Annotated in this window: 197 protein-coding genes, 4 tRNA genes and 2 pseudogenes; 99 read left to right on the forward strand and 104 right to left on the reverse strand. The window is 39.2% G+C overall.

The genetic code is table 11. From position 1 onward, the window contains the following. Window positions 1-665 precede the first annotated feature (665 nt). Window positions 666-1,931, reverse strand: a complete 1,266-nt coding sequence (locus PALI_RS15270) for a LysM peptidoglycan-binding domain-containing protein (RefSeq protein ID WP_193156374.1) — start codon at window positions 1,929-1,931, stop codon at window positions 666-668. A 698-nt stretch (window positions 1,932-2,629) separates the two neighbouring features. On the opposite strand from PALI_RS15270, the gene PALI_RS20140 reads away from it, so the two are divergent. Beyond that, on the forward strand, window positions 2,630-2,893 hold the full coding sequence (locus tag PALI_RS20140; RefSeq protein WP_226894560.1) for a hypothetical protein: 264 nt from the start codon (window positions 2,630-2,632) through the stop codon (window positions 2,891-2,893). 94 nt (window positions 2,894-2,987) lie between these two features. Next, on the forward strand, window positions 2,988-3,581 hold the full coding sequence (locus PALI_RS20145) for a tetratricopeptide repeat protein (protein ID WP_226894561.1): 594 nt from the start codon (window positions 2,988-2,990) through the stop codon (window positions 3,579-3,581). Between the two features lie 17 nt (window positions 3,582-3,598). On the opposite strand, the gene PALI_RS15280 is transcribed toward PALI_RS20145, so the two are convergent. Continuing rightward, window positions 3,599-3,775 carry a hypothetical protein gene (locus tag PALI_RS15280; RefSeq protein ID WP_193156375.1) on the reverse strand — a complete coding sequence of 59 codons (177 nt, stop codon included), beginning with the start codon at window positions 3,773-3,775 and terminating at the stop codon, window positions 3,599-3,601. A gap of 161 nt (window positions 3,776-3,936) precedes the next feature. Between PALI_RS15280 and PALI_RS15285 the strand changes: the two genes are divergently transcribed. Further along, window positions 3,937-4,383, forward strand: coding sequence for an REP-associated tyrosine transposase (locus PALI_RS15285; protein ID WP_077536502.1), 447 nt, complete (start codon window positions 3,937-3,939; stop codon window positions 4,381-4,383). A gap of 70 nt (window positions 4,384-4,453) precedes the next feature. Here PALI_RS15285 and PALI_RS15290 read toward each other — a convergent pair whose 3' ends face one another. The 4 genes from PALI_RS15290 to PALI_RS15300 all read right to left on the reverse strand — a co-directional run bounded on the left by PALI_RS15290 (window position 4,454) and on the right by PALI_RS15300 (window position 7,625). Further along, a complete protein-coding gene (locus PALI_RS15290; RefSeq protein WP_193156376.1) occupies window positions 4,454-4,636 on the reverse strand; it encodes a hypothetical protein in 183 nt (60 codons plus the stop codon). A 28-nt stretch (window positions 4,637-4,664) separates the two neighbouring features. Continuing rightward, window positions 4,665-4,796 carry a hypothetical protein gene (locus tag PALI_RS20250; protein WP_264299772.1) on the reverse strand — a complete coding sequence of 44 codons (132 nt, stop codon included), beginning with the start codon at window positions 4,794-4,796 and terminating at the stop codon, window positions 4,665-4,667. Window positions 4,797-4,896: 100 nt separating this feature from the next. Then, the gene (locus PALI_RS15295; RefSeq protein ID WP_193156377.1) at window positions 4,897-6,216 is read right to left on the reverse strand and encodes a sensor histidine kinase; all 1,320 of its coding nucleotides are present in this window, start codon (window positions 6,214-6,216) and stop codon (window positions 4,897-4,899) included. Between the two features lie 2 nt (window positions 6,217-6,218). Continuing rightward, the gene (locus tag PALI_RS15300; protein ID WP_193156378.1) at window positions 6,219-7,625 is read right to left on the reverse strand and encodes a sigma-54-dependent transcriptional regulator; all 1,407 of its coding nucleotides are present in this window, start codon (window positions 7,623-7,625) and stop codon (window positions 6,219-6,221) included. A gap of 225 nt (window positions 7,626-7,850) precedes the next feature. On the opposite strand from PALI_RS15300, the gene PALI_RS15305 reads away from it, so the two are divergent. The 3 genes from PALI_RS15305 to PALI_RS15315 are packed head-to-tail and all read left to right on the forward strand — an operon-like array spanning window position 7,851 to window position 12,215. Then, the gene (locus tag PALI_RS15305; protein ID WP_193156379.1) at window positions 7,851-9,104 is read left to right on the forward strand and encodes an efflux RND transporter periplasmic adaptor subunit; all 1,254 of its coding nucleotides are present in this window, start codon (window positions 7,851-7,853) and stop codon (window positions 9,102-9,104) included. Between the two features lie 11 nt (window positions 9,105-9,115). Further along, a complete protein-coding gene (locus PALI_RS15310) occupies window positions 9,116-9,817 on the forward strand; it encodes an ABC transporter ATP-binding protein (protein WP_193156380.1) in 702 nt (233 codons plus the stop codon). A gap of 1 nt (window position 9,818) precedes the next feature. Then, window positions 9,819-12,215 (forward strand): ABC transporter permease, encoded by a 2,397-nt coding sequence (locus PALI_RS15315; RefSeq protein WP_193156381.1) that lies wholly within the window; start codon window positions 9,819-9,821, stop codon window positions 12,213-12,215. Window positions 12,216-12,278: 63 nt separating this feature from the next. Here the strand turns inward: PALI_RS15315 and PALI_RS15320 are convergent, their stop codons facing one another. After that, window positions 12,279-14,264, reverse strand: a complete 1,986-nt coding sequence (locus tag PALI_RS15320) for a hypothetical protein (protein WP_193156382.1) — start codon at window positions 14,262-14,264, stop codon at window positions 12,279-12,281. 72 nt (window positions 14,265-14,336) lie between these two features. Beyond that, a complete protein-coding gene (locus tag PALI_RS15325) occupies window positions 14,337-15,977 on the reverse strand; it encodes a hypothetical protein (protein WP_033030524.1) in 1,641 nt (546 codons plus the stop codon). A gap of 352 nt (window positions 15,978-16,329) precedes the next feature. Here PALI_RS15325 and PALI_RS15330 point away from each other — a divergent pair, with 352 nt between their 5' ends. Continuing rightward, complete coding sequence (locus tag PALI_RS15330) at window positions 16,330-16,794, forward strand: hypothetical protein (RefSeq protein WP_149605314.1); 465 nt, start codon at window positions 16,330-16,332, stop codon at window positions 16,792-16,794. Between the two features lie 259 nt (window positions 16,795-17,053). Here PALI_RS15330 and PALI_RS15335 read toward each other — a convergent pair whose 3' ends face one another. From PALI_RS15335 to PALI_RS15390, 12 genes are all read right to left on the reverse strand, one after another. Beyond that, window positions 17,054-18,679, reverse strand: coding sequence for a tetratricopeptide repeat protein (locus PALI_RS15335; protein ID WP_193156383.1), 1,626 nt, complete (start codon window positions 18,677-18,679; stop codon window positions 17,054-17,056). A gap of 77 nt (window positions 18,680-18,756) precedes the next feature. Then, on the reverse strand, window positions 18,757-19,287 hold the full coding sequence (locus PALI_RS15340; RefSeq protein ID WP_193156384.1) for a sugar O-acetyltransferase: 531 nt from the start codon (window positions 19,285-19,287) through the stop codon (window positions 18,757-18,759). A 1-nt stretch (window position 19,288) separates the two neighbouring features. Then, window positions 19,289-21,652: an alpha/beta hydrolase family protein gene (locus PALI_RS15345; protein WP_193156385.1), complete on the reverse strand. Its 2,364-nt coding sequence runs from the start codon at window positions 21,650-21,652 to the stop codon at window positions 19,289-19,291. Further along, the gene (locus PALI_RS15350) at window positions 21,645-24,038 is read right to left on the reverse strand and encodes an ABC transporter permease (RefSeq protein WP_193156386.1); all 2,394 of its coding nucleotides are present in this window, start codon (window positions 24,036-24,038) and stop codon (window positions 21,645-21,647) included. The genes PALI_RS15345 and PALI_RS15350 overlap by 8 nt, the downstream gene beginning before the upstream one ends. After that, entirely contained in the window at window positions 24,032-24,766 is a 735-nt protein-coding gene (locus PALI_RS15355) for an ABC transporter ATP-binding protein (protein WP_193156387.1), read from the reverse strand. The genes PALI_RS15350 and PALI_RS15355 overlap by 7 nt, the downstream gene beginning before the upstream one ends. A gap of 8 nt (window positions 24,767-24,774) precedes the next feature. Beyond that, window positions 24,775-26,001, reverse strand: a complete 1,227-nt coding sequence (locus tag PALI_RS15360; RefSeq protein WP_077536489.1) for an efflux RND transporter periplasmic adaptor subunit — start codon at window positions 25,999-26,001, stop codon at window positions 24,775-24,777. Between the two features lie 36 nt (window positions 26,002-26,037). Next, window positions 26,038-28,152 (reverse strand): peptidase domain-containing ABC transporter, encoded by a 2,115-nt coding sequence (locus PALI_RS15365; protein WP_077536488.1) that lies wholly within the window; start codon window positions 28,150-28,152, stop codon window positions 26,038-26,040. Window positions 28,153-28,162: 10 nt separating this feature from the next. Beyond that, window positions 28,163-28,858, reverse strand: coding sequence for a hypothetical protein (locus PALI_RS15370; protein WP_077536487.1), 696 nt, complete (start codon window positions 28,856-28,858; stop codon window positions 28,163-28,165). Between the two features lie 4 nt (window positions 28,859-28,862). After that, window positions 28,863-29,897: a radical SAM protein gene (locus tag PALI_RS15375; protein ID WP_077536486.1), complete on the reverse strand. Its 1,035-nt coding sequence runs from the start codon at window positions 29,895-29,897 to the stop codon at window positions 28,863-28,865. A 61-nt stretch (window positions 29,898-29,958) separates the two neighbouring features. After that, entirely contained in the window at window positions 29,959-30,150 is a 192-nt protein-coding gene (locus tag PALI_RS15380) for a hypothetical protein (RefSeq protein ID WP_077536485.1), read from the reverse strand. Between the two features lie 92 nt (window positions 30,151-30,242). Then, on the reverse strand, window positions 30,243-31,355 hold the full coding sequence (locus PALI_RS15385) for a hypothetical protein (RefSeq protein ID WP_193156388.1): 1,113 nt from the start codon (window positions 31,353-31,355) through the stop codon (window positions 30,243-30,245). Next, the gene (locus PALI_RS15390) at window positions 31,355-31,549 is read right to left on the reverse strand and encodes a hypothetical protein (protein WP_077536483.1); all 195 of its coding nucleotides are present in this window, start codon (window positions 31,547-31,549) and stop codon (window positions 31,355-31,357) included. Before PALI_RS15390 ends, PALI_RS15385 begins: the two co-directional genes overlap by 1 nt. A gap of 201 nt (window positions 31,550-31,750) precedes the next feature. Between PALI_RS15390 and PALI_RS15395 the strand changes: the two genes are divergently transcribed. The 5 genes from PALI_RS15395 to PALI_RS15415 all read left to right on the forward strand — a co-directional run bounded on the left by PALI_RS15395 (window position 31,751) and on the right by PALI_RS15415 (window position 38,944). Next, on the forward strand, window positions 31,751-33,796 hold the full coding sequence (locus tag PALI_RS15395) for a winged helix-turn-helix domain-containing protein (RefSeq protein ID WP_193156389.1): 2,046 nt from the start codon (window positions 31,751-31,753) through the stop codon (window positions 33,794-33,796). A 302-nt stretch (window positions 33,797-34,098) separates the two neighbouring features. After that, window positions 34,099-34,749 carry a helix-turn-helix transcriptional regulator gene (locus PALI_RS15400; RefSeq protein WP_077536481.1) on the forward strand — a complete coding sequence of 217 codons (651 nt, stop codon included), beginning with the start codon at window positions 34,099-34,101 and terminating at the stop codon, window positions 34,747-34,749. A 114-nt stretch (window positions 34,750-34,863) separates the two neighbouring features. After that, window positions 34,864-35,628, forward strand: a complete 765-nt coding sequence (locus PALI_RS15405; RefSeq protein ID WP_138585210.1) for a DeoR/GlpR family DNA-binding transcription regulator — start codon at window positions 34,864-34,866, stop codon at window positions 35,626-35,628. Between the two features lie 40 nt (window positions 35,629-35,668). Beyond that, window positions 35,669-37,489: a glutamine--fructose-6-phosphate transaminase (isomerizing) gene (glmS, locus tag PALI_RS15410; protein WP_193156390.1), complete on the forward strand. Its 1,821-nt coding sequence runs from the start codon at window positions 35,669-35,671 to the stop codon at window positions 37,487-37,489. 153 nt (window positions 37,490-37,642) lie between these two features. Continuing rightward, window positions 37,643-38,944 (forward strand): DEAD/DEAH box helicase, encoded by a 1,302-nt coding sequence (locus PALI_RS15415; RefSeq protein WP_193156391.1) that lies wholly within the window; start codon window positions 37,643-37,645, stop codon window positions 38,942-38,944. 81 nt (window positions 38,945-39,025) lie between these two features. On the opposite strand, the gene PALI_RS15420 is transcribed toward PALI_RS15415, so the two are convergent. The 4 genes from PALI_RS15420 to PALI_RS15435 all read right to left on the reverse strand — a co-directional run bounded on the left by PALI_RS15420 (window position 39,026) and on the right by PALI_RS15435 (window position 46,834). After that, complete coding sequence (locus PALI_RS15420; protein ID WP_193156392.1) at window positions 39,026-41,623, reverse strand: tetratricopeptide repeat protein; 2,598 nt, start codon at window positions 41,621-41,623, stop codon at window positions 39,026-39,028. Continuing rightward, entirely contained in the window at window positions 41,610-42,770 is a 1,161-nt protein-coding gene (locus PALI_RS15425; protein WP_008136043.1) for an ATP-binding protein, read from the reverse strand. The genes PALI_RS15420 and PALI_RS15425 overlap by 14 nt, the downstream gene beginning before the upstream one ends. A gap of 219 nt (window positions 42,771-42,989) precedes the next feature. Further along, window positions 42,990-44,387, reverse strand: a complete 1,398-nt coding sequence (locus PALI_RS15430) for a 5-methyltetrahydrofolate--homocysteine methyltransferase (RefSeq protein ID WP_193156393.1) — start codon at window positions 44,385-44,387, stop codon at window positions 42,990-42,992. Window positions 44,388-44,419: 32 nt separating this feature from the next. After that, a complete protein-coding gene (locus PALI_RS15435; protein WP_193156394.1) occupies window positions 44,420-46,834 on the reverse strand; it encodes a TonB-dependent receptor in 2,415 nt (804 codons plus the stop codon). Window positions 46,835-46,971: 137 nt separating this feature from the next. Here PALI_RS15435 and PALI_RS15440 point away from each other — a divergent pair, with 137 nt between their 5' ends. The 4 genes from PALI_RS15440 to PALI_RS15455 all read left to right on the forward strand — a co-directional run bounded on the left by PALI_RS15440 (window position 46,972) and on the right by PALI_RS15455 (window position 50,572). Continuing rightward, window positions 46,972-47,388, forward strand: coding sequence for a MerC domain-containing protein (locus tag PALI_RS15440; protein ID WP_193156395.1), 417 nt, complete (start codon window positions 46,972-46,974; stop codon window positions 47,386-47,388). 195 nt (window positions 47,389-47,583) lie between these two features. After that, window positions 47,584-48,543 (forward strand): hypothetical protein, encoded by a 960-nt coding sequence (locus PALI_RS15445; protein ID WP_226894562.1) that lies wholly within the window; start codon window positions 47,584-47,586, stop codon window positions 48,541-48,543. A gap of 477 nt (window positions 48,544-49,020) precedes the next feature. Then, window positions 49,021-49,713 (forward strand): fatty acid desaturase, encoded by a 693-nt coding sequence (locus PALI_RS15450; protein WP_193156396.1) that lies wholly within the window; start codon window positions 49,021-49,023, stop codon window positions 49,711-49,713. 7 nt (window positions 49,714-49,720) lie between these two features. After that, entirely contained in the window at window positions 49,721-50,572 is an 852-nt protein-coding gene (locus tag PALI_RS15455) for an alpha/beta hydrolase (RefSeq protein ID WP_193156510.1), read from the forward strand. A gap of 66 nt (window positions 50,573-50,638) precedes the next feature. On the opposite strand, the gene PALI_RS15460 is transcribed toward PALI_RS15455, so the two are convergent. The 4 genes from PALI_RS15460 to PALI_RS15475 all read right to left on the reverse strand — a co-directional run bounded on the left by PALI_RS15460 (window position 50,639) and on the right by PALI_RS15475 (window position 52,121). Continuing rightward, window positions 50,639-50,887 carry a DUF3297 family protein gene (locus PALI_RS15460; protein WP_007377376.1) on the reverse strand — a complete coding sequence of 83 codons (249 nt, stop codon included), beginning with the start codon at window positions 50,885-50,887 and terminating at the stop codon, window positions 50,639-50,641. A 231-nt stretch (window positions 50,888-51,118) separates the two neighbouring features. Next, complete coding sequence (locus PALI_RS15465) at window positions 51,119-51,328, reverse strand: cold-shock protein (protein ID WP_007580429.1); 210 nt, start codon at window positions 51,326-51,328, stop codon at window positions 51,119-51,121. A gap of 187 nt (window positions 51,329-51,515) precedes the next feature. Beyond that, window positions 51,516-51,725: a cold-shock protein gene (locus PALI_RS15470; RefSeq protein ID WP_007580429.1), complete on the reverse strand. Its 210-nt coding sequence runs from the start codon at window positions 51,723-51,725 to the stop codon at window positions 51,516-51,518. A 186-nt stretch (window positions 51,726-51,911) separates the two neighbouring features. Further along, window positions 51,912-52,121, reverse strand: a complete 210-nt coding sequence (locus PALI_RS15475) for a cold-shock protein (protein WP_006792548.1) — start codon at window positions 52,119-52,121, stop codon at window positions 51,912-51,914. 635 nt (window positions 52,122-52,756) lie between these two features. Here PALI_RS15475 and PALI_RS15480 point away from each other — a divergent pair. The 6 genes from PALI_RS15480 (at window position 52,757) to PALI_RS15505 (ending at window position 59,017) form a co-directional block, all read left to right on the forward strand. Next, window positions 52,757-53,119 (forward strand): hypothetical protein, encoded by a 363-nt coding sequence (locus PALI_RS15480; protein ID WP_138586166.1) that lies wholly within the window; start codon window positions 52,757-52,759, stop codon window positions 53,117-53,119. Between the two features lie 206 nt (window positions 53,120-53,325). Next, window positions 53,326-54,915 (forward strand): alkaline phosphatase, encoded by a 1,590-nt coding sequence (locus PALI_RS15485; protein ID WP_077536470.1) that lies wholly within the window; start codon window positions 53,326-53,328, stop codon window positions 54,913-54,915. 11 nt (window positions 54,916-54,926) lie between these two features. Further along, complete coding sequence (locus PALI_RS15490; RefSeq protein ID WP_193156397.1) at window positions 54,927-56,717, forward strand: alkaline phosphatase; 1,791 nt, start codon at window positions 54,927-54,929, stop codon at window positions 56,715-56,717. Between the two features lie 139 nt (window positions 56,718-56,856). Then, window positions 56,857-57,600: a hypothetical protein gene (locus PALI_RS15495; protein WP_193156398.1), complete on the forward strand. Its 744-nt coding sequence runs from the start codon at window positions 56,857-56,859 to the stop codon at window positions 57,598-57,600. A 272-nt stretch (window positions 57,601-57,872) separates the two neighbouring features. Next, complete coding sequence (locus PALI_RS15500; protein WP_193156399.1) at window positions 57,873-58,541, forward strand: hypothetical protein; 669 nt, start codon at window positions 57,873-57,875, stop codon at window positions 58,539-58,541. A gap of 167 nt (window positions 58,542-58,708) precedes the next feature. Beyond that, window positions 58,709-59,017 carry a hypothetical protein gene (locus PALI_RS15505; RefSeq protein WP_193156400.1) on the forward strand — a complete coding sequence of 103 codons (309 nt, stop codon included), beginning with the start codon at window positions 58,709-58,711 and terminating at the stop codon, window positions 59,015-59,017. A gap of 86 nt (window positions 59,018-59,103) precedes the next feature. On the opposite strand, the gene PALI_RS15510 is transcribed toward PALI_RS15505, so the two are convergent. The 9 genes from PALI_RS15510 to PALI_RS15550 all read right to left on the reverse strand — a co-directional run bounded on the left by PALI_RS15510 (window position 59,104) and on the right by PALI_RS15550 (window position 69,780). Continuing rightward, window positions 59,104-60,993, reverse strand: a complete 1,890-nt coding sequence (locus PALI_RS15510; protein ID WP_193156401.1) for a monovalent cation:proton antiporter-2 (CPA2) family protein — start codon at window positions 60,991-60,993, stop codon at window positions 59,104-59,106. A 139-nt stretch (window positions 60,994-61,132) separates the two neighbouring features. Beyond that, window positions 61,133-62,026, reverse strand: a complete 894-nt coding sequence (locus PALI_RS15515; protein WP_193156402.1) for a DUF4097 family beta strand repeat-containing protein — start codon at window positions 62,024-62,026, stop codon at window positions 61,133-61,135. Between the two features lie 200 nt (window positions 62,027-62,226). Beyond that, entirely contained in the window at window positions 62,227-64,755 is a 2,529-nt protein-coding gene (locus PALI_RS15520; RefSeq protein WP_193156403.1) for a TonB-dependent receptor plug domain-containing protein, read from the reverse strand. Window positions 64,756-65,022: 267 nt separating this feature from the next. After that, complete coding sequence (locus PALI_RS15525; RefSeq protein WP_193156404.1) at window positions 65,023-65,868, reverse strand: DUF4198 domain-containing protein; 846 nt, start codon at window positions 65,866-65,868, stop codon at window positions 65,023-65,025. A 69-nt stretch (window positions 65,869-65,937) separates the two neighbouring features. Continuing rightward, window positions 65,938-66,447, reverse strand: coding sequence for a DUF2271 domain-containing protein (locus PALI_RS15530; RefSeq protein ID WP_077536462.1), 510 nt, complete (start codon window positions 66,445-66,447; stop codon window positions 65,938-65,940). After that, a complete protein-coding gene (locus PALI_RS15535) occupies window positions 66,447-67,079 on the reverse strand; it encodes a PepSY-associated TM helix domain-containing protein (protein WP_193156405.1) in 633 nt (210 codons plus the stop codon). Before PALI_RS15535 ends, PALI_RS15530 begins: the two co-directional genes overlap by 1 nt. Before the next feature lie 116 nt (window positions 67,080-67,195). Then, window positions 67,196-67,591 (reverse strand): YbaN family protein, encoded by a 396-nt coding sequence (locus PALI_RS15540; protein ID WP_077536460.1) that lies wholly within the window; start codon window positions 67,589-67,591, stop codon window positions 67,196-67,198. Window positions 67,592-67,796: 205 nt separating this feature from the next. Next, a complete protein-coding gene (locus PALI_RS15545) occupies window positions 67,797-69,113 on the reverse strand; it encodes a porin (RefSeq protein ID WP_138586541.1) in 1,317 nt (438 codons plus the stop codon). A 184-nt stretch (window positions 69,114-69,297) separates the two neighbouring features. Next, entirely contained in the window at window positions 69,298-69,780 is a 483-nt protein-coding gene (locus PALI_RS15550; RefSeq protein WP_193156406.1) for a MarR family winged helix-turn-helix transcriptional regulator, read from the reverse strand. 681 nt (window positions 69,781-70,461) lie between these two features. Here PALI_RS15550 and PALI_RS15555 point away from each other — a divergent pair. The 4 genes from PALI_RS15555 (at window position 70,462) to PALI_RS15570 (ending at window position 76,527) form a co-directional block, all read left to right on the forward strand. Beyond that, on the forward strand, window positions 70,462-71,316 hold the full coding sequence (locus PALI_RS15555; RefSeq protein ID WP_193156407.1) for a D-hexose-6-phosphate mutarotase: 855 nt from the start codon (window positions 70,462-70,464) through the stop codon (window positions 71,314-71,316). Between the two features lie 20 nt (window positions 71,317-71,336). Then, window positions 71,337-71,870 (forward strand): PH domain-containing protein, encoded by a 534-nt coding sequence (locus PALI_RS15560; RefSeq protein ID WP_193156408.1) that lies wholly within the window; start codon window positions 71,337-71,339, stop codon window positions 71,868-71,870. Then, a complete protein-coding gene (locus PALI_RS15565) occupies window positions 71,863-73,416 on the forward strand; it encodes a PH domain-containing protein (protein WP_193156409.1) in 1,554 nt (517 codons plus the stop codon). Before PALI_RS15560 ends, PALI_RS15565 begins: the two co-directional genes overlap by 8 nt. Before the next feature lie 294 nt (window positions 73,417-73,710). Beyond that, window positions 73,711-76,527 (forward strand): TolB family protein, encoded by a 2,817-nt coding sequence (locus PALI_RS15570; protein WP_193156410.1) that lies wholly within the window; start codon window positions 73,711-73,713, stop codon window positions 76,525-76,527. A gap of 16 nt (window positions 76,528-76,543) precedes the next feature. On the opposite strand, the gene PALI_RS15575 is transcribed toward PALI_RS15570, so the two are convergent. After that, entirely contained in the window at window positions 76,544-77,689 is a 1,146-nt protein-coding gene (locus tag PALI_RS15575; protein ID WP_077536453.1) for a tetratricopeptide repeat protein, read from the reverse strand. A gap of 48 nt (window positions 77,690-77,737) precedes the next feature. Continuing rightward, a complete protein-coding gene (locus PALI_RS15580; RefSeq protein ID WP_193156411.1) occupies window positions 77,738-78,871 on the reverse strand; it encodes a PepSY-associated TM helix domain-containing protein in 1,134 nt (377 codons plus the stop codon). A gap of 289 nt (window positions 78,872-79,160) precedes the next feature. Between PALI_RS15580 and PALI_RS15585 the strand changes: the two genes are divergently transcribed. Then, a complete protein-coding gene (locus PALI_RS15585; RefSeq protein WP_193156511.1) occupies window positions 79,161-79,775 on the forward strand; it encodes a PQ-loop repeat-containing protein in 615 nt (204 codons plus the stop codon). Window positions 79,776-80,048: 273 nt separating this feature from the next. Next, window positions 80,049-80,837: a PhzF family phenazine biosynthesis protein gene (locus tag PALI_RS15590; RefSeq protein ID WP_193156412.1), complete on the forward strand. Its 789-nt coding sequence runs from the start codon at window positions 80,049-80,051 to the stop codon at window positions 80,835-80,837. 69 nt (window positions 80,838-80,906) lie between these two features. Here PALI_RS15590 and PALI_RS15595 read toward each other — a convergent pair whose 3' ends face one another. Continuing rightward, a complete protein-coding gene (locus PALI_RS15595) occupies window positions 80,907-83,414 on the reverse strand; it encodes a zinc-dependent metalloprotease (protein WP_193156413.1) in 2,508 nt (835 codons plus the stop codon). Between the two features lie 290 nt (window positions 83,415-83,704). Between PALI_RS15595 and PALI_RS15600 the strand changes: the two genes are divergently transcribed. The 4 genes from PALI_RS15600 to PALI_RS15615 all read left to right on the forward strand — a co-directional run bounded on the left by PALI_RS15600 (window position 83,705) and on the right by PALI_RS15615 (window position 91,196). Then, window positions 83,705-84,883: an efflux RND transporter periplasmic adaptor subunit gene (locus PALI_RS15600; protein WP_193156414.1), complete on the forward strand. Its 1,179-nt coding sequence runs from the start codon at window positions 83,705-83,707 to the stop codon at window positions 84,881-84,883. Window positions 84,884-84,897: 14 nt separating this feature from the next. Next, on the forward strand, window positions 84,898-88,053 hold the full coding sequence (locus tag PALI_RS15605; RefSeq protein WP_193156415.1) for an efflux RND transporter permease subunit: 3,156 nt from the start codon (window positions 84,898-84,900) through the stop codon (window positions 88,051-88,053). Between the two features lie 220 nt (window positions 88,054-88,273). Beyond that, window positions 88,274-88,843, forward strand: a complete 570-nt coding sequence (locus PALI_RS15610) for a chitin-binding protein (RefSeq protein ID WP_193156416.1) — start codon at window positions 88,274-88,276, stop codon at window positions 88,841-88,843. Window positions 88,844-89,114: 271 nt separating this feature from the next. Beyond that, entirely contained in the window at window positions 89,115-91,196 is a 2,082-nt protein-coding gene (locus PALI_RS15615; protein ID WP_193156417.1) for a S9 family peptidase, read from the forward strand. Window positions 91,197-91,225: 29 nt separating this feature from the next. Here the strand turns inward: PALI_RS15615 and PALI_RS15620 are convergent, their stop codons facing one another. Then, on the reverse strand, window positions 91,226-91,981 hold the full coding sequence (locus PALI_RS15620) for a LytR/AlgR family response regulator transcription factor (protein ID WP_193156418.1): 756 nt from the start codon (window positions 91,979-91,981) through the stop codon (window positions 91,226-91,228). A 237-nt stretch (window positions 91,982-92,218) separates the two neighbouring features. Here PALI_RS15620 and PALI_RS15625 point away from each other — a divergent pair, with 237 nt between their 5' ends. Then, window positions 92,219-95,161 carry a TonB-dependent receptor domain-containing protein gene (locus PALI_RS15625; protein WP_193156419.1) on the forward strand — a complete coding sequence of 981 codons (2,943 nt, stop codon included), beginning with the start codon at window positions 92,219-92,221 and terminating at the stop codon, window positions 95,159-95,161. 233 nt (window positions 95,162-95,394) lie between these two features. On the opposite strand, the gene PALI_RS15630 is transcribed toward PALI_RS15625, so the two are convergent. Beyond that, window positions 95,395-95,868, reverse strand: coding sequence for a Dps family protein (locus PALI_RS15630; protein WP_077536443.1), 474 nt, complete (start codon window positions 95,866-95,868; stop codon window positions 95,395-95,397). Window positions 95,869-96,201: 333 nt separating this feature from the next. On the opposite strand from PALI_RS15630, the gene PALI_RS15635 reads away from it, so the two are divergent. Further along, window positions 96,202-96,411 (forward strand): hypothetical protein, encoded by a 210-nt coding sequence (locus PALI_RS15635; protein WP_138585813.1) that lies wholly within the window; start codon window positions 96,202-96,204, stop codon window positions 96,409-96,411. Here PALI_RS15635 and PALI_RS15640 read toward each other — a convergent pair. Together PALI_RS15640 and PALI_RS15645 are read right to left on the reverse strand one after the other, a co-directional pair. Continuing rightward, window positions 96,408-97,010, reverse strand: coding sequence for a PGAP1-like alpha/beta domain-containing protein (locus tag PALI_RS15640; protein ID WP_077536442.1), 603 nt, complete (start codon window positions 97,008-97,010; stop codon window positions 96,408-96,410). The two genes, PALI_RS15635 and PALI_RS15640, sit on opposite strands and share 4 nt — an antisense overlap. Before the next feature lie 21 nt (window positions 97,011-97,031). Continuing rightward, the gene (locus PALI_RS15645; protein WP_077538891.1) at window positions 97,032-97,568 is read right to left on the reverse strand and encodes a YaeQ family protein; all 537 of its coding nucleotides are present in this window, start codon (window positions 97,566-97,568) and stop codon (window positions 97,032-97,034) included. Window positions 97,569-98,081: 513 nt separating this feature from the next. Here PALI_RS15645 and PALI_RS15650 point away from each other — a divergent pair. Then, a pseudogene (locus PALI_RS15650) lies at window positions 98,082-101,236 on the forward strand (DUF3427 domain-containing protein). A gap of 377 nt (window positions 101,237-101,613) precedes the next feature. Here PALI_RS15650 and PALI_RS15655 read toward each other — a convergent pair. The 3 genes from PALI_RS15655 to PALI_RS15665 all read right to left on the reverse strand — a co-directional run bounded on the left by PALI_RS15655 (window position 101,614) and on the right by PALI_RS15665 (window position 103,362). After that, window positions 101,614-101,760, reverse strand: a complete 147-nt coding sequence (locus PALI_RS15655) for a hypothetical protein (RefSeq protein ID WP_193156518.1) — start codon at window positions 101,758-101,760, stop codon at window positions 101,614-101,616. Between the two features lie 65 nt (window positions 101,761-101,825). Then, window positions 101,826-102,308: a PIN domain-containing protein gene (locus PALI_RS15660; protein WP_193156420.1), complete on the reverse strand. Its 483-nt coding sequence runs from the start codon at window positions 102,306-102,308 to the stop codon at window positions 101,826-101,828. Then, window positions 102,289-103,362 carry a helix-turn-helix domain-containing protein gene (locus PALI_RS15665; RefSeq protein ID WP_193156421.1) on the reverse strand — a complete coding sequence of 358 codons (1,074 nt, stop codon included), beginning with the start codon at window positions 103,360-103,362 and terminating at the stop codon, window positions 102,289-102,291. Before PALI_RS15665 ends, PALI_RS15660 begins: the two co-directional genes overlap by 20 nt. Window positions 103,363-103,628: 266 nt before the next feature. On the opposite strand from PALI_RS15665, the gene ylqF reads away from it, so the two are divergent. Further along, window positions 103,629-104,582, forward strand: coding sequence for a ribosome biogenesis GTPase YlqF (gene ylqF, locus PALI_RS15670; RefSeq protein ID WP_077536439.1), 954 nt, complete (start codon window positions 103,629-103,631; stop codon window positions 104,580-104,582). Between the two features lie 997 nt (window positions 104,583-105,579). After that, on the forward strand, window positions 105,580-107,664 hold the full coding sequence (gene fusA, locus PALI_RS15675; RefSeq protein ID WP_077538889.1) for an elongation factor G: 2,085 nt from the start codon (window positions 105,580-105,582) through the stop codon (window positions 107,662-107,664). 666 nt (window positions 107,665-108,330) lie between these two features. On the opposite strand, the gene mdoH is transcribed toward fusA, so the two are convergent. The 14 genes from mdoH to PALI_RS15745 form a co-directional block, all read right to left on the reverse strand. Continuing rightward, window positions 108,331-110,292 carry a glucans biosynthesis glucosyltransferase MdoH gene (gene mdoH / locus PALI_RS15680; RefSeq protein ID WP_193156422.1) on the reverse strand — a complete coding sequence of 654 codons (1,962 nt, stop codon included), beginning with the start codon at window positions 110,290-110,292 and terminating at the stop codon, window positions 108,331-108,333. After that, complete coding sequence (locus PALI_RS15685; protein ID WP_193156423.1) at window positions 110,264-111,883, reverse strand: glucan biosynthesis protein G; 1,620 nt, start codon at window positions 111,881-111,883, stop codon at window positions 110,264-110,266. The genes mdoH and PALI_RS15685 overlap by 29 nt, the downstream gene beginning before the upstream one ends. Window positions 111,884-112,424: 541 nt before the next feature. After that, complete coding sequence (locus tag PALI_RS15690; protein ID WP_193156424.1) at window positions 112,425-115,076, reverse strand: ExeM/NucH family extracellular endonuclease; 2,652 nt, start codon at window positions 115,074-115,076, stop codon at window positions 112,425-112,427. Window positions 115,077-115,196: 120 nt separating this feature from the next. Further along, window positions 115,197-116,207 carry a porphobilinogen synthase gene (hemB, locus tag PALI_RS15695; protein WP_193156425.1) on the reverse strand — a complete coding sequence of 337 codons (1,011 nt, stop codon included), beginning with the start codon at window positions 116,205-116,207 and terminating at the stop codon, window positions 115,197-115,199. 12 nt (window positions 116,208-116,219) lie between these two features. After that, window positions 116,220-118,073 carry a sensor domain-containing diguanylate cyclase gene (locus tag PALI_RS15700; RefSeq protein WP_193156426.1) on the reverse strand — a complete coding sequence of 618 codons (1,854 nt, stop codon included), beginning with the start codon at window positions 118,071-118,073 and terminating at the stop codon, window positions 116,220-116,222. Next, a complete protein-coding gene (locus tag PALI_RS15705) occupies window positions 118,073-118,858 on the reverse strand; it encodes a TatD family hydrolase (protein ID WP_193156427.1) in 786 nt (261 codons plus the stop codon). Before PALI_RS15705 ends, PALI_RS15700 begins: the two co-directional genes overlap by 1 nt. After that, window positions 118,858-119,361 carry a hypothetical protein gene (locus PALI_RS15710; protein WP_193156428.1) on the reverse strand — a complete coding sequence of 168 codons (504 nt, stop codon included), beginning with the start codon at window positions 119,359-119,361 and terminating at the stop codon, window positions 118,858-118,860. Before PALI_RS15710 ends, PALI_RS15705 begins: the two co-directional genes overlap by 1 nt. A gap of 1 nt (window position 119,362) precedes the next feature. Continuing rightward, window positions 119,363-120,103, reverse strand: coding sequence for a twin-arginine translocase subunit TatC (gene tatC, locus PALI_RS15715; protein WP_193156429.1), 741 nt, complete (start codon window positions 120,101-120,103; stop codon window positions 119,363-119,365). Window positions 120,104-120,170: 67 nt separating this feature from the next. After that, complete coding sequence (gene tatB / locus PALI_RS15720; RefSeq protein WP_193156430.1) at window positions 120,171-120,485, reverse strand: Sec-independent protein translocase protein TatB; 315 nt, start codon at window positions 120,483-120,485, stop codon at window positions 120,171-120,173. 5 nt (window positions 120,486-120,490) lie between these two features. After that, window positions 120,491-120,733 carry a twin-arginine translocase TatA/TatE family subunit gene (gene tatA / locus PALI_RS15725; protein WP_077536429.1) on the reverse strand — a complete coding sequence of 81 codons (243 nt, stop codon included), beginning with the start codon at window positions 120,731-120,733 and terminating at the stop codon, window positions 120,491-120,493. 80 nt (window positions 120,734-120,813) lie between these two features. After that, window positions 120,814-122,415: a ubiquinone biosynthesis regulatory protein kinase UbiB gene (ubiB, locus tag PALI_RS15730; protein ID WP_077536428.1), complete on the reverse strand. Its 1,602-nt coding sequence runs from the start codon at window positions 122,413-122,415 to the stop codon at window positions 120,814-120,816. Between the two features lie 9 nt (window positions 122,416-122,424). Beyond that, a complete protein-coding gene (locus tag PALI_RS15735) occupies window positions 122,425-123,099 on the reverse strand; it encodes a ubiquinone biosynthesis accessory factor UbiJ (protein ID WP_193156431.1) in 675 nt (224 codons plus the stop codon). Between the two features lie 13 nt (window positions 123,100-123,112). Beyond that, window positions 123,113-123,868 carry a bifunctional demethylmenaquinone methyltransferase/2-methoxy-6-polyprenyl-1,4-benzoquinol methylase UbiE gene (gene ubiE, locus PALI_RS15740; RefSeq protein ID WP_193156432.1) on the reverse strand — a complete coding sequence of 252 codons (756 nt, stop codon included), beginning with the start codon at window positions 123,866-123,868 and terminating at the stop codon, window positions 123,113-123,115. An 82-nt stretch (window positions 123,869-123,950) separates the two neighbouring features. Further along, on the reverse strand, window positions 123,951-124,937 hold the full coding sequence (locus PALI_RS15745; RefSeq protein ID WP_193156512.1) for a GGDEF domain-containing protein: 987 nt from the start codon (window positions 124,935-124,937) through the stop codon (window positions 123,951-123,953). Window positions 124,938-125,294: 357 nt separating this feature from the next. Here PALI_RS15745 and PALI_RS15750 point away from each other — a divergent pair, with 357 nt between their 5' ends. From PALI_RS15750 to PALI_RS15770, 5 genes are all read left to right on the forward strand, one after another. Next, complete coding sequence (locus tag PALI_RS15750; protein WP_193156433.1) at window positions 125,295-127,073, forward strand: DUF885 domain-containing protein; 1,779 nt, start codon at window positions 125,295-125,297, stop codon at window positions 127,071-127,073. Window positions 127,074-127,171: 98 nt separating this feature from the next. Further along, window positions 127,172-128,653, forward strand: a complete 1,482-nt coding sequence (locus tag PALI_RS15755; RefSeq protein WP_193156434.1) for an FMN-binding glutamate synthase family protein — start codon at window positions 127,172-127,174, stop codon at window positions 128,651-128,653. Window positions 128,654-128,846: 193 nt separating this feature from the next. Continuing rightward, entirely contained in the window at window positions 128,847-129,620 is a 774-nt protein-coding gene (locus PALI_RS15760; protein ID WP_193156435.1) for an amidohydrolase, read from the forward strand. Window positions 129,621-129,696: 76 nt separating this feature from the next. Beyond that, window positions 129,697-131,112, forward strand: a complete 1,416-nt coding sequence (locus PALI_RS15765) for a mannose-1-phosphate guanylyltransferase/mannose-6-phosphate isomerase (protein WP_193156436.1) — start codon at window positions 129,697-129,699, stop codon at window positions 131,110-131,112. Between the two features lie 38 nt (window positions 131,113-131,150). Then, the gene (locus PALI_RS15770; RefSeq protein ID WP_193156437.1) at window positions 131,151-131,726 is read left to right on the forward strand and encodes a hypothetical protein; all 576 of its coding nucleotides are present in this window, start codon (window positions 131,151-131,153) and stop codon (window positions 131,724-131,726) included. A 41-nt stretch (window positions 131,727-131,767) separates the two neighbouring features. On the opposite strand, the gene PALI_RS15775 is transcribed toward PALI_RS15770, so the two are convergent. The 3 genes from PALI_RS15775 to PALI_RS15785 form a co-directional block, all read right to left on the reverse strand. Continuing rightward, entirely contained in the window at window positions 131,768-133,924 is a 2,157-nt protein-coding gene (locus PALI_RS15775; protein ID WP_193156438.1) for a response regulator, read from the reverse strand. A 93-nt stretch (window positions 133,925-134,017) separates the two neighbouring features. Beyond that, on the reverse strand, window positions 134,018-134,674 hold the full coding sequence (locus tag PALI_RS15780; RefSeq protein ID WP_077536419.1) for a helix-turn-helix transcriptional regulator: 657 nt from the start codon (window positions 134,672-134,674) through the stop codon (window positions 134,018-134,020). 215 nt (window positions 134,675-134,889) lie between these two features. Then, a complete protein-coding gene (locus PALI_RS15785; protein ID WP_182701231.1) occupies window positions 134,890-135,261 on the reverse strand; it encodes a histidine triad nucleotide-binding protein in 372 nt (123 codons plus the stop codon). A gap of 91 nt (window positions 135,262-135,352) precedes the next feature. Here PALI_RS15785 and PALI_RS15790 point away from each other — a divergent pair, with 91 nt between their 5' ends. Beyond that, complete coding sequence (locus tag PALI_RS15790; protein WP_193156439.1) at window positions 135,353-135,952, forward strand: DUF2057 domain-containing protein; 600 nt, start codon at window positions 135,353-135,355, stop codon at window positions 135,950-135,952. A 218-nt stretch (window positions 135,953-136,170) separates the two neighbouring features. Here the strand turns inward: PALI_RS15790 and PALI_RS15795 are convergent, their stop codons facing one another. Then, a complete protein-coding gene (locus PALI_RS15795; protein WP_193156440.1) occupies window positions 136,171-138,012 on the reverse strand; it encodes a M1 family metallopeptidase in 1,842 nt (613 codons plus the stop codon). 142 nt (window positions 138,013-138,154) lie between these two features. Here PALI_RS15795 and murB point away from each other — a divergent pair, with 142 nt between their 5' ends. The 8 genes from murB to tuf all read left to right on the forward strand — a co-directional run bounded on the left by murB (window position 138,155) and on the right by tuf (window position 142,709). Further along, window positions 138,155-139,162 (forward strand): UDP-N-acetylmuramate dehydrogenase, encoded by a 1,008-nt coding sequence (gene murB, locus PALI_RS15800; protein ID WP_193156441.1) that lies wholly within the window; start codon window positions 138,155-138,157, stop codon window positions 139,160-139,162. Next, window positions 139,162-140,154 (forward strand): bifunctional biotin--[acetyl-CoA-carboxylase] ligase/biotin operon repressor BirA, encoded by a 993-nt coding sequence (birA, locus tag PALI_RS15805; RefSeq protein ID WP_193156513.1) that lies wholly within the window; start codon window positions 139,162-139,164, stop codon window positions 140,152-140,154. Before murB ends, birA begins: the two co-directional genes overlap by 1 nt. Further along, the gene (locus PALI_RS15810; RefSeq protein WP_193156442.1) at window positions 140,151-140,861 is read left to right on the forward strand and encodes a type III pantothenate kinase; all 711 of its coding nucleotides are present in this window, start codon (window positions 140,151-140,153) and stop codon (window positions 140,859-140,861) included. Before birA ends, PALI_RS15810 begins: the two co-directional genes overlap by 4 nt. Window positions 140,862-140,987: 126 nt before the next feature. Continuing rightward, window positions 140,988-141,063: transfer RNA gene (locus PALI_RS15815), tRNA-Thr, on the forward strand. Window positions 141,064-141,103: 40 nt separating this feature from the next. Further along, window positions 141,104-141,188 (forward strand) — tRNA-Tyr (locus PALI_RS15820). A 46-nt stretch (window positions 141,189-141,234) separates the two neighbouring features. Beyond that, a tRNA-Gly gene (locus PALI_RS15825) sits at window positions 141,235-141,309 on the forward strand. Between the two features lie 11 nt (window positions 141,310-141,320). Further along, window positions 141,321-141,396 (forward strand) — tRNA-Thr (locus PALI_RS15830). 128 nt (window positions 141,397-141,524) lie between these two features. Beyond that, window positions 141,525-142,709: an elongation factor Tu gene (gene tuf, locus PALI_RS15835; protein WP_024589451.1), complete on the forward strand. Its 1,185-nt coding sequence runs from the start codon at window positions 141,525-141,527 to the stop codon at window positions 142,707-142,709. Window positions 142,710-143,111: 402 nt separating this feature from the next. Here tuf and PALI_RS15840 read toward each other — a convergent pair whose 3' ends face one another. From PALI_RS15840 to PALI_RS15885, 12 genes and pseudogenes are all read right to left on the reverse strand, one after another. Continuing rightward, window positions 143,112-144,026: a hypothetical protein gene (locus tag PALI_RS15840; protein WP_193156443.1), complete on the reverse strand. Its 915-nt coding sequence runs from the start codon at window positions 144,024-144,026 to the stop codon at window positions 143,112-143,114. 772 nt (window positions 144,027-144,798) lie between these two features. After that, window positions 144,799-145,995: a dipeptidase gene (locus PALI_RS15845; protein WP_193156444.1), complete on the reverse strand. Its 1,197-nt coding sequence runs from the start codon at window positions 145,993-145,995 to the stop codon at window positions 144,799-144,801. 57 nt (window positions 145,996-146,052) lie between these two features. Continuing rightward, the gene (locus PALI_RS15850) at window positions 146,053-146,307 is read right to left on the reverse strand and encodes a YheU family protein (RefSeq protein ID WP_007378894.1); all 255 of its coding nucleotides are present in this window, start codon (window positions 146,305-146,307) and stop codon (window positions 146,053-146,055) included. Beyond that, a complete protein-coding gene (locus PALI_RS15855; RefSeq protein ID WP_138585319.1) occupies window positions 146,304-147,296 on the reverse strand; it encodes a hydrolase in 993 nt (330 codons plus the stop codon). Before PALI_RS15855 ends, PALI_RS15850 begins: the two co-directional genes overlap by 4 nt. 496 nt (window positions 147,297-147,792) lie before the next feature. After that, window positions 147,793-149,283: a hypothetical protein gene (locus tag PALI_RS15860; RefSeq protein ID WP_193156445.1), complete on the reverse strand. Its 1,491-nt coding sequence runs from the start codon at window positions 149,281-149,283 to the stop codon at window positions 147,793-147,795. A 93-nt stretch (window positions 149,284-149,376) separates the two neighbouring features. Continuing rightward, window positions 149,377-149,517 (reverse strand): hypothetical protein, encoded by a 141-nt coding sequence (locus PALI_RS20255; RefSeq protein WP_264299773.1) that lies wholly within the window; start codon window positions 149,515-149,517, stop codon window positions 149,377-149,379. A gap of 42 nt (window positions 149,518-149,559) precedes the next feature. After that, window positions 149,560-149,613, reverse strand: a pseudogene (locus tag PALI_RS20360) (hypothetical protein); the annotation flags it as partial. Between the two features lie 132 nt (window positions 149,614-149,745). After that, window positions 149,746-149,877 (reverse strand): hypothetical protein, encoded by a 132-nt coding sequence (locus PALI_RS20260; RefSeq protein ID WP_264299774.1) that lies wholly within the window; start codon window positions 149,875-149,877, stop codon window positions 149,746-149,748. A gap of 387 nt (window positions 149,878-150,264) precedes the next feature. Continuing rightward, on the reverse strand, window positions 150,265-150,492 hold the full coding sequence (locus PALI_RS20265) for an ISAs1 family transposase (protein ID WP_193156514.1): 228 nt from the start codon (window positions 150,490-150,492) through the stop codon (window positions 150,265-150,267). Between the two features lie 13 nt (window positions 150,493-150,505). Further along, on the reverse strand, window positions 150,506-150,799 hold the full coding sequence (locus tag PALI_RS20270) for an ISAs1 family transposase (RefSeq protein WP_193156447.1): 294 nt from the start codon (window positions 150,797-150,799) through the stop codon (window positions 150,506-150,508). A 291-nt stretch (window positions 150,800-151,090) separates the two neighbouring features. Continuing rightward, window positions 151,091-151,501, reverse strand: a complete 411-nt coding sequence (locus tag PALI_RS15880) for a TIGR02444 family protein (protein ID WP_193156448.1) — start codon at window positions 151,499-151,501, stop codon at window positions 151,091-151,093. After that, window positions 151,485-153,407 (reverse strand): ATP-binding cassette domain-containing protein, encoded by a 1,923-nt coding sequence (locus PALI_RS15885; RefSeq protein ID WP_193156449.1) that lies wholly within the window; start codon window positions 153,405-153,407, stop codon window positions 151,485-151,487. Before PALI_RS15885 ends, PALI_RS15880 begins: the two co-directional genes overlap by 17 nt. 132 nt (window positions 153,408-153,539) lie before the next feature. Between PALI_RS15885 and PALI_RS15890 the strand changes: the two genes are divergently transcribed. Continuing rightward, entirely contained in the window at window positions 153,540-153,743 is a 204-nt protein-coding gene (locus tag PALI_RS15890) for a YheV family putative zinc ribbon protein (RefSeq protein ID WP_004589620.1), read from the forward strand. A 30-nt stretch (window positions 153,744-153,773) separates the two neighbouring features. Here the strand turns inward: PALI_RS15890 and PALI_RS15895 are convergent, their stop codons facing one another. Together PALI_RS15895 and PALI_RS15900 are read right to left on the reverse strand one after the other, a co-directional pair. Then, window positions 153,774-153,989, reverse strand: a complete 216-nt coding sequence (locus PALI_RS15895; protein ID WP_004335946.1) for a SlyX family protein — start codon at window positions 153,987-153,989, stop codon at window positions 153,774-153,776. After that, window positions 153,976-154,974: a WD40 repeat domain-containing protein gene (locus tag PALI_RS15900; RefSeq protein ID WP_193156450.1), complete on the reverse strand. Its 999-nt coding sequence runs from the start codon at window positions 154,972-154,974 to the stop codon at window positions 153,976-153,978. Before PALI_RS15900 ends, PALI_RS15895 begins: the two co-directional genes overlap by 14 nt. 210 nt (window positions 154,975-155,184) lie before the next feature. Between PALI_RS15900 and fkpA the strand changes: the two genes are divergently transcribed. After that, window positions 155,185-155,937, forward strand: a complete 753-nt coding sequence (fkpA, locus tag PALI_RS15905) for an FKBP-type peptidyl-prolyl cis-trans isomerase (RefSeq protein ID WP_193156451.1) — start codon at window positions 155,185-155,187, stop codon at window positions 155,935-155,937. Window positions 155,938-156,009: 72 nt separating this feature from the next. Here the strand turns inward: fkpA and PALI_RS15910 are convergent, their stop codons facing one another. Further along, window positions 156,010-156,480, reverse strand: a complete 471-nt coding sequence (locus tag PALI_RS15910) for an Rsd/AlgQ family anti-sigma factor (protein WP_077536402.1) — start codon at window positions 156,478-156,480, stop codon at window positions 156,010-156,012. Between the two features lie 530 nt (window positions 156,481-157,010). On the opposite strand from PALI_RS15910, the gene hemE reads away from it, so the two are divergent. Then, window positions 157,011-158,075 (forward strand): uroporphyrinogen decarboxylase, encoded by a 1,065-nt coding sequence (gene hemE, locus PALI_RS15915; RefSeq protein ID WP_002961084.1) that lies wholly within the window; start codon window positions 157,011-157,013, stop codon window positions 158,073-158,075. Between the two features lie 105 nt (window positions 158,076-158,180). Here the strand turns inward: hemE and sthA are convergent, their stop codons facing one another. Continuing rightward, window positions 158,181-159,611, reverse strand: a complete 1,431-nt coding sequence (gene sthA, locus PALI_RS15920; RefSeq protein ID WP_193156452.1) for a Si-specific NAD(P)(+) transhydrogenase — start codon at window positions 159,609-159,611, stop codon at window positions 158,181-158,183. A 13-nt stretch (window positions 159,612-159,624) separates the two neighbouring features. Next, window positions 159,625-160,758, reverse strand: coding sequence for an acyl-CoA desaturase (locus tag PALI_RS15925; RefSeq protein ID WP_193156453.1), 1,134 nt, complete (start codon window positions 160,756-160,758; stop codon window positions 159,625-159,627). Between the two features lie 126 nt (window positions 160,759-160,884). Here PALI_RS15925 and fabR point away from each other — a divergent pair, with 126 nt between their 5' ends. The 7 genes from fabR to PALI_RS15960 all read left to right on the forward strand — a co-directional run bounded on the left by fabR (window position 160,885) and on the right by PALI_RS15960 (window position 168,629). Then, entirely contained in the window at window positions 160,885-161,496 is a 612-nt protein-coding gene (fabR, locus tag PALI_RS15930) for an HTH-type transcriptional repressor FabR (RefSeq protein WP_193156454.1), read from the forward strand. A 680-nt stretch (window positions 161,497-162,176) separates the two neighbouring features. Further along, window positions 162,177-163,730 (forward strand): 2-isopropylmalate synthase, encoded by a 1,554-nt coding sequence (gene leuA / locus PALI_RS15935; protein WP_193156455.1) that lies wholly within the window; start codon window positions 162,177-162,179, stop codon window positions 163,728-163,730. Then, a complete protein-coding gene (leuB, locus tag PALI_RS15940) occupies window positions 163,727-164,803 on the forward strand; it encodes a 3-isopropylmalate dehydrogenase (RefSeq protein WP_193156456.1) in 1,077 nt (358 codons plus the stop codon). The genes leuA and leuB overlap by 4 nt, the downstream gene beginning before the upstream one ends. Before the next feature lie 60 nt (window positions 164,804-164,863). Next, window positions 164,864-166,264 (forward strand): 3-isopropylmalate dehydratase large subunit, encoded by a 1,401-nt coding sequence (gene leuC, locus PALI_RS15945; RefSeq protein WP_193156457.1) that lies wholly within the window; start codon window positions 164,864-164,866, stop codon window positions 166,262-166,264. After that, window positions 166,264-166,863: a 3-isopropylmalate dehydratase small subunit gene (gene leuD / locus PALI_RS15950; RefSeq protein ID WP_008171914.1), complete on the forward strand. Its 600-nt coding sequence runs from the start codon at window positions 166,264-166,266 to the stop codon at window positions 166,861-166,863. Before leuC ends, leuD begins: the two co-directional genes overlap by 1 nt. Window positions 166,864-167,005: 142 nt before the next feature. Continuing rightward, on the forward strand, window positions 167,006-167,992 hold the full coding sequence (locus PALI_RS15955) for an SRPBCC family protein (protein WP_193156458.1): 987 nt from the start codon (window positions 167,006-167,008) through the stop codon (window positions 167,990-167,992). Window positions 167,993-168,035: 43 nt separating this feature from the next. Next, the gene (locus PALI_RS15960) at window positions 168,036-168,629 is read left to right on the forward strand and encodes a hypothetical protein (protein WP_193156459.1); all 594 of its coding nucleotides are present in this window, start codon (window positions 168,036-168,038) and stop codon (window positions 168,627-168,629) included. 1 nt (window position 168,630) lies between these two features. Here PALI_RS15960 and PALI_RS15965 read toward each other — a convergent pair whose 3' ends face one another. Then, window positions 168,631-169,005, reverse strand: coding sequence for a hypothetical protein (locus tag PALI_RS15965; protein ID WP_193156460.1), 375 nt, complete (start codon window positions 169,003-169,005; stop codon window positions 168,631-168,633). A 151-nt stretch (window positions 169,006-169,156) separates the two neighbouring features. Between PALI_RS15965 and PALI_RS15970 the strand changes: the two genes are divergently transcribed. Continuing rightward, window positions 169,157-169,600, forward strand: coding sequence for a tellurite resistance TerB family protein (locus PALI_RS15970; RefSeq protein ID WP_193156461.1), 444 nt, complete (start codon window positions 169,157-169,159; stop codon window positions 169,598-169,600). 269 nt (window positions 169,601-169,869) lie between these two features. Here PALI_RS15970 and PALI_RS15975 read toward each other — a convergent pair whose 3' ends face one another. Then, window positions 169,870-171,042 (reverse strand): MFS transporter, encoded by a 1,173-nt coding sequence (locus PALI_RS15975; RefSeq protein ID WP_193156462.1) that lies wholly within the window; start codon window positions 171,040-171,042, stop codon window positions 169,870-169,872. Window positions 171,043-171,117: 75 nt separating this feature from the next. Between PALI_RS15975 and PALI_RS15980 the strand changes: the two genes are divergently transcribed. After that, window positions 171,118-171,924 (forward strand): AraC family transcriptional regulator, encoded by an 807-nt coding sequence (locus PALI_RS15980; protein ID WP_193156463.1) that lies wholly within the window; start codon window positions 171,118-171,120, stop codon window positions 171,922-171,924. A 30-nt stretch (window positions 171,925-171,954) separates the two neighbouring features. On the opposite strand, the gene PALI_RS15985 is transcribed toward PALI_RS15980, so the two are convergent. Then, a complete protein-coding gene (locus PALI_RS15985) occupies window positions 171,955-172,524 on the reverse strand; it encodes an NADPH-dependent FMN reductase (RefSeq protein WP_193156464.1) in 570 nt (189 codons plus the stop codon). 126 nt (window positions 172,525-172,650) lie between these two features. On the opposite strand from PALI_RS15985, the gene PALI_RS15990 reads away from it, so the two are divergent. Continuing rightward, a complete protein-coding gene (locus PALI_RS15990; protein ID WP_182701683.1) occupies window positions 172,651-173,550 on the forward strand; it encodes a LysR family transcriptional regulator in 900 nt (299 codons plus the stop codon). Between the two features lie 32 nt (window positions 173,551-173,582). On the opposite strand, the gene norR is transcribed toward PALI_RS15990, so the two are convergent. Further along, entirely contained in the window at window positions 173,583-175,133 is a 1,551-nt protein-coding gene (norR, locus tag PALI_RS15995) for a nitric oxide reductase transcriptional regulator NorR (RefSeq protein WP_193156465.1), read from the reverse strand. Window positions 175,134-175,292: 159 nt separating this feature from the next. Here norR and PALI_RS16000 point away from each other — a divergent pair, with 159 nt between their 5' ends. Genes PALI_RS16000 through hmpA form a run of 3 tightly spaced genes read left to right on the forward strand, consistent with a single transcriptional unit; the run spans window position 175,293 to window position 177,996 of the window. Further along, the gene (locus PALI_RS16000; RefSeq protein ID WP_193156466.1) at window positions 175,293-175,562 is read left to right on the forward strand and encodes a hypothetical protein; all 270 of its coding nucleotides are present in this window, start codon (window positions 175,293-175,295) and stop codon (window positions 175,560-175,562) included. After that, complete coding sequence (locus PALI_RS16005) at window positions 175,562-176,794, forward strand: NnrS family protein (protein WP_193156467.1); 1,233 nt, start codon at window positions 175,562-175,564, stop codon at window positions 176,792-176,794. Before PALI_RS16000 ends, PALI_RS16005 begins: the two co-directional genes overlap by 1 nt. A 20-nt stretch (window positions 176,795-176,814) precedes the next feature. After that, the gene (hmpA, locus tag PALI_RS16010; RefSeq protein WP_193156468.1) at window positions 176,815-177,996 is read left to right on the forward strand and encodes an NO-inducible flavohemoprotein; all 1,182 of its coding nucleotides are present in this window, start codon (window positions 176,815-176,817) and stop codon (window positions 177,994-177,996) included. 277 nt (window positions 177,997-178,273) lie between these two features. Here hmpA and PALI_RS16015 read toward each other — a convergent pair whose 3' ends face one another. Both PALI_RS16015 and PALI_RS16020 read right to left on the reverse strand, forming a co-directional pair. Beyond that, entirely contained in the window at window positions 178,274-178,927 is a 654-nt protein-coding gene (locus PALI_RS16015; RefSeq protein WP_193156469.1) for an endonuclease, read from the reverse strand. Window positions 178,928-179,012: 85 nt separating this feature from the next. After that, a complete protein-coding gene (locus tag PALI_RS16020; protein WP_193156470.1) occupies window positions 179,013-179,720 on the reverse strand; it encodes a hypothetical protein in 708 nt (235 codons plus the stop codon). A 634-nt stretch (window positions 179,721-180,354) separates the two neighbouring features. Between PALI_RS16020 and PALI_RS16025 the strand changes: the two genes are divergently transcribed. Next, window positions 180,355-180,735, forward strand: coding sequence for a hypothetical protein (locus PALI_RS16025; protein WP_193156471.1), 381 nt, complete (start codon window positions 180,355-180,357; stop codon window positions 180,733-180,735). Window positions 180,736-180,745: 10 nt separating this feature from the next. Here PALI_RS16025 and PALI_RS16030 read toward each other — a convergent pair whose 3' ends face one another. Both PALI_RS16030 and PALI_RS16035 read right to left on the reverse strand, forming a co-directional pair. Beyond that, window positions 180,746-181,186, reverse strand: coding sequence for a PaaI family thioesterase (locus PALI_RS16030; protein WP_193156472.1), 441 nt, complete (start codon window positions 181,184-181,186; stop codon window positions 180,746-180,748). A 537-nt stretch (window positions 181,187-181,723) separates the two neighbouring features. Then, window positions 181,724-183,220 carry a M12 family metallo-peptidase gene (locus tag PALI_RS16035; RefSeq protein ID WP_138584730.1) on the reverse strand — a complete coding sequence of 499 codons (1,497 nt, stop codon included), beginning with the start codon at window positions 183,218-183,220 and terminating at the stop codon, window positions 181,724-181,726. A 297-nt stretch (window positions 183,221-183,517) separates the two neighbouring features. On the opposite strand from PALI_RS16035, the gene lexA reads away from it, so the two are divergent. The 5 genes from lexA (at window position 183,518) to PALI_RS16060 (ending at window position 188,817) form a co-directional block, all read left to right on the forward strand. Beyond that, window positions 183,518-184,135, forward strand: a complete 618-nt coding sequence (lexA, locus tag PALI_RS16040) for a transcriptional repressor LexA (RefSeq protein ID WP_077536378.1) — start codon at window positions 183,518-183,520, stop codon at window positions 184,133-184,135. 506 nt (window positions 184,136-184,641) lie between these two features. Then, the gene (gene coxB / locus PALI_RS16045) at window positions 184,642-185,784 is read left to right on the forward strand and encodes a cytochrome c oxidase subunit II (protein WP_138584729.1); all 1,143 of its coding nucleotides are present in this window, start codon (window positions 184,642-184,644) and stop codon (window positions 185,782-185,784) included. Beyond that, window positions 185,784-187,376: a cytochrome c oxidase subunit I gene (ctaD, locus tag PALI_RS16050; RefSeq protein WP_138584728.1), complete on the forward strand. Its 1,593-nt coding sequence runs from the start codon at window positions 185,784-185,786 to the stop codon at window positions 187,374-187,376. The genes coxB and ctaD overlap by 1 nt, the downstream gene beginning before the upstream one ends. Then, on the forward strand, window positions 187,376-187,906 hold the full coding sequence (locus tag PALI_RS16055; RefSeq protein ID WP_077536375.1) for a cytochrome c oxidase assembly protein: 531 nt from the start codon (window positions 187,376-187,378) through the stop codon (window positions 187,904-187,906). The genes ctaD and PALI_RS16055 overlap by 1 nt, the downstream gene beginning before the upstream one ends. A 35-nt stretch (window positions 187,907-187,941) precedes the next feature. Then, entirely contained in the window at window positions 187,942-188,817 is an 876-nt protein-coding gene (locus PALI_RS16060) for a cytochrome c oxidase subunit 3 (RefSeq protein WP_182701674.1), read from the forward strand. On the opposite strand, the gene PALI_RS20305 is transcribed toward PALI_RS16060, so the two are convergent. Beyond that, window positions 188,720-189,028 (reverse strand): DUF2909 family protein, encoded by a 309-nt coding sequence (locus PALI_RS20305; RefSeq protein ID WP_138584726.1) that lies wholly within the window; start codon window positions 189,026-189,028, stop codon window positions 188,720-188,722. The two genes, PALI_RS16060 and PALI_RS20305, sit on opposite strands and share 98 nt — an antisense overlap. Window positions 189,029-189,042: 14 nt before the next feature. Between PALI_RS20305 and PALI_RS16070 the strand changes: the two genes are divergently transcribed. The 13 genes from PALI_RS16070 (at window position 189,043) to PALI_RS16130 (ending at window position 201,492) form a co-directional block, all read left to right on the forward strand. Beyond that, a complete protein-coding gene (locus tag PALI_RS16070) occupies window positions 189,043-189,783 on the forward strand; it encodes an SURF1 family protein (RefSeq protein WP_138584725.1) in 741 nt (246 codons plus the stop codon). Then, window positions 189,773-190,267 (forward strand): transmembrane cytochrome oxidase associated protein, encoded by a 495-nt coding sequence (locus tag PALI_RS16075; RefSeq protein ID WP_193156473.1) that lies wholly within the window; start codon window positions 189,773-189,775, stop codon window positions 190,265-190,267. Before PALI_RS16070 ends, PALI_RS16075 begins: the two co-directional genes overlap by 11 nt. Window positions 190,268-190,299: 32 nt before the next feature. Then, window positions 190,300-191,289 carry a COX15/CtaA family protein gene (locus PALI_RS16080; RefSeq protein ID WP_193156474.1) on the forward strand — a complete coding sequence of 330 codons (990 nt, stop codon included), beginning with the start codon at window positions 190,300-190,302 and terminating at the stop codon, window positions 191,287-191,289. A 12-nt stretch (window positions 191,290-191,301) separates the two neighbouring features. Next, complete coding sequence (gene cyoE, locus PALI_RS16085) at window positions 191,302-192,231, forward strand: heme o synthase (protein WP_182701669.1); 930 nt, start codon at window positions 191,302-191,304, stop codon at window positions 192,229-192,231. Next, window positions 192,228-192,845 carry an SCO family protein gene (locus tag PALI_RS16090; RefSeq protein WP_193156475.1) on the forward strand — a complete coding sequence of 206 codons (618 nt, stop codon included), beginning with the start codon at window positions 192,228-192,230 and terminating at the stop codon, window positions 192,843-192,845. The genes cyoE and PALI_RS16090 overlap by 4 nt, the downstream gene beginning before the upstream one ends. 152 nt (window positions 192,846-192,997) lie before the next feature. Then, window positions 192,998-193,270 (forward strand): STAS domain-containing protein, encoded by a 273-nt coding sequence (locus tag PALI_RS16095; RefSeq protein WP_138584720.1) that lies wholly within the window; start codon window positions 192,998-193,000, stop codon window positions 193,268-193,270. 8 nt (window positions 193,271-193,278) lie between these two features. Continuing rightward, entirely contained in the window at window positions 193,279-193,641 is a 363-nt protein-coding gene (locus tag PALI_RS16100; protein ID WP_077536366.1) for a response regulator, read from the forward strand. 14 nt (window positions 193,642-193,655) lie between these two features. Beyond that, complete coding sequence (locus PALI_RS16105; RefSeq protein ID WP_193156476.1) at window positions 193,656-195,767, forward strand: chemotaxis protein CheA; 2,112 nt, start codon at window positions 193,656-193,658, stop codon at window positions 195,765-195,767. After that, complete coding sequence (locus tag PALI_RS16110) at window positions 195,764-196,249, forward strand: chemotaxis protein CheW (RefSeq protein WP_138584717.1); 486 nt, start codon at window positions 195,764-195,766, stop codon at window positions 196,247-196,249. Before PALI_RS16105 ends, PALI_RS16110 begins: the two co-directional genes overlap by 4 nt. A gap of 53 nt (window positions 196,250-196,302) precedes the next feature. Continuing rightward, on the forward strand, window positions 196,303-198,999 hold the full coding sequence (locus PALI_RS16115) for a methyl-accepting chemotaxis protein (protein WP_193156477.1): 2,697 nt from the start codon (window positions 196,303-196,305) through the stop codon (window positions 198,997-198,999). A gap of 21 nt (window positions 199,000-199,020) precedes the next feature. Then, window positions 199,021-199,845, forward strand: a complete 825-nt coding sequence (locus tag PALI_RS16120; RefSeq protein ID WP_193156478.1) for a CheR family methyltransferase — start codon at window positions 199,021-199,023, stop codon at window positions 199,843-199,845. Beyond that, a complete protein-coding gene (cheD, locus tag PALI_RS16125) occupies window positions 199,835-200,452 on the forward strand; it encodes a chemoreceptor glutamine deamidase CheD (protein WP_138584714.1) in 618 nt (205 codons plus the stop codon). Before PALI_RS16120 ends, cheD begins: the two co-directional genes overlap by 11 nt. A gap of 8 nt (window positions 200,453-200,460) precedes the next feature. After that, complete coding sequence (locus PALI_RS16130; RefSeq protein ID WP_138584713.1) at window positions 200,461-201,492, forward strand: protein-glutamate methylesterase/protein-glutamine glutaminase; 1,032 nt, start codon at window positions 200,461-200,463, stop codon at window positions 201,490-201,492. A gap of 225 nt (window positions 201,493-201,717) precedes the next feature. Here the strand turns inward: PALI_RS16130 and PALI_RS16135 are convergent, their stop codons facing one another. After that, on the reverse strand, window positions 201,718-202,743 hold the full coding sequence (locus tag PALI_RS16135; protein ID WP_193156479.1) for a polysaccharide deacetylase family protein: 1,026 nt from the start codon (window positions 202,741-202,743) through the stop codon (window positions 201,718-201,720). Between PALI_RS16135 and dinF the strand changes: the two genes are divergently transcribed. Next, on the forward strand, window positions 202,723-204,057 hold the full coding sequence (dinF, locus tag PALI_RS16140; RefSeq protein WP_193156480.1) for an MATE family efflux transporter DinF: 1,335 nt from the start codon (window positions 202,723-202,725) through the stop codon (window positions 204,055-204,057). The genes PALI_RS16135 and dinF overlap by 21 nt on opposite strands. 13 nt (window positions 204,058-204,070) lie before the next feature. Here dinF and PALI_RS20165 read toward each other — a convergent pair whose 3' ends face one another. Further along, window positions 204,071-204,340 (reverse strand): hypothetical protein, encoded by a 270-nt coding sequence (locus PALI_RS20165; RefSeq protein ID WP_138584711.1) that lies wholly within the window; start codon window positions 204,338-204,340, stop codon window positions 204,071-204,073. A 9-nt stretch (window positions 204,341-204,349) separates the two neighbouring features. Beyond that, the gene (gene nfuA / locus PALI_RS16145; protein ID WP_077536357.1) at window positions 204,350-204,925 is read right to left on the reverse strand and encodes a Fe-S biogenesis protein NfuA; all 576 of its coding nucleotides are present in this window, start codon (window positions 204,923-204,925) and stop codon (window positions 204,350-204,352) included. A 170-nt stretch (window positions 204,926-205,095) separates the two neighbouring features. On the opposite strand from nfuA, the gene PALI_RS16150 reads away from it, so the two are divergent. Continuing rightward, window positions 205,096-207,624: a M14 metallopeptidase family protein gene (locus PALI_RS16150; protein ID WP_404935938.1), complete on the forward strand. Its 2,529-nt coding sequence runs from the start codon at window positions 205,096-205,098 to the stop codon at window positions 207,622-207,624. Window positions 207,625-207,637: 13 nt separating this feature from the next. Here PALI_RS16150 and PALI_RS16155 read toward each other — a convergent pair whose 3' ends face one another. Beyond that, on the reverse strand, window positions 207,638-208,315 hold the full coding sequence (locus PALI_RS16155; RefSeq protein ID WP_193156515.1) for a ComF family protein: 678 nt from the start codon (window positions 208,313-208,315) through the stop codon (window positions 207,638-207,640). Between the two features lie 74 nt (window positions 208,316-208,389). Here PALI_RS16155 and bioH point away from each other — a divergent pair, with 74 nt between their 5' ends. From bioH to PALI_RS16170, 3 genes are all read left to right on the forward strand, one after another. After that, the gene (bioH, locus tag PALI_RS16160) at window positions 208,390-209,127 is read left to right on the forward strand and encodes a pimeloyl-ACP methyl ester esterase BioH (protein ID WP_193156482.1); all 738 of its coding nucleotides are present in this window, start codon (window positions 208,390-208,392) and stop codon (window positions 209,125-209,127) included. 90 nt (window positions 209,128-209,217) lie between these two features. Next, window positions 209,218-209,526: a hypothetical protein gene (locus PALI_RS16165; protein ID WP_077536355.1), complete on the forward strand. Its 309-nt coding sequence runs from the start codon at window positions 209,218-209,220 to the stop codon at window positions 209,524-209,526. A gap of 3 nt (window positions 209,527-209,529) precedes the next feature. Next, window positions 209,530-210,384, forward strand: coding sequence for a putative metalloprotease CJM1_0395 family protein (locus PALI_RS16170; protein WP_182701659.1), 855 nt, complete (start codon window positions 209,530-209,532; stop codon window positions 210,382-210,384). An 80-nt stretch (window positions 210,385-210,464) separates the two neighbouring features. Here the strand turns inward: PALI_RS16170 and PALI_RS16175 are convergent, their stop codons facing one another. From PALI_RS16175 to greB, 4 genes are all read right to left on the reverse strand, one after another. After that, the gene (locus PALI_RS16175; protein WP_193156483.1) at window positions 210,465-212,789 is read right to left on the reverse strand and encodes a Tex family protein; all 2,325 of its coding nucleotides are present in this window, start codon (window positions 212,787-212,789) and stop codon (window positions 210,465-210,467) included. 168 nt (window positions 212,790-212,957) lie between these two features. Beyond that, window positions 212,958-213,539: a CBS domain-containing protein gene (locus tag PALI_RS16180; protein WP_193156484.1), complete on the reverse strand. Its 582-nt coding sequence runs from the start codon at window positions 213,537-213,539 to the stop codon at window positions 212,958-212,960. A gap of 50 nt (window positions 213,540-213,589) precedes the next feature. Then, on the reverse strand, window positions 213,590-213,901 hold the full coding sequence (locus tag PALI_RS16185; RefSeq protein WP_077536351.1) for a hypothetical protein: 312 nt from the start codon (window positions 213,899-213,901) through the stop codon (window positions 213,590-213,592). 111 nt (window positions 213,902-214,012) lie between these two features. Next, window positions 214,013-214,495: a transcription elongation factor GreB gene (greB, locus tag PALI_RS16190; protein ID WP_077536350.1), complete on the reverse strand. Its 483-nt coding sequence runs from the start codon at window positions 214,493-214,495 to the stop codon at window positions 214,013-214,015. A gap of 171 nt (window positions 214,496-214,666) precedes the next feature. Between greB and ompR the strand changes: the two genes are divergently transcribed. After that, window positions 214,667-215,386, forward strand: coding sequence for an osmolarity response regulator transcription factor OmpR (ompR, locus tag PALI_RS16195; protein WP_193156485.1), 720 nt, complete (start codon window positions 214,667-214,669; stop codon window positions 215,384-215,386). A gap of 5 nt (window positions 215,387-215,391) precedes the next feature. After that, window positions 215,392-216,708 carry a two-component system sensor histidine kinase EnvZ gene (gene envZ, locus PALI_RS16200; RefSeq protein ID WP_182701656.1) on the forward strand — a complete coding sequence of 439 codons (1,317 nt, stop codon included), beginning with the start codon at window positions 215,392-215,394 and terminating at the stop codon, window positions 216,706-216,708. A gap of 163 nt (window positions 216,709-216,871) precedes the next feature. Here the strand turns inward: envZ and PALI_RS16205 are convergent, their stop codons facing one another. From PALI_RS16205 to PALI_RS16215, 3 genes are all read right to left on the reverse strand, one after another. Further along, on the reverse strand, window positions 216,872-218,032 hold the full coding sequence (locus PALI_RS16205) for a tryptophan 7-halogenase (RefSeq protein WP_193156486.1): 1,161 nt from the start codon (window positions 218,030-218,032) through the stop codon (window positions 216,872-216,874). Then, window positions 218,029-218,178, reverse strand: a complete 150-nt coding sequence (locus PALI_RS16210; protein ID WP_171037549.1) for a hypothetical protein — start codon at window positions 218,176-218,178, stop codon at window positions 218,029-218,031. The genes PALI_RS16205 and PALI_RS16210 overlap by 4 nt, the downstream gene beginning before the upstream one ends. Window positions 218,179-218,581: 403 nt before the next feature. After that, window positions 218,582-220,624, reverse strand: a complete 2,043-nt coding sequence (locus PALI_RS16215; RefSeq protein ID WP_193156487.1) for a glycoside hydrolase family 97 protein — start codon at window positions 220,622-220,624, stop codon at window positions 218,582-218,584. A 162-nt stretch (window positions 220,625-220,786) separates the two neighbouring features. On the opposite strand from PALI_RS16215, the gene PALI_RS16220 reads away from it, so the two are divergent. Together PALI_RS16220 and PALI_RS16225 are read left to right on the forward strand one after the other, a co-directional pair. Continuing rightward, the gene (locus tag PALI_RS16220) at window positions 220,787-221,416 is read left to right on the forward strand and encodes a methylamine utilization protein (RefSeq protein ID WP_193156488.1); all 630 of its coding nucleotides are present in this window, start codon (window positions 220,787-220,789) and stop codon (window positions 221,414-221,416) included. Then, the gene (locus tag PALI_RS16225; protein ID WP_193156489.1) at window positions 221,403-222,635 is read left to right on the forward strand and encodes a hypothetical protein; all 1,233 of its coding nucleotides are present in this window, start codon (window positions 221,403-221,405) and stop codon (window positions 222,633-222,635) included. The genes PALI_RS16220 and PALI_RS16225 overlap by 14 nt, the downstream gene beginning before the upstream one ends. 59 nt (window positions 222,636-222,694) lie before the next feature. Here the strand turns inward: PALI_RS16225 and speE are convergent, their stop codons facing one another. Next, window positions 222,695-223,558: a polyamine aminopropyltransferase gene (speE, locus tag PALI_RS16230; RefSeq protein WP_182701651.1), complete on the reverse strand. Its 864-nt coding sequence runs from the start codon at window positions 223,556-223,558 to the stop codon at window positions 222,695-222,697. 198 nt (window positions 223,559-223,756) lie between these two features. Here speE and speA point away from each other — a divergent pair, with 198 nt between their 5' ends. The 4 genes from speA (at window position 223,757) to PALI_RS16250 (ending at window position 228,781) form a co-directional block, all read left to right on the forward strand. After that, entirely contained in the window at window positions 223,757-225,637 is a 1,881-nt protein-coding gene (gene speA / locus PALI_RS16235; protein ID WP_077536343.1) for a biosynthetic arginine decarboxylase, read from the forward strand. A 63-nt stretch (window positions 225,638-225,700) separates the two neighbouring features. Continuing rightward, complete coding sequence (locus PALI_RS16240) at window positions 225,701-226,579, forward strand: acyltransferase (RefSeq protein ID WP_138586706.1); 879 nt, start codon at window positions 225,701-225,703, stop codon at window positions 226,577-226,579. 25 nt (window positions 226,580-226,604) lie between these two features. Next, complete coding sequence (locus PALI_RS16245; RefSeq protein WP_193156490.1) at window positions 226,605-227,525, forward strand: acetyltransferase; 921 nt, start codon at window positions 226,605-226,607, stop codon at window positions 227,523-227,525. Then, window positions 227,522-228,781, forward strand: coding sequence for a mechanosensitive ion channel family protein (locus tag PALI_RS16250; RefSeq protein WP_077536340.1), 1,260 nt, complete (start codon window positions 227,522-227,524; stop codon window positions 228,779-228,781). The genes PALI_RS16245 and PALI_RS16250 overlap by 4 nt, the downstream gene beginning before the upstream one ends. On the opposite strand, the gene chrA is transcribed toward PALI_RS16250, so the two are convergent. After that, the gene (chrA, locus tag PALI_RS16255; RefSeq protein ID WP_193156516.1) at window positions 228,741-229,892 is read right to left on the reverse strand and encodes a chromate efflux transporter; all 1,152 of its coding nucleotides are present in this window, start codon (window positions 229,890-229,892) and stop codon (window positions 228,741-228,743) included. The two genes, PALI_RS16250 and chrA, sit on opposite strands and share 41 nt — an antisense overlap. Between the last annotated feature and the right edge of the window lie 794 nt (window positions 229,893-230,686).

Consider the following 230,686-nt stretch of genomic DNA (forward strand, 5'->3'; position numbering starts at 1 on the left):
ATAGTGTAGCATTTGCTATGTGAAAGTAGGACATTACCAGGCTTCAAATTGTAGAAAGCCCGAATCTAACGATTCGGGCTTTTTTACGTCTGCAGAAAAGTGACGGGTTTTTTGCTATCTGGGATTTAATAAATAGCCAAGAGCCCATGCTGAACTCAGTAGTGAAACAAAACAGCTCGAAGGCGAGCCCTGCGGAAGCCCGCCCCGACGCAAAGATAGTATCCCATTTGCACCGTGGCTCTCCACCGCTGTGGGCACTACGACATTATACAGGCTTCAAATTGTAGAGAGCCCGATTCGAAATAGTCGGAATTTTTTACGTTTGCAGAAAAGTGAAATGTGTGCAATTAACACACACTCACATCAACAGCCATCACGTAGGTCGGGCGTAGCGACTCTCGACGCTAAAAGCATTAATGAACTGGCTTACCAGCACGTCTGTTTGCAAAGTACTAGGTATACAGCACCAAATAAATAGCATATATAAGCAAGTTGGTATTAAATCTAACTTTCAAACTATGTATTGTGTGGTGCAAGTATGTAGAGCATTAAATGTATGTATTTTAAAAATGGATAAATCTAATCACTTAATAAATGATATTGGTTTGAAGGATATATGGGCTGATAAAGTTATCAGTCCATATATTTAATAATCAGCCAAGTGGTTAGCTATTAGACAAAAATACAGTAAGTTTTTTACCTATTTTTAAATGGTCGCTTGAAAGGTTATTCCATTGTTTTAGTTTGTTAATACTGACTTTGTAATACTTAGCGATTTTCCATAAGCTTTCGCCTGATTTAACTTTATGCTCGATTTCTTGATCTGCAAGTATAGGGAGTATCAGCTTTTTCCCTGCGCGAATACGATTGCTTTTTAGATTGTTAAAGGCCTTTAACTGATTAACTGTTATTGCATGGCGTTTAGCTATGACACTGAGACTGTCGCCAGATTGAATGGTGTAGTGTTGCCATTGACTGTAATCATTACTTTTTTGATTTGCGAGCATTGCTTTAAACTCTATTTGCTCATCGGCAAGAACGACTATATGAGGCGCATCAATAACTGCGGGAAAGCGGATCACACCGTAATTTAATGATTCTAGTTGTTGCCACTTCTCTTTGTTATCTATGATAACGGCTCCCGAAACCGGTATCACCGCAATGGTATTTTTGTTTGCTATCGCAGGAAATGCCATTTTTTGGCTTTTGAGTAGTTGGGCAGCAGCAAGTAACTTAGGGACATATTGACTTGTTTGTTTAGGTAGTTTTAAGCTGAAGAAATCGGTTGGCTTACCCTGCCTTTTATTGTTTTTAATTGCTCTTAAAACGCGGCCTTCACCTAAATTATAAGCCGCAATAGCATGATACCAATCGCTATCGAAACGTTTGTATAAATACTCCATGAAATCCAATGCTGCACGGGTACTGTCTATCACGTCTTGTCTACCGTCATACCAAGGTGAAATTTTTACTTTAAAATATTTAGCAATAGAGGGCGTTAGCTGCCAAAGACCAGACGCATGTTTATGAGAATAGGCGCTTGCATCAAAATCGCTTTCAATAAGTGGCATTAATGCCAGCTCTATTGGTAAATCTCGTTTTTCTATTTCAGTCACTATATGATAAAGATAAGGTGTAGCGCGGCGGCTAATTTCATCCATATAGTTAGGGTGAGATAAGTACCATGCAATGCGTTGTTGAACGGCAGGGTGGCTTGAATTAGTAAAACTTAGCTGCGCGCGAATACGTTGCCAAACATCGTCCAGCTCTTTAGGATTTAAAGGCGCGATTTGTTCAATTGCTTTACTTTGTTGATTAACAACAGGATTAGCTTTAATAATTGTTTTAGGGGCTGGTTGCTCTGGTGTTGTCTCACAGCCAGATAAAATAAAAATCAGTGGCAAAATGCCGATATATCGATTTAAAAACACGTAAAAACTACTCCGTAATATAAATGCAGCTAGCTAAAAGCCGGTTAGCTTAACATAGGGAATGTTATAAACAGCGCTATAATCACCCGTTTAAACTATTTTACAGGTGAGTATTTTAGATGGTATGTATTGTTAAACTCAGTTAAATTAATAGGGTTACAATAATTTATCGATTTAGTATTGGCCAAGCGGGCTTGTTTTTTAGGGATGATGGATGCGTTTAATCTTACTTTTTTTATTTTTATCGACTTTGCTGAACGTAAATATTGTCGCAGCCACACAAGTCGCACCTCCTGTAAATATAGTTCCTTCGTTACTTAATACGCAAAATAGTCATGATTTGTATACCAGCAATTATTTAGTATGCACAGCCAACTTGCTAGTTTGGATGAAAAACTACAACAACAAAAACACTCGGAAATGATGTTAAAGCCCTAGAAGCAGCGCAGCAAGCGCTAACAATTCAACTATCTAGATTCCAATCTCAACTCGAAGCGCAAGATAAACTACAAGCTAGTCAATTTACTGGTTTTGATGGGCGGATAAGTGATATTGCAAGTAACACTAATATTTGGGGTGGGATATTCACTTTTTTTGGTTTGATTATCACGGTTGCTGCAATCGCGCTCGGCTTTAGTGCAAAAAATAGAGCTGTTTACGAAGCCAAACTTGCTGCTAATACAGCTTCAGATAGTCATATGCTGCAATGGTTAGAAGATAATAAGGGTAAATTAATTTCGGAGACCAAAGTTGAGCTCGAAAAAGTCAGCTTAGAGTTAAAAGATCGAGCCGAAAAGTTAGCAACAGAAGCGAGAGCTGCACTGAGTAAGGTTGAGCATGATCTCATAGAAGAAAGTAAAAGGATTGTCACTTCAAATAAAGGAGAGGCAGATAAAGGCTTAAATAAACACAACAAACCTCCTACAGGGGCTTCAGCTAAAAGTTGGTTTAAGTGCATTTGAAAATAATGAATACGATGATGCGTCAAAAGCTTGGACAAAGGTACTGCAGTTATTAGACCAAAAAGAAGAGCCCGAACTTTATGCTATCGCACTGATGAACCAAAGTGTTACTTATGTAAGACTAGGCAGGTCTGATGACGAGCTCAACAGCTATGCGGCTTTGATTGAGCAGTTCAAAGACTCTTCGAATGAAGAGATTCAAATTGAGGTGGCTAGAGCGATGTATAATCAAGGCATTACTTATGGTCAGCAAGGCAAGTTTGATGATGCACTAAACAGCTTTATAACCTTGATTGAGCATTTCAAAGGTTCATCGAATGAAGAGTTTCAAAAAACTATAGCTAATTCAAGAGTAAATATAGCTGAACAGGCTTTACTTGATGAAACGCCAGAACAAGTCCTTACTCTTGTTGCAGAGGTAGAAAAATACTCAGAGAACCCACAGCACTTAGCCGTAATGCAGTTTATCCGCTTTTTACTTGACGATAAATCGATTGAAGAGGTGTTTATTGCCTTAAATGCAATCCCAACGGAAATGAAATTAACGTGGGGCTTTAGAGAGATTAAAGATTACTTAACCGATAATTTTGAAGGCGAAAAGTTGCAACAGATTCAGGCTGTTGTGAGCTTTTTTGAGCAACATAAAGATATTGAAAAGTTAAGAATTGAGTTAGGGTTAAAAAGTTAGTTTTTGATTTTAATATCTTAATTTGTCGCCATAAATGACGACCTACATGTAGGACGTGCTTTAGTGCGTAAAGAAGTTTGTTGTAGGGTTAAGCTACTTTGTGTTTTCGCCATAAATGACGACCTACATGTAGGGCGTGCTTTAGCGCGTAAAGTGGTTTGTTGTAGGGTTAAGCTACTTTGTGTTGACGCCATAAATGACGACCTACATGTAGGACGTGTTTTAGCGCGTAAAGAAGTTTGCTGTAGGGTTGCTACTTTGTATTGTCATCATAAATGACGACCTACAGCAGGCATCCTTGGGATAACTGAGCTACCTTTTTAAATGAAACTTTGTTTAGAAGAGGGAGTTTTGGATGAGTTGGAGTGATTTAAAAAAAGGGCGAGTATCAATTCAGTCCGGCGAATATTTTATTACTATCACGTGCCAGAATAGGCAGAACATATTTAGTGACTATGAGCTTGCCAATACTTTTTGCAAATGTATTGCTGATAATGAATTTAGTCACCAGTGCCGCTGGTTAACATGGGTTCTTATGCCTGATCACTTTCATGGTTTATTACAGCTTAAAGGGGCTAAGTTAGGCAATGTGGTTGGTCATTTAAAAGGGCTATCATCTTGGCGAGTAAATAAGGTTCGTGGTTTTCGTCAAAGTGTGTGGCAGCCTGCGTATTATGATCATGCTTTACGAGAAGAAGAAAATAGAATTGAAATAGCAAGGTACATTGCAGCGAACCCTTTAAGGCGTAGCATAGTTAACAAGCTTGGTGATTACCCTTTTTGGAATTCAGTATATTTGTAGGTATTTGTCGCCATAAATGACGACCTACACGTAGGACGTGCTTTCGCACGTAAAGTAGTTTGCTGTAGGGTTAAGCTACTTTGTATTGTCGCCATAAATGACGACCTACAGTGGACGTGCTTTCGCACGTAAAGCAGTTTGTTGTAGGATTGCTGCTTTGTATTGTCATCATAAATGACGACCTACGCGTAGGGCGTGCTTCAGCGCGTAAAGTGGTTTGCTGTAGGGTCAAGCTGCTTTGTGTTGTCGCCATAAATGACTACCTACACGTAGGGCGTGCTTTAGCGCGTAAAGAAGTTTGTTGTAAGGTTGCTACTTTGTGTTGTCGCCATAAATGACGACCTACACGTAGGACGTGCTTTAGCGCGTAAAGTAGTTTGCTGTAGGGTTAAGCTGCTTTGTATTGTCGCCATAAATGACGACCTACACGTAGGACGTGCTTTAGCGCGTAAAGTAGCTTGCTAGAGTGTTGCTACTTTATGTTGTTGCTGTGAACGACGATCTACTGATTACTCACCCAAACACACACCTAAAACATGCACCTTGTGGTTTTTGTACATAAACCAAATCACCGCCGTGGTTGAGCATAATTTGCCGCGACAAGCTCAAACCAATACCCGAACCTTGTTGTTTGGTAGTAAAAAAGGGCACGAACACCATATCAATAACATGTTCAGCAATACCCGGTCCGTTATCGCTGACTTCAATGTAAAGCTGTTGTGCGTGATTTTGTGCGAGGGTGAGTTGAATCGTTGGTGTTTTATTAGGATTTTGCGCGTTATGTTGTTGGCTTGTAGCGAGTACTTCAAGTGCGTTTTTTACTAAGTTAACCAGTACTTGTTCTATTTGGCTATTGTCGAGCATCACTAATTGTTGGGTATTAATATTAAGCTCAAAAGTAGTGCCTTGGCTAAGTGCTTGCTGCTGATGTAATGCAACTATTTGTGTGAGCACACTAGCTAAATTATAAGGCGCTAATTTAGGTGTAGGTAAGCTACTTACTTGACGAAAGCGTGCTATAAAATCACCTAAATGCTCAGTGCGAGACGCAAGTGTAGTGAGTGCGAGTTGTAAGTCTTGCTTATCTTCAAGCTCATCAAAGCACAGCGTTTGCGGTAATAAAGTGGTGCACGTGTTAGCGAGTGATGAAAGTGGCGTTATAGAATTCGCTATTTCGTGAGTTAGCACTTTAGTTAAGCGCTTATAGGCCTGCTGCTCTTTTAACTGCAATTGGTCGTGAATAGACTGTATGCTGACAACGCGGCGAACTTTACCTTGAATTTCGGCGATACTGAGTGCAATTGATAATGTATCTTGTTGTTCACCTGTTTGCCAATGCAGGGTATTACGTACGTTTCGATCGGCTTTTAAAAGAAGATCACCCACAGCGCCTAATTCACTCAAGTGCTTAACGTTTTTACCTAAAAGCTTACTTACAGCGGGGTTTGATTCAATCACTTGGCCACTGTTATCAGACACCAACACAGCCAAATCGACATGAATGAGTAATGCTTGTAAAAATTGAGCTTGTTGCTCGGCATTAAAGCGTGCGGTTTGCATTTGTGCTTTTACTTGATCGAACTGCTGGCGCATTGGGTGATACTGGCTAAGACCCAGCGTACTATCGCCATTAGCGAGTGCGCGAATAACTATTTCAGCTTGTTTTTGTTGGCGAGTAAATAGTGTGAAAATATGGGCGCTCAAGGCAATACTAACCAAGACGACTAACAATAATGTTGCCGAGAAACCCTTATTAATAAGTAAGTAGCACAGTAATGCACTACAGCTGCTTAATGCGACTAGGCTAAATCCGAGGGAAAAATAAGGTCGCATCTTTATAATCCATACTTTTCAAGGCGGCGATACATAGCACCGCGCGTTAAACCAAGCGCTTTGGCAGCGTGGCTCACATTGCCTTGGTGGTGAGTAAGGGCTGCACGAACAGTGCGTTGTTCAAGTGCCTCTAAATCAAAAGTATCGTATGCATTATTATTTTCGATTGGGTTATTAGTGCTATTGACGTTACTTGTAGTATTACCAACCACTGAACTCACATCAAGATTTTCGCCTTCACTTAATATTACCGCGCGCTCTATGGCGTGGGCTAGCTCACGCACATTGCCCGGCCATGAGTATTGGCAAAGTGATGTCATATCACCTGCCGCAATGGTTAAGTCGCGTTTGTATTTTTGTGAAAAATGATTTAGGTAATAATCTACTAGTAATGGAATGTCATCACTGCGCTCACGTAAGGCAGGTAATCTAATTTCAACAGTATTAATACGATACAGTAAGTCTTGACGAAAGCGACCGTCGACGACGGCTTGCTCAAGATTATCGTTAGTGGCACAAATGAGGCGAATATCAATATCAATTGTTTTACTGCCGCCGATCGGAGTTACTTGGCGGTTTTGCAATGCGGAGAGTAACTTAGCTTGATGTTCTAGCGGAAGGTTACCTAGCTCATCTAAAAATAAACTGCCGCCTTGGGCAAGTTCAAATTTACCAATTCGATCAGCTTTAGCGTCAGTAAACGCGCCTTTTTTATGGCCGAATAGCTCACTTTCAAACAGGTTTTGCGCCACTGCGCCCATATCTACACTCATAAAGGTGTGTTCGCTACGCATACTTGCTTGATGAATTGCGTGAGCGGTGAGCTCTTTTCCTGTGCCACTTTCGCCAGTGATTAATATATTTGCGTCGGTTTTTGCGGCTTTTTCAATGGTATTAAATACTTGCTGCATTGCTGCGCTTTGCCCTAAAAATTTAAACGAAGGCGTATTTAGTGCTTGGTTTAGGCCGTGCTTTTGGCGAGTAAGTTTACCAACTTGTTGCTTGTCTTTTGCGTGCGAGAACGCAGCAGCAACCGCGCCAAGTAATTGCTCATTTTGCCAAGGTTTAGCAATAAAATCAGAGGCACCCGCTTTAATGGCATCCACCGCAAGCTGAATATCACTGTAAGCGGTCATCAGTAGCACCACTATATTGGCGTCTTGCTCAATGATTTTTTTGAGCCAATAAAACCCTTCTTTGCCGCTAATCGAATCTTGGCTAAAGTTCATATCCAATAAAATCACGTCAATGGGCTGATCGCTTTCTCGTTGCTTGCTAATAATGCCTGCAATATCAAAGGGGTTATCAGTAGTTTTGACGCTTTGATAGTGTTGCTTTAATAGCAAGCGTGCTGCAATGAGAATATCGGGATTGTCGTCAACAATTAAAATTGAGCCTGTGTGTTTCATGGTTTTTATTTTTATAGAGTTTTATTTAGCCTAAAACAAAAAAGGAACAGTGTCCATAAATGGACGCTTATTAAAATAAAAAGTGTTCTATAAACGGACACCTAAAATATCTATCTGTATAAGGAGTTATTCAAGTTGTTGTAATTAAAGAATAATTAAAGTTGGCATACGCTTTGTAATAGCAATAGGTAATTAGTTAAATTAAACCTGTATCAAGGCGGCAACATGGATAAGAAAATAGAACGCTCATTTACTCAAAAGTATTTTAAAAAATTCATCTTTGCAACGATGGCCTTAGGTGTTGCGGCGGCTGCGTATGGCTTTACGCAAACTAGCGATACAGGTCGTAGCCAAAATGTTGAGCTTGGCAGCCTTACGGTTAGCACAGTTAAACAAGGTGCATTTAAAGATGCGTTGAGCTTACGCGGTCAAGTGGTGCCAAAAACCAGTATTTATCTTGATACTATCGCCGGTGGCCAAGTTGAGGAGCGTTTGGTAGAGCAAGGCGAATTTGTAGAAGCAGGCCAACCCTTGGTGCGCTTGAGTAATACTAACTTGCAACTTGATGTTATGGGCCGTGAGGCTCAAGTAACAGAGCAGCTTAATTTTTTACGTAATACGCAAATGAATATGGAAACCAGTCGCTTAAACTTACGCCGAGACTTATTAGAAATAGAGTTAAAGATTACGCATTTAACACGCCGTTTAAAACAAACTAAACCATTAGTTAAAAGTGGGGTGTTGGCGCAAGATAAATTAGCCGAACTTGAGGAAGATTTAAGTTATTACCATGCTCGCAAGGAGCTAACGCTTGAGCGTCAAAAGCAAGAAAAATCAATACGTGAAGTGCAAGTTGCACAGCTGTCAGACAGCGCTAAAATGCTCGAGAAAAACCTTCAATTTGCTCGTCGAAACCTCGATAACTTATTAGTAAAAGCACCGGTATCAGGTTATTTAAGTGAGCTTGATGTAGAAATTGGCGAATCAAAAAGCAGCGGCGCACGACTCGGACAAATCGATATTCCCAACGAGTATAAATTAGTGGTACGTCTTGATGAGTTTTACTTAAATCAGGTGCAGCGCGATATGGCTGTGATGATTGAACTTGATGATGACGCTATTACTGCCAAAGTGAGCAAAATCGATAGCCGCGTACAGCAGTCTCAATTTCAAATCGAAGTGGACTTACCCAGTAACACTAAAAGTATTAAGCGTGGCCAAAGCATCGACCTTGAGTTAATGCTTGGCAACAATAAAAACGATGCCTTATTACTTAATCGAGGCGCATTTTTCACAAACTCGGGTGGTAATTGGGTTTACGTAATTGAGCAAGGTAGTGATAAAGCACTGCGCCGTGATATTCGTTTAGGTAAAAAAAATCAACATTATTTTGAAGTGCTTGAAGGGCTAAAAGCAGGAGATCAAGTGATCACCTCAAGCTACAGCAACTTCGAAAAAGCACAACAACTACAATTTTAAGGATAACAATAATGATTAAACTAACTAATTTAAGCCGTGTATTTCGTACTCAAGATGTTGAAACAACTGCACTAAGTAATATTACTCTAACCGTAAAAGAAGGTGATTTTTTAGCAATTATGGGCCCATCTGGCTGTGGTAAATCAACCTTATTATCTATTTTAGGCATGTTAGATTCGCCAACGAGTGGAAGCTTTGAGTTTGCAGGTACTGACATTGCAGGTTATAGCGAAAAACAATTAGCAGAGTTACGTAAAGCCTCGATTGGTTTTGTATTTCAGAGCTTTAACTTAATTGATGAATTGACAGTTTATCAAAATGTAGAGCTGCCTTTGCAATATCAAAAAATTTCAAAAAGTGAGCGTAAAGAGCGTGTTGAAACCATTTTAAAGCGAGTGGGTATTGATCATCGAGGCGATCATTTACCGCAACAGTTATCGGGTGGTCAGCAGCAGCGTGTGGCAGTAGCGCGAGCTTTGGTGATTAACCCTAAGCTAATTTTAGCCGATGAGCCAACGGGTAATTTAGACTCAAAAAATGGTGATGAAGTAATGGCAATGCTCCGCGAATTAAATAAAGAAGGCACCACGGTAATTATGGTTACGCACTCTGATAAAGAGGGTAATTACGCAGATCGTTTAGTACGCCTACTTGATGGCCAAGTGATGCTTGATAAAGCAAATAACGTACAGCAAACGGTGGAGGTTGCATAACATGTTTGTAAGTTACTTTATTACAGCGCTGCGTTCGTTCAAACAGCAAAAACAACATTTTATTTTAAATGTATTAGGTTTAAGTATTGGCTTAGCTTCAGCTATTTTAGTAGCGTTGTTCGCACAAAATGAGCTGTCTTACGATAGTCAGCAGCCACATGCTGAACGTGTTTACCGCGTAGGCCAAGACTTCTCGAAGTTGGGCTTATTTGTGATCCCAATCTTCAATTATTCACAAGGAGCGAAGGCAGTCGAGTATAGCCAAGTGGAAGAAGTCTTTGGTTTGACTATGGTGTCGATGACTAGAGAGGCGATGGTTGACGTACAATATCGCGATCAGGGTTTTAAGCTCAGCGATTTATATGGAGCAACTCCAAATATTGAGAATTTTATCAATATGAACACATTGGCTGGCGATTTAAAAAATGCTATGAGTACACCTGGTAGCCTAGCATTGAGTGAGTCTGAAGCACTGCGTATTTTTGGTTCTGTGAATGTTATTGGTAATACGCTACAGCACGAACAAGGGCAATATACTGTACGGGCGGTGTTTGCGGATTTACCAAGCAATACTCACTTTGCATTTAAAAACCTAGTGTATGTAAAACATGACCCGAGCAACCTTATGATGAATAGTAGCTACGTTTATATGCGTTTAGCGCCACAGGCCGATCCAATCGCACTTGCGGATACACTTTCTAAACAATACTTTAATGGGCAAATGGCGGGGCAAATTGCCATTGAATTTCACCCACTATTAGACTTACATTTAATAGCCAAATCACCATTTGAAATGAAAGCGGGTGGCGCAAAGCAAGTCGTAATGATTTGTGCGGGTTTGAGTGTGTTGCTTATTTTAATTGCGGGCTTTAACTTTATCAATATGACGGTGGCGCAGTCCACAAGGCGTGCTAAAGAAGTTGGGGTGCGTAAAGCGCTTGGCGCAAGTAAAGGGCAGTTAGTAACGCAATTTTTAGCTGAGTCTATGTTGGTTGCGTTATTGTCGATGATTACTGCATGTGTATTAGTAGAGCTGTTATTACCGAGCTTTAATCAGTTAGTCGATCGTGAGCTAGTCGTAATTTATTTTTCAGCCTTTGGTTTGGGTATTATGAGCGTGGTGATTGCTGTAGGCATACTTGCCGGTTTGTACCCTGCATTGTTTATCTCATCATTTAGCGCTAAACGAGTATTAAGTGGCGATTTACAACGAGGCAGTACAGCTACTTGGGTGCGTAAAAGTTTATTAACCCTACAAGCTTCATTGGCAATAGGCCTGATCATTGCCTCGATTACGTTATTAAACCAATTATCTCACTTACAAAGTCTTCCTTTGGGTTATCAAACACAGCAACGCTTAGTGGTTTCAGAGTTGCCTGTGCAATCGGTATTTACGCAGCAGCCTAGCGCACTCATTAATCGCTTGACGGCTATTGATGGCGTAGAGCAAGCAACGATTATTGATACCCGTTTAACCGTTTCAATTAATAATACATTACAGCCAACTTGGCCCAATGGAGAATCATCAGGTGGAATAACCCCTGTGATAGGTTCTGGTTTTGATGTCGTAAAAGGGCTAGGCCTTACGCTCATTGCTGGTAGAGACTTTAGCCGTGAGTTTTCCTCAGACTGGGCGACGCGAGCAAACGGAGTTACAACGGTGGGTACAATTATTACAGAAACCGTTGCCAAGCAGGCTGGTTATAGCAATGTGGCTGATATTGTTGGACAAACAATTAAAGACACAGGGCGTAATGTGGATATGCGGGTTGTCGGTGTTGTAAAAGATGTAAAAATTGGTAATGCACAAAATGCAAATTCTAACATTATGTTTTTATGTGGCTTTAACTATTTAGCACCGGTATCTGAAGTGATTTTAACAGTTAATTTGCATAAGCTCCCAGCTATAAAGCAAGAAGTGATCGCAGCCTTGGCTGAGGTGTCTAATATTTATGAGCCAAAAATAAACCTACTAGCTGAAAACTATAAAGCGGTTTTAAAAGCTGATGAGCGTGTTTCTTTTATAGTACTTATTTTTACGGGCCTTGCGGTATTCTTAACCTGCTTAGGTACATTTGGTTTAGCTTCGTTTGCCACAATTCGTCGCCAAAAAGAAGTGGCGGTACGCAAAGTACTTGGCGCATCACGTATTAGTATTATGAACCTACTGGCAAAAGAGTTTTTAATTTTAGTGTTGGTGAGTGTAGCCATTGCATACCCATTAACCTATTGGCTGGTGGGCGATTGGCTCGCTAATTTTAATGAGCGTGTTGATCAAGCGCTGTGGGTTTATTTAATTGCAGCCCTTAGTGTTGCAGTAATTACTTGGCTCACGGTTGCAAGCCTTGCATTTAAAGCTGCAAGCACACGGCCATCGCTTACTTTACGTTATGAGTAAATAAAGCTCCGTGAATTAAAAAAGGGTTAGTGAACACACTAACCCTTTTTTGTATCGTAAAGTTTATTGATACGGAATGTAATACCCTGGTACATGTGCTTGGGTATACAAGTGCCCGTCAATGTATGAATCTTGTATTAAAGTTCCAATATTTGCAGCGTTAATACGCATACGAGCCACCATTTCATGGACCGCTTCAGCTGTAAAAGCTTCTTCGACAGGAGGATCACCCACAAAATTAGTAAACCACGGAAACCAGCTATTATCATTGCCGCTTACGCTTTGATCGGGATGGTAACTTCCTCCTTGCCAGCGATCAAATTTCAGACTTTCTAAACTAAATAGGCCAAAGTTTGCTTGCGTCATACATGCATCAGCGGCTTGGTATTCAGGGTAGCCAGAACTAGCAGCAAACTGATTGCAAACATTGTGTGGGAGGTTGCTGGTATTTACTGCAGAATATTCTACAGCTCTAAACATAACAGGACGAGAAGAGCTACCTGCTGGGAAAATAATATTTGCCGCGACAGGTGAATGCCAACGTTGATGATACATCGCAATTGATAAGCCTAAGTCTTCTTTATTTATTGCAACGTTATCTGCATGTGTCCATGAGCCGCCAGGGTCAACAGGAGTGCCGCTATTATCGAATATTATTCCATGTTGGTTTGCCTCCAGTTGGTTAAGTAGGTTTGGCGTTGTATTGTCGACAACCGTTACTGGGATCATGCTACTAGCTGCACTAGGTGTATAATTTATAGCTGGGTTGTTTAATGCTTTCCAGCATAATAAGCCATAACCATAACCGTTATTTATCATTGGGCAGTTTGTCATATTTGCAGATGACTGGTTGCTTTGATAAGTGTGATTAACCGATGCAGCAGCGGCTTCACCTGTGCCTACCAATACTCCCCACGACTGAAGTGTTATTTGTGCATACGGTAGTTCACTTTCAGGCAAATAGAGTGTGGTGCTAGATATTAAGTTAAGCGCTAAATCGAACTCATAGAGTACTACCGGGCGCATTTTACTTTGTTTTTGCTTGGGGTATTGGGCTATCACGGTTTGCTTTGCAGGTGGGGTTTGATATTGCTCATTTACTTGGGCTAACAAATAAACACGATGCTTTGATATATAGCTATTTAGCAATTTTTTTATATGCCAAGTTGATAGTTTGCGAGATTTTAAAATGCTAGCGTGGTTATCGGTTAATTGCAGTGTATTGCCTTGCTGCAAAACCCATGTGTGCCCACTTAAACCAATTACTTTTGTTTGCTCAAAAATATATTGGTTTTGTTGATCATGACTCTGTGTATTTATAAGTGCTTTGTCATTTATTTGATAGCTTGAAAACGACACTTCCTCGTTGTGATACTGATGTAAGGGCGCCGAATATTGACCAAATAAAGCGGTTAATTCAATTCTAATAGTGTTATCTAATTCTTTAACAACCCACTGATCTTGCGCCTGCTGGTGGAAAGTTATTGGAGTGTATTGACCCTCCTTATCTACGCTGAATGCCTGCCATGTTGTTTCACACTTTGATATACATAACTTAGATGAGCGAATAAGCGCTTGTTGATTTTCTGAGGTGAAAGAGTCCTGTTCGTCTTCAAATTTAAATTGAAGTGGAGTGCCTCTTTCAGTGATCTCAAAAGAAAAAAGAATACGCCGCTGGTTACCGCTAACATGCAACGTATTGTGATTACTTTGGCCTAACTTAAGCTTTGAGTAAGTGTTTGAAGTGTGTGTTTTATCGGCGTTACCTAAAAAAGCGGAGCCATTATTATGTTGATGGCTTTGATCGCCTTCTTGGAGTTCTAAAAATTGTAAACGTTGAACACACGCTTCTTCTTTACAAGTTTGTAGTTGTATTTTGCGTTGCTGATACGCAAAATTAAACCAAGGTGTTTGAGCTAAATAGCTCTCTTGGTTTGCATAAAATAGTACGGGTAGTGTGCTTGTATCAAATTGTTTTGCTATAGCAACACAATGCATACTTGCTGTTATTGTAAGTGCAGTGATAAAAAGTGTAAGTAGTTTTTTCATGATGATTCCTTTGCTTTAAACATACAAAAGAGGGTAGGAAACACCTACCCTTTATAAGTTCGATTGCAGTGCTTAATATACAACCCCTTGCTGCTGCGAAGCATTAACACCCTGATTGAGCTGAATAGATAGCCAATTTTCTACATCACTACGAAGAGATGCGGTGTTATCAGGACCTGACTGGCTGGCATAAAACCATAAACCGGTAGGCATGGGGGCGGTAACATTTGTGCCACAAGTAAAGTGGTTAGCGGCATACATTACAGCGCCAGAGCTACCAAACTCAAAATGACTATCAGAATAACCGCCATAACCTCGTGCTTTAACGTGGGCTTCTGAGTCGAGCGTGAAGTGGTAAACTTCGTTGGGTTGCAACAAAAATGGACTTACGTCAGATGAATCAAATCGAGCTCGCATTGTCGAATTTACGCTCGCTTCGTTACCCGAACGGGTAATTATGCCTGCAATATTAGTAATTAAATCACTGGCAAGTTGTGCATCGAGTAAGCTACCCGCATTGTCATTCACTATTGCAGCAGTAATACCTAAAGCTGCTTTTATAGTGCCCAGCACCGAGTTAATATCCCATCCAGTGTTAAAGCTCATTGCTGCACCACCGGCTTTATTAAACAATACAATCTCAGGAGCAGAACCAGGTAAATCAACGGCAAACTTTGCGCCATCGGCAGAGTGTGCATTAGTGGCTTTTGACCAAATTTGCTTTGCGGTCCCTTTTACATGGAAGCGCGAGGCATAAGTGCCTCTAACTTCTAAGTTTCCTGAACATGAATTACTTTGATTACAATCAAAACCCGCTTTATCGGCACACAGCATTTTTACCGAAAACTCAGTAGAGTTATGACTTATTGTGTTGTCGTAGCCATACGCTTTATGTTTTGACCAACGCTCACCATCGCCTGAATGAAATGCGCCGTAAGCAGTACTGGTAAAGTTAAGTCCGTGTTTAGACATTCCTTTATTGTCACTAGACGTTTCAGGTGCAGGTGATGATGGGGTTGAAGGGTAATTTGTTACCACAGTACCAGAGCCTGTATTTGGCACTACCATTTGGCAGGCACAGGCTGACTTTGGACCACCCTTTGCATCTTTATTTAATAACTCTTTAATTTCATTATAAGTAGTTGGATCCATTTCCTTGTTATAGCTTAAAACAGAGAGCCCTTTTTTCTTAGGCGCTGCGTAATTTTCAAACCACGCTTCAAATAATCGTGGATTGTTTATTTCGACAAACTCAGCTAACGAAACCATTTTTTGCATTGTTAACCATTGCTTAAAAAGAGCCGGCTTATATTGTATAAGGTAGCGTGCAAGGTAATAGCTGTCCTCTGGTGAGTGATCAGCAAGCACCGTAGACCATAAATCAAGCGCATTTACGTCTATCTCTTTTATTTGGCTTAAGATTTCTTCGGCCTGATAAGTTGCTGTTAGTTTTTCAATATAATGATTGAGTACCGCTTCTTCATCGTTTTCAGCCATAAAATCAAGCAAAGAAAGCGAGTCAGTAGACCACGCTGAAATAGTCTGCCAAGTTTGTTTACTAACTTGAGCAGGTGCCATTGCACCATAATCATTTTCTAAAGCGGTAGTACGGTGGTTGGTATTTTCAACAGTACCTGCAAATGCAGTGGTACTTATGATTGCCATATACACAAGAGAACCTAAAGCAAGTGGTGTCATTAATGTACGTTTCATTTTTATTCCTCCATAAATAATAAATAAGCACAAATAATGTGCCCTTTTATATTGCTTGTTTATTTTCATCACGAAAGGAATTAGCAGGGTCAGCAGGGGGCGAGTTAGGTAAAAGTGAGAAAAGTAAGGGGGTGTAAACATGCTGGGCATTATTTTTTGAATTGAATAAATGTATATATTCTTAAATACAGTAACTTAAAAATAAATTTACCCGTTTTTACCCAATTGCCCCATGATTTTAAGTGTGATTTACCTCTCTTTGATGCACACTTTTTGAGTTGGTTTTGTATTTAATAGGTATGTAAATACAGCATCAACAATAGGATTAAGTAAATAAATGGAGGTAAATATAATGAAATATACAATTTTAATATCAAGTCTGTTACTAACAACCTTTGCGCATGCTCATAGTGCAAAAATGCTGCAAGAAGAACTTCAAGTTAACGCGCAAAACTGCCCTAAAAAGCAAACAATATTGCTCGCTTCGATGAAAATATCGACAGGAACGTTTTCATTTTTAAAAAGTGATACAAGTAGTGGGTGTACGGAAAAAAGACTTTCTGCATCAGGTCGAGAAAGCCCAATGTTAGATTGTGGTCAGTTTGATGATTGGCGCTTAGCTTACGATATGGGAAACAATATGTGTGAGTCGTTACACTCAAATATGATGCGTTTTGATAATACATTAAACCCAGATATGCAAATATTTACTCGCTTTGAAGGCCCTTACGAATTTAAAGGGGACGAGCACCATCAAAAATTTAAAGCTAGCATGGGCGTTACATTAGCGTGTTATATCTGTGATACAGCAAAATAGTTAAACCGTAGCACGAGGTGATATAAGTGATACCTTGTGCTTTTTAATTCTAATTCTGATTCAGGTTAAGTAACCTGAACTCTGGATAATAAATCTATCTCTAGCAGCTATTTTCAGCGCTAACTGCGTTGAATTTACTTGCAATAGGCCAGCTATTGACGCGTAAATTCGCCTTGTTTTCACTGAAAATCTTTGGCTAGAGAAAATAAATTTAAATATCACCATGATTCAATATGTTAGTAAATCTCTTAACCAGAGTTCAGGTTAAATAGTGAGGTGAGGCTTTAGCAAGTATTTCAAGCTTTTGTATTTGTTGCTTTAGTTTATGTATATCTTCATGTTCTTCGTTGCAGTGGTTAATAACATAATGTGCGGTTTTTATTATATTATGCCAGCGAGGTTTTTTAGGCAGTGTTTTAATCGCTAAATAACGCTCTAAGGTTCGCACCCGCAGCCGACCATCATCAATGTTTACTTTCCACATTTTACTTTCTTCTGCTAGCTCAATTCTTGTTTTTGAGCTTGTTTGTTCCCAAATACTCAGCGATAGCGTCATGACTTCTACAATTAATTGGCGAGTGTCTTGCTCTGTGTCGATAGCTTCGTTGGGGGCGGCGTTGTTCACTGTATTTAGAGGTTTGCTTGTTTGTGCTAAATATTTATAGCTGAGCAACACGCCTACTATAAAGGCACTAAATACCGCTAATATATTATAAAGAGTTAAATAGTTATGTTGTGGCTTATTTGGGAGAATATCGGCTTGCTTCAAGCGTAGCTGGTATAGATTGGCCGTATCAGCTCGATTTTGGCGTAACATTGTATTGTAATCTTCAAGCGTACTTAGCGCATCACGGTATTGTTTTGATTGTTGTTGTGATTGAGCGAGTGCGATGTAAAATAGCTCTGTTAGTTGGCTGTTTTGATTGTGGTTTTTAGCTAACCCTTGTTTTAATAACACTTGCGCTTCAGTGTCATTACCTTCTAGTTGTTTTAGTTTTGCTTCTATTAATAGCGCCCGTTGGTCGACTTTGTCATTTTGAATAAGGCTACGGGTACGTTTTTGTGTTGCGAGCCATTTTTGTGCCTCATTAAGTTTATTTTGAGCTAAAGCGATTTCAGCGAGTAGTAAGTAGGCACGTGAAGCTTGAGTATGCGCACCACTATTATTTAACTGCGTGAGCGTTGTGTTTATAAGGTTTATCGCTTTATCAAACTGTAACTTTTTAAAAAACACTTCAGCTAAGCTTATCAGCGTATGGTTTGCCTTTGTTTGATTGCCAAGTTGTGTATGCAGTAAATGTGCTTGTCGAAATGACACGATAGCATCATCTAATTGATTAATATCTCGCGATATATTACCTAAATTATTTAAAGTAACGGCTTGGCGTTTTAAGTCGTTTAATTGCTTAGCAATGTCGTAACTGTTTAAAAATAAAGTTAAAGCGGTGTCTAAATCTCCAAGCGCTTGATATATATTAGCAAGATCATTCGATGTTTGACCTTCATAACTTAAGTTTTTTAACTGCGTAGCAAGCTTTTGTGTTTTATGAAAATAAGTAAGAGATTGAATATAACCTCTTTGCCTGTATGCATTAATACCGAGTTGTCGCGTTACATGATATTGCTGTGAAATACTTAAACTTTGGCTAAGTAGTTGCTCAAGCTCTGAGTTTGCTAAGGCTAAATCACCAGCTTGTCTATACAGTACAGCTAATTCTAATTTAGCCTCAAATGATGCAGTTGAGTGTGGCTTGAGTTTACTGATTTTTTGCTTGCAGGTTAAAATATCACTCGTTATATCAACCGATTTATTTTGCTCACAAACACTCGCCGATATCGGATAAGAAAAAAGTAAAAATATAATAAAAACAATATTTAGAAACATCACTAAGTACGAGTTGCATTTTTGTTAAACTAAAAATAACACAGTATTAACTTTTCGTCATAAAGATTGTGTGACTATTAAATATCACGTATTTTTTGTGCTGGATTTCCTGCAACCACGGTATTAGCGGTTACGTCTTTGGTGACTACCGAGCCGGCACCAATCACGCTATTATCGCCAATGGTAATACCTGATAAAACAATAGCTCCTGCGCCAATCCATACGTTATTACCTATAGTTATTGGGGCCGCAAAGTTTTCTTTCTGTAGTCTTTGTTTGGGCTCAACTGCATGAGATACCGCTAATAGCTGTACATTAGGGCCAATTAAGCAATCACTGCCAATGGTAATGACTCCTTCAATTATTGGTGCATCTAATACAGTGCAATTAATGTTTATAAAAGTACGATCACCAATTTGCATTTGCGAGCCATAATCACAATGAAACCCAGCTTCAATAATTACACCCTCCCCGCATTGCGCAAATAGCCCTTTAATACGCTTTAAATTACCTTTACTTGGGCTTTTATTAAATAAGCGACAGATTTCATGAGCGGCTTTGCGCTTTTCAAGTAACTCTTTAGTAATTGAATTAAATTGTTTTAGCATGTTATTTTGAAGTGTTGAGCCACTTCTTCATCCATTCAGATTGGTGTGTAAGCAAATAAGATAAGTTTTCTTTAGCTTGATAGGTATGCCCTTCATACGGGAGCATAATTAGCTGAGCTGTTTTTTTATTAGCAATTAATGCTTGATACATTCTCATTGACTGCATTGGGTAGGTGCCAGAGTTTTGATCGCTTTCACCATGAACTAATAATAATGGTTCATTTATTTTATCTGCGTAAATTAGAGGCGATATATTAATGTATGTTTCCTTTGCTTGCCATAGATTACGTTTTTCTCCCTGAAACCCAAAGGGTGTTAGGGTTCTATTATAAGCGCCACTTCGTGCAATACCAACTTTGAATAGATCGGTATGCGCAAGTAAGTTTACTACTGTAAAAGCCCCGTAAGAGTGACCCATAACGGCTAATTTCTGCACATCAATACGACCCGTTTTCTCTAAAGCATCTACTGCAGCCTTGGCATTCAAATGAATTTGATTAATAAAGTCATCGTTAGGTTCGCTTCCATCAAATGATGTGATTGGCATTGAAGGAGATTCGAAAACGGCAAAACCGTCATGTAGAAATACCAGTGGACTTAGTGGATCAAATTCTCTAAATAAATTCGTTCGTACTGTATTTTGTTGGCTAAGTTTTTTATTTTTAAATTCATCAGGATAAATCCATAAAATAGCAGGAATTTTATCTGATACATTATAGCTGTTAGGTAAGTGTAGCGTCCCAGTGAGATCTAATCCGTCATTTCTTTTGTAGCTAATAGTAAGTGGTTGGTTAATAAATTCATTTTTATTTTCACTCGAATAAAGTATGACCTTTTTTTTAAAATCTTTATTCGTTAATGCGTAATATTGAGGTGCGCTTATATTATCTTGTTTTTGTATTATTAAGGTATTATTAGCGACCCTTAAAGGCATTTCTATATGTTCAGCATTGCTTAAAAATATTGTTTTATCAAGATTACTCAATGTATTGTAATATTTGGCTATTGGTCTTATGCCTTTTTTACTTTGACCAGAAGAAAAGAAAAATAAGTTATTATTTTGCTCAACTAAAACTTCATATCCGGCAGGTGTGCGTAAAGTTTGTGGGTCACCAAAGTCATTATATTTATCACGATAATCTCTTTGATGGATTAAAGTACTCGTAGGAGTTTGGGCATTAATTAAAGTTGTTCTTGCCTGTTTACTTTCATAACGCCAATCTTGAAGTATTCCTGCACCAGATAAACTCCATAAAACATCGTGAACTCTCCATGTTACTTGATGTATCAATTTTTTATTGCCTAAAAATGGGCTTTCCAACTTATAAATATGATCATGATATGTTTGTGGTAAAGACATATCTCCTTTATCGCTCGCTTCTACCCAGCTGATAGTAGAGCCATATGACGGTAGCCATTTCACCAATCTAGCGCCAATAGGGACACTATCTTTGGATTTAGGTAGGTTAATTTTATCGTTTAAATTTGGTAAGCTATATAAGGCAATAGGGTTTTCTATGTTGATGACATTATAAGACCGCCCCCATTTTTTATAAGGTAAATAAGATGATAGTTTATTGGGTAGCATAGAATATAGTAAATAATTTCCATCAGGAGATACTGAAAAATAATTAAATAAACTACTACCCGTTAAAATAGAAACTTCACCATTTAAATCAACCTTTACTAACTTGGTTTGATTGATAGATATAAACTGATTCTTCATCTTGTCATTTATTAATAAACTTTGGTAGGTCCGTCCTTGATCTGTTTGCAGCTCTGATGATAATAAATTGGGTTTTTTACGTATATATTCAGATGCCTTTATTGGCAAGTTTCGCTGCTTGACGATAATGGCTTGACCACCAGGTAGCCATCTTAAATGCCTGTCGCCAAGGCTTGTAGATAAATTGATGTTAGTTAACTTTTTAAAATCATTTTTAATTACATCATGTAACCATAGATGTGTGTTGGTGTTATTTTGAATTAAAAAAGCTACTTTTTTAGCATCAGGAGACCAATTAAAATCGATAATCACTCCTTCTATTGCCTTAATTTCTTCTCTAGAGTTTTTTGAGATGTTAAATAAAGTAGCGTGGCTATATTGTTTAGTATCAACTCTGCTCGATAAATTAGTATAAAAATCCAGACCAGCTAACTGTACGCGCTGCTGAGATAAGTACTCTATAGATGGATACTTAATTTGGTGTAAAAATAAAACCCGTTCCCCATCAGGTGACAATGAAATAGTTTCTTGCCCCGTAGACTCTATGAGATTTGCCCACTTACTATTCTCTTTTTCAATAGCTTCAACGGGCAAGGGGGCAAGGAACCATAGCGCTACAATAAGGTAAAATTTACTCATTTCGTAACGCCTTAATTGGATCTTGCTGTAACGTTTGGCGGATCGGGAAAAAGCTGGCAAGTACTGATATACCTAATAATCCCAACCAAATGACCATTGTTAACCACCAGTTTATAGGTAGGGCAACCCCGGGTAATGACATACAATAGCCTATAATTAAAAATGCCAACGAAAAAGCTAACACTAAGCTCATTGTAATGGGTTGCATTAGCTCTAGTAAGCTTTCTCTTAGCAATCTATAACTGTCAGCCCCCATAGAAAGCTTAACGCCTAAGCTATATCTGCGTACTTTAACTAAATAGCTAACAATACCGTTTATGCCAATACACACCATCAGTAGCGATGTTGATGCCAATACAATAGCCAGCCATGCTGCATTTAAATGACGTTGTCTTTTACCATCAAACAGACTTGTTAAAGAGGCGATGTTATTGATGTCTAATCGTTGGTCTACTTCTAATACCGCTTGTTGAATGCGGGCAATTGCATTATTGTCATCTGAAGCAGTAATCAAATACGTAAACTGACGCCAGCCAGGGTAATCTTTAGGTGTAAACACTTCAAAGTCTTCACTTTCAGGGCTGCCCGGTACATAGGTGTTGCTGACAATACCTATTATTGAGTAGTATTTTTTATTGTCAAAACTCACCTTACTATTGAGTACATCATTACTGTTTTTATTAAGTAAGTCCGCAAGGCGTTGATTAATAATGATCGGTGGGTTTTCGAGTTGTTCGTCTCCTTTGGCAAAGCCTTTACCTGTTATCGTTAAGCTAAGTTCAGTAAAATAATTGGCGGTTACTAAGCTATTACGTGCTTGGGCAATATACTGTCCGGCTTCGTTGTATATTTGATTGACGTTAACCGTTTTCGGCAGCCTCATTTCGGACGAGACAGATAAGCTGCTTACATAATTAAGTGCCAGCAACCTCTGGCTAATTGCTTTGTGTAAATTAATACGTTCGCTAGATTTATCAATATTGCTGTAATTAACAGTCAGTGAGTACTTGCTTTTTGTGTTAATGCCGTTATCTCTAAGTGCTTCAGATAGCGTAACAAGTACAACATGGCTAGCGGTGGTTAATACTAAAAACGAAAACAAAATTTGCAAACCAACCAGTAGGTGGCTGGTGGCAGAACTCATTTGTTTACCGGTTCCTTTTCCGCTGCTTTGTAGGCTGCTCATTAGGTTTTTTTCTTTAACAACACTGAGCTCTATGAATGAGTAAAGTGAGGCAATGCTGATGATTAGAAACGCTGAAAACAGCAAAGTATTAAAGCTAAGAGACAGCGTATCTAAACGTTGAATAGCATTGGCAGCTAAGCTTTGAATAACCATAAAGCCTATTTGAGTAAATGTTAGAGCCAATAACACCGCAATACTGATGAGTAAAACATTATGTTTTAGTGTTTCAATAATGAGTTGTTTTTTACTGGCGCCAAAAGCAAAGCTGATTGCAAGCGGCTTTATGCGCGTAATGGCTTTTGCAAGCTGCATGCTAGACAGGTTGATGAGTGCAATGAGCATTAACAAGCACACACCTAGTAATAGCATTAATACAATCTTCCCACTGTCACCTCTAAGGGCCTCACTAAATGCAGTAACACGCGCATCCACAGTAAAGTCTTTTAAAATATTAGGCGCGTGCAACTGTGCACCTTTGAGCGATAAATCACTTAATTGTTTGCTAATTTCTTGCTCTGAGGTTGCGGGCTTAAATCTAACAACGCTCTTATATGCGCCCATAAAACCGTTAGATGTTTTAGGGTTAAAGGCTTCATCAGCATCAATAGGTAACCAAATTGCGTCATTTATATTACTGTAATTGGGTAGTACAAGGTCATTGGGAGCGACACCAATAACAGTGAAACGACGTTGATTAAGTTGTATTTTTTTACCAACAATATTAGGGTCACTTTTATAGTGAGCTTGCCAAGCACGATAACCTAATACGACCGACATTTGCTTGGTACCAAGCGCTTCTGATTTGTTAAATAACCGACCAATTTTTGGCTTTACGCCGAGTAAATCAAATAAATTATGTGAAGCGAGTATGACATCTATTGCGGGTCTGCTGGGCTTATCTAGCAGCTTATAATCAGTCCATTTATGATAAGTAGCGATATCCGTAAAAACGGTGTTTTCGTTTTCAATGTAGTGCATTACTTTTGAGTTACTTGCAGGCCCTGAGTAGCCTTTAGAGTTAATGGTGCCTTCAAGTAAATATAAGTTATCGCCTTGCTGATAAGGTAGCGGGGCGAAAAACACTAAATCAACTAAGCTAAATGAACTAAGCACCATCGACAGTGTAAGTGCCAGTGTAAAAACCGTGGTGAAATAGTACTGCTTAGCCCGTTTGAATGTACTGTAGGCGGTTTTTAACATGGTTGAGTTACCTGAGCTAAGTTAGCTGCCGTATCAGTACTAGACTCGCTTTTATCGGTAACCACGGTGCCATCTTTTAGCTGAATATTCCGCGTAGCCATGTTGGCATAACGCGGGTCATGGGTAACCAGTACAATAGTTGTACCTTGTAGATTAAGGTCTTTTATTAATGCCATAATCGCATCGCCATTTTTTGAGTCCAAGTTACCAGTGGGCTCGTCGACCAGCATGATGCCAGAATCACCAGCTAATGCGCGCGCAATCGATACACGTTGCTGCTGACCACCAGAAATTTGATTTGGGTGTAAATCAGCTTTATCAGCGAGGCCTACTTTTTCTAGGCAATCTAACGCTCTTGCATGACGTGATGATAAAGAGTCACCACGGTATTTTAGTGGCAGCGCAACATTTTCAAGTACGGTCATTTCATCAATTAAGTTAAACGATTGAAACACAAAGCCAATACGATTACCGCGTACTTTTGCACGTTGGTTTGAGTCCATATCAGAGACTAATAAACCATCAATGTAATACTCACCACTTTGAGGGGTGTCGAGCAGCCCCATAATGTTAAGAAGTGTTGACTTGCCACAGCCCGAAGGCCCAGAAATAGAAATAAACTCGCCGTCGTATACGGTAAAGCTAATCCCTTTTAAAATTTGACTTACTTGCTCACCATTAGAAAAAGACTTACTCAGGTTATTAACTCTTAAAATTTCAGTATTCATGTTTTTCCTTAACCAGCAATTTTTATTGTTGTTGTTTCTGCGGGGATATCTAATGTGGAAATAATAACCTGTTCGCCAGGTTCTAGCCCTGACAACACTTGAATAAGTTGGCCTGATGCTTTACCGTATTGCACTTCAATTTTAACTGCTCTGTTATCCATTGTGAGTTTAAATAATGAGCCATAGCTACCTTCGCTTGCACCTGTTGGTTGTTTTATATAATTCACATCTTTTTGTACATCGGCAAAAATAGTCGCATCGACTTGCTGCATAGGCTTCATGGTGTCTAATTCTGAAGCTTCGAGTTCAATATCAATTTGTACAGCACCGTCGCTGATCACAGGATCTACACGCACCACTTGACCGCGCACTTGGTCATTCAAAGTACTAATTTGGGCTGTCATACCTATTTGAATTAAATGAGCTTGAATTTGCGGTACTTTTATTTCACCAACCAAAGGAGAGAGGCTACCGATTAGCGCCAGTTCAGAACCCGCAGTGACACTTTGCCCTAAACTTAAAGGCAGACGTTGAATAACACCACTCATCCCCGCTTTAACTGAAAGCTGCTCTACCATCAATTTGGCGACATCAAACTCGTCTTGCGCTTGGTCTATTAAGTCATCTTGAATCGAAAGCGACTCTTTTTGCATCTGTGCTAATTTATCAAGCTTGGATTCTTCAAGGTCAATACGCTTTAATAACTGCTTGGCTTCGAGTTCATTCTTCTTAGCACTGATCCCTGAAACAATACCTGATTTAGCCAATGTACGTTCTGCTTCAACTTGTAGCATCGCTATTTCAGATTGTGCTTTTAGCTCAGATACGCTTGACTCGTTATTTAGCATCTCGCGTTGTTGTAGCAATACGGTTTGTCGCTTTTGGGTCTTGGCATTTTTAAGTTTTGCTAATGCTAAGCGCAGCTTACTTTCTAATTCAGGGTTATTTAAAGTAAGGATCACAGTGTCATGTTTAACCACAGCACCCGCTTTTAGTTTTATTTCGTCTACCACAGCATTGCTGGTTGCAGTAAGAAGCCGCTTATTGATTGATTGTAGTGAACCATAACCATCCACCCTAATTGAAAAATCACCGCGCTCGACTTTAGAGATAGTGACTGAATCTTTTGAAATAACTTCGGCATTATCTGCAAACCCTAATTGCCACCCTGAGATAAGCATAACGACAGATAAACCTATCAACCCTTGATAGATTAGTTTGGATGTAAATTTCATAGCTATTCCTTTTGTTATTCTTATCGTGGTATTTAATCACACAGCTTGGGCTAACGTTTGGTTCTTAATTAATTCTTCGAGATCAATTATTCTATCTGCGGCTTGTATTGTCTCTTGCCTATGAGCGACGCTGATCCGTGTGATTTTTTTTGATTTTAAATATTGATTGACCTTTAACTCTGTCATCGCATCTAAGTGGCTAGTTGCTTCATCCAAAAACAGAATGACTGGTTGGCTGTAAAGCGCTCTCGCCAAAAGCAATCTTTGTTTTTGACCACCTGACAATGAGCTACCTAAATCACCAACTTGAGTATGCAGACCCATAGGCATGCTTTGAATCTCATGCCATATTGCAGCACCTTTAACAGCTTCTGTGATTTTATCTAGATCAGGCTTTGGCTCAAAGAAGCAAATATTTTCAATTAAAGAACCATTTAGTAATTGATCATTTTGCATGACAGTTGCACACATTGAACGAAAGTTTCTCATTCCAAGCATATTTATCGAATGCCCATCTAATAAGTAATCACCTTGTTCTGCTTTGATTAATCCAGTCATCAATTTAAGTAGTGATGATTTCCCTAAACCGGAACGGCCAATAATAGCGACTGATTCCCCTGCATTTATTTTAAAATTGATTCCTTTAAATAACCACGCAGAAGATGTTGAATACCTAAAGTGCAAGTCACGTACTTCGATATGCCCTTTAGCGTGCTCTTTTGATATTGTTAATTGAGGGTTTTCTTGCTCTTGGCTTTGCATCACTATATCAGACATTCTACGCAAGTAAGTTGAAGCAAGCTTGAACTTAAATATATGATCTACCAGAGTTTGTGTACTGCTTGAAAATTGTTGCCTATAAGCTAGAAATGCAATAAACATCCCTATTGTGAACTCTTTATTTATTATTAATGTGGCACCAATAAAAATAACGATTAAATATTCAACTTTACTGACTAGATCTTGGCTAATTTCTGCTGCAATAGTTACTTTTTCTCGTTTAATGTTCTCGTTAGTCGTATCAGCAAATAGATTAAGCCACGAAGAAAGTCGGGTACTTTCTTTTACGTAGCATTTTATGGGCATAATTGCTCTGATGGTCTCTAAAAAATGACTGTTTTCTTTTGCTTGCTTAGATAAAACTTGTTCTAAATGTTTATTCTCTTTATTGGTTAAATAAAGCCTAAGAAGTAATGTGAAAGAGAGAAATGATACAGAGACTAATGCAAGGGTTGGGGAGTAAGTGTACATAATGATTAAAGTTGTAATGCCGAGAAGCCCTTCAACAATAGCAGAAATAAATCCACGACTGATCATGCGCTGGACCTCATTAAACGCTTCAAACCTTGATTTTATATCTCCAACATGGCGAGATTCAAAAAAGGAAAGTGGTAAATGAAGTAAATGGCGCTGAATATTAGCTTTTACTTGAAAACCTAAGTTTTTGTCTAAATATAAAATGGCGGCAGAGCGAATAATATTACTGAAGGTTGTCAGTAAAGTAACAGTTATAAAAGCAGCTAACAGCCATATTAATATTCCGCCATCTGAAAGAGGTATACCATGATCTATTACAATTCTAATGTAGTAGGGAGATATTAAGAGGAAGCATTGCAAAATCAAGGCTACAACGAATATCTTAAATAATGATGATGCGAGCCCTTCAATATTGCCAATAAATGCTTTTAGCGGCATTTTTATTCGCTCATCAGCCACAGTAAATGCTGATGTTGGGGTTAACTCAATTGCAATACCGGTAAATGCTTCAGATACTTGTCTCCAATCAAGTTTAACCTTTCCTTTAGCTGGATCATGGATGACTATTCCTGATCTATTAACTGAAGCTAGGGTGACGAAGTGATTAAAGTTCCAATGCAATATTGCAGGTCCCTTTAGCTTTGAGAGCTGGCCTAATTCTAATTTTAGTACTCGGCCAGACAGGCCTATATCATCTGCTATTTTTAAAATATGCTTAACAGTTATCCCTTGAGTTCCAACAGGGTAGCGTTGTCGCATAGCAAGCATATTTACCTTATAGCCATGATAAAAAGCAATCATAGCTATACATGTGATACCACATTCAGCTACCTCACTTTGTAAGAAAAGAGGCAGTTTTGATGGTTTAAAGTCAATGTAGTCTGTGAGACGCATTTAAATTTCACTATTTAATTAAGTTGAGGACTTTTTCTGATTGCTGAGTGAGTAGTATTTTTATATCTGCGGTAGGTGACAGTTTTGAATAGTTGTTAGCTTCTAATTTTAAATGTACTTTTTGTTCTTTATTGTTTTTATTACTACCAACAACCATTGTAACTATGCCTTTTAATTCATCATTGTTGACAATTAAAGTAACGTGGTCATTTACATTAATACTCATATTTTCATTGCTAGAAATCCAAAAAGATAACTCATTTTCTGAAGAGGTACTTAAAAGGTAACCAAGTGGTTCAAATGGTTGTATTATATTTTTTTCGATTAAAGAATGAAAAAATAAACCATCGGAAGGAGAGCGAATGACCTCTTTTTCTAACTTACTATTACTATCAAACTTAGAAATAGTAAGTAGCTGTTGATTTTTTCTAACTCTTTCACCATCTATCGCAAAGTGCTTATTTATAACGACAACTTCATTATAAATAAGCGGGGTATAGTGTTCAGGTGAGACTTTGGCGTCAAGACTGCTTTTTGTTGAGAAAGTTAGAACATTAATAACTAAAAAGCTAAATACGAAAATTGCTATTAAAGCTGCAATAGAATTATTTATAATTTTAGGCTGCTTTATGAGTGATTTGCCAATATCACTCGATTTATATTGATTTCTAAGCGCTTCTTTGCGGAACATATTAACAATAGACATATTATTAACTTACTTTCTTGATGGGAATATCACCAACAACACTATTGTGATTCATATAACTTAGCGGGCAACCCATTTGCCAACTATCTAGCGTAGTAAAACCTTTTACCCATGTGCTAAATTTTTCATTATTTAAAGTTAGTGTGCCGTCAGGGTTAATTTTACCAATATTATTTCTGTCATCATCCAATGCGACTGTGCATTTGTTAATATTGCCATTTGCCCTAATACCTAAAGAGTTTGGTTTTCCGGCATAACAAATGTAATGCCCTTTACTATTTAATATTTTACTTTTTTCGGAGTAGCGATTTGTTAAATCTTTTGCTAATTCTTTAGCTGATTTTTTTGCTATTAAATCTTGGATTACTATTTGATTTTCACCGCCTAAATTAGATATTTCTTTAAAAAAAAGTCTAAACCTAGCGTCATCTTTGAGTGTTTCATCAAAACGTTTACAAAAACTTAATACACTTTCATGATTTAAGTCAGTGATATGTACTCTGAGGGTTATATTGAAATCTAGATCAGTGGATGAAGCATCTAACAATCTTCTCCAAATTCGGTCAAAGCTGCCCTTGCCATTGCGTGTTAAGCGAGTTGTGTCATGTGACTCTTTATCACCATCAATAGATATTTGAAAACTGTTTTGTTTTAATTCAACGAGTTTTGTTAATGTTTTAATATCAAGTAAAAAACCATTGGTGGTTAAATCTCCGGATACTTTACATTTATACTTTTCCGCTAATGATTGGCTAAATTCTGCTATTTCAAAAAGTACGTCTTTCGCCAATAAAGGCTCGCCGCCAAACCAGCTCAGGGATAAATACTCCAAATTAGGCATTTTGTTACTGATTAATATTTTAGTTGCGTCAATTAGCCATCGAGGCATTTTTCCGATTTCAAAGTCTTCATAGCAATATACACAGCGAAAGTTACATTGCTCTGTTGGAAAAATAATGAGCTGAAGCTTTTTATTGCTAAGGCTATTTACTAGTTGTTGCTTAGCAAAGCCTTTAACCTGATCTATTGAAGTTGTCATTTTTTCCCCTATTGTTTTGCTTGCGCAGACTACCTTTATAAAGAAGTAGTCTGCGTGATAGTTAAAGCTCTTTTAGAGATGATCCACAACTACCATTTACAGTGTTACCACAGCCCGTATTTCCTTCTTCGTCTTCTTCTTCTGGAGAGAAACCGCCTGCAACAGCATCTGTAAGTTCTTCACTTAGTTCAATTTCACCTAACTCATTTAGCTTGATTTCTTCACTTTCTATATTTTCAAATTTATTGCTCATTTTATGTTCCTTTAGATTATTGTTTCCCCTTAATGGGGTGAAGTTAGTATGAGTTTTAAAAAAGAAATAGATAACTGTAATAACTACGAGGTTTATACAATAATCTCATTTAAATGGTTTGATATTTTAGGTAGCCAAACGTTCGAGGTCGGTTTTTTTTTGTTTTTGATGTTAAATAAAACTTCAATCCTACTTTTTAATATTTTGTAATCTGTTTTCTCATACAGTTTAAGTAGTTTTTCTTTATTGTGATTAGTTGGGTGATTAGATTGCAAATTACAAAGAGTCATCCCGTAATTAAATTCATCTTTTATATTTTCATATTGATTCAATGTTTTTTTTACTAATAGAGATTCAATAGATAGTTTTTTTTCCTCGATAATACATGAAGAGAAATTTAGTTTAGACAACGAATCTAAGGGGGTCTTTTCCATATTTGAAATTAAGTGTTTCATTACTGTTTCAGCTTTCACTGTTAGCCCCATAGCTTTGAAAGTTTCATATAAACGATAGCTATATACGCCACTTTTTATACACGTACTTTTATTTATTTGACTCCAGCAAAGCTGAATAGCGTCTTCAAATTTTTCTAAGCTAATACAAGCTACAATTTCTGCTTCGATGTATAAATTTTTTTCTCTGTACTGTTGTGGTATTGTCTCTCTGATTTTAAGCACCTCATTATGCTTTGACTCTAAAAGGTTATATTTTAAAATCTCATCGAGTGTAGCCGTATACAATGTGTTCCATTGTTCACCTAGTATTTCTTTGTTTACACTTATAGAGCCTAGTTTTGCTTTATTAGTATTATCGAGAATAGCTGTTTCACACATAAGCTGCTGAAATGCTGAGTGTTGGTTTGTCAGCTTATAAAGGCGCAGTAAGTTAATAGTGGGGTCTATTAAGTTGATAAGACTTTGATTGTTTTTATCTTGTAAGAATTTATCTGACCAATAAGCAATTACTCTGTGTAAAAAAAATTCGCTTTCTTGTATTTTTCCTTGGTAGGCTAGAATAAGAGGGTAGGCATTAATTAACCAATGTAGGGTTTTGTTGGTGCTTGAATTTTTATTAAGAACATCCCTATCAAAAACAAGACACATTTCTTCACACCAATCCTCAAGATTTGATAAAGAGATTAGATCTCTTTTTTCAGTTAATCGCTTCAGTTTTGGTTTATATGGCTTGCAAGTTTCAATGTCCATTAACCGATGCCTTCTTGGCTTGTTACAGTTGTAGGTTTTTCATCATTATCAATAACATTACAATAAACGTTTTCTGGACTTATAAAGCCTCCGACGAGTTGATCAAGCAACTCTAGGCTTGTAATTTCTATTAATCCGTCATTTGTTCTATGGGCAGTGATTGCATTTTTTTCATTTTCTATGGGATTATGCATAGTCTGTACCTTATGACTGTAAGTTAAAAATGCAGCCTATTGTAGTGTTTTAGTTTTACAATAATTAAAGCGTAATATATGTATAACTAAAATATAACCTTAATAAAAATCAGTTACTTAAAACTTTGTGGCAATTGCTATTACTGTGAGTTACTATATTGTTTGTTAAGGGACTGTTAAGGTTTAAGTGCGGCTTTATTTATGTTAATTAGGTTTGGTGAATATTGTTTAAACACAGAAGAGATGTCTCTTCAAGCAAATGAGCAGTCAGTTGTACTAGAGCCAAAAGTTTTTGCTGTATTGATGTATTTTATTGAACATCATGAGCGTTATATATCAATGGATGAATTACATGAAAACTTATGGAAAGACCGCTGTGTTTCTGATGCTGCTGTTAGGCGAATTATAAGCAAAATTCGCATAGTGTTGAACGATGACCATAAAAATCCTAGATACCTGCAATCTCTTTCCAAACGTGGATATAAATTAATCTGCCCTGTTTTTAAAGTTTCTGAGTTTGTCGATAAGGAAAACGAAGAGAGATTAGCAAGCAATAATGTTAGTAAAAATAAAGCTTTTTTATACTTTACTATAATAACTACCTTCGTATTTTCATTAGCTTATTTATGGGTTGAAAATGAAGCCCATGAAATTTCAGGCGTCACCGAAATAATCAGCACAGTTGACTCAAATAAGAAATCGGTTGCGATTTCGAATGATGGTAGATACATCGCATTTACAAGTAAATTGAGCCGTGGAAATAACTTTCAAATTTACATAAAGGATCAACAAACCCAAGCTATAAAGGTACTTGTAGATAATACAATTCTGCCTACAGGCTTAGCTTTCTCACACGATGGAAGCCATTTATTCTTCTCTGATAATTTGGATGGGGTAGCATCACTAAAGCGGATAGATCTTACAAGTAAAGAACATAACATAGATGTTTTAGTCACACACTTTTCTTTTATAGCCGATGTTTTTATCGGTATAAAAGATAGCGCTATTTATTTCTCGGGGCAAAAGAGCCTCCAAAGTGCAATGCTTATTTATAGATTCAATGCAGATTCTGGTTTAATTGAAGAGGTTACTTCAGTCGCTCAAAAAGGGGCTCATGATAGCCGGGCTGATATATCACCAAACTTTGGTCGGTTAGTTGTGCTCAGGGTTTATATGGATAGTAAGCGTAATAATATAAGGGTGTTGGATCTAAATACGGGAAGTATTCTTTTTAATTATGAGCAGAGTAATATTATTTATAGTGTTCAGTGGCTTGACGATGAACATATCGTTTTATTAGATGATGAGAAGCTAGCTAAAATCAATGTTAAAACAGGGCACTTAGATAAGATAATTGATAAAAGCAAAGGTGTTGTTTCATTTAATGTGGTGAGCCCAAACATGCTACTTGCTATTAGAGATAACGATATAATCAATACAATTATTGAAAAAAAATTGCCTTTAAGTAACTTTAAAAATATTGAATTGATTCAGGAAAGGCAATCAGGACAAGGTAGTATTATCGATTATCAACCAATAGGAGATAAGGTTTGGATGATCGAGAAGCTTAAAGGTATAAGCGATTTAGCTTTTTATCAAAAAGAAAAACCTAAAGAAAAGGTTGTGTTTTTAAGCACGGAAAAGTCACTTGAATTGATAGCCCCATCTCTGTCGGGACAATACGTACTACTTAAACTCCAAGGTCGTATTACTATACTAAATACCTTTAATAATAACTTAACCTATATATCTAAAGTAGATGAAATAATAGGTGACGTTACTTTCTCAGACGATGAAGGCTCTATTTTATACAGTAGAAAGAGTAATGGCGACTGGTTAGTTTTTGAATATTTTATTAAAGAAAAGACTAAATCTATCATTTTTGAGGGGTTTCGTTTCGTCAGACAATTTAAAGGCGACTATATATTAGGTGATAATACAGGCCAATTGTATCGTTTTGATGTGAATCTAAAAGCTATAGTTCCACTGCAGATAAGTGTGTCGAAAGAAAAAAACACTAATTGGGCTCTCTTGAACGGTAAAGTTTTCTGGAGCGGCCATAACTTAATAAGTACGACATTCTATGAAATTGATATGGATGATGTTGATGGCTCTAGCCTAAGCTCTAAAACTTTTGACTTTAGTGTGATTAGACCAAAATTTCATGTCGACAAAGTAAATAACTCAGTTGTAGTTGGTAGTTTGGGAGATAAATACAGTGAAATAATTTCCATTAAAATTCAGTGAGTTACGCTTGTGATTTGTTAGGTTATGAAAAGGTTTTTAGTTTGTTATTGATATGTTGCCTTTTTTAGCTCAAATTCGATGTGAGGCATACAACAACTAAGCAACTACCTAATAAGGGTCTACTATGAAAAATTTTTATGTGAAATCTTTAATCTTTACAGCCATTTCTACTCTTTTAATACTAGCAAGTATAGATGGTGTAAGTGCAGGTGATGACACCCTACAACTTAGTGATAATGATTCACCTAGCTCTAATTGTGTAATATATCCTATATTGTGCAGAAAAGAATCTTAGATGAGTTATGGCCATGGTTAACATAAATGAGCTTCACACTCGAATTCGTCTAATAAATTCGGTAAGTAGTTTTAATAAATTTTTTTTAGATATAAAGAATACTTATAACTATGTTCAAATGGGTTTTGTTATTTTTGAACTCTCTGATTTATTTCAATTTGATGTGAGCCATTTTGGTAATTTTAATGATGTTTTTTTGGGTAATATTAAGTCTAATAGTGAATTGGTTCGTTATTGCGTCAATGAAGTAAAAACGATTCAGCTTAGCCAACTCAGCAGGGGTTGCGAGTCTACACTTATTATTCCAATAAGCTTACACAATAACAAGTTTGCCTGTTTAGTGATCGAACTACCAAATTTGAGTGCTGAATCGCATAACATTCAAGTTATGGGTGACTATTGGCGAATATTTTTAGTAGAAATATTTGAGGCGTATAGACGAGTATCTAGTCGCAATACCGTTAAGATAACGCGAAGAGAAAAAGAGTGCATTCAGTGGGCTTCTATGGGGAAAACATCATGGGAAATAAGTCAGATTTTAAGTATTAGTCAAAGAACCGTTGATTTTCACCTAACAAATTGCATTAGAAAAACAAACAGCACAAATCGACAACATGCAATTGTTAAATGTATTTTAAGTGGACAGTTACTTACATAATATATAAATTCCCCTAAGTAACCAAAAGCGCATTTTGCGCTTTTTTTGATCTACATCTTGCCATTTGAATAGTTTCGTTTAAAATCTAATAACTTTCGAAACGAAACTTAATTTATGACTAAACGAAACACACAACAACGTCGTCACAATATCTTGGTTCAGGTTAATGAGCTAGGAGAAGTCGTGGTTGAAAAGTTAGCACAGCAGTTTCAAACCTCCGAAGTAACCATTCGAAAAGATTTAACCGCGCTTGAAAAAAGTGGCTTATTACTTCGCCGCTACGGTGGTGCTATTGCATTACCTAAAGAGATTGTTAGCGATGAAATAGACTCAAAGCGCAAAGTGGCTATAGCAAAAGCTGCAGCAACACTTATAAAAGATCATAACCGCATTATTATAGATAGCGGACGCACTACTGCTGCGATGATCCCCGAGCTTGCAAATAAGCGTGGGCTCGTTGTTATGACAAATGCTATTAAAGTGGCTAGTCGTTTGTTAGCACTCGAAAACGAACCAACACTTTTGATGACCGGTGGAACATGGGACCCGCATTCTGAGTCATTTCAGGGGCAAGTTGCCGAAAATGTATTATGCTCTTACGACTTCGATCAGCTATTTATTGGTGCTGATGGCATAGATGTAAAACGTGGCACAACCACTTTTAATGAGCTGGTGGGTTTAAGCCAAGTAATGGCAAAAGCGGCACGTGAAGTAATCGTAATGGTTGAATCCGACAAGATTGGCCGAAAAATACCAAATTTAGAATTACCGTGGAAAATAGTAACCACATTAATAACCGACAATGGCTTAGCTGACGATAAACGCAAAGCAATTGAGGCGTGTGGTGTAAAACTAATTTGCGCAGAGATTATACAATAGCTACTTAGTAGCAAGTATTTAAAAAATTAAAGGAGACACTATGTGTGGAATAGTTGGGGCAGTTGCAGAACGTCCAGTAAATAAAATCTTAGTTGAAGGCCTTAAACGCCTTGAATACCGTGGTTACGACTCAGCAGGCGTAGCCTTGCTTGATGGCAACACACTTAATACCGTAAAAGCAGTCGGTAAAGTAGTTAACGTAGAAGCAGCTCTTGAACAAGCCGGTGTTAGCGGTCATACAGGTATTGCACACACTCGCTGGGCAACACACGGTAGCGTAACAGAAGCCAATGCACATCCACATGTTTCAAATAGCCAGCTTGCACTTGTCCACAATGGTATTATTGAAAACCATGCAAGCTTACGTGCTGCGCTTAAAGGTGACGGCTATGAATTTTTATCAGACACCGATACCGAAGTTATGGTGCATTTAATTCATCAATTACGCCAACAACACACTACATTGTTAGCCTCTGTTCAAGCTGCTGTAAAACAGTTTGAAGGCGCTTTTGGTACCGTTGTATTTGATAAAGACAACGACAACGAAATTATTGTAGCGCGCTCAGGCAGCCCACTTGTTATTGGTTTAGGCCTTGGTGAAAACTTTATTGCCTCTGACCAACTTGCATTATTACCTGTTACTCGCAGCTTCATCTTTTTAGAAGAAGGCGATGTAGCGCGTATTACACGTGACACAGTAGAAATTTTTGATGCAGACGGTAACGCCGTTGAGCGTGAAGTGATTGAATCAAACATTACGCAAGATGCATCAGGCAAAGGCGATTACCGCCACTACATGCTAAAAGAAATTTACGAGCAGCCACTTGCTGTACGTAATACCCTTGAAGGACGTTTAAACGACGACCGCGTAGCAATTGATGCCTTTGGCGACAGCGCTCAGCAAATATTTAAAGATGTAAAACATGTGCAAATTATTGCCTGTGGTACGTCTTACCATTCAGGTATGGTTGCACGTTACTGGCTTGAGCAATTTGCAGGTGTTAGCTGTAATGTAGAAATAGCTTCTGAATTTAGATACCGCCAGTCGTTTGTACATGAAAACAGCCTACTAGTTACTATTTCTCAATCGGGTGAAACAGCCGATACGCTAGCTGCATTACGCCTAGCTAAAGAGCAAGGTTACATGGCCTCAATGACCATTTGTAACGTACCTGGCTCATCGCTTGTACGCGAATCAGACCTCGCCTTTATGACCAAAGCCGGCGCTGAAATTGGCGTTGCATCGACTAAAGCGTTTACTACGCAATTAGTTGGTTTGTTAATGCTTACAGCGTCTATCGCGCAAGAAAAAGGTCTTGATCAAAGCGCAATTGTAAATGCAATTAAAGTACTCCCCGCTAAGCTTGAAGAAACATTATTGCTTGCTGATGGCATTGCAGATCTTGCAGAAGAGTTTGCCGACAAGCACCACTCACTGTTTTTAGGTCGTGGCTCGCAATACCCAATCGCGATGGAAGGCGCGCTTAAACTTAAAGAGATTTCTTACATTCACGCAGAAGCTTACGCAGCGGGCGAGCTAAAACATGGGCCACTCGCGCTTATTGATGCCGACATGCCAATTATTGTTGTAGCACCAAACAATGAGCTATTAGAAAAACTTAAATCAAACGTAGAAGAAGTACGCGCACGTGGCGGCATTATTTACGTATTCGCAGATAAAGATTCAGCTTTTGCATCAGACGACACAATGCGTGTAATCAACGTAAACCACACTGACGACATTATTGCGCCAATTGTTTACACACTGCCATTACAGTTACTGTCGTACTACGTAGCGGTAATTAAAGGCACAGACGTTGATCAACCACGTAACCTAGCTAAATCAGTTACTGTTGAATAACAAAGAGTTAGTGCTATAAAGTCATAAAAGACGCGAAAGCGTCTTTTTTATTACGTGTAACTAAATACTATTAAAGCCACTAACCCCTACTTAATAAGCGCTAAATACGCTAAAATTGCAGGCTACTTTTTTAGCAATAAGCCCGTAATAAATATGACCTCAGCCACAAGCCCTAGCACTTTTTCCGAACTTGGCCTTATTCCAGAGCTATTAGCTCGTTTAACCGATTTGGAATATACCCAGCCTACACCTATTCAAGCTAAGGCTATACCTAGTGTGCTTGCGGGCAGTGACCTAATTGCAGGGGCAAATACGGGCTCGGGTAAAACAGCAACGTTTGCATTACCTATGTTGCAAAAGGCTTTCCTAGAGCAAGGCGGTAAAAATGCTGAGAGCAAAGGTAACTTTGTAACAGGGCTTATTTTAGTGCCTACGCGTGAGCTTGCTACGCAAGTGGCCGATAGTGTTAAGTCGTATTCTGCAAATTTTAATGGCGCAATTAAAACGGTGGCTGTGTTTGGTGGTGTGTCGGTTAATACACAAATGCAGGCACTGCGTGGTGGCGCTGATATTATTGTGGCAACACCTGGTCGTTTACTCGATTTAATCTCAAGCAATGCGATTAAGCTCGATAATGTAACTACGCTTGTGCTTGATGAAGCCGACCGTATGCTAAGCCTTGGCTTTACCGAAGAGCTGGCTAATTTGTTGGCTCTTATGCCCGCTAAAAAACAAACTATGTTGTTTTCAGCTACTTTCCCTGAGCAAGTTACGTTACTAACGCAGGAGCTGCTTAATAATCCAGTTGAAATACAAGTACAAAACAAAGAAGAAAGTACACTTGTACAGCGCGTGTTTAGTGTTAACAAAGGTGAAAAAACCACGGTTTTAGCGCATTTAATTAAAACCCATAAATGGCGCCAAGCGCTGATTTTTGTGAACGCTAAAAAAGATTGTGAGCACTTAGCCAGCAAACTTGAAAAACGCGGTGTTAATGCACAAGTTTTCCACGGCGATAAAGGCCAAAGTGAGCGCACTCGTGTAATAGAAAAATTTAAAGCAGGTGAAATAGAAGTACTTATTGCAACCGATATTGCAGCTCGTGGTTTAGATATTGAAAAGCTGCCAGTGGTAATAAACTTTAATCTACCACGTAGTCCTGCTGATTATATGCACCGTATTGGCCGAAGCGGCCGTGCTGGTGAAGTAGGTTTAGCGTTATCACTAATTGATTACGAAGACTTTCATCACTTTAGAATCATCGAGAAGAAAAACAAACTACGTTTAGAGCGCGAAGAGGTTACAGGCTTTGCCGTAAACCAAGCCAACCTTGATGCAGCACAGGCGCTTAAAAATGATAAGCCAATGGCAAAACCTGAAGGCACAGGTAAGAAAAAGAACAAAAATAAAACCGATGATATAGATGATGTATGGAGCGGCTGGCGCCGTAAGTAGAACTACTTTTTAATGGCGATATAAAACGAAAAAGACGCGTCGGCGTCTTTTTCATTGAGATTGTATAACTAAGAACAATACTTAATCCAGAGCGTATTTTTCCTCAAACTTAGCCACTTGCTGTAAAATCTCATCAACACTTTCTTGTAACTCACCACCCATTTTAGTGAGTTCATAGGGGAATTCATCCTGCATCAATGTCATTAAGGCATACCAAACAGGTTTGCATTTATCTTTTAAGGCGTGTTCAGGCAGCTCTACAAGCTCTTTCGTTTTATAAAGTTGTTTTTTGGCCATAAGCAAGGTTAAGTAGAGCGTAATGTCATAATCATTGTGTTCGCCATCCATATTTAACCATTGTAAAAATAACTTACCGCTTTGTGATAAATGTTCAGTCCAAAGCAAAATAACGGCGTAGGCGTAAGTATTAGAAAAGTTAGGGTCCTGTTCATAATCAGTTCTAACTAATTGTAATGCCTTACTTAAATCATGATTTTGTTCGAAGTATAGCCAAACTAAACATTCCTGAGCACTAGATATACCTGCATTAATGGCTTTTAAGTAATAGCTTTCAGATTTATCAAATAATCCTTGAATATAATATATCTGACCAAGGTTAAGTAATGCTCTGTTGTCATTATTTTTGAGTGCCTTTAAATAGTAACTCTCAGCTATATTAAATTGGTCTTGTTCGAAATATACATTGCCTAAGTTAATTAAGGCGGAATAATTTCCTTTTTCATACGCTTTTTGGTAATGGTCTTTTGCTTTTTCAAATAGTCCTTGCTGGCAATATAGGGCCCCTAAATCTAGAAATGCATTGTTATCTCCAAATTTTATTGCTAGTTGATAGTAATTTTCAGCCTTTTCAAACTGAGCTTGCTTAGCGTATAAGTGGCCTAAATAGAATAGTGCGTTATTGTCACTACTATCACTGGCTTTTAAATAATAAGTTTCAGCTTTAGCGATCTGGTTTTGGTCGTAATATAAGTGGCCTAAATGGATAAATGATTTAGTTACCTCACTTTCAGCAGCTTTAAGGTAGTACTTTTCAGCCTCTTTAAAACACTTTCCCTCATGGTACAGCATCCCTAAACTAAGAAGTGCATCACTACCTCCGCGTTTGAGTGACTGTAAAAAATAGTATTCGGCCTCTTCAAAGCTTTCGTTTGTGCGGTACAGAAGACCTATGCAAAATAAAATTTTAGCGCTATTTTTTTGTGAATTAATGAGTAGTCTTATTGCTACATCAATCTCATTTTCATCAGCTAATTGAAGGGCTTCTGTTATAATTTCTCTATCTGACGCTGAAAGGTCATTTACAAAACGAGAGTTTTTTGAGGTTAAATAGGCTTTGGTGCTTTCCTTCATTTCATGCTCAGTGTTTATATCTAAGCCAGCGTAGCTGAGCGCTTCACACATGTGGTAAGCGCAAGACTCTTGTATTGTACCGCCACGAATTGCGGACATAAAATCTTTAGCTCTACGTTCAAGATCCGCAGGGTTGCACCAGGATGTTAAAAAGTTAACTAACCACTCGACTTTTTGACGATCTTTTTTACGGCCAAAGCGCATTAAATACCAAATATTAAAAAAGCGTTCTTCAATTTTATAAATTTTATTTTTACCAATGGAAATCGATTCTACGATGCCGTATTTAGTTTCTAATTGCTTAAGCTGGGCCGATACAGTTTTACTTTCTAATCGAGTTTTCTTTGCAATTTCTTTAGTGCTGATGCCATCCCAATTCATCGCTATAGTGTGCGTTATATCTTGCAAAGTATCAGGTAGGTCGTCCATACGGTGCTTATATAAAGGGGTCGCATCATCGAGTATTTTTAATAAGTCATCAAATGCATTGCCGCCATCATCTACAAAAATATCAAATAGCATCACCATTGTTCTTGGTACACCACCGGTTAAGCGGCGTAAAGTTTCGATGCGCTCGGGGGTACTTTTAATGATGTGAGCTATTTTTTTCTTTTGTTGTTCATCGCCCATACTGGCAAGAAAATCAAAACACTCCTGCTTGTTTAAACCGGTAAGTTTAATAATTTTGAAAAATTCGTAAAACGGTTTTCCGTAGTCAAAATGCTGCTCGAGCATTTTTGTTGAACCGCCAATGATTTTGAGAGTTGGCGATGTGAGGAGAATTTCTCTGAGTCTGCGTTGCTCTTTTTCTTTTAGTTTGCCTAGTAGCTCGTCAATGTTGTCTATCAACAGTAATAGTTTTTTATTTTTCGCTTTTACTGCTTTTTCTAAGTATGAAAAGCTTTTTAGTTCGTAATCGGCATCGTCAAAATGGCTTTCCATATCATCATGTATGGTAGCAAAGTCATCTTCAGCTGTGCATTGTAAGTAATCAGCAATTTCTTCCCATAAGCGACTGAGCGAACGAATTTGATATTGTTCTTCTGAGAATTTTATAGGGATTAAAAGATCAGCTAGCGTTGGCTCAGCTTGAGCTGCGAGTTTTATTTTTCTTAATAGGGTTGTTTTACCCTGACCTCGCTGGCCGACAATTATAAAGTGTTGGCTAGGAACTGTGTAATCACTGTTTTTAATGTCATCAAAAATGTCGTCAAAATCATGATTTCGCACAACAAACTTAGCTAAAAATTCTGTTTCATCAATTTCATCAGGCGTGTATTTATAGCGTGAGTAATTAGTTTGCGACATTTTTGTTCCACCACATTCTTAAGATCGGAGAGTTAAATTGATAGGTTTTATTGTTGTCGTTGTTGTTAATGTAGCCATCGTATATTAATGAGTGCAGGCAATCTTTTGCTTCATTGCCGTCTAAGTTATGTTTACTGGCAATATTCATGATATCGAGCAAGTTAGTCTCTTTTTGGTTCGAGATAGCGTTCAGTACTTCTTTACTAAATAAATACTCATTTTTACCTAATGCGGTTTTTAGTTTACTTTGCCAGCTCTCAAAGTGATTGCGATTATCTAGTGCATTATGAATTGCTTGATCAATAACAGTTTGGTCAAGTTTTTGCTCTCTGCGGTATATTTTTTTAATTTCTTGCGTAATGAGTTGGATATAAAACGGGATCAGCCAGTGTATGGTTGTAAGTAAATAATCAATATCTGTTTGATTGATTTTAATCTCTGCACTTTGAAACAGTGCTATTGTAAACTTCTCTGCTTCGGGGGGAGTTAAAGGCGGGACTTTTATATTGTTTAAATCGTTGATGTGTTTAATAGCGTCAATTTTGGATACTACGCTTTCTAGACCTATTGAACCTGCGTAGATAAAAGTCACTTTTTGTGAAAACTTTTGATCTTGCCTTAACTCTCTATGGGCTTTGAGTAGGCTTATTGCGTTTTTAGGTTCTTCGTACTTTATTATGTTTTCAATGGTTTGAGCAAACTCATCAATCATAATAATGAGCTTTTTATCATGATCTAAATCTTTAATTAATCTGTGAAAAGCCTGCTTGTGATCTAGCATTTTGCCATCACCAAACTCAACGCCGTCCATCGTTATTGAAGCTATTTTTATGCTTTTAATTTTATCCCAGAAGTTTTTAGTTTTTGTTTTCAGGCTGGCAATGAAGTCTTCTTCCATTAGTGCATTAAAAACTTTTGACCAAAATTCTGCCTCGGAATCAGCAGACTCTGTATCAATATAAATGGGGATATAATTTGCTTTAGGTTCATCAACTATTTTATACATTATTGATGTTTTACCTACACGGCGAGGGGCGCAAAGGAGAATATGGCTACCGTTGTCTATTGCTTCCCATATGTCCTCTAGTTCATAGGGTCTATCCCAAAAGTTCGCACTTCTCGCAGCCTGACCAACAATGTTTTTCATACGCACCTCCTGACAAATTATATTTTGTTAGATTAGTTGGCAAATTATTTTTTGTCAAACGTTATGGCAAATTATAATTTGTTATTTTTTAAATTAGAGGAATCGTTTTTAAACGTATATTTGAGTAGATATAAAAAACCCGTGATTAGAAATCTAATTACGGGTTTTGTCATTTTGTGGCTTTAGCCCAAAACTCTAACTGGTCAATACACTATAAATCTAGTGTTCGTGAGCGTGCTCTTCTTCTTGTGCTATACCTAACCAAGTGATAGCCGCTGGTGGGAATGTAAGTTCTAGTTCACCTTCCACTTCTAGGTCTTCTAAGTGCACCTGTACAACGTGTTGAGCAATTGGGTCTGCAACATAAGCAAAGTGACCATTTTGCGCTACTGTCATACTAAAACTCATGCCTTCAGGCATGGTTTTTACGTCTTGTTCAGTGATATCAACTTGACCTGCTAGTTCCCAGTGCGTGTGACCGTCGTGCGCATGTGCTTTAAGTACGTTTAAAAAGCCTAGGCTGTCTAGTACTAAAAAGTGCTCGCCGTTGGCTGAAAACGAATAAGATACTGCACTTGCGCCATCGGCTAGTTGCCATTCTAACGCTTCCATTTCAGCGTCGCTTGGGTTGATACTTAACAGTACAGCAGCGCCGCCGCCATGACCCGAAGCTATACCAATAAAGGTATCGCTTTTTTCGTGGCCGTATAATCGACCAATTCGTAGATCGCCTACAGCATCAATGTTGGCCACTTTTACAGCTTCGTACTCGTCATTATGTTGATGCGCTAATAGCACGCCGTCACTACAACCAAATGCGATGGTGTCGTGGTTTTGTGCTGCACCGTGTAAATCAGGGCAAGTAAGCTCAAGTGTTTGCTCTAGTTCGTATTCGCCATCGTGAAAATGATAAACACCGACTTGATCAGGCAGGATCTTAGCGTTTGATGTACTCTGTGCATCATCGCGACGAATTGTTGATAATACGTGCTCGCCGCGTGGCTCTGCCACACCGTGCATATTTATATTGTAGCTAATGCTTGGTAATGCCGCTGTTGCGTTTGTAATATCGTTGTCGGTTAGCACCGCTACTGAGGCGGTTGTGCCTGAGTCTGCATCACCATCATAAAATATGGCTAACTTACCATCGTGATTAACGAGGTGGGTAGGGCGGCTGCCGCTGGTTAGTTCATAACTGCTAAGTACAGGGCTTTGTTCGTAGTCATGTAGGTGTGCACCGTGATCTTCACGCCATAAGCCACCATCAATAAAGCCAAGGTAATCTTGGCTGCGACTTGCAATAAGTGCATAACGAAAATCAGGAGACACTGACAGCGTATTTGAATCATGTGTTAGGGTGAATGTTTCAAGCAGTTTATTGTCGTCTAAGTCAAAAAAGCTGGCTGCGTTGCTATCAGCGGCAAGTACAGCGAGTCTTCCTAATGAGTCGATTGTATAGCCGTCGCCGTGGTCGCCACCATCACCGTGATCATGGCCGTCATCAGGCACTGCAATGGGATCTTTTTCAACAATGTTGGTTTCTGCATCGCCGCAGGCTGTAATTAATGTACTGCTAATTGCAAGTGCAATAAGTTTTAGTTTGAATAGTTTGGTCATGTTGTTTTCCTTTAATTTATAATTTTTATGGCTTAGAAATAGCCACGAATGCCTAATGCAAAGCTGCGGCCTGGGCGTGGCGCAATATTCTTTAAGAATGAGCTATGCACACGGGCTTCTGTGTTCGTTAAATTTGTGCCTCGTAGGTACAAAGAAAGGTCTTGATTGAGTACCGATAAATCATAAGAAATACTGGCATTGACCAAGGTGTAACCATCGGTAGCTGTTTCTTCAGGAGCGGTACGGTCTTGCTCTTGGTAGCGAGTGGCATGAATGTGAGCACTGAGTTTTTCGGTTTGGTAGCTAAACTCTGTACCGAAGCGCAGTGGTGGCGTACGCGGTAGATTGCCACCTGAGTCAAGGCGAGCGCGCACGTAATCTGAAAATAGCTCAAGCTTGAACTCGTCGGTTAACTGCCATGCAACTTGCGCTTCAAAACCGTGTAAAGTTACATCGTCCGTCTTAAATAAATAAACAGGTAATTCAGATGAATGATCATGCTCGTCACCGTGATCATGGTCATCCTCGTGGTCGTGGACACTTTCAGCGTATAAGCCTGTTTCAACTTGATAATAATAGTTGTCTACTTGGTTATAGAAGGCATTAAAAATGAAGCCTATATCGCCTTGGGTTTTACGAAAGGTTAAGTCAATATTATTGGCGGTTTCTAAATCAATGGTGTGATCAGATAAGCCTAAATGGCCGTCTTCATGAATATCAAACAATGCGCCGACTTCATAGGTTGCAGTACCAATATGAGGGCCGAACGACAATAACTCAGAGGCTGATGGCGCACGCTCTGAACGCGACAATGACAAGCCTAAATTATAGCTAGGAGCAAAGTCCCAGACTACGCCAGCAGATAAACTAACAGGGGTAAATTCATGCTTTGCGTCAAATACGCGAGTTGCGTTGCTGTGTTCATCATGGCCGTGATCATGGTCGTCATGTCCACCTACGTCATCGTGCGCGTGGGCATCAATACTAGGTAGTAATACGTTATCTGCATCGATAGTTACGCGTTCGGCGCGGCCACCTAATTGCACTAAAAAATCACCAAAGTGTCTTTCTTCCATTAGTGCAATGGCATAGCTTTGTGTTTGTGAAGGAGGGGTAAACGCTTCTGAGCCTTGTGCTTCAACATCACTTTGTTTGTAATGAAAGCTAATGCCGCCATTCCACTCATTAAATTGACTATGCAGAATGTCTACGCGTAATTCGTTGGTTTCATTTTTAAATGTGGTGCCAACTGAGCCGTGTTCAATTTCTGCGTGCTCGTAATCTGTAAAACCTGCACGTAGGTTGATTTTATTAAGCCATTTACTATCTAGGTTGTATTCACCTAATAGTTGCACTTTAGTTTGTTCTAAATCGGCAAATACGCTTTCTTCTTCATCACTGTGCTCGTCTTCACCACCGTGAGAGTGACCCGGAATGCCGTATTGACGATTAAATTGCTCGATGGCTAAACCAATAAAGCCTTGATCGAATAAATAGCTGGCGCCAACAGTAAAGCCGTCAGACTCTTCGTTGCTGTTTTTTACAACATAATCACTATGGTGTTCTGCATGGTCATGATCGTCATGTGCTAATTCAGCCGCGACGGGTATTTCATAGTCATTCGCTTCTCGCCAAAATGCATCAGCATAAAAAGCAAACGAATCAGTGCCTGTGGTCGCATTAAAAGAAGCAACGGTTTGGTCATCAACCGAGTTGTGCTCTACATTCCATTCACCACGAGTTGTACTGTCGGTTGGTACGCGATTATCTACCACATTGACTACCCCGCCAATTGCACCACTGCCGTAAAATAACGTTGCAGGGCCGCGTAATACCTCTATTTGTTGTGCGGTAGAAGCCTCCGATGCTACCGAGTGATCGGGACCAACGCGCGAAACATCACTTACATCAAGGCCATTTTGAGCGATCAGTACACGAGGTCCACTTAAGCCACGAATAATTGGAGTACTGGCGACTTTGGCGTGAAAATTAGTATTAACACCTGGCAGTCTTTCCAAGCTATCACCGAGTGTTGCGGCTTGTTCGCGTCTTAATTTCTCACCTGATAAAACACTCACCGGAGAGGCTGATTCCATTGCTGACATATGAATTGGGGTTGCTTCAATGTCAATAACTTCAATTGGTGAGCGCTCTAAATTAAAAGCAACCGATTGGCTATCACTGGTATTGAGCGTGATATCGCGATGAAGATGGGCATAACCTGGGGCAACAACGTGAAGTTCTTTTAAACCGCCTTTTAAACCCGTTATTACAAACTTGCCGTTTACATCCGCTATAACTTTTATGTCTGATCCTTCAACTTCTATGGTTGCGTTACTAACAGCTTTACCTTGCTTGTTTAGCACAACGCCTTCAATGGATTTTGCAAGCACACTTGCGGGTAATAAAGCTGCTATCAACACAGCTAATTGAGATTTTCGTTTCATTCTTGCCTCTTGTGATATGTTATAATGTATCAATTGTGCTTTAAATGTTATAATGTAGCAAGTGTAATTAACGGTTGTGGTTTAAAGGCTTATTTAAAAGTGAAATTTTTTGCAGGTATTTATTAATGGAGGAAAAAATGAAATCTAGTCAAAATTTAATGGATCGCCTAGCGATAGGGCTTTCGTTAATATGCACCGTGCATTGTTTTGCAACACCTGTTATTTTGGTGCTTTTACCAAGTTTGGCAGCACTGCAGTTAGATAATGAGCAATTTCATATATGGATATTAATGGCGGTGTTGCCCACAAGTTTACTTGCGTTAAGTCTAGGCTGTAAAAAACATAAACAGTTTAGTTATATAGCTTTTGGGATTGTGGGTTTATGCTTAATGTTACTTGCTATTTTTATAGGGCATGAAGGTGCAGAAAAGGCGCTAACTTTAACTGGCTCAACGTTTATAGCCATAGCGCATTGGTTTAACTACCGCCAGTGTCTTAAAAAAGAAGATGGGGATTGCCCGTGCTCTGGTGATACATCGGAGCAGGTTACATAAAAAAGACGCCTTTGCGTCTTTTTTTGCATTTTATACCTTGCCTTAGGTGTGTTATTAGGTTTTTATATACGGCTCAAAACCGAGCGTCTAATAACTTTTTTGTTGGGCGTAAAATGCCGCATATGGATCATGTGTATTTAGTTAACTGGCTAAATGTTGCGTATTCATACCCAAACAAGCTACGCAGGATACGTAATGTCAGAAAAGCCACCTTTCCCGTTAGCACCTCAATCTATAAGTAAGCGCCGCCGTAATATATCAATACTGCTATTAATAGGCGCTAGCTCATTACTTATACGTACGCTAATGTCTTATAACTTTGATAAAACAGCATTATTATATGTTGGCATACCATTTTTTGTCTCAATCGCTTTACTGTACATAATTAAAAAGCCTGAACAACCCACCTTAAACCGATATTACGGAAATTTAGTTTTGTGGTCGCTTATTGTAATGCTTGGCACGTCTGTTGTTTTATTTGAGGGCTTCGTTTGTGTAATTATGTTTATGCCAATCTACTTTGGCATATTATTGCTTATGTATTTATTTCAGCTACTAACCTGTTATTTACGAAGTAAAAAGAAGGGCACACATTATGCCCATATATTACCGGCTGTTATTTTTTTAAGTGCATTTGAAGGAGTAGTGCCAAGTGCCAGTTTTGAACGAGAGTATTCGATAACTAAAGAGTTGGTTATAAATGCGACCCCTGAAGAAATCCAACAAAAACTTATCAAACCTATGCAGTTAGATATTGAGCGTAATTGGCTGTTAAGTTTATTCCCTATGCCAAGCAATATAGAAGCGGGTACTTTATCCGCTGGTGATGTGCATCATATTGATTTTACTTATCATCGTTGGTTTGTAACAAACACACACAAAGGGCATATGAAACTAGAGTTAACCCAAGTCGAAAACGATTATATTCGCACTACATTTTTAGAAGACACGAGCTACATAGGTAACTATTTAAAACTAAAAGGAACCGAAATCCGCTTTATTAAAACTAAAAATGGAAATACTAAAGTAGCGCTGACTATTTATTATCATCGATTTTTAGATCCCGCTTGGTATTTTGGTCCAATTCAAGAATACGCTATTGGGCAAACGGCAGATATGCTTTTGAATGAGCTATTTGTTCCAGAAACAGCTTAGGATGGCTATGTACACAAATGAGAGGGTCTTAACAAATAAACAAAGCTGCGCCAAAGCTGGGCATGTTGTTTTATCCCCAGTAAAAGTGTTGTGGGTAGGTGGGATGATATTAATTGCCATTATAGGTGGCTGGTATACGTTTTCACTTACAGTTTTATTTGTTTTTATTATAACGACTAGGGCGTGTTGACCTTTCGTGATTGATTTTGCAGCAGTACGTTTGGTATTTAGGCAAGGCAGAGCCTGTGATGTGTGGTTGTTCCCCATAAATAGGCGATAACGCAGCATAGATACCAAACATGCGCTGCCCTTTGGGTTCTTTCTAGGGACGATTAACTCTTTGTTGCTCGGTTTTTACTTAGCCCACTAGGTTACAAACCTCGCGCCGCGATTAAATCGCCCCTAGATTGAACAAATTTCAATCCACAAAGGTCAACACGCCCTAGTGTTATTTTATGCTTTGGGCACTCTCTTGGGATGCATCGTAGACTGATACATAAAAGCTACCAATGCCCCGCGTGGCTTGAATACCTTTTTGTTCATTTAGGTGTAATAGTTGGTTTAGCTGGGCCTGTAGGCATGATTAAAACCCATGATATGCGCGATTGGGCACAGCGACAGCAGTATTGCCACGACTACTTTGGGCATCAGCAGCCTATGTGGAAAGATTTTTTCTGGCAAATTTTTTGCGATATTAAGCTTACTTACCCACCGACTTTTAATATTGAAACATGTGTTACACAAAACAATGCTTATAGATGTATGGAGAAGACATGGATGCTGCAACAGCTACCTTTGGCACTATTGCTATTTTGGTTGGGAGGCATGCCTTGGGTTGTATGGGGAATATGCGTGAGAGTCAGTATTTCTATTATAGGTCACTGGCTGATTGGGTGTTTTGCACATAACCATGGACAAAGAAATTGGCATGTAAATCATGCGCATATACAAGGTTATAACGTCCCCTTTGCAGCGCTGCTAACAATGGGAGAAAGTTATCATAATAACCACCATGCATTTCCTGGTTCGGCTAACTTTGCTTTAGAAAAAGGCCAGTTAGATGTTGGCTGGCTAGTACTTAAAAAAATGGAGACATTAGGCTTGGTTTGGGATTTAGTATTACCAAAGCACCTCCCCAAGCGCGATGAATTACAAAGGATAAATCTTTAGTATGAAAATGAATTTACTACCAAAGTGGTTGTTATTTTTTTGCGCAGTTATGTGTTTTAAATTAAGTGCCAATACGCCATACGAAATCCCCAGAAGTAATGTTTTAGAGCTTACCGAGCCTTCAACTAAGCGCGTTTATCCTATTTATATTCAGCTTCCAACATCATATACAAAACAGCCTGATAAAACGTATCCGGTTATTTATGTAACCGATGCACCGTATACCTTTCCCATCGTTGCTGGGGCTACACGATTCCCTATGAATAGCGGCAAAATGCAGCAGGCTATTATTGTGGCTATTGGTTATGAAAAAGGCTCTGTTGGCTCCAATAGCCGAATTAGAGATTACACGCCTACCTTTGCAAAAGATTGGAAAAAGCAAACGGGTAATGCCAAAGGGCATGCTGAGTTTTTACAAAGTACAGTGTTTCCCTTTATCGAAAAAAACTATCGGGCCAGTAACTTACAAAGAACCTACATAGGTAACTCGCTAGGCGGCTTATTTGGTGCAACTATTTTACTTTTAACGCCTGATTTATTTAGTAATTATATTATTGGCAGCCCATCGGTTTGGTTTGATAATAATGCACTATTAGCGTTAAAAGCGCATAAGCCAAAATTGCCTATAAAGGTGTATATATCTGTTGGTGCAAAGGAAACACCAGCCTTTGGTGAGGGGCAAAATATGGTTGAAGGCGCAGCGCAGCTGGTGCAAAAAATTAATGCGCTTAAAAGTGACAATATAGAATTAAAAAGTGTTGATATTGAAGGGGCTAGTCATGCAACCGCATTTCCAACAACAGCAATCCAAGGCTTAGATTGGATGCTGGGTAAAGCGAAAAATAATACAATTAAATGATTCTTAACAAGCACAAAAAAAGCGACTACCCAATATGGTGTCGCTTTTTTAGTGAATAGTATTAGCTTACTTATAAAAGGCTTCAACAGTGCCTTTTCTGGTAAGTAAAAGCGGCTGTCCGCGACGATCAAGGCCTTTTGGAGATGCAAATTTTATCCAACCTTCGCTGATGCAGTATTCTTCAACATCAAAACGTTCTTTGCCGTTGAACGTGATACCAATATCGTGTTCAAAAACGTCTTCCACATGATGTGGGCTGCGTGGATTAATAGAAAGGCGATCTGGTAAAGCAGGTTTTGCGGTAGTGTCGTTCATGGTCATATTCTATATTGAATGAAGTATGCGCTATTGTAGGCAATACAAAGCTTTCGCTCAAGAGAGATAGTAGTAAATGTGTTTAAAAATGTACTAATTAATGAGTTGTGTATACAAATGAGATTGCGCTTGGAAAATATTTACAGAGGAGGTTTTGAAGATATTTGACTAAATAATTATAAAGGTAAAAATATTAATGGGTTATCTCTAACCCACTAAATTGTTTAGCAATTAGATGCTAACAATGTTTTCAGCTTGTGGACCTTTTTGACCTTGAGTAACAGTAAACTGCACACGTTGGCCTTCAGCAAGAGTTTTAAAACCGTCGCCAGAGATTGCGCTGAAATGTGCGAACACGTCTGCGCCAGATTCTTGCTCGATAAAACCAAAACCTTTAGCTTCGTTAAACCATTTTACTGAACCAGTAGTTGTATTAGACATAATGTGTATCCTAAAAAATTAATATAAGTGTGCCTGAAAAGAGGCGATTGAGCCGGAAAAAATAGTTAACTTGAGGATATCGTGTAGGATTATTACTAAAACAACTCGGTACTAACAAATAAAACAGAACTTCTTTCAAACTAGTATTCAAAATGGGTTATTGCTAACCCATTAAATTGTTTAGCAATTAAATGCTAACAATGTTCTCGGCTTGTGGGCCTTTTTGACCTTGAGTAACAGTAAACTGTACACGTTGGCCTTCAGCAAGAGTTTTGAAACCGTCGCCAGAGATTGCGCTGAAATGTGCGAACACGTCTGCGCCAGATTCTTGCTCGATAAAACCAAAACCTTTAGCTTCGTTAAACCATTTTACTGAACCAGTAGTTGTATTAGACATAATGTGTATCCTAAAAAATTAATATAAGTGTGCCTGAAAAGAGGCGATTGAGCCGGAAAAAATAGTTAACTTGAGGATATCGTGTAGGATTATTACTAAAACAACTCGGTACTAACAAATAAAACAAAACTTCTTTCAAACTAGTATTTTTTAATGGGTTATTGCTAACCCATTAAACGAAAGCAATTAGATGCTAACGATGTTTTCAGCTTGTGGACCTTTTTGACCTTGAGTAACAGTAAACTGTACACGTTGGCCTTCAGCAAGAGTTTTGAAACCGTCGCCAGAGATTGCGCTGAAATGTGCGAAAACATCAGGACCAGACTCTTGCTCGATGAAACCAAAACCTTTTGCTTCGTTGAAAAATTTAACTGTACCAGTTGTAGTATTAGACATAATAGTATCCTAAGAATTAATAAAAGTGCGCCTTAAATTAGGCAATTTAACAGGAAGAAAACATACATTTAACTGAGGATAACGCGAAGGATTATTACTAATATCAACGTGGTACTTACAAATAAATAGGGTTTTCTGTCAACCCGATGCGAGGCAGGATAACAGTAAGGTTAGACATAAAACAAGCTTTATCTGACATTTCATTTTATTTAACCCGTGGCTAAGGGGATTGATTTTTGATTTTAAAGTATTTTTATATACGAGTAAGCTAATATAAAATCCTTAATTATTAAATAGTTGACTGTTTAAAGCTTAAGGCTTTATATTGATTTTTGATAGTTAGTTACTGATTATTAAATTTATTCAAGGCGGCTTACTTTTAGAATAATACAGGGCTTTTGCGATGTATTAACTCTTATTAGGAGGTGGCAGAGAGGCCTCACGCTACTTAATCAGAGTTCAGATTACTTAAATGCAACTTCAATCATGGCTAATGCTGCATTTAAGGATAGGTCGATCACATTAGGTTATTCAGTAAAGAGGTTATTTTGTATTTTTTTTGTAAATAAATTGTACTAATTTAGATTTGTGTTCTACTTTGATTCGTACCTACTTTGGTTTAATTAAGGATAAGAATGAAAACTACATTAATTTCTATGGGTATTGTTTTAGCTTCTATATTTTCTGCGCAAGCGAGTGCAGATCAAATGGAGTGTTATGTAGATACTCAAGCATATGATCAATTTACTCCAAATCATTGTTCTGCGTTAATTTATGGTAAAAATAAAGCAACAGCAGTATTTAGAGTTATAGGTAATGGTTCTGCCATTGATAGTGTTGTTTGGTCAAATGCAGCATCGTCTTGTGGTGTATCGGGTACATCATGCTCATTTTCGATAAGATCGTTCAGAGGCTATAAAGCAGAGGCGACGGTACTATATACAGATGGTACTTGGAGTAAAGTTTCTGCAACCGCTTCGTTTGAAGATGGTCGTTAATTAAAAAAATAAAATTTAATTGAATTGATAAGCGCAGCGTGTAAACGTTGCGCTTTTTTGTGCCTGACTTATTTTTGTAAAATTTTAGTCATTGTTTCTTCATCAAAATTACCTTTATTAGTCATATCTGTTTCCTATAGTGCGGCGGTTGATCTTTTTTGTGGTCACACATATTAAAAATAACCACTAAACAATGGGAATTACGGATGAAAATTAAAAAAGTCGCTACGGCAATCGCGCTAACATTTGCGTTTAGCGCAGTTAGTCATGCCGATGTACTACCGCAAAGCCAAAAAGACAGCAGCTGGTATAGCGCTGCGCAAACAAAACTAACAACAAAAACAACACAAGCGCAGGCTACAAAAGCGACTAAAGCTAAAAACGTTATTTTATTTGTTGGCGACGGTATGGGTATATCAACGCTTACTGCGGCGCGCATTTTACAAGGCCAGCGTAATAACCAATTTGGTGAAGAAGGCTATTTAAGCTTTGAGAGCTTCCCGTACTCAGCACAAGTTAAAACATATAATGTTGATGCACAAACGCCTGATTCTGCCGGCACAATGACAGCAATGATCTCAGGTGTTAAAACTGATGTTGGCGTAATTGGTGTAGATGAAGATATTGAACGCGGTGTGTGTTCAACAGTGGCAGGTAATGAGCTTCTTACAGCGACTGAACTGGCTGAAATTAAAGGTCTTGCAACAGGGGTCATTTCTACAGCACGAATTACTCATGCAACGCCCGCTGCAACGTATGCTAAATCGGCAGACCGCAATTGGGAAGATGTTTCAGATATGCCAGAAGATGCAGTAACGACTGGTTGTGAAGACATCGCATCGCAACTGGTTAATTTTGAAAAGAATTTAGAAGCACGTTTTGTTGGAACGGATGTAGATGGTCTTGATTTTGTAATGGGTGGCGGTCGTCGTCATTTTTTACCAAAAGATGCAGCGGCTAACTCAACGGATGCCGCAAGTACAATTGAGGGCGATCGTACTGACGAACGCAACTTAGTGACTGAGTGGCAAACACAATACCCTGACGCAACTTATGTAATGGATCAAACAGGCTTTGATGCCATTGCCGATGATGCTACCAAAGTATTTGGTTTATTTAACGAATCCCACATGCAGTATGAAGCAGACCGCGCAAACGATGTAGCGGGTGAACCTTCACTTACCGACATGACTACAAAAGCGATTGAAGTACTTGGTAAAAACGAAAAAGGTTTTTTCTTAACGGTTGAGTCGGGTCGTATTGACCACGCACACCACGCAGGAAATGCTTATAACGCATTAAACGATACCATTGAGTTTGCTAAAGCCGTGCAAGCTGCGGTAGATAACACCAATCCAGAAGAAACCCTTATTTTAGTGACCGCCGATCACAGCCATGTATTTACGATTGCTGGTTACCCTAAGCGTGGTAATCCAATTTTAGGTCAAGTTGTTGCGGTTGGAAAAACAACACCGAGCTTAGCAAAAGATGACATGCCATATACAACGGTTGGTTATGCAAATGGCTTAGGTTTTAGAAATTTAGGCGATGAAACAAATGCTGATGCAAGCTACGCAAGTGCCGCTGTTGCAGGGCGTGTTGAGTTAAATGGTGTTGATACAACCACACCTGGTTTTCATCAAGAAACAACCGTGCCACTTAGTTCTGAAACACACGCAGGTGAAGATATTTCTTTACATGCTAAAGGCCCAGGTGCCCAACTTGCTCAAGGTGTAATTGAGCAAAACGTAGTGTTTCATTTAATTAATCAAGCTCTTGAACTAACTCAGCAATAATGGCGGGTAACATGAACAAATTAACAGTACTTTCTTTAGCAGTAATGGTTGCCCTTGCGGGTTGCTCAAGTGATAACGATAAAAACGAAAATAACATTATCGCAGTCGACAATAAAATTGCCGTGGGCTCTGAACAATGTGTTAACGGTGGTGTAGAAACACAATCAGGTGTAGATACAGACAAAAACGGTAAGCTAGATAGCGGCGAAGTAACAGCAACTAATTTAGTGTGTAATGCACCAGCCACTTCGCTAACTAGCGAGCAGTTAAAATCATTGACGAGTAATGTGTGGTTTAGCGATGCACAAACAAAACTTGAAACAACGCAGGCAGCAAACGCTAAAATTGTGACTGAATCAGGCAAAGCTAAAAATGTTATTTTATTTGTTGGCGATGGTATGGGTATTTCTACTGTAACCGCAGCACGTATTTTAGCAGGGCAGCTACAGGGCGAAATGGGTGAAGAGCATCAACTTAGCTTCGAAACGATGCCTTTTTCTGGTTTTGTAAAAACATATAACGTAGATGCGCAAACGCCCGACTCGGCAGGTACTATGACCGCAATGGCATCGGGTGTTAAAACCGACGCAGGCGTTATTGGTATTGATGAAGCGGTTGAACGTGGTAATTGTGCATCAGGCAAAGGGCACGAACTTGTTACCTCATTAGAGCTTGCTGAAATTGCAGGCAAAGCAACAGGGATTATTTCTACAGCGCGTATTACTCACGCAACACCAGCTGCAACGTATGCTAAATCAGCAGAGCGTAACTGGGAAGATATTTCAGATATGCCAGCAAGTGCTGCAACGTGTGAAGATATTGCATCGCAATTAGTTAATTTTGAAGCCAACCTAGAAGCGCGCTTTAGTGGTGTTGATGTGGACGGTATTGATGTTGTTATGGGTGGTGGCCGTCGTCACTTTTTACCAAAAGATGCCGCGTTTAATTCAGCAGATGCAGTAAGTACTGTTGAAGGGGATCGTACAGATAATCGCGATTTAACCGCAGAGTGGAAAACGCAATACCCAAATGGCACCTACGTAATGGATCAAACGGGCTTTGATGCAATTAGCGATGATGCAACTAAAGTGTTTGGCTTATTTAACGAATCCCACATGCAATACGAAGCTGACCGTGCAAATGACGTTGCTGGCGAGCCGTCTTTATCACAAATGACCAAAAAAGCGATTAATGTGCTTGATAACAACGAGCAAGGCTTTTTCTTAACGGTTGAATCGGGCCGTATTGACCACGCACACCATGCGGGTAATGCTTATAACGCACTTAACGACACAATTGAGCTTGCCAAAGCCGTTAAAGTGGCGATGGAAAACACCAACCCAGAAGAAACATTAATAGTTGTAACCGCCGATCACAGCCATGTATTTACCATTGCCGGTTACCCTAAACGCGGTAATCCAATTTTAGGTAAAGTGGTTGGTGTAGGAAAAACAGAGCCAAGCCTTGCAGCGGATGATATGCCTTACACAACCGTAGGCTACACAAATGGTTTGGGTTACAGAGATTTAGGTAATGAAACCGATGCCGATGCTTCTTACTTAGCAGCAGCGGTAACAGGCCGCGTTGACCTAACTAATGTTGATACAACAACACCAGGTTTTCACCAAGAGTCGCTAGTACCACTTAGCTCAGAAACCCATGCGGGTGAAGATGTGGGTGTTTACGCTATGGGGCCAGGTGCTCATCTAGTAACAGGGACAAACGAGCAAAGCTTTTTATTCCATGTAATGGACTTTGCAGCTGATTTTGTAAAAGCTGCCGATGCAAAAGTAGCGCAATAAATACCGGCTAGTTATAAATTTAGTTAAATATATCTAAATAAAGAAACCCGTACATTGTGCGGGTTTTTTGTCATTAAACTGACATTTTTAGTGGTTATGTTATTGCCATAAACTTGAAATATAAATAAGAGATAGCTCAATGAAAAAAGCGTTATTACTAATTGCCACGCTTGTAAGTACAAGTAGCTTAGCCTCGCAGTGCGATATCAACCCAAATATATTAAAAGCAAATTACAATGTAACCAATACAGTCACCCATTCGGGAAAAAGTACCGCAACAGCTAATAACAAGCCCGTCAGCCAGTCGCTCAACCTTTGGCGAAACCAGCAACAAGTTGCCCATGAAAATGATGTAATGACCGAGCTTTGGCAGCACTTAGCCAATAATCAAATACGACCAATTCGTTACTTTAATGCTCAGCAACGCGGCATTGAATATCAACCATCTGAGGTACGCGGCGTACAAAACTGGAGTGCTAAAACTCAGCTGGTGGATAACCACCTAATCGAAAAAATGACCCTAGTAAGCACACAAGGCACAGGCTGTGATGAAGTAAAAAACTATACCTTGAGCGAAAATGGCAACGATTTTACCCTCGCCTTTTTTACGCATTCAAAATTAGTAAAAACATTTAGTACGAGTAATAAAAAAAGCCAAACAACGACCTTACTTAGTCTTATTAATGTAAGCACTGATGAGCTATTAATTAGTGCTCAATTTGCACAGTGGGATCGCTTTCAAACCACCGACTACGCCGACATTGGCGATAACGAAGGCGACCCATTTTTAGCTAAAATGATAAACCTAGGTTTTATTGAGCACAGCGCAACTGGCTTTTATAACCAGCAGGGTGAGGCTATTCAAGGCGGGCATCACCACTAGGTCTTTAAATGTTGTAGTTCATAGCTAAAAAATGACAAGCGGCTATGAGCTACAAGCTAGTATTCAAAAGTAGATTAATTTAAGCCATTCCCACCCAAGTAATACAACAAACACTTTCCCATTTTTAGAAAATACACACCATCAGCCGTATAATATTTATAGTTGGTAATAATTTAAACTATTTGATATTAATAGAAGTTCACACAATAGGGACATTTTGTAAGAGTAAGAAAATGCTCTCTGATGAAGCAGATATATTCTAAGGATTATCAATGGAAGATTTTAGTAAATTAAAAAGCATAGTAGACCTGTACTTTAGTAAAAAATACAAACTTTATAAGCCTAAAGATGCGGATGGAGAAGAGATTAATAAATGGTTTGAATTTGAAAGCAGAGCTAAATTTTTAGATTCATATTTAGAGTATTACCAACAATTGCCTGACTTAGAGTCGGTAATTATAGATGCTTGCACCGCAAAGTTTAAGGTATTATATGAAGGCCAAGAGTACACATTAAAACATACACATCAAGAAGAGTTTATAGATCGTGATGGCAAAAGTAGAGGTGTTGGAAATACAGTTTTGTTTCTTATGAGATCTGAACTTATCCATAAAGGTGGTGAATTAAGAAAAGCTCAATCATTTGAAGACGTTTATGAAATAGTTAAGAATATTAAAGTAAATGGTTTTGGTGAGCTTTCTAATTATGATACAGCCATACGTATCTCTAGTTATCTTGGCTTTAAACCGAAAGATATATATTTACATGCAGGCACTAAGGTTGGGGCAGAGTATTTAGAAAATAAAGGGTTGCTACCCAAAGACTCTCGACTTGAGGCAAAGATACCAATAGATGTTTTTCCACAGCCATTTCAAGCGCTAGACGCTTTTCAAATTGAAAATTTTCTTTGCTCCTTTAAAGATAATTTAAAGGAGCTATAAGTTACTTGAACGGATGAAACAACTGGTTTTTAAATCGGCTGCTTCATATTGCTTAGTAAGTAACTCAGAGTATGAGGTTCTATTTGTCTATGCTTATAGTTCAATTTTTGTGACTATTACCTACTGATTTATATTGAGAAAGCTGAAGATTTTAGGGGCGTAAAATAATGAAGAAACTAAATGTTCCGGTAGATTGGATTGAAAATTTAGATCCTGTTCAGCCTGGTCTGTATTTTGTTGCGTCTAGATATAAGACTGGATTCGGCTCTTACGATTATCTAAATTGGGATGGTGAAAATTGGCTCAAAGCTGATTCAATAAAGGTTGTAGGTTGGGTGTCCCTTGGCGATTTTTTGGGGTTGATAGATGCTGGTTGGCCTGCGAGTGATGATTCAGATAAAGAATTTGAAAAGTCCAGCAATAAAAATAAAGAAAAATTTAAAGGCGACGAAGGTGGATTCTTTGAGGTTGAGTAATATAGGAAGTAAATTTTTTAGAAAGCATTGCCTCTCAATGAGGCAATATCATCGCCTGCTAATAGTGTAAACACTACCGCGCGACACTACTCAAGATGAGCATCATCAGGCTTTTTCGGCTTACCAGCCAGCTCTGTTAAGCCGTCTTCGCAATCGCCGCTATCGCAGGTATTTAAATCGCTTTGTGCTTGCTTATCTTGTTGCAGCACTTGCTTTAAATCTTCCATGCGTTGGCGCACGGCTACGCCGTAGCTGGCGTCGTCGCCCCACAGCTCGGCAAGTTGCACAACCGCAGCGCGGTCGTGGTCTCTAAACAGCTTACCGGCGCGCTCTGCATCTTGCTTAGTGTTACCTAGTAACTCGAGTGCTTCTACGGCAAGGTTAATAGCTGAGTCGACGGTTTCGCGATTAAACGCATCTACTTTTAAATTAAGTAACTGATACGCATGGCGGCGATCGATTGCGCGAGCAACTATTTTAAGTTGCGGGTAGTTTTTATGCGCGAGCTTAATTATCTCAATGGTTTTATCGGGGTTATCAATTGCGATTACCAGCATTTGCGCGGTGTGCGCGCCTGCGGCTTCAAGGAGTTCTTGGCGTGCGGCATCGCCATAAAATACGGTATTGCCAAAACGGCGTAGTAATTCTATTTGGCTAGGGCTGTGATCAAGTACGGTAATTTCGTAGCCTTGCGCGTGCAGTAAACGCCCCATAATTTGGCCAAAACGTCCGTAGCCCGCAATAATTACGTGCTTAGCGGTGCTAATTTGCTCTGGCTTATCAAACTCAGGCAGAGCACTGCTGCTGCGTTTTTGTATTTGCTCATAAACCATAAGTAGTAACGGCGCTATTAGCATTGATACCGCCACAACTAAGGTAACAAGGCTGGTTTGCTCGGGCGTTAAAATACTTAAGGTGGTGGTTACGCTTAACAGTACAAAGGCAAACTCCCCCCCTTGGGCAAGCGCTAAGGCAAATAATAATTGCTGTTTACTGTTAATTTTAAAGGTAACGGCAAGGGCAAATAAAATGCAGGCTTTAACTACAATGAGTAAAACCACTAAGCCTATAACAGTACTAAACTCGTTAAATAGCAGTTCAAAGTTAATTGATGCGCCAACAGTTATAAAAAACAACCCTAACAGTAAGCCTTTAAAGGGCTCTATATCGGCTTCTAATTCGTGTCTAAACTCACTCTCAGCAAGTACCACACCCGCTAAAAAAGTACCCAAAGCAGGCGATAAACCAATACTTTGCATAACCAGCGCAATAGCGACCACTAAAAACAGTGCGAAAATAGTAAATATTTCGCGCATATGTGTTTGGGCAATGTATCTAAATAACGGCGCCGATACATATTTACCGCCGGCAATAATAGCGGCAATAACTGCAACCGATACACAAACTTGTTGCCATACCGGCCAGCTTGCAATAATCGAGTCACTAATATCTTTTGAGCTACTTTGTGGGGCAAATGCAAGCAGTGGCAGCAAGGCTAAAATAGGAATAATGGCGATGTCTTGAAACAGCAATACCGAAAACGCGTTTTGTCCGGCTTCTTGCTTTAGCCAGCCTTTTTCTTCAAGGCTTTGCAGTACAATAGCGGTAGAGGAGAGCGCGAGCATTAAACCAATGGCGAGTGCGGTTTGCCAATACATAGCAAAAAACCAATAACAAAATGCAAATATAGCCGCTGCTGATAATACAACCTGTAAGCCGCCAAGCCCTAAAATAGAGTGGCGTAGTGTCCATAAACGCGAAGGTTGTAGCTCAAGGCCCACTAAAAATAGCATCATTACTACGCCAAATTCAGCGAAGTGCATTACATCGGTTTGATCGCCCACAACACCGAGCGCATAAGGGCCAATGAGTATGCCGGCAATTAAATAACCTAACACTGAGCCAAGTCCGACTCGTTTAGCAATAGGCACAGCTACAATGGCTGCTGCTAAGTAAATTAAAGCAATTTCTAACACGCGTTTATCCTAAGTTAATTTATGCTCAAAGTGCTTGAGCATAAATAGAATGACTTAGGTTCTTGTAAAATACAATAATTTATAGAGTTGAAAGTAGCTATTTGAGATTGATTTAATGCTTAAGCTTAAATGTTTAGTATTAATCGTCGAGCTTTACTGAACCAGAGATATTATCAATACTTACATCGCCAGAACCTGCTTCGATAATAGCCAGCCCTTTGGCATGATTAACGCGAATATCACCAGAACCGTCTTCAATAGTGACACTGGCATCAACATGTTCAATGATTATATCGCCAGAGTTGTCATCTACACTGACTGCGCCACTTACATTATTAATAGCCAAGTCACCTGAGCCATCTTCAACGGTTAAAGTGCCGCCTATATTGCTCACATGCATTTCGCCCGATCCATCGTCAATAACTGCATTGCCACTTACATTGCTAATATGAATGCTGCCAGAGCCGTCGGTTAATTCTAAATTACCTGCGATATTTTGAAAGTTGACTTCACCTGAGCCATCGTCAACAGTTAGGTTTTTAGCGCTGTTAATGGTTAAATCTCCAGAGCCGTCTTTTACATCAATATTGCTTTGCATCGCGGTGATAGTTATATCGCCAGATCCATCATCAATGTCTAAATTTAGTGTGCTTGGCACAGTAACCACTAAATTAATACTTGGCGATTGGCCACTGTAAAAGCTAATCCCATTACGGCTTTTATTTTGGGCAACAAGCTTTGCTTGTTTACCATCTTGTTCTAGCGTTAGCTCATATTCATCGTTAATGTCGGCTGTGTAAATAGTGGCATCAACACTTATGCTGCTGGCCGTTTTTGAGCCTTTTATTTCAAGGCTACCTGCGCCGCTCAAAACATTTAAATACTCAAGGTTGTTGCCTGGCAGTGTAAGTTGTTGCGTCTGTTTTACCGATGCAACGCTTGGCGATATGTGAAATACACAGCCGCTTAATAATAAAATACCGCTAATAAGTGAAAGTGGTTTCGTAATATTTAATACGCTTGATGAGCTCATGGTTATTCCTTTGATATTTATTGTTTGTATTTGTATAAACAATATAGAGCAAAAATGAGACCGAAATGTAAGTTATTGTTTTATATGGGATGGTGATTTTTTATAAAAGCTGGAATACTAATAAGTGGTTAAAATAACTAACTATTAATAAAAAGGATGCATAAAGCATCCTTTTTATTATTCAACTTTGCTTTGTGTTTTTAAAAGCTGTAAGTGATATTACCGTATAAAAAGCGGCCATCTAAGCTGTATGGTGCATACGGTGTGTACGGGAATATTTGACTAAAGGTTGAGTAACCAATGTTGTCGATAGTCGCTTGTGGGTACTGATCGAACAAGTTATTGGCACCAACTGCAAACTTCCACTCATCATTAGGGCGATAAGCAACTTCAAGATCGGTTATCCATTTAGCGTCTAGGTATTCATCGCGATCGCTGGTTGTTGAAATATCTGCAACTTCACCATAGCGTGTAGCCCGTAATGTGGTTTGCCATTCGTTAAAGCTCCAAACCGCCGATAAGTTTAACTTGTTATCGGGTGTTCCTTCTTCAAAGCGGCCCACTTCACGGCGTGCAAATACAACGTAGTCATCACCTAGCGAATTAAGTTGCTCTGGATTGTCATCAACGTGGGTTACTTCGGTGTCGTTAAAGTTAGCGGCTGCGTTTAAGCGTACGTCGCCTAAGTTATCTAGCTCTAGCAAGTAAGTTGCAACGATATCTACACCTTGCGTACGAGAGTCAATGGCGTTAGTGAAATAGCGCACGCTTTCGGTGTTTAGCTCACCCGCGTTAGCTAAAATTTCTTGCACAGCAGAGCCTGTTAAGTTTTCAGACAAAACAATACGGTCATCAATATCAATGCGATATGCATCAACGGTTAAGCTAAAATTACCTCGGGTGTATACAAAGCCAGCGGTGACGTTTACTGAATCTTCTGCGTCTAGCTTTTTAGCACCTAGTGCTTGTGCAGCTGGCGCGTCACTTGGAAACAAACCGACTTCAAATGCTTGGTTGTTTTCAAGTACAGTCGAAATTTGACGGTATGAGCTTTGTGCTAATGAGGGCGCACGAAAGCCAGTGCTTATAGCACCACGTAAAGATAAACGGTCGGTAATGCTGTAACGCGTTGCTAGTTTTGATGTAAACGTATTGCCAAAGTCGCTGTAATCTTCATAACGGCTTGCTAAAACGACATTCCACTTTTCAGTTAAGTAAGTGTCAAGCTCAACAAAGAGCGCGACATTGTGGCGGCTTTCGTCAGTGACGCTTTCTGGGCCAAAGCCAGAAAGTACTTGTGCGCCACCGGCAGCAATTGGATTGCCATTACCATCAAGAGCAGTAATGTAAGAGGCTTCTTCACCTTGTTCTATTTTGTAGCTTTCGTGGCGATATTCAGCACCTAGGGTAAAAAACACGTCGTCAGGCAGGCCTAAATTAAGCGTAGTGCTGGCATCACCATTAACAATAAATTGGTCATAAACGAGCGCGCCGTTATCAAACTCGGTAGGGCTGTTTGCGCCTAAAGAGGTGTTTAAGCTATTTACTACACCCAAAGAAAAATCGTTCCGGCCATAGTTAGTACTGACATCCCATGTCCAGTCGCCTGACTCGCCTTGCAAGCCAAGCGCGAGTGAATAATCTTCTACGTCTGTTTCAATTTGTGGTAAAAAGCCATCAGGGTAAAGAGTTAACACGTTACGGCTGTCTTTTGCGCGACGGTAAAAGCCACCCGAATTACCTTCACGTTTTGAGTAACTACCAAATGAATAAAGGTTTAAGCCGTTATCTAAGTCGTAACCCATATTGTAAAATAAGGCGTAGTCTTCAAGGTCGGCTTTACCAAAACGGTGGTTGTAACGATCAATAGTCAATTCACGTGGGTCTAAACTGCCATCACCAAGGCGACTATATTGCTCGCGCGGGTCAAAACCAGAGCGCTGAGTTGGGCTGTTATCACGATACTCAATTGATACGTTTACAAAGCCGTTATCTAATAACGAAAAGCCAGAATTGGCACTAATAGTACGAGTACTGCCATCGTTTACTTTGCGGTCATCACCAGTATTAAAAGCCAAGTCGCCGTTTGCATCTGCATACGCACTTTGAAGGTTTGCAGCCCCTGCCATTTGGGTATCGTATTGTCCGTAAGTAACACTTACACTTCCGCCTTCAGTGGCATCTTTAAGGATTATATTAATAACACCCGCAATGGCATCTGAACCATACTGTGCAGCAGCGCCGTCGCGTAAAACTTCTACACGTTTAATTGCTGATGTTGGGATCATATTTAAGTCTACAGCTGTTGAGCCACGACCTACTACGCCCCCTAAGTTTAAAAGCGCACCAGAGTGGCGACGTTTGCCATTAATAAGCACTAAGGTGTGATCAGGCGCTAAACCACGTAACACGGCTGGGCGAGCATGATCTGTACCATCAGCAATCGTTGCACTTGGGTAGTTAAAGCTAGGTACTTGATTTGCAAGTACTTGACTGATTTCAAGTTGACCTGTGCTTGCCATATCGCCGCTTGTAATAATATCAACAGGTACTGAACTTTCGGCAATACTGCGTAAGCTACGGCGCGTTCCTGTTACTGAAATTACTTCGATATTTTCTTCTGCCTGATTATTTTGCTCTGCGGCAGCTATAGAATAAGGCGTGCTAAGTGCAGTAGTAATAGCCAAGCTAAGTGCTAATTTATTGGCAGATAAACGCTTAAAAGTCATTAATGTTCCTTAAGAACGTCGTTGTTTTGGTGAGTTTGAAAAGGAGCGAATCATATAGAAGCGCTCAACTACGTGCAAAGATAAAAACCATCTATGTTATTCACGTTTTTAATAAGTAAGGCCACTGTTTACGTACGTTACAGACGATTAGATCGTTACTGTTGTAATCTTGTGGCGAATGGAGGCGAAATCAATAAAACTAATAGAAATTGAGAATAAAAAACGCAGGGCAATAAAAAGCCAAGTTAAAAAACTTGGCTTAAAAAATTACTCTGGAGCTACTTCAAGCGTTGTAAATAAGGCATAACGACCTGAGTCTACACCTTCTTCATTTACGGTAACCTTGTTAGAGGTTTCGATTAGGTATAGGCCTGGCTCTTTCCACGTAATTGTAAACATACCGTCTTTATCGGTCGTTACTTTTACTTCGCCACGGTCGTTACGGTAGCGTGTGTCGCCTTTTAAAATACTTACTTCAATGCCTTCACCGGCAGATTTACCATCTTGTAGTAACTGAAAACGTGCTTGCTCACCGACAAATAAATCGTTTGGATGGGTAGGGCCGCTTAGCTCTAAACCTAAACCTAGTTGAGCTGGCTTAGAAGTACCGTTGTGGCTTACAAATGTATCTACCGTCGAGATTGATTTAACCGTTGTTATGTCGGTAGCATCTTTTGGTAAGTTGGCATCTGCTTTTTTAGCAAATACACGGTGGCGCTTACCTGCGGCATCTTTATAAAAGGTCATTAGCGTTGGTTTTTGCGTCATCGCAATGTGGTAAGTACCCTGTTCAGTTAAGCTAATTGCGGCTGAGCTTTTACGTTTTAAGTAATAAGCACGGATTGTGTCGGTGACAGGCTCACCGTTTGGCATAAGTGCCATTAGTAATGTATCGTCCCATTGAGCGCCTTTTTCTTTTGGCTTAAATGCTTTATCGGGTGCAAAAATTTCGTTTGAAACACTTGCATCAATCATCACATAATGCGCTTTATCGCCAGAAAGTGAAGTGTGTGAAGGTAGCAACCAGCGCGCGTGTGCATTTGCTGACGTTGACACTAAAGCAGATAGGCTCAATGCGCCGATTAATGCAGTTTTTAATAAATTAATTTTCATTATTTTTCCTTTGCTTAAATTCGAGTAATAAATAGCTGCTCGAGATAGATTTATTATCCTGAGTTCAGGTTACTTAGTGCTTACAGTGACGAAGCTTTTTGAAAACTCGTTTTTACCGTCAATAGTGAGCGTTCCTGATTGAGTTAAATCGAGCTCAACACGGGTGTAATCTCTGCCGCCTTCTTCGCGTACAACTTCAATATTTAGTAAGTATTTACCTGGTTTTACGGTGTTACCGTCCAAATCATTACCTTGCCAATTAATGGTATAAGTACCAGCTCGTTTGGTTGCGCCGCTAATGCCGTCAAAGTTGATGTTACTTTTACCAGCTTTGCGCCACCACTGGCGTAAGTCTTTAAACCATTCTGCTTTTTGCACCCAAAGAGCGAGCGTAGTAACGTGCTTGCGCTCTGGTGTTTCTAGCCAAACAGCAACGTATGGACGGTGATACGGTTGTACTTCTAAGTCGGGAAGTGTTAATTCAATCTCGAGTTGTGGTGTTTGCGCATGCACAGTCGTTTGAAAAAGCGCAGCTACTAGCAGTAATGCGGCGCTTATAAATAATTTAAATTTAACCATTAAGACATTCCTTTAATTTGTGGTACCCAGCATAAATAAATAACCAAAGGCGTTGCGATGCCTAAAACGGTTATCCATATTCCAGCTAAGCGTTTTTTTCTGTTTTGAAATAAAATAATCATGCCGGTGATAGCAAACAGAATCATTAGTACAGCTGATATATCAATAACCCAGCTCCATACTTCACCGCTATGGCGGCCTTTATGTAAGTCGCCAATAAGGCTTAAAAAGCCACCTGTTTGGTAATCAAGGTTTAGTTCACCAGTTGTAAAGTCTAATTCTGCGTAGGCAAACCCAGCAGGTAATGGGTAGTCGAGCATGACAAGTGCATCTTCTTTTTCCCATTCAATACTTTTTACTTTTGTAAGTGCATATTGCTCGGCTAAGTAGGCTTCTATTTCTGGGTAAATCGTTGGCAGCGTATCTAGTTGTGCATTTGCTTTATTAACTAGAGCTGCAGGGATCATTGCCGTTACTTGGCCGTTATTTTTATCGCCTTTAAGCCAATCAACATGGTTGAGCACAATGCCGCTAACGCAAAATAAAATAAGCAAAAAAAATAAAGCTGTAGAAATATAAATATGCAGTGCGCGGCTTGTGCTATATAAAGCCCGCTTATTAATAAACGCCATAAATCTTTAATATTATAAAATTTCCAACATGATAATGATTTGCATTACCTATTACAAATTTACTTACCAAACTTTACATTAGATTTTACAAGTGGAGGGTATTGGTAGGTATGCGTTTAGTACTTAGGTGGGGTAGAAGGTCTTAAAATAAGATAAATCATTACCGATATTTCTATTACTGCAACGAGGTAAATAATCCAAATAGGGGCGGCTGAGTACAGTAAAAATATAAAGCCAATTAACATTCCGATCGCGGCATAACATTTGGCTTTAACGGGAACCACTTTGTGAGCTTGCCACTGTTGTAGGGTTTCACCGTAGCGAGGATGGTTTAATAGCCAGTGTTCAAGCGCAGGCGATGAGCGAGTAAAGCAAGTAAGCGCTAAAATGAAGAATATAGTTGTGGGCATCACAGGTAAAAAAACACCTATAATCCCAAGTGCGACAAGCATTAATCCAAGCGCTTTTAGCCATAGATTTTTATAACAAATAAAGACGGCTCTTATATTCACTTATACTCATTTTACTTAACTGCGGATACATTAAATTGTAGGCTAATTAAAACGTAATTCGAAGGGTAATGCCAATTTTATTAAAAACACGCCCTAGCGTATTAAATAACTCACTAACTTAATGCAATTGGTATAAATAATAATGGGCAATAAAAAGGGTAAACTAGGTTTACCCTTTTTATTATTTATCTGAGGCTCAGGTTACTTAGAAATAATAACCTAAGTTAATATTGAAGCGACGTTCTGTGTCGCCATCCCCGATCATTGTTCCGCCAATAAATGGCTGATTACGTGCTTGAACATAATCAAAGTATGTAAAAAAGGCACCAGCGGATACACTTACACCAGTTATATTCATCCATGTATCTGCGCTATCGTCTGACTTGTCGTAGATGGTGCTGTAGTCGTTATAAAATTGTAGAGCACTTATAGGCCCCCATTCTACCGAGTAGTTGTAGGCAACGTTAACACTAGACATAGTCGCTTTACTTGCAACTGTATCGAAGTAAGCATAGGCCGCAACTGAAATACGATCGCTTTGGTCATCCAAATCATAGTCATATTCACCATGCTGTAGTTGAATATTCCAATTATTAATTTGGCTATCAAGATGCATTGCCCATGCACCATAACTACCAGCACGGTCTACACCGTCATGTAAGCCACCACTGAGTAATGAAATGCCAAGATCTGTTGTTATGTTTTTACTGTGCTCAATTTGATATGTTGCACGGCCAGCAAAGGTATTGTACTCACCAAGCTCATTAGCGGGTTCTGCGTAAGTTCCTTCGCTTGCGCTGCGACTACCTACAATGTCATAAGAATAACGATGGCTTTTATCTGATGCTGAGCCGTCAACACCGCCTAGCTCGTCGTTTTTGAAAAAGCCTAAATCTAGCTTCCAATTATTTTTAAGCTTACGTTTTACTACAACACCTAAATCAAAGTCGTCTTCTAGGCCGATGTAATAGTTACTGCTGAAAAAATAGTTATGAGAATTATAAGGGCCGTTACCAAATGGAACTTGCGTAATACCTGCTTGTGCTTCCCAGTCATCTGCAAACTCATAGCCTAAGTAAGCATATTTAACGACAGTCATATAATCAAAAAAGCGGATTTCACCATTAACTGAAATATCGTTAATTTTCCCGGATACATTTAAGCGGAAAATATCAAAATCAAAATCGCCATTACGATCTTCATTGTCTTCATCGTATGAAGTTACACTATAGTTGGCACGAATAGCTCCACCAATTTTAATGCCTTCGTCTTTTTTCTCGGTTTTTGCTACTGCAAGCGTTGTGGTGTCGGCTTTTTTACTGATCTCAGCAACCTGTTGCTCATGTTTTTTATTAATTATCTGCTGCTTTGATTTTTCTTCAATTAACTGATTTTCAAGCAACTGCATTTGTTGTTTTAATTGCTTTAGTTGATTTTGAAGTGTGTCGAGATCTGCTGCATAAGAAGTGCTTGTTAAGCCACTTAACACAAGTGCTAGTGTTAATTTTGAGAGTTTAGTCATAATAGCTGCCCAGGTGTTGGTTAATACTAATCTGCATAAGTGTTTGAATAAATTAAAAAATTAAAAAATTAAATCATCCCTGTAATTAAGCTGGTTGGTATAAAAAATAAAAAGTTCAAGGCGTACAAAAACGCCTCACGGTTAAAATAGGTACTCACTTTATTCAGTTTTTATTTTTTATTGTTTATTCTTTTGGGGCTTGAGTAAGTGCACCTACTTCTAGTAGGGGAGATGCATCTAGTTTATCTGCATCCATCATTGCCGCTACACGCTGCATTGATGAGAGTAAAAGACTCTGTTCCCATTCAGCAAGTGCAGAAAACTTTTCAATAAAGTGTTCTTGTAATGGCTGAGGTGCTTTTTCAAGTAACTCTTTTCCCTTTTCGGTGAGGTATAAGCTCACTCGTCGTTTATCCATTTGACTGCGTACGCGTGTTACTAAATCTCTACTTTCGATTCTATCGAGAATATTGGTGACGGTTGCTGGGCTTAAATTTACATTTTTAGCAATTCGGCTAGCTGTTATGCCATCTGTTTGAGAAACTTCTTGCATTATAAGAAGTTGTGGCCCAGTTAAGCCTGCTGTTTTGTTAAGTTGCTTAGAATGCAGATCAATTGCACGGATCACTTTACGTAAAGAAACTAATAACTCGTTATATTTTTTCATTTGCTTGTCTCGTCGAAAGAGCAGTGGTTTACCGTAATCGCGAAATGTTACACATCAAATAAATTGAATTCAAATTATATATTGTATTAAAGCTCTATTTTATTGGTTTTTATTTGTTTGAGCTGTAATTAAAATTAACGTAACTTATTTGCATATAATTAAAATTTTTAACAATCTGTTAGGGCGTGTTGACCTTTCGTGATTAATTTTTCAGCAGACTGTTTGGTATTTAGGCAAGGCAGAGCCTATGTAGTGTGGTTGTTCCCCATAAATAGGCGATAACGCAGCATAAATGCCAAACATGCGCTGCCCTTTGGGTTCTTTCTAGGGGCAATTAACTCTTTGTTGCTCGGTTTTTACTTAGCCCACTAGGTTACAAACCTCGCGCCGCGATTAAATCGCCCCTAGATTGAACAAATTTCAATCCACAAAGGTCAACACGCCCTAGCTAATATTTGCGCACACTACGTACGTTAGTATTTATTCGCAAGTTTTAATGGTTAGACTTTAGTATCATATAATAGCCCGCACGAAGCTGAAGTATTCGACAGTAATGAATAAAGTAATCGTTATGGCATTTAGTATAATCAATAATTGACTTACGTAGCTTATACTTTAAGTATACTTTATTGTGTATACCAGCATTAAAAATCTTTAGTTTCAGTATTATAGGGCAAAGGCATGAAATTATCACCATCAGTTAGCATAGAGCACACCGAAAGCGGCCTTGAATTTATTAATGTGGTTAGCAGTTTATGCAGTGCAAAAATATTTTTGCAGGGTGGTCAAATTACTGAATTTACACCTAGAGGAAAGCAACCTTTGCTTTGGGTGTCAAGCCACGAAGCCTATAAAGAGGGGGTTAGTATGCGTGGTGGCATACCCATTTGCTGGCCGTGGTTTGGTACACATAAAAATGAGGATTGGCCAGCACATGGTTTTACGCGTACAAGTTTATGGCAAGCTGATGAAGTGAACGAAAGCGATCACGAAATTATCATAAGCCTAAAATTGCCAATGAAGTTAGTAAATACAACGTATTGGCCTCATCACTCAGCATTAAAAGTTGAATTTGTATTGAGTGATAAATTACAGGTGCGTTTAACCACTACCAATCTTGGCAATACATCATTTAGCTTTAGCCAAGCATTACATGCTTATTTTCCAACCTCTGATATTAGTAATACTCATATTGATGGTTTACAAGGTTCGCAATATATTGAGTTTGGCAAAGGACCATTTACGCAAAACGATGTGGTTAATATTGCACGAGAAACCGATATGATTTACACCCAAGCGCCTTCTTTGCAGGCCATTAACACGCCCGAGGGTGTGATACATGTGAGTCGCGAAAATTCACATTCATGTGTGCTTTGGAATCCGTGGATAGAAAAGTCAAAGCGTTTATCTCATTTTGCTGATGATGAATACCAAACGATGGTGTGCCTAGAAGCAGCCAATGTACTCGAAGATGCAGTGGTACTTGAATCAAAAAAAAGCCATACACTAGTAACCACTATTAGCTGGGCTAATTAATTATAGCGATAGGAAAAATTGTGTTTAACAATCAACAAATAATGGATTTACCAGAGCATAGTGTCATTAATTTTAAACCTTTGGCCGATAAAGCTGTGCTGCATACCCAGCTCAACTGGCTCGTGTTTTACATTCCACTAATAGCGGTGCTTGTTGCGCTTTGCTATTTTAATGAAACATTTGCTAATAATACACAAACGTACTTGTTGATTGGAATGCCAATTTTAATCGTTATATCTATGGTGTATGGCGTTGTGAGTATAAAGCAACAAGGCGTTGCGATACGTACTCATGATATAACGTTTAGAAAGGGAATTATTTGGCAGCAAATAACTATCTTGCCGCTTGCTAGAGTGCAACATATTGAAATTCATCGCGGCCCCATTGAGCGCAAGCTCGATCTAGCAAGCTTAAAACTATACAGTGCTGGTGGGATGAGCGCCGATTTACAAATTAGTGGATTAACACATACTGATTGCAAAAATATCCGTCAGTTTGTGCAAGATTATCGTCAAGATGAAAGTACCATGCAGGCAACGACTACCGATGAGTGATTTAAACCCTTCCCCTGTAGATGCTACGAAAACAGTAATGTGGCAAAAGGTATCACCTTGGGCGCTTGTTTACTTTGTTGTGCACTTTGGTATGCGGTTTATTCGAGATGGCATATTTAATTTATTACCAATCATGATTGTATTTGTTACTCAGGTTGAAAATAAATTATTTTGGGGGCAAATAGCCGGTGCTCTTGCCATTGTTGCCTTGTTGGTTTATTCCTTTTTATATTATAGAAGTTTTCGGTACAGTCTTACAGACGATAACGAAATATTACTTAATAAAGGCGTTTTTAAAAAAGAGCGCTTAACACTTAAATTTGCACGAGTACAAAATGTAAATATTGCAGAGCCGTTTTACTTCACACCGGTAAAGCTCGTTAATTGTATTTTTGATGCTGCAGGTAGTGTGTCACAGGAGGTGATATTACCTGGCATAACTAAAGAATATGCACTGCAAATGCGTAAACAAATATTTGCTTTTAAAGCGCAGCAGCAACCAGAGATTAATACACCACAGCAAAGCGATGAAGTAGTCACTGAAAACAGTCTTTTTATCACTAACAAAGAAATAGCTAAATTTGGTTTAATGTCGAATATGGCTATTTTAGCCCTCGCAGCGATTGCTCCATTTATAAATATAGCTATCGACTTTCTAGAAAAGAAACTTATTGTTAAAATGGAAGGCTTTTATCAGCAAGAGCTTGGCATTATAGCAAATGCGACATTGCTTGCGATAATAACACTGATTGTATTGTTAGTGTTTTTAGCCATTTTCTTGTCTGTGGGTATGTCGCTCATTCGTTTTTATAACTTTGAACTTTACTTTAAAGGGCAAAAATTTAAACGTATTGCAGGTTTGCTAGAGCGCCATCAGTTATCTATGAGCTTAGATAAAGTACAATCTATAGTTATAAAACAAAATTTAGTGGCGAGATTATTAAAGCGTTTTACAGTTGATTTTTTACAAGCAAGTGGCGGTGGTGTGATTGCAGGAGCTGCCGCTAAAAAAAATAAACAAACACTTGTTCTACCAGTATTGAGCACTGAGCAAGTAGATAGTGTATGCCAATGGATTTACCCATGGTTCAATAGTAAGAAGCTTATATTCAAGCGTCCTGAACGAGCATTGCTTTATAAAAATTTAATAGTGTATGCGTTATTACCAAGCGTACTAGCGGCTATTTTTTGTTTTAGCATGAGCTTTAACGTGTGGATTAGTTTGGGTGTTTTTGCTGCTTTTTCCACCTTAGTTGTTTTATCGTATCAGCGTTATGGTTACTATTTGCATGAAGATAACGGACGTTTCTATATGGTGGTACGCAAAGGCCTCATTGGCGTTCATTACCGTGTGTTTGAGCTTTATAAAGCGCAGAGTGCACATACAGTAAGTACACACTTAATGCGCAAATCTAGTTTAAAAAGCCTGTATATACAACTAGCTTCGGGGAGTGTATTCGTTCCTTATATTAAACAACAAGATGCTAATTTTATAGTTGATTTTACAATTAAACAGGTTGAATCAAATACTCGTAGCTGGATGTAATACTTCTTAATTTAAATGATAAAGCCTGTGTAATACCAATTTTATTAAAAACATGATCATTCTAGCGTATTAAATAACTCACTAACTACGTTAAAAATTATTTATATAGAACAACTATGTATCATAATTTTAGCCTTGTTATTGAGCTGTTTTCTTATCGCAATAATAGATCACTAATTTAATGCAATTGATATAAATACACATTTGCACATGCTTTATTACACTTTCTTACTGCCCATGAAAGACATTTAATAATACCCTAGATGGTATTAAGGAATTATTTTAGGGACGCTCATGAAAAAAACACTTATCGCATCTGCCTTATTGCTAGCTGCACCAAGCTTTGCAGCTGATTGGCAAACCATTCATACCGAAAATTTTAATATTCATTACAGTATTGAGCATGTAGATTTTGCTAAATCGACCGCATCAGAGCTTGAAATAGTACGCACTAAAGTGCTTGAACAACAAAATAGAGCACTTGATAAAATAGTTGATGTGGTGGTGTTTGATCCCCTAAATGCAGCAAACGGCTTTGCTTTGCCAACGTCAAATAACCCTGTAATGGCACTTTTTACTACGCCACCGCAATCCGATACGGTTATATCAAATAGCTCAGGCTGGCAGCAGTTACTTGTACTGCATGAGTATATTCACTTAGTGCATTTAGCACAGCCTACCCGTAATGACTGGCAGCAAAAAGTACGTGGCATATGGGATTTATACGACTTAACCTACAGCGATACGCCACGCTGGGTAGCCGAAGGTTACGCCACACTGATTGAATCTAAAATGACGGGTCGTGGACGTTTATTTGATAACTATTCAGAGTCGATATTACGGGAGTTTGCTCAACAAGGCGCATTGCCAACCTATGAGCAATTAAATGGCGATGAAGGGTTTATGGGCGGCTCAATGGCGTATTTAATGGGTAGCCGCTTTTTGAATTGGTTAGAAAAAAACTATTCAGAGCAAACGCTTGATAGTGTTTGGACGCGAATGCAAGGCGTAAAAACACGTGACTTTGATGAGGCATTTAGCGGCGTGTTTGGGCAAAAGGCAGCCAAGTTATACCGTCGATTTATAGCTGAATATACTTATAAAGTAATGCAAATCGAGCAGGTGGAGCAACCACTTAATAGTGAACTTTGGCTTGAGCTTGATTTATATGCAAGTAATCCCGCACTTTCAAATGATGGCAGTAAACTTGCCATAGTTGAGCGTGACAAAAAGAGGAATACCAAGCTTATAATTTATAGCACGCAAGACAATATTAAAGCGCAAGAAGAATTTACTAAAGCGCAAAAAGAGCTACTCGACAATGACGCCCAAGATATTCCCGATACAGCGCCAAATGTTTTTAAACGCGAACAAAAACAAGTGCTTAATCAAATAAATCGAGCTGGTATTGCCAATCCCCAATGGGCAAATAACACAACGTTATATTTTAATGCGTATAGCAACGAAGAGTCGGGTATTTATAACAAAGTGTCTGATATATTTAGCTATAACATTGAAACCGGTAATATTGAACAGCTTACCGAACTTGCTGGTATACGTCGATTTAGCGTAACCCGCGATGGTGAAACCTTGTATGGCGAACAAATAAGAGATGGCTACTCTGAATTAGTAAAGGTTGATCTAAATACACAAGCCATCACGCCATTATTTACAAAAAGCCTTGAGACAACTTACGATTATCCAATCCTCAATCCTGATGAGACTAAATTAGCTTATTTATCAACGTCATTAAATGAAAATTGGCAGTTGTATATACAAGATTTAAACAGTAAACAACAGCTGTCAGTGCCTATGCCAAACGGGTATCAATATTTAAGCCAACCAAACTTTAGCCAAAATGGAGAATCACTTTATTTTATTGCCGGCTTAAATAGCGCTACTGATATTTATAACTATCACATAGCGAGTAAAACACTCACCAAGTTAACCCAAGGGCAGGAGGCAGTTGCCCACCCAATAGAAATGATTGATGGCTCGTTGCTTTATTTCTCAATTACCGCCGATGGGCCAAACATAAAAACATTGCCAAAAACTATGAGTAGCAATGTCGTTACTGAGTTTGCAGCTAACAAACAAGCACCGCTTTTGCTAGTAAATAAGCACACACTTCCAAAAGCCGAAATATATACGCACGAAACAACAGGGCAAACTAATTACAATATTCTCGACCAACACGCGACCCTTGCGCTTGGCTCTCAGTATTATTCTGCTTCAACAAGTGTGTTGGATTTAAGTATTAAAAGTAGTGACTTACTTAAGCAGCTCGACTTACAAGCGGGGTATGGCAGTGATTTAAACAATGGTGCGCTGCATGGTGGTTATGTGCAGGCAAAATATAACGCGCTCGATGTGAAATTTAAGCTGGCATTGTTTGACTACAATTTAAATACATCGCGTCAGTATCAGGAAAGTTCAAACGCTGATATTGATGCGCGAGGCGGTTTTGCAGCAATAAGTTACCCATTTAAATTTGGGCAATTAAACGTAACGCCCGAGCTTGCCTACAATTATACTGATTATAAACAAAGCTATAAAAAATGGACTCGTTTTGGGATTACTCAACACTGGCAATATGATCGTCAAGACTTTGCAATTGGCCAGAGTATTAATGCGAGTTGGTACGATGGCGGTAGTAAAAGTAGTAATTGGCAAGGGTACGATTTATCTGCAAAAGTATTTGGAAAGGCGTTTAGTATTCCCCTTTATGCAAATTTTGAACAAAAGCAACGAGGTGATAACAGTCTTGCGTTAGGTGGCTTTGGTTCAAACCTCATTAATCAGCAACAAAGTAGTGAATATATACTTTCATCTGATCTGCCTTTTTACAGCGCAACCGCTGAGCGTTATCAAGGTTATGGTGGTGGGTTTAGCTTTAAAGAAGGCATGCCGTGGCTTTATTACAAGCAACATCAGCTTGATGGCGGTGTATACGCGCAAAGCTATGGATTAAAATACCAAGGCGATTTTAGTTTTGGAATGGGGCCTGCAGGTGTAAATGACTTAACCTTTAATATGGGACTGTCGCGAGTAGAAGGCGACAGTTTTGAAGATGAAATGCGCGCTTGGCTGAGTTTCTATTATTCGTTATAACACTTAATAAGCTAAGTTACTTATCCGTTTGCAAGGATAGTAACTTAGCTTGATATACATCGAGCTTTTGGTTATCACGCTCTAATTCAATAGCTTTTTCAAGTAATGCTTGTGTTTGTTTGGTATTGCCTTGTTGATAGCGAACTTTTGCGAGTTCCAAGTATAACTCAGCAATGTAAGGCGCTTTAGTAATGGCTTGCTCAAGATGTGTTTTAGCTTGATGAACGTGGCCAGCTTGTAAGTTGTTTTTAGCGATCACTAATAATTCGTATGGGTCTTTTTCTTTATTAACTAATTGTGAGGTAAGCTCTTTAACAAGCTCTTTGTCTCCTAACTCTTTAGCTAAAAGCTGATAGTTGCTGATTAAATTAATGCTTATTTCGTTATTACTAAGTGCTGTTTGATAGATGTTTTTAGCGCTTAGTAAATCACCAACTCGGCGATGTAAAATACCAGCTATATTAAATAGTTCTGCATCATTTGGTGTGAATTTATTCGCTTGTAAAATAAGTGAGTAAGCAGTATTAAATTGTTTTTCGGCAAGTGCGTTTGCCGCTAAATTACTATAAAATTTAGCTAGCAAGTCGTTATAAGTTGCACTACCAGAATAGGTGCTACCTTGAGTCGGGAAATAATCTATTAGCGTTCCGGCTCTAATAAATTCGATATAATTATCTTCTTTCTTTACTTTTGGAGCATATATTTTTGTCCTAAAGTGATTAGCTACATAGACTATGTTGCTTTCTTTGGCGTACACCGGTTCGCTGGTCATTTCTTGGAAACTTGTATCGAGACCTAAGGTTTGTGCATAGCTTTGTGTTAGTACCGCTAGACTAATGCAATTACCTTGCGATAATTTGAGGGCTTGCTTTGAAGTAAGTGTATCACCATGGTATTGAAAATTTTCTAGCTGACTTTCTAGATAATTAAAAATAACTTGGTCAGCTCGGGTATCTGCTAGATTTTCATTTGCGTAGGTTAAGAATTTTTGCTTTTCTGCTTGAGGCAGTTCAAAAATGCTTTGCTCGGTTGGTATGTCTAAGCGCTCAAAAAGCGAATGATTTATAAGACTGGATAACTGTACTTTTTCAGCCGGAGTGATAGTCGGTGCATTTTTACATGCAGTTAAAAAAAGACAAAATATTAATATTAGAAACTTCATAAGCCACCTCAATGTGAGCTTTGACTTTACATTGAGGTGGTTTTCAAATCAAGCGTTAACTGTGCCTCGCTTATTTGAGCGATTCACCTGTGACTGTTTTTTACGTTTTCGACGTGTGAACCATAAATAAAACCCCGTACCTGCTAGCCACACCGGACTTAAGCCTATAACGCACCACAAAATTTTACTGATCAGCCCAGCAAAGTATCCAAAGTGCAGCTTTCTAAAGCTATCTATTACTTGCCAGCCAGCACCAACTTTACGAATGTCCCAATTGGCTATGTGCTCACCCGTTAATTTGTTATAGGTAACGGTATTTGCGTATTCGCTTGCGAGTGGATTGGCGGTGCTTACTTCGCCAAATACAGTGATGTTTTCATCTGGCTGTAGTGGCATGACTAAAAATGTACCATTAAATGTAGGTATTTGTTTTTTACTGTCGTCAAGTATACGTTGGAACGAAATGTCGCTACTGTATAGGTTTTTGGTCAGTGCAAAGTGCTCTTCTTCGGCGTGCTCAATGACTTCGTGATACCACACTGCACCGTTAAAGTAACCACCCGTAATGGCTAAAATGATGATGATAGGCGAGCCTATAACGCCAGTCATTTTATGAATATCACTAAGCACTATTTGTAGTGTTGCACGCCAGCGTACGCTAAATAGACGCTGCCAAAATTTGCGATAAATAATGAGGCCAGTAATGCCTAATACTAATAAAAATAGAGCAAAAAAGAATCCCAGTACAGTCCCAGTTTGCCCCGGTAAACTACTGAAGTCGTTAAGTAAGAACGTGTAGTGTAGCTCTAGAAACCAATCGGTAAAATAGTGGCTAGTGCCGACAGGCTCTGACAATATATCACCAGTATATTGATTTAAATGAAACTTATACCATTGCTCAGTACCGCGTTTTACTAAATAAACTCGATCTGCTGTATCGCCGTTAAATATTTCCCAGCTGCCTATTACATACTCAGGGTACGCATTTTCTGTATTCGTGATTAATTTATCGATTGGCATACGTTCAGGTAATGTTTTTACAACAAAATGACTGTTTGGCATCAGTAAGCCATCTATTTCACTTTTAAAAACTAATACACTGCCTGTAATACTAATAACAATCAGTGGAATGATTGCAATAAGAGCAACCCAACTGTGTATTTTAAAAAGAGTTTTTCTCATAGATGATTTTGTATGCAGTTATTTATTGTTTACGCATGATAACAACTATCATTTTTATTTAAAAGCTTGTGGGGTGACTTTCCTAAAAACAAACAAACGGTAGACGTAATTCCACGATTTTTGTATACCCAGCTTGCCACTATTTAAAATAAATATTTGCGATTTAGTTGAGTTAAGCTGACTTCGCTCTACAATGCCGCGCTTATAGTAAAAGCCTTTTAAAACATATGTTTAATAAATGTTTTTATTTCTATTTTTAATTAACAGTTATGTAACGAGCGAGGTTGTTTTGGCGCATTATTTGCCTATTTTATCTTCATTTATTTTGGTTTTTAGTTTTTTACCCCTATTGACAAAAATTCGAAAAAATCGCAGTGTTTCGGGCTTGTCACTATTAATGATGACATTTGGCTTGGCGCAAAGCCTTTACTTTATAACTTATAATATTTACTTTGAGCGTTTTTATATTGCTCTACCATTTATTGTAACAGGTGCACTAAGCGGGCTTATTTTGTACTTTTTTGCGCGTTTTAACGCAGCTAAGCGAGAACGTACTCAGCTTGTGGTTATGATTGCTTTTTCGTTGCTGCCTTTTTCTCTACTACTAAATTCAACCCTTGATACTGCAATGGTATTAAACGCTTTAACATATGTGGGGCTTGTGATGAGTTCGGTACGTGTTATGCCGCAAACTTATAAAACACTGCGTACGGGTAATGTAAGTAATTTAAGCGCGCGCTACTTTAGTTTGCAGTTTATTGCTGGTATTTGCGGCTTAGTTGTTGAGCTTTCAAATGCTGCTCCAAGCACTGCGCACTTACTCATGTTTATTATGCTGTTACTTACCAATGCTGTGCAATTTGGTTGTATGCAATATTATAGAATGCGACCTGCAATGGCTTAAAGCCAAAATAAAAGTGCTAATTTAATCTGAACTCTGGTTAAGAGATTTACTAACAGATTTAACTATAATGATATTTAAATTTATTTTTCTCTAGCCAGAGATTTTCAGTGAAAACAAGGCGAATTTACGCGTCAATAGCTAGCCTATTGCAAGTAAATTCAACGTAGTTAGCGCTGATAATAGCTGCTGGAGATAGATTTATTACCCAGAGTTTAGATTAATTTAGTTAAGCTGTGGTAGTTTTAAGCTCTTAATCATTATAAAGTTTCAACAATGCAATTAACTATTCATCAAATTGATGCGTTTGCGAATGAGTTATTTAAAGGTAACTACGCGGCAGTGATCCCATTAGAATCGTGGTTAAGTGACGATCTAATGCTAAAAATTGGTGCTGAGAATAACGTATCTGAAACGGCTTTTACTTGTCAGCAAGATGATGGAAGTTTTGTTATTCGCTGGTTTTCTCCATTAATGGAAATAGACTTTTGTGGCCATGCCACACTCGCTGCGGCGTATGTTTTATGTGAAGAGCATAATGTATCGAAAATCCGCTTTATTGCCGATGCAGTAGGCGAGCTAATCGTTAATAAAAATGTTGACGGCAGCTTTGCAATGACCTTTCCGAAGCAAGTACCGAGTGAGGCTGATAATATACCTAAAGAGTTATTTAATAGCTTGTCTATACAACCTTTTAAGGTGTTAAAAAATCAGCAGGCTTATTTTGTGGTGTATAAAAATGAGCAAGATGTCATTAACCTTAAAACAGACTCTAATTTACTCAAAACCTTATACCCGTTAGACGTGGTGGCGACAGCTAAAAGTACAGAATATGATTTTATATCTCGTTATTTTTGGCCTGCAAGCGGTGGCGATGAAGATTATGTAACGGGTTCAATCCATACTGGTCTTGCACCTTATTGGGCGCAGCAATTGGGTAAAACTACGTTAAGCGCTTATCAGGCTTCAAGCAGAGGCGGGCATTTACTATGTGAAGTGGGTGATACAACCGTCACCTTAACGGGACATGCTGCAAGGTATTTAAAAGGCACTATTTATATTTAGTTTTCACTTTTTGTCATAAAAAAGGCCACGTTAAACGTGGCCTTGGTTTACTCAATTATTAGAGATATTTTACGCTTCTAATGCTTTTGCAATTAAGCGGTCAATATATTTTTTATGTGCTTTAGTCGCTGTATCTGATCCCCACGCAACACTGGTATCGGCTATTTGAGTAAGCTGATATAACGCAGCGGTTTTAGCTAGGTTATCAAATTTACTTGCTTTACCAAGGCCTGCAATCGCGATTAGCTGATTAACATATTCAATTTGTAAGTTGTGGCTAATAGAGTTTGCGCCTTTGCTTTTTACAAAAATGCTGGCAGTTAAGTCTTGCATAAACTGAGTTAGGCTATATTCATTACCGTATAGAGCGGTGTCAGAAATACGCAGTAACACAGCAGGGTGTAATAGCTGTGCAAGTACAGATTTTTGCATACCTAAAATCATTTGGTGTGCTTTAGGGTCCTCATTTTTACCGTAGTGATTAAAGCCACGACGTTGTAGTTGTAGGTAGCTGTATAGAGGTTGCATGTTTTGTAGTACGTCAGGTGCAAATACAAACTTGGCAAGTATATCCATCGCTTGTGTTTGGCGCTCAAGCGATACTGGCGTAAATGGTTTATCTGCATTTGCATCACCCACTACAGCGCGCTCAACATACACACCGCCAATCTGGCGAGAAACAACACCTGCTTGAGCTCGGTATTGACCAAATAAGCTATTAGCAGAGGTAACAAGCTGTTGGTAAGACTCGCCTTTAACTGTTGCTTTATCTTTTAGCTCAGTAAATAGTTTATTGATAAGTGCCATACGATCTGCGCCATAGGCTGCAGGGTTTGACGACAAATCACCAATCATTACACGTGGATCAATATGGCGACCTGGTGCGCGCATATCGTCGGCATCGTTACCAAAGGCAAGAGCGTGCTCACTTGAACGCGCAAGTATTTTATCAAGCCGAGCTTGCTCAGCAGCTTCATCTGTAAGTGCTACGCTGTAGCCGTAGTTAATTGCCCAATCGTCATAAGGACCTGGTTTTGTTTGAAAAATATCACCTTGCTGCATACCAATTGGGGCAATGTTAGCGGGTGCATAATCCATTACAGAACCGGTTACTATGCCTTGGGTTTTGTTTTTATCGTGTACTTCTTTTTCATCCCACAAAATAGATGATTTCATGTTGTGGTTAAGGCCTAAAGTATGACCAACCTCGTGAAGTACCAATTGTGTTAAACCTTGGCGAAGCATTTCTTTGTCTGCAATTTTGTCGCCGTTAGCAAGGCCTTTGGCAAGCATTAGGTTTTGTTGAATCTCATGCCCAAGAGAGCAATTTAGCTCGCCGGTATTTGTTGTTTCACCGTGGCTCATTGTCCCTTGGGTGAAAAGTGTGTCATAAATCCAACGGTTTTTCATAAACACGAACTCAAGCATAATGTCTGAGCCCAGTATTTCACCAGTTAATGGGTTAGCAAGTGCTGGTCCGTATCCGCCAAATGGAGGCTTAGGTGACGAAGTCCAACGCAGTACGTTGTAATTAATATCGCCCGCATCCCAATCTGCATCGTCTGGTTGTACTTTTACTTCCAGCGCATGTTTAAAACCGGCTGTTTCAAAAGAAGTATTCCACGTTAAAACAGCGTCACGAATGGTATCGCGCCATTCAATAGGTGTGGTGTTTTCTATCCACCAAGTAATTGGTTTTACTGGCTCTGAAAGGGCTGCACCAGGGTCTTTCTTTTGTAAATCCCAGCGCTTTATAATATCTTCATAAGGTGCCCAATCGGTAGACGTCATTTGATCGAATTGATTGGTAAAATAACCAATGCGCGCATCATCCATACGTGGCACGTAGTTATTCTCAGGTAGAGAAACAAATGAGTGCTGCACTTTTACCGATACACTACGTGGATCGCTTACTGCATTAGAGCCACGTACAGTAGGGCTTGCATTAGTAAATACGTAATCAACTACTACGTCTAAGTTATTAGGGTAAGGGCGCTGTTTAATAATACGTGATTTTTTATCGTCTAATTTACCTACTTTAAAGCGCTTTTTGGCATTTTTATCGGCTGGGTTTGGCGTAGGTGATACTTTGTGAAGTGCTTCGCTTAAAAATAGCTTATTTACATTAAATGCTATTTTTCCATCTTCTTCTTTTTCTATTTTAATGCTTGCTAGTACAGCTTTACTAATATTGGCCTCGCTTGCTTTAGAAATAGCACTGTTTTCATCAAACTTATATCGAGGTGTTTTGCTAATAATATCAATGCGGTCAAAGTACTTTCTAAATTCAATTAGCTTAGTTTCACGGTATGCCCCACGGAAATGACCTGCATCAGTAACTCCATCAACGGTGTGCGCAAAATACACAAATGGTGTATCGAGTTGTGACTCGCTAATTACCATTAGGTGTTCACCGGTTTTTTCGTCTTGATAAAGGTTAAATACGCCCGCAAATTCGGTTTGTCCTTTGATCATTTCACTAAGTGTTTTTGGTTTTTTGTCTTCTTTCTTTTCGGCAGCAAATGCATGGCCACTAAGCGCTAGACTAAGTGCAAGAGTAATTGTGGTTAATTTCATTATTTGATCTTTTTAATATTTGTTAATTTAATTGGACTGTACGTAAATTAATTTCATTTAGCACATCTTCGCGATGAAATTTACTTGTTAATAGGTAGTTCATTGATTTACATGTATAAAAGTTTGTAACAAAATATAAAGAATGAGACGAATTGCAGTTTTTTCACTTCTTAAAGACATAAATAGTAATATTTTGTGTGTATTTGCAACAGTTGCTTACAAATGTCACCTTAATGTTTTGTTTGCCTCTGATATTATGGTGCTAATAGAACTTTAGGGATAAATAGAATATGCAAACAAATTCACTTAAATGGGTCTTCCCGTTCGTAGCACTTGCGATAGGGGTCGTTGGTTTTATGGGAATAAATGCCCTCGCACAAGAATCAGAAAAAAAAGAAATCGTTGATACGCGCCCAACAGTGCAGGTTGAGGCTGTTGCTGCAAATGATCATCAAGTTATTATTAACAGTTATGGTGAAGTAAAGCCGCTTGAAAATACACAGCTTTCGGCGCAAGTGTCGGGTGAGGTGTTAAGTTGGCACCCTAATTTTGTAGCTGGTGGCATTGTTGCGCGCGGTGAAACGCTATTTACCATCGAGAAAGATAACTACGAAGCAGCAGTGCTTGTTGCAGAGGCTGATCTTGCTCGCGCACAAGCGGGCTTAATTGAAGAGCAAGCTCAAGCGCAAGTAGCCGAAGACGAAGCAAAGCGTTTTCCAAGTAAAGCACGAACAGATTTATTTTTACGTAAACCTCAAGTACTCAGTGCGCAGGCATCCGTTAAGTCGGCACAAGCTGCATTAAAACGCGCGCAACGTGATTTAGATAATTGTGACGTTACAGCCCCTTACGATGCGTTGGTTATCAGCCGCAATGTTGGTGTTGGTCAATATGTAACAATGGGTTCGCAAGTTGCTGAGCTAAACAATATTGAAACCGCTGAAGTCATTATTCCTATTGCAGGTTTTGATAGCATATTTTTACCAGATCGCATAAAGGGCATTACCGCAACGGTTATTCAAAAAGGGTTAAATAGCTTTACTCGAGAAGGCGTGATTGACCGTGATTTAGGAATTATTGATAACGCAACACGTATGAGTAGTTTAGTGGTGCGTATTGAAGACCCATATGGGCTTAAAACTAAACAACCAGCCATTAAGTTTGGCAGTTACGTACAGGTGAACTTTGCTGGTGCGATGCTAAATAATATTTACCGCTTACCGCAAGAGTTAGTAAATAATCAAACAGTCTGGATTGTTAATAAAGAACAACAGCTTGAGCCGCGCAAAGTCACAGTTATTCGTGAAGAAGGTGAATATTTTTATATTAGCGATGGTTTGCAAAAAGATGATAAGTTAGTGATCACTTTGCCAGAATACCCGCAAAAAGGCATGGCTGTAAAAATTGCAGGCCTTCAAGATACTAAAAAAACAGAGGTACTTGAAAGTGCCTCCACTGAACAATTATAAAGGTAGACTGAGTTATGAGTAACACTGAACTACCAAATACAGCGCCAAACGCTGAAAAACAAACCGGTATTATTGCTTATTTTGCCAATAACTCCGTTGCTGCCAACCTAATGATGATTTTTATTGTGGTGATGGGGATTATTAGCTTTCTTAATCTTCAGCGTCAAATGTTCCCAAATATAGAAATTAATTACATTAATATTGAAGCCAATTACCCAGGCGCTTCACCACAAGAAATTGAAGAAAGCATACTTATAAAAATTGAAGAGTCGCTAAAAGATGTGACCGAAATTAAAAAAGGTGTGTACAGAGCATTTAGAAATGGCGGTAGAGCAAGTCTTGAAATTAATACCGATGTAGAGCTTACCGATATACTCGATAAAGTTAAATTACGAGTTGATGGTATAGCGACATTTCCGGCAGGAATGGAACCGGTCACCATAAGTCAGGTGGAGTTTAAGCAAGATGTAATAGGTATGACGCTTGTTGCTGACCTACCACTTACTGAGCTTAAGCCGATCGCTAATCAGATTGAAGATGAGCTATTACAGCTTTCAAATGTATCTTTGGTGGTAAATGATGTTCCTCTTGATGAAATAGCTATCGAGATAGAACCCGATACGCTGCGTCAATATAACCTAACTCTTAGTGATGTAATGAATGCAGTGCGTCGTTACTCAGCTAACTTTTCGGCAGGGCAGTTAAAAACCGATGCGGGTGTTATTTCTGTACGAGTCGAAAATCAGTTTTACTCAGGTGAAGAATTTAGACAAATACCGGTAAAAATAGGGGCTAATGGCGCTAAAGTGTTACTGCAAGATATTGCCGTGATTAAAGATCAGTTCACTGAAGGTGAGCGTTACTTTAAATTTAATGGTGAAAATGCGGTTTATATATCGGTAAAAGCGACCGAAGAGCAAAGTATTATCCCAGTTGCTGATTCAGTAAAAGCATTTATAGAATTAAAAAATAAAGAGCTACCACTGGGGGTTCGTTTAGAGCCATTAATGGATATGACGTACTACTTAAATGCTCGCTTAGACATGATGGTTACAAACCTTATTCAGGGTGCTGTTTTGGTTGCAATTATGCTATCAATCTTTTTACGCTTTAAGTTGGCATTATGGGTAATGATTGGCTTACCAGTGTGCTTTTTGGGCGCAATGATGATGATGCCACTGTTTGGTGTAACCATTAATATTTTATCACTTTTTGCTTTTATTATGGTGCTAGGGATTGTGGTGGACGATGCCATTGTCATAGGTGAGAGTGCCTACACCGAAATAGAGAAAAAAGGTGGCGGTGTTGTAAATGTGGTTAATGGCGCAAAACGCGTAGCAACCCCCGCAACTTTTGGTGTACTAACTACCATTGCAGTATTTGCTCCATTTACGTTATCTACAGGTCCAGAAAGTGCCTTCTTTTATGGTATAGCTGTGGTGGTAATGCTGTGTTTAGTATTTAGTTTGATTGAATCAAAGTTGATATTGCCTGCCCATATTGCCCACACTCATTTTTCACCAATAAAAGAGGGGGGCTGGCGCGATCGGTTTAATACGCGATTTTTTGGTTTTGTAAATGGCCCATATAAGCGCTTTGTTATACGTTGTGTTGAATGGCGTTGGTCAGTATTATTTTCATTTATCGCCCTATTGATCGTAACCTTTGCTTTAATCTCATCAAATCAAGTTCGTACTGGGTTTATGCCAAAAATCCCGCATGACTACCCGCAAATAAATCTAGAAATGAATGACAATGTATCAGACATACAAACAATAAACGCTATTCGTGAAATAGAGGCGATGGTGATTGCGATTGATGAAGATACTGAACGCAAATATGGTCAAAAACTCATAAGAGATATTTTAGTCTATAACCAAGGGCGTACCGAAGCTCAAGTGCTTGTGCCACTCGTTGATGAGAGAGTACGACCTTATAACGCGTTTGAATTATCACGCCGTTGGCGCGAAGCCATGCCTGATATTGCCGGTGTTAAATCATTAACCATTTATGATGATGTAAACGGAGGAGGCAGTGATGGCGAATTTGGTTATTTATTATATGGCTCAGATATTGATACATTGAATGATGCTGGTCGCCGCTTTATAGAATTGCTGCAACAGCAAGAAGGCCTGTTTGATATTAGCTCAACAATAGACCCTGCCAGTAAAGAAGTGCAAATGAGTTTAAAACCGGTCGCTTACGATTTGGGTTTAGACTTAGCTTCAATTGCTAATCAAGTTGGGGCAAGCTTTTACGGTGGTGAGGCTCAACGTGTTATTCGAAACGGCGAAGAGGTGCGTGTAATGGTACGTTACCCTAAACTGACTCGAGAGGCATTTTCGTCGCTTAAACATGCGGTTGTTACTACCCCGCAGGGCCGTGAAGTACTACTTGGTGATGTAGTTGAACTCACTGAAACACCGGGAATTAGTTATATTCGCCGCGAAGGGGGTTACCGCACTGTGTATGTTTATGGCAACATAGATGAAGAAGTGATTGAACCAAACGAAGTTGTTGAGCAAATTAAAGAAAAATTACTACCACAACTTAAAGAAGAGTACCCAAGTGTTAAGTCTGAACTTGGTGGCGCCATTGAAGAACAACAAGATCAAGCTAATCAGCAAAAGATGTTTTTCTTCGGCGGTATGATTTTGGTGTATATCTTATTAGCAGTACCTCTTAAGAGTTATGCGCAACCACTTATTGTTATGTCGGTTATTCCATTTAGCTTAACGGGAGCAATATGGGGGCATTACTGGTTTGGTTTGGATATAACTTTAATGTCTGGCTTTGGTATTATTGCCGCAGCAGGGGTGGTTATAAACGACTCTCTCGTTATGACTGATTATGTGAATCAAGCCCGCAAAACAGGTGTCAGTATCAAAAATGCTGTAATAGATGCCGGTTGTGCTCGATTCAGACCGATATTACTTACTTCAATTACTACATTTGCAGGTGTATTGCCCATTATGTTTGAAACAAGCTTACAAGCTAAGTTTGTTATACCTATGGCTGTAGCTCTTGGCTTTGCAGTGATGTTTGCCACCTTAATCACTCTTATATTAGTGCCATGCTTATATATAATATTGAGCGATATAGGTGAAATGTTTAAGCGCTTCTTTAGAATGATTTTCAAAAAGACGACGATTAAAAACTCTATGTCTTGAATGCAAAAGATACACATCAAAAAGCCAGCTCAATGAGTTGGCTTTTTTGTATGCTCTAATAATGATATTACTTATAAAAAGTAAGTATTAGTGATGAGATGAAAGCTTAAGTTTACTATTAATATGGTATGAACCATCGTATAACTTGTTTTTAGTGTATTTTTTGTGTATCCATATAGCCATAGATTCAATTTTGGTTTTTTAAGGTGTTGCTGTGTTTATGCATACGTCGTTGGCTTGTGGAAAGTGGTCGACAATAGGTTGCTTAAGTCATCATACCCAATTATTTATTGGTGATGTGGTGAGTGTAACCTTTTATGACATGCAAGGAGAGCTAGTTAGTTTGTCGTTCGATTATAAAATTATCACACTTGAGCAAGGTGAATCTCATGCATGGCCACGTTTAGTTGCTGAGTACATTAACGTGCATATTCCACTTGTAAGCGCAGGGCAAATGACGGAGCAAGGGCTCGTTGTTGGTTATCGCCATAATGAGATTTTTGCGTTGCAAAGCAGTGGCATTTGTAAAGCTAGTGTCGACTTTCACTGCATTGCAAAATGTGATGAGCGTAAAGTTAAAACTTCCGATGCTTACGATTACATTTACCCAGAAAATAGCGATATTTACAATGCGGGTACAAACGTATTGCAGCCCAAAACGGGAAAAATTTACCAGTGCAAGCCATGGCCATTTAATGAGTTTTGCCGTGCCAGTGGTGATGAAAAATTAATGTTTGAACCAGGGGTCGGTAAAAGCTGGGCGATGGCTTGGTTACAAATCTCGGACTAATAATCGTCCCTAGAAAGAACCCAAAGGGCCGCGCATGTTTGGCATCTATGCTGCGTTATTGCCTATTTAGGGGGAACAACCACACATCATAGGCTCTGCCTTGCCTAAATACCAAACAGTCTGCTGCAAATTTAACCTCGAAAGATAAGCAGGCCCTAGCTAAGCTTAATATTTATACTTAACATAGTTATTTTTAAGTTGGCCCAGTGGGTAGGCTTTTTTATTTTTATGATAAACTGCGAATATTGTTATTTTTTAATTGGCCTTATTTGTGTCTCGCCCTAACTTACCTTTAAATTTATTACCCAACGCCCCTATTGCTAAAAAACAAGCTCACAAACTCAATACTCATAATAAATCACGCACTGACAATTATTATTGGATGCGCGATGATGAGCGTCAAAGCAAAGCAGTACTTGAACATTTAAAGGCTGAAAATACTTATTGTGATGAGCAGTTAGCACCCATGAAGCCATTACAAAATACGCTATTTGAAGAGTTAAAAGCACGTATTGTTAAAGATGATAATACGGTTCCAGTTAAAGATGGCAAATATTGGTACCACTCAGAAGTGCGCGGAGATGATGAATATTCTCGCCATTATCGTAGCACCAGTATGAGCGCAGACGATAAACAGCTTTTATTAGACGTAAACAAAATAGCCGCAGGGTATGAATTTTTTGAATTAGGCGAAGTTGCACTGAGTTCATGTGAGCAACTTATGGCATATTCAGAAGATACTGAAGGCCGTCGTATTTATGTGGTGCGCTTTAAAAACCTTGAAACAGGTGAAATGCTAACTGATGTACTTGAAAATACCGAAGGGCAAATTGTTTGGGCTAACGATAATAAAACTGTTTTTTATGTAAAAAAAGATCTCCAAACATTACTAGGCTATCAAGTATTTAGGCATCAACTGGGCAGCGATCAAAGCCAAGATGTTTTGGTGTATGAAGAGCAAGATAGCAGCTTTTTTATGGGACTTGGTAAAAGTCGTGACGAAAGTCTTATTATTATTGACTTGGCTACCACCGAAACAAATGATACTTGGGTGCTTGATGCCAATAAACCAAATGGCGAATTTAAAGCATTAATGCCACGCGAGGAAGGGCACGAGTTTGATGTAGATAAACTAGATGACACATTCTATATTGTGACTAACTGGCAGGCTAAAAACTTTAGATTAATGACGGCAACAAGCCAAACCATTGCCGATAAAACACAATGGTTAGAGCATACTGCTCATAGAGATGATGTACTGCTCGAAGGTGTTGAGCTATTTAATGACTATTTAGTGTTGAGTGAACGCGAACAAGGACAAGCACGGTTCGTAGTGGTTGATCAACACAACAACCGCATGGCGTTAGATTTTGCTGATCCTTGTTACTACGCCGCTGTTGCAATGAACCCAGAGCCTAATGTGCAAACCGCACGTATTTATTATTCAAGTCTTACCACGCCTGGTTCGTTATATGATGTTGATTTAAAAACGGGTTTTAAAACATTACTAAAACAGCAAAAGGTAGTCGGTGATTTTAATGCTGATGATTACCAATCTGAACGATTAACAATTACTGCCCGTGATGGGACAAAAGTGCCCGCGTCGATTGTGTATCGTAAGGAGTGCTTTAACAAAGATGGTACTAACCCGTTGTTTCAATATGGATATGGAGCGTATGGCTATACTATTGATCCGAGCTTTTCTAGTACATCATTAAGTTTACTCGACCGTGGCTTTGTTTATGTTATTGCACATGTTCGTGGATCTGAAATGCTCGGGCGAGAGTGGTATGAACACGGTAAAAAAGAGCATAAACAAAATAGCTTTAATGACTTTATCGATGTAACGAAAGCACTCGTTGCTCAAGGTTATTGTGATAGCAGCAAAGTGTTTGCTTCAGGCGGAAGTGCAGGTGGTTTACTTATGGGAGCCGTAGTCAATCAAGCACCAGAGTTATATTGTGGTGTAGGTTGTCATGTTCCATTTTTAGATGTACTCACTACCATGCTTGATGAAAGCATTCCACTTACCACTAATGAATATGACGAGTGGGGAAACCCAAACGATCCTTGTTTTTATGACGTGATAGAAGCCTACTCACCATACGACAATATTAGTGCGCAAAACTACCCGAATATGCTGGTAACTACCGGACTGCACGATTCACAAGTACAATATTGGGAGCCTATGAAATGGGTTGCCAAAATGCGTGAACTCAAAACAGACAACAATATTTTGGTGTTTAAAACCGATATGGATGCTGGTCATGGTGGCGCATCAGGTCGTTTTAAAAGCTTAGAAGAAAAAGCCCTCGAAATGGCCTTTTTTATTACGCTTGTCAATAAACCGTAAGTACATAACAGCTGATATTAATGAGCCTTCTATTGAAGGGGGCTTATTATACTGTCTAAACATCCTTTATAACGCCTTGATAAATTTAAACACATATCGTTTTTTAGCCTCACTTTATAGTCACCGCTGTCTGTTGGCATAAGTTCGCAAATGGCTTGTTTTCTAACTAAAGTAGAGCGATGAATACGTATAAATCCTTCGGGTTCTAGTTGTTGTTCGATATTTTTCATCGTTTCGCGATGTAAAATAGGCGTACTACCTTGAGTAAAATGCAATTCCACATAATTACCTGCACCATTGATCCAAATAATATCTTTTATATCAATCAACCTTACCTTACCGACATCTTTAACCACAATATGCGACGAAGATTGCTTCTCATGTTGGATGCTTTGTTGGTATTGGCGCTCAACGGCACTTGCAATTGGGCAAAGGTGAACAATTTTATCAAAACATTTTTCTATTCTGGGAGCTGTTGAATCTACAGTTAAAAAGTCTACAGCGCCTACTTCAAATGCAAAACTAGCAAACTGGCCTGATTGCCCAATAATGATTAGCTTCATTTTTTTTGCTAATTCGGCTAAGTGTACAATTTGGGTTGGATCAGAGAGGCTTGTTAACTCGTAAAAAAGCACATTATATTTCGTCGTATCTATTTGATCTAATCGCTTATCTGCAGCAAGAGATTGAGACTTAAAATGACGGTGATCTTGCATTTGTTTTGTTAGAAATGTTGCAAACGTGGCATTACTAACCAGTGTTTGTGCATGAAAAGAAGCATCCATTATTTTATATCCCGTAGTGTAGATAATAATTAAGACCGTGTTTAGAGAGAAAAGTGTTAAAAAAACACAATATTTTTATAAAATTATTGTGATATATGCATTTAACCCATCAATCTTGCAGTTCACACCAATATAAACGCCTGTTAAAGCACACTTATAGAGACTTGATATTAATCCTTTTAATGTGGCCCGTGAAGTAACTATTTAGTTACAAAAATAACAATTCAGGGGAATTACATGACATTAACTAACAAGGTTCGCACGCGATTATTTAAGAAATCGTCGTTAACTATTGCGCTAAGCAGTGCAATACTTGCAGGATTTTCATTTCAAGGTGTAGCTGCAGAAGATGATGAAATTACCAAAATAGAACGTGTACAAGTTACCGGTTCTCGTATTCGTTCAGCCGAGGCTATGTCTTCTGCGCCAATTCAGGTTGTAGATAGTGCAGCAATCGATGCATCAGGCTCTCTTAATATTCAAAACCTATTATTAGATAACCCTGCGTTCGGTTCACCAGCTATTAGCCGGACTAATTCTAACTTCAACACAGCAAGTGCTGGTGTGGCTACCGTTGATTTACGTAATTTAGGCTCAGAAAGAACATTAGTGCTTGTTAATGGTCGCCGTTATGTATCGGGTTTACCAGGTAGCTCAGCAGTAGATTTAAATACCATTCCTAGCCAATTTATCGAACGAGTTGAAATTATGACTGGCGGCGCATCATCAGTTTATGGCTCTGATGCAGTGGCAGGTGTGGTTAACTTTGTTTTAAAAGATGACTTTGAAGGTATTGAATTTGAAGGTCAATTTGGTGAGTCCAAAGAAGGCGATGACCAATCTCGACAATTCTCTTTCACGTCGGGTTTAACCAGTAGTGATGGCAAGGGTCATGCAATGTTTCACTTAGGTTATTCTGATCAGGGTGCTGTTTACTCTCGTGATCGTGACCGTTCTGCTGTGGATCAATTCTCGCAAATATTTTTTGAAGATGATCCTGCTGCAAATCCAAATGCTATTTTTGATACCGTACGTCCTTTTTTCTCGTCATTTCCACCTCAAGGTCGATTTGATGCAGGAGACACTCGCTTTACATTCGATCAAGATAACAACCTACAAAATTCGTTTAGCACCAATGGTGGCGATGGCGTTGCCGCAAATGGCTTTAACCGAAGTGGGGTTCGTACAATTGCAATTCCAACCGAGCGTTATTTATTTGCATCCAACGGCAGTTATGAACTTAATGATAAGCACAGCTTTTTTTATGAAGGTACGTATGCGTCGAGTACAACTCGTTCAGAGCTAGAGCCATTCCCATTTGCATCTGATGATATTTACGCTAATGGGCGTGTTCCTATTGAATTTGAAGTAAATGGAGAGTTACTACGCAGTGCGTTTGTACCTGACGATATTTATAATGCAGCAACAGATACAGATGGCGACGGTAGCCGAGATATTTTCTTTGCAAAGCGTTTAAGCGATATTGGTAACCGTGGGGCACGTGCAGAGCGTGATACATTCCGTATTGCATTAGGTTTTCAAGGTGAAATAAACGACAACTGGTTTTACGATACTTACTACGTGTATGGCAAAACAAAAGAGTCACAAGTATCTGGTGGTTTAGTTAACGTACAAAGCTTTCGACGAGGTTTAGAAGCTGTTAACGATCGTTTTGACCTCGATGGCGATGGTATAACTAACGAAGCAATCTGTATTGACGCAACGGCTCGAGGCTTTAACTGTGCACCAGTTAATATTTTTGGTTTTAATTCACTATCGCAAAGTGCAATTGATTTTGTAAGTGCACCAAGCTCTCTTTCTACTTCTGTAGAACAAGAAATTATTGGTGGTAATATCTCGGGTGATTTATTTGAGTTACCTGCAGGAACTGTGGGTATCGCAGCTGGTTTTGAATATCGTGAAGAATTTTCTCGTAGTGAGTTTGATGCATTACAACAAGCAGGCCTTAATGCGGGTAATGCAATTCCGGCAACAGAAGGCTCATTTGATGTAACTGAGTATTATATTGAAACAAATATTCCAGTACTTGAATCTGTCACTATGAATGCAGCGGTTCGCTTGTCAGATTATTCGACAGTAGGTAGTACAGAAAGTTGGAATGTAGGTTTAGATTGGGAAGTGACAGATAGTTTACGTTTACGTGCGACTCGAGCGCGCTCAACTCGTGCGCCTAATATTGATGAATTGTTTTCTCCACCGTCACAAACATTTCCAAGTGGCTTAAACGATCCTTGCTTAGGAATTACAAGTAGTGGGGGTGGTACATCAGGCGATTCATGTCGTGCAGATGTAGGTGTTGCCAGTAATATTGCTACCAATGGTGCATTTACGCTTAACCAATCTGATTTACAAGGTATCAGTGGCTTTAACCGTGGTAATACAGATCTTAAAGAAGAAGTAGGTAACTCAGTGACAGTGGGTGTGGTTTTTACACCTGAAAACTTAATATCGGGTTTAGATATCACGCTTGACTACTTTGATATAGAAATTGATGATGCAATAGTTTCAACACCTCGCCAGTTTATTCTTGAGCAATGCTATGGTGGAGGTGATGATAGTTTCTGTAACTTTATTACACGCCGTGGCGCTCCATCGGGTAATAATAGCGCAGGTTCGCTAGAGTTTATTGATAGCGGTGTATCAAACAGCGGTGGTTTGGGTACTGAAGGTGTCGATTTAACACTAACGTACGCCACAAATATAGGCCCAGGTGCATTCAAAACTCGCCTTGCATACACTTATCTAATTGATGGTTACAGTATTCCGTTACCTGGTGCAGATAAAGATGTATTTGCTGGTGAAGTTGGCGCGTCTGAGCATAAAGCAAACTGGAACTTAGGTTATAAAATTAATGATTTTGACTTTAACTGGAGCATGACATTTACAGGAAATGCTGATTTTGATGATCAATTTTTAAGTGGTTTGGGGATTCCAGCTGGCTCAGTTGGTGTTGGTTCTGTCACGTATCATGATGTGCAAGCAAGCTATCATATTAGTGATTCAATGGAGTTATATGCAGGAGCTAATAACTTATTTGATAAAGAGCCACCACGTATTGTTTCTGGTATAAGTGGTTCAGATACAGGCACTGAAACCGACGCTGGTACATATGACCCAATTGGTCAAACTGTATACATTGGTTTTAGAAGTAAGTTCTAATCAGTAATAACGATATTAGCTTTTAATATTGTTATTGATATATATAAAGCCTCAGTAATCACTGAGGCTTTTTGCAATACACTGCTTTATTGTCCACTTAAACCAAAAACAACGCCACTGGTAACAGGGGCGTTGTTTCGCTTTGGGGTGAGGTTAATATAGTAACCGAATCGCTTGATTGTTCAAGATTTATCCCTAATTAAGCCCTCAATGAGGGCTTTTATTTTTTTGACTTAATCTAAATATGCTTTAAGCATCCAAACGAGTTTTTCTTGCTCTGAGATATAATCGCTCATTAACGAAGCAGTCCCTTCGTCTTCAGCGTCACTTGCTTGGTTCAATATTTCGCGCTGCATTTTAATTAGCGTGCTGTAACCGGCTAGTAAGTTTTCTACAGCAGTAACTCCATCGCTAATACCTTTTGCTTCTTTAATTTTGCTTACTTCTAAGTAATCAGAAAATGCATGAAGAGGCTCGCCATCTAGCGTTAAGATGCGCTCAGCTACTTCGTCTACTTTTAAAAGTAAAAGGTTATAAATTTCTTCAAACTTAATGTGTAGTTCAAAAAAGTTACGGCCTTTAATGTTCCAATGAAAACCGCGCGCATTCATGTACTGAATTTGGTAGCTGCTTAATAACGTATTGAGTGACTTTACAATATCATCACTTTTTGCGCTGTTTAGACCAATTGCGTTTACCTGTGACATAACTGACTCCTTTAATAACCGTTTGTTTGTGAACTTGTGATAAGTATTGCGTACCAGCTTAAATTAGTAAAATCGTTTATGTTTATCAACTTTATAGTTTTAAACTATCAGTAACCAGTAATGCTTATATTCACCCTTACCTAATAGAAATGGGTCGGATTAATTAAAATACCACCCCTTACAAGAAAATAAACATTTGCGCTGTGTAAATTATGATCTAAAACAAGTTTTGTATGGGCAAAGTACAAAGGCATTTTATTGTTTGATTTAGGTCAAAAAGCACTCGTTTTAATAGCGCATACTAATTTTGTAGCAATTATTAGGAGAGATAACATGCACGCAAAAACAGTTAAGCAAAATAAAGCAGAGTTGATTGTAGTTGGTATAGCGTTGGTGGCATTTGTATTGGGGCTAGTTGCTCATTTAGCAGGAGCTAGTATTGCCAATTCAGCTTTTTTTGGTTATATCGCAGCGCCAATACCCCTGATATTGGGTATTATATTTTTAATAAGTTATAAAATTGCAGAAGCCGCTGAAGATTAATTCTCGCTTAAGCATTTTAAAATATAGTCGACCACTTCGCGTGAGTAAATCATACTGGTATGGCTTAAATGGAACACTTTATGTTCAGCCATACCTTTGAGCTTAGTTTCATCAAGTAATACAGTGCCATCTGATTTACTACCTTTAACTATAAGAGGCATTAAACCAATGGGTAAGTCACCTGCAATACTAAAAAGCTTCGCTTTAAACGGCCAATTACCATTTTGTGTAAGCAAAAATTCAACGCTATTTTTTAAAAAAGACTCAAACCCTTTTTGCTTCATTTTTTGTGCAATATGGCTACCTTGATGAGGCGTGCCTAAAGTAACTACTTTTGTAATGTGTTGGCTTGCAACTGAATTAGCTTCTAGGTATGCGCGAGCGACTAATCCGCCCATTGAGTGACATACCAGTGCAGAAGGTTCACCTGCAATAAATTCATCAATTTGAGCAAAAATAGCATCGCGGTTTGGATCAAGCGTATTGTAAGTAAGGTTTAATACTTTAACACCAGATTCTTCTAAACGAGAGCACAGTGGGCGCATAACAAAGCCAGACATATATAAGCCATGTAAAACAATAACGTGTTTAATCTTCATACGCCCTCAAAAAATCATTAGTTACATTAACTGCTGTGGTTTTATTTCAATATTAGTATTATCTGTATTTACCCACACTTCGCCATCTTGAATGGTAATTGCAAGCTTAATACTGCGATCAACCAAAGCAGCAAGCGCTTGTGTAGTTGCGTAATCAAGGCTAAAAATACTTAGGTTTTTAAATTCATACAACTTAGGTTGATGTTTTTGCCACCAAATTGCCTGATTGTTTTCACCATAAGTATAAAGCACCACTTTTTTAGATTTATTACAGGCTTTTTTAAGGCGTTTTTCATCAGGTAAACCCAACTCAATCCACAATTCTATTTCTTCGCTGTAATTTACATGCCAAAGTTCAGGCTCATCATCTGCACTTAGCCCTTTGGTAAATTCTAAACCATCACAGCTATTGAGTGCAAAAGCGAGTAGACGAATCATCAATCGTTGATCGGTTTCTGAAGGGTGTTGAGCCAAGGTTAAACTAAAGTCTTGGTAAACGTGGCGGTCCATATCGCTAAGCGATAATTGCACTTTCATAATGGTGGATTTAAGAGCCATAACAACTAATCTAAAAAAATTTGCGCCAGTATAGCGCATTAATACCCAAACCACCTCAAGATACAGAGTTCAGCGTTTCATTGGAGCCCAAAAAAGGATTACCCTGCAAATAGGTTTTTTTAAGTGGTAACACAAACTGAAAATCGTATAGAAAAAGTATTTTCTTCAAAAGAAGATTTTCTTAATTATCTTATTAACTAGTAAATGTCGCGTTGGCGACGGCAACCAAAGAGAAGTAACCGCCGACTTCTCTTTGGAATCTCTCGGCGCCCCGAGCATTTTGCACTTTCCTCAAAGCCTAAATTGATATGAACGCAAAGGCCGTGTAAGGCACATCCATGTGCCTGTCACGACTTTGATTGCATCCATGCAATCAATTACTCATCAATTGAGTTTTTTCGGGCAAAATAACGGGGATTAACTTAACTACAGCCTTTAATTCAATATTGAGTTAATGCTTGTTTACATTGGTTTTTTTAGTAAACTGAATGCTCACAAACAGGGAGCGATTTAATGCAGCAAATAGGTATTTACGAGCAGTTAATTACGCAAGTAATTGAGCGAAATTTAAATCGTGACCAATTTTATGTGGGCGAACGTCAACTAGAATCGGCTGAGGCGGCTACGTGGCTTTCGCGCTTTTTAGGTAAGCTTATTGAGTATGCAATCGATGCCATCCCTAATTCAAACGAGCGCTTGCAAGAACAAATTAACCTCGCAAACAGCCTTGTGCTTTGGCTTAAAGATCATATTCGCGATGACGAGCTAATTAACGAAAACCTTATCGACAGCCAAGGGCGAATACTTACCGCGCTGTTTAATACCCAAAACCCGATTGCGGCCAATCTTAAAGATTACTCAAGCGATATATTCCCACTCACAGGCCTTACGCAAAGCGAATTGTTTAGCGGTGCTAATGCAGGTATATCGCTCGAAACCGAGCTAAAGCGCGAGATAAAATCGTCCGACACTATTTACTGGCTTGTCTCATTTATAAAATGGACGGGGCTGCGCATTTTTAAAAATGAGCTTGAAGCGTTTACCAAAAGCGGCAATAAACTCAAAGTTATTACTACTTCGTACATGGGTGCAACGGATGCTAAAGCGGTTGAGTTTTTAGCAAACCTGCCAAATACAGAAGTAAAACTAAGCTACAACAATCAGCAAGAGCGCTTACACGCAAAGTCATATTTGTTTATGCGTAATACGGGGTTTCATACCGGTTATATTGGCTCGTCTAATTTATCGCATTCGGCGCTTACCAGCGGCCTTGAGTGGAACTTAAAAATTACCGCGCAAGAAATCCCGCACATCATAGCCAAAACTAAAAGTACCTTTGAAACCTACTGGCAATCGCCAGATTTCGAACTGTTTACTGGTAAAACTGAATGTAAAGAAAAACTCATAAACTCACTTAATGAGCAGCGCGGTGTTGGGCAAGCAAGCAGCCAGTTTTATTTTGATATAACACCAAAAACGCATCAGCTCGCTATTTTAGAAAAGCTAAGTGTTGAGCGCAGCGTACATAATCGTTTTAAAAACTTAGTAGTTGCTGCTACCGGCACAGGTAAAACAATAATATCGGCGTTCGACTTTAAAACCGTTTACGATAAAAACCCAAACGCACACTTTTTGTTTGTAGCCCACCGCGAAGAAATACTCAAACAAGCACAAAGCGCTTACCGCGGCGTGCTTAAAAATAACGACTTTGGTGAGCTGTGGGTAGGTAACTACAAACCGCAGCGCTACAACCAATTATTTGCGTCAATTCAAACATTAAACAGCCAAATTGAATCGCTCAATTTAACCAATGATTACTACGACTACATAGTGATAGATGAAGTACATCACGTAAGCGCTGCAAGTTACCGTGCTATTTTAAGTTACTTTACGCCCACAATACTACTTGGCTTAACCGCTACACCAGAGCGACAAGATGGCGCAAATATACTCGATGATTTTTGCGGGGTAATAGCCGCTGAAATTCGCTTACCAGAGGCAATAAATCAACGCCATTTATGCCCGTTTCAATACTTTGGACTAGATGACGACACCGACCTAAGCCAAATAACATGGCGAGGCGGCCGTTACGATATAAGCGAGCTAAGCAACCTTTATACAGGGGAGAACAGCCGCGCAAACAAAATTATATCGAGCCTTGCTGATATCGTAACCAATGCTCAAACCATTAAAGCACTGGCGTTTTGCGTAAGCCAAAAACACGCGGAGTTTATGGCCTCTAAATTTAACTTAGCAGGTATAAACGCCGATGTACTGACCAGCAAAAACACTAATGAGCGCGCGGCCAAACAACAAGCACTTCGCCAAGGCGAAATACAAATACTTTGCGTGGTTGATATTTTTAACGAAGGCGTCGATATTCCCGAAGTCGATACTTTACTATTTTTACGCCCAACTGAAAGCCTAACATTGTTTTTACAGCAACTCGGCCGTGGTTTGCGCCTGCCCGACAACAGCCAAAAGCAATGCTGCACCGTGCTCGACTTTGTAGGCAACGCTCGCCCAGAATACGACTTTGCCAGTAAATTCCGCGCACTCATTGGTAAAAGCAATCAGCCAATAAAAACCGAGATTGAAAACAACTTCCCGCATTTACCGTTGGGTTGCCGTATTGAGCTACAAAAGCGCACACAACAAACAATATTAAAAAATATTCAGCAAGCTATAAACTCTAAACGCCGTTTACAGCAGCTTATAAATAGCTATTCGCAACACACTAATGACGCGCTAACGCTAAGTAACTTTTTACGTATAAACCCACAAGTTACACTTGAAGATGTATACAAACCAAAAGATAAAAAGCTCGGCGGCTGGCTCTGGCTAAAAGGCGATGAAATACCCGCAGAGCAAGCCGATATTTACGCCGCGTATTACCGCGCAATCAACACCCAATTACTCGGCTGCGACTCAATCAGTTATTTATGCTTTTTACGTGATTTATGTAATAACGACTTTAGCTTTACGCCAACAGCGCAAAACCAACAGTACGCGCTTATGGCGCATTACAACTTTTGGGATAGCACAGGCACAAGTTTAGGGTTTAAAACCCTTGAACAAAGCTTACAAGCACTTAAACACAAAGAGCTACCAGCACGAACTTGCTCAAGTAATTTGCGCTATTAATAAACCGCATACACCAGCAAGAAAGCGATTTATCGTGCTTACCTAATCACGCCATAAAATTACACAGCCGCTACACTCGCCAACAAATACTCGCAGCTTTTGGGGCGCACTCGTTTGATAAAAAATCGACCGCCCGCGAAGGTGTTTTAGAATTTAAAAACCAAAACCTAGAGCTGTTATTTGTAACACTCAACAAGTGCGAAAAAACCTACTCGCCCACCACGCTGTATCATGACTACGCAATCAGCCCTACGCTGTTTCATTGGCAAACGCAAAACAGCGCCCGCCCAGAACACGGTCGCGGCCTTAGTTATATTCAGCACCAACAAACAGGCAAAACCATCGTGTTATTTGTACGCGAACAAGGCAAAGACGAAAACGGCCGAACCATGGGGTTTGTAAACTACGGCGAGGTTAAATACCAAAGCCACAACGACAGCCAACCGATGAACATAACGTGGGAATTAACCAGCCCCATGCCAAGTGAAATGTGGCACGAGGCAGGGAAATTGGCTGTTGGGTGATAAGCTAAAATTTTGATTAAATCAAATTTCAAATATTTATTTTAAGGAATAACAAATGAAAAATTTACGTGGCCTTGCTATCTGCCGCCTTTGTAATAATGATCTCTGTATTATGCAACATAATTGCTCAATTCGGCTTCTCACCAGATTCACCAATTGAGCAATGAGGAGCTTTTGGGGATTTTATGGGAGGAACATTAAATCCAATTTTTGCGTTTTTATCGTTTATTTGTTTATTAATGCAATTGTTTTACAAAATACAGAACCAAAAGAAACAAGAAAAGAGTTTACCCGTTTAGCAAATGCTAATGAGCAGCAACTTTCACTTATTTCCAACCAACAACAAAAAGATGATACTTATAAAGTAATTCAAAAAGTTACAATACATAAAACTGCTCACCTACTGTAAAGTAGAATCTAGGACATTGATCGTAATGCCAGCTTTTATCTATTAGATAAGGGTGATCTTTTAAGTCACAGCCGAGGCCAAAGTTTTGACCAAATTCTTGTTTATAAAGTGACATATTGTTTCCTTCTTAAAAACTAATTTAGCCAGTGCTACACGCACTGGCTCTATGCCGTACTTGCGTTATAAGGCGTTTAAATGCTCTATAGCCACCTTCCAAGGCAGTCTTCGACCTGATAGCTTCATTTTTTCATAGGCTTTTAATGCAGTTTCTTTCGTTATTATTTGTTGCCTAACAAGCTGCGTTATTAATGAAATAGTGCCTTGGACAACAATGCCTTCTTTTTCAGCTGCTTTTCTTAAAGCCATATCGCCAGTTACAAGAGGGCAGTTTTTTTGCTTAGCTAAACACAAAGCAAATATATCGTTACGGCTGGCATTTAAATACAGCGGAATTAACTCCATTGCATGCATCATTGAATCAGGTGATAGCTCTTCTAAAGTTAAGCCCATAGCAGGTAAATGTGCGTGTTCTTCCTCAAGTTCTTCAACAAATAAGATATCAGGTATGGCGAATTGGTAAGGTAGCTGAAAAAGTTGGGTTAATAGCTCACCTTTTTCCATATCTATTAATATATTGGCATCACTAATTAGTAGCTGCTGCATTAAGCACCTCTAACTTTCGTTCTTTGTGAAAGCTTGAGAGTGATACCCCTAATAGCTCTGCAGCTTTGGATATACCAATGTAGTCTTCACTTAGCGCACGATATACTAGTTGCTTGTATAAGTAAGTAGCTTCATGCGGATAAGGTTCGCCAGGTTCCTGGGTGCGCCATCCTTGCTTGCCAAACCAAATGAACATATTTTTTTGGGTTTGATGTGAAATTACACCAGACTGTGAAGCACGATACAAAGAGGCAAGCATGCTTATGCCGTACTCATGCTTGAGCATGTATAGCTCTTGCGCCTCTAGTTGAGTTCGGCTTTTACCTAAGTGTTGTATTAAACTAGTGCTTGGTAATAAAAAAGCCCCTGCAAAGTGATTACACGCCTTTTCTTCATCTAACTCTTCAGAGAGTCGGTTGTGTAATACTAAGTGACCTAATTCATGAGCAAGCGTAAACCGTTGGCGATCGCCACTTTGTGCTGTAGAGATAACAACAACAGGTAGCTCATTAATGTTACCCGCGAGACCATCAAACTTTTTACTGGTTTCTACATCAGTGCAAATTATCATTACACCTTTCGATTCCAATGTATCAATCATGTCATGAATAGGATTTAAACCTAAACCCCATCCATTGCGCATAGTGGTGGCTACATCTTCTAGCTGTTCATATGAATCAATTACATCAGGTAATGTACTTGGTAGTGAAAATGGCGTGATAGGTTTAATAGAATCTGGATAAAAGTTTAAAAGCTCTTGCCAGCGCTCAGCCTGATCCAACACATCACCATTTATACGATCTAAAATCTTCTGTGGCGTGCTTGCACGCTTACGATATTCCACACCTTCTAATTTTACTTTTATAGGTCGGAAAAAGTATTCAGTACGTACTTCAAGTGCGCTTGCAAGCTTTAATAAATTAGAAGAAGACGGCATAGCAGTACCATGTTCATATTTTTTTATAGCATTAGCAGATATACCAACTGCGGTAGCTAGCGCTTGCATTGATAGGCCTGAGGCTTTTCGGGCACGAGTGAATCGTTCAGCAAACATGTATATATACCTCGTGGTTTATAAAATTAAGTCATTTGTCGTAAATATAAACCATGGGTGTATTTTTGTCTATGAACATAAATTACACTTATATAGTTGCGATATACTACTGGTTTTATTTATACGAGAAGTTTAAAGGGATTATGTAGTAAACTAGGAGCTATTAGTTGAGGTGATAAATCCAAATTATTCACCCAGTACCCCGCATAGCACTTAATTAGGTAAAGCATGGTGTTATGGGTTGAAATAAAAGGTTTATAAATCAAATGAGTAGAGCAGGAATACAGTGGTTCCCTGGGCATATGAATAAAGCCCGCAATGAAATTAAAGAAATAATGCCGCAAATGGATGTGATTATTGAAGTGCTTGATGCGCGCATTCCCTACAGTAGCGAAAACCCGATGGTGGCAACCTTGCGTGAAGGTAAGCCGGTCATCAAAATTTTGAACAAAGCTGATTTAGCTGATCCTAAAATGACGCAGATCTGGAAAGACTATTTTGAGCAAGAAAACGGTGTTAAAGCGATTTCTTTTGGTCATGATAAAGCAGCTGAAGTACATCGTATCAATGAGCTGTGTAAAAAGTTAGTGCCGCATAAAGTGGGTGCCGATAAACAGATTAAAGCCATGATAATGGGTATTCCTAACGTGGGTAAATCTACGCTAATTAATGTACTGGCTGGACGTATAGTTGCAAAAACAGGTAATGAACCTGCGGTAACTAAAGCGCAGCAACGTATTAAGCTTGAAGACGGTATTATGCTTTACGATACGCCTGGTATGCTTTGGCCAAAAGTAGAAAACGAAAACTCAGGTTATCGCTTAGGCGCTACAGGTGCCATTCGTGATACCGCACTTGAGTATGAAGAAGTAGCAAGTTATACCGCTGAATATTTATTACGTGCATATCCTGAGCTTTTAAAAGCGCGCTATAAAATCGCTGAGCTTCCTGAGAATGATTGGGAATTTGTTGAAATGGCAGGTAAAAAGCGTGGTTGTATTCGTGGTGGAAACCAAATCGACACGTATAAAATGTCTGAAATCCTAATTAACGAACTGCGCGACGGTATTATTGGCCGTATTACTATGGAAACTCCGCAAATGCGTGAGGAAGAAGAAGTAATGGTTGCTGGTTTACGTGCGGCAGCAGAGGCTAAAAAACAAGCTAAAGAAGAAGAGAAACTCCAACGCCGAGCACGAGCGCGTAAAAATCGTCGTTAATTGATTTAGTTTAGGGTCTGTTGATCTTTGCGGATTAAAATTTGTTCAGACTAGGGGCTATTTAATCGCGGCGCGAGGTTTGTAACCTAGTGGGCTAAGTAAAAACCGAGCAACAAAGAGTAAATAGCCCCTAGGAAGAACCCTTTGGGCAGCGCCTGTTTGGCATTAATGCTACGTTATCGCCCATTTATGGGGAATAACCACACTACATAGGCTCTGCCTTGCCTAAATACCAAACAGACTGCTGCAAATTTAACCTTGAAAGATCAACAGACCCTAATTTAACCAACTAAATTACAGACATAAAAAAAGCCCGTAAGGGCTTTTTTAGTTTCATATCTACCGTCACCGATATGAGCAATGTAGCAAGTAAAATAGTAGGGCGGTTACTTATTATCAACATCAAGGGGCGTTGCGGTTCATAACAAGTAACCATAGCTGTTAACGTGCGCCACACGTTGTTTCAGGGTCGAGAAACAAATCAATTCATTCCGTTACAAGCCAGTATGTTTGCCGTCTTGTTGATAGTGATTATCAGTTAGATTCAATTAACTGTCAACACCTAAATGCAAATAATTCTTATTATCTATTTGTTTGTTTTATAAGCTGATGTTAAACATAAAAAAATTGCGACTATTTGGTTTTTCTTAGTGTTGGGTGACATAGGCTGTGATTAAATTGCTCATAGTTTAAACAAGTATTAGTTTTCAAAGATTAGTAATTTCTGAGTATAGATTAAAATTTTAGCTGTTTAAGCTATGGTAGTGTGTTGTTACAAAATAACGAAATAACTTTATGTACCTAAAGTTAGGGCGATAAAAAATAGTGTTTTCATTATGTTACATGTGATTTTCAACTTAAAATGCAAAATAGATCTTGCGCATAAAAAAAATATCTTGAATTGATTGCATTTTAAGCGGCTTGCATGGTGATGTTCGCTTTAAGTGATGTTATACTCCTGCCGAATAATTTATCGACTTTATTAAGAGTAAAATTAATGGCAGATTTATCGAAGTACAGAAACATTGGTATTTTCGCGCACGTAGATGCGGGTAAAACCACGACTACTGAGCGTATCCTAAAGCTTACTGGTCAAATCCATAAAACAGGTGAGGTTCATGATGGTGAATCTACTACTGACTTCATGGAACAAGAAGCTGAGCGCGGTATTACTATCCAGTCTGCGGCAGTAAGCTGTTTCTGGAAAGATCACCGTTTTAACGTTATCGATACACCAGGACACGTTGACTTCACAGTTGAAGTTTACCGTTCACTTAAAGTACTTGATGGCGGTGTTGGTGTTTTCTGTGGTTCTGGTGGTGTTGAACCACAATCAGAAACTAACTGGCGTTATGCTAATGACTCAGAAGTTGCACGTATTATCTTCGTTAACAAATTAGACCGTATGGGTGCTGATTTTTACCGTGTAACTGAGCAAGTGCGTAAAGTACTTGGCGCAACTCCATTAATCATGACTTTACCAATTGGTATTGAAGATGAATTTGTTGGTGTTGTAGATGTTTTAACTAAAAAAGCATACGTTTGGGATGACACTGGTCTTCCTGAAAACTACGAAATTACAGACGTTCCTGCAGACATGGTAGAAAAGACTGACGAGTATTATGAAATGCTTGTTGAAACTGCCCTTGAGCAAGACGATGAACTACTTGAAGCTTACATGGAAGGTGAAGCACCTTCTGTAGAAGACATCAAACGTTGTATCCGTAAAGGTACTCGTGACCTTGCTTTCTTCCCTACATACTGTGGTTCTGCGTTTAAGAACAAAGGTATGCAGCTTATTCTTGATGCTGTTGTTGATTACTTACCAGCTCCTACAGAAGTTGATCCTCAACCTCTTATGGATGAAGAAGGTAACGAAAATGGCGAATTTGCAATCGTATCTGCAGATGAACCTTTCAAAGCGTTAGCATTCAAAATAATGGATGACCGTTTTGGTGCATTAACATTCGTACGTATTTACTCAGGTAAACTAAACAAGGGTGACACCATCCTTAACTCGTTTACTGGTAAAACTGAGCGTGTTGGCCGTATGGTTGAGATGCAAGCAGATGACCGTAACGAATTAACTAGCGCACAAGCTGGTGACATCATTGCTATCGTAGGCATGAAAAACGTGCAAACTGGTCACACTTTATGTGATCCTAAGCACCCAGTAACACTTGAGCCAATGGTATTCCCAACTCCAGTAATCTCGATTGCTGTACAGCCTAAAGATAAAGGCGGTAATGAGAAAATGGGTGTTGCTATCGGTAAAATGGTTGCAGAAGATCCATCTTTCCAAGTTGAGACTGATGAAGATTCAGGCGAAACTATCCTTAAAGGTATGGGTGAGCTTCACTTAGATATCAAAGTAGATATCCTTAAGCGTACTTACGGCGTAGACCTTATTGTTGGTCAACCACAAGTTGCTTACCGTGAAACTATCACTAAAGAAATTGAAGATAGCTACACGCATAAGAAACAATCTGGTGGTTCTGGTCAGTTCGGTAAAATCGATTACCGCATCAAGCCAGGCGAAGTTGCTTCAGGCTTCACGTTTAAATCATCAGTTGTTGGTGGTAACGTACCTAAAGAATTCTGGCCTGCAGTTGAGAAAGGCTTTAAGTCAATGATGGGTACTGGTGTTCTTGCTGGTTTCCCTGTACTTGACGTTGAAGTTGAACTTTTCGACGGTGGTTTCCATGCCGTGGATTCATCTGCAATCGCGTTCGAAATCGCTGCAAAAGGCGCTTTCCGTCAATCGATCCCTAAAGCGGGCGCACAACTTCTTGAGCCAATCATGAATGTTGACGTGTTCACTCCAGAAGATCACGTTGGTGATGTTATCGGTGACCTTAACCGTCGTCGTGGCATGATGAAAGACCAAGAAGCTGGTTTAACAGGCAGCCGTATTAAAGCTGACGTACCGTTATCAGAAATGTTCGGTTACATTGGTACACTACGTACAATGACATCGGGTCGTGGTCAGTTCTCTATGGAGTTCTCACACTACGCTGCATGTCCAGCTAACGTAGCTGAAACTGTAATCGCTGCAGAAAAAGAGAAGAAAGCTGCTAAGTAATTAGCACTTTAACTCTTTAAAAAAACCCGCAACATGTTGCGGGTTTTTTATTGTCTGTAATTAATAGTGATTTTATTAATACTAATTCGCAATAATACTTATACTAATCTACTTATATATCGGGTCTATTTAACGTAAAGAAAATTACGCTAGAACTAGGCAAAAATTTTTGTATCTAGTTGTTCTAAATAAAAAATTTTTAACGACGTTATAGTGCAATTTAATTCGTTAAATTGATCAAAGATTTATGCAGTTTGGCATTAATCAATTTGAGGGGTTAAATCTGGCGCTAACTGCGCTAAAAGTGTCTGCTATTGAGTAACTAACCTGAACTCTGGATAATTAATCTATCTCGAGCAGCTATTTTCAGCGCTCACTACGTTGAATTTACTTGCAATAGGCCAGCTATTGACGCGTAAGTTCGCCTTGTTTTCACTGAAAATCTCTGGCTAGAGAAAAATAAATTTAAATATCATTATTATTCAATATATTAGTAAATATCTTAACCAGAGTTGAGGTTAACTAAATAACGAAATGTTTGCCTTGTTATCGAGGCCATTTTCTTACCTAAAAATAGATCACTTAATTAACTGAATTGGTGTTACTTAGATATCACGCATTAAAAAAGGAGCAATACGTTGCTCCTTTTTTGTTTATTGGGTAGTGTTAGTTAAACTTTTTTATTACCTTTGCTTTTAGCGCTTTCATCTTTAGTTTACGTGGCTTGCTAAAGCACTGAATAGGCATTGTCACCAAGTGCTCTTTTGGCAGCACAGGCACAATTGCTGGGTATTGGCCTTCTTTCGGAACTGAGATTTCTTTCAGGTGTACCTTCAGCGCTGCTAGTGTTGAATCGTTATCTATTTCACTAGGGCAAATAAATATACCTATTTTTCTAAGAAATACGCCTAGTTTGATACTGCTTGAATAGCGCACAATCGGAGCCGCTAATACCAAGCCTAGTAAAATAGGTGAGAGCCACCAAAAGAATACGGGAGTGAAGTAATAAGCAGTACTGCCCCATACTATAGCCACAATGGTTGAAAATAACGTATAACTAAACGCTTCTTTCCATGGAACCATTCGACCTTCGCGTGGCTGGGCATCCCACTTCACTTTTTTCCCTAAAAATACGCAAACAACAAAGTAGGCATGAAATACCATCATAAGCGGCGCAACGATAATTGCGAATATAGTTTCTATTAAAGAGCCTAATATAAGCTTAATAGAACCACCAAAACGCTTTTTCCTGTGTATAAGAGTTACGATCACACCCATTAGTTTAGGGAGTAACAATATGATAATGGTTAAATATAATAACGAATCTATTAAGTCGGTTTTTGCGATTTGCCACGTAGGAAATAATTGGTATGCGCGATTAAAATACACATCACTATTTAGCGCACGAGTGACTGCATCTATGGTGCTTAGCGCTAACATCGATAACCAAATTAATGATGAAATATAAGCGGTTGCGCCCAACAGAAAGTGAAATTTACTCATTAGCTTTAACTTTGGCGAAGACAATAAGCCAAGATGCTGAATATTGCCTTGTACCCAACGTCTGTCGCGTACAGCATAATCTAAAATGTTACTTGGAACTTCTTCATAACTTCCTTCAATGTCTGATAGGAGCAATACGTCCCAATTAGCACTGTGTAACAAAGACGCTTCAACAAAATCATGACTGAGTATTTCACCACCAAATGGGGCGTTACCTTTTAAAGTAGGTAAGCCACAGCAGGCAATAAATGCATCAACTCTAATTATTGCGTTATGGCCCCAGTAATTTGCTTTATCGGTTTGCCAAAACGCAGAGCCTGTCGCCAGCATTGGGCTGTAAAGCACGGAGGCAAATTGTAAAAATCGCCCAAAAAAGGTGTCTTGGCGAACGGGGATCGGAATTGTTTGAATAAGACCGACGTTAGGGTTGTTTAACATACTAGTAGTGAGCTCTAGCATGCATTTTCCGGTCATTACGCTATCAGCATCAAGTACAATCATATGGTCGTACTGGCTTCCCCAGCGCTCACAAAAGTCGGTTAGGTTACCAACTTTGCGGTGTTTGTTATTTTCGCGACGACGATAGAATACGTGTTTTGCTGTATCACCTAAGCGTTCACACAATGCATGCCATGCACTTAGTTCGTTTTTAGCTATTTGTGGATCTTGAGTATCGCTTAGCAAATAAAAGTCAAAATGATTAAGTTGCCCCGTCTCCTTTAGCGATTGTAAGCTTACTTCAAAGCCAGCAATAACACGATGAGTATCCTCGTTATAAATTGGCATCACAACGGCTGTTCTTTGCTGCGCTAGCGCTTGGCTATTAGGCTCAATTGGCTTCACACGCCTAAGAGTGAGTGGATCAATGCGTAAAAGCTGTAATATAAAGCCAATTGTACCACTGCAAAATGCGGTTACAATCCACGCAAACGTAATTGAAAATAAAGCCAGTAGTGCATATTCGAGTAAAGTCATCCCGTTGGAATTTAAAATTTCAAACATGATTGACATACCGTAACCCGATATACCAATAGCAGCGATGGCAAATAACCATACGCGAAGTGTTTTAAAAGGCATTGATGTTCCTTGGTTTTGCTTACTTGATGTCATTTGGATACCAAACATAACTCCATACCTCACTAATTTCTTTATCACGTAGTTTTAGCGATAAACGCATATCTACTGGCTTACCGTCCTGTGGTGCAATTTTAAAAGCCACACGCCAGCCAAAAGTATCGGGTAGTTTTTGTACCGTTACATCGCTTACTTCGCCAGTTGTTAGTTGAATGTCGGCTATTACGTTTAGCTTTTCAGATAATTGATTAAGCTCGGGTCCTGAAAAATCGACAGTGAATTGACGATGACTTTTTGGCGGTGGATTGTCTTCGCCTGGTAGTGCTGCACTACCAATTCGAGTACGAACGACGCGTGCTTTTTCATGCTGATTTAATTGAGCGTTAAAAGTTGTCATTTTATAGCTGAGCTTTAATGAATCACCCGCCTTAAATGGTTTTTCAGGCACCCAATAACTTACTATATTGTCGTTAGTTTCGGTATCTGTAGGTATTTCTACCAGCTCTACTCGGCCATTGCCCCATTCACCTTCAGGTTCAATCCAAAGGCTAGGGCGGTCGTGGTAATGGGCTTCGGTATCAAAATAGTTATTAAAGTCTCGATCGCGTTGGGCTAAACCAAAGCCTTTAGGGTTGTTGTATGAAAAAGAAGTCACACTGAGTTGGGCTGGGTTATTAAGAGGGCGCCATATCCATTTGTTATCTTGAGACTGTGTTAATAAGCCGTCAGAGTCGTGAACTTCAGGGCGGTAGTCATCAAAAAACTTAGTGCTGTTTTCACCGTGATAAAACATGCTTGTTAGAGGTGCTACACCCAGTTTTTTAACGTCTTTACGTGCAAATATTTGCATATCAACTTTTACAGCTGTGTTAGTGCTAGGGTCTATATCAAATCGATATGCGCCAGATACTGATGGGCTATCAAGTAATGCAAACATAACAATATTTGTTTGCTGTGGTTTTGGCTTAACTAACCAAAACTCTTTAAACATAGGAAATTCTTCGCCTGAGGCTTCTGCGGTATCAATAGCTAAACCGCGAGCGGATAACCCGTAAACTTGATTGGGGCCGACAACACGAAAGTATGAAGCGCCCTGAAATACCATGACCTCATCTTTGTACTCATTGGTATTTAGAGGGTAATGGAGTCTGAAACCGGCATGGCCTAATTGCATGTTAGCGACGCTTTTATCTATTTCGTCTTTTAAAGGCGCTGCTGTTGAGTCGTAGTGATAAAAATTAGTGCTAAAAGGTAAGCGGTTGCGCTTAGAATCACCATCAACGGTATTTATAGTTACAGGTGTTTTATATAAAAAACCTGGATGAAATAGCTGTACTTCATATAGACTTTCGTCTTTCCATACCGATTTATCTTTTTTAAAGCGAATAGATCGATAGTCTTGGTAATCAATATTATTGAGTGCATCAAGCTCAATATTTTTAGGCGCAATGTATTCTTCAGCGGCTAGCTTTTTTGCACGTGCGCTTATTACATCAAATAAACTGCTTTGTGGAATTGCAGCATCAACAGTTGCAGCAAATGCTTGATGAGTGTTTCCCAAAGTCGAAAACATAATAAGTAGACCCAAAAGTGGCTTTGAGCATAGTGGCCAGGTTGGTATTAAATGGGTTAATTGTTTCATTTTCGTTCCTTTATAAAAACACGGCTTATTTTTATGGTTAGGTTGATATTGATTTACCTGCTTTAAACTGACTAGATCTACAACTGAATGCAAAAAACCTTCTATATCAATAGTTAATACCAAACTGCATAAATCTTTGATCAATTTAACGAATTAAATTGCACTCTAACGTCGTTAAAAATTTTTTATTTAGAACAACTAGATACAAAAATTTTTGCCTAGTTCTAGCGTAATTTTCTTAACGTTAAATAGACCCCATATATAAGCAGATTGGTATAACCTAATCTAGGGTGAGTTAGGTATACCACTTGGATAAAATTAATTTGGTTTCGTGTAATGATTTATTGGTTAAGCAGATGATTGTGAAATCGTATGAGGATATTACGGGCTGTTTACTGAAGCTTGTCTGAATTACATTTGTATATGAATAGAAAAATAATTTATGGGGGGCTATATATAATATCAATCTATAGAAGTCGACTATGAGTAGTTCAAAGTATTTACTAATAAGTGTTAGTAAATACTTTGAACCGAGTGTCAGCTAGTCTGCGTATTTTGTTGCTTTGTAGCTTAATTTAACGTTCCAGAACGGTGCCAGCCCATTTATACGAACTTTCCACTTACCGCCTTTTGGATTGGTAAATGTGCAGCTTTCAGTGTTTCCTCTATTTATTGAAGCACAATCATTTCTAAAGTAAGTTGGCTTTTTGTTGTGTCGCGCAAATAAGTTGGCGTCGCCCCAACCACCGTTAAGGTTAATTGTAAGCTCGTCGTATCCTTCTGGGATTTCAACGGTATAGCTCTTCCACCAAAACCAACCACTAATATTATTAATTTCACCTGTTATTACCTCAGGTTCAGGAGTTGTAACAGAGGTAGAGCGAATATCAATTATTACAGGGTCATGATCTGACGCGCGATAAGCACTTTCTGAGTAAAGACTAGATTGTTGAGCATCACTTTTAAATTCAACATTATAATCAAGCGAAATTGGCTCATCAGCATTAATATGCCAGTCTTTAGCCGATACAACTTTACTAAGTAATGATGCACTTGCTACAGCATGGTCAAGGCTACCAGCGCGACCAGAAAAGCTATAAGAATAGCCAAGCGTATTGCCATCTAGTTCAGTAATGACATTTTTATAACCTTTATCTGCAAACGCACGTATAGGGTCTTCCATCGCATAAGCATTCATGTCGCCGACTAAAATAATATCTTCGTCGTCGATACCGGTCGGTTTGCTGTTTAGCCAATCAGCGTATGCATTAGCGCCTTGCGTACGTATTTCATTCCAACAAGCTTGGCCATCATTTTGATCTTCGTTAGCACCGCTGGCACTGCTGCAACCACCTTTAGATTTTAAGTGTGCTACAGCTACTGTAAATACTTCGTCGGTTGCTAAAGATTTAAAGCTTTGTGCAATCGGAGCGCGATTACTAAAATCAAACGGTGTATCAGTTGTTATAGCGGCGGTACCGACCTCTTCTACTTTATTGGTTCGGTAAATCAATGCGGTAGTAATTGCATCTGTGCCAATTTTATCAAGATTAAAGTTAACAAATGCGTACTGATTGGCCGTATCAGCGTCGTTCAAGGCATTTACTAGGCTCGCAATAGCGCTAAATTCACCAAAGCCATCATTTTCTATTTCCATCAAGCCAACAACATCGGCCTGCATTGCACTAATCGCGCTGACAATTTTAGCTTCTTGGCGAATAAACTCTGCTTCTGAATCTGCCCCGCGACTAGTAGGGAAGCCTTGGCCTTCACCGTCGCCATTAAAGTAATTGAGCACATTAAAGCTTGCTACACGTAGATCTGCTTCAGCACTTAGCTCTGGTGCATCTTTACGCGCATTTGTTGCAATAAACTGAGGTGTTACAGTTGGATGAATACGATAAAGATTAAAGCTATAAGCCAGCGCACCGGTAACGGTATTTACCGTGTCACCAGTACGTAATGTATTTTCTGCCGATAAACCCGGCGCAGGGTAGGCGGTAGGATCTAGGTTTTGAGTCGTTGAACCGTCATCAATTAAGATTTTTTTAGTTAAATTTGCGGCTTCAATTGCATTGGCTGCTTCACCCGGTAATGCGATTTGCGTACCTTGGTATAAGCGCTCTGTTGCAACTTCTACTTCACCATATCGCCCAAGAGCATAGTTATTGGTAACCACCAATGGTTGTTCTAATGTTACTAGCATGCCTTCAAATGGTTCTAAATCATCGGTATTGGCTAAAGGTAAAGTGATTTTTGTCGCAGCTACAGTTAAACCAGTATCACAAACAGACACTTGGCTTACGCTGCCAATTTGTGTTGCATTGAAATACTCTTCGACAGTACCTTGCACGCGAACATGGTCTCCAACACTTACGTCAGTATTTGCAAAGTATACAAATACACCTTCGGAAGTTAGCGGGTTAGCATCTATATCATCAGCAAGTGAGCTTACAAAAAAGCCTTTTAATTGACCGTCACCTTGGAAGTCTGCGCTTACAACACCTTCTAGTTCAACAAGAGTACCCATAAGTGGACTTGCAGTACCATTGCCTTGAATGACATTAATTTGTGTTTTATCTGCCCCACACACTAATGGTTCAAGCGGTTCTGGCTCTGGATCTACAGGGGTTGTGCTACCAAAAACACCTAGGCCATCAAAGTCATCTTGGCTGAACTGAATCCATTCTTCACTTGGATCAAAGGTCGAATCGGGTAAAATACGACCAATTAATATACTCTCTTTGCGACGAAGTGTTTTATTTTGTGTTTTTACTCCGCCTCCAGACCAAAATGAACCTGGATCAACACCGCGTTGACCAAAGCTATCAATAACAGTCGCGCCTTGAGTAAGTACTAATGCATCATCACCATTAAAATTAGCAACGGCACTACTAATGTTGGCTTTGTCTTTAAGTGCAGTTGCAGAGGATGCATTGGCGATAACATAAGTGCTGTTAGCTGCAAGGTTGCCGGTTAAGCTGATTTTATTACTTACCGTTGTTTTACCATTAGAATATAAGCTGAGCGTATAACCATCAAGTGAAATTTCGCTTGATGATGTATTATAAAGCTCTATTGCTTTGTTGTTACTGCTACCTTCAATGTACTCAGATATTATTAGATTAGCAGAGGCAGGTGCGCTTAGACTTGCGATGACGAGTGCCAACGGTGTTATTTTTGTTTTAAACATATTTAGTTTTCCCGTGTATTAATATCCCAAATGGGACACCAGTTTAGGGAAAAAAAGTGACAGAAATAATACTTTAATGTTAATAAATGTAAATAAGGCGGTTTCCCGCCTTTTTATTATTTATTTTTTAGCTAGATACTGTGCAGCTTGCTTTGCAAAGTAAGTCAAAATACCGTCAGCTCCAGCACGTTTGAATGCAAGTAAAGACTCCATTATGGTTGCTTCTTCAGCGAGCCAGCCGTTATCAATCGCGGCTTTATGCATGGCATATTCTCCGCTCACTTGGTATGCAAAAGTAGGCACACCAAACTCATCTTTAACGCGGCGTACAATATCTAAATAAGGCATACCTGGCTTAACCATAACCATATCAGCGCCTTCTTGTAAGTCTAATGCAACTTCACGTATTGCTTCGTCAGAGTTTGCAGGATCCATCTGGTAGGTCTTTTTGTCAGCACCTTTTAAGTTCCCTGCAGAACCTATTGCATCTCTGAAAGGACCATAATAGCTAGAGGCATACTTAGCTGAATAAGCCATAATGCGAGTATGGATAAAGCCATCCGCTTCAAGTGCTTCACGAATTGCGCCAATACGGCCATCCATCATATCTGAAGGAGCGATAACATCGGCTCCAGCTTGTGCATGAGAAAGTGCTTGTTTAACTAAAATTTCAGTGGTTACGTCATTCATTACGTAACCTGTGTCATCAATAATGCCGTCCTGACCATGTGTAGTGAATGGGTCAAGTGCACCATCAGTAATTACACCGAGTTCAGGGTAAGCTTCTTTTAAAGCGCGAACAGTTCGCTGCACTAAACCATCTTCATTGTAAGCTTCTTCGGCGAATAATGACTTTTTATCTGTAGGCGTTACCGGAAAGATTGCAATGGCTGGCACGCCGAGCTCAACGAGCTCTTTTGCCTCAATAAGCAATAAATCAATAGATAAGCGTTCTATGCCTGGCATTGATTCAATTGCTTCACGACGATTTTTGCCCTCTAGCACAAATACCGGGTAAATAAGATCATTAACACTAAGTTGGTTTTCGGCCATTAGGCGGCGCGAAAAATCACTACGGCGCATTCTGCGCATACGAGTGTACGGAAAAAGGTCGAGTCCTGATTGGGCCATATTAATATGCTCCTACTGTGGGATTGGAAAGGTAACTACTTGATCGCGGCCGTTTTGTTTAGCGTAATAAAGCGCTTTATCGGCGCATTCAGTAAAAATTTCAGGTTTGTTAATATCATCGGCAACACAGGTATACACACCTGCGCTAATTGTAAACTTAATTTCAGTACTCGCAACCGTTACGGCACTTTTTGCGATTGCTTTGCGCATTTGTTCTGCAATATCAAATGCTCCATTTTGTGGTGTGTTTGGTAAAAGCACTACAAACTCTTCACCGCCATAACGTGCGACCTCATCAAGTGGGCGTTTTAAATTGTTCTTAATAATACCAGACACAGCTTTAATTACTTGATCGCCAGTTAAATGCCCGTATGTATCATTGACTGACTTAAAGTGATCGATATCAAGCATAATTATACTCAACGGGGTTTGTTCACGGCGAGAGCGACGCAATTCCATTATTAATTTTTTATCAAAGAATCGACGATTTTTTACACCGGTTAAAGCATCCTCAGTATTGAGTTGTTCAAGCTCTCTATTTTTTTCTTCAAGTTCTCTTAAGGTTACTTGTAGTTCAAAGGTGCGTTCATCAACTTGTGCTTCAAGTTCTTGGCTTGCTTCTTCTTGTAAGGCAAGGCGCTCTTTTAGTAACGCATCTTGAGCTGCACTCTCAGCAATTAAGGTTTGTTGCGTTACTACCTGTTTGTCGTGTTCTAAGATAGATTGTTTCATTGCGGCGTAACACAGGCTAAAAGCACAACTTAGAAAGCAAATAAAAACAAACGTAAGGCTACTGCGATTAAAAGCATATAAGTCAAAAACAACAACGCTAAAGTACAGCATAACCACTAAAAATGAGCTGAGTGAAAATAGCAGTGCTTTACTTGGTTTAGAAGGGTTAGTTCGTATACATATTAGTGTAGTTAAAAGGTAAAGGCTCAATACAATAGGCGTAATAGCTAAACAAAGAAGCGTAGCCATTGAGCTTGGTAGCAACCAAATGAATAACAGTAAAATCGCAAATAAACTGCTTGTTATATTTTGTGTATGCAATAAAAAAGAGGATTTAAGTTGGCAAATTTGTTGCTGCAAAGGCAAAAACAATAATGTAATTACCATAATTAATATAGGAACTATTACTTGCTGAATTGCGGGGAAATTAGGATGAAAGTAACGCACACCAAACCCACAAAAATATGAAAGCAGTAAACCTAAGGTAAGCGTTATTATGCTCACGTAAGCAAAGTAGGGCTTCTTCGAAAAACCATACAAAACAAGACAACTTAAGGCCAACGAAAAAACAAAACCAATAATCAAACCGTATATTAAATTAATTTTACTTTTATGGGCTAAATAGGCATCTTGCTGCCATAAGGTAAGCGGTATACGTAATCCTCCATCGTTAGTCACTTTGAGTATAACGGTCGTTATGCTATTTGCGGGCAACGTTAATTTAACTAATAATGATTCACTTTTTATAGGGCGCTCGGCGAGTTTAAACGTATCACCAACTTGGTTATGGGAAAGTAGTTCTGAATTATATAAGTGAAATACCTGAGCTTCATTTAGTAGCGGATTATCAAGTGAGAGCAAAGGAGCTACATCGTAGTTTAATGTATTTTTCAATGTAAAATAAAGCCATACAGGTCGTTTTTCAAAGCCTAAGTTAAGCGGTTTGTTTATTATTTTTTGCCATTTAGTAAAATCGCTTTGTGTTGCGTTTAATAGTGATGTGGGGGCAAAAGAGTAGTGTAAACTATTGATGTTTTGTTGCTTGAAATCTTGGTTTATTATTATAGGGTTTGCAAAAGAGAAAAATGCGCAAAGTAACATTAGTATGCTAAATAATGTTTTTGCGTATGCCATTAACGTGTCTCTAGACTAAAAAGTTGATAGAAGTTTTCTGTAGTTTGCTTTGCTATTATCTTTTCATCTATTTGGTAAAGTTGAGCCAGTGTTTGGCAAACATAGGGTAGTAATGAAGGTTCATTTTTACGTGATTTGGGTTTAGGTTTAACTGTACGTGGAATTAAAAATGGTGCATCAGTTTCAATTAACAACCGCTCTATTGGAATGCTTGGTATTAGCTTTTGCAGTTCTTTACCGCGCCTTTCGTCGCACACCCAGCCCGTAATGCCTATATAAAGCCCCAAATCTAAATAGCTTTGCAATGCATTAGCATCGCCGGTAAAACAGTGTAATATTCCCCGCACGTTAAACTCTTTGAGAATAGCGAACATATCTTCAAAAGCATCACGTTCATGTAAATAAACAGGCAAATTTAAACTTTCAGCAAGCGCAAGTTGGCGCCTAAAGACGCTGCGTTGAGTATCTCTAGGTGAAAAGTCACGGTTATAATCCAATCCACATTCACCAATAGCGAGTACATGATTATGGCTTGCTAGGTTGGTTAGCTGATTTTCTAGTTCCTCAGTCGCTGATTTTGCATCGTGAGGGTGTATACCCGCTGTAGAATACTGTTGAAACTTTATAGCAAGTTCAAGCGATTGCTTACTACTTGCTATATCACAGCCAATAATTAGCATATGACGAACACCAGCATCTTTTGCGCGATGCACAATATTGTAATGCTGATCATCAAATTGATGGTTGGTTAAATTAACCCCTGAATCAATTAAGGTATATGGCATTATTTAGTACGTTTAACGCGAATAGAGCGCTTTTGGCCATATTTTACTAGTAAAAATGAGTTAAATACACCACGGCTAATTACAACAGTATCTGTTTTTTCTAAACGCATGCTATCTGAACCAATCTGACGCCACTGTTGACCATTTTCTAGGTTGATGATTAACTCGCCATACGGAGCTTCTTTAATACTGCTTACTGCGGCTGTGATTTTATCGTCATTTTCTTTCGCTATTTCTTTATGCTCTAAACCAAAATCCTCATTTTTTATTTTTGTAGTATTCGCAATAGCTGTAACTGGAACTGGTGAGGTATTTTGTAGAGATTGTGTAGCTGCTGCTGGTTTGCTCAATGGCTTACCAGCCATAACATTGTCGTAGCAAAGTAAACGGTTAAAATCATTTTCAATAAATGTACACGCTTGAAGTGCCTGCAGGTTAATTTCATCAGCATGTGCTACAGGGATACTTAGTAAAGCTAATAATGGTAGTAGTTGTTTTTTCATTTTATTCCTCAGATTCTTGTTGTGGTTTAACGGTATAAAATTTCGCTAGAATTAAACCTAGCTCAAACAAAATTAACATGGGTATCGCTAATAATGTCTGTGATAACACATCGGGTGGTGTTAAAAACATAGCTAATACAAAAACGCCTACGATAATATAAGGGCGTTTCTCTTTTAAGCTTTGCGTTGTTGTTGCACCGCTCCAACATAAAAGCATAATGGCTACTGGTATTTCAAAGGCAATGCCAAATGCAAAAAATAATTTTAATACAAAACTCAAATAACTACTTATATCGGGCGCAAGAGTCATCATCTCAGGGCCTGTACTTGTAAAAAAGCCCAAAATAATAGGTAATACTGCGAAGTAGCAAAATGCAATGCCACTATAAAATAAAATAATACTAGAGGCGAGTATGGGCATGAGCATACGTTTTTCGTGCTGGTATAAACCAGGTGCTATAAATCCCCAGATTTGATGCAGTATCCACGGAATAGATCCAAATAAAGCCACAAATAATGTCAGTTTAAAGGGAGCAAAAAACGGTGCTGTTACATCGGTTGCAATCATCGTCGCGGTACTTGGTAAGTGCGAAACCAATGGTGCTGCGACAAATGTATAGATATCGTTTGAAAAATACGCAATGGCAATAAAAATAGCTAAAATACTTAATAGCGATTTAATGAGCCGGTCGCGCAACTCAATTAAATGAGCAACAAACCCTGATTTTACTTCCTCAGTCATTACTTCTTATACCATATAAATAAGTTGACCAAATTGAGAGTGGTTAGTTTCACTTTTTTTCATCAACTTAGTGGTTATTGGGTTTTTCTATGTGATCTTTTTTATAGCTGTGGGTTACTGATTGTGCGGCCTGCTGTAGCTCACTTAACGAACTTTGTAGTTCAGGGCTTAGATCTTTTAAATTTTGTTGCTCAGCTTTTTTAAGATTTTCGTGTAATTCGTGAACACGCAATTCTTCACTTACTTCGGCTTTCACTGAGTTTGCTAAAGATTTAGCTGTTTTTATCCAGCGACTCACCGTTCTAATAGCGACAGGTAAACGCTCAGGGCCTAATACGACTAAGCCAACAATTAAAACAATAACAAGCTCCCACATACCCATGCTAATTAAGCCTTATTATTATCTTTGGTTTTGTCAGTATTGGTAGACTCAGTAGGTGTTGCGTTTTCTGATTTTTGAATTTGCTCAGCCATATCTTTATCTACGTCTTTATCATCAGATATAGCTTTTTTAAACCCTTTAACTGCACCGCCTAAATCACTACCCATGCCGCGTAATTTCTTTGTGCCAAAAAGTACAACGATTATCGCTAAAACAACCAGTAATTGCCAAATACCCATATTGCCCATGGTTTTCTCCAATATATAAAACGGTTAAATGTATATTTTAAATACTAATTATACGCCGACTAGCGTAAATAGCACTTAGTTTATTCGCTGCGCCATGCTGCTATAAAACCTACTATTGAGCAAGAAATTGCAATACTTGCAGCAACTAAATCATGCTGTAAATAACAAAGTGCCGACATGATCATCGTTGCACTCGCAAACAAACTTAACACTAACGGTTTATGAGATGCCTTTTGAATATGCATTTGAGCTTGAGGTGTTCGTTTTAAATTTTGATAAATTAAATCAGGTAATTCAGGCATTTTTTCTGCCCAAAAAGGTAAATTAGCATACATCTTTTTTAGTACTGATAACGGACCAACTTGCTGCTTTACCCAATCTTCTAAAAAGGGCTTAGCTGTTTTCCATAAATCTAGCTGTGGATAAAGTTGGCGGCCTAAACCTTCAACATACAGTAGTGTTTTTTGCAGTAAGACTAATTGCGGTTGTACCTGCATATTAAAACGGCGAGCAGTATTGAATAAATTAACAAGTACATGACCAAACGAAATTTCGGCTAAAGGCTTATTAAATATAGGCTCGCAGACAGTACGAATTGCAAATTCAAATTCTTCAATGCTGGTGTCGGCTGGCACCCAGCCTGAATCGACATGCAGCTGTGCAACTTGGCGATAATCTCGATTAAAAAAGGCGATAAAGTTTTCAGCTAAATAGCGTTTGTCTTCTTTATTCAGTGTGCCAACAATGCCGCAGTCGATGCCAATATATTTTGGGTTTTCAGGATGCTCACGAGATACAAAAATATTGCCAGGATGCATGTCAGCATGAAAAAAACTGTCTCTAAATACTTGTGTAAAAAACACCTCTACGCCACGTTCCGCAAGTAATTTCATATTAGTGTTTTGTGCTAATAATGCATCGGTATCTGATACGGGAATACCGTAAATGCGCTCCATCACCAATATATTATGACGACTGTAATCACTATACACAGCAGGGATATAAAGCGAGTCAGAGTCTTCAAAGTTACGCTTAAGCTGAATACCATTAGCTCCTTCGCGCATTAAGTCGAGCTCATCGAGCAGCGTTTTCTTATATTCTTTAACAACCTCTACTGGGCGTAGACGTTTTGACTCATTGTGTACTGTGGCAAGTACCTTGGCGAGCTTTTCCATTAACGCTAAATCGGCATTAATTTGCTCATGAATATTAGGTCGGATAACTTTAATGACGACATCTTGTGCAATGCTTTGATCGTCAATTAATTTAGCTGTATGTACTTGTGCTATTGATGCTGAGGCCAGTGGTGTTTGCGAAAACTCACTAAATAACTCGCTAATATCATTTATACCAAGGGATTTTTCTATAATTTTTTGTGCAAGTTCACCTTCAAAAGGTTGTACTTGATCTTGTAAAAATGCGAGCTCTAGAGCGATATCGTGCGGTAGTAAATCGCGCCGAGTAGAAAGCATTTGACCAAATTTAATCCACACAGGCCCAAGTTCTTGTAATGCTAAGCGTAAACGCAAACCTGCTGGTTTTTCTTTATGTTGATTGCGCAACCAAAATAAGCTGCCTCGTGCAATTTTGGCAAACCAAGGCGTTTTATGTTTAGGAACTAACTCATCCAACCCGTAGCTAAGCAGTGTTTTAGTGATGTAATACAATCGTGCAGTCGACACAAAAAATCCTTAGCGAGTTTTAATGTTTAGGAGGGCGTTTATACGCTGTTCAACAACAGCAACTTGACTTTTAAGTACTCGGTTTTGTTGTTTAAATTGCTCAAGTTCTAATGGATGAATCGTAATAGCAAGCTCATCTTGACATAAACTGGTAAGTGTAGTGCTTAACTGTTTTTTTACTTTACTGCCTTGCTGCTTAAGCGAGGTTAATTGTAAATACAGTTGCTGGGCTGGCGCATCGCCAATATGCTTTGATAGCTGTTCTGGCCAATCAATATCTAAACTAGAGAATGCATTACTGTAGGTTTGAGCAATATGTAAATCGCCTTGCAAATCGAGTTTGTCTTGGCGTATAAGCTGCGTAAGCATCGCTGGATTTTTGAGTGCAATGAGCGTATCAATATCAGCGCTAATCATACAATCAGCATTGTCGCTGTTTTGCGCCGAATATAAATGCAGTTTATCATCAGCGAAAACAAGTTGAATTGTTTGTTGCCAATCTCTCACTTCAATAACTAAGCGCTGTTGCTTAACAGCGTTTAGTTTTGGCAAAAGCTGTGGGTCGAGTTTGAGTGCTTGATTCAGTACGCGCTCAATAAGCGAAAGTACAAAGTTTGGTAGCATAAAAAAAGTAGATGTATCAAGTGCATCATTATTTTTTTCAGTTGCTTGTTCAAGCACCATATCACTCTCTGCCTTAGTATTTAAAACCACGGTGAAGTGCAACAATACCACCTGTTAGGTTTTGATAAGTTGTTTGTTCAAAGCCAGCTTCATCCATCATTGTCTTTAACGTATCTTGGTCTGGGTGCATACGAATAGATTCAGCTAAATATTTGTACGACTCGCTGTCATTAGCCACTAGTTTGCCCATTGTTGGCAATAAATTGAATGAGTAAAAATCGTAGGCTTTACTGAGTATTTCATGCTCAGGTTTTGAAAACTCGAGGACCAACAAACGGCCACCCGGCTTTAAAATTCGGTACATAGAACGAAGAGCTTTGTCTTTATCGGTTACATTACGTAAACCAAAAGCGATAGTGATCACATCAAAGCTGTTATCTGGGAATGGCAGCATTTCAGCATTCATTTGCACGTAGTCGATATTGCCTACTAAACCAAGGTTATGCAGTTTCTCACGACCAACTTTTAGCATAGAAGAGTTAATATCGCCTAAAACAACTTGGCCGGTTTCACCCACTAGTTGGCTAAATTTAGCCGTTAAATCGCCTGTACCACCAGCTAAATCAAGAACATGATGGCCTTTACGTACACCAGAGCTCGCAATGGTTTGGCGTTTCCATAAGCGATGCACACCAAAAGACATCAGATCGTTCATCACGTCGTATTTTGCTGCTACTGAGTGAAATACATCTGCAACCAATGATGCTTTATCGTCTTCAGCTACTGTTTTATAGCCAAAATGCGTGGTCTTTTCTGGTGTCTCGTTCATGATTAATCCTATCGTGGCAATAGAGCTTAGTGTACTTTATTGTGCTGTATGGGTGCAATTTGAATATGATCTACCAGGTGATTTAATGCCCAGCTGTAAAACAGCTTTGTCCAAGTGAACGGGCTTTAAAGGCTGCTTGAGATGCTTTTTTTGCAAGTTGATTAAAGTTGTCTACCAAGTCATGTTGTGCAATACCTAACGATAAATTAATAGCTGGGAATTTAATGCCGCTTTTTGAGCTTACAAAACGTAACTTCTCTACCCCATTACGTACCTTTTCGGCGATTAATGTCGCTGTTTCAGGATCGATATCAGTAAGTAATACGGTAAATTGATCTTTTGCTGTTCGACCCGCTAAGCCACTTTGAAATACATATTTTTGTACTTGTTTAGCTACTTTATTTAAAATAACCTCACTGATCATGTCACCATAATTATCGGTAAAGTGGTCAAGGTTATCTATTTGTATTGCAATGGCGCAAATAGATTTTTCTTGATTAGTCCATAGTTGCGTTTGCTGTGTTAAGTAGTGGCGTTTATAAAGCCCTGTTTGACTATCAACAATATGCTCTTTGCGAAGTTGGGTAAGCTGTTTTTGGGTTTTATTATGTAACTGTTTAGCCTTACTCAATTCTTGTTGAAACTTTTTTTGCTGCTTAAGCAAAGCGTTTGTCTGCTCGCTGAGAGTTTTTAGTGCAAGGCGGCTTTGCTCTACATTATTTTCATCAAAACTATGTACGCATTCATTTACGTGGTCAGCAAAACGAACAATTTGCTTTTCTGTATTGTGTGCACTTAACGAGAGGGAATTTATTACAACATCAACATTTTGAATGATTGATGCTTGTTTTGTATGCCCTAAATTTAAAAATTCAAAGTATAGATGCTCGATTAAAATACTATCTATGTATTCATCTTCAGCAATCTTACGATCTACTTCATTATTCAGCGCACTATTTATTTGGCTAATATAGGTATAAACAACCTGAAAATTAAGTGGTGTAGGGGGTAGAGCATAACGCTCTAAAAACATACACACTTTAGTCATTTTTTCTTGTGCTACAGCCATGGAGTCATGGAACATCATTTGTAAATACCAACTAAGTACATGCAAGTGCCAATTAAAATAACTCAATCCTTGAGGTGGTTTTGCATCCAAGCTTTTATTCTTTTTTACTACAGTAATCGTTATGGTTACTATTTAAAAGTAAAAACGGATACTTAGGAACTTAAATATTCATTTTGGCAACTTGATAGCTGATTTTACCATCAATTTTAGCTTTTTTAAGCTAAAAATTAATCAGCTAAAGGCAATTGGCTAATGGGCGTGAGTTATATTGTAATACTGAACTTGGTCTCATTTACTTGCTATTTATTTGACCTTCGATATTTTTGTAAAATATATTATATCCTGAAGTTAATTATAATGAGCCATTCTGTACTGCGACCACTACGCCAATCTTTTTTTTGTGGGGTGCTTTTATGCACGCTAAGTGCGTGCCAAATAACAACGTTCAATGCCGACCAACAGTTTACAAAAGTAGCGGGAAATATTGTTGATTACAGGCAAAGCATCAGCCCATACAGTAATTTAGAAGGGGTGGATGGTTATTTGTTAGCAAATTTGTCACCCGAGTTTTTAGCAAGAGAATATAACAACAAAATACAGTTACTTGCTGAACTAGATGTCATAAACGTTGAAAAATTAAGTGATGAGAATCAAATAAATTTCAGTATTATTAGAGCGCAAATACAAAATAGCGTTGATGAATATGTATTTAATGCACACTATATGCCGCTTACATCCGAGTATGGTTTTCATTCGGGCTTATCGTACATCGTAAATAGCTCGCAGTATAAAACGCAGCAAAATTATCAAACTTATTTAGCACAATTAGTGCAAGTGCCTCGTTTTTTTGAACAAAATATCTATTGGATGAAAAAAGGTCTCGAGACGGGTCTTACTCAGCCCCAAACTGTATTAAAAGGTTATGAAGAGTCAATTAGCGCCTACATAGTCGATGATGTGACGACGTCTGAGTTTTATAAACCCTTTTTAACGAATACAGCAGGTTTAAGCGACAGTGAATTTAAAGCGCTACAGAAAAAAGCTGAAGTCATTATAAAAGAAAAGGTTATACAGTCTTATAAACACTATTTAGCATTTTTTACGCAGCAGTACCGACTAGGCGCACGCACAAGTATTGGTATATCAGAAACACCCAACGGTGAAGCTTTTTATAAAAATAGAGCTAAGCACTACACTACGACTCAAATGACACCTAAAGAGATTCATGAGCTAGGCCTACAAGAGGTCGCTCGTATTCGTAGTGAAATGGAAGATGTCATAAAAGAAGTGGGTTTTAAAGGCACGTTTGCCGAATTTATTCACTTTTTACGTACGGATCCACAGTTTTATGCCACCACAGCAGAGCAGCTTTTAAAAGAGGCCGCTTACATTGCAAAAAAAATGGATGCTCAGCTTCCTAAGTTATTCAATACTTTGCCACGTAAACCTTATGGGGTAGCGCCAGTACCAGCAAACATTGCGCCTAAATACACAACAGGTCGCTATTTTGGTTCCAATCGAGACGATGAGGCTGGTTATTATTGGGTTAACACTTATGCACTCGACAAGCGACCTTTGTATGTTTTAGAAGCGCTTACTTTACATGAGGCGGTACCTGGGCATCATTTACAAATTTCACTCAATGCAGAACTAGAAAACTTACCGAGCTATCGTCGCGATGCTTATTTATCAGCATTTGGTGAGGGCTGGGGGCTTTACTCTGAATATTTAGGAATCGAAGCTGGTTTTTATCAAAATCCCTATAGTCAATTTGGGCGTTTAACGTATGAAATGTGGCGAGCTGCGCGTTTAGTTGTTGATACCGGAATGCATATGTATGGCTGGAGCAAAGAGCGGGCAATGAATTTTATGAGCGAAAACACTGCACTTTCGCTACATAATGTAGAAACCGAAACAGACCGCTATATTTCGTGGCCTGCACAAGCGCTATCTTATAAAATTGGTGAATTAACAATTAAGGGTTTACGGGCTGAGGCAGAACAAGCACTAGGGAAAAACTTTGACATACGTGAGTTTCATAATCAAGTTTTACGCCATGGTTCAGTGCCATTATCAGTACTGGAGACACAGGTGCGTTTGTATATAAAAGCTGAGTTGGCAAAGCAACAGAGTTAACCACAAAACGGTTAAAGTCTTGAACAAATAAAAGTGTTATGTCATTTTGGTGGGCATAGCACTTTTTTATTTTAGAAACAGCCATCAAGGGGCCTTCGATGAGCAATTTTATAATGTTTAGTATTGATGTATTTGCGAGTATGTTTATTGTTTTTTTAGGGTTATTAGTGTTAACAGTCATTATTTTTTATATTCGTGATGTGACACAAACTAAGCATGCGATCAGGCGTAATTACCCTGTAATTGGTCGCTTTCGATACTTTTTTGAGCGCCAAGGTGAGTTTTTTAGACAGTATTTTTTTGCTCAAGACCGAGAAGAAATGCCATTTAACCGTGCAGAACGCAGTTGGGTTTATCGTGCTGCAAAAGATGTTGAACGCACAGCTGCATTTGGCTCTACACAAAGCTTAGAAGTAACAGGCACCGTCATGTTTATGAACTGTGCATTCCCCACGCTTGACGAAGAAGCGCTCGATCCTAGTAATGTGACTTTAGGGCCTTATTGCAAGAAGCCTTACACCACAAATTCACTCTTTAATGTTTCGGGTATGAGCTTTGGTGCACTTTCAAAACCTGCTGTACGTGCTTTATCAAAAGGGGCAAAGTTAGCCGGTTGCTGGATGAACACCGGCGAAGGTGGCTTGAGCCCTTATCATTTAGAAGGTGGAGCTGATTTAGTCTTTCAAATTGGTACCGCTAAATACGGTGTGCGCGATGAACACGGAAACTTAAGTACTGAAAAACTCAAAGAAGTAGCCGCTCATGAACAAGTAAAAATGTTTGAGTTAAAAATGAGTCAAGGGGCTAAACCAGGAAAAGGCGGTATGTTACCTGGGCGAAAAGTTAACGCCGAAATAGCAAATATCAGAGGCATACCAGAAGGGCAAGACTCTATCAGTCCTAACGGTCATCCCGAAATTAAAAACCCAGGCGATATTCTCGATATGATTGCTATGGTGCGTAACGCGACTGGAAAGCCAACGGGTTTTAAAGCGGTCATTGGTGCTTACGGGTGGTTAGAAACTTTGTTTGCTGAAATTAATCACCGAGGTATAGAGTCAGCACCTGACTTTATTACCATTGATAGTGCTGATGGAGGGACTGGTGCAGCTCCGCAACCTCTTATGGATTCGGTGGGTTTACCACTGCGTGAAAGTTTACCGTTAGTTGTCAGTATGCTTAAAAAACACGGGCTTCGAGATCGTATTAAAATTATTGCTTCAGGCAAACTAATAGTCCCTTCAAAGGTTGCTTGGGCACTAGCACTTGGCGCTGATTTTGTAGTATCAGCACGGGGTCATATGTTTGCTCTTGGCTGTATTCAGGCTATGCAGTGTAATAAAGATACCTGTCCTACGGGGATCACTACGCATAATGAGCGGTTGCAACGAGGTTTAAATGTGGCCGATAAAGCGCAGCGAGTAGCTAACTATAATAAGTATGTTCATTATGGTGCAGGACTCATTGCACACTCTTGTGGTGTTAGTAGTGCTCGCGAATTAAAGGGTGAGCATGTACGTATAGTGCAAGAAAGCGGCCTTTCAGAACCGCTAGATAAAATGTACGAAAACTATAAGTGAGTTAGATAAAAAGGTGATTGAAACCATTAGAAGCAGAGCACCACTGAGCCTTGTTGATGTTATTGATTTGAACCATTTAACGAATACTAAAGTTATTCTGCTTATGGAGACACGCCCTAAGGTAACTCATTGGAAGTTTTGCTCAAAGGTCATTTCCTTACCGGTAAATATTTAATAAAGGTTTTCTATCGCTATGTCACATTTAACGTTAGTACTACTACAAAGCTCGCTACATTGGCTTGACAAAGATGCTAACTTAGCCATTTTTGATAAACAGCTCGACGCTATTACTAAACGGCCAGATCTCATTTTATTACCCGAAACATTTTCGACTGGCTTTGCTATAAACCTAGACTGTGCAGAACCCGAAAATGGCAAAGTACTTATGTGGCTAAAAGCGCAAGCACATAAGCATAATGCGGTTGTGGCAGGGTCGGTATTGGTTGTGCAAGGTGATAAAAAAGCGAATCGATTTTATTGGGTTAAACCCAGTGGAGATGTAAGTTATTACGATAAACGCCATTTATTTCGCCTAGGTAATGAAGGCGATTTTGTTGTCGCTGGGCAAGCGCGTAAAGTTTTTGAAATCAACGGTTTTAAATTATTGCCTCAGGTGTGTTACGACTTACGCTTTCCGGTATTTCAACGTAATAACAACGACTACGATGTAATGATAAACGTAGCAAATTGGCCTGCTGTGCGTCGCCATATTTGGGATACGTTACTCATGGCGCGTGCAATAGAGAACTTGTGCTACGTAGTGGGCGTGAATCGCGTAGGTGAAGACGGTAACGGTATTGCACATAACGGTGGTACAGCTGTATACGATTTTAAAGGCGGTACACTCGCAAAAGCGCAAGATAATACCGAGCAGCTAGTTACTATAACGCTTGAAAAAACGCCACTGGATGAGTTTAAAGCAGCGTTTCCTGCCTATTTAGACGCAGACCCTTTTACATTAATGTAGGGCGCGTTAATTTAGCGTCGAGCCAATAAAGTGTTAAAATAGTTGCTGATATTTTCTGTTGGCGGCAAATTTTCGTATGAATACTTTAATCACTCCTGTAATTTTAGCTGGTGGCATAGGCTCTCGCTTATGGCCGCTTTCTCGCCAAGCAATGCCTAAGCAGTTTTTACCGCTGCTTAGTGAAAATACGTCATTACTGCAAAGCACGCTTGCACGTGTTTCTGGTAATCAGTTTAGTAACGCTATTTTAGTGTGCAACGAGCAGCACCGGTTTATTGCCGCTGAACAAAGTGAGCAAGCAAGGCCACAAGCAATATTGTTAGAGCCACAAGGTAAAAATACTGCGCCGGCGATTGCTCTTGCAGCGTATTACGCACTGCAAAATGGTATTACAGGGCCGATGTTAGTGATGCCAGCCGATCATCATATTGAAGATTTTAATAAACTAATAAAGCAATTAAAGAGTGCTGCAGAACTGGCTATTCAAGGTAAAATTGTGACATTTGCAATTACGCCAACAGGGCCTCACACAGGTTATGGTTATATAAAACAGGGGGCAGCCATTACAAATACAGGTTGCTTCGATGTTGCCCAATTTAAAGAAAAACCTAACTTAGACACAGCAACTCGCTATTTAGCTCAAGGTGGTTATAGCTGGAATAGCGGCATGTTTTTATTTACCCCAACAGTCTATTTGAAAGAGTTAGCACGTTTTGCGCCAAAAATAGCAACTAGCGTGGAGCAAGCAGCCAAATTTACTAAAGATTTAGGTTTTACACGGCCACATAAAAGTGCGCTTGAAAGCTGCCCTAATGACTCTATCGATTACGCTATTTTAGAGCGTAGTAACAATGTGGTCGTCATGCCTGTTGATTTAAAGTGGAGTGATGTTGGTAGCTTTTCATCCCTTGACAGACTTACAAAAAAGGATGAAAACGGTAATAGTTTGAATGCTAATTACATGGCTCAAAAAAGTACTAACAACTTAGTTATTAATGAGGCTGAGCACACAATAGCTACGCTTGGGGTAAGTGATTTAGCGATTATTCATACTCATGATGCCACGTTAATCGCAAGCCAACATGAGCTGGACTCTCTGCCTTTGTTACTTAAGCAAATTGCTACAACACAGGCTGATAAACTTAACCATCATCAAGTGGTTTTTCGCCCATGGGGGAATTACCGTACTTTGGTTGAAGGCACTGGCTTTAAAGTTAAAAAAATTACTGTTAATAGTGGAGCTAAACTGTCGACGCAGCGCCATCAGTATCGGGCTGAACATTGGGTTGTAGTTTCGGGTATTGCAGATGTATGTATTAACAAGCAAGCCTATACATTAACGCATGACCAGTCGTGTTATATCGCTGCACAGCAAATCCATAGCTTGGCTAATAATCAAAAAGAGCTGTTAATTGTCATAGAGGTGCAAACGGGTGCAGTGCTTGATGAAAACGATATAGAGCGATTTGATGACAAATATGGCAGAGATTAAAAAACCAAAGTTATGTCAAAAAGGGCGTTTTGATATCTATGAGTAAAGTAATTTATAAAATTACGCCAGATGTTAATCATTACAGAGTCATTTTTCCTGATGATGAAACTTTATGTGAATCTAAGTTATGGAAACCTGATACTTCTACAAAAGAGTCTACACTGATAAATTTTAGTGCCCATTATAATAATGAAAAAGAGGCTCCTTTAGGTGATTTCACTGCAATTAATTTACAAGGCCTTGCTATAAGGGATCATGTTGCAAATGAATTAGCTGAACTTTTTGAAGATTCTGGCGAGCTACTTCCTTTCTATGTCAGCAATGACAATTGGTACTTTTACAACATCACTCGAAAAGTAGAGGGTATGTTGGATGTTGAAATGAGTACTTTTATGTTACCCAGTTTAAATATTGGGTTACAAAAAGCGGTATTCAAAAAAGAAAAGTTACCGAAGCATAGCTGTATATTTAAAATGGCAGAGGATTGCTTTGAAGGTACATATGTTTTTGATTCTCGTATAAATGATAAAGATATTTCTTTAAACCTCTTTTGTGCCTTGCGAGCACATGGTTTCACAGGTCTTAACTTTGAAGAGATAGCGAGATTTGATTAACGCGAAGTGCAATATAAAAAAATCTTAACGCTTTTTTAATTTCACTCTAACTGCCCGCGTACAAACTTTAAATATTCCTCTAAGCTTTTTTGCCATAGTTCTAGCGCTTCGTTAAGTGAATTGTTGAGAGGTTTTTTATCGAGTAAACGGCGCTCTATTTTTTTAAGCTCAATGCCATAGCGATTAAAACCAAGTTGCAGAGCGGTACTTGCTTGGCGATGTAAAAGTTTAATGCATTGCTCTGGTTGCTGAGCGATCAAATTTTGACAGCGAATAAGTTTATTACGTGCCGAAAGCACAAATTCATTATAAATCGACGACACCTCATCTTCACTAAATGAACTTGTTAGTGTTTCGGCGGCTGTTTTGTCGTATAGCGTATCTATTAATTCAACGGTAATGTTAGCTGTTTGATTTGATTGGGAGTCACTAAGTGCTTGGCGAAGCTTTTGATGCTTAATTGGTTTGCCGACTATATCTTTTATCCCTAATTCTAAATACTCTTTAACTTCGTCAGGACTAAGGCTGGCAGTAAAAGCAAGTACTGGGGTTCGCTGATTTTTGTGATCAATGCGTTTTAGGCGTTTTAGTACTTCTTGACCGGTTAAGTCAGGTAAGTTCATATCAAGTAGTACTACGTCAAAGTGATGAGCTTGCATAAGCTCTATTGCGCTTTTCCCGTCTTTTGCTAGCTTAATTTTATGTTCGTCGTCGGCCATAAATTCTATAGCAATTTTTTGGTTTAAATCTAAATCTTCTACAAGCAATATATCAAGGCCTGTTAAGTAATCTTTAGTTTGATGACGTTGCTCAACTAAACTCAGTTCGCCCAAAGTAAACGTTACGGTAAAGCTAAATACACTGCCTGTACCGAGCTGGCTATCAATTTCTAATCGGCTGCTTAGTTTTTCAAGTAAGCGACTGGTTATCGCTAAGCCAAGACCGGTGCCGCCTTTTTCTTTTCCGGCGCTGCTTTGCACATAAGGTTCAGTTAAGTAGGCTATTTCTTCGCTTTCAATACCAGGCCCAGAGTCTTTCACGCTAATTTTTAGTGTGTGCTCAAGCTGTTTTTCTAAAACTAAATCAACTTGAATTTTGACGCATCCGTGGTCAGTAAATTTAATGGCATTACCGACTAAATTAATAATAATTTGCCTAAGTTTTTGCTGATCGCAATAGTAGCAGGCCTGTTCGGGAATATTACATGTTAATTCAAATGTAAGCTGTTTTTGTTCGGCAAGAGGACTCAGTAATAAACATAGATTGTTAAGCCAAGTTTTAAATTCTATGTCTTCTTCGTAAAGGGCTTCGTCACTTTGATCTAAGCTTGCATAATCAAGCACTTTGTCGACTAGTAGGTTAAGTGACTCGGCAGAATTTATAATCGCCTCGCAATAGGCTTTATTGCGGGTATCGCTGGTTTGGTTCATGACCAGCTGAGCACTGCCTAAAATACCGTTAAGGGGAGTGCGTATTTCGTGACTTATGGTCGATAAAAAGAGTCCGCGTATTTCTAGATCTTTTTGTGCTTTATCGGCTAATTTATTGAGGTGCTGCTCTCGACGTTCGTTACATAATAGCGCCATTCCCGCAGCATAAAACATAGGCGCAATAACACCATTTAAAAATAGCAACGAACTAAACCAGCCGCTTGTGAGTAAGCTTTGTTCTTCAATGCTGTCCATAAATAATGACCGCCCAATAAAGCCAAATGCAACAAGGCTTAAAATAATAATGTATAAAATACTGCCGTTAGGGTAGGGTTTACGGGCAAACTTAATAAAAATAAACAGTAAGAATCCGGCTTCTGCTATGTGCTGAATGTCTGATGCAACGACTCGCTCATGCAAAGATGGATCAATAAAGGTGTAATAGCCCAGTATTAACATACTAAAAGCGGTAACAGAGCAAAATAGCTTGAAACCAAGTCCTTGGTAGTTCAAAAATTGGCTCAGTGATAAGCAATGTACAATTGAGGCTGCGAACATCATGCTACTGGAAATGCTAATAATCGCTAGATTGTGCGTGTTGCCTATTATAGTAAAACCAATAATAGAGCTTAATAATAAAACAGGGTAAAAAATATAGAGTAATGTGCCAGGAATTTGCTTATTTGTGCGCCAAGTTAAAAAGTTGAGCAAGGTCATTACAATCATAATAGCTATGCTGGCAAAATAAAGAGTAAAAGAGTCGAGCATCAAAGTTCCAGCAGATTGGTATAATTTTAAATGTTATCAGCACATACAAAAACAGACACTTAAGGTGTCTGTTTTTAATAAAACGAAATGTTTTTAACGAATTTCGTCTGGTATGTTTTGCTGTGCCCAAGATAACAACTCAATACGGTTACGGCATTTTGTTTTTCTAAATGCGCTGTATAAGTGTGTTTTTACTGTGTGTGGGCTAATGCTAAGTTCTTCAGCAATTTCTTTATTTTTAGAACCATTACTCATTAACGAAATAATTGCTTTTTCTCGCTTAGTGAGTTTAACAGGCTCTATATCACCTTCGGTAAGCTTATGAAGCGCGTCTTTATTAAACTGCAACATACGGTTTAATGCATTACACATTATGTCGCGACGATACCAAAGCTGATCTTCCATTAGTAGGCGAATACCTTTCATTAATACATCCGCGTTATCGGTCGTATAAAATACGCCGCGAATACCACTTAATAAGGCGCGGTTCGCTAGCTCTGGGTTTTCATCTAAGTTAAATAATATGATATCGCATTTGATACGTAGGTTGACTAGCTGTTCTTTTAGCTTCCCCCATGCATCTTTGCTTGATGTTTCAATAAACAGTAATCGAGTTCCTTCAGGTATATCTAAAATATTAGTACCTGTGGTTACGTCAAGGCCTTGTGTTTTTAACAAAGGTTCTAAAACGTTAATGCCAATAGTGTTAATTGGCTCTTTATCTAATAGCAAAAAGGCAGAGCTGCTCATGTTTTTTATACTCTTATATGAAGCTGACTGATTAAGTTTATCACGATTCCCACACCTTTAGTATTAGAAATATGGTGTTTTACTTAAAAACAAGTACGATTTTACGGTTATTTAAACACAAAATGTTGCAAATAAGTAATTTTTATTCACTTTGTGACAGCGGTTTTTATAACACTTGTAATTTCATTCTGAATAAAATACCAAATATGCTTATTTTATATAATCACTTTTTTAGTATCTTGGTATGGAGGCCAGCCCATTTCTTTGCCTGCGAGCATGTGTAAATGTATGTGGTATACAGTTTGCCCACCATGTTCATTGCAATTCATAACAACGCGGTAGCCGTCGTCAGCAAAGTTGTTTTGCTTGGCTAGTTTTGCGGCAACAGTGTACAAATTACCAACTAAGTGTGAGTTTTCATTATTTATATCATTTATAGTGGCAATTTCTTGCTTGGGAATAATTAATACATGAAATGGCGCTTGAGGATTAATATCTTTAAACGCAAGTGTGTCATCGTCTTCGTAAATGATATCAGCAGGAATTTCACGATTTATTATTTTAGTGAAAATAGTCTCTTGGCTCATGTTTGTTCCTAATTAAGTGTTGCGAAGTTTAAACTCACTAATGACAAACTTTCAAAGCAGTGTCAAACTGAAATTAAATAAAGGAGCTAATATGCGTAAATTAATGTTTTTAAGCAGTGCAGTTGCATTGTTGTTTAGTGTATCGAGTGTGGCAGAGAATATTCATTTTCCTGAAGAGTTTGTGCCATTACAAGTAGGTGAGCGCATTATTGAAAGCTCATTATTTAGCCGTGTTGATGATTTAGAGCTTGCGCCAGGAACCTATCAGTTAAGGCTAAAATACACTGATTTATATGAGGATGATTACGATACGCACGAAGTTGTTGAGTCGGAGCCATTTTGGGTTGATGTGACGATAGAGGCAGGTAAAAATTATACGCTAGTATTTAATCGTGCTAGCAATGCGATATCAGCAAAAGCATTTGCACAAGCACCAGAGGTAAGCCTAAAAACAAAAGATAACCCACTAGCGGTACCGCTTGAGACAATCTCTAACAGTGAGTTGGCGAGTGCGATGCCAGCTAAGTTGGCTGCTGCGCATCAAACCAGCCTATTAAAACCTCAAGTGATTAAGCCAATAGCGCCGATTAACGGAAAAGGCATGCCAAGTGCGGCCGATATGCTTGATTTTTGGTGGCAACAAGCAACACCAGCTCAGCAAAAAGCATTTTTAGAAAAAGTAACAAAATAAAGTTATTAAAAAAGGGCCAAATTGGCCCTTTTTAGTTTATTGGTAATACCAATTACATTAAATTAGTGATCTATTATAGCGATAAGAAAATAGCGTAATAACAAGGCTAAAATTATGATACATAGTTGTTCTATATAAATAATTTTTAACGTCGTTAGTGAGTTATTTAATACGCTAGAATGATCATGTTTTTAATAAAATTGGTATAACACTATTATTTATTCAAATAATGCGTCAATGGTGCCTTGTGCAAGCGGGTGATAACCCGGACGTGCTTTTAAGTACACGCTTTGCGCCCAATCTTTTTTACCGTTAGTGATCAGTGATTTATACAAAGGTACAATTAACTTGCGACGGCCTATGCCAGATAAGTGCGCATCAAGTGCAGGGTAAATTGGTTGATAGCCATTACCTACAGCAAGCATAAACCATGCAAATGCACGCTCAGCATTGGTTGATTGCGTTAAGTTAAACGCATTATCTAGCTCTTCCATATGATCTTGGCTTAAATCACGTGGTAAGTTATTTAAAAAGTGTAACCATTCATGGACAGACCAATCAGTAGTTGGTAATTGAGCAGCCGTTGTGTCGCCTTTTAACCATGCTGCTGTTGCAGTGTCTACTTTATCAAATGCATCAGAAGTAGGATTTGGCGCATCATTTGGTAAGCCTGGTTCAAAAATCCACTCATTTACTTTGTCCATGCTTACAACGCCCGGATACTTTTCAATTAAGTTAGCTTTTATATAAGTTACAAATTGCGCAGTTGTCAGTGATTTAAACGAAAACTCTTTAAAATATGCTTTTACAAATGGGTCAAACTTGTCACGACCATATTTGTTTTCTAGGTAGATTAAAAATAACTGACCTTTAGTGTAAGGCACTGAGCTAAACGCATCGTCTGGATCGCGGCCGTTTAGTTTTAAATTAAGGCGTGTATCTGGCGCATCAATCGTTTTAAGCTGAGCGCGAAGGCCTGCAGAATCTAATGCTTGTTCCATAACAGCGCGGTCACGGCCAAACACTTCTTCCATAATGCGGTTTTCAACGTATGAGGTAAAACCTTCGTTTAACCATAAATCTTCCCACGTTGCGTTAGTGACTAAGTTTCCAGACCAAGAATGAGCAAGCTCATGCGCAATTAAGTTAACTAAGCTTTTGTCGCCTGCCACTACGGTAGGTGTAATAAACGATAAACGTGGGTTTTCCATGCCACCAAACGGAAAGCTAGGCGGTAGCATGAGTAAGTCGTAACGGCCCCAAGCATATTCGCCGTACATCGCATTGGTTTTGTCTATCATCGCTTGAGTGTCGTCAAACTCAGCAACTGAGGCTTCTAAAATGGTCGGCTCTGCAAAAATACCAGTTTGATGTGACATGGCTTTAAATTCTAAGTTACCCGCGCCAATAGCAATTAGATAAGGTGAAATAGCTTGCGGCATAGCAAAGTGGTAATCGCCATCTTTATAAAGTGCGTCTTTATTGTCGGCACTCATTACAGCGCGAATGTCTTTTGGTGTATGAATACGGGCAGAGTACGTTACACGCATTGCTGGCGTATCTTGTACAGGGATCCAACTACGTGCATGAATCGCTTGCGATTGGCTGTACATAAATGGGTGCGTTTTACTTGCCGTTTGCTCTGGTGTTAACCATTGCAGACCAGATGCTTCTGGGCGGCTGTTATAGTAAATACGGGCTATTTTAGCTTGGCTTTTAAACTTAATAGTAAGTTTTGAGCCTTTCACATCGTCACGTTTAGCTAAATCGAATTTAGCTTTGTGCCAGTTACCGCTTTGGTCTTGGTACATTACTTTATCAATGTCTAAGTCACGGGTATCAAGTACGAGTGTTTTACTGTTGCTGTTATTCCACTGAAGAGTGTGCTCAACAAAACCTTCTAACTGCTTGTCGGCAAAATCGACATCTAAATCAAGGCTTAAGTGAGTCGTAATAACATCATCAAGATTGGCGTATGAGTTTTGATCAATCGCATTAGCCATTGCTTGCGAACACATACCGGCCATAGCGAGGCTTAAAAAAAGAGGTTTAATTTTCATAATTACCCTAAACACAAATAAAAAGTGCTGGTTTTATATCATGATTGAGTAAGAGGGTTGAGCAATTTTTACATTCTGATGCGCAATTTGCGACGATGGGGTAAACTATCACGATTAGTTACCGGTATATTTAGAGAGCTTTGTGGCGCACGCATTACAACATTTACATACATTTGCATTAAATAATCAATGCCAAAATTTTGTTGAAATAACTCATCTTGATCAACTAAAAACACAAAGCTTTACGCTACCTTTTTGCTTATTAGGTGAAGGCAGTAATACTGTATTTTTGAACGATTATCTTGGTAGCGTTATTAAAATGGCGACCAAAGGCATTAAAATTAATGAACGCGAGAACGATTATTTAATTTGTGTTGCAGCAGGCGAAAATTGGCACCAATTAGTGAGTCATTTATTAGATAAAAACATCCCAGGGCTTGAAAACTTAGCACTTATTCCAGGTACTGTTGGTGCATCACCAGTACAGAATATTGGTGCATATGGTGTAGAGCTCGCCAAGTTTATAGAATCAGTTGAGTATTTTGATATAGCTAATAAAGCGATGATGACGTTAACTAACGAGCAGTGTCAATTTGGCTATCGCGATTCTATTTTTAAACATGCGTTAAAAAATAAAGCGGTTATTACACAGGTGTATTTTGCCATACCTAAAAAATGGCAACCAGTTTTAAGTTATGGCCCGTTACAGCAACTAGCTACTATTACGCCTCGTGCAGTGTTCGATCAAGTAATACAAACGCGCAATAGCAAATTGCCAAACCCTTACATTTTACCGAATGCCGGCAGCTTTTTTAAAAATCCTATAATAACCAACCAACAGCTGGCTGATCTATTAAAGTCGTTTGCAGATTTACCTCATTATAAATACGGGCAAAACCATCATAAGGTAGCGGCAGGTTGGTTAATTGACCAAGTCGGTTTAAAAGGGCATAGAGTAGCGGGTATTGAGGTGCATAAGCAGCAGGCCTTGGTACTAGTTAATCATGGAAATAGTGAAGGAAGTGACCTCATAACGATGATTAGACATATCCAACATACCGTGTTTGCTAAATATAACATAGTGCTAGAGCACGAAGTGCGCTTAATTAATAAAGATAGCGAATGCCAAATATATGGAGAGCCTGCATAGTGAAAGCACCTGATGGTAATAAACTCGCCATTTTAAATGCCTTAAATCAAGGTGGCTTCGTATCTGGCCAAGCGCTGGGTGAACAGTTAGGTATCAGTCGTGCAGCAATAAGTAAGCATGTGCAAAGTTTACAAGATATGGGTTTAGATATTTTTAAAGTAACAGGTAAAGGGTATCGCTTAAATAACTACGCAGGGCTTTTAAATCAATCAAAAATACAACAACATTACATGGCATTAGGTGCACAAACAGCGAGTGTAGAAGTGCACCCTATAATTGACTCAACTAATAGTGAGTTAATGCGCCGCATACAAAGTAAAACAGAGCTTGAGTCAGGTACTGTAATTGTTGCTGAAATGCAGCAAGCAGGACGAGGGCGTCGTGGGCGCGTATGGCAATCGCCATTTGGTGCCAATTTGTATTATAGCTATTTTTGGCGATTAGATGATGGTATTCAAGCTGCAATGGGGGTATCTATTGCTGTTGGCTTAGCTGTATATGATGCTATTAAAGCGCTTTATAGTATTGAAGCAGAACTGAAGTGGCCAAATGATATTTACTTGAATAAGCAAAAGTTAGCTGGCGTATTGGTTGAACTTGATGGGCAGCCACAAGGGCCGTGTCAGCTCGTAATAGGTATAGGTATAAACCTACAAATGCCACAGAGCTTTAGTCAACATATAGATCAAGCATGGACCGATTTAAGTCAACATGCTCAGCAGCTCGATAAAAACCAGCTGGTGGCATCGCTTACCTATTATTTAGAGCAGCGCTTGGTTCAATACCGTCAAACTGGCTTACATGCAATGTATGAGCAATGGAATTCGCTTAATGCATTTGCAGGTGAGTGCGTTGAGCTAAATACAGGTCATAGAAGCTGGCGTGGAATATGTGAGGGAATCGATCCACAAGGAGGCATACGGATTCGACAAGATGGCGAAGTGAAAAGCTATTACGGGGGCGAAGTCTCCCTTAGAAAGGCGCAAATATGAAATTACTGATAGATGTGGGTAATACATCGTTAAAAGCTGTACTTTGGCATAGCGAACAATCACAGTCAGCAGATATAAATAACCTACCTTGGTTAAAAATCACCGAAGTGATTTATGCCTGTGTAGGGCGCAGTGATTTACTAAACGATATTCTCACGCAAGCGGCAAGTAATAGTATTAATTGTTTTGAAGCCAAGGTAAGCAAAAAACTTGGAGATCTTGTATGCGCTTACGAGCATGTGGGTAATTTAGGTATAGATAGATGGCTGGCATTAATCGCGGGATTTAAACTATACCCTAACAAAGCATTTATAGTTGTTGATGCGGGCACCGCAACCACAATTGATGTACTCAATTGTGAAGGGCTGCATTTAGGTGGTTGGATTTTACCCGGGCTTGATTTAATGACCTCATCGCTTACACAAAACACCCAGGGTGTTTTTGATGATGGTAAAACTCCATTTACCAATGAACTGGGTAAAAATACGCCTAATGGTTTAAAAAATGGTGCTTTAGTGGCAACCATAGGGGCAATTGAACAAGCCAAGTTACATTTAAATGCCCAAAAAGCAGACCAAGCAGTGCAGATTATTTTTGCTGGGGGCTATGGTTCGCTATTACAACAGCAATTTGAAGAAAGTATTTTTGATTCATTGCTCGTAATGAAGGGATTAAATTATTGGTACGAACTAAGCAAAACAGCATAAAAAAGTACAAAAAATGTGTTTTCGCATGAATATTGAGCATTTAAACTAAAAAATTACACTTTTTTTGATTTTATAGTTGCATCCCAATAAACCTTACTCTAATATCTCGCCCCGTACTAAAGCAGTGCCGACTTAGCTCAGCTGGTAGAGCAACTGACTTGTAATCAGTAGGTCAACCGTTCGACTCGGTTAGTCGGCACCACTTTCCTTTTACCGGAAGTGAATTAGTAGAGAATTATCGTGGAGGGGTTCCCGAGCGGCCAAAGGGATCAGACTGTAAATCTGACGGCTCAGCCTTCGCTGGTTCGAATCCAGCTCCCTCCACCACTTTTTATTCTTGACGGTTAGAGGTAGTTTAAGAACAGATTTTTATGCGGGCATCGTATAATGGCTATTACCTCAGCCTTCCAAGCTGATGATGCGGGTTCGATTCCCGCTGCCCGCTCCAGTTCTTGTGTTGCTGATATAGCTCAGTTGGTAGAGCGCACCCTTGGTAAGGGTGAGGTCGGCAGTTCGACTCTGCCTATCAGCACCAGTCCTAAGAATCTCCTTGATTACTTCCTTTATCTGTCAGAAAATACTATTTGAAAAAATTAACTTAATCTACCTCTGGTGGATTATTTTCATATGTAATTTAGATACACAAAACTGATAGGTTCCGTCATGGCAAAAGAAAAGTTTGAACGCGTAAAACCGCACGTAAACGTTGGTACAATTGGCCACGTTGACCACGGTAAAACTACACTAACTGCAGCAATCACTAACGTACTTGCAAAAGTATACGGCGGTGTTGCTAAAGATTTCGCATCAATCGATAACGCTCCAGAAGAGCGCGAACGTGGTATCACTATTTCAACGTCTCACGTTGAATACGATACTCCTTCACGCCACTACGCGCACGTAGATTGTCCTGGTCACGCCGATTATGTTAAAAACATGATCACTGGTGCTGCTCAAATGGACGGCGCGATCTTAGTAGTTGCTGCGACTGATGGCCCTATGCCACAAACGCGTGAGCACATCCTTCTTTCTCGTCAGGTTGGCGTTCCTTACATCATCGTGTTCATGAACAAATGTGACATGGTTGATGACGAAGAGCTACTTGAACTAGTAGAAATGGAAGTTCGTGAACTTCTTTCAGAATACGATTTCCCAGGTGATGACTTACCTCTAATCGCTGGTTCTGCGCTTAAAGCGTTAGAAGGCGAGAAAGAGTGGGAAGATAAGATTGTTGAGCTTGCAAACGCACTTGATACTTACATCCCAGAGCCAGAGCGTGACATCGATAAGCCTTTCATCATGCCTATCGAAGACGTTTTCTCAATCCAGGGTCGTGGTACTGTTGTAACTGGTCGTGTTGAAGCTGGTATCATCCGCATCAATGACGAAGTAGAAATTGTTGGTATCAATGATACAACTCGTTCTACTTGTACTGGTGTTGAAATGTTCCGTAAGCTTCTTGACGAAGGTCGTGCTGGCGAAAACATCGGTGCACTTCTACGTGGTACTAAACGTGAAGACGTTGAACGTGGTCAAGTACTAGCTAAGCCTGGTTCAATCAACCCACATACTACATTCACTTCAGAAGTATACGTACTTTCGAAAGATGAAGGTGGTCGTCATACTCCATTCTTCAAAGGTTACCGTCCACAGTTCTACTTCCGTACAACTGACGTAACAGGTGACGTACAGTTACCAGATGGCGTAGAAATGGTAATGCCTGGTGATAACATCAAGATGACTGTAACTCTAATCGCGCCAATCGCGATGGATGAAGGTCTTCGTTTTGCTATCCGTGAAGGTGGCCGTACTGTAGGTGCTGGTGTTGTAGCAACTATCGTAGCGTAATAATTAACCTTAAAGTTAATTATTAGAAAAAGGTCATTTAGGTGGCCTTTTTTAATGCCTGAAGAAAAGTGTCATATGAAGGTGGCGCTCTTACCTTAGGCGTAGGTGCTTTGTAGCAACTATCGTAGCGTAATAATTAACCTTAAAGTTAATTATTAGAAAAAGGTCACTTAGGTGGCCTTTTTTAATGCCTGAAGAAAAGTGTCATATGAAGGTGGCGCTCTTACCTTAGGCGTAGGTGCTTTGTAGCAATTATCGTAGCGTAATTATTAGCTTAGCTAATTATTGGCAAAAAACCCGAGCTTAGCCTCGGGTTTTTTAATGCCTAAAATAAAAGGTCACTCTGGGTGACCTTTTTAATGACTTAGCTTGAGTTTAGGTTGCTTATTAACTCTTTTAGGCTCAGCCCTGCGAATGTTTACGTAATTCTTCTAGCATTACTTCGTCACCCACCATTTCATGTAAAAGTGATTTCACTTTTTCGTCAGAGGTATTTTGATATAGGGATAAAATTTGCTCAGCTACTTGCTGAATATCCCCATTTTTTGTGCCTTTTGCTTGGTAGTATTGATTTATCAAGCCTTGGCTAGCAAGAGTACGAACATAATCGTTGTTATCTTGCTTGAGTATTGTTGAAAAGCGCTCTACTAAACGGTAATCACTTACAGGGGCCTGTGTTGTGATTTCTATCGCTTGTATTTTAAACTTCTCATCGTTGCTTACAGTAGCTAAATCTAAAATGCTGCCCACGGCCTCATAGTCGTATTCGGGCATTTGCGATTTATTCAAAATGAACATATTCATCTGTAACTGGCTCAATGCTCCCAAGCGTTCTAAATCAGTATAATGTGTACTTAATATTTTGCTTCGCAATTCTTCATTTACGCTTTTTGTGAATGCAGGATCTGATTTAATACGTAAGTCATAATCATCAGGTAAATCAGCATAAAAGCCATATAATGGATTTTTATCTCGTAGTTCTTCAATTTCTTTTTGTTCTTTTTCTTCAATAACGGCGAGGACTAGCTCTTTAATGTCAGGAGATGATACATTCTCATTAGGACCAATATTACTTAGCTTCAAATTTGTCAGCTCTAGTTTTAAAGCAGTAACCTGTGTTTGTAAGTCTTTTAATAAAGGGTTATTGCTGACTGGTGCATCAGATCGATCAATTTCATTACTAGATCGTGAGTCATGCATATTTTGTGATTGAAGATGAGATGTTGAAGGAGCTGTTGTAAAAAATGCACCATAGCTGGCAATAGTAACAGCTGCAATAGACAAGGTTATAGCGATAGATTCTTTATTAATTGGCATTTAAGGTACTCTTTATCAATGAGGGTCTAAATTTATCGTTTTTAAAGGTTAATGTCTGTTAAAAGATGTAAGCAATACTCATGCTCAACAAAGTAATTTTTCAAATGTAGTTCAGGTTAACGAATACTAATCCACAAGAATACGTAATCAATTTGAGGAGCTAAGCTGGGTAAAAGTCTCTGATAAACGACTGCATGGATGTAGAACCATGCAGTGGCAATTGCCGAGAGCAACTAAATAACGAAACCCTTACCCAAAATAAACCGCTTAATTAGTAAATTGGTATAACACCAATTTTATTAAAAACATGATCACTTTAGCGTATTAAATAACTCACTAACTACGTGAAAAATTATTTATATAGAACAACTATGTATCATAATTTTAGCCTTGTCATTGAGCTATTTTCTTGTCGCTATAATAAACCATTAATTTAATGCAATTGGTATAACAGTAAAAAAGACTCTATTTTTTAGAGTCTAATATCAGGTTTACTTTAGGGCCTGTTGACCTTTCAGGATTAAAATTTGTTCAATCTAGGGGCGATTTAATCGCGGCGCGAGGTTTGTAATCGAGTGGACTAAGTAAAAACCGAGCAACAAAGAGTTAATCGTCCCTAGAAAGAAACCAAAGGGCAGCGCATGTTTGGCATTTATGCTGCGTTATCGCCTATTTATGGGGAATAACCACACACCATAGGCTCTGCCTTGCCTAAAAACCAAACAGTCAGCTGCAAATTCAACCTTGAAAGATAAGCAGGCCCTTGGTAAATTTAATTATTTTTTGCATACTCTTCTGCTTTTTTCCATACTCTTAACGTATTTCCGCTCAATATCTTTTTAATGTCTTTATCGCTGTACCCTCTGTCCATTAACCCTTGAACTAGGTTTGGATAGCTAGAGACATCTTTTAAGCCAATAGGTAATGAGTCGCCAACACCGTCATAATCAGAACCAATACCTACATAATCAATACCAATTAGCTTAACTACGTGATCAATATGGTCAAGTACTTGCGCAAGGCTAGCAAAAGGGTATGGGTTTTTAGCACGATACGCAGCATCAAAATCTTGACTTAATTTAGTGCCTTCTTTTTTTACCAGCTCTTTTTTACTTTTTAACTGTTTGCCCCAACTACCTGCTTTAGCAGTGACAAAGCTTGAACCAAAGTTGATTTGAATAACACCGCCATTTTCTTTCAGCGCTAATAACATATCGTCATTCATATTACGCTCAAAACCTGGAGTATACTTGCGTAGTGATGAATGCGATGCAATAACTGGGGTTTTAGAGAGCTTCATAACTTGATAAAACGCATCATCCGAAATATGCGAGACATCGATTAACATACCAATATTATTCATTTCAGTGACCAGCTCTTTACCAAATGGGCTTAGGCCTTTCCACTTTCGGCGTATATCGTAGGATGAGTCAGAAATATGATTGCTTTGTGAATGAGCAAGAGTAATGTAGCGGACACCACGGTCAAAAAAGTGTTGTAGATTTTTTAAATCACCTTCAATAGGCGAGCCATTTTCCATTCCCATCGCAATAGATAGCTTACCTTGTTTAAATTGCGCTTCAATGTCCGTAGTTGAACTAGCAATTGCAAACTTATCGGGTGCACGCTGAGCAATAGCTTCCATGCCATCAATGAGTTGATTGGCCAACTGATAGCTTTTACCTTTACCTTCAAATTCTAAATGTGCAGGAATATAAATCGACATAAACGGTGCATTTAAACCGCCTTTTACTGCGCGAGGATAATCAAAATCACCGCCGTCAGTTGCTTTAGTCACATCATCCCATTTATTGTATATTCGATAAGGGACGTCAATATGGGTGTCAATTAATATAGTTTCTTTGGTAAGTTTGATTGCTTTGTCTGATGCGCTAGTAGCTTGCTCTGCAAAGGCTTGGGGTGTTAAAACTAGTGATACGGCTACCACTAGAGTGCTGAGTTTTATCATGTTTTGGCTCTTAGGGTAAAAGGCCATTGTGTACGTTCAGTTCAAAAGTTACAAGTGCTAATCAAATGACTGTGCTTGGTGCTCTTCACTTTGCAACGCTTTAAATTCGCCCTTCGAAATAATGGTTACAGACTCATGTAGCTCTGAAAAAAACACCATAGCCTCGCCATTTTTAAGCTGTAGCTTAACTTGGTTAACTTTAGATTCAATACTTGCTTCTACTTCGCCATAATCAGTGCCTTCGCGCAGTACATAGCTTTCTATTAAGTTGTAAAGAGTATCTTTATCGAGTTGCTCAAAAGGGATGATCATAATTGCTCATTATTTACTTTATTTAGAACATGTTGCCCAAAATAGTTGGGTACGGCTTTCTCTAACCAAAATATTGGCTTAAATGGGTTTTTACCACTAATAAAACCAACGTGTCCGCCTTTTTCAGAGATGCGCAGCGTAACATGCCCACTCACATCTTGCCTACTTGGCACGGCTTTAATTGACAGCATAGGATCGTCTTTGGCATGAATAATTAATGTTGGAACTGCAATATGCTTTAAATATGGCATTGCACTGGCTTGACGATAGTAATCGTGTGCGTTTTCAAAACCGTGTAAAGGAGCTGTTAGTTGATTGTCAAATTCTAATAAGTCATCGATTTTCATTAACTGTTTAGGGGTTAACGAAATCTGCTGCTTAATTTGTGGCAGTTTACGCTGCATCGATTTTTTCATACGATCGAGCAGATATTTTTGATAAATTTTACCTAAGCTTTTGCGAATTACATCACTCGATGAAGATAAATCATAAGGAGCCGATATTACTGCAGCAGCGTTGAGTGGGCATGCCAATGCTTGTTCACCCAAATACTTAGCAAGTACATTACCACCAAGTGAAAACCCCACAGCAACCATTAGTCTATTTGGGTATTGCTGTTTTAGGTGATTAATGAAAAAAGCTAAATCGGCGGTGTCGCCACTGTGATATGCGCGAGGCAAGCGATTAACTTCGGTTGAGCAATTTCTAAAGTGCATCAGCACTACTGCATAACCTTGTTTTTTTAACGCTTTCATCATGCCCTTGGCATAAAAGCTATTTATATTGCCTTCAAGGCCATGAAGTACAATGGCAAGTGGCGCTGTCTCGTTGTGTGGAAGTGACCAAGCGAGTTCAATAAAATCACCATCGGGTGTATCAAGTTGTTCAAGTTCGTAGCGTGTATGTTGAAAAGGGCGGAAAAAACGCGGCATTATGGTTTGAACGTGACGATTAGTCATCCACCATGCTGGTTTGAACTTATGGATCATATTGGTACTACACACTTAACAATAAACGAAGCGCTAGTGTATCAAATTTTTAGCGGTTAAAAATAAAAAGCGCCTAATCAGTAATAGATTAGGCGCTTTGTGCGTCGTGCTTAATTTTGGTCAGGAATTTCTGCGTCATTTATCTTTTTAAGAAAGAAAAAAGCGAAAAAGATACAAAGAGAAACAACAATAGCTAAAAATCCAAAAGACAAAAATAAAACTGGATCTGTAAAAAAGTCTCTAAAGAATACGTTCATGAGTTGTTCCCCTCGTTGTTGATGGGTTAATCATAAGCGCTGTTTGTATGGTGTAACGTGATCGAGATCAAGTTATTTTATTAAGCGGATGTGGGAGCGAAGTAAAGTTGATTTAGATCATGTTTAAACCACGTTAGGAAGTGAAAAGCCATCTAGTGAATATAATAGGTCAGAACCACCCGCTTTAATATACGAGTGGTTATTGCTTTATCGGCGTATTACTCTAATGTAAAAAAATATTAATTAAATAGACCATTGTGTAAATCAATTTTAATTATTTCACCTTCACTACATATTTTATCATCGCCATATTTACAAGCAGTCAACTGAGTACGAGAAAAAGATAAAACCTTATAATGCGATGTAATTTTATCTGCAATAATTGATAGCACATCATTAACAATACTATAGTGCGCTAATATACTATTATCACTAAAACTTCGGACAGTATAATTAGTTACTCCATCTGGCTGTTGTTGAACCATAAACCTTAATTTCTTATAGTTCTTTCCATCATTAAACGTTAAAGTTGAAAAATCTAACCAACTATGTGAAAACTGTTCGATCCCATGTTGGGGGTTAAATTCAACCACGCCTACTGATGCATTATTTAGTCTCAAGGGGCTCATTGGTTCAAACTCTGAAACTACCCCATTTTCCATATAGAGAGTGTTGCCCTCTCGTGCAATAAGGCGGTGTGTGAATTTACAAGCCAAGTAGCATGTATCATCTGGACAATCTATCACAGAGCCTTGCTCTGGGTGAGTGAGCTTAAACCTGAGAAAAGTCCCATCATCAGTCAACTCCCAGCGAGAACCTGGATGCACAATATTTGGTATTGTGATGTTATCGGCATAATGGTCATACTGATGGGCACCTAAATGCCAGCTTCCTACAATAGCATCTAAATTGAATACAGTTTCTTGCTGCTCAATAAACATGCCTCTACGCGTATGTAATTGTGTGTTATTGCTATTTTTAACGTCAGCAACAAATTCAATACCAACATTTCCTACTTTGTCAATCTTCCAGAATGTATACTTTTGCTTCTTACCATTTATATGTGTTTTTATAATTAGTTTATTATCTTTCAGATGCCACTTGAAAGGAGCTTTATCCCCATTGAAAAATATAAATTCTCCATGTTTTTTACTGATAAAGTGGGCGCTGGCTGATGCAACATCAGAAAAATAGGGTTGCTCTGAGTAAGTTAGTAATTCAATCCCATCAATAGTCCATTTTTTACCAGTTAAATCGAGATCCCACCTTTTTAGCTTCTGCTTTTCTAACATAGCTACATTTGAACGTTCAGTAAACGCTTCGATAATTTCATTTGAGTTCTCATCAATAGCATTATAATGTCTAACACTTTGATAAAGTTTATCGTTTAGATGTATTAATTGAAGTTGAGTTAATTCTACTCTAATGACGGAGTTAGGGGCTGTCTCAAATCGAGATACAATCATAGGTTGATTGGGTTTTATAATGACGCCATTTGCAGCTCGCTTCCATTTTATAGATGACTTAGTTTTCTGCTTTAAAAAACCTTTGCTGTTTTTTTTCAAATCGAGCTGTGCGGAGATATGCCTATTGTCAATGTCTACTATTATATATTTAGTTGAAAATATAATATCTGTTGCATGTGTAGATGCTTCTACATTAAAAGTTAAAATAGCCTGAAATACCATAGCTACTAACGCATACGTAATAAAACCCCTATTTTCATTCATCACATTCCCTTAATTAATTATTCTCTGCACAGATACTATGCGTTAAGATTTATAAAAATTCAATGTAGTGATAATAAATAAAATAAAAAGTAACTATTCAGCCACACCTTCAATAAATATATCAGGTAGCTGATTTTTGAAGAGTAGCTCAAGTGCCAAGCTTGCAGATACATCTTGTTTTCTGCAAGTCGAGAGATAGCTTCTGATCAAACAAAACATCTCTGCTCCTTGCATGCTCCTGAAGCACCCTGATATCTTTTGATGAACCTTGGTCACCTTAATGCCATTCTCACCTTGGTTATTTGTAAAAGGCACCGCAATTTCCGTCATGAAGCGTAGGCATCATTTTGATAATCTCTTAACCGCTCTAGCTACGCCCTAGACTTTGTTCGCTTTACCTCTCTCGCTGGCATTTTACACGGCTGTTTTCATCTGGTGGAGGGCATTTAACGTTACCCTGAGCTAATATGTGTTGATACGTTTGTATATAGTGCGCTTTGTGTCTGCATCTAGCTCGGGGTTATCTATTTGATGTTGATTTCTTTCAGGAGAGTTTGCAACTTCTTTGCCCATTGCAAACCATCTTGCTCCCATGCCCTTTCCAGTTCTCGAATATGATGAGCATTACACAAGGCATGTTCAGGGTAATCGCATGCTTTGATAGATTTTAAACCAAAAATTATTTATGTTCTAAATTCATCAACTATTGCTGCTCTTTATCTTTAATTATTCGCTTGCGTGTAACTTCAATTAGCGTTTGTATCCCTTGCCAAGCATTACCTTCTTCAATCCATTCGCTCATTCTTAGTTGGCGATAGTAACGACTTTCTATACGACCATGTCCGCTATCTATTTCTTCGTGAATTGAATACGATCGGGAGTATCTCGTGTCACTTTATGGAAATAAGCCGCTATTTCTTCTTTTAGCTTTTTATGATTATTTTGACGCATAATATATAACCGCCACCGTTTTTGAGGATTTTAGTCACAATTTTTTTGTGTGTTCATCGCATCAGCACTGACTATAGCGCCTGATATATTTAGCGTCTCTAGCATGTCTAATACACGACTATTTTCATTCTTTTTACCTTTACTGCGAGCTTGTGCCAATACTAGACCATTAGATTTACTCCAAGCCGTAATACTATACAAAGTGCTATGTCGTTCACCATCAAAAGAATGCCGTAGCGTTTTACCATCAATGGTTATTTGTTCTTTTCCATTATCTCAGCCTAACTTCACTGACCCAATTGATGAGCGCTTGATTAAACTGATCGGGTGAAATCGCTCGAATAATCCGAGCTATGGTGTCATCAACGGGAATACCTTGCTTAAAAGGCCTGTGCAGCCTTAACCAATCGAGTTTATCATGACCAAAATATTCAATGTCCTGCCACCCCTTAGCGCCTGAAATCACGGCACTAAAGGCAAGAAATAAAATATCAATGAAATCATATTTAACATTAATACCTTTACGAGGGTCTTCAATAATAGAAACGTGATCAATAAATGACATAGCAAGCTCCTGCTTTAAGAAGACTATTAGATCACGTTATTGCTTAAAGTACGATTTTGCCCTGGTGAATTTGTATCATACATAGAGATGTTTGTTGTCGTAAAAGCTGCAAAAATTGACCCTCCAGTAAAAATTATCAGGTGCATATAGATATTCACCACGGTAGGTCGTCATTTATGGCGAAAATTTGAGTTTTTTTGAATTAGTACACTAAAGCACGACTGACATAAGTCGTTATGGCTAAACACTATCAAGCCGGTTATAGCTAGGCGTTACGGCCTATATGTATTCTTAATACAACTCGATATTATTCGGCTCTGGATCTGCTACGAATTCAAACCCATTCACCGCTTCAATCAACATATGCTGCTGTTGTTTTTCAAGCTTGAGTTCTGCATTAAGCAGTTCCTCGCGTATTGTGGCGTAATCACTTAACGTATTCTGATTAATTTTTAAATAGCTACGTGCGGCGCGCAGAGGCTGTAATGCGTGAGTATCAAAATCACTAGTTACATTTATTAACTCATTTAGCTGTTGGGCATTAATACTTAACTTTAATGAATCTAAATAAAGCAGTAATAAGCATAAATTGACGTTTTTTCCTTGCTGGTTTTGTAGTGCCAGCAAGGTTGTTTGTTGCCCAGGCTTTGCGTACAAGGTGCACGCAAATTGCCAAAAATGGTCGCTATTGAGCAAGTTCATCGGCGAAGGCCTGTTCTTTTTCTTCCATTTCTTCAAGTGCCATCAGTAGCTCTTCTTCAACGTCGTTAAGCTTAGGTGTAAGCGTTGCTTGCTTGGCCAATAATTCTTTTAGCTTGGCTTTGTTATCGTCGTTGTAGAGTTCGTTATCACCTAGTGCGGCTTCTACTTCGTTAAGCTCTGCTGAGTATTTATCTAACTGCTTTTCAAGCTTTTCAATTTGCTTTTTAAGTGGTTGAATTGCTTTTCTAAACTCGGCTTCTAGGCGCTTTTGTTCTTTACGATTAACGCCAGAATTAGCTTTTATTTCATCAGATTGCTCAGTCTTAGTTACCTCTTTATTGGCATTAAGCAGCCATTGATAATACGCATCCAAGTCATAACCAAATTGGGTCACCTTACCGTCATCTACTAGGTAAAATTCATCGGCGGTGTTTTTAAGCATATGGCGATCGTGCGATACGGTAACCATTGCGCCTTCAAACCCTTGCAGAGCCATAACAAGTGCATGGCGCATTTCTAAATCAAGGTGGTTAGTTGGCTCATCGAGTAATAGTAAATTTGGTTTTTGATATACCAGCATAGCAAGTACTAAGCGTGCTTTTTCGCCACCCGAAAAAGGCGCTACAGGTTCTAAGGCTTTATCGCCAATAAAGGCAAAACCACCTAAAAAGTCACGTAGTGATTGCTCGGTCGCTTTTGGGTTTAGTCGTTGTATATGTGTTATTGCGCTGGCTTTTAAATCAAGAGATTCAAGCTGATGCTGCGCAAAGTAACCAATATTTAATCCGTGATGCTGAATGACTTCGCCAGCTTGCGGCGCTAAATCACCAGACAGCAGTTTAATCAGTGTTGATTTACCCGCGCCATTTCTACCAAGTAATGCAATTCGGCTACCTGGCACTAGGTTTAGTTCTATATTATTTAAAATGGTAACATCACCATAACCCGCTTTGGCTTTATCTATCGTCATTAGTGGGTTTGGTAATGCGGTTGGGTCTGCAAACTCAAAATTAAAAGGTGAGTCGGCATGTGCCGGTGCTAATTTTTCCATGCGCTCAAGCGCTTTCACACGGCTTTGTGCTTGTTTAGCTTTACTGGCTTTTGCTTTAAAGCGAGTTATAAATTGCTCTAAGTGAGCAATTTGCTCTTGTTGCTTATCAAACATGGCTTGTTGTTGCAGTAAACGCTCTGCTTTTTGGCGCTCAAACTGCGAGTAATTACCCTTGTACACATTGATAAGTTGCTTATCTACATGCCAAATTTGATCAACGACGGCATCTAAAAACTCACGGTCATGTGATATAAGTACCAACGTACCTGTGTAAGCACGTAAAAAGCGTTCAAGCCAATATACAGCATCTAAATCAAGGTGGTTTGTTGGCTCATCGAGCAATAGTAAATCGGCATCGCGTATTAATGCTTGGGCAAGATTTAAGCGCATACGCCAACCACCTGAAAACGAGCTTACAGGGTTTTCTATTTGGTTATTCGCAAAGCCTAAGCCATGTAAAAGTTCACCAGCTGTTGATTCAATGCTATAGCCTTTAATGTTCTCGAGTTGAATGTGTACTTTGGCTTGTGTATCGCCATCGTTGTTTTGCTCGGCCTCACGCAGTGCTATACGCATTGCATAGTATTCTGGATGGCCTTGCAGTACATAATCAATTGCGCTTATTTCAAGAGCTGGAGTTTCTTGCTTTACTGAGGCAATAGACCAATCTTTTGGAATGTTGCAATTACCTGCATCGAGTTGCAATTCTGATTTTAATAGGCCAAATAAGGTTGATTTTCCGCAGCCGTTAGCGCCTACTAACCCAACTTTATGCTCCGGGAATAACGTAGCTGATGCGTTTTTTAATAAGGCTTTTCCGCCACGAAGTAGTTCTATTTCTGATATTTGGATCATGAATGCGTTACTTTACTGTGCCCTTGTTAAGTTGGCGTTATCATACCATAGAACTTAATGCGCTTATCAAGCGTATCAACAAGTGAAGTTATACGATAAAATAGCGGCAGTTCTAACCACAGGAAAAATGTTGTGAGACAAAAAAAGCGATTTATTGCTGGTGCATCGTGCCCTGAGTGTAAAGCTATGGATACTATGATGCTTTACAGAGAACATGATGTTGAAAAAGTAGAATGTGTTGAGTGTGGTCATAAAATGGCGCAGCCAGATAACGCTGTTCAGGCATCTACCCGCCAATTTGAACAAGTCATTGGTGTGTTTAAACCGGGTGATTAACCCGGTTTTTATCGCCTGTTTTTACTAGCTTTAGTAATGCGGTGGCGGTGGCTCAGGTACTTCCGACATCATAGATGACGATGACTGCGACTCTTTAATTTTTTCTGCTAGCAGCTCTGTTTGGCGTTTCATTTTTGCTAAAAGTTGCTGGTGCACTTTTATTTCATCATTTAAGACTTCAATCGTTTCGTCTTGAAAAGCCACTTTGGCTTCAAGTTCCATTAAGCGATGTTCAATTGTGTTCATTATTCTCTCGTATCATAAATCGCTCTGCGATACCGCTGGAGCTTTCGGTTAACAACGACTTACCGTTATCTGTAAATGTCACATCTAGCACCACTGCCGATTTCGGCTTACTGCCTTCGCGCGGGGTGACCTGCCAAGTTTGAATTTTTTCACCGCTTGGTATTTGCCACAAATCAACTCGCTTATTAGGAGAGCCGGTTGCCAGCAAAGTGCCTTGTTCGTTAAAACGCACCGCAGTAAAAATTTTCTGACGCGCAATATACTTCAGTTTACTCACAAGATCACCTGTAGTCAGCTTCCATACATTTGCTTGTGCCATACTATCGGCCGTAAACGCATAGCGACCTTGTGGATCTAGGGTTACTTGGGTGACACGCGTTGGGTGATTAAAGCGGTGAATTACTTGGCCAGTAAGCGTATTCCAAAAGTAAGCAACATAATCGTTAGACCCACTTAAAGCAAAGCGCCCATTCGGCGATAAATCGACAGTGTTAACTTTATCTTGGTGGCCTAAAAACTCGATGCGTCTGCCGGTTTCAAGATTTATAAATACCACTACACCGTCGCTTCGACCATACAATACGCTTCGGCCTTGATTGCTAATAGCAATATCGCGAATGCTGGCCTTTTGGATTTTGTAATAGCCTTTATTTTTGCCTGTGGTTATATCCCAAACGGCAAACGTGGTTTTTTCTGCGGTAACAGCAACGCTGTTATCAAAGGCAATTGCAACAGCATACACTAAGCTATCTTCAGCTTGCTGCTGAAACCATTGGTATTTGAGAGCGTTTTGTTGATTATCCCACAGGGCGACCCCATGATTGATTGAGGAGATTAAGCTGTATTTACCATCGTTTGATAATGTTGACGAAAATGCACCTTTTGCTGCATGTTCGTAGCTTGCAATAGCGTGTTGTTTTTTATCACTACAGGCAATGACTAAAAAACAGCTAAATATGATTAAAAAAGTACGAAATATCGACATGTTACAGGTATTTCCTCTTAACTCTTGTTGACTGAGAGGTTAGACTAGGATGCGTTGAATGCCTAGGTTGTTTGTCTAAGCACTGAATATGCGTTTAGTTTAGCTAACAAAAATTTAGTCATTACACAAACAGCCTACCATGTAGGCCGTTAATCTTTAACTAGTAATAATACAATAAATGACAACTGCAAAGTGTGTCGGAGATTTAAAATGAAAAAGACGATTAGATTGTCATTGATTGCAGCGTCAGTTTTAGCGCTTACAGCTTGTAATCAAGAAGCAAAAAAAGAGCAAGCAGAAGTTAAACTAGACACTGTAGAGCAGCAACAAGCATACGGTATTGGTGCATCTGTAGGTAACTTTTTAAATAAAGACCTAGCAGATAAAACAGAAATTGGTATTAAACTAGACCAAGCACTGTTAATTCGTGGTTTTGAAGATGCACTTGCTGGTAATGCAAAAATTGACGAAGAAAAAATTCGTGAAGTGTTAACTGCATTAGATGAATCAGTGCGTACTAAGCAAGAAGAAAAAGCAAAAGTTGAGTCTGAAAAAAGTAAAGAAGCCGGTGTGAAATACCTAGCTGATAATGCTAAAAAAGAAGGTGTTTCAGTTACTGAGTCTGGCTTACAGTACGAAGTAATTACACAGGGCGATGGCGAAAAGCCAGTAGCGACTGATGTAGTTAAAGTACATTATAAAGGTACTTTGCTAGATGGCACCGAGTTTGATAGCTCATATTCACGCAACGAGCCTACGACTTTCCCTCTTAACCGTGTAATTCCGGGTTGGACTGAAGGTTTACAACTTATGTCTGTTGGCTCTAAGTACAAGTTCACTATTCCTTCTGAACTTGCTTACGGCGACCGTGATTTAGGTAAAATCCCTGCTAACTCAACGCTTGTATTTGAAGTTGAATTACTAGAGATTCAAAACGATGCGGATGCTAGCGCAGCACAATAATAAACTAACGCTTATAGTTTAAATGTAAAAAGGGACCTTAGGTCCCTTTTTTAATATACTTAATATAAGTAATTAATCTGTGTGATTGGAAAATAAATTATCAATCAGTTCATCTTCTAGTGCAAAGCGTGCTTCTAGTGTTTCACCAATTACAGATAAGTCATTATCAAAATCTTTCAGTAAATCGTCTTTGTTCACTTCGGCATATTTATCGTTAAAATCAAGTGCCACATCAGTAGTGCTTGAAATGCGTGGATAAATATCGTTAGCCAAGGCTTGGCTTTGTACGCCTTTTTTCTCACATGCCTTAGCAATATCATCATAAATCTCAAAATGACCTGCAGATAAATAATCCATCAAAATTTGGCAAAATGATTCAATCTGCGCAGGTTCAGGCAAAGCATGATCTTTTTTATCGTACGGTGAAAAACCAGCCATTTTACAAAAAAGCACAATGAGCTCTTGGCGTTCGTTTAACCACTTGTCGATTACAGTGTGGCTGCCACCCCATTTTTGTTGAGCTTTTTCTACACGCGTCAGCATAACTATTCTCCTAGCTGGGTTGGTCTTTCAATTGGAATATAATAAGTTTATATACATCAAGATATATTTAATTTGCGTGTATATCAACAAGTAAAATAGATGTTCTAAAAGCGGTGTTGTTTATTTGAGATATAAGACTAAAAATTTATTGCGGGCAAGAAAAAACCACCGGTTAGGGTGGTCTAATTTCTTTCAATGACTTGTTGTAACAAGCTTTCTTATTTTTATAAGATAATTTTTATTGTTATTATTTTAATGACTTTTATTGTTATTATTTTAAGATTTTTATTGTTGTTTTTGTTAACGCGGGACAAACAATAACAAGGTTTTTACTATGTTGCAAACATATTAATTAAAAGTTTTAAATGTTATTTTGAGGTTGTGTGTTTTATGGTCAAAATAAAATGAAAGCTTAAATAATCTTGATCTACCTTAAGGTAAGGTTGTTTTCGTCTCTAAGCAATAGAGGGGCGGTGAATATGGTGGTACAATCTCGCATAATTTATACAAGCCTTAGGATTATTTACGCCATGAGCGAATTAAAAAACGACCGTTATTTACGTGCACTAGCTAAACAGCCAGTAGATGTAACTCCGGTATGGATGATGCGCCAAGCAGGACGCTATTTACCTGAATACCGTGCTACACGTGCACAAGCGGGCGATTTTATGAGCCTGTGTCGAAATGCTGAGCTTGCGTGTGAAGTAACATTACAGCCACTGCGTCGTTATCCGTTAGATGCTGCTATTTTATTTAGTGACATTTTAACGATTCCAGACGCTATGGGTTTAGGTCTGTACTTTGAAACGGGTGAAGGACCTAAATTTGAGCGTCCTATTTCATCACTTGCGGATGTTAAAAAAATTCCAAAGTTAGACCCTACAGACGAGCTTGGCTACGTAATGAACGCAGTAAGTACTATTCGCCGTGAACTTAAAGGCGAAGTACCACTCATTGGTTTTTCTGGCTCTCCTTGGACGCTAGCAACTTACATGGTTGAAGGTGGGAGTAGTAAAGTATTTGGTAAAATTAAGAAAATGGCGTTTGCAGAGCCGCAAACACTTCATTTATTACTAGATAAATTAGCTGATTCAGTCATTGATTACTTAAATGCGCAGATTAAAGCTGGCGCGCAATCACTCATGGTATTTGACTCGTGGGGCGGGGTATTAAGCCCACGTGATTACAACGAATTTTCACTGCAATACATGCATAAAATCGTTGATGGCTTAATTCGTGAATACGATGGTCGTAAAGTACCGGTTACTTTGTTCACTAAAAATGGTGGTCAATGGATTGAAGCAATTGCAGCAACAGGTTGTGATGCAATTGGTCTTGATTGGACTATTAATATTAGCGACGCTAAGCGCCGCGTTGGTGATAAAGTAGCTCTACAAGGTAATATGGATCCGTCTATGTTACACGGTACACCAGAGCGTATTCGCCAAGAAGTAGGCACTATTTTAGAAGACTTTGGTACAGGCAACGGTCATGTGTTTAACTTAGGCCACGGTATTACACCAGATGTAGACCCTGAAAATGCTGGTGTATTCATCAATGCTGTACATGAGCTAAGTGCTAAATACCATAAGTAATGATCGCTTAATAAAGTTTAAAACAGTTTAAAAGTAAAAAGCCCGCTAATTAGCGGGCTTTTTGTTATCTATTTATAAAGGCTTTTAAATCAATTGTTTAAGCGGTTATTTAAATAAGCGATTTAAACCATTTAATGCGGCAACACGGTAGGCTTCAGCCATGGTTGGGTAATTAAATGTGGTATTTACAAAGTAGTCGATATTATTGCCACCATTTTTTTGTTCCATAATAGCTTGGCCAATGTGCACAATTTCAGACGCGCGTTCGCCAAAGCAGTGAACGCCAAGCACTTCTTTGGTTTCAGTGTGGAATAATATTTTTAAGCTACCTACTTCAGTACCCGCAATTTGCGCACGTGCTAAATGCTTAAACTGAGCACGGCCAACTTCATACGGTACTTTAGCGGCTGTAAGTTCTTGCTCTGTTTTACCTACTGAACTCATTTCTGGAATGGTATAAATACCGGCCGGAATATCAATAATCAGCCTGTCTTCGCAGTTACCACAGGCAATTGCATCAGCAGCTATACGGCCTTGATCAAACGCAGCACTTGCAAGGCTTGGGTAACCAATTACATCACCTACAGCGTATACGTTTTCAATATCCGTTTGATATGTTTCGTTAACTTTTAATTGGCCACGACTGTCGGCTTTTAAGCCAATGGCTTCAAGATTTAATGTATCGGTATTACCTGTGCGGCCATTTGCAAATAAAATACAGTCAGCTTTTACGCGTTTGCCTGATTTTAAATGCATAATAACGCAGTCGTCACGCGTCTCAATTCGGTCAAACTCTTCGTTGTGACGAATAACAATACCGCTATTCCAAAAGTGATAGCTAAGTGCGTCAGAGATTTCAGCATCCATAAAAGCAAGTAGTCGATCGCGGGTATTAACTAAATCAACTTTTGCGCCTAATCCTTTAAATATAGAAGCATACTCACAGCCAATAACACCTGCGCCGTAGATAAGTACGCGATGGGGGTCGTGCTCAAGGCCAAGTATTGTATCGCTTTCATAAATACGAGAATGCGTAAAATCGACTTCAGGTGGACGATAAGGGCGAGAACCCGTTGCTATAACAATCGTTTTAGCGGTCAGTCGCTCGGTTGAGCCGTCATTTCTTTTTATTTCAATGGTGTGCTTATCTACAAAGCTCGCATCGCCTTGAAACATATGAATGCGGTTGCGATCGTAAAAGCTACTGCGTAAATTGGATTGCTTAGAAATAACAGAACTTGCGTGACGTAAAATATCAGGGAATGTTAGACGACTAGGGCGTTCGCCAACATTAAACAATGGGTTAGCTTTGTATTCAATATAACGACTAACAGAGTGGCGAAGCGCTTTTGAAGGAATGGTTCCCCAATGCACACAACCACCACCAACTGACTCTTGGCGTTCAATAACCGCTACTTTTTTGTCGTTTTTTGAAAGGTTCATGGCGGTACCTTCACCGCCAGGACCCGTGCCAATAATGATTGCGTCATATTGGTATGTCACGGGTACTTTTTTTTGTTCTGATTGTTTGGCCACTGCCACTCCTAAATTAATTAAAAGAGGCTTTTAATAACCTCGCATTAAGTGCTAGCCATGCCTGTTTTTGATTTTCCCAGGCGGCTTCTAGCTCATGATATTGTGCCATTAATGCTGAGCGTTCACACTGCTTTGCCATGTTATTTTTTTTAACTTCTAACACTTGTTTTTGTAGTGAACAATAATTTTGCAGTTTTTTCAGCAGTAAGTCGTACTCTTGTTGTAATAATGTAAGCTTATCTTGCGCTAAAGGCAATTTTGCAAGACGCGTTTGCGTTCTACTCATTAGCGTTTCGGCTTTGGCTTTTTCGATACGTTCAACTGGTGTGCGTTTTAATTTATTGGCTAAACCAACAGCAGCTAAAGCGCGGATCATCCATTTTGTTGGGTCGTAATGAAACCATTTAATACCATTACGGTAATCGCTTGCAAAAATATGGTGGAAATTATGATAACCCTCACCGTAAGTAAATAGCGCTAAAAAGCCATTATCACGTGCTGTGTTTTTTTCGGTATATGGGCGAGAGCCCCAAATATGTGCAACCGAATTAATAAAAAAGGTAAAGTGCTGGCTCAATACTAAACGAAGTAAACCGGCAAGAATTAACATACCCCATACATCACCCACTAATAAGCCAAGAATAAGTGGCAGACCTACATTCATGGCAATCACCAGTTTTAAGTAATGCTTATGCTGCCACATAACGATTTTATTACGTTGTAGATCACGACAATTACTGTAATCACCATAGCTATCGCCTTGGTAGTCACGTAACATCCAACCGATGTGACTATACCAAAAACCATTGGTCGCTGCGTAAGGGTCTTTTATTGGGTCATCAACTTGACCGTGGTGTATACGGTGATCGCTACTCCAGTGCAGTGCACTGTTTTGTAGTGCAAAAGCACCGCCAAGTGCAAAAATAAATTCAATGGCTGGATGCGCATTGTAGGCTTTGTGTGCCCACAATCGATGGTAGCCAGCAGTAATAGATAGGCCTGCATAAAACATGCAGCCTACAAAGGCAATCCAATGCGCGCTGGTAAACCCGTAGCTAATAGCGTACCAAGGTACAAGTGCGGCAGCCGCCAAAAAGGTCAGGCTAAAAAACAGGACGTTTGTCCAAATAATCGGTGGTTTATTCATAATTCTCAATCTCAGCGTACAACTGTAAGCTAAAATAGTATTTCAAACTCTTGTCGTCAAGTATTAGACTGTACAATTGAGCTAATATCACTAAATATTCATATAAAATAATTCAGGGAGCTGTTGATGTCGGGTGTTAGAGCGCAGCAGAAACAAAAAACACGACAAGCGTTAATTCAAGCGGCATTTAATCAGCTAAGTGCTGATCATAGTTTTTCGAATTTAAGTTTGCGTGAAGTAGCGCGAGAAGCTGGTATTGCCCCAACCTCATTTTATCGTCATTTTAAAGACATGAATGAACTGGGCTTAACTATGGTTGACGAAGCTGGTTTAACGTTGCGCCAACTAATGCGTCAAGCACGTAGACGCATCGCAAATGATGGTGGTAGTGTGATAAACACCTCAGTGGTTACTTTTATGGAGTTTATTGATAACTCAAGTAACCAATTTAGATTACTCTTGCGAGAGCGTTCAGGCACCTCTAAAGCATTTAGAGCCGCTGTAGCCCGCGAAATTAAACACTTCATTTTAGAGCTTGCTCATTACTTAGAAAGTGAAACTAAATGCAATGCTATGCATGCATATATTCAGTCTGAAGCTATGGTAACGCTGGTATTTAATGCCGGTGCAGAGGCACTTGATATCGAAGGGCAACAACGAGATGAGCTTATTGAGCGGGTTATTTGGCAGTTGCGTTACATTACACGCGGTGCATCGCATTACGCCAGGGCGTGTTGACCTTTCGTGATTGATTTTGCAGCAGACTGTTTGGTATTTAGGCAAGGCAGAGCCTATGGTGTGTGGTTATTCCCCATAAATAGGCGATAACGCAGCATAAATGCCAAACATGCGCTGCCCTTGGGTTCTGCCTAGGGACGATTGACTCTTTGTTGTTCGGTTTTTACTTAGCCCACTAGGTTGCAAACCTCGCGCCGCGATTAAATCGCCCCTAGATTGAACAAATTTCAATCTACAAAGGTTAACACACCCTAGAGAAGGCACTAAAGAAATATAGTTCAAAAAAATAACAAAAAACTAATCTAAGCACTGAGCCCTTCAGTGCTTAGTAAATTAAGCGAAAGTCATTGTTGCTTTGATGGGTTAATCTAAGTAAATGTAATTGTTTGCATAATTAATCCTTTCAGTGTCCTCTTAAAAGTTATTTTGTGGTTTTTTTATGCTTGCACCCAATGCTCTGCAATGTTAAAAATAAACCTCACTGAACACACACAAGAAAATAAGATGCAAAATATTCGTTTAATTACACTAAAACTTAACCTCTTACTGCTATGGCAAGTAAGCGGGGATTAGTGTGTTTGCATTGAGTTGAACATTAAAAACCCCGCAATTGCGGGGTTTTTTTTATCTCGCGGCAGGGATCAATTAAAAATTGAGTAACATAGGAATAAGGGGCAGTTATGCAAGAGCAAGATAAAGTGTGGATTTTTGATACCACCTTACGTGATGGCGAACAGGCGCTTAAAGCAAGCCTTACAGAAGACGATAAAATTCAGCTAGCACATACTATTAGTCGCTTGAATGTGGATGTGATGGAAGTGGGTTTTCCGGTTTCGAGCCCTGCTGACTTTCGCTCGGTGCAACGTATTGCAACTGAAGTAAAAGGTCCTATTATTTGTGGTTTAGCACGCTCAGTTGCTAAAGACATTGAAGCCTGTGGCGAAGCACTTCGCACAGCACAGCAAAGCCGTATTCATACTTTTATTGCTACAAGCCCTTTGCACCTTGAACATAAATTACGTATGAGCCTAGATGATGCAACGGCAATGGCCATTAAATCAATTAAATTGGCACGTAACTATACTGATGATGTTGAATTTTCGTGTGAAGATGCCGGTCGTACGCCGCATTGGGATTTATGTAAAATTGTTGAGCAGGCAATTAACGCCGGAGCTTCAACTATTAACTTGCCAGACACCGTTGGTTTTGTAACGCCAGACGAATACGCTGCAATGATCCGCCACTTAATCAATAACGTGCCAAATATTGATAAAGCGCGCTTAAGTGTGCATTGCCACAACGATTTAGGTTTAGCAGTAGCAAACTCAGTAGCCGCAGTGCAAGCCGGTGCTCGCCAAATTGAGTGTACTATTAATGGCATTGGTGAGCGTGCAGGTAACTGCTCACTTGAAGAAGTGGCGATGATCATGAAAATGCGCCATGACCACTTAAAAGTATACACCGATATTAAAAGTGAAGAAATCTACCGCGCCTCTCGTCAAGTGGCTAAAATTTGTAATATGCCAGTACAGCCAAATAAAGCGATTGTGGGCGAAAACGCCTTTGCGCATAGCTCAGGCATTCACCAAGACGGTGTATTAAAAGCGCAAAATACTTATGAGATTATGTCGCCAGAAAGCGTTGGTGTGCCAAGCAACCAATTAAATATGACTTCGCGTTCGGGTCGTCATGTTATTGAGCATCGCTTAGAAGAGTTAGGTTATCAAAAATCTGATTACGACATGGATGGCTTATACAAAAGCTTTATTGAATTGGCTGACCAAAAAGGCACCGTATACGATTACGACCTTGAGGCGATGATTTACTTTAATCAAATTAACGACAAAGACGAAAAATACCAATTAGAATTTGTTAACTCAGCCTCTAACTCACAATCGGTAGCCAGCTCGACCATTGGAATGCGAATTGATGGCGAAGCAAAACAAGAAGCAGCAACGGGCAATGGCCCAGTTGAAGCCTCGTTTGCAGCTATTGAGCGCTTAACTGGTATGAGCGTTGAAATGATTGAGTACAACTTAGAAGCAACAGGCCAAGGCGCAAGCTCGTTAGGCCAAGTAAATATTATAGCTAAATACGATGGCCGACCTTACCACGGTGCGGGCATTGCAGCGGATGTGGTTGAAGCGTCGGTACGCGCCATGATCCGTGTTTATAACTTAATTTATCGTGCACAAAAAGTGTCTGATTTAAAACAACAAAGGAAAGCAGGATGAGTAAAACAAACTACAGCGTTGCCGTATTAGCAGGCGACGGTATTGGTCCAGAAGTAATGGCAGCAGCAGAGCAAGTATTGGATGCTGTGAGCAATAAGTTTGGTTTTACCCTGAACCGTGAGCATCATGCTATTGGTGGCGCAGCCATTGACGAATTTGGCGAAGCATTACCTTCAAAAACACTGAACGCCTGTGAAAACGCCGATGCTATTTTATTCGGCTCTGTAGGTGGTCCTAAATGGGAAAACTTACCACCAAACGAGCAGCCTGAGCGCGCATCGTTATTGCCGCTTCGTAAGCATTTTGGTTTGTTTTGTAATTTGCGCCCTGCACAGTTATTACCTGCATTAAGTGCAGCGTCACCACTTCGCGCTGATATTAGCGAAAAAGGGTTTGATATTTTATGTGTGCGCGAACTAACTGGCGGCATTTATTTTGGTGAAAAAGGCCGTAGCGGTGAAGGCGCTGAAGAGTTTGCATTTGATACGCAAACATACTCGCGCAAAGAAATAGAACGTATTGCACGCTTTGCTTTTGAAGCGGCAAAGCTACGTAGTAACCACGTAACGTCGGTTGATAAAGCAAATGTACTTGCATCAAGCGTACTATGGCGCGAAGTAGTAACCGAAGTTAGTAAAGATTACCCAGAAGTAAGTCTAGATTACATTTACGTAGATAACGCCGCTATGCAGTTAGTTAAGCAGCCTAGCCAGTTTGACGTACTACTTTGCGATAACTTATTTGGCGATATTTTGTCAGATGAGTGTGCCATGATCACAGGTTCTATGGGCTTATTACCATCGGCAAGCTTGAATCAATCAGGTTTTGGATTGTACGAGCCAGCAGGCGGCTCAGCGCCAGATATTGCAGGCAAAGGGATTGCAAACCCAATAGCACAAATTTTAAGTGCTGCATTAATGCTACGTTACTCGCTAGGGCAAGACGAAGCTGCGCGGACCATTGAAAAAGCCGTAGCAGAAGCTGTAGAAGCCGGTGTAGGCACGCCCGATATCTACCCGAACGCAGGTTACAGCACAAGCGATGTAGCAGCTGCCATCGTTTCACGCATTTAATAACATATTAAAGTTGCAGCACCGTTATGCTGCAACTCAAACAGATTAGGGAATTAGCAAGTGGCCCAAACGTTATACGAAAAAATTTGGCAAGCACATACTGTTGCCAGCATAAACGAGCAAACCGACTTACTTTATATTGACCGCCATTTAGTGCACGAGGTGACTTCTCCGCAGGCTTTTGCAGGGCTACGTGAAAAAAACCGTACTGTACGTTGCCCAGGAAAAACTTTTGCAACGATGGATCATAACGTATCGACTAAAAGCCGATCACTTGATGCCGCAAGCGAAGTATCTAAAAACCAATTAATGGCGCTTGATAAAAACTGTAAAGAGTTTGGTATTGTACTTTACGATTTAAACTCAATTAACCAAGGCATTGTGCACGTAATGGGCCCAGAGCAAGGTATTACTTTGCCAGGCACAACCATTGTATGTGGCGATAGCCATACCTCTACGCATGGTGCGTTTGGCGCATTAGCGCATGGTATTGGTACGTCTGAGGTTGAGCACGTATTAGCAACGCAAACGCTACAGCAAAAAAAGGCGAAATCGTTAAAAATTCAAATTAATGGTGTATTACGTCCAACGGTTACTGCTAAAGATTTAATTATGGCGGTAATTGGCAAGTTAGGTACCGCTGGTGGTACAGGTTATGTAGCAGAGTTTTGTGGTGCAGGCATTGAAGCGCTTTCGATGGAAGCCCGTATGACGCTATGCAATATGAGCATAGAAATGGGTGCAAAAGCGGGTTTAATTGCATCTGACCAAATTACGTATGATTACTTAAAAGGTCGTCCGTTTGCACCAAAAGGCGCAGATTTTGATGCAGCCGTTGAATATTGGGAAACATTAAAAACAGATGAAGGTGCACACTTTGATTTAGTTGTTGAGCTAAATGCCGACGACATTCAACCGCAAATTACATGGGGCACAAGCCCAGAGCAAGTAATTGGTGTTGATGAGTGCATACCCGATCCAGATAAAGAGCCAGATTTAATTAAAGCCGATGCTATTCGCAGCGCACTTAAATACATGGACTTAAAAGCGGGCGATAAATTATCAAGCGCAAAAGTAGATACAGTCTTTATTGGCTCATGTACTAATAGCCGCATTGAAGATTTACGTGCTGCGGCAAAAATTGTTGAAGGCAAGCAAGTTGTAGCCGGCATAGAGGCGTTAATTGTACCGGGCTCTGGCTTAGTTAAAAAACAAGCAGAAGACGAAGGCTTAGCCGATATTTTTAAAGCCGCAGGCTTTGAATGGCGCGAACCAGGTTGTTCTATGTGTTTAGCGATGAACGATGACCGCCTAGAAGCAGGCAAGCGTTGTGCATCTACTTCTAACCGTAACTTTGAAGGTCGTCAAGGTCGTGGCGGGCGTACCCATTTAGTTAGCCCTGCAATGGCGGCAGCCGCTGCAATACATGGTCACTTTGTTGATATTAGAGGAGAAGCCTAATGAGCGTATTTTTTAGTGGCTTAATGGCCCCACTTGATAAAAACAATGTAGATACTGACCAAATTATCCCTAAGCAGTTTTTAACATCAACTAGCCGCGAAGGTTTTGATGCTGCCTTGTTTTATGATTGGCGTTACCTAGATAACGACGAGCCAAACCCTGACTTTATTTTAAACCGCCCATGCTACCAAGGCGCGCAAATATTATTAACGCGCGATAACTTTGGTTGTGGCTCATCTCGTGAGCATGCTCCTTGGGCGCTGAAGCAATATGGTTTTGAAGTTATTTTGGCTGAAAGCTTTGCAGATATTTTCTTTAATAACTGTGGTAACAACCAAATGTTAGCCATAGCGTTACCTGCCGATACGCTTGAGCAATTGTTTGTACTTAGCGAGCAGCACGACGATATTAACATTGAAATCGATCTTGAAAATCAAACACTAACAAGCAGTAAGTTTGCACCAATTAGTTTTGATATTAGTAAAGAGGTAAAAGAGCGCTTATTAAGTGGCTTAGATTTTATTGGTGTAACCGAAACGCTAAATCCACAAATTGATGCCTTTGAAAAGCAACTAGCAGCTGAGCGTTCTTGGCAGTAACTTATTGAAAGTCAAACTCTCCCTCTGAGCGCGATCATATTGGTCGCGCTTTTTATTTAAGTGCTAAAAGATACAATTTTAATTGTGCTGCAATTATAGAGCTGCTATTTTCAAAATATTGAGCAAAAGTAAGTAACTAAACATGCAGTTAACGTCACCAAAGGCAGTCGGTATTTTTTTAGGTGTGCTTTATGGTATATCAATGCGAATTGTTATTGAATTTAGTACCGCGTTAAAATTTGGTAGTCTAGTAACAATTTCGTTTATGTTTTTAGTACCAGTTGCTATTGGTTATATTCGCGTTCATTTTGAATATAACGAGAACCCCAACTTAACTTATCGCCAAATGATAGTAAAAGCTTGGCAACCCATTTTTATATTTTTGTTAGTTAGTATTGTCACTCTACTCGAGGGCAGTATTTGTGTTGCAATGGCCTTACCTGCATTTATGTTTTTTGCGAGCTTAGGTGGCGTGCTTGCCGGTTTTACCCGCAGAAAAATTTCACAAAAATCAAATGCCACATTGTTGTCGATAACGCTACTGCCGTTGGCTTTATCGCCGATTGAGCTTAATTTTTTACATTTATCAAAAACGTACGAAGTAACAAATTCAATTACTATTAATGCACCAATTAATATTGTATGGCAGCAACTTACGAATGTGAGTCATATAGAGCCACAAGAAATTCCCTTCTCGTTAACTCGATTTATAGGCGTTCCTAGACCATTAGAAGCAAATATGAATGCAAGCGGTGTTGGTGCAATTCGTACAAGCACATGGCAAAAAGGTGTTGTGTTTAAAGAGATAATTACTGATTGGCAGCCAAACAAGCAAATGCTTTATAAGTTTGAAATAAACCCTGATTTAATTCCTGATAACGCATTAGATAAACACGTTAAACTGGGGGGCGAATATTTTTCACCACTTAATGGCGGTTATCGGTTAAGTGAAGACAAGAGCGGCAATACAATTTTAGCGTTAACAACTAAAGTGCAAGATAAAACTAATTTTGGTGTTTATTCACGAATATGGGGAGAAGTGATATTTCAAGATTTTCATCATTCACTATTAACTTTGATGAAAAACAGGGCTGAAAAACCACTTGCCGCAGTTATTTCCCATAGCTAATTTAAATCGCTATGGTATTAAAAAACTATTATAAGAGTACTTTATGAAATTATTAACGGCAGCAACTTTGTTATTTTCCTCATCAGCAGCTATTGCACGCCCTGCGCCTTTGGTGTCTGTTCCTACTCACGATGCATTTTTTAATAGCATTGCAGCGCACTGCGGAAAGGCGTTTGAGGGTAAGGTTACAGTAGATAATGCAAAAGGGCCAAGCTCATTTGAGAATAAAAAACTAGTTATGCATGTACGTAAATGCACTGATAGCGAGCTACAAGTTCCGTTTCATGTAGGTGATGATGCGTCACGTACGTGGATCATTACAAAAACAGGTAGTGGCTTGAGCTTGAAGCATGATCATCGTCACAAAGATGGTACCGACGACGCGTCTACTATGTATGGCGGTCATACACTTGATGCAGGCTTTGCACGAATGCAGTCGTTTCCTGCTGATCAATATTCAAAAGAGTTATTTGTAGCACAAGGTATTGCACAGTCGACAGGTAATACATGGCAAATGTATATTTATCCTGAGGTATTTACGTATCGATTGATTCGTCAAGGGCGTGAGTTTAAGGTGGATTTTGATTTAACTACACCAATTACTCCACCAGTAGCGCCATGGGGCTACGAAAAATAAACTATTTTTCTTTTTTCTCGGGTGTTTCACATTGCAGTAAAACATTTAGATCGGGTTGATAGGCGCGTGGTTTAGTCGGAAAACGTTCGTATTCTTGCACGCCTTCAAGCACTTTTAACATAAATGTATTGCCTCGGCATAATCGGTCAGCATGGCGTAATAAAAATACACTTTGATTGGTAAAGTGCTCATAGTCGTCGGATTTAATTTCTATTTTATAGTTTTCTTCGCCAATTTTTGTCTGATAGTAATGTACTTTATTATCAAAGTCGTAGAGCTTCTCCGTTTTGGCTTTTTCAGCAAATGCAGTGCCTACACTCGAAAGGGTTATTAGTGCGCTAGCAATTACTAAATACGGTGTATTTAATCCTTTCATATAATAACTCCTTTAATTTACGAACTTAATACCCATTAATTACTCATATAAGTTCAGTGTATTTATATTAATACCTATTATCTTATCGCTATAATAGATCACTAATTTAATGCAATTGGTATAAGTTTAACACTCAAAAATGGATAATGTGATGTTTAAACAAATCAAACAGCTATTTGCCTCATTCGATGAGCCGCAGCTCAGCATGCAAGAACATGACTTAAAAACTGCTGTTGCTGCATTATTAATTGAAGTTATGCGAGCAGACACCAAGCTTGATCATAACGAACAGCAAACTTTGACTATCACCTTAAAAAAGTATTTTAATTTAACCGATATACAGGTTGATGAGCTTACTACTAATGCGGCGAGTAGTTTAGATGAGTCTATTGATTACTTTCAATTTTCGAAACAAATTAACGAACATTGCAGCGCGGCACAGCGTATAGAAATTATAGAATTATTGTGGCGTTTAGCGTATGCAGATGGTGAAATTGATCCACAAGAAGATTATGTTATACGTAAAGTTGCAGGGCTTTTATATGTTACTCATGTTGATTTTATTGCCGCTAAAATAGCGGCGACAAATCACTAGGGCGTGTTGACCTTTCGTGATTGATTTTGCAGCAGACTGTTTGGTATTTAGGCAAGGCAGAGCCTATGATGTGTGGTTGCTCCCCATAAATAGGCGATAACGCAGCATAAATGCCAAACATGCGCTGCCCTTTGAGCTCGATCTAGGGACGGTTGACTCTTTGTTGCTCGGTTTTTACTTAGCCCACTAGGTTATAAACCTCGCGCCGCGATTCAATCGCCCCTAGATTGAACGAATTTCAATCTACAAAGGTCAACACGCCCTAGATGTTAAGCAAGACTATTTGTACGCTGTAGATGAGCGGTAATAAACTGGCTTAACACGAGTGAGCATGCGGCTAATGCTGCACCAAAGTAAAAAACGAGTGCTTGGTCGTATAACCAAATTAGACCAAAAGCGGCGGGAATGATCACTGCGGCAATATGGTTAATAGTAAAGCTAACAGAGGCTGTGGCGGCAATGTCTTCAGGTTGTGCGATTTTTTGAAAATACGTTTTTAAAGCGATCGCCATGGCAAAAAATAGATGATCAATCACATAAAGGCCAGCTGCGAATAACGGTGATTCAACCAGTGCATAGCCAATAAAGACTAAAATTAAACCGCTGTACTCAATAGTTAAGGTTTTCTGCTCGCCTATTTTACTGATCATTTGCCCTATTTTTGGGGCAATAAAAATATTAATAACGTGATTTAGCATATATAAAGCGGTGATTTGGGCAACATCGAAACCAAACTTTTCGACCATTAAAAAGCCTGCAAATACCATAAATATTTGCCTGCGTGCACCAGAGAAAAACAGCAATAAATAGTACAGGCTGTACTTCTTTCGCAAAATGATTTTTTTATGTTGTACGGAATGTATTTTAAAGCTCGGGAACGCTAAAACTAATACCACTGTTAGCACAAAGCCTACACCACCGAGTACAAAATAAAGCCATTTATAGTCGGCTGCAAAATAAGTAACACTCAACCAGATTGTGCCATAAGTCAGCAGTGACGCCATTGACTTGATTGACAGTAACTTGCCTAATTTTAGTGGTGCTTCTTGCTTATTAAACCATTGCAAGCTTAAAGATTGATTAATGGTTTCAAAGTAGTGAAAGCCTATCGACATCAACACTGTAGTGGCATACAAGCCATAAATAGTAGGGAAGAACCCTGTGATAGCGACCCCAATTGAGAGTAAGCATAGGCTTATAAGTGCAAATGTTTGTTCTTTGAGCACAAGCAATACAAACACTGCTGTAAACGCTAAAAATCCGGGTATTTCACGCAAAGATTGCAGCATCCCCATATTAGCGCCAGTAAAATTAGCCACCTCGATAGCAAAGTTATTAAGTAGTGCCATCCAGCCAGCAAAAGTCACTGCCATTATTACGGTCGCTAATGCTAAAAAGTTAAACGGCGATTGCCAGGTTTTATCTCCAGTGTGGTCTTTCATTTTTTTCCTTAAGCAGATTTGTTGATATTGTAGCGCTAGTGTAAGGTGTTTTTAAGATGACCAAAATTGCATAATATGACACAAAGTTTATCTGATCAGACAAATTGCTGGGTGAGTATTAAATCACGCTTTAAACGTACTAAGCTTGACAGGCCTATTTTCCCAAGGCCAGGCCCAATGCCACCTTGGCAGCATGTGCAAACTCATCAGCATACGTGGGGACAGCTAGCGTATGCCAGTAGAGGTGTAATGACGGTGGCAACATCGCAAGGGCGCTTTGTGGTGCCGCCTAATCAGGCTGTGTGGTTACCACCGCATTTACCTCACGAGACTTTTTGCCGTTACGGCGGTCAGTTTAGTAGTGTTTATATTGATGTACCTTACGTCGCACGTTTAGGTTTAAACGCTAAAGTGTTACATATTGACGACTTGTTAAAAGCGATGATTTTAATGATTTGTAGCTGGCCAGAAGATTATAATCTAGACGTGCAGACTAAGCGGTTTATTGATGTATTTATTGATCGTTTGGAGTGCGCGCCAACCAGTCAATTTTTTATACCAACAGCGCAAGATAATCGTTTGACGCCAATTTTAAGTGAACTACATGCAAATCCTGGATGCCATAAAACGCTTGAGCAATGGGGTCTTGAAGTCGGCGCATCGAGTCGTACATTAAATCGCTTATTTAATAAAAGTTTTTCTATGAATTTTAGCCAGTGGAAGCAAAAACTTAGAGCGTTGCGTGCGGTCGAAATGCTAGAAAGTGGTCACTCTCAACAATATATTGCGCAGCAGCTAGGGTTTGAATCTAGCTCGGCATTTAATACTGCTTTTAAAAAAATATTAGCAACAACGCCGGGCCAGTATTTTAAAAATAGATAGTCCGCTATTTATTTAACCTCGAGAACGAAGTTATTTATTAAGTTTGCTCGCTACACTAACAAGTTGTTGTGCAAGGCTGGCCACTTTATCGGCTGTAACGGGGTCACTGATTTTTCCGCTTTCATCAAGCACAGTATGTATAGCGGGTACTGCAAGCTGGTCAGCTAATACTAAGCTGCCAATGCCTGATAAAATATCACGTACATGATTTAAGCCACGTAATCCACCCAAACCACCTGGCGACGCTGCATATAAAGCCGTTACTTTATTGCGAAAAGCAGGAACCGCACCTTGCTCTGTTCGCGACGCCCAATCAATCGCATTTTTAAGCACCGCAGTAATTGAGCCATTGTATTCTGGGCTAGCGAGTAAAATACCATCGGCTGCGCGTAACTTGTCTTTTAATAACTGTGCGCCAACGGGTGTACCTTGTGCTTCAATGTCTTCATCAAAAATGGGTAAATCTAAATCGGCAAGTTTAATAACTTCAACTTCTGCACCGCTTTCTAATGCAAAACGTGCCGCTTCATTAATTAATTTTTGGTTAAAGCTGTTTTTACGTAAGCTGCCTGCAAGGGCAATAATTTTTGGTACAGTCATGGTAGTCGCCTTTAATAGAGTGATTGGGTTTGTCTGTGAACTACTTTAGCAAATTTTTACTTGTAGAAAACCCGAATAAACGCAACACTTGTGTGCGTATATGCACATAAGTAGAAGGCAAGCATTATGGCGATAAAATTTGATGACTGGCAAGATGTTAAAGTCGCATTTGAAGTGGCTCGTTTAGGCACGTTAACAGCGGCAGCTGAAGCGCTCAATGTGCACCATAGCACAGTGCTTAGGCGAATTAACAATCTAGAAAAAAACTTAAATGCACGACTTTTTCATCGCCATGCCCGTGGTTATAAAGTAACTGAAATTGGCACTAAGTTATTTGCGACAGCGCAAACCATTCATGGCTCATTAGAGCAGTTGCATAACGATATTGCTGCCGCCGACAGTACTCTCAGAGGTAGTTTACTGCTTACTACAGTGAGTGGTTTTATGGATTTACTTGGTGATGTATGCGAGCAGTTTCAAGCGTTACACCCGCAGGTGCAGTTAGAAGTTATTTTAGAACAAAAAAGGCTAAGGCTCGATCATGGGCAAGCGCATATTGCAGTACGAGCAGGACCCAAACCTGATGAGGGTGATTATATTGCGCAGCACTTAGCACTGTTGTCGTCAGGTTTGTATGCTAATAAACGTTATATTAATAAGTACGGAATGCCTAAATCGTTAAGTGATTTACAGCAACATAATTTTGTATCAGGTGTGGCGGGTTTTAATGCTCGAGTACCTTATTTTGCATGGGCTGATGAACATATTCCTGCATCGCAAATAAAGCTACGCGTGTCTGAAACTGCAGAGGCAACTCGTGCAATAATTAAAGGCTTAGGTATTGGTGGGTTACAGCACAATGTAGCGGGGCAATATCCTGATTTAGTGCCTATATTACACAGTGAGTTAAGCTGGCCTACCGATGTATGGTTAGTCACGCATCACTTAGTGCATCGCACTGCTAAAGTACAAGCTTTTGCAGGGTTGCTAAAAACACATTTTAGTAAGTTAGCTGCTAATCAATAGCTTTAGCAGCATTTTAGCTATGTTTTAAATGATTATAATGTTTTTTTCACTTCTATCCCTAGGCGTTTAGCCAAGCGCACTAAGTTAGCTCTATCTAATTCAAGTACTCTTGCTGCTGCGGCCCAATTGTAGTTATGCTGCTTTAATTGCTCTGTAATTATTTGAAATTGCAAAGACTCAATAGCTTGCTTCAAAGGCTGGTTAATTGGGGCATTATTTAGAATTGTTGAAACAGGGCTTGGTCGTACATTCGATGTTAAGTCACAGTGTTCGCTGGTAATGGTTATTATTGGGCTTTGCCACTGACTTTGTTTTGCTTTAAGTGCGCTACGGCTAATTACATGTTCAAGCTCGCGTACATTACCGGGCCAACTATATTGATTTAGCAGCATCTGCGCGTCGGTACTTAGTTTTAATTGTTTTATTCCTAACTTACGAGCTGTTTGTTCAATAAAATAACCAGCTAGGAGTGTGATGTCTTGCTCGCGTTTACTAAGCGGTGGCACGGTAATGGGATAAACACTTAGGCGATGGTATAAATCGGCTCGAAAGCGCCCTTGTGCGACTTCTTCCTTTAAATTTCTGTTAGTGGCAGCAACGACGCGTACATCTACGTATTTTGGCGTGTCTTCACCTACCGTTTGTATTTCGCCACTTTGTAGTACACGCAATAGCTTACTTTGCATGGCAAGAGGCAGTTCGCCTATTTCATCTAAAAATAACGTGCCGCCATCAGCTAACTGAAATTTACCTTGGCGTGCATTTTGTGCGCCAGTAAACGCTCCCTTCGCATGACCAAAAAATTCACTTTCGGCAAGATTTTCAGGAAGCGATGCACAGTTTAGGTGAATAAGTGGTTGATCTTCTCTAGCTGAGTTTAAGTGAATATTACGTGCTACTAACTCTTTCCCTACACCGGTTTCCCCCAAAATTAGTACGCTAAAGTTAGACGCGGCGACGAGTTTAATTTCATTTTTAAGCGTTTGCATGAGCGGGCTTTGACCAATAATTTCGCCGCCGTCCCTTGTTAATGCTTCTCGATTTAACTCTTGCACTAGTGCATTTGAATGCTGTGCATGCTGTTTGTAGTGGGCAAGTTCTAAGGCTGTTTTAAAGTGCGCACTGCATAGAGTTTGTAAGGTATTGAGAGTATCTGCACTGATATTATTAAATGCGTTGGCGTTGAGGCTATCAAATGTGAGTACACCCAATAGCGCATTCTTATCATAAAGAGGTAAACCTAAACACGCGTGCACAGGAATATCACCCGTTTTAGCTAATAACAGGCCATCGTACGGATCGGGTAATGGGCAGTCGTGAGCAAACTGCAGTGCGAGCGTGCTTTTGCAGATAGCTTCAAGGCGAGGGTGCTCTATTACTTTAAATCGTCTACCAAGGCTATCGGGCATCAACCCTTTAATTGCTAACGGTTTCAATTGTTCGCCCTGCAGTACCAATAACGCACTTGCATCACTTGGAATAACCCGCTCAACCGTTGCCAATAGCTGCTCAAAGCTATGCTCGTGCAGTGTGCTTTGCGCTAGCTCTAAAGCAACTTGTGTAAGGTTTAATTGCTGGCTCATGTCAAAATGACCTTTATGTGTTTTTATGATTTTATTTATAGTAGGTCATAAAGACTTGTTTTGTAAAGGGTTGTCATTTAACTGACTGAATTTTAAGGTTTAAATTGTTGGCACGATACGTGTAATAGCTAATTGATGTAGTTAATTATCGAGGTTGTTATGAATACAATGGTGCTGAATAATTTAAATCCCCAAACAAAGCCTATCTCGCTATACAAAACGCTATTGTTTGCTGCTAATACAGCCTTAGGCGTTAGTGTGGTGTGTATTGCTGTAAGTATTTTAATTAGCTATCCATATGCTGAGCACTTTTCAATTCCGGTTCAAGTATCTGCTCATATTAGTACTATTGTTATCGCCGCTATTTTAAAAGTAAGTTATGTGCTGCGATGTGTTGCACAGCACGGCTTGGGGCAGGAAGTACGCTAATGCGCCCTATAAATTTAACTGAACCAATGCCCGAGCATGTCGCTATTTATCAAATATCGCAATGGCCGTTATGGATGTTGGCTTTTAGGCCTTTCTTTTTAGCTGGTGGCTTATTGGCATTTTTATCGGTGGCTTATTGGCTACTTATTTTAACAGGTAGTGTAAATTGGCACTTATCAATGCCTGCTACATTATGGCATGCACACGAGATGCTGTTTGGTTTTGCAGGCGTTGTAGCTGTTGGCTTTTTACTTACTGCGGCACAAACGTGGACAGGCGTACCCAGTATAAGTGGCAAAGCGCTCATGTGGCTTACGTTTATATGGCTGTTAGCTCGTTTAGCATTTTTTGTGGTATTGCCAGATATTGCTTATTTTAATTTATATGCAGCACTTATATTGCAAGTTGTGTGGTGGCTGGGTGCCATAACCGCGTTGGCGAATATGTTATTAAAAGCAAATAGCAAAAGTAACTATCCATTTTTAGCCATTTTAGCGGTGCTATGTGCGCTCAATACGTTGTATTTAATACTAGTGCTAGAGCAAAAAATGCAGCTTGCAATGGCTGTGGTTGATACCGCAGTACTGGTAATGACTTTACTTGTTGGCATTGTGGCAGGCCGCGTTTTGCCCTTTTTTACAGCCAAGGGATTGGGCCTTACTGAGCAAGTATGCACTCCTAAAATAGATAAAGTTGTTTTGTATTTATCTGTACTGGCTATTACTTTATTTTTTATTAGTAAATTATTTTTAAGCCCTATTAGTCCAGCTCCTGTGGTGGCGAGTGTCGCTGTATTGCACTTGGCCCGCTCTTTCTATTGGTGGAATAGTAAAGTACTTAAAATACCTTTGTTGTGGTCTTTGCATTTTTCGTATTTAGCTTTAGGTATTGGGTTAATGCTGGTGGCAATAAGCTTTATTGGCAGTACGGTTGCATTTAAAGATGCATTACACCTCATTACTATTGGCACAATAAGCATGATGATTTTAGCCATGATGACTCGTGTATCACATGGTCATACAGGGCGAACGCTCACTATTCCTCATTATATGGCCGTTGCATTTGCTCTCGTGCTAGTTGCTGCAATTACTCGTTCACTACTCCCTTTTATTATTGGGCCTCACCTAGCTTGGCAAATAAGTGCTCTGCTGTGGTTAGTGGCTTTTTTATTATTTTTAATTCACTGCACACCTATATTAACGCGGCGTCGTGTTGATGGGCGTCGTGGTTAGTTCACCTACAGGAAAACACTATGTTATCTGATAAAACCATTGAGATTGTAAAAAGCACTGTTCCGTTATTAGCGCAGGCGGGTACGGTTGTTACCGATCATTTTTATAAGCGCATGTTTAGTCATAATCCAGAGCTTAAAAATATTTTTAATATGGCGAATCAAGATACGGGTCGTCAGCAATTTGCACTTTTTAATGCACTCGCAGCGTACGCGCAAAACATTGATAATTTAGCCGTATTAAAAGAAGCACTGGCACGTATTAACCATAAGCACACGAGCTTAAATATTTTACCTGAACATTACCCAATTGTAGGTGCGCATTTAATTGGCACACTAAAAGAGCTTATTCCCGAACAGTTTACTCCCGATGTAGAGTACGCGTGGCGTGAAGCATACGCACTACTTGCTGATATTTGTATAACTGAAGAAGCGGCTTTATATGCGCACAGTAAAAATAAGTACGGCGGCTGGGCAGGTACTCGTGAGTTTAAAATAACCAACAAGCAGGTTGAATCTGAGCTTGTTACGAGTTTTATACTTACGCCAGTTGACGGTGAGGCGGTTATCACACACAAGCCAGGGCAATATTTAGGTATTAAAGTTAAACCAGAGGGCGCCGAATATGAAGAAATACGTCAGTATTCTATTTCACAAAAAAGCAATGCTAAAAACTATCGTATTAGTGTTAAAAAAGAGCTACAACCAAAGCTTGGCATGGTGTCTAATCATTTACACGCACTAGAGCTGGGCGCTATTGTTGAGTTATATCCACCCGCGGGTGACTTCTTTTTGCGTAACAATACAAACCCTGCGGTACTTATTTCAGCAGGTGTTGGGCAAACGCCTATGCTTGCCATGCTTGAAACGTTATTAAGTGATAACTCTAATCAAGATATTATGTATTTACATGCATGTGAAAATACTCAGCAGCATTCGTTTGCAAAATATTTGAATGGACTAAATGCAGTATATAACCGTCTACAAACAATGACGTGGTTTAATCAAGCCGTTGAGGGCGCTGACTTTATAGGGCTGATGAATTTAAACGCAGTACAAACACAATTACCATTAACGAATGGCGACTTTTACTTGTGTGGCCCTGCGGGGTTCATGGCATTTATAAAAAATCAATTGCTTGAGTTAGGTGTTAAAAACGAGCATATCCATTATGAAGTATTTGGTCCGCATCAAGACTTATAATACCGTTTAAAAGTGGGCATATTTTATACCAAACTGCATAAACCTTTAATCAATTTAACGAATTGAATTGCACTATAACGTCGTTAAAAATTTTTTATTTAGAACAACTAGATACAAAAATTTTTGCCTAGTTCTAGCGTAATTTTCTTAACGTTAAATAGACCGCATGTATAAGCAGATTGGTATTAGATAATTATTTAACTCACTAACTTAATTGCGCACTATAAAACTTTTTGAGTAGTGCGCAATTAAACTAACTAACCAGAGTTCAGGTTAACTATAATTTTTTAGTATCGCCTTGCGCCGCAAAAGCCTGTTGTTGCCAAGCATTAAATAGCTTTTTTTGCTTATCTGATATTTTTAAACCGTATGTTTTTTGCATATAGGCGTAGGTATCGGCTATGCGTTTACGTGCATCAACAGGTGGCTCGATCACACGCTGTTTAAAGTTTACTTTTACTTCGCAACGGCCATATTGCGTTGCTTTTTCATTAAGCATACCAAAACGATAATTAGAGCGATCTGCATTAATCTCGCCAATAGCGGGTGCTAAGTTGTTTATATCGGCTTCCATTTGTCTAAACTTAGCACTTACTTTTCGGCAGTTTTTACGCCCGCCATCTTGCCAGCATTGTAGCTGATGGCCAAACTCCCACGCTGGCACAATATGCTCCCATTCAATACGTAACGCTCGCACGTTTACTTTACCTGAGCGGGTAAGTGTATTTCGAGGAACATAGCCACAATTAGTGGGATCGGGAACAAGTTTTTTGCCTTGCTTTTTAATATCACAACCGCAATAAATACTTTTAGCGTCTTTAGGTAGGGTTTTAATTAAATGTTTTTTAGCCGTTGAAAAGCGAGTAAATTGTTCGCCTGATACCGAAGCGCACAGAAAACAAGCCAATAAGGCCAGAATAAATCGGGTCATATCCATCACATACGTGAACTACAGGAGCTGATAGTCTAAAGCTTTGAAGGTAAAACTTAAAGACTATAAAAATTAAGGTGTTATTTTAGTTTCTAATACGTGTTAATCGTTTAACCCTGAAGCTTTGTATCAATAACATAACCCCACTTAGGCAAAAAAGTACGCTGGTTGCCGAAAAGCTAATCAGCAGTGGGTTATTAAAGTCTTCTCGCTGATCGTAATCCATAATGTGTAACATCCAAAAAAAGTCAAATATTCGCCATATTGTGCTGCGAATGGTAACAACTTTACCGTTATTGGCTGATAAATACAGTGTTGTGTTAAAGGTATCGTTAAATTGTACTTGCCAGATATCTTTTTTATAGCCTACTTCTCTTGAGCCTTGTTTTAAAAAGATTGTGCTCATTGGTTCGGCATTAATGAGTAGGTGAGCCTTGGCATTTTCGGTAATTTGTATTTTAGTTGGCGCTTCAAAAGGGCGACCTGTTATGCCGTTAAAGCTGTGTGGTTCACTTTTGCTGATGACGGTAATAAGAGGGGTTGTTAAAAAATTTTCAAAGATAATTTGTGTTGGATTTTTTACCTGAGATGTAATGTTGTCAAGTGATGCAACATAATCAGTTTGCGTAAATGGATTATTTAGAGTGCGTGTTGCTAGATGTTTACCATGAACTTTTTCAAGAGGGATGGCACTCATGACTAAGCCGCCTAATAGCCAAGCTAAAATTTGTAATGCGAGTAAATAACCGAGCCATTTATGTAGTTTTCGAGCGGGCTTAAATGTTTTTTTCATGTGCTTCTATCTTATTATTGTTGTTGGCTAGTTTAATATACTGCAACGGTAAATAACTGCGACATAATGTCGCAGTTTATGTTTATAAAACAATCTAAAATATAGCTATAGTAACCGTTAAAAAATAGAGTTCTTCTTAGGGCGTATTGACCTGTCGTGATTGATTTTGCAGCAGTGTGCTTGGTATTTAAGTAAGGCAGAGCCTATGATGTGTGGTTATTCCCCATAAATAGGCGATAACGCAGCATAAATACCAAACATGCGCTGCCCTTTGGGTTCTTTCTAGGGACGATTAACTCTTTGTTGCTCGGTTTTTACTTAGCCCACTAGGCTACAAACCTCGCGCCGCGATTGAATCGCCCCTAATTTGAACAAATTTAATCCACAAAGGTCAACATGCCCTAATTAATGGCTATTTTTAATTATTATTGTAAGCACATGTTCGATATTTTTAGATGTTGAGTTGAGGCTAAAAAATCAAAAGGTATGTACTAAAAGGAAGAATAAACTGCTAATAAACATTTAAAGTAGCTACTCACTATATAAAATAGCGAATACTGCATAGTTGATTTGGTATAAAAGGGAAACTGCGTTAAAGTTTGCAATGTAATCATTAGAGGATAAATACGAAACGATGTCGGAAATTCAATTTTTAAATGTAGATCTAGAGCTTGAGTCAAAGCAAGATATTAGTGTGCTTGTGGCAGATCTAAAAAAGGTCGCTACGATTTTACATCATGACAAAGACGAATACCGTCATTTAGCACGTATTGAAGCGACAGGTGAAGTAAGTACTCCAGATAAAGCAATAAATCACTTATGTGAGCTTATTGAATCGTGTTCGCGTAATGCGTTAAAGCAGTGGTTAAGCTGCTCGCGTAGAACGTTTGATATTGGTTTTGAATCAGGCAGCACGCCTAAATGTTTTAATCAAGCTTTAGACGCAGATACATTATTGCGTATATCTGCGATTGGTGCAGGTATGGAAATTACAATTTATCCAATTGAAAAATAATACCAACTAATTATCTTCGGTCCACCACTGCTGCGGTCATTTTTGATACGCAGCACAGCTCATTGCGGCTGTTGGTAATTTTTATCTCCCAAACCGAGCTACGCTTACCTATATGAAATGCTTTTGCTGTGGCTGTTAAAGTACCGTTGCGAGATGCTTTTAAATGACTGGCGCTAATTTCTTGCCCAACACAATAAAACTTAGTGAAGTCGACTACAAAGTTAGCTGCATAACTTGCTACCGTTTCGGCAAGCACTACATTGGCGCCGCCATGTACCATACCCATTGGATTGTGGTGCTCAGGTATGGCTGGCATGGTTGCTACTAAATAGTCTTCACCAATTTCAGATATTTCAATGCCCATGGTTTTCATGAGTGTGCCTTGGCCACTAATGCCTTCGTCTAGTTGTTTGCAAAACTCTAAAGTAATAGGTTGATACCAAATACTCATAACCGCTCCTTCTAATTGGTATTTAACCAGAGTTCAGGTTACTTAACCTGAGATCTGGATAATAAATCTATCTCAAGCTGCTATTTTCAGCGCTAACTACGTTGAACTTACTTGCAATAGGCCAGCTATTGACGCGCAAGTTTGCCTTGTTTTCACTGAAAATCTCTGGCTAGAGAAAAATAAATTTAAATATCACTATGATTCAATATATTAGTAAATATCTTAACCAGAGTTCAGGCTACTTAAAATATCGTTTAAATTTTCATAAATTTAAGATTATCATAAGGCTAAATTGAATGTTTGTCGTGCGAAACAGCCATTAACAACTTTAGATAATGTTGTTATTCGTAAAAAGGGTGATTATAAAGCTGAGTAATGGCGATTTATAATTAAGCGAAGTGAGTGACATTTGTAAAATGTGAATTTGCTTTAAACTAAGTTTAATACCAATTGCATTAAATTAATGATCATGTTTTTAATAAAATTGGTATAAGCAAGTCGCCATACCTTGACGCTTGCTTACATTAGCTATATTTTTTATTGGTAACTAGCGACTAGTTCTACATTATTAAAGGCATTAAAACCTTTGAGCATAATAGAGTAATTACCAGTACGAGTATCGCTACAACTTTCGCTATTTCCGTTTTTATAAGGACGGCAATCAAAGTTATTACTCGATGCAATTGCGTTGTATTTTACATGTAGATCAACATCACCACTACCACCTGAGGTTGTGAATGTAACTTGCGTCGCCCCATTTGGCACTGCAAAAGTAAACAACTGTTCGCTATTTCTAGCGCCACTAACTGTAATCGGTTGATTATTTTGTAGTACATTATCATTTGTTGGCGGGGGGGTTGAAGATCTAAAGTTTGCAATAGTTGGATTTGTTAAATTTAATACTCTTGCATTGTCATGTTCTGCTAAAGTTCCCATTACATCACCATTGTATGATTTGTTTGGGTTCGACCAGTAATTAATGCGGGTACAATTATTGGTGCAATTATACGCCATTACTGAACGCCATTGCGATTGAGGTTGCTGATAGCCATGTCCAAATGAATATGGAGATGTTGATGGATCGTTTTCAGGGTTATGACGAGCGCCTTGTAAATGTCCAATTTCATGACCAAAAGAGTAATAACCCGTTGCACAGTCATAATCGACCATAGCAAAAGCGCTATTCGCATTTGCACCAATGGCTTTTGCCTGACCACAGTAGCCGTTTACATCATTCACTAATATGACTACATCAGCACCGTATTGATCGCGTAATGTATGGGCTTCATCCATATAGCCATCATTTTTAGCGGCTAAGCGGTTTAAATCAGTCCCTGAGTTTGTAGCTTCAGTGTAATTAATTTGGCTTACATGAGCTACGCTAACAACAGCGTTAACGCCTGAGTTTTGATAACCTTGGTTGGTCTCGACAACAGCAAGATCAATTAAGCTATTTATATCCCCCGATTTTTGCGCAGCTGCAGGCGTATATAAAACTAATAAGCTAATATCGCTTTGTGCATTGCTAGCCATTGCTGTTTGGTAATTTTGTGCCGTTAAAATTTGCTCACTGATTGAAGCTATGTTGCTATTGCTAGATTGCTTATAATCGGGTGCATGCTCAGCAGGTTGTTTTGCTGGATCCAGTTCAATGAAGTTATGACCAGAGTGTTTATTTGGTTGTAATTTGTAAACATGTTCGCCTACTTTTACCGTACCAGAAATCCCTTTTTCCGATTTGATGAGTGTAACTTCGTCACCATCTAAGCTTTTACCAACCCAAATTAGACTACCTGTTGCTGATGAGCTTGTTGTGCTTTTAATAAACTCAATATTATTACCTTTAATAGGTAAGAAAAAAGCATCTGTGTTGCTGCTTAGTTCAAAAAGTGGTTGCCCAAATTGAGATTGAGTACTTGCTTGTGCAGTCATGCTTTGTGAAATGTTAGAGTATTGAACTTCAAAAAGTGGAACTTGAGCGTGCGTATAACCACTGAACAGTAGGCCAATAAATAATGGTGAGTATTTTTTCATTTGATAATCCTTTTGAATTTATTTTGTTCTTATAAAGTGTACATGTTAATAAGCTGTTTTCAACCCATTAACATTGAGGTGTGTTTAATATGACTATTATTGTAAATATAAAAATACACTTGTTTAATTTATGTAACCAGATTTTGTTTTTGTAAGTGTGAAAGGGGATTTATTAATTATGAAAAACAAACGCTATTAGCTGGTAATCGCATAGTTTGTTTAGCTTAATTTAAATTTGCGATTTTTATTTAACTGTATATACTCACAGTTAAATGTACTGTATGGAAAACCAGTTATATGCGACCATTAACGAAGCGCCAAGCTCAAATACTCGAATTAGTTAAAGTTTTTATTAAAGACACTGGTATGCCCCCTACACGTGCAGAGATTGCACAAACACTAGGTTTTAAAAGTGCCAATGCTGCAGAAGAGCATCTAAAAGCACTTGCAAAAAAAGGTGTTATTAAAATGAAGCCAGGCGCAAGCCGAGGTATTCAACTTGTTGAAGAAGAAGAACCTGAGCAATTAGGTTTGCCTCTAATTGGCCGAGTAGCGGCCGGTGAGCCTATTTTGGCGCAAGAGCATGTTGAAAGTCATTGTAAAATTGATCCATTAATGTTTAAACCTGCTGCCGATTTTTTACTGCGTGTTAACGGTATGAGCATGAAAGATATAGGTATTATGGATGGCGACTTATTGGCGGTGCATAAAACTCAAGTTGCTGAAAATGGGCAAGTTGTAGTTGCACGTGTTGATGATGATGTAACTGTAAAGCGCTTTGAAAAAGCAGGTCGAAAAGTACTGCTGCATGCTGAAAATGATGATTTTTCAGCAATTGAAGTCGATTTAGAAAACGAATCTTTTAATATTGAAGGTTTGGCTGTTGGGGTTATTCGTAACGCTGATTGGATGTAATACCAATTTTAGTAAAAACATGATCATTCTAGCGCATTAAATAACTCACTAATTTAATGCAGTGTTAAATTACTGATTTTATAAATGCGTGCTTTTTAGTACGCATTTTTAGTTACAAGGCTCCTTACTAAATAATTTTTATTGCACTCCTCTTTTATCCCCTTATGTTATTTGTAACCCCTATCAAAACTCAGTTCGCATCATTTTAAAATTTTAAAAGTGACATGTTTTTTTGCTAATCCGTTAATATCATTTGTTTAATTTTCATACTAAAACTTGCTTGTTGGTTAATCTTTAGCTAATTATTAATGGGCTGGGCTAACAGTAACTCATTGTTTTTAGTTTTGAGAATACACATATTTACAATAAAACCTTGGTTAGCGCAGTGTAATACCTATTGTTTAATAAGGACGAGGGTATTAATACAAAAATAAAAATAACGAATTGGCGTTTAAGCCGTATGCCTCTTCGCTTTGCACTCGCAACAGCATCAAAGGAGTCGTCACATGGGTAAATTGAGCTCTACCTTGTGGCTTATACTGTTTGTTTTTCCGCAGCAAGTGTTGGCAAATAGCCAATTTAATATGCGTAAAGGCGTAACTGATATAAGTAATAATGTTTATCAGCTGCACATGACTATATTTTTCATATGTTGTGTGATTGGGGTAATCGTGTTTGCCATTATGTTTTGGGCACTCATTCATCACCGCAAATCTAAAGGAGCAGTGCCTGCTCAATTTCACGAAAGCACGAAAGTAGAAATACTTTGGACTGCTATTCCGTTTGTTATTTTAATTGCTATGGCTATACCGGCCACTAAAACTCTAATTGCAATGGAAGATGCCAGTAAGGCTGATCTCACTATTAAAATTACAGGATCGCAATGGAAATGGCATTACGAATACATGGGTGAAGACGTTGAGTTTTACTCAATGCTTTCTACTCCTCAAGACGAAATTGCTAATCTTGCACAGAAAAACCCTAACTATTTACTTGAGGTAGATAAACCACTGGTACTGCCTATAAACCAAAAAGTACGTTTTTTAATGACCTCAGACGATGTTATTCACTCGTGGTGGGTGCCCGATTTTGCCGTCAAAAAAGACGCAAATCCTGGGTTTATAAACGAAACATGGACCAATATAAACGAAGAAGGGATTTACCGGGGTCAATGCGCTGAGCTGTGCGGTAAAGATCATGGTTTTATGCCTGTGGTTGTAGTTGCAAAATCAGAATCCGATTTTAAAACCTGGTTGGTAGATGCAAAGCAGGCTAAGCAGAAAGCTGCGCTGGCAGATGCCGCACTGCTTGATCAAACGTTACCTAAAGATGAGTTAATGACTTTGGGTGAACAAGTATATATGGCTAATTGTGCAGCGTGCCATCAGCCTACGGGCATGGGATTACCAGGTGTATTTCCTGCACTTAAAGGGAGTCCAATTGTATTAGGGGATATTAAAGATCACATTGATATAATTATTCATGGCCGCCCAGGCACTGCAATGCAAGCCTTTGCAAAACAGTTATCTATAAAGCAATTAGCAGCAGTTATTACTTATAAGCGTAATGCATGGGGTAACGATACGGGTGATGTTATTCAGCCGAGTCAAATACAGACAGCACTTGATGCCAAAGTGGAGGCGAACTAATGAGTAGCATAGTAGAACAACCTAACGCCGATGAAGCGCATCATGCACATCACCCTGCAAAAGGATTTAAACGCTGGCTTTATACAACCAATCATAAAGATATAGGTAGTTTATATTTAATATTTTCGCTGACCATGTTTTTAATTGGTGGCGCAATGGCCATGGTGATTAGGGCTGAATTATTTCAACCAGGTTTACAGTTGGTTGATCCCCACTTTTTTAATCAAATGACCACCGTACACGGTTTAATTATGGTATTTGGTGCAGTAATGCCAGCCTTTACTGGCCTTGCCAATTGGATGGTGCCGCTGATGATTGGTGCACCTGATATGGCACTACCAAGAATGAATAACTGGAGTTTTTGGATTTTACCGTTTGCGTTTTTAATTTTATTAGCATCGTTATTTATGCCCGGTGGTGGTCCTGCATTTGGCTGGACTTTTTATGCTCCGCTCTCTACAACTTACAGTAATGACAATACGGCGTTGTTTGTATTTGCCGTACATATAATGGGAATAAGTTCAATTATGGGGGCTATTAATGTCATTGTCACCATAGTTAATTTACGTGCTCCAGGCATGACATGGATGAAGCTTCCCCTATTTGTATGGACATGGTTAATTACTGCCTTTTTATTAATTGCGGTAATGCCCGTACTTGCAGGGGCTGTAACTATGGTGCTTACCGATAAGTACTTTGCGACCAGCTTTTTTGATGCCGCAGGTGGCGGTGATCCGGTGATGTTTCAGCATATTTTCTGGTTTTTTGGTCACCCAGAAGTGTACATCATGATTTTGCCAGCGTTCGGTATTATATCGACCATAGTGCCTACTTTCTCGCGTAAAAAACTCTTTGGTTATGCCTCTATGGTGTATGCCACATCCTCGATTGCGCTGCTGAGCTTTATTGTTTGGGCGCATCATATGTTTACCACGGGGATGCCTGTAGCAGGTGAATTGTTTTTTATGTACGCCACAATGCTTATATCTGTGCCCACTGGGGTCAAAGTATTTAACTGGGTTGCCACTATGTGGAAGGGTTCAATAAGTTTTGAGGTACCCATGCTATTTAGTATTGCCTTTATTGTATTGTTTACCCTAGGTGGCTTTTCTGGGTTGATGTTAGCCATTACACCTGCTGATTTTCAATATCACGATACTTACTTTGTTGTAGCGCATTTTCACTATGTATTAGTAACCGGTGCGATATTCTCGATTATGGCGGGCGCTTATTATTGGCTGCCTAAGTGGACGGGCAATATGTTTAATATCACCTTAGCTAAATGGCATTTTTGGTTATCACTGGTGAGCGTCAATGTACTGTTTTTTCCTATGCACTTTGTAGGACTTGCTGGTATGCCGCGTCGTATTCCTGATTATGCACTGCAATTTGCCGATTTTAACGCAATCATAAGTATTGGTGGTTTTGCCTTTGGCTTATCGCAATTGCTGTTTGTGGCTGTTGTAATTAAATGTGCTCGTGGTGGCGATAAAGTACCTGCAAAAGTATGGGATGGGGCAGAAGGGCTTGAGTGGGAAGTTGACTCACCAGCCCCGTATCATACTTTTTCTACACCTCCGGAAATAAAGTAATGACACACGCACCGCTACTTAAGCGCTTGATATTAATTTGCGTGGGTATGTTTGCATTTGCATTTGCCTTAGTGCCCTTATACGACGTGTTTTGCGACGTAACAGGGCTCAATGGCAAGCCTTCGCTAGAGCAAGCAAAGCAAAGTACACAAATAATACAAAATCGTGAAGTTGGCGTTAGCTTTACTACGCATGCTCAAAGCGGTGCGCCGTTCGAAGTTAAATCAAAAGAATACAGCGTTGTGGTAAAGCCCGGTGCAATGCGTGAAGTGTTTTTTAGCGCTAAAAATAACAGCGAGCTAGATAAGGTAATGCAGGCTGTACCTTCTGTTTCACCAGGTAAAGCGGCAAAGTATTTACATAAAATTGCTTGTTTTTGTTTCGATCAACAACCGTTAAAAGCAGGTGAAGAACTTGAATTCAAATTACTTTTTTATGTTGATACTGCATTACCAAGTGACATAGAAGAATTAACTTTATCGTATACCGTATTTGATATTAGTGAACAGCTAGTGGCAAGTAATAACTAGCTTTTTAAACTAGTGTAAAACTAGGAGTAAATAAAATGAATCAAAAATATGAGCATTATTATGTACCAGATCAAAGCCCATGGCCCATTGTGGGTGCTATTGCATTGTTTTTTATAGCAGTGGGCGCAGGCTTAACGGTTATGGATGTTGGAAAAGAATCTGGCGGTGGTATTTATCTACTTTATGCCGGAATTGCTGTGCTTTTATATATGTTGTTTAGTTGGTTTAAAAATGTAATTAGTGAGTCGGACCAAGGTTTGTATTCAGCGCAAATGGATCGCTCTTTTAGGCAAGGTATGAGCTGGTTTATTTTTTCTGAAGTTATGTTTTTTATGGCTTTTTTTGGTGCGCTGTTTTATGCGCGGGTTCTGTCGGTTCCATGGCTTGGGGGGGCTGGTAATAATGCAATGACTAACGAAGTGCTTTGGCCTACCTTTGAAGCTGTTTGGCCCTTACTTTCAACACCTGCTGGAGAAACCACTCAGGCTATGGGTTGGCAAGGTTTGCCACTTATAAATACCTTAATACTACTTACCTCGTCGGTTACTTTGCATTTTGCCCATGTTGCGATGGAAAACAATAAACGCACCCCACTTAAAGTATTTTTAGGGGCTACTGTTTTATTGGGGGTTTGCTTTTTAGGACTGCAAGTTGAGGAGTATATACATGCATATAATGATCTTAATTTAACCTTAGATGCCGGTGTTTACGGTAATACGTTCTTTTTATTGACGGGTTTTCATGGCATGCATGTAACGCTCGGCACCGTACTTTTATTGGTTATACTTTTACGCATTCTAAAAGGACATTTTACTAAAGATAAGCACTTTGCTTTTCAGGCTGCTGCTTGGTATTGGCACTTTGTAGATGTGGTGTGGTTGTGCTTATTTGTATTTGTGTATGTGCTGTAGTGGCCATAGGCGAGTCATTCGCTTTAATAAACCCAAGCTTAAGTGCTGCAATCACAACAACTAAAACGACCACAGAAAACACTACGCGACGACCTAAAAAATGGGACATGGGTCGTCCACCTGTTTTCCCAGAGACCATAATAAATAATGCTCTAAATAAGTTAAAAAGTATAAATATTAACAACAGTACGATAATAATTTTAATAATCACTGAGTTGACCCTTTATGCAGTTAGTTTTATGGCACAAACAAAAGCTTAGTTCAATAATCACACTTTGTATGGTCGTGGTTGTTGTGTTGGTCTGCGTGCGCTTAGGTTTTTGGCAATTACAGCGCGGCGAGCAAAAGCAACAGCAGCTAATTGCCATTGCTGAGTTGCAAACTCGTGGCGTTATGAACTGGCCTCAATTACTTAACTTGCCTGATAGTTGGAACAAAACTGGCGTATTAGTGGAGCTAAAAGGGCAGTTTGTACAAAACCACTATTGGCTTTTAGATAACCAAGTTTACAACGGGCAAGTAGGATACGATTTACTCGCTTTGTTAAAGCCCGATAATGATCCTAAAGTGATTTTAGTTAATTTGGGGTGGATAAAAGCGCCCATATCGAGAGATGTTTTGCCACAAGTTACTCTCCCCAATGGCGATTTTATTCTAAAAGCACAAATAAAAGAAAATAACCTCAGTGGTTTTACACTTGAAAATAAAGCTACAAATAATGACTTACCTACACGAATCCAATCTATTGATTTGAATATGCTAAGTGCTCAAAGCCAGCAATTATTAATTAATTTTATGGTTTATCGACAAGGTAGTGGTGATGAAATTGCTATACCTCATTACGAGGCTGTAGTGATGAGTCCTCAAAAACATAATGCTTACGCCGTGCAGTGGTTTCTAATTGCTGTTGCATGTGTTGTTGTCGCTATTTTTGCAAGTAAGAAAAGGACACATAATGAAAAGTAACCCTCTTTTATTGTTTGTAGGTTGTTGTGCTATACCGCTAATTTTGGCATATGGCGCACTGAAATTTGATTGGTTGCCAACTGCAATTACTAATCACGGTGAGTTTTTAAGTGAAAACATTAAATTTGAAAACTGGTCGCAAAGCAATCCAAAGCAGTGGACTATTGCACTTAACTATTCAAGTCAATGTAATACACCTTGTAGCGAGCAACTTGAAGCGCTAAATAACTTATATGTAGCGCTTGGTAAAAATCAAGGCAAGGTTGATATGGCAATAATGGGGCGCCCTGGTGATAAAAACTCACCTTGGAAAATTATTGCTGATCAACAAAGCTTACAACCTGCAAGTTTGTATTTAATCGATCATATGGGGTTAGTCGTGCTGGAATATCCTTTTAAGGCGCAACCACAAGAAAATCGTTTGGTGCAAAAGGGACTATTAAAAGATTTAAAAAAACTACTTAATTATTCACGTTCAAGCTAGCTAGTTCCATTTGGTTTAAGTTGGAGTATTCGATGTATAAAAATTATAAAAACTTAGTGTTAGTAACTGGACTGCTGGCTTTGATTGTTGTGGCGCTAGGTGCTTACACTCGCTTAAGCGATGCGGGGTTGGGTTGCCCTGACTGGCCTGGCTGTTATGGTTTTTTAACAGTTCCTAAGCATGAGGCCGATATTGCGCTTGCTACACAGAGCTATCCAGACATGATGTTCGAAACAGCTAAAGCGTGGAAAGAAATGATTCATCGTTATTTTGCCGGCACGCTTGGGTTACTCATTTTAGCTTTATTTATACTCGCTTTTTTAAAGCGTCAATACCCAACAACGCCAGTGAAGTTACCATTGTTATTGTTATTATTGGTTGTATTTCAAGCTGCACTAGGTATGTGGACTGTGACTATGAATTTACAACCGTTAATAGTAATGGGCCATTTACTTGGAGGTTTTAGTATTTTATCGCTTATTACTTTGTTGTATTTAAGGTTAACAGCAAAGCTGATTATGGGCGGTGATGAGGCAGCTAAGCACTACTTTGGATTAAGTCTAATTGCGCTTGGTGTGCTTGTTATACAAATAGCGTTAGGTGGCTGGCTTGCTGCAAATTATGCCGCTCCCCATTGTAGTGGTTTGCCATTTTGTAATTATGCACAGCCGTTTTCATTAAGTAGCGTGTTTCAATTACCGTTAGAGCACAGTAGTTATGAGTTTGGCGTGCTATCGCAGCAAGCGCGAATGTCTATTCATTTATTGCACCGTATTTGGGCATTAGTTACTTGTGTCGTTTTGGCACTCGTTATGTGGAAAATATACAGCGAGGCTTACTCTCAAAAGATTAAAAATTGTGTTGTAAGTGTATTATTTTTTCTGTTTTGCCAAGTTAGCTTAGGACTTATTCTAGTACATTGGCACTTTCCGTTAGGTGTTGCGCTAGCGCATAACTTAATGGCTGCCATACTGTTATTGAGTATGGTTAGGCTGTGTTATTACTTAAAATCACGCACATAAAGGGGAAATGTTATGGCACTTACAATTGATAAAAAAGCAATACTACCCGCTAATACTCAGCCGCTGGCTTTACGCAGTTATAATTTGCTACAAGATTATTTGGCAATTAGTAAATTTAAAGTGGTAGCAATGCTTGTATTAACTGCTTGGGTTGGGTTAGCACTGGCTCCCGATGTTGGGCGTGGTATAGCGGTACAATTTATTAGTTTGTTAGGCATAGGGCTACTTTCTGCAGCAGCTGCTGTTATTAATCATGTAGTTGACAGCGAGATAGATTCTAAAATGGCACGAACCCGTCACCGCCCAGTGGCTAAGGGGCGTTTAAGTAAAATGCACGCTCTTAGTTTTGCGGCTGTTATTGGGGTGGCAGGATTTATTATGTTGATGATTTGGGCCAATACTCTAACAGCTGTCTTAACGCTGTTTGCCTTGGTAGGGTATGCTTTTGTTTATACGTCATTTTTAAAGCGTGCAACACCACAGAATATTGTTATTGGAGGGTTAGCTGGTGCAATGCCACCATTGTTAGGTTGGGTATCAGAAACAAACCAAATGGCAGCCGCACCTTGGCTATTGGTGATGATTATATTTACGTGGACCCCACCACACTTTTGGGCACTGGCCATAGCGCGAAAAAGCGATTATGAACGCGCTAAAATCCCTATGTTACCGGTAACACACGGAATTGATTTTTGTAAAACGTGTGTAGTTGCTTACTCTGTTTTACTCGCTGTTGTTTGTGTACTACCTTATTTAATTGGTATGTCGGGATTAATATATTTGATAGGCGCGTGTGTATTAAATGCAGTATTTATTTATAAAGCAGTTAAGTTAAAAATTGCCGGAAATGATGAGATTGCAATGGATTTATTTCGTTTTTCGATTGTTCATTTAATGGTACTCTTTGTGGTCTTATTTATAGATAAATGGCTCCCTTTATGAAGCAGTTATGGCTTGGATTAATTGTTGTTTTAGCTTTGTTTTTATCAGCATGTTCTAATGAGAATAGCCCTCCAGATGTTAATGCGTTGGTTTACAAAAAGGCAAAACCATTATCTGATTTTACGCTAAATGATCAGCATGGCGAATTGGTCACTAAACAGCAGTTTGTAGGTCAATGGAATTTAGTGTTTTTAGGTTATACAAGTTGCCCAGATATTTGCCCTTTAACACTGGCTAAGCTAAATGTGGTGTATAAAAATCTAAAAGCGGATTATCCATTGCAAATTTGGTTTCTATCGGTTGATCCTAATCGAGATACATCTGCAAAGAGAAAGCAATATATAGATTATTTTAACCCTGATTTTTTAGCCGTATCTGGTGAGCATAAACATCTTTTTCCGGTAGTCAGAGAGCTTGGTTTAATTTATGCGATTAGCGATAGTAGCGAGTCAGAATATGCAGTAGATCATAGTGCCTCAGTCGCGATGGTTGACCAAAGTGGTGCACTAAGAGCTATATTCAAACCTGAATTTAAGCAAGGTAGTGTACCGCTCATTAACGCGACTCAGCTTACCGAAGAATTTACAAAAATAGCGAACTACTATAGAAACTAGTTTTTTACTTTTTACCAATTTTAAAGGGGCTTTATGCTCCTTTTTACGTTTTTTCACTTCAATTCAAAATTAATCATGCATTTTATGGCAATTTCATTAACTAGGTCTAAGCTTTTATTATGATCTGAATTAACAGGGAATGTGCTCATTAAATGTTAAAGCTTCCTAGCGAACTTGCCATCACACAAGTTGAAATACTGCATCAAGATTTACTACAAGAGCTTCATAGCAACGACGACATTTGCCTTGATATTAGCGATGTGATTTCTGCTGATACGGCTTCAATTCAACTTTTATGCGCTTTACAAAAACACCTACTCACCATACAGCATAAAATAATATGGGTAGGCAGTAGTGAGGCTTTAACACATACAATTAATCAGCTGGGATTAAGCCAGTACTTAATAATTGACAGTAAAGGTTAGGGGTGTATATGAAAAAAATTTTAGCGGTGGATGATTCTGCATCAATGCGTCAGATGGTGAGTTTTACTTTAAAAACCGCAGGGTTTGATGTAACTGAAGCAAAAGATGGTAGTGAGGCACTTGCTATAGCTAAGCAGCAAGATTTTGATGCCGTCATTTCTGATGTGAATATGCCAATAATGGATGGGATTACATTAATCCGAGAGCTGCGTACATTGCCTAATTATAAATTTACGCCGCTACTAATGCTAACTACAGAGTCTGGATTAGAAAAAAAAGTAGAAGGTAAAGCAGCTGGCGCGACTGGGTGGGTTGTTAAGCCATTTAATCCTGAGCAGCTGCTCGCGGTAATTAAAAAGGTTATTCGTTAGCAAAGGAGCACAGCGTGAGTATAGATTTAAGTCAATTTTTTGAAGTTTTCTTTGAAGAGAGTTTTGAAGGCCTAGATACCATGGAGGCTGAGCTTTTAAACTTGGTGCCTGGAGAGGAAGACTTAGAAACTATAAACACTATATTTAGAGCTGCTCACTCAATTAAAGGAGGAAGCGGGACCTTTGGCTTTAGCTCTGTTGCTGATTTCACTCATGTACTTGAAACACTATTAGATCAAATTCGCCAAGGAGAGCGAGAGCTTGGCACTGAACATGTTAATTTGTTACTCAAAGCAGTTGATTGTTTACGTGGATTGCTTGCTGCACTTCAAGCAGAGCAAGACCCTGATCTAACTGAGGCAGATTCCTTACGCATGCAATTTGAAAGCGTACTAGGAGTGAAAAGCGATAGCCAAGAAAGCATATCTCAAAGCGAAAATCAAAAACCAGACAGCAATACCTACCAAATTGATTTTAAGCCTCATCATCATTTATTTAAAACAGGCAATGAGCCTCTATATATGATTGGTGAGCTTCAAGAGCTTGGCGACTTAGAAACGACCGTATTTTATGACGAAGTTCCTGATATTACAGATTTAAGCAGTGATGAATGTTTTTTACACTGGCGCTTTTTCTTAAATACAAGCCGTGATGAAAGCGCGATAAAAGAAGTTTTTGAATGGGTTGAAGATGACTCCGACATCACTATTGAACTATGTGGTGGCGTATTTACTGACGATGATCAAATATCAATAAGTAAAAATTCGAGTGATAATATACCCCAAGCTATTGAAACTGAAACATCAAAACCAGTAGTCGTAGTACCAACAAGCGTTAAATCGCCTAGCAATCCAATATCTCCAGCAGCAAGTACAAATAAAAAAACAGCAACAACCCCTGAATCTACTTCTATTCGTGTCGGTATTGATAAGGTTGATTCATTGATAAACATGGTTGGCGAACTCGTGATTACACAAGCCATGCTCAATCAACTGAGCGAGCAAGAAATTACGCCCGCGACTATCACGTCTTTGCAAGAAGGTTTAGCGCAACTAGCGCATAACACACGTGATTTACAAGAAAATGTAATGCGCATACGCATGCTCCCCATTAACTTTGTATTTAGTCGTTTTCCGCGTTTGGTCCGTGATATAGCGCAAAAGCTAAATAAACAGGTAGAGCTGAAGTTGATTGGAGAGCAAACTGAGCTTGATAAAACCGTGATGGAAAAAATATCAGATCCTATGGTGCATTTGGTTAGAAACTCGCTCGATCATGGTTTAGAGACGGTTGAGCAAAGAGTGCTTGCTGGAAAAGATCCTGTAGGCACGGTTACTTTAAATGCATTTCATCAAGGCGGTAATATTGTGATTGAGATAATGGATGATGGGCAAGGACTCAACACACAAAAAATTAGATCAAAAGCAATAAGTAACGGGTTAATTTCAGCAGATAACAGTCTTAGTGATGATGAAATTAATGAGCTTATTTTTATGCCAGGCTTTTCGACTATGGACAAAGTAAGTGATTTATCGGGTCGTGGTGTCGGCATGGATGTTGTAAAGCGAAATATTCAATCATTAAACGGCTCAGTAGAAGTAACATCTGCTCCAGGGGTTGGCTCTACATTTACGATTAGGTTACCCCTTACATTAGCTATTTTAGATGGTCAACTCGTTAAAGTGAGTCAGCATACTTATATTATTCCACTTATTTCGATTGTGGAGTCACTACAAATAGATATAGCAAAGGTGAGCCGAGTAGGTAAAAACCTCGATGTACTTAGACTTCGAGATGAATATATTCCGATTTTAAGACTCTACGATATTTTTAATCATAACAATGCGATTGAATCATTAGATAAAACTCTACTTGTGGTTGTTGAAACCGACAACCAAAAGGTAGGGTTACTTGTTGATGATTTACTGTCTCAACAGCAGGTGGTTATTAAAAGTTTAGAGGCTAATTACCACAAGGTTGATGGTGTATCAGGGGCAACAATTTTAGGCGATGGGCGCGTGTCACTAATTGTTGATATTAGTGGTTTGATAAAACTTTCAGGTTTGAAAAAACCAGGTAGCCAAGAGCTAAGCCTTGAACCAAGCGTCGCCCTGGAGGCGTTATGATTTCCGATCAAAACCAGCTAAGTAACCAATTAAACCTTCAGCAGCAACAAGGTATAAAGCAGTTTTTAACTTTTATGATGGCCGATGAAGAGTACGGTGTGGATATTTTAACAGTGCAAGAAATTCGGAGCTGGGAAGAAATTACAGTGCTACCTAATGCACCTGAGTTCGTAAAAGGCGTTATTAATTTACGTGGAACGATAGTTCCAATAATTGATTTACGATTACGCTTTGGATTACCAAGTACTGATTATGGCCCTCTAACCGTTGTTATTGTTGTCAAAATAAAATTTGAACAAGGTAGCAAAATTATAGGCATAACAGTAGATGCTGTTTCAGATGTTTACAGCATTGCAGAGCAAGATGCTAAAGCAGTACCAAATATATCTGACTCAAATAATTGTGAGTATGTAGCTGGTTTAGTCAATGTTGGTGAAAAAATGGTGGCATTAATTGACCTGCAAAAAACAATGAACATTTAGCAAGAGAATAGCTAAATAAAGTACTCAAAATAAACTTAAAGGTGGTGATGGGCATGGGATGGTTTAGTAATCCAAAGCAGTCAAAATCGAGTAATGATTTAATTGTAGATGCATTAAATAAGTCATTAGCTGTGATTGAGTTTGAACCTAGTGGTGCAATAATTACTGCTAATACTAACTTTCTAAACGTAATGGGGTATCGGTTAGAAGAGGTTCAAGGACGACACCACTCTTTATTTTTGAATGATGATGCACAAAGTGATAGCTATAAAAGCTTTTGGCAACGCTTACGCAATGGTGAGTTTATTTCAGATGAGTTTAAGCGTTTTGCTAAAAGCGGTAAAGAAGTTTGGATTCAGGCTACTTACAATCCAATTCTTGATTCGGAAGGTCAAGTACTTAAAGTCATTAAATTTGCTACAGATATCACCGAGCAAAAGCTTATATCGGCAAATGCTTCGGGACAGATTAATGCGATCAGCAAATCTCAAGCGGTCATTGAGTTCAACTTAGATGGCACTATTATTAACGCTAATGAAAACTTTTTAAATGCGCTTGGCTATAAGCTCAGTGAGATTGAAGGACAACACCATAGATTATTTGTTGAACCTGAATATGCAGATAGTGATGAATATAAAGAATTTTGGGCAAAACTAGGCCGTGGAGAATTTGATTCTGGTGAATACTTAAGAATTGGTAAACATGGTAAAGAGGTATGGATACAAGCTTCTTATAACCCAATTTATGATATGAATGGTAAGCCATATAAAGTTATTAAATATGCATCTGATATTAGTGCACAAAAAGAATTAGAAAAGTCATCTCGAAAGGCCGCAGATTTAGCAAGTGCTCTCAAAGTATGCCAAGCAAGCGTAATGATTGCTGATAAAGATCTTAATATTGTATTTGTGAACGATCGAGTTCAAGAAATGCTTAAGGTCCGAGAAAAGGAACTGCAAACAGTATTACCGAGTTTCTCTGTTGAAAACTTAGTCGGAACTTGTGTTGATGACTTTCATAAAAAAGCATCGCACCAACGCGAGTTATTAAAAAACTTAGAGAAACCGCACAAAGCTGAATTACGCTTAGCGGGGCTTGTTTTTACCTTGATTGCATCGCCTTGGATAAGCCACGAAGGAAAAAGGCTAGGCACTATAGTCGAGTGGGAAGATATTACAAACGACGTTGCAAAGGCGGAAGAAGAACGTAGAGCAGCACAAGAAAATCTACGTGTACGTCAAGCATTAGATACAGTAGCAACGAATACAATGATTGCAGATGTATCAAACGTCATTGTTTATATGAATGCTGCTGTTAGAAACATGATGAGTATTGCTGAAAAAGATTTACAAAAAGATTTACCTAATTTCGACAGTACAAATCTAATAAATCAGAACATTGACATATTTCACAAAAATCCAGCGCATCAGCAAAATCTCCTTGCCAAATTAACAAATACTTATAGCACCGAAATTAAAGTGGGCGGACGCACATTTGGTTTAGTCGCTAACCCTATAATAACATCAGAGCAAGAAAAAATAGGCACAGTGGTTGAGTGGGAAGATAGAACCGCACAGGTTGCAATTGAAAAAGAAATTGCCCAGCTTATTGGTGCTGCTGGGAGTGGGGAATTAGATGCAAGAGTTATGGAGGAGGGGAAACAAGGGTTTTTCCTGCGCTTGGCACAAGGGTTAAATAGCTTAGTAAAAATAGTCGACGATACAGTTGCAGACACTGGCAATATGCTCAGTGCAATGGCGAGTGGTGACTTATCAAAACGAATAGAAAAAGATTATAAAGGCTCATTTGATAAATTAAAACGTGATGCTAATGCAACGGCAGATAAGTTAACTGAAGTAATTAATCGTATAAATTCATCAGCAACGTTGGTAGCCAGTGGCGCAGAGGAAATATCACAGGGTAATACAGATTTAAGTCAGCGGACAGAAGAGCAAGCTTCCTCGTTAGAGGAAACAGCATCAAGCATGGAGGAAATGACCAGTACAGTTCGTCAAAATGCAGATAACGCCAAAGTTGCAAACGATCTAGCTGAAGAAACATGTGAAAAGGCGATTCAAGGCGGTGAAGTTGTTAATAAAGCAGTAATAAGTATGTCGGCTATTAATGAGTCGAGCAAAAAGATTGCAGATATTATTGGTGTAATTGATGAAATAGCATTTCAAACTAACTTATTAGCGCTTAATGCTGCAGTTGAAGCGGCAAGAGCGGGTGAGCAAGGGCGTGGTTTTGCAGTGGTTGCTGGTGAGGTACGAAACTTAGCGCAACGCTCTGCAGGTGCAGCGAAAGAGATTAAAGAGTTAATAAGAGATAGTGTAGGTAAAGTGGCCGATGGTTCTCAATTAGTGAATGAGTCAGGCGCGACGCTAAAAGAAATTGTTGTATCGGTACAACGAGTCACGCAAATGATTTCTGACATTACAGAAGCATCCGAAGAGCAAAGTGCCGGTATTGAACAGGTTAATAAAGCTATTTCTCAAATGGATGAAATGACGCAACAAAATGCAGCTCTAGTAGAGCAAGCTTCTGCAGCTGGTGAGTCGATGGCTGAACAAGCTAATGAGATGCGCCGCTTACTTAATTTTTTCTCATTAGGTCAGCAAGATATGGCAATCATTTCGCCGACTGTGCGAACACCTGAATTATCCCATAAACCACAAAGTAGCTTTATTCGAAGTACACCCAGAGGCGATAACTTTGTTGATTCAGCTGATGAGTGGGAAGAGTTTTAACAGCTTTACTGAGAGCGAATAATGAAAGAGTTTTTATGTACGGATCGCGACTTTAAAGAGATTGCTAGTTTAGTTTATGACGCATGCGGTATTGTTTTAGGTGATCATAAACGTGAAATGGTTTACTCACGTTTAGCAAGGCGTATTAGAGAGCGAAAGCTAAATAATTTTGAAGCTTATTTAGAATACTTAAAGAGTAATAAAGATCAGGAGTTTGATGCATTTATTAATGCAATAACAACTAACTTAACGTCTTTTTTTCGTGAGATACATCACTTTGAATTTATTAGAACCCAGCTTATACCTGATCTTCTAAAAGCAAATAAGCAAAGTAAGCGAGTAAGAATTTGGTCTGCTGGTTGTTCAACAGGTGAAGAGCCTTACAGCTTGGCGATGACAATATATAACGCATTTCCAAGTACTTGGGACGTAAAAATATTAGCCACAGATTTGGATTCTAACGTACTGGAGAAAGCACAAAAGGGTATTTATACAGCTGCTAATGTGAATGGATTAGAACCGGCGCAACTTAAGCGTTGGTTTTTAACGAGTAAAGACGGTGAAAGCTATAAAGTTAAAGATAAACTACAAGAATCTATCTCATTTAAGCGCTTAAATTTGTTGCAAGACTGGCCTATGAAAGGGTCGTTCGATCTTATTTTATGTCGAAATGTTGTTATTTATTTTGATAAAGAAACAAAAGATCAGCTTTTTCAGCGCTACGCCAACATACTAAATTCGCAAGGTCATTTGTTTTTGGGTCACTCAGAGAGTATGGGTAAAGAGCATTCGCAATTTAAAAATTTAGGAAAAACTATGTACCAAAAGAGCGCTGATGCACGCTGAACTTAGGCCCGTATTACCTAGCTTTGAGCACATAAAGCGATATTGGGATTCAGGCAGAGACAGTGTTGTTGCTAAGGTGCTTCCAGGTGAATTTTATGTTTCTAAAAATAACGAGCTTATTTCTACCGTGCTGGGGTCGTGCATTGCTGCCTGTGTTTATGATGAGAGCTTGGGAATTGGAGGGATGAACCATTTTATGCTTCCTATTCAGAAAGACACAGATCTGAAAAACGCGCATAGTTTGAGTTGCCGATACGGTAACTGGGCCATGGAGTACCTTATAAATGAGGTATTAAAAAATGGAGCGTCTCGCCATAACTTAAAAATAAAATTGTTTGGGGGCGGTAAAATTATTAGTGCGATGACCGATATTGGACTGGGAAATATTAGTTTTGCAATGGCTTATATTGAAGAGGAGGCGTTAAATTTAGTTGCTCATGATATGGGTGGGCCATGGCCTCGAAAAATATTTTTTCATCCGCATACCGGTAAAGTTTATATGAAAAAATTAAGAAATTTACATAACAACACGATTGAAAAACGCGAAGTACGTTATTTGCAAAACCTTAAAAAGCAAGAAGTAACAACAGATATAGAGCTGTTTTAGGAGTATGCATGATTAAAGTATTGATAATAGATGATTCTCCTCTAATTAGGCGTTTACTCACAGAGATATTACAGCAGGCTAAAGATATCACGGTAGTTGGTAGTGCTGAGGACCCTTACGAAGCACGCGAAATGATAAAAAAACTCAACCCCGATGTGCTAACGCTTGACGTAGAAATGCCAAAAATGGATGGTATTAGTTTTTTAAAAAACCTAATGCGATTAAGGCCTATGCCTGTAGTGATGATCTCTACGCTAACCCAAAAAGGCTCTCCCATTACATTAGAAGCATTAGAATTAGGGGCTATTGATTTTATAGCTAAACCTACCAACAATATAAAAGAGCAAATGAGCCAATACGCATCATTGGTTCAGCAAAAGGTGCGAGTAGCAGCCGGTGCAAGAGTAAGAAGCGCTAAAAAAGGAGTCATTATAAATGAGCCTATTCATGTTAATGCTCAATTTTCACTAAATAAAATAATAGCGATAGGTGCTTCAACCGGCGGTACAGAAGCGATAAAAGAAGTGCTGACTAAAATGCCCAAAAATTGCCCTCCGATTGTTATTACACAGCATATTCCGCCGGTGTTTAGTACTTCGTTTGCTGAGCGAATGAATCGTACATGCATAATAAATGTAAAAGAGGCTGAACATGGCGACAAGCTGAATGCTGGTTGGGCGTATATAGCACCTGGAGGCTTTCATTTAAGTATTAAAAAGCAAGGCATAGGCTTGTATTGCCAGCTTGATGATAACGACCCTGTTAACAGGCACAAGCCTGCTGTAGATGTATTATTTAATTCATTAATCGAAATAGGAGCTAAAAATATAGTTGCCGCAATTCTTACCGGTATGGGGAGTGATGGCGCAAAAGGATTGCTTGCATTAAAACAAAATGGCGCTTACACCATAGCTCAGGATGAGTATTCATCTGTTGTGTGGGGGATGCCAAAAGCAGCTGTAGAATTAGATGCAGTTAATGAAGTAGTTGCTCTTGATAAAGTGGCTCAGAGTCTTTTAAAGCAGATTATTAAAAATTAACTTAGGCTAAAAAGCCTAAGTTATAATTTGCGCCAAATACCATCAAAATGCAAAGTACGATGTTTTACGAGAGCTTAGGGCGTGTAACTTTGTAATAATACCGTTCGGCATAAGTGTTTGAGCAACTTAATGAATTAAATCACCCCATAATGTCGTTAAAATTTTTTATTTAGAACACTATTGCAAATAAACTCAACGCAGTTAGCGCCGAAAATAGCTGCTTTGTTATTGAATAACCCAAGGCTGAGAAAACCAGTAATAGCTGCTAGGGTTTTCAATGGAAGGCGCAGTGCAGTTAAAGCGAGAGCGGCCCTTTTTAAGTGCTTGGGGTGACGTCACTTCAACCGTATTTTTATTTATCCAGTTTAAGTTTGCTTGGCCAATGCTTGATACATAGCAGGCAAATTGTGTTTTGTGAAAACTACCCATTTTAAACTCAATAGTTAACTTGGGTGGATTGTTTTGCGTCACACTATCTTGGTAAGTTAAATTAGTAATGCTGAACGCTCGAGAATTAATTTTAGTTGTTAACGTCTCTAAATTGCTATAAAAACCAGAGGCAGGAAAACGTGGTAAACGACTGAAATTTGAGTCTTTACTTACCGCTCCAGAATGCTGTCCAATTCCAATAAAGCCAAGCTCAGTTATAAGGGTTTGCAGTTGATTACTAAATTCCCCATATGGGTAAGCTAAGTATTTGTAGTCTTGGTCAATTTCTTCTTTTATACGCTGTTGTGAGTGTAAAATATCTTGCTTAATACGTACTTTCCATTGCGCGGTGGTTTCATTTTCAAGCTTAATATGCAAATAATTGTGTTGAGCACTGTGGTTACTTATAAGCGCCCCTTTTTTACTTAATTCTTTAAGTTTATCCCAGCCCATCACATAGCTTTGACCTTCATCTATTAATTTGGGGTTTACAAAAATAGTATACGGGTAGCCAAATTGTTCTAAAATAGGTGCTGCTTCATCATAATTATTGTTGTAGCCATCATCAAAAGTGATCGCGATGGTTTTCTCAGGTAAGGTTTGCCCTTGTTGTAAAGCACTGAGTAATTTGTTTAGAGGAATAACGTTAAAGTTATTGTCTTTTAAATAATTTAAATGCTTTGTAAAAGTATCAGCGCTAACGCTAGTGACGGCTGGAAGGGTTTCACTAACATGATGGTATTGTAAAATAACGGCTGCTTGAGCGCGTAGAGATAAACTAATGAGAGTAAATAATACTAAATGAAACAATTTCTTATACATAATAAAGCACACCATAAAAGCTTGTTGTTGTTAGCCGGTCCGATGATACTATCAAACATCACAGTACCACTGTTAGGAATTGTTGATACTGCTGTTATTGGTCACTTAGGTAGCGCTCACTATTTAGCCGGTATTGCACTAGGCTCTGCTGTTATTTCTATTTTATTTTGGTTAGCAGGGTTTTTAAGAATGAGTACAACCGGCATGGTTGCTCAGGCCTACGGGCAAAATGATTTAACTCAATTAGCCGCCTTACTTAAGCGAAGCTTATTACTTGCAATTATTGTTGCTGTATTACTTATTGCTCTATCCCCATTAATAAAACACGCTATTGCATTTTTGTCTGCAGCTAATAGCGATGTACTCATTCAAGCGTACCAGTATTTCAGTATCCGTATTTTTAGTGCGCCTGCGGCTTTATGTAATTTAGTGCTGTTAGGCTGGATGCTAGGAGTGCATTACGGCCGAGGACCCTTTTATTTATTATTAGTAACAAATATTGTAAATATAGTGCTCGATATTTACTTTGTAGTTTACCTAGATTGGGCGGTTGCTGGTGCTGCATGGGCATCACTTATTGCTGATTACACAGCACTCGTCTTTGCACTTTTTTTGGTTGTTAAGTTAGCTAAAAAACAAGCAATAGAATTAAGCGTACCGAATTGGTTTAGCTTTAAAAAAATGGCGGGTTTACTTAGTTTAAACCGTGATATTTTTATTCGCTCTTTAGTACTGCAATTGTGTTTTAGCTTTATGACTTTTTACGGCGCCAGAATTGGCGAAACGACGCTTGCGGCTAATGCCGTGCTGCTTAATTTTTTAATGTTAGTCAGTTTCGCTCTAGATGGTATTGCATATGCCAGTGAGGCAAAAGTAGGGCAAGCAAAAGGTCAAAAAAGCGTATATAACATAGAGCTCTGGGTTAAAATTAGTGTATTTTGGGGGATGTTATTTGGTTTATTATATAGCTTATTTTTTGCAGTTTTTGGCGCTCAAATTATTACGCTTTTAACCAATGTACCAGAGGTTATTAATGAGGCTACACGTTATCTACCATGGGTAATTGCATTGCCCTTACTTGCTATGAGCTGTTTTTTGTTTGATGGTATTTTTGTCGGCTTAACACGTGCAAAAGATATGCGAAATAGTATGCTACTTTCAGCTACGGTAGGGTTTTTTGGAGTGTTTTGGGTATTTAGTGAGTTACAAAATAATGGGTTATGGCTAGCTATGAGCATTTTTATGTTAATGCGAGGCATAACTTTAATTATTAAATATCAAAGACTCAAAGCAAATAACCAGTTGCTAGATTAAGTGCGATGGTGGGCTATTTCCATAAATCGGGATCGTTACTCTGAGGGCCTATATTTTTAATGACCTGAGAAAATCGATTAGCAAAAATACCGCAGTAGCCCCAACCGGCAAAAAATAATGCGGGGACTAAAATTACCACGCCAATTATTTGTAAACTGTAATGGGTATAATACCCAATGCATATTAATATTACGGCTAGCACAAACAGTGCTAGGCCGCGAAAAAAGCGCGCTAAACTAAGCTTAGGATTGCTTCCTAAGCGGTAGATGAGTGGCTTTAGCATTTATAGGGCTTAATAGTAAGAATGATCGCCTGCTTCGTGATCAGTGATATCGGCAACACCGGTTATCTCTTCAAACTTAGCTATCATTTCTTTTTCAATGCCCTCTTTTAGCGTTACGTCGATCATAGAACAACCGTTACAACCACCACCAAACTGAAGGACAGCAATACCAGCTGCTGTAATCTCTACTAGGCTTACTTGGCCACCGTGGTTAGCCAGTTGCGGGTTTACTTCAGTTTCTAGCATATGTTGTACGCGTTCATTTAATGATGCGTCATCACCAATTTTACGAGCTTTAGCATTAGGTGCTTTTAGAGTCAGCTGGGTGCCCATTTTGTCAGTAACAAAATCAATTTCAGCTTCTTCTAAAAATGGAGCACTTTCTGCATCTACAACGGCATCAAAACCATTAAAATTTAGACGAATATCGCTGGCTTCAACAGCGTCTTCTGGACAATAAGACACACCACATTCCGCTTGTGATGAACCAGGGTTTACAACAAAAACACGAATATTGGTTTGTTGTGATTGATCTGCTAATAGTTTAGCAAAATGCGCTTGCGCTGTTTCGGAAATAGAAATCATAAAAAACGGCTTTATACCTGACTAAATTACTCGGATACTGCATATCATACTCCGCTCATCGTGTTGCGGCTAGTGTTGAGCGTAAAAAGTTGGCATCTATTTTAAGCAGTGGTAGCGTGCGATTAACAAACATTTTTAGAGTGATTTATATGCGGTTCATGTTAGCAGTGATGATGGTACTAGTTAGTTTTTCAAGTGTAGCTAAGCCACTTTCTTATTATTTTGAGCAAGATACACAATTTGATCCTACAATCCCAACGCCCGAAGAAGTACTTGGTTATCAAGTGGGGGAGTGGCATGTGAGGCACGATCAGTTAGTGCGCTATATGGAAGTACTTGCTGATAAAAGTGACCGTATAAATTTTGAAATCATTGGCCGTACGCATGAGCAACGTCCATTGGTTATGTTAACGATTACCGCAGCTAATCAGTTACCAAACATTGAACAAACTCGCCAAGCGCATCTGGCACGCTTGAGTAATAAAAGTAGTAAAACCAAAGATCAACCTGCTGTAGTGTGGATGGGTTATAGCGTACACGGCAATGAATCATCAGGGAGTAACGCTTCATTACTGGTGGCTTATTATTTAGCGGCAGCTCAAGGTGCTGAAATAGATCAGCTATTAAATAATACCGTTATTTTACTCGACCCTTCGCTTAACCCAGATGGCTTAGCGCGCTTTGCTAATTGGGCAAACAGTAATCGCGGGATGAACTTATCAAGTGACCCTAAAACTCGCGAACATGTTGAAAATTGGCCAAGTAGCCGGACCAACCATTATTGGTTTGATTTAAATCGTGACTGGTTATTGCTGCAACATCCGGAGTCGCGAGCGCGTATTGCCAAGTTCCATCAGTGGAAGCCAAATATTTTAACTGATTTTCATGAGATGGGCCCAAATAGTAGTTATTTTTTTCAGCCAGGTATTCCAAGTCGTAAACACCCAATAACACCGGATGAAAATGTGACTTTAACGAAAGCAATTGCTAACTATCATGCAAAAACATTAGATGAAAACAACGCGCTTTATTTTACAGAAGAAAGTTTTGATGATTTTTATTACGGGAAAGGCTCAACCTATCCTGATGTAAATGGTGGAGTAGGCATTTTATTTGAACAAGCGAGTTCTCGTGGGCATATTCAAGAAACTATAAATGGCCCTTTAAGCTTTGCATTTACTATTAAAAATCAGCTATTAACCAGCTTATCAACCTTTAACGCTGCTATTGATAACCGTCAAGCGCTGCTTGATTACCAAGCTAAGTTTTATAATCAGGCTAACGATTTAGCCAATGATGAAAACTATGAAGGCTATGTTGTTGAAGGTGCAAGCGACAACACCCGTATTAAGCACTTTTTAGAGCTCTTAAAGCAACATCAAATTAATGCTTACCCGCTTACTAAACCACTAAAAGCAAATGGTAAAATTTTTACGACTAATAGTTACTTTGTACCATTAGCGCAGCCGCAATACCGCTTAGTAAAAGCTATTTTTAGTGAACAAAAAAACTTTGCAGATAACACATTCTATGATGTTTCGGGTTGGACTCTAGCGCACGCATTTAATTTGCCATTCACTAGAGCTAAAAGTAATTGGGGTTTAAATATTGCAGATGCAGCTTGGAATAACTCGTTAGAAACATCTTTTTCTGAATTAAAAAATGGTTATGCCTTTGCTTTTGCATGGGATGATTATTTAGCCCCTAAAATGCTAAATAGTTTACTTCAGCAAGGTATTAAAGCTCGTGTAGCTCTTAGTTCGTTAACTGCTAAATCAACATCGGGAGAGGTAAGCTTTGAACCTGGCAGTATTATTATACCTACAGGGTTACAAACAAATATCAACTGGGTTGCTCAGCTTAATAAAGCGCAAAATGAGTTTGGTATTGCAATTAAGCCAATTACTTCAGGTTTAACAAGTAAGGGGGCCGATTTAGGTTCACGCTCAATGGCTGTTGTTAGTGCTCCAAAAGTACTGCTTATTGGCGGGCAAGGCGCGAGCCAGTACGAAATAGGAGAAGTGTGGTATTACCTAGATCGCTTTGTTGGCGTCGCGCCTACAATTGTTGAAATGAACCGCTTAGGCTCTCTTGAATTAAGTAACTATAGTCATATTGTACTTGCTCATGGCAATTACAGCAATTTATCTGACGCTGACAAAGTGGCAATTAAAAGCTGGGTAAGAAAAGGTGGCGTTATTTGGGGTCATAAAGGTGGCGCTAAATTTTTAGCCGATCAGCAGTTGCTTAAAGCGAGCTATTTATCACGACAAGATGTAGCCAGCGCATTTAAGACGACAGGTTTAAGTTATGGCGATAAAGATCATTTAGCTGGGCGTCAGCGCATTGCAGGTGCTATTTTTAATACTAATATAGATTTAACTCATCCGCTTACATTTTCACTTAAGCGCAATACATTGCCCGTATTCAAAAACAGTACCTGGTTGCTAGAAGCTTCCGATGCGCCGTTCGTAAATGTACTTACCTATACTAAAACCCCATTGTTAGCGGGTTTTGCCGATGCTGTTAATGTTGAGCAAGTTGCTGGCGGAGCTGGTTTAATTGCTCATTCATACGGGCGAGGCACAGTGATAGGTATGACCGACGACCCTGTATTCAGAGGTTACTGGTATGGAACTAGTCGACTACTAAGTAACGCTTTATTTTTTGGTCATACGTTTCGTGCAAATGGCGAATAATACTTTTTAATAATTAAATAGGCGTTAAGCAAGTTGTAAAAGCCCACACTTGTTTAGCGCCTGCTTGTTTTAGTGTATTAGTTGCTGCGTTTAATGTTGCACCTGTTGTCATTACATCATCAATAATAGCGACTGTTTTACCGCTGATATCCGCTGTACAAATAAACGCATCTTTTAAGTTTTTAATGCGTTTTGCTTTTGATAGCTCTGATTGCGCTTGGGTTTTTTTACTGCGAATAAGTACGTTACTCAATGGCGCGTAATTAGCTAAGCATGGATGCCATACTTGGCTTACTTGATTAAATCCACGATTTAAAAAGCGGCTTGTGTGTAGCGGTAAAATTATAAACATATCGGGTAATAAAGGGTGATGATCAAAAAAATGTATCAGTTGCTTTTTAATAACTTGTCGCAGTGCCTTTTTATAATAAATTTGATTATTAAATTTAAGTTGTTTAAGCCACAGCTCAAACGGAGATTGATAAAATGCACATGCGAATAATTTATCGAATTCGCAATTAGGAAACATCTGTGCAATATCAGGGCGATTGAGTAAATTAGCGTGGATACTTAGATCAAACAATGGTAAGTCTGCTAAGCAGCAATCACACAACCCTAAATGTGCATTAATAATGTTTTCACACTGCACACAAGAGGAGGGAAACAGCCAGTCAAAAATAGTATTCGTCATTGCTTTAAACCACACATTGCAATCACCTTCCTAATCGTTATTATGAGCTTAAGTCTGGTTAAGGTTATGCGAATATGCAAAACGAGTTAGTATTATTACATGGTTGGGGAATGAACCAGGGGGTGTGGCAGTTGATCCAGCCAGAACTTGAGTTTTTATATTCAGGGGGTGTACGCAGCCTTGATTTACCCGGATTTGGCAACAGCGCTACTTGCCCAAGCCCTTATACATTGCACGATGCTGCAGCACTTTTAAGTGAAGAACTAAAGCCACAATCAATTTTAATGGGTTGGTCATTAGGTGGCTTATTTGCTTTATACATTGCTAAGCATTGGCCTGACAAAGTATCGAAAATAATATTAGTGGCATCAACACCATTTTTTGCAGAACAAGCACATTGGCCTGGTATTAAAGCTAATGTGCTGGATCAATTTAAAGAGCAGTTAGTTAATCACCGAGAAAAAACCATAGAGCGCTTTTTAGCTATTCAAGCTATGGGAAGTGAGTCAGCACGGGAAGATATAAAGCAACTCAAGCAATTACTAAATAGGTACAGCGCTCCTAATGCTGAAGCGCTTATTGCTGGTTTAGATATTTTGCAAAACGAAGACTTACGTGACTTATTCACTCGTTGTCCGGTTTCTATTAAAGCAATATTTGGGCGTTTAGATGCACTAGTGCCGTATCGAGCGATCGCAGAAATGTTAGTACTAAATCCTGAGTTTGAATACGAAGTACTCGATAAAGCATCACATGCCCCATTTATTTCTCATAAAAAAGAATTTTTATCTATTGCTAAATCAATGCTTTAAAATTGAACTAAAAATAGCACCGTTTAAAGCTTTATTTTGTGCATAACCTGAGCGATAATTAGACAATGTTTATTTGGTGGAGGTTTTAATATGCCAATCGGATCTGTATTTAATAACGGTGTTGAAGGGTTTAATCGTGCTAGCCAAGGTGTTGAAAAAGCCAGTGCTGAGATTAATCGAGCCACTATTGAACAGCAAGACGATGCGCAACTAGCGCAGCAGCGTCAGCTTACTGCAGCACGTCCTGAAGAAGCCATAACAGCTCCAGTAGCACAGCCAGCTCGTATTGATGAAGCACTCGTTAACTTAAAAGTTGAGGAGTTTAACGCTAAAGCGAATACGCAATCAATTCAAACGGCTGATGATGTACTGGGTACATTAATTGACATTAAAGTTTAGTTTATGAATATTGTCACGCCATTTCCGTCTATCAATATAAACACTGCAAATGTTTATACGGAAACCGCACGGCGTGACAACCAACTGCGAGAAGTTATACCTGCCCCTGCATCAAATAGTGCGAGTAATACAGAAACCAAAGCGCAAAGTGACGCTGAAAAAGCAAAGCTACCTGGCGGAAGTGATGGTGCAACGTATGACGCAACCGGAAAAGTTATAGACGAAAAATCAGTTCAGCAACGTGATGGAAACTCTGAGAACCCTGATGGCTCCGAGCAAGAAAGCGATTCAAGTGAGCAAAAAGAATCTGAGCAAGAAGAGCAGCAGTTAGAGCAAGAACAATTACAAATTAAAGAACTTAAGGCTCGAGATACAGAGGTAAGAATACACGAGCAAGCACATGCGTCTGTTGGCGGCCAGTATGCTGGCTCACCAAGTTATGAATATCAACGTGGTCCCGATGGCTCTAACTACGCCGTTGGCGGGGAAGTGCAAATAGATGTATCAGAAATACCCGGCGATCCACAGGCGACTATTGATAAAATGCAGACGGTGCGCGCAGCAGCGCTTGCGCCTGCAGAGCCTTCAGGAGCTGATCGTTCAATTGCCGCAGACGCTACGCAAAAGTTAGCAGCAGCCCAAGCAGAACTTGCACAACCCAAAAGTGAAAATGACGAAAAAACAAAAAATATAGCAAAGGCTTCATTTTCTAGTAATGAGAATAACGACGCTGAAATAACCAAAAGTGATGAGCCTACTCGCAATGTAGATGTTGAAGCACGTGCAGGGCGTATTGCAAGCTTTTATCAAATGGCCACTTCTCCCGCGAGTCAAAGTAGTTTTTCAGCGTTAAGTTAATAATTTCGTAAAAGTAACCACAAAAAAACCGCTTACGCGGTTTTTTTCGTTTTAGTAATAATTCATCAGTAGTACGAGTATTATTTTTTCACTTTAGCGTTAGCAAATGCATCAGCAAACGCATTTCCCATTAAGGCGTTACCGTTATCACGTTTTGTCTTGGCAGCTCGAGGTTGTGAATTATTAGTGCGTGTTTGTGGCTTTTGCGAAGCTGTTGGTTTACTGCTGCTAGTATCAATGTCGTCATCTAAGCGCATAGTAAAGCTTATACGCTTACGAGAAGCATCAACTTCGACTACTTTAACTTTTACAATATCGCCAGCTTTAACTACTTCACGCGGATCGGATATAAATTTATTAGTAATTGCTGAAATATGCACTAAACCATCTTGATGAACACCTACATCAACAAATGCACCAAAATTGGCAACGTTAGAAACGACACCTTCCAAAATCATACCTGGCTTTAGATCGCTAATTTTTTCAACGCCAGCTTTAAACTCAGCTGTTTTGAATTCAGGGCGAGGATCTCGACCTGGCTTATCAAGTTCAGTAATAATATCGGTAACCGTTGGTAGACCAAATTTTTCGTTAGTGTAATCGTTGGCTGCAAGTTTTTTTAAAAAATCACTATTGCCGATTAAGCTATTTACATCAACACTATTATGCTCACAAATACGCTTAACAATTGGGTAAGCTTCAGGGTGTACTGATGAGTTATCTAGCGGATCGCTACCATTATTAATACGTAAAAAACCTGCGGCTTGTTCAAATGCTTTTGGCCCTAAACGCTCTACTTTTTTAAGCTCACTACGTTTAGTAAATGAACCGTTAGTATCACGATAATTTACAATATTCTGCGCTAAGGTTTTGTTTAAACCAGAAACGCGTGTAAGCAATGGTATAGACGCCATATTTAAATCTACGCCAACTGAGTTTACACAATCTTCTACAACAGAAATAAGGCTTTGCCCTAATTGGCTTTGCGATACATCGTGCTGGTACTGACCCACACCAATTGATTTAGGTTCAATTTTAACAAGCTCTGCAAGTGGATCTTGTAGACGACGCGCAATAGAGACAGCCCCTCGTAAAGAAACGTCTAAATCAGGAAATTCATTAGCGGCAAATTCAGAGGCTGAATATACCGATGCACCGGCTTCGCTCACCATAATTTTATTAAGTTTAAGTTCTGTGTTTGCTTTCATCAGCTCAGCAACTAGCTTATCGGACTCGCGTGATGCAGTGCCGTTACCAATTGCAATTAACTCGACCTTATGTTGGCGACAAAGTTGCTCTAACGTACGCAACGATTTATCCCAGTGGTTTTGCGGTGCATGCGGGAAAATAGTTTGTGTGGTGAGTAGCTTACCTGTGCTATCTACAATCGCAATTTTACAACCAGTACGCAGGCCTGGATCAAGTCCAAGCGTAGTGCGTGGACCTGCAGGGGCTGCCATAAGTAAATCTTTTAAGTTTTTAGCAAATACATCAATTGCGCCAGTTTCGGCTTTTTCACGCATAGCTGCAAAAAATTCATTTTCTAGGTGCAACCCTAACTTAACTTTCCATGCCCATTGGACAACGCTTAAAAGCCAAGGACTTGCCGCTTTATATTTAATATCTAAACGGTAATGCTCTGCAATCATGTTAGCGCATAATTGAGCTGGGTTTTCAGCACTCGGCTCAGGGTTAACATTTAGCTGTAGTATGCCTTCATTGCGAGCTCTGAGCATTGCAAGCGCACGGTGTGAAGGAACTTTTTTTAGAAGTTCTTGGTGCTCAAAGTAGTCGCGATATTTTGCACCAGCTTGTTCTTGGCCTTTGACGAGCGTGCTCTCAATCGCCCCATTTTGGCTAATATGGCTTCTAAATTTAGCGAGTAGCTTAGCGTCTTCCGCAAAGCGTTCCATTAAAATAAATTTAGCACCATCGAGGACTGCTTTTATATCAGCAAAGCTTTTCTCTGCATTGATAAATTGCTCAGCTTGTTGCTCAGGATCTAGATTAGGGTTTTTAAAAAGCGCATCGGCAAGTGGCTCTAAACCAGCTTCAATTGCTATTTGGCCTTTAGTGCGTCGCTTTGCTTTATATGGGAGATATAAATCTTCAAGCTCAGTTTTACTTTGGGCAGTAGTAATATCAGCCTTTAGCTCAGCGGTTAATTTATTTTGAGATTCGATAGTTGATAAAATAAAGCTACGGCGTTCTTCAAGTTCACGTAGGTAGGATAAACGCTGCTCTAAAAGGCGCAATTGGGTGTCATCTAAACCACCGGTTACTTCTTTTCGGTAACGGGCAATAAAAGGAACTGTCGCGCCTTCATCAAGTAACTTTGTTGCAGCAACAACTTGGTGTTGCTGTGCATTTAGCTCACCGGCTAAACGTGCAGAGATATCGCTCATGCAAAAACCTTTTTAAACAAAAATAAGACCAGCTAACGTAGTTAACTGGTACGGCTAATTGCTTGAATAATATCACAGGAGGTTGTAATAAAAAGCTCTTAAAGCAAGCTATTTCACTTGCTTTAAGATGGTTGGCTCGGGGGGAGTATTATGCTGTCAAAAGGACCCTTAGTGAGGGTGCTCTATGTTTTCTAATACTTCACTGAATGAGTGAGCAATAGGGCTAATATGCAGTGGAATATGCAATGTCTTAGCAATTTGACGAGCCGAGATTAAGCCGCAAATTTCGTTATTAGCTGTAGTAACTAATAAGAACATAACACCTTGATGTTCCATAGTTTGCAGCGCATCACCAATACATGAGTAGGTTAAGCTTTGCATGCTTACCCCCATCAACTGGCTGATTGGTGTCATTATATGGCGTAGACTAACTTCGCTACGGGGGGTATTTAAACGTTGGGCAATAATCGTAATTTTTGAGCTTTGCAAATCAGCGCTAGAAACAATGCCAACCAATTTATGAGTATCATCAGTGACCAAAATAAAATCAGACTGTTGGGCATTAATTTGCTTAAGTGCCGACTCAATTGTTGTTTCGTGTTGTGCACGCACAGGTATTTTTTGAGTAAAGCTGTTTACTACTTTTAGTGCTGGAGAGGTTAAATCAATTAATGGTTGCTCATCTACAAATGTGCTAGCAATAACGCCGTGAGAAATATTTTGAGTACGCAATTCTTTAAAGTTAGACATAATAGTCACCTTATTAGTTATAAAATTTAATCAATATTTAAAACAATGAGTTAAATTGAATAGCTAGGTGGTCCACGCTGATAAGCCGTGCTAAAAGGTCTGTCTAAAATTGAACTCTCGTAAAACGAGTGCGTGTCTTTAGGGAGTGGTTGAGGCGCCTTAAAGGAAGTAACATTAACGAAAGAATCTGCGTCAAGGTCTAGGTTTACTTGGTCAGGAACATCACAAGCAATAAAATGATTAGAGGTTGTTACATGATCTAAATTAGCTTCGGTAGCGTTGGCGTGCAGCGTTAAGCTTACACCCATTAAAAGTGCAAACAATACGGCATTACTTAATATGCGCTGTACTACGTTTGACATAACGACGACCTTAACTAATCTCAAATTAAAACATCAGAATTTGAGTAAATTCATTTATAGCTTATTGGTATAATTTAAACAATCAAAAGTTAACATGATCTGAATCAAAACCTACGATATATTTTTTTGATAGTCAATAGAATTTATATACCACTCCTTTTTACCTTGTGGCGTCATTACTGCAAAATCGTCATCAACCTGTTTTTTAATTAATGCACGTGCCATCGGTGAGTCAATAGAAATATAGTCCTTACGGTCGTAAATTTCGTCAGGCCCTACAATTCTGAATTTTTTAATGTCGCCTTGCTCGTTTTCAATTTCGACCCATGCGCCAAAAAAGACTTTTCCATCTTGAACGGAGGAATAATCAATAATTTTCAGATCGGGAATGCGTTTGCGCAAATAACGCACGCGGCGATCTATTTGGCGCAGTAATCTTTTGTTGTACTGATAATCTGCATTTTCAGAACGATCGCCTAAGCTTGCTGCCCAGCTCACTATTTTTGTAACTTCAGGGCGCTTTACATTCCATAAATGATCGTGTTCTTGTTGCAGCTGTAAGTAGCCTTCGCGGGTAACTAAATTTGTTTTCACGGTATATTCTTTTTAAATGCTCATGTTGGGCAAGGTAATAAAATTAGTAAAATTTGTCGAGTTTAAAATTTTTGAAATGTTCAGTAACAATCTAAGCGGGTAATTAGTTTTGATTATTAGGTTTTTCATTTATATTAACCAGTAATTGGATATAAAAATAAGAAAGAGACAATGGGACACGAAACCACAAAAGTATTGGTTGTTGATGACGACATGCGTTTACGCAGTTTGCTTGAACGTTATTTAGTAGAGCAAGGCTTTATCGTTAGAACCGCAGGTAATTCAGAGCAAATGGATAGGCTCCTCGAACGTGAAAATTTTCATTTAATGGTTCTCGATTTAATGCTCCCTGGTGAAGACGGTTTGTCGATTTGTCGCCGTTTACGTCAAAAAGAAAATGAAATCCCTATTATTATGCTCACCGCTAAAGGTGACGAAGTAGATCGTATTATCGGCCTTGAATTAGGGGCTGATGATTACATTCCTAAGCCGTTTAATCCTCGCGAGTTGCTTGCGCGTATTAAAGCTATTTTACGCCGTCGCGCAAAAGAAGTGCCGGGCGCTCCCGCCGCAGAAGAAAATCTAATCGCATTTGGTAAATTTACGCTTAACTTAGCAACGCGCGAAATGAGCGAAGGCGATAAAACAGTTTCTTTAACGAGTGGTGAGTTTGCTGTGCTTAAGGCGCTGGTATCTCATCCGCGAGAGCCGCTTAGTCGAGATAAACTAATGAATCTAGCGCGAGGTAGAGATTACAGTGCGCTTGAGAGAAGTATTGATGTGCAAGTATCTCGACTTCGTCGGATGATCGAAATTGATGCCGCTAACCCGCGTTATATCCAAACTGTATGGGGTTTGGGCTATGTGTTTGTGCCGGATGGTGAAAAGTAATTTATATGGGGATGTTTCCACGCAGTGCATTTGGGCAAACGGTTTTTTTAGTAGCAGCATTGCTGCTAATAAACCAAATCGTGTCTTACGTAACAGTGAGTTTATATGTTGTAAAGCCGACTATTGAGCAAGTTAATTTAATGCTCGCCAAACAAATTAAAACAGTATTTATTGATTGGGAAGATGGCGTAGAGATCAATGATGAGGTTTCAGAAAAGTTTTTTGAGATCACAGGCATAGAAGTCATGACTCAACGAGAAGCTATGCGTAATGGACTTGGTCAAAGTCGCGAGTACTCAGGATTATCACGGAGTATGTCTGAGCAGCTGGACGGTTTTTCGCGAGTAAGAATTAGCCAAACTGGCCCGCTGATATATTGGGTGGAGGCTCCACAGGCCCCTGGTTACTGGGTAAAAGTGCCATTAATTGGATTTAAAGAAAATAATCTAGAGTTTTTAACTTTTTACTTATCAAGTATCGGATTTTTAAGTGTGCTAGGTGGTTGGCTGTTTGCTAGGCACTTGAATCGCCCTTTAAAAGCATTACAACAAGCGGCGATTAAAGTGAGTGTAGGGGACTTTTCAACTAAAGTAGGAGAGCAAGGTTCCACAGAAGTAATTGAGGTAACGCGAGCATTTAATCAAATGTCGCGCGGTATTGCTGAGCTTGAAAATGACCGTCGATTATTAATGGCGGGTGTGTCTCACGATTTACGTACGCCGCTCACTCGTATTCGTTTAGCGACTGAAATGATGGCAGATACCGATGAATTTTTGCGTGACGGAATTATTTACGATATTGAAGATATGAACGGCATTATTGATCAATTTATAGAGTACTTACGTCACCATAAGCGTGAAGAACTTATTTGCGAAGATATTAATGCTTTAGTGGCGGAGGTTGTGCACTCTGAGCTGCAGCATCAACGTTTAATTACATTTAAGAGTAATCCTAATATTGGTAAAATCCCGCTCAGTATAGTGGCAATTAAACGCGTTATAACGAATATGATAGGAAATGCTCGACGCTACTCCGAAGGGGATATTGAAGTACTTAGTTACTTTAATTCAAATAAAAAATATGCAGTTATTGAAGTGAAAGATAATGGGCCAGGGATCCCTGAAAGTGAACTTGAATCAGTGTTTGAGCCATTTAAGCAAGGTGATGCTGCGCGTGGCAGTGAAGGCAGTGGTTTAGGTCTTGCTATTATTAAGCGAATTATTGATATGCACGATGGAAAGGTCAAACTTTCTAATCGGCCTGAGGGCGGATTAAGTGCGAAAGTTTATTTGCCTTTAAAGCATATTAGTCCAAAAGAATAACTAACCTGAGCTCTGGTTAAGAGATTTTCAGTGAAAGCAAGGCGAATTTACGCGTCAATAGCTGGCCTATTGCAAATAAATTCAACGCGGTTAGCGCTGAAAATAGTTGCTCAAGATCGATTTATTATCCAGAGTTCAGGTTAACTATGATGTGGATCATTCGTTATGCTCTATATTGATGCCTACGCTGCCAAAAAGGCATGCTCGACCAACGTTGTTCTTGATGATAAAAATAGTGCTGGTGATGTAAATAATGACGCCATATTTGCTCTATTTGTTGCTGATAGGTTTTATTAAAGTGCTGTTGTATATCGTTATCGATAACTTTTAGTATATTTGATTTTTGAAGCAGTAATGCCAATTGCATCGCGCTTGCCATTGCGTTAAAAATCCCCTGCGATGATAAGGGATCAAAGCTCATAGCTGCATCACCTAATGCGGCCCATTGTTGACCAGAGAAAGTATTTAAACGTGTTGAGTTAGCGCTTACAATGCCTTGTAGATCTAATGTTTCTTGATTGTTATCTAATAACTTTGCTAGTGCTGGTTGCTGTTGAGCATGTTGAATAAAAAACAATGGATCGCGATGCAGTTCTTTAGGAATGAGATCTGAATCGGTTTGAAAGGCTAAAACACGACGTTGGTTTGGAAGTGGCGCACTATACCACCAGCCACTCTCAGTTGAGACAATATCACCCAATTTATTTTCACTGTTATCAGCTAGCGTTGCCCAACATGATATTAAGCGATCATTTTGCTGACGATTAGTGTATTTTTTGGCGAAATGAGCTTGACGACCTGTCGCATCAATAACGAATGGACATGCTATATTTGTTTCTTGCGCTGTGCTTGAGTCTGGATCGGAATTAACAAGGGTGATATGCCACGAATTTCCTTGGTATTGACTGTTGCTAAGTTTGACAGGCCAAATGCACTCTACACCACGCTGCTGAGCTTTTTCACGTAAAAAAAGTTCGAACTTTTTACGATCGAGCCTCCAGCCGAATCCATCGGTATTACTAAGATTATCTGCAATGTGACGTGCCTCTTGACCCCAATTTATCTTTATTCCGGCATTATGCAAATGATGGGGAAGTGCGATATCTGTTTTTAATAGGCCTTCAAACTCGTCTAACAAATTGAGCTGTTGTAAAATCCGTTTTGCTGCGGGTGCCAAACACTCTCCAATACGTTCCTCAGGAAATGCAGATTGATCGATGAGTGTTACTTTATAAGAGTCACATAAAGCAAGCGCAGCAATACAGCCAGCCACACCTGCACCAATTATTACAACACTGCTATTTAATTCATCGCTTTTAATCATGAATGTTTCATCGCTAGGTTAAGCGTGCTAGGTAAATCGAGAGATAAAATAATTATAATATTCGATAAGCGCATGGCGTTTTCATTGCTTGATTTATCTAGCTTGTGATGAATGAATGAGAACGTTGATTTTTCTTTGTTAGCCACGGCGAATATTCCTTTCTCAGCGATTGAGATGTTTATATTGAATAAATATGGTATTTAGCTACCAATTTTTTAAGAATATTGACAAAGGGTAGGTGATGCACTCAGAGAAATCTATTACAGAGTATTACAGCGGCTAACATGATGTTTAGAATGGATGAGTTTTTATGCCCAAAATTCATTTAAGCAGATGAGCGTTTAAGTTTATTTTTCTCTAGCCAGAAATTTCAGTAAATTTAGCGCTGAAAATAGCTGTTTGAGATAGATTTATTATCCACAGTTCAGGTTAATTATAGAGCAAGGTTTATTGGCAAGATATCAGGCAGAAGTAAATCACTACTTAAACCAGCTGCAGTAAATTTACTGCAGCTGATTCAATATCCACGATGCTTATTACATCGGCGCTTTAAAGTGCTTTAAAGCGAATCGCGACACCGCCACTGGTAGCAAGTTCAAGCGTTAGTTTATCGCTTGCAGTAACGATACGTTTTTCGATAGTTAAGTCGTATGGTTTATTTTTCCACTCTGCATTTTGACCATCTTTATAAATTTGCGCTTCAAACTTTTTACCTTGCTCTAAAAAGTCTAATGGCACTGTCATAGTACGAGCTTTTTCGTCGGTAACAGCGCCTAAATACCAGTCATTTCCTGAGTACTTATCACTTTTTCGCTCTTTGCGTGCAAACACAATAAAGTCGCCAACTTCACCATCAAGCGCAATGCTTTTTTGCCAATCTGTGGGTACATCTTGAATAAATTGAAATGCATCAGGTTTAGCTAAATAGTTTTTAGGTAAGTCGGCCGCCATTTGAATTGGGCTATATAACACCACATAAAGTGCCAGTTGCTTAGCAAGCGTAGTTTGCGGACGATTAGTATCGGCACCTAGGCCATTAAAGCTCATATCAAAAATACCAGGGGTAAAGTCCATTGGACCTGCCAGCATACGGGTAAAAGCAAGCATTGGTACGTGTTCTGGTGGGTTTGGAGGTGTGCCCCATGCATTAAACTCCTGTCCGCGTGCACCTTCGCGGGCAATCCAGTTTGGATAAGTACGACGAAGACCCGTATCTTTAATTGGTTCGTGGGTGTTAATACTAATTTTATGTTTAGCAGCTAGCTTTACGTTATAAAGATATTCGTTAACCATAAACTGGCCATCGTGCCATTCATGGCGAGCTATCCCGTTTTCGTCGATACGTTTAATATTTCCACCATCGGCTACGTAGCCTGTTTTTACTTGGCTTACATTTGATTTTTCGTAAAGAGTAAACGCATCCTCCATTTGGTTACGATAGTTACTTACACTGCCGGATGTTTCGTGATGACCAATGAGCTGCACGCCTTTTTCTTTACCGTATTGAGTAAGCGCGGCTATATCGAAGTCGTCATAAGGTTGGGTAAAGCTAAATACATCGCCATTAGAAAACCAATCGCCATCCCAGCCAATGTTCCAACCCTCAACTAACACACCATCAAAACCATATTGTGCTGCAAAGTCCATGTAGTATTTAGTTGTTTGAGTGGTCGCGCCATGTTTTTCGCCGCTCCCCCATGTTTGGGTGTTTATATGCATCCCCCACCAAATACCAACATATTTACCAGGCTTAACCCAAGATACATCGCCTAATTTATTCGGCTCATTTAGGTTTAAAATAATGTCAGAGTTAATTAAATCTACGGCACTTTCACCCATTTGAATCGTGCGCCATGGCGTAGTAAATGCCCCTTGCTTTTTAACTGCAATCCCATCTGACCAAGGTGTTAAATCAGCCTGAAATGTACCTGGGCGGCGCTGATTAAGTACCATTGCTGCGTAATCAACAAGGGCAGCTTCGTGGATACTAAAATGTATGCCGTCTTTATTTTTAAAAGTAAATGGCGTGTGTACTAAAGCCGCATCATTTAGCGGGGTGGTGTTATAAATATACTCATAACGGTTCCAACCACGAGCAGGGATCCACCATGCCGTGGCATCGTTACTATTGGTTATAGCAAATTCGGTCAGTTCTTTTGTTATTTCTATGTTGTCAAAACCAGCCTGTTTTGGTACTTCGTATCTAAAGCCAACACCATTGTTAAATGCTCTAAACCTAACGGTAAAAGTGCCGCCTTGAGGCTGCGTCTTGTTAAATGTTACAGTAATCTCATTATGATTATCGGTAACAGTTTGGCGTTCACCCCAAGGTAATTGCCATTGTGTATCTATAGTGCGATCTTGAGTTTTGGTGATTTTAAAGCCCTCACTAAAAGGGGCTTGTTGTTTAAATTCAAATCCAAGAGCTGAGTTGTTTATTACGGGCTTATTCTTAAAATCAATAGAGTAAGTAGGCGTACTTTGTTCATCTGATATTATAATTTTTATATTGCCGTTAGGAGATTGCAGCGTAGCTGTCTGAGCAAAGCAACCACTCGAAAAAGCTAAAAGTAAGAGTGCTGATGTTCTCATTGTTGATCCTTGGGTGTGTCAGTGTGAATCAACCAGCATAAAGGCAGTTGTTAAGGAATACGACTTTCTACATACGTATTCAATGTTATAAAAAAGAGAAAGAAATTATCAAGCTACTCGGTCTATAATGTAAATAAATTGAAAATAAGAATTAGGAAGCTAATGATCAAATTTTTCGTCTTTACCATATTAATGGTCTCAAGCTGGCAAGCCGCAGCAGTTAGCATAATAATTAAAAATACAAAAAATGAGCCCATAGCTAATGCTGTTGTGTGGTTAACTGCAAAAAATACCTCAGAGAAAATTACTTTACCCAGTACACCTTATTCAATGAGTCAAAAAAATAGAGAATTTACACCGCGTATTTTAGTCGTTCCGCAAAATGCCAAAGTGGAGTTCCCTAATGCTGATTCTATTATGCATCATGTTTACTCATTTTCTGAGGCTAAAACATTTGAATTAAAGCTTTATAAAGAGCAACCTAAAGCACCTTTAGTGTTTGAACAAACAGGCGTTGTCGAGCTTGGTTGTAATATTCACGATTGGATGCTGGGCTATATAGTTGTGGTTGATAGCACCATTTTTGCGATTACTGATGACACTGGCAAGGTTGAATTAACAGCGGTAGCAGGCGAGTACAAATTAAGTGTATGGCACTCTGGGTTTGGCGATATCAGTAATGTTGAATCAGAACCTGTAACTATAAGCTCAACACCACTTACCTATAAAGTTAAGCAGGCAATAATTGAGCAAATTGACTTCGTCACGGATGAATTTGATGATTACGAATAATTTTTTTAAGGCAACATTGTTAAGCTGTGCCGTCTTGTTTTGCTGCGCATCGAATGCACAGGTAAAAGGCTTATTACAAATTAGAGCTGTACAAGGTGATAACGTGCTTAGTTGGCAAGAAGGAGGCATTGGTTTGTATCGCCACGATACTCAAAGTGATGAGCTTAATTTGTCCCAAGGTATTTTAGATTTTAGTGTTGATTTAGCATCTAGCTGGTCGGCTCATGGTGTGTTAAACGCTAATCAAGATCCTGACGTTGGCTTGGGGTTTACGCAAGCTTATGTAAAGTATCAGCCACTATCTAACAGTGATTATAAATGGCACGTGCGCGTAGGTGGCTTTTACCCGCTGATGTCGTTAGAAAATCCTGATATAGGCTGGACTTCTCCCTATAACTACACAAACTCAGCTATTAACAGTTGGATTGGTGAAGAAGTACGTACTGTTGGTGCAGAAGTAACCATTAAGCGCCCAGCTAAACGCTTTAACAGCGCACATAGCTTTAGTGTTGTAGGTGCTACATTTAAAGGCAACGATCCTGCTGGTACGTTGTTATCTTGGCGAGGTTTCGCACTACATGACAGGCAAACAACGTTGAACGAAAATGTAAAATTTGCGTCTATAGCCGCCTTAAATGAATATGAGTTACGCTGGCAGGCTAACCAAGTTCTCCCATTTGAAGAAGTAGACGGACGCTTTGGCTATTACGTGGGTATGCATTGGGATTACTTAAAACAGTCACAATTTCGAGTGTATTACTACGATAATAATGGCGATCCCACTAAGGTGAATATTAGTTCTGGGCAGTATGCATGGGATACCCGCTTTGTGAGTGCTGCGTGGTTATATAAATTTAGTAAAAAAACACGTTTAATTGCACAAATACTTAATGGCAAAACGGCAATGGGGGGTAACTTACTAATAAATAATGCCTTTTATAGTCATTATGTAATGCTCAGTCATAAAGAAAATAAACACAGGGTGTCGTTACGTTACGATTATTTTAAAGTAACTGACAACGACACCACTGCGTTTGACCCCAATGCAAGTTATGGCGAAGGGTTAACAGCAACATGGCGTTATGACCTTAGTAAAAAAATACAACTAGGGATAGAGGCGTCAGCACTTAAAAGCTTTGCTGCAAATAGGGCGGCAATAAACTTTAATGAACGAATCTCGCAGCAACAAGTAATGTTAAACGCGCAATGGCGATTTTAAAGCATAAAAAAGGGGAGCTTATAAAAGCTCCTCTTTTAGTTTAATAAAATGGGTATAGATTATTTTTTATCAAACGCGCGTTTCATGTAGTTAGGTGTCGCGAGTGCGCCATGATGAATACCACTGTTGTAGTATTCACTTTGCTCGGCTATTTGTGCTGCGCCGTCTTCTCTAAAACCGTCAAATGCTTGTGATTTACGTGCAAGTGTTACCGACCATAAACCACTTGGGTAAATTGGTTGCGGGAATGGCAGTGTTTGTAAATCGTTAAAGCCTACGCTTAACATTGCTTCGCGCATTTCAACTAATAATGGCATATGCATAAGTGGTGATTCACTTTGTTGCACTAAAATACCACCTGGGCGCAGTGCATTTAAACAGCTTGTATAAAATGCATGATTAAATAAACCTTCGCCTGGGCCTACTGGATCTGTGCCATCAACAATAACCACGTCAATGGATTCGCCAGCCGCTTCGCGCATATATTTAATACCGTCGTCAAACATCACTGTTGCACGGGCGTCGTTGTTAGACTCGCAAAGCTCTGGGAAGTACTTTAACGACATTTGCGTAACTACTTCATCTATGTCTATTTGCGTTACAGTTTCTACGCCTGGGTGTTTTAATACCTCGCGTAAAGTGCCGCAGTCGCCACCACCAATAATAACCACGTTTTTAGGGTTTGGGTGTGCTAAAAGTGCAGGGTGGCTGATCATCTCATGATAAAAGAAGTTTTCGCGGGTTGTTACCATAGTACACCCGTCGATGATCATTAAATTACCAAAGTCTGTGGTTTCAAACATTTCTACCTTTTGAAAAGGAGACTGTTTTTCATCTAACTTTTTGTTAATACGTAATGAAAATGCGCTGCCATCGCGGTCGCTAATTTCAGTAAACCACTTACTTTGATCTAAATTTGCCATAGTTGCTATTACACTTTTTAGGTTGAGTATGAAAAAGGGGCAATTCTGCCAGTGCTTGGCGTTTTGCTCAACGACATTTTAACTGATTTAACGAATAAAGTTAGTTAGGAGTGAGTGAAAGTTCAATTTTTGTTAGCCTAGGAGATCATGACGTATTAAAATGCGCCTTTATACCTAATTGATTAAAGAAGAGTTGCCATGACCTGGGGTTTAGAAACAGCACGCGCTACTTATAACGTTGCTCATTGGAGCGATGGTTATTTTGATATTAACGCACAAGGCGAACTGGTGGCTTACCCTGATGGCGACCAAACAAAACCGGCCATTTCTTTAACGCAATTAACTGAGCAGTTTAAACAACAAGGTTTAACGTTGCCGGTTTTAGTGCGCTTTACCGATATTTTACAAAACCGTGTAGACACGCTCACAAATGCATTTACGCAAGCACGAGCAAATCGTGAGTACAATGGTAAATACACCTGCGTTTACCCAATTAAAGTAAATCAGCAGCGCTCCGTAGTCAGTAAACTATTAGCGCACCCAAGCGGGCTTGTTGGCCTAGAAGCAGGCTCAAAGCCAGAGCTGATGGCCATTTTGGGTGTAGCAAAAGAGCCAATTACTATTGTGTGTAACGGCTATAAAGACAGTGAGTTTTTACGCTTAGCGTGTATTGGTCAAGCAATGGGGCACAGCGTAAAAATTGTGGTAGAAAAGTTGTCAGAATTGACCACACTACTTGAAGAAATAGACAACCTAGGCATTGAGCCTGCTATTGGTATTCGCATTCGCCTAAATTCAGTCGGCAAAGGCAAATGGCAAAATACCGGTGGCGAAAAAGGTAAATTTGGTTTAACAGCGGGTCAAGTGCTAAGCGCCGTTGAAGTGCTTAAAAAGCATAACAAATTGCACTTAATGCAAATGGTGCATTTTCATATTGGTTCCCAAATTGCCAATATTCGCGATATTCACCGCGCTTTACGTGAATGTGCACGTCACTTTGCTGAACTTACGCAATTAAATGTACCGCTAAATACGGTTGATGTGGGTGGCGGTTTAGGTGTTGATTACGAAGGCTCTGGCTCACGCAGTGCGTGTTCGATGAACTACACGGTTGAAGAATATGCGCGTAATGTAGTGAATGCATTTGCCGAAGTGTGCGACCAGCATAACCTTACGCATCCGGCTATTATCACCGAGTCAGGTCGCGCATTAACCGCCCATCATGCCGTGTTAATTACCGATGTTATTGATGTAGAAAAAGCGCCAAATTATTTAAATCCAGAAGCACCGCTTGAAAACAGCGCATTAGTACTCGATGAAATGTGGCAGTGTTTACAGCGTTTAAATCCGCGTATGGCGCTAGAAATTTATCACGATGCTATGCACCTATTTAGCGAGGCGCACGATCAATACGTGCATGGTTTAGTGAGCATGGTAGAGTGGGCGAAAATAGAGCAGCTTTACTTTACTATTTTACACCGTGTACGTGCATCGCTTAGTAATAATGCGCGTGCTCATCGAGAAGTACTCGATGATTTAAACGAAAAGTTGGCTGATAAGTTGTTTGTTAATTTTTCATTGTTTCAGTCATTGCCAGATGTGTGGGGTATTCAGCAGTTATTTCCGGTTATGCCAATCGAAAATTTAACTCAACCATTGACGCAACGTGCGATTATTCAAGATATTACCTGTGATTCTGACGGGCAAATCCGTGAATACGTTGAAGGAGCGGGTATTGAAACCAGCTTACCAATTCCAGAATACAAGCACGGTGAGCAATATCATATTGCCATGTTTATGGTCGGGGCGTATCAAGAAATTTTAGGTGATTTACATAACTTATTTGGCGATACTGATTCTGTGCATGTGGAGCTTAACGACGATGGTTATGTATTAACCAATGCCATAAAAGGTGATAGCGTTAAGGATGTATTAAAGTTTGTTGACTATGATAGCGCCATTTTAGCCGATAACTTTGCGTATCAAGTTAATAAGCTTGATGTATCGACGCAGTGTAAAGAAGGTTACTTAGCTGAGCTTAATGCAGGCCTTGAAGGTTATACTTATTTTGAAGATTAATTTGTAAGCAACTTAAAGCGCAGCAATAAAGTTGCTGCGCCATGTTTAAAGGAAGTAGAAGTAATGTCAGTTATTCGCGGTGTACTTAGTATTATTTTGTACGCAATAAACACACTCTTTTGGTTTGTACCTATCTTTATTTGTGGGCTTATAAAGCTTATTCCAATCAAGCCATTACAAAAAATAATGAGCTGGGCTGCTAAGCAATTCGCAACTGTTTGGGTTACCTTTAATAGCTTAAATCAAAAGTTGTTTACGCCAACAAAACTTAACGTAATTGGCCTTGAAGATCTTAAGCTAAAAGATTGGTATTTGGTTATTGCAAACCACCAAAGCTGGGTCGATATTTTAGTATTGCAGCGCGTATTTAATCGTAAAATTCCATTTTTAAACTTCTTTTTGAAAAAAGAGCTTATTTACGTGCCTATTTTAGGATTATGTTGGTGGGCGCTTGATTTCCCATTTATGACGCGTACCAGTAAAAGCCAATTAAAAAAGAATCCTAAGCTACGTGGCAAAGATTTAGAAACAACGCGTAAAGCTTGCGAAAAATTCAAAGAAATGCCGGTAAGTGTGGTTAACTTCGTGGAAGGTACGCGTTTTACAGCGTCCAAACACAAGCGTCAAGATAGCCCATTTCCACACTTACTCAAGCCAAAAGCGGGCGGTATCGCGTTTGTAATGCAAGCAATGGGTGAGCAAATAACTAAAGTAGTTAATGTCACCATTCATTACCCTGATGGTATTCCTACTTTTATGGATTTTGCTGGTGGCAGAGTAAAAAATATTAACATACACGTGGAAGTAAGGCCGGTAAGCGAAGAGTTAATCGGTGACTACACCGGTGACTCTGAATTTAGAGTGCGCTTTCAAAGTGAACTAAATCGTTTATGGGAAGACAAAGAGCAAACATTACAATCGCTTGAAAACATCCCTAAATAAAAGGTAAAAATATGAGCTTACGGTTATGCTAAAAAAATGGTTACCAAACTGGCTTAACGGCTTAATTGTAGGCTGTGTATTGTTTTCTAATGTCATACTTTTTGGCTCGCTGGTATTAATGCTGGGCCTTATTAAGTTATTGCTTCCTTTATCTATTGTTAATTCTATATTGCATAGCGCTTATCGTGGTTGGTGTAACGGCAATCGTTTAGGGCTTTGGTTAGGTTGTCCGAATATTGTGGTTGATATTAGTGGCGATTTAAACTCAAAATGCTGGTATTTACTGATTTGTAATCACGCAAGCTGGTTAGATATAACCGTACTTAGCTCATTACATGAATTGCCAGCTCCTAAGTTTTTTTTAAAAGATGAACTCAAATACGTGCCCTTTATAGGCACTGGTGCGTGGGCTATGGGTATGCCGTTTATGAAACGGGTAAGCAAAGCACAACTTGCTAAAAATCCTAAGCTCAAAGGGCTGGATGTAGAGCGTACCAAGCATAGCTGTCGTAACTTTCGTCATCACCCAACAACTATCATTAATTTTGTAGAGGGTACACGCTACACGCCAGCTAAGCATAGCTTGCAACAAAGTCCCTTTAAACATTTACTAAAGCCTAAAGCTGGCGGTATTGCTTTTGCACTTGAAGTGTTAGCCGATCAATTTGATGCCATGCTCAATACAAGTTTAGTTTACAGCGGTAAAACCGATCATGTTTGCCGTAACTTGTTAAAAGGTGAATTGGATTCTATTTATGTGTCGATTGAGGTTATCCCTATTGATGAGAAAATGCAGGGCAGTTATCAAAGTGATGACGTATTTAAAGCCAATTTTCAACATTATGTGAATGAACTATGGGTTACTAAAGATCAGCAACTTGCCGATATCTATGCGCAACAAGACTTACCAGAGCCAAAAATCAGTAAGGAAATTGAAACACTATGACCAACACACACCTGCAGGAGTTAATTGCTCCTTGGTTTGAAAAAGTACCCGATGCAAATTTTCTTAGCTCAATTACCGCCACAGCAATCGGGGTATGCTCTTTACTCATTTTATATTTGTTTACACGTCGTTTAATGCTGCCAGGCATTCAAAAGGTTGTCACTAAACTGTCTCCTGAGCGTATTGGCGCACTTTCTCCAATGTTAACCAAGCTCAACAAACGCATTGCAGGGTTGCTTTGTTGTGTTTTGTTTTTAGCGACTTTCGACAGTGTTTATCCGGTTAACGAATTGGCCGCCGAAATATTAAAAACGGTAGGGCAGGCTTTATTAATTATCTACGTTGGCTTTATTATAAGCAGTATAGTGAGTATTGCTGGCGCTATTTATAACCAGCTTGAATTTGCCCGTGAAGTGCCTATCCAGGGTTTAATTCAGGTTGTTAAGCTCATTACCTTTATTGTATGTGGCATTTTAATTGTGAGCATAGTGCTGGAAAAATCGCCTACCTATATTCTCTCTGGTTTTGGCGCAATTGCGGCGGTTACATTATTGGTATTTAAAGACACTATATTAGGCTTTGTAGCGAGCATTCAAATTGCTGCAAATCGTTTGGTAACGTATGGTGATTGGATCCAAGTAGAAAATTATGGCGCTGATGGCGAGGTGATTGATTTAGGGTTAAATACCGTAAAAGTGCGTAACTGGGATAATACCATCACAACCATTCCTACTTATATGTTGGTGGCGGGCTCGTTTAAAAATTGGCGAGGCATGCAAGAATCCGGTGGGCGACGTATTAAGCGTTCACTTAATATTGATATGAATAGCATTTGCTTGGTGGGTGACGAGTTTAGAAAGCAAATTAACGCTGCAATCCCGCTACACGAATATATTCGCATCACCACATTGCCCGATCCTGTCTCTAACTTGGGGCTATTTCGCCGCTATGCCGAAGGCTATTTAAAGCAACACAGCAAAATTAATACCTCACTGACCTTAATGGTACGAGAGCTACAACCACTTAATCATGGTTTACCGATTGAGTTTTATTGCTTTAGTGAAGATAAACGCTGGATTTCGTACGAACACTTGCAAGCCGAAATAATGGATCATTTATTGGCTGTATTGCCTATTTTTGGGTTACGAGCTTATCAAAGTGTTAGCGGGCAATTAAGCCCACCAACAAACACACCGCAAATAGATAAACCTAGTATTAAAGTGCCCAATAATGCTGGCCAAGACCCACAGCAATAAATACGATTAATAGCCACCAAATAGGTGGCTTTTTAAATCGCAGCCATGCAAACGCGAGTATCACTAAAGCTACTTGCCAAAGATTATGCACCGCCGATGTCCAAATTGGTGAATACAGAGCCGCCGCTAAAAACCCCACTACCGCCGCATTAAGCGCTGCAATTGAGCTTGCAAAGCGTGGCTTACTTGCCAAATTAAGCCAGCTCTTCTGAAACGCCAGTATAAGTAAAAAACCAGGCATAAATATAAGCAGTGTAGCTATAAGGGCGCCCACTAAAGGTTGCTCAGTAGTAAGTTGTGCGCCTAAGTAAGTAGCAATAGTAAACATAGGCCCGGGAACAGCTTGCGCGCTCGCGTAAGCACTTAAAAATTGATCATCAGTTAACGCAGGGACACCTGCTTGTAATACTGGTAACACTACATGCCCGCCGCCAAATACCATTGCACCTGCTTGATAAAAAGGCGCAAACAAAGCAAATTCTTGACCTAGAGGAAAAAAGCTAACGGCTAGTAGTAGTGCAAAGAGCCCCAGTGCAATCCAATTAATATTACTTTTTGTACTGCTAGCATCTTTTGCTACTGTGCCAAGTTTTAATAAAGGCCATATAGCACCTATTGTGGCAGCGGTGATTAAAATTGCTATTTGAGTTCCCATCATTGGAAATAACACCAAAGCAAGTGTACTCATTACCGCAAGTAACTTAAGCGCAGCACTTGTACAAAAGCTTTTAGCCATACTAAGCGTGGCATCAGCGACTATAACAACGGCAAATAACTTTAAGCCTGCAATAATAGCAAAGTAAACAGCATCAAACTGATGGGCACTAACCGCAAGCAGCACCATTATTAAAAACGAAGGCAGAGTAAAGCCTAAAAACGCAGCTATACCACCAAGTACCCCAGCCCGCTCAACACCAATCGCAAAACTAACTTGGCTAGAGCCAGGCCCTGGCAGTGCTTGGCTTAAACTAATAAGTTGTGCGTAACGCGTGTTAGTTAACCAATTTAACGAGTCTACAAAGTGGCGTTTAAAATAACCTAAATGCGCAGCAGGGCCACCAAAGCTCATACACCCTAGTAAAAAAAACTGTCTAAAAATAGCAATTAACATTGCGCCAATATCCTTTGTAAAATTCATTAAATTGTCACAAGGGAGTATGACATTTTTATTAAAATGGCACATTAGTTAGTATATATAACTAATGTGCGCTGCTTTAAATTGAATAAGCATATTTTTAACTGTCAGGCGTGGCTAATAGGGCTCCAATCCGTGTGTTGCATAGAGTGTTGAGCTTATAGAAAATTACGGATCTGGATGATGGGTGGGGCTGGAGGTTAGAGACCTCCGGCTACTCTATTAGCCCAATTTTGACCGGAGATAATGAAAAGTCTTTTCACCTTCTTTTGAAATGAACTCATGATACTTATTAAAACTGCACTCATGAGGCTTATATGTATCAAGATGCAGCTCTTGTATAGCTTTAAGATATTCACCCCTACATTATCAGGTGCAAGAAACGAATTTTTATTCACAAAGCCCCTGCAATGTATTTTCAATTCTCCCCATGACTTTTGATAATCCCGTTTTTTATCATTTCGCTATTCAATCATGTCCATGGGTAAATCAAAATCTACTCCTTGTTTTAGTCGTACTTAACGCTTTGGTAGCTATTACTAATGCACAAAAAGAGGCTATTAAATTACTAACAGGTAGTAAGTCCTCAACAGAAAAGCCGCCATTTGATAAACCATAGTAATATCCAAGTATGGTTAAGAATAAGGCTACAAGGATATTTGTTAAATCACTCTCATATTATCCTGATCTGCTAACGAGCCTGTAGATTAACTCGTTTTTATTTGTTTTTTTTAATAAACAAACCATAGCTGAGTTCCTATTTTGGCTCA

The sequence above is a fragment of the Pseudoalteromonas aliena SW19 genome (genome assembly GCF_014905615.1).
Classification (GTDB): domain Bacteria; phylum Pseudomonadota; class Gammaproteobacteria; order Enterobacterales; family Alteromonadaceae; genus Pseudoalteromonas; species Pseudoalteromonas aliena.

Coding starts and splice junctions, on each gene's coding strand:
- PALI_RS15885 (WP_193156449.1), bottom strand. CDS start 153,407: ATGATCCAAATATCAGAAATAGAACTACTTCGTGGCGGAAAAGCCTTA.
- PALI_RS15535 (WP_193156405.1), bottom strand. CDS start 67,079: ATGGCGTTTATTAATAAGCGGGCTTTATATAGCACAAGCCGCGCACTG.
- PALI_RS16020 (WP_193156470.1), bottom strand. CDS start 179,720: ATGAAAAAAACATTTAAGCCCGCTCGAAAACTACATAAATGGCTCGGT.
- hemB (WP_193156425.1), bottom strand. CDS start 116,207: ATGGCCCAATCAGGACTCGACCTTTTTCCGTACACTCGTATGCGCAGA.
- PALI_RS15810 (WP_193156442.1), top strand. CDS start 140,151: ATGAAATTACTGATAGATGTGGGTAATACATCGTTAAAAGCTGTACTT.
- PALI_RS15310 (WP_193156380.1), top strand. CDS start 9,116: ATGATTAAACTAACTAATTTAAGCCGTGTATTTCGTACTCAAGATGTT.
- PALI_RS16225 (WP_193156489.1), top strand. CDS start 221,403: ATGATTACGAATAATTTTTTTAAGGCAACATTGTTAAGCTGTGCCGTC.
- PALI_RS15495 (WP_193156398.1), top strand. CDS start 56,857: ATGAAAAAAGCGTTATTACTAATTGCCACGCTTGTAAGTACAAGTAGC.
- PALI_RS15775 (WP_193156438.1), bottom strand. CDS start 133,924: ATGCTCGACTCTTTTACTCTTTATTTTGCCAGCATAGCTATTATGATT.
- PALI_RS15280 (WP_193156375.1), bottom strand. CDS start 3,775: ATGGCGTCAACACAAAGTAGCTTAACCCTACAACAAACCACTTTACGC.
- PALI_RS16025 (WP_193156471.1), top strand. CDS start 180,355: ATGTCGGAAATTCAATTTTTAAATGTAGATCTAGAGCTTGAGTCAAAG.
- PALI_RS20270 (WP_193156447.1), bottom strand. CDS start 150,799: ATGTCATTTATTGATCACGTTTCTATTATTGAAGACCCTCGTAAAGGT.
- fusA (WP_077538889.1), top strand. CDS start 105,580: ATGGCAGATTTATCGAAGTACAGAAACATTGGTATTTTCGCGCACGTA.
- PALI_RS15640 (WP_077536442.1), bottom strand. CDS start 97,010: ATGAAGATTAAACACGTTATTGTTTTACATGGCTTATATATGTCTGGC.
- PALI_RS15390 (WP_077536483.1), bottom strand. CDS start 31,549: ATGCATAATCCCATAGAAAATGAAAAAAATGCAATCACTGCCCATAGA.
- PALI_RS15975 (WP_193156462.1), bottom strand. CDS start 171,042: ATGAAAGACCACACTGGAGATAAAACCTGGCAATCGCCGTTTAACTTT.
- PALI_RS15465 (WP_007580429.1), bottom strand. CDS start 51,328: ATGTCTAATACAACTACTGGTTCAGTAAAATGGTTTAACGAAGCTAAA.
- PALI_RS15355 (WP_193156387.1), bottom strand. CDS start 24,766: ATGAATACTGAAATTTTAAGAGTTAATAACCTGAGTAAGTCTTTTTCT.
- PALI_RS15420 (WP_193156392.1), bottom strand. CDS start 41,623: ATGTCGCAAACTAATTACTCACGCTATAAATACACGCCTGATGAAATT.
- PALI_RS16165 (WP_077536355.1), top strand. CDS start 209,218: ATGCCAATCGGATCTGTATTTAATAACGGTGTTGAAGGGTTTAATCGT.
- PALI_RS16005 (WP_193156467.1), top strand. CDS start 175,562: ATGCGCCCTATAAATTTAACTGAACCAATGCCCGAGCATGTCGCTATT.
- PALI_RS16205 (WP_193156486.1), bottom strand. CDS start 218,032: ATGATTAAAAGCGATGAATTAAATAGCAGTGTTGTAATAATTGGTGCA.
- PALI_RS16240 (WP_138586706.1), top strand. CDS start 225,701: ATGTCAGTTATTCGCGGTGTACTTAGTATTATTTTGTACGCAATAAAC.
- PALI_RS15425 (WP_008136043.1), bottom strand. CDS start 42,770: ATGAAAAACATTGTTGGTCAGGCTGCGAGAAGTGCGAACTTTTGGGAT.
- PALI_RS15980 (WP_193156463.1), top strand. CDS start 171,118: ATGACACAAAGTTTATCTGATCAGACAAATTGCTGGGTGAGTATTAAA.
- PALI_RS15520 (WP_193156403.1), bottom strand. CDS start 64,755: ATGACTTTTAAGCGTTTATCTGCCAATAAATTAGCACTTAGCTTGGCT.
- PALI_RS15490 (WP_193156397.1), top strand. CDS start 54,927: ATGAACAAATTAACAGTACTTTCTTTAGCAGTAATGGTTGCCCTTGCG.
- PALI_RS15375 (WP_077536486.1), bottom strand. CDS start 29,897: ATGACAACTTCAATAGATCAGGTTAAAGGCTTTGCTAAGCAACAACTA.
- PALI_RS15345 (WP_193156385.1), bottom strand. CDS start 21,652: ATGAGTAAATTTTACCTTATTGTAGCGCTATGGTTCCTTGCCCCCTTG.
- bioH (WP_193156482.1), top strand. CDS start 208,390: ATGCAAAACGAGTTAGTATTATTACATGGTTGGGGAATGAACCAGGGG.
- PALI_RS20255 (WP_264299773.1), bottom strand. CDS start 149,517: ATGCAAGGAGCAGAGATGTTTTGTTTGATCAGAAGCTATCTCTCGACT.
- PALI_RS15480 (WP_138586166.1), top strand. CDS start 52,757: ATGAAAACTACATTAATTTCTATGGGTATTGTTTTAGCTTCTATATTT.
- PALI_RS15470 (WP_007580429.1), bottom strand. CDS start 51,725: ATGTCTAATACAACTACTGGTTCAGTAAAATGGTTTAACGAAGCTAAA.
- PALI_RS16080 (WP_193156474.1), top strand. CDS start 190,300: ATGTATAAAAATTATAAAAACTTAGTGTTAGTAACTGGACTGCTGGCT.
- PALI_RS16055 (WP_077536375.1), top strand. CDS start 187,376: ATGACACACGCACCGCTACTTAAGCGCTTGATATTAATTTGCGTGGGT.
- PALI_RS15505 (WP_193156400.1), top strand. CDS start 58,709: ATGAAGAAACTAAATGTTCCGGTAGATTGGATTGAAAATTTAGATCCT.
- cyoE (WP_182701669.1), top strand. CDS start 191,302: ATGGCACTTACAATTGATAAAAAAGCAATACTACCCGCTAATACTCAG.
- tatC (WP_193156429.1), bottom strand. CDS start 120,103: ATGACTGAGGAAGTAAAATCAGGGTTTGTTGCTCATTTAATTGAGTTG.
- nfuA (WP_077536357.1), bottom strand. CDS start 204,925: ATGATTTCTATTTCCGAAACAGCGCAAGCGCATTTTGCTAAACTATTA.
- coxB (WP_138584729.1), top strand. CDS start 184,642: ATGGGTAAATTGAGCTCTACCTTGTGGCTTATACTGTTTGTTTTTCCG.
- PALI_RS15575 (WP_077536453.1), bottom strand. CDS start 77,689: ATGAAGTTTCTAATATTAATATTTTGTCTTTTTTTAACTGCATGTAAA.
- leuD (WP_008171914.1), top strand. CDS start 166,264: ATGAGCGTATTTTTTAGTGGCTTAATGGCCCCACTTGATAAAAACAAT.
- PALI_RS15325 (WP_033030524.1), bottom strand. CDS start 15,977: ATGAAACGTACATTAATGACACCACTTGCTTTAGGTTCTCTTGTGTAT.
- PALI_RS20250 (WP_264299772.1), bottom strand. CDS start 4,796: ATGGCGACAATACAAAGCAGCTTAACCCTACAGCAAACTACTTTACGC.
- PALI_RS15845 (WP_193156444.1), bottom strand. CDS start 145,995: ATGATAAAACTCAGCACTCTAGTGGTAGCCGTATCACTAGTTTTAACA.
- PALI_RS16150 (WP_404935938.1), top strand. CDS start 205,096: ATGATGGTACTAGTTAGTTTTTCAAGTGTAGCTAAGCCACTTTCTTAT.
- PALI_RS16000 (WP_193156466.1), top strand. CDS start 175,293: ATGAATACAATGGTGCTGAATAATTTAAATCCCCAAACAAAGCCTATC.
- PALI_RS15290 (WP_193156376.1), bottom strand. CDS start 4,636: ATGGCGACAACACAAAGCAGCTTGACCCTACAGCAAACCACTTTACGC.
- fkpA (WP_193156451.1), top strand. CDS start 155,185: ATGAAAAAGACGATTAGATTGTCATTGATTGCAGCGTCAGTTTTAGCG.
- PALI_RS15620 (WP_193156418.1), bottom strand. CDS start 91,981: ATGGATGCTTCTTTTCATGCACAAACACTGGTTAGTAATGCCACGTTT.
- PALI_RS15660 (WP_193156420.1), bottom strand. CDS start 102,308: ATGCAGCAGCTACTAATTAGTGATGCCAATATATTAATAGATATGGAA.
- PALI_RS20260 (WP_264299774.1), bottom strand. CDS start 149,877: ATGGGAGCAAGATGGTTTGCAATGGGCAAAGAAGTTGCAAACTCTCCT.
- PALI_RS16075 (WP_193156473.1), top strand. CDS start 189,773: ATGAAAAGTAACCCTCTTTTATTGTTTGTAGGTTGTTGTGCTATACCG.
- tuf (WP_024589451.1), top strand. CDS start 141,525: ATGGCAAAAGAAAAGTTTGAACGCGTAAAACCGCACGTAAACGTTGGT.
- PALI_RS15630 (WP_077536443.1), bottom strand. CDS start 95,868: ATGTCACAGGTAAACGCAATTGGTCTAAACAGCGCAAAAAGTGATGAT.
- PALI_RS15795 (WP_193156440.1), bottom strand. CDS start 138,012: ATGAAAATTAAACCTCTTTTTTTAAGCCTCGCTATGGCCGGTATGTGT.
- PALI_RS15785 (WP_182701231.1), bottom strand. CDS start 135,261: ATGAGCCAAGAGACTATTTTCACTAAAATAATAAATCGTGAAATTCCT.
- PALI_RS15300 (WP_193156378.1), bottom strand. CDS start 7,625: ATGAAACACACAGGCTCAATTTTAATTGTTGACGACAATCCCGATATT.
- PALI_RS16245 (WP_193156490.1), top strand. CDS start 226,605: ATGCTAAAAAAATGGTTACCAAACTGGCTTAACGGCTTAATTGTAGGC.
- PALI_RS15580 (WP_193156411.1), bottom strand. CDS start 78,871: ATGAGAAAAACTCTTTTTAAAATACACAGTTGGGTTGCTCTTATTGCA.
- PALI_RS15625 (WP_193156419.1), top strand. CDS start 92,219: ATGACATTAACTAACAAGGTTCGCACGCGATTATTTAAGAAATCGTCG.
- PALI_RS15600 (WP_193156414.1), top strand. CDS start 83,705: ATGCAAACAAATTCACTTAAATGGGTCTTCCCGTTCGTAGCACTTGCG.
- mdoH (WP_193156422.1), bottom strand. CDS start 110,292: ATGTTTGGTATCCAAATGACATCAAGTAAGCAAAACCAAGGAACATCA.
- PALI_RS15960 (WP_193156459.1), top strand. CDS start 168,036: ATGAAATTATTAACGGCAGCAACTTTGTTATTTTCCTCATCAGCAGCT.
- envZ (WP_182701656.1), top strand. CDS start 215,392: ATGGGGATGTTTCCACGCAGTGCATTTGGGCAAACGGTTTTTTTAGTA.
- PALI_RS16115 (WP_193156477.1), top strand. CDS start 196,303: ATGGGATGGTTTAGTAATCCAAAGCAGTCAAAATCGAGTAATGATTTA.
- PALI_RS16100 (WP_077536366.1), top strand. CDS start 193,279: ATGAAAAAAATTTTAGCGGTGGATGATTCTGCATCAATGCGTCAGATG.
- PALI_RS15880 (WP_193156448.1), bottom strand. CDS start 151,501: ATGAACTTGCTCAATAGCGACCATTTTTGGCAATTTGCGTGCACCTTG.
- PALI_RS15750 (WP_193156433.1), top strand. CDS start 125,295: ATGAGCCATTCTGTACTGCGACCACTACGCCAATCTTTTTTTTGTGGG.
- dinF (WP_193156480.1), top strand. CDS start 202,723: ATGAAACAATTTCTTATACATAATAAAGCACACCATAAAAGCTTGTTG.
- PALI_RS15360 (WP_077536489.1), bottom strand. CDS start 26,001: ATGAAATTTACATCCAAACTAATCTATCAAGGGTTGATAGGTTTATCT.
- PALI_RS15910 (WP_077536402.1), bottom strand. CDS start 156,480: ATGCTGACGCGTGTAGAAAAAGCTCAACAAAAATGGGGTGGCAGCCAC.
- ompR (WP_193156485.1), top strand. CDS start 214,667: ATGGGACACGAAACCACAAAAGTATTGGTTGTTGATGACGACATGCGT.
- PALI_RS16215 (WP_193156487.1), bottom strand. CDS start 220,624: ATGAGAACATCAGCACTCTTACTTTTAGCTTTTTCGAGTGGTTGCTTT.
- PALI_RS15690 (WP_193156424.1), bottom strand. CDS start 115,076: ATGTTTAAAACAAAAATAACACCGTTGGCACTCGTCATCGCAAGTCTA.
- PALI_RS15850 (WP_007378894.1), bottom strand. CDS start 146,307: ATGATCATCCCTTTTGAGCAACTCGATAAAGATACTCTTTACAACTTA.
- PALI_RS15385 (WP_193156388.1), bottom strand. CDS start 31,355: ATGGACATTGAAACTTGCAAGCCATATAAACCAAAACTGAAGCGATTA.
- PALI_RS15665 (WP_193156421.1), bottom strand. CDS start 103,362: ATGTTTGCTGAACGATTCACTCGTGCCCGAAAAGCCTCAGGCCTATCA.
- PALI_RS15590 (WP_193156412.1), top strand. CDS start 80,049: ATGCAATTAACTATTCATCAAATTGATGCGTTTGCGAATGAGTTATTT.
- PALI_RS16130 (WP_138584713.1), top strand. CDS start 200,461: ATGATTAAAGTATTGATAATAGATGATTCTCCTCTAATTAGGCGTTTA.
- PALI_RS15370 (WP_077536487.1), bottom strand. CDS start 28,858: ATGTCTATTGTTAATATGTTCCGCAAAGAAGCGCTTAGAAATCAATAT.
- PALI_RS15855 (WP_138585319.1), bottom strand. CDS start 147,296: ATGATCCATAAGTTCAAACCAGCATGGTGGATGACTAATCGTCACGTT.
- hmpA (WP_193156468.1), top strand. CDS start 176,815: ATGTTATCTGATAAAACCATTGAGATTGTAAAAAGCACTGTTCCGTTA.
- PALI_RS16250 (WP_077536340.1), top strand. CDS start 227,522: ATGACCAACACACACCTGCAGGAGTTAATTGCTCCTTGGTTTGAAAAA.
- PALI_RS16175 (WP_193156483.1), bottom strand. CDS start 212,789: ATGAGCGATATCTCTGCACGTTTAGCCGGTGAGCTAAATGCACAGCAA.
- PALI_RS15550 (WP_193156406.1), bottom strand. CDS start 69,780: ATGAAAAAATATAACGAGTTATTAGTTTCTTTACGTAAAGTGATCCGT.
- PALI_RS15485 (WP_077536470.1), top strand. CDS start 53,326: ATGAAAATTAAAAAAGTCGCTACGGCAATCGCGCTAACATTTGCGTTT.
- PALI_RS15705 (WP_193156427.1), bottom strand. CDS start 118,858: ATGCCATATACCTTAATTGATTCAGGGGTTAATTTAACCAACCATCAA.
- PALI_RS16220 (WP_193156488.1), top strand. CDS start 220,787: ATGATCAAATTTTTCGTCTTTACCATATTAATGGTCTCAAGCTGGCAA.
- ylqF (WP_077536439.1), top strand. CDS start 103,629: ATGAGTAGAGCAGGAATACAGTGGTTCCCTGGGCATATGAATAAAGCC.
- PALI_RS15860 (WP_193156445.1), bottom strand. CDS start 149,283: ATGAATGAAAATAGGGGTTTTATTACGTATGCGTTAGTAGCTATGGTA.
- PALI_RS16070 (WP_138584725.1), top strand. CDS start 189,043: ATGCAGTTAGTTTTATGGCACAAACAAAAGCTTAGTTCAATAATCACA.
- leuA (WP_193156455.1), top strand. CDS start 162,177: ATGCAAGAGCAAGATAAAGTGTGGATTTTTGATACCACCTTACGTGAT.
- PALI_RS15895 (WP_004335946.1), bottom strand. CDS start 153,989: ATGAACACAATTGAACATCGCTTAATGGAACTTGAAGCCAAAGTGGCT.
- PALI_RS15460 (WP_007377376.1), bottom strand. CDS start 50,887: ATGAACGACACTACCGCAAAACCTGCTTTACCAGATCGCCTTTCTATT.
- PALI_RS15780 (WP_077536419.1), bottom strand. CDS start 134,674: ATGAGCAGCTCTGCCTTTTTGCTATTAGATAAAGAGCCAATTAACACT.
- PALI_RS15700 (WP_193156426.1), bottom strand. CDS start 118,073: ATGGCATACGCAAAAACATTATTTAGCATACTAATGTTACTTTGCGCA.
- PALI_RS16120 (WP_193156478.1), top strand. CDS start 199,021: ATGAAAGAGTTTTTATGTACGGATCGCGACTTTAAAGAGATTGCTAGT.
- PALI_RS15475 (WP_006792548.1), bottom strand. CDS start 52,121: ATGTCTAATACTACAACTGGTACAGTTAAATTTTTCAACGAAGCAAAA.
- PALI_RS15840 (WP_193156443.1), bottom strand. CDS start 144,026: ATGCCAATTAATAAAGAATCTATCGCTATAACCTTGTCTATTGCAGCT.
- PALI_RS15655 (WP_193156518.1), bottom strand. CDS start 101,760: ATGTCACTTTATAAACAAGAATTTGGTCAAAACTTTGGCCTCGGCTGT.
- chrA (WP_193156516.1), bottom strand. CDS start 229,892: ATGTTAATTGCTATTTTTAGACAGTTTTTTTTACTAGGGTGTATGAGC.
- PALI_RS15985 (WP_193156464.1), bottom strand. CDS start 172,524: ATGACTGTACCAAAAATTATTGCCCTTGCAGGCAGCTTACGTAAAAAC.
- PALI_RS16135 (WP_193156479.1), bottom strand. CDS start 202,743: ATGTATAAGAAATTGTTTCATTTAGTATTATTTACTCTCATTAGTTTA.
- PALI_RS16035 (WP_138584730.1), bottom strand. CDS start 183,220: ATGAAAAAATACTCACCATTATTTATTGGCCTACTGTTCAGTGGTTAT.
- PALI_RS15990 (WP_182701683.1), top strand. CDS start 172,651: ATGGCGATAAAATTTGATGACTGGCAAGATGTTAAAGTCGCATTTGAA.
- PALI_RS15900 (WP_193156450.1), bottom strand. CDS start 154,974: ATGTCGATATTTCGTACTTTTTTAATCATATTTAGCTGTTTTTTAGTC.
- PALI_RS15565 (WP_193156409.1), top strand. CDS start 71,863: ATGAGTGATTTAAACCCTTCCCCTGTAGATGCTACGAAAACAGTAATG.
- PALI_RS20145 (WP_226894561.1), top strand. CDS start 2,988: ATGAACCAAAGTGTTACTTATGTAAGACTAGGCAGGTCTGATGACGAG.
- hemE (WP_002961084.1), top strand. CDS start 157,011: ATGAGCGAATTAAAAAACGACCGTTATTTACGTGCACTAGCTAAACAG.
- PALI_RS15525 (WP_193156404.1), bottom strand. CDS start 65,868: ATGAAAATTAATTTATTAAAAACTGCATTAATCGGCGCATTGAGCCTA.
- PALI_RS15315 (WP_193156381.1), top strand. CDS start 9,819: ATGTTTGTAAGTTACTTTATTACAGCGCTGCGTTCGTTCAAACAGCAA.
- PALI_RS15305 (WP_193156379.1), top strand. CDS start 7,851: ATGGATAAGAAAATAGAACGCTCATTTACTCAAAAGTATTTTAAAAAA.
- PALI_RS16015 (WP_193156469.1), bottom strand. CDS start 178,927: ATGACCCGATTTATTCTGGCCTTATTGGCTTGTTTTCTGTGCGCTTCG.
- PALI_RS15770 (WP_193156437.1), top strand. CDS start 131,151: ATGAGTAAAGTAATTTATAAAATTACGCCAGATGTTAATCATTACAGA.
- PALI_RS15435 (WP_193156394.1), bottom strand. CDS start 46,834: ATGAAACGAAAATCTCAATTAGCTGTGTTGATAGCAGCTTTATTACCC.
- fabR (WP_193156454.1), top strand. CDS start 160,885: ATGTCGGGTGTTAGAGCGCAGCAGAAACAAAAAACACGACAAGCGTTA.
- PALI_RS15440 (WP_193156395.1), top strand. CDS start 46,972: ATGAAATCTAGTCAAAATTTAATGGATCGCCTAGCGATAGGGCTTTCG.
- PALI_RS15430 (WP_193156393.1), bottom strand. CDS start 44,387: ATGACCAAACTATTCAAACTAAAACTTATTGCACTTGCAATTAGCAGT.
- ubiE (WP_193156432.1), bottom strand. CDS start 123,868: ATGAACGAGACACCAGAAAAGACCACGCATTTTGGCTATAAAACAGTA.
- PALI_RS15380 (WP_077536485.1), bottom strand. CDS start 30,150: ATGAGCAATAAATTTGAAAATATAGAAAGTGAAGAAATCAAGCTAAAT.
- PALI_RS15570 (WP_193156410.1), top strand. CDS start 73,711: ATGAAAAAAACACTTATCGCATCTGCCTTATTGCTAGCTGCACCAAGC.
- PALI_RS15755 (WP_193156434.1), top strand. CDS start 127,172: ATGAGCAATTTTATAATGTTTAGTATTGATGTATTTGCGAGTATGTTT.
- PALI_RS16030 (WP_193156472.1), bottom strand. CDS start 181,186: ATGAGTATTTGGTATCAACCTATTACTTTAGAGTTTTGCAAACAACTA.
- PALI_RS15415 (WP_193156391.1), top strand. CDS start 37,643: ATGACCTCAGCCACAAGCCCTAGCACTTTTTCCGAACTTGGCCTTATT.
- PALI_RS15335 (WP_193156383.1), bottom strand. CDS start 18,679: ATGTTTCTAAATATTGTTTTTATTATATTTTTACTTTTTTCTTATCCG.
- PALI_RS15760 (WP_193156435.1), top strand. CDS start 128,847: ATGTCACATTTAACGTTAGTACTACTACAAAGCTCGCTACATTGGCTT.
- PALI_RS15320 (WP_193156382.1), bottom strand. CDS start 14,264: ATGAAAAAACTACTTACACTTTTTATCACTGCACTTACAATAACAGCA.
- speA (WP_077536343.1), top strand. CDS start 223,757: ATGACCTGGGGTTTAGAAACAGCACGCGCTACTTATAACGTTGCTCAT.
- PALI_RS15295 (WP_193156377.1), bottom strand. CDS start 6,216: ATGCGACCTTATTTTTCCCTCGGATTTAGCCTAGTCGCATTAAGCAGC.
- PALI_RS15555 (WP_193156407.1), top strand. CDS start 70,462: ATGAAATTATCACCATCAGTTAGCATAGAGCACACCGAAAGCGGCCTT.
- PALI_RS15765 (WP_193156436.1), top strand. CDS start 129,697: ATGAATACTTTAATCACTCCTGTAATTTTAGCTGGTGGCATAGGCTCT.
- PALI_RS15340 (WP_193156384.1), bottom strand. CDS start 19,287: ATGCTAAAACAATTTAATTCAATTACTAAAGAGTTACTTGAAAAGCGC.
- PALI_RS16180 (WP_193156484.1), bottom strand. CDS start 213,539: ATGTCTAACTTTAAAGAATTGCGTACTCAAAATATTTCTCACGGCGTT.
- PALI_RS16185 (WP_077536351.1), bottom strand. CDS start 213,901: ATGTCAAACGTAGTACAGCGCATATTAAGTAATGCCGTATTGTTTGCA.
- PALI_RS15400 (WP_077536481.1), top strand. CDS start 34,099: ATGGCCATGGTTAACATAAATGAGCTTCACACTCGAATTCGTCTAATA.
- PALI_RS15365 (WP_077536488.1), bottom strand. CDS start 28,152: ATGCGTCTCACAGACTACATTGACTTTAAACCATCAAAACTGCCTCTT.
- PALI_RS15350 (WP_193156386.1), bottom strand. CDS start 24,038: ATGTTAAAAACCGCCTACAGTACATTCAAACGGGCTAAGCAGTACTAT.
- PALI_RS15515 (WP_193156402.1), bottom strand. CDS start 62,026: ATGAGCTCATCAAGCGTATTAAATATTACGAAACCACTTTCACTTATT.
- PALI_RS15595 (WP_193156413.1), bottom strand. CDS start 83,414: ATGAAATTAACCACAATTACTCTTGCACTTAGTCTAGCGCTTAGTGGC.
- PALI_RS16095 (WP_138584720.1), top strand. CDS start 192,998: ATGTTAAAGCTTCCTAGCGAACTTGCCATCACACAAGTTGAAATACTG.
- PALI_RS15395 (WP_193156389.1), top strand. CDS start 31,751: ATGTTAATTAGGTTTGGTGAATATTGTTTAAACACAGAAGAGATGTCT.
- PALI_RS15685 (WP_193156423.1), bottom strand. CDS start 111,883: ATGAAACAATTAACCCATTTAATACCAACCTGGCCACTATGCTCAAAG.
- PALI_RS15450 (WP_193156396.1), top strand. CDS start 49,021: ATGCATCGTAGACTGATACATAAAAGCTACCAATGCCCCGCGTGGCTT.
- PALI_RS16155 (WP_193156515.1), bottom strand. CDS start 208,315: ATGACGAATACTATTTTTGACTGGCTGTTTCCCTCCTCTTGTGTGCAG.
- PALI_RS15285 (WP_077536502.1), top strand. CDS start 3,937: ATGAGTTGGAGTGATTTAAAAAAAGGGCGAGTATCAATTCAGTCCGGC.
- PALI_RS16090 (WP_193156475.1), top strand. CDS start 192,228: ATGAAGCAGTTATGGCTTGGATTAATTGTTGTTTTAGCTTTGTTTTTA.
- PALI_RS15530 (WP_077536462.1), bottom strand. CDS start 66,447: ATGGTTAAATTTAAATTATTTATAAGCGCCGCATTACTGCTAGTAGCT.
- glmS (WP_193156390.1), top strand. CDS start 35,669: ATGTGTGGAATAGTTGGGGCAGTTGCAGAACGTCCAGTAAATAAAATC.
- PALI_RS15500 (WP_193156399.1), top strand. CDS start 57,873: ATGGAAGATTTTAGTAAATTAAAAAGCATAGTAGACCTGTACTTTAGT.
- PALI_RS16110 (WP_138584717.1), top strand. CDS start 195,764: ATGATTTCCGATCAAAACCAGCTAAGTAACCAATTAAACCTTCAGCAG.
- PALI_RS15330 (WP_149605314.1), top strand. CDS start 16,330: ATGAAATATACAATTTTAATATCAAGTCTGTTACTAACAACCTTTGCG.
- tatA (WP_077536429.1), bottom strand. CDS start 120,733: ATGGGCAATATGGGTATTTGGCAATTACTGGTTGTTTTAGCGATAATC.
- PALI_RS15635 (WP_138585813.1), top strand. CDS start 96,202: ATGCACGCAAAAACAGTTAAGCAAAATAAAGCAGAGTTGATTGTAGTT.
- PALI_RS15970 (WP_193156461.1), top strand. CDS start 169,157: ATGTTTAAACAAATCAAACAGCTATTTGCCTCATTCGATGAGCCGCAG.
- norR (WP_193156465.1), bottom strand. CDS start 175,133: ATGAGCCAGCAATTAAACCTTACACAAGTTGCTTTAGAGCTAGCGCAA.
- ctaD (WP_138584728.1), top strand. CDS start 185,784: ATGAGTAGCATAGTAGAACAACCTAACGCCGATGAAGCGCATCATGCA.
- PALI_RS15965 (WP_193156460.1), bottom strand. CDS start 169,005: ATGAAAGGATTAAATACACCGTATTTAGTAATTGCTAGCGCACTAATA.
- tatB (WP_193156430.1), bottom strand. CDS start 120,485: ATGGGTATGTGGGAGCTTGTTATTGTTTTAATTGTTGGCTTAGTCGTA.
- PALI_RS16170 (WP_182701659.1), top strand. CDS start 209,530: ATGAATATTGTCACGCCATTTCCGTCTATCAATATAAACACTGCAAAT.
- PALI_RS15405 (WP_138585210.1), top strand. CDS start 34,864: ATGACTAAACGAAACACACAACAACGTCGTCACAATATCTTGGTTCAG.
- PALI_RS15545 (WP_138586541.1), bottom strand. CDS start 69,113: ATGACTAAACTCTCAAAATTAACACTAGCACTTGTGTTAAGTGGCTTA.
- PALI_RS15955 (WP_193156458.1), top strand. CDS start 167,006: ATGCAGTTAACGTCACCAAAGGCAGTCGGTATTTTTTTAGGTGTGCTT.
- PALI_RS15710 (WP_193156428.1), bottom strand. CDS start 119,361: ATGAAAAAACAACTACTACCATTATTAGCTTTACTAAGTATCCCTGTA.
- PALI_RS15610 (WP_193156416.1), top strand. CDS start 88,274: ATGCATACGTCGTTGGCTTGTGGAAAGTGGTCGACAATAGGTTGCTTA.
- PALI_RS16060 (WP_182701674.1), top strand. CDS start 187,942: ATGAATCAAAAATATGAGCATTATTATGTACCAGATCAAAGCCCATGG.
- PALI_RS15455 (WP_193156510.1), top strand. CDS start 49,721: ATGAATTTACTACCAAAGTGGTTGTTATTTTTTTGCGCAGTTATGTGT.
- cheD (WP_138584714.1), top strand. CDS start 199,835: ATGCACGCTGAACTTAGGCCCGTATTACCTAGCTTTGAGCACATAAAG.
- speE (WP_182701651.1), bottom strand. CDS start 223,558: ATGGCAAATTTAGATCAAAGTAAGTGGTTTACTGAAATTAGCGACCGC.
- PALI_RS15605 (WP_193156415.1), top strand. CDS start 84,898: ATGAGTAACACTGAACTACCAAATACAGCGCCAAACGCTGAAAAACAA.
- PALI_RS20140 (WP_226894560.1), top strand. CDS start 2,630: ATGCTGCAATGGTTAGAAGATAATAAGGGTAAATTAATTTCGGAGACC.
- PALI_RS15745 (WP_193156512.1), bottom strand. CDS start 124,937: ATGGCTGTAGCACAAGAAAAAATGACTAAAGTGTGTATGTTTTTAGAG.
- PALI_RS20165 (WP_138584711.1), bottom strand. CDS start 204,340: ATGCTAAAGCCACTCATCTACCGCTTAGGAAGCAATCCTAAGCTTAGT.
- lexA (WP_077536378.1), top strand. CDS start 183,518: ATGCGACCATTAACGAAGCGCCAAGCTCAAATACTCGAATTAGTTAAA.
- PALI_RS15925 (WP_193156453.1), bottom strand. CDS start 160,758: ATGAATAAACCACCGATTATTTGGACAAACGTCCTGTTTTTTAGCCTG.
- PALI_RS15445 (WP_226894562.1), top strand. CDS start 47,584: ATGTCAGAAAAGCCACCTTTCCCGTTAGCACCTCAATCTATAAGTAAG.
- PALI_RS15790 (WP_193156439.1), top strand. CDS start 135,353: ATGCGTAAATTAATGTTTTTAAGCAGTGCAGTTGCATTGTTGTTTAGT.
- leuB (WP_193156456.1), top strand. CDS start 163,727: ATGAGTAAAACAAACTACAGCGTTGCCGTATTAGCAGGCGACGGTATT.
- PALI_RS15735 (WP_193156431.1), bottom strand. CDS start 123,099: ATGGTGCTTGAACAAGCAACTGAAAAAAATAATGATGCACTTGATACA.
- PALI_RS15645 (WP_077538891.1), bottom strand. CDS start 97,568: ATGGCTCTTAAATCCACCATTATGAAAGTGCAATTATCGCTTAGCGAT.